148 protein-coding genes and 5 pseudogenes (1 of these 153 only partly in view) are annotated in these 172,082 nt (G+C 58.3%); 54 read left to right on the top strand and 99 right to left on the bottom strand.

Annotated elements, in window-relative coordinates:
* The 6 genes from JNB91_RS11760 to JNB91_RS11785 all read right to left on the bottom strand — a co-directional run.
* A protein-coding gene (locus tag JNB91_RS11760) for a carbohydrate ABC transporter permease (protein ID WP_220325704.1) crosses the window boundary here: on the bottom strand, positions 1-134 show its 5' portion. Its footprint begins 685 nt before the window's first position; only the first 134 of its 819 coding nucleotides appear in the window; its start codon is at positions 132-134; its stop codon lies beyond the left edge, outside the window.
* A 13-nt stretch (positions 135-147) separates the two neighbouring features.
* Positions 148-1,017 carry a carbohydrate ABC transporter permease gene (locus JNB91_RS11765; RefSeq protein WP_220325705.1) on the bottom strand — a complete coding sequence of 290 codons (870 nt, stop codon included), beginning with the start codon at positions 1,015-1,017 and terminating at the stop codon, positions 148-150.
* A 3-nt stretch (positions 1,018-1,020) separates the two neighbouring features.
* Complete coding sequence (locus JNB91_RS11770) at positions 1,021-2,106, bottom strand: ABC transporter ATP-binding protein (RefSeq protein WP_220325706.1); 1,086 nt, start codon at positions 2,104-2,106, stop codon at positions 1,021-1,023.
* Between the two features lie 10 nt (positions 2,107-2,116).
* Positions 2,117-3,199 carry an ABC transporter ATP-binding protein gene (locus JNB91_RS11775; RefSeq protein ID WP_220325707.1) on the bottom strand — a complete coding sequence of 361 codons (1,083 nt, stop codon included), beginning with the start codon at positions 3,197-3,199 and terminating at the stop codon, positions 2,117-2,119.
* A 52-nt stretch (positions 3,200-3,251) separates the two neighbouring features.
* The gene (locus tag JNB91_RS11780; protein WP_220325708.1) at positions 3,252-4,763 is read right to left on the bottom strand and encodes a glycerol-3-phosphate dehydrogenase; all 1,512 of its coding nucleotides are present in this window, start codon (positions 4,761-4,763) and stop codon (positions 3,252-3,254) included.
* A 117-nt stretch (positions 4,764-4,880) separates the two neighbouring features.
* Positions 4,881-5,642, bottom strand: a complete 762-nt coding sequence (locus JNB91_RS11785; RefSeq protein ID WP_220325709.1) for a DeoR/GlpR family DNA-binding transcription regulator — start codon at positions 5,640-5,642, stop codon at positions 4,881-4,883.
* Between the two features lie 324 nt (positions 5,643-5,966).
* Between JNB91_RS11785 and JNB91_RS11790 the strand changes: the two genes are divergently transcribed.
* Both JNB91_RS11790 and JNB91_RS11795 read left to right on the top strand, forming a co-directional pair.
* Positions 5,967-6,665 carry a YrbL family protein gene (locus JNB91_RS11790; RefSeq protein ID WP_220325710.1) on the top strand — a complete coding sequence of 233 codons (699 nt, stop codon included), beginning with the start codon at positions 5,967-5,969 and terminating at the stop codon, positions 6,663-6,665.
* A gap of 64 nt (positions 6,666-6,729) precedes the next feature.
* Positions 6,730-6,945 carry a hypothetical protein gene (locus JNB91_RS11795; protein WP_220325711.1) on the top strand — a complete coding sequence of 72 codons (216 nt, stop codon included), beginning with the start codon at positions 6,730-6,732 and terminating at the stop codon, positions 6,943-6,945.
* A gap of 25 nt (positions 6,946-6,970) precedes the next feature.
* Here the strand turns inward: JNB91_RS11795 and JNB91_RS11800 are convergent, their stop codons facing one another.
* Positions 6,971-7,447, bottom strand: coding sequence for an Lrp/AsnC family transcriptional regulator (locus JNB91_RS11800; RefSeq protein ID WP_220325712.1), 477 nt, complete (start codon positions 7,445-7,447; stop codon positions 6,971-6,973).
* 146 nt (positions 7,448-7,593) lie between these two features.
* Here JNB91_RS11800 and putA point away from each other — a divergent pair, with 146 nt between their 5' ends.
* Positions 7,594-11,280 (top strand): trifunctional transcriptional regulator/proline dehydrogenase/L-glutamate gamma-semialdehyde dehydrogenase, encoded by a 3,687-nt coding sequence (gene putA, locus JNB91_RS11805; RefSeq protein ID WP_220325713.1) that lies wholly within the window; start codon positions 7,594-7,596, stop codon positions 11,278-11,280.
* Between the two features lie 61 nt (positions 11,281-11,341).
* Here the strand turns inward: putA and JNB91_RS11810 are convergent, their stop codons facing one another.
* The 18 genes from JNB91_RS11810 to JNB91_RS11895 all read right to left on the bottom strand — a co-directional run bounded on the left by JNB91_RS11810 (position 11,342) and on the right by JNB91_RS11895 (position 31,972).
* Positions 11,342-12,019 carry an RraA family protein gene (locus JNB91_RS11810; RefSeq protein ID WP_220325714.1) on the bottom strand — a complete coding sequence of 226 codons (678 nt, stop codon included), beginning with the start codon at positions 12,017-12,019 and terminating at the stop codon, positions 11,342-11,344.
* Positions 12,020-12,026: 7 nt separating this feature from the next.
* Positions 12,027-13,043 (bottom strand): hydroxyacid dehydrogenase, encoded by a 1,017-nt coding sequence (locus JNB91_RS11815; protein WP_222857514.1) that lies wholly within the window; start codon positions 13,041-13,043, stop codon positions 12,027-12,029.
* Entirely contained in the window at positions 13,040-13,888 is an 849-nt protein-coding gene (locus JNB91_RS11820) for an HpcH/HpaI aldolase/citrate lyase family protein (RefSeq protein WP_220325715.1), read from the bottom strand. The genes JNB91_RS11815 and JNB91_RS11820 overlap by 4 nt, the downstream gene beginning before the upstream one ends.
* Positions 13,885-15,090, bottom strand: coding sequence for a CaiB/BaiF CoA transferase family protein (locus JNB91_RS11825; protein WP_220325716.1), 1,206 nt, complete (start codon positions 15,088-15,090; stop codon positions 13,885-13,887). Before JNB91_RS11825 ends, JNB91_RS11820 begins: the two co-directional genes overlap by 4 nt.
* A gap of 8 nt (positions 15,091-15,098) precedes the next feature.
* Positions 15,099-16,175, bottom strand: coding sequence for an ABC transporter ATP-binding protein (locus JNB91_RS11830; protein ID WP_220325717.1), 1,077 nt, complete (start codon positions 16,173-16,175; stop codon positions 15,099-15,101).
* On the bottom strand, positions 16,168-17,886 hold the full coding sequence (locus JNB91_RS11835) for an ABC transporter permease (RefSeq protein ID WP_220325718.1): 1,719 nt from the start codon (positions 17,884-17,886) through the stop codon (positions 16,168-16,170). The genes JNB91_RS11830 and JNB91_RS11835 overlap by 8 nt, the downstream gene beginning before the upstream one ends.
* Positions 17,887-17,955: 69 nt before the next feature.
* Positions 17,956-19,053 (bottom strand): ABC transporter substrate-binding protein, encoded by a 1,098-nt coding sequence (locus tag JNB91_RS11840; protein WP_220325719.1) that lies wholly within the window; start codon positions 19,051-19,053, stop codon positions 17,956-17,958.
* 3 nt (positions 19,054-19,056) lie between these two features.
* On the bottom strand, positions 19,057-19,809 hold the full coding sequence (locus JNB91_RS11845; protein WP_220325720.1) for an IclR family transcriptional regulator: 753 nt from the start codon (positions 19,807-19,809) through the stop codon (positions 19,057-19,059).
* Positions 19,810-20,243: 434 nt separating this feature from the next.
* A complete protein-coding gene (locus JNB91_RS11850; RefSeq protein WP_220325721.1) occupies positions 20,244-20,948 on the bottom strand; it encodes a FadR/GntR family transcriptional regulator in 705 nt (234 codons plus the stop codon).
* Between the two features lie 3 nt (positions 20,949-20,951).
* On the bottom strand, positions 20,952-21,980 hold the full coding sequence (locus tag JNB91_RS11855; protein ID WP_220325722.1) for a four-carbon acid sugar kinase family protein: 1,029 nt from the start codon (positions 21,978-21,980) through the stop codon (positions 20,952-20,954).
* A gap of 514 nt (positions 21,981-22,494) precedes the next feature.
* Positions 22,495-23,691 carry an amidohydrolase family protein gene (locus tag JNB91_RS11860; RefSeq protein ID WP_220325723.1) on the bottom strand — a complete coding sequence of 399 codons (1,197 nt, stop codon included), beginning with the start codon at positions 23,689-23,691 and terminating at the stop codon, positions 22,495-22,497.
* A gap of 36 nt (positions 23,692-23,727) precedes the next feature.
* Positions 23,728-24,708, bottom strand: a complete 981-nt coding sequence (locus tag JNB91_RS11865; protein ID WP_220325724.1) for an ABC transporter ATP-binding protein — start codon at positions 24,706-24,708, stop codon at positions 23,728-23,730.
* Complete coding sequence (locus JNB91_RS11870) at positions 24,705-25,706, bottom strand: ABC transporter ATP-binding protein (protein ID WP_220325725.1); 1,002 nt, start codon at positions 25,704-25,706, stop codon at positions 24,705-24,707. Before JNB91_RS11870 ends, JNB91_RS11865 begins: the two co-directional genes overlap by 4 nt.
* Positions 25,703-27,208, bottom strand: coding sequence for an amidohydrolase family protein (locus JNB91_RS11875; protein ID WP_220325726.1), 1,506 nt, complete (start codon positions 27,206-27,208; stop codon positions 25,703-25,705). The genes JNB91_RS11870 and JNB91_RS11875 overlap by 4 nt, the downstream gene beginning before the upstream one ends.
* The gene (locus JNB91_RS11880) at positions 27,205-28,398 is read right to left on the bottom strand and encodes an amidohydrolase family protein (protein ID WP_220325727.1); all 1,194 of its coding nucleotides are present in this window, start codon (positions 28,396-28,398) and stop codon (positions 27,205-27,207) included. The genes JNB91_RS11875 and JNB91_RS11880 overlap by 4 nt, the downstream gene beginning before the upstream one ends.
* A gap of 9 nt (positions 28,399-28,407) precedes the next feature.
* A complete protein-coding gene (locus JNB91_RS11885) occupies positions 28,408-29,364 on the bottom strand; it encodes an ABC transporter permease (protein ID WP_220325728.1) in 957 nt (318 codons plus the stop codon).
* 12 nt (positions 29,365-29,376) lie between these two features.
* Entirely contained in the window at positions 29,377-30,342 is a 966-nt protein-coding gene (locus JNB91_RS11890) for an ABC transporter permease (protein WP_220325729.1), read from the bottom strand.
* A 76-nt stretch (positions 30,343-30,418) separates the two neighbouring features.
* Positions 30,419-31,972, bottom strand: coding sequence for an ABC transporter substrate-binding protein (locus tag JNB91_RS11895; protein WP_430736269.1), 1,554 nt, complete (start codon positions 31,970-31,972; stop codon positions 30,419-30,421).
* 240 nt (positions 31,973-32,212) lie between these two features.
* Here JNB91_RS11895 and JNB91_RS11900 point away from each other — a divergent pair, with 240 nt between their 5' ends.
* From JNB91_RS11900 to JNB91_RS11910, 3 genes are read left to right on the top strand one after another with little or no spacing between them, the layout of a single operon-like run.
* Positions 32,213-32,902 carry a GntR family transcriptional regulator gene (locus JNB91_RS11900; protein ID WP_183685401.1) on the top strand — a complete coding sequence of 230 codons (690 nt, stop codon included), beginning with the start codon at positions 32,213-32,215 and terminating at the stop codon, positions 32,900-32,902.
* A 1-nt stretch (position 32,903) separates the two neighbouring features.
* A complete protein-coding gene (locus tag JNB91_RS11905) occupies positions 32,904-34,469 on the top strand; it encodes a gamma-glutamyltransferase family protein (RefSeq protein WP_220325730.1) in 1,566 nt (521 codons plus the stop codon).
* 7 nt (positions 34,470-34,476) lie between these two features.
* On the top strand, positions 34,477-35,736 hold the full coding sequence (locus tag JNB91_RS11910; protein WP_220325731.1) for an amidohydrolase family protein: 1,260 nt from the start codon (positions 34,477-34,479) through the stop codon (positions 35,734-35,736).
* 53 nt (positions 35,737-35,789) lie between these two features.
* Here JNB91_RS11910 and JNB91_RS11915 read toward each other — a convergent pair whose 3' ends face one another.
* The gene (locus tag JNB91_RS11915; protein ID WP_220325732.1) at positions 35,790-37,889 is read right to left on the bottom strand and encodes a carboxy terminal-processing peptidase; all 2,100 of its coding nucleotides are present in this window, start codon (positions 37,887-37,889) and stop codon (positions 35,790-35,792) included.
* 280 nt (positions 37,890-38,169) lie between these two features.
* Between JNB91_RS11915 and JNB91_RS11920 the strand changes: the two genes are divergently transcribed.
* Genes JNB91_RS11920 through JNB91_RS11930 form a run of 3 tightly spaced genes read left to right on the top strand, consistent with a single transcriptional unit; the run spans position 38,170 to position 42,292 of the window.
* Positions 38,170-39,702 carry an acyl-CoA carboxylase subunit beta gene (locus tag JNB91_RS11920; protein WP_220325733.1) on the top strand — a complete coding sequence of 511 codons (1,533 nt, stop codon included), beginning with the start codon at positions 38,170-38,172 and terminating at the stop codon, positions 39,700-39,702.
* Between the two features lie 12 nt (positions 39,703-39,714).
* Positions 39,715-41,733, top strand: a complete 2,019-nt coding sequence (locus JNB91_RS11925) for an acetyl-CoA carboxylase biotin carboxylase subunit (protein WP_220325734.1) — start codon at positions 39,715-39,717, stop codon at positions 41,731-41,733.
* Between the two features lie 7 nt (positions 41,734-41,740).
* Positions 41,741-42,292 (top strand): 2'-5' RNA ligase family protein, encoded by a 552-nt coding sequence (locus JNB91_RS11930; RefSeq protein WP_346269312.1) that lies wholly within the window; start codon positions 41,741-41,743, stop codon positions 42,290-42,292.
* A 392-nt stretch (positions 42,293-42,684) separates the two neighbouring features.
* Here the strand turns inward: JNB91_RS11930 and dgoD are convergent, their stop codons facing one another.
* Positions 42,685-43,833, bottom strand: a complete 1,149-nt coding sequence (gene dgoD / locus JNB91_RS11935; RefSeq protein WP_220325735.1) for a galactonate dehydratase — start codon at positions 43,831-43,833, stop codon at positions 42,685-42,687.
* A 278-nt stretch (positions 43,834-44,111) separates the two neighbouring features.
* Here dgoD and JNB91_RS11940 point away from each other — a divergent pair, with 278 nt between their 5' ends.
* The 4 genes from JNB91_RS11940 to JNB91_RS11955 all read left to right on the top strand — a co-directional run bounded on the left by JNB91_RS11940 (position 44,112) and on the right by JNB91_RS11955 (position 46,132).
* Positions 44,112-44,882, top strand: a complete 771-nt coding sequence (locus JNB91_RS11940; protein WP_220325736.1) for a FadR/GntR family transcriptional regulator — start codon at positions 44,112-44,114, stop codon at positions 44,880-44,882.
* Positions 44,883-45,253: 371 nt separating this feature from the next.
* Positions 45,254-45,442, top strand: coding sequence for a hypothetical protein (locus JNB91_RS11945; RefSeq protein ID WP_220325737.1), 189 nt, complete (start codon positions 45,254-45,256; stop codon positions 45,440-45,442).
* A gap of 71 nt (positions 45,443-45,513) precedes the next feature.
* Entirely contained in the window at positions 45,514-45,690 is a 177-nt protein-coding gene (locus JNB91_RS11950; RefSeq protein WP_220325738.1) for a hypothetical protein, read from the top strand.
* A gap of 217 nt (positions 45,691-45,907) precedes the next feature.
* A complete protein-coding gene (locus JNB91_RS11955) occupies positions 45,908-46,132 on the top strand; it encodes a hypothetical protein (RefSeq protein ID WP_223218157.1) in 225 nt (74 codons plus the stop codon).
* 105 nt (positions 46,133-46,237) lie between these two features.
* On the opposite strand, the gene JNB91_RS11960 is transcribed toward JNB91_RS11955, so the two are convergent.
* Genes JNB91_RS11960 through JNB91_RS11975 form a run of 3 tightly spaced genes read right to left on the bottom strand, consistent with a single transcriptional unit; the run spans position 46,238 to position 50,254 of the window.
* A complete protein-coding gene (locus JNB91_RS11960) occupies positions 46,238-47,395 on the bottom strand; it encodes an FAD-dependent monooxygenase (protein ID WP_220325739.1) in 1,158 nt (385 codons plus the stop codon).
* 10 nt (positions 47,396-47,405) lie between these two features.
* Positions 47,406-48,776: a TonB-dependent receptor gene (locus JNB91_RS11965; RefSeq protein ID WP_220325740.1), complete on the bottom strand. Its 1,371-nt coding sequence runs from the start codon at positions 48,774-48,776 to the stop codon at positions 47,406-47,408.
* A 47-nt stretch (positions 48,777-48,823) separates the two neighbouring features.
* Positions 48,824-50,254: an MFS transporter gene (locus tag JNB91_RS11975; protein ID WP_223218158.1), complete on the bottom strand. Its 1,431-nt coding sequence runs from the start codon at positions 50,252-50,254 to the stop codon at positions 48,824-48,826.
* 126 nt (positions 50,255-50,380) lie between these two features.
* Between JNB91_RS11975 and JNB91_RS11980 the strand changes: the two genes are divergently transcribed.
* The 7 genes from JNB91_RS11980 to JNB91_RS12010 all read left to right on the top strand — a co-directional run bounded on the left by JNB91_RS11980 (position 50,381) and on the right by JNB91_RS12010 (position 58,295).
* Positions 50,381-51,379 carry a helix-turn-helix transcriptional regulator gene (locus tag JNB91_RS11980; RefSeq protein WP_220325742.1) on the top strand — a complete coding sequence of 333 codons (999 nt, stop codon included), beginning with the start codon at positions 50,381-50,383 and terminating at the stop codon, positions 51,377-51,379.
* Positions 51,380-51,667: 288 nt separating this feature from the next.
* Positions 51,668-53,341 carry a putative bifunctional diguanylate cyclase/phosphodiesterase gene (locus JNB91_RS11985; protein ID WP_220325743.1) on the top strand — a complete coding sequence of 558 codons (1,674 nt, stop codon included), beginning with the start codon at positions 51,668-51,670 and terminating at the stop codon, positions 53,339-53,341.
* Complete coding sequence (locus JNB91_RS11990) at positions 53,338-53,862, top strand: hypothetical protein (protein WP_220325744.1); 525 nt, start codon at positions 53,338-53,340, stop codon at positions 53,860-53,862. The genes JNB91_RS11985 and JNB91_RS11990 overlap by 4 nt, the downstream gene beginning before the upstream one ends.
* The gene (locus tag JNB91_RS11995; protein ID WP_430736270.1) at positions 53,859-55,031 is read left to right on the top strand and encodes a methyltransferase domain-containing protein; all 1,173 of its coding nucleotides are present in this window, start codon (positions 53,859-53,861) and stop codon (positions 55,029-55,031) included. Before JNB91_RS11990 ends, JNB91_RS11995 begins: the two co-directional genes overlap by 4 nt.
* The gene (locus JNB91_RS12000; RefSeq protein WP_430736271.1) at positions 55,031-57,385 is read left to right on the top strand and encodes a SpoIIE family protein phosphatase; all 2,355 of its coding nucleotides are present in this window, start codon (positions 55,031-55,033) and stop codon (positions 57,383-57,385) included. Before JNB91_RS11995 ends, JNB91_RS12000 begins: the two co-directional genes overlap by 1 nt.
* Before the next feature lie 3 nt (positions 57,386-57,388).
* Positions 57,389-57,949, top strand: a complete 561-nt coding sequence (locus tag JNB91_RS12005) for a slr1658 superfamily regulator (RefSeq protein ID WP_220325745.1) — start codon at positions 57,389-57,391, stop codon at positions 57,947-57,949.
* A 7-nt stretch (positions 57,950-57,956) separates the two neighbouring features.
* A complete protein-coding gene (locus tag JNB91_RS12010; RefSeq protein ID WP_220325746.1) occupies positions 57,957-58,295 on the top strand; it encodes a slr1659 superfamily regulator in 339 nt (112 codons plus the stop codon).
* Positions 58,296-58,448: 153 nt separating this feature from the next.
* On the opposite strand, the gene kduI is transcribed toward JNB91_RS12010, so the two are convergent.
* Positions 58,449-59,273: a 5-dehydro-4-deoxy-D-glucuronate isomerase gene (gene kduI, locus JNB91_RS12015; RefSeq protein ID WP_220325747.1), complete on the bottom strand. Its 825-nt coding sequence runs from the start codon at positions 59,271-59,273 to the stop codon at positions 58,449-58,451.
* Between the two features lie 337 nt (positions 59,274-59,610).
* Between kduI and JNB91_RS12020 the strand changes: the two genes are divergently transcribed.
* The 3 genes from JNB91_RS12020 (at position 59,611) to JNB91_RS12030 (ending at position 63,078) form a co-directional block, all read left to right on the top strand.
* Positions 59,611-60,759 (top strand): mandelate racemase family protein, encoded by a 1,149-nt coding sequence (locus tag JNB91_RS12020; protein ID WP_220325748.1) that lies wholly within the window; start codon positions 59,611-59,613, stop codon positions 60,757-60,759.
* Between the two features lie 4 nt (positions 60,760-60,763).
* Entirely contained in the window at positions 60,764-61,393 is a 630-nt protein-coding gene (locus JNB91_RS12025; RefSeq protein WP_220325749.1) for an SGNH/GDSL hydrolase family protein, read from the top strand.
* An 89-nt stretch (positions 61,394-61,482) separates the two neighbouring features.
* Positions 61,483-63,078, top strand: coding sequence for an ABC transporter substrate-binding protein (locus JNB91_RS12030; protein ID WP_220325750.1), 1,596 nt, complete (start codon positions 61,483-61,485; stop codon positions 63,076-63,078).
* Positions 63,079-63,221: 143 nt separating this feature from the next.
* Here JNB91_RS12030 and JNB91_RS12035 read toward each other — a convergent pair whose 3' ends face one another.
* Positions 63,222-64,199 carry an MBL fold metallo-hydrolase gene (locus tag JNB91_RS12035; RefSeq protein WP_220325751.1) on the bottom strand — a complete coding sequence of 326 codons (978 nt, stop codon included), beginning with the start codon at positions 64,197-64,199 and terminating at the stop codon, positions 63,222-63,224.
* Between the two features lie 133 nt (positions 64,200-64,332).
* Here JNB91_RS12035 and JNB91_RS12040 point away from each other — a divergent pair, with 133 nt between their 5' ends.
* Positions 64,333-65,229, top strand: coding sequence for a LysR family transcriptional regulator (locus JNB91_RS12040; protein WP_220325752.1), 897 nt, complete (start codon positions 64,333-64,335; stop codon positions 65,227-65,229).
* A gap of 151 nt (positions 65,230-65,380) precedes the next feature.
* On the opposite strand, the gene JNB91_RS12045 is transcribed toward JNB91_RS12040, so the two are convergent.
* The 18 genes from JNB91_RS12045 to JNB91_RS12130 form a co-directional block, all read right to left on the bottom strand.
* Positions 65,381-66,142, bottom strand: a complete 762-nt coding sequence (locus JNB91_RS12045) for an ABC transporter ATP-binding protein (protein WP_220325753.1) — start codon at positions 66,140-66,142, stop codon at positions 65,381-65,383.
* Positions 66,139-66,978, bottom strand: a complete 840-nt coding sequence (locus tag JNB91_RS12050) for an ABC transporter ATP-binding protein (RefSeq protein WP_220325754.1) — start codon at positions 66,976-66,978, stop codon at positions 66,139-66,141. Before JNB91_RS12050 ends, JNB91_RS12045 begins: the two co-directional genes overlap by 4 nt.
* Positions 66,979-66,981: 3 nt before the next feature.
* A complete protein-coding gene (locus tag JNB91_RS12055) occupies positions 66,982-67,869 on the bottom strand; it encodes an ABC transporter permease (protein WP_220325755.1) in 888 nt (295 codons plus the stop codon).
* Positions 67,869-68,891, bottom strand: coding sequence for an ABC transporter permease (locus JNB91_RS12060; RefSeq protein WP_220325756.1), 1,023 nt, complete (start codon positions 68,889-68,891; stop codon positions 67,869-67,871). The genes JNB91_RS12055 and JNB91_RS12060 overlap by 1 nt, the downstream gene beginning before the upstream one ends.
* 105 nt (positions 68,892-68,996) lie before the next feature.
* Complete coding sequence (locus tag JNB91_RS12065; RefSeq protein ID WP_220325845.1) at positions 68,997-69,314, bottom strand: cupin domain-containing protein; 318 nt, start codon at positions 69,312-69,314, stop codon at positions 68,997-68,999.
* A gap of 61 nt (positions 69,315-69,375) precedes the next feature.
* Positions 69,376-70,113 (bottom strand): FadR/GntR family transcriptional regulator, encoded by a 738-nt coding sequence (locus tag JNB91_RS12070; RefSeq protein WP_220325757.1) that lies wholly within the window; start codon positions 70,111-70,113, stop codon positions 69,376-69,378.
* Positions 70,114-70,292: 179 nt separating this feature from the next.
* Positions 70,293-71,357, bottom strand: coding sequence for an ABC transporter ATP-binding protein (locus JNB91_RS12075; RefSeq protein ID WP_220325758.1), 1,065 nt, complete (start codon positions 71,355-71,357; stop codon positions 70,293-70,295).
* Between the two features lie 4 nt (positions 71,358-71,361).
* Entirely contained in the window at positions 71,362-72,192 is an 831-nt protein-coding gene (locus JNB91_RS12080) for a carbohydrate ABC transporter permease (RefSeq protein WP_112510113.1), read from the bottom strand.
* A 5-nt stretch (positions 72,193-72,197) separates the two neighbouring features.
* Positions 72,198-73,133 carry a carbohydrate ABC transporter permease gene (locus JNB91_RS12085; RefSeq protein WP_220325759.1) on the bottom strand — a complete coding sequence of 312 codons (936 nt, stop codon included), beginning with the start codon at positions 73,131-73,133 and terminating at the stop codon, positions 72,198-72,200.
* A 96-nt stretch (positions 73,134-73,229) separates the two neighbouring features.
* The gene (locus tag JNB91_RS12090; RefSeq protein WP_220325760.1) at positions 73,230-74,489 is read right to left on the bottom strand and encodes an ABC transporter substrate-binding protein; all 1,260 of its coding nucleotides are present in this window, start codon (positions 74,487-74,489) and stop codon (positions 73,230-73,232) included.
* 33 nt (positions 74,490-74,522) lie between these two features.
* Positions 74,523-75,689: a PLP-dependent transferase gene (locus JNB91_RS12095; protein ID WP_220325761.1), complete on the bottom strand. Its 1,167-nt coding sequence runs from the start codon at positions 75,687-75,689 to the stop codon at positions 74,523-74,525.
* Complete coding sequence (locus JNB91_RS12100; protein ID WP_220325762.1) at positions 75,686-76,402, bottom strand: FadR/GntR family transcriptional regulator; 717 nt, start codon at positions 76,400-76,402, stop codon at positions 75,686-75,688. The genes JNB91_RS12095 and JNB91_RS12100 overlap by 4 nt, the downstream gene beginning before the upstream one ends.
* Before the next feature lie 492 nt (positions 76,403-76,894).
* Positions 76,895-77,605, bottom strand: a complete 711-nt coding sequence (locus JNB91_RS12105) for a ribonuclease activity regulator RraA (protein ID WP_220325763.1) — start codon at positions 77,603-77,605, stop codon at positions 76,895-76,897.
* Positions 77,606-77,625: 20 nt separating this feature from the next.
* The gene (gene araD / locus JNB91_RS12110) at positions 77,626-79,365 is read right to left on the bottom strand and encodes an L-arabinonate dehydratase (protein ID WP_220325764.1); all 1,740 of its coding nucleotides are present in this window, start codon (positions 79,363-79,365) and stop codon (positions 77,626-77,628) included.
* 40 nt (positions 79,366-79,405) lie between these two features.
* A complete protein-coding gene (locus JNB91_RS12115; RefSeq protein ID WP_220325765.1) occupies positions 79,406-80,305 on the bottom strand; it encodes a dihydrodipicolinate synthase family protein in 900 nt (299 codons plus the stop codon).
* Between the two features lie 10 nt (positions 80,306-80,315).
* Positions 80,316-81,815 (bottom strand): tripartite tricarboxylate transporter permease, encoded by a 1,500-nt coding sequence (locus JNB91_RS12120; RefSeq protein WP_220325766.1) that lies wholly within the window; start codon positions 81,813-81,815, stop codon positions 80,316-80,318.
* Between the two features lie 53 nt (positions 81,816-81,868).
* Positions 81,869-82,348: a tripartite tricarboxylate transporter TctB family protein gene (locus JNB91_RS12125; protein ID WP_220325767.1), complete on the bottom strand. Its 480-nt coding sequence runs from the start codon at positions 82,346-82,348 to the stop codon at positions 81,869-81,871.
* Positions 82,349-82,410: 62 nt separating this feature from the next.
* Positions 82,411-83,391 (bottom strand): Bug family tripartite tricarboxylate transporter substrate binding protein, encoded by a 981-nt coding sequence (locus JNB91_RS12130; protein ID WP_220325768.1) that lies wholly within the window; start codon positions 83,389-83,391, stop codon positions 82,411-82,413.
* A 239-nt stretch (positions 83,392-83,630) separates the two neighbouring features.
* On the opposite strand from JNB91_RS12130, the gene JNB91_RS12135 reads away from it, so the two are divergent.
* Positions 83,631-84,656 (top strand): LacI family DNA-binding transcriptional regulator, encoded by a 1,026-nt coding sequence (locus tag JNB91_RS12135; protein WP_220325769.1) that lies wholly within the window; start codon positions 83,631-83,633, stop codon positions 84,654-84,656.
* An 11-nt stretch (positions 84,657-84,667) separates the two neighbouring features.
* On the opposite strand, the gene JNB91_RS12140 is transcribed toward JNB91_RS12135, so the two are convergent.
* Positions 84,668-85,840: an L-talarate/galactarate dehydratase gene (locus JNB91_RS12140; RefSeq protein ID WP_275957784.1), complete on the bottom strand. Its 1,173-nt coding sequence runs from the start codon at positions 85,838-85,840 to the stop codon at positions 84,668-84,670.
* A 112-nt stretch (positions 85,841-85,952) separates the two neighbouring features.
* Between JNB91_RS12140 and JNB91_RS12145 the strand changes: the two genes are divergently transcribed.
* The 8 genes from JNB91_RS12145 to JNB91_RS12180 all read left to right on the top strand — a co-directional run bounded on the left by JNB91_RS12145 (position 85,953) and on the right by JNB91_RS12180 (position 94,771).
* On the top strand, positions 85,953-86,846 hold the full coding sequence (locus JNB91_RS12145; protein ID WP_220325771.1) for a LysR family transcriptional regulator: 894 nt from the start codon (positions 85,953-85,955) through the stop codon (positions 86,844-86,846).
* A gap of 129 nt (positions 86,847-86,975) precedes the next feature.
* Positions 86,976-87,488: an RNA polymerase sigma factor gene (locus JNB91_RS12150; RefSeq protein WP_220325772.1), complete on the top strand. Its 513-nt coding sequence runs from the start codon at positions 86,976-86,978 to the stop codon at positions 87,486-87,488.
* Between the two features lie 82 nt (positions 87,489-87,570).
* Positions 87,571-88,506, top strand: coding sequence for a FecR family protein (locus tag JNB91_RS12155; RefSeq protein WP_220325773.1), 936 nt, complete (start codon positions 87,571-87,573; stop codon positions 88,504-88,506).
* A 95-nt stretch (positions 88,507-88,601) separates the two neighbouring features.
* Positions 88,602-90,974 (top strand): TonB-dependent siderophore receptor, encoded by a 2,373-nt coding sequence (locus JNB91_RS12160; protein WP_220325774.1) that lies wholly within the window; start codon positions 88,602-88,604, stop codon positions 90,972-90,974.
* Positions 90,975-90,996: 22 nt separating this feature from the next.
* Positions 90,997-91,797, top strand: coding sequence for an ABC transporter ATP-binding protein (locus tag JNB91_RS12165; RefSeq protein ID WP_220325775.1), 801 nt, complete (start codon positions 90,997-90,999; stop codon positions 91,795-91,797).
* Positions 91,794-92,786, top strand: coding sequence for a FecCD family ABC transporter permease (locus JNB91_RS12170; protein ID WP_220325776.1), 993 nt, complete (start codon positions 91,794-91,796; stop codon positions 92,784-92,786). The genes JNB91_RS12165 and JNB91_RS12170 overlap by 4 nt, the downstream gene beginning before the upstream one ends.
* Positions 92,786-93,820, top strand: coding sequence for a FecCD family ABC transporter permease (locus JNB91_RS12175; RefSeq protein ID WP_220325777.1), 1,035 nt, complete (start codon positions 92,786-92,788; stop codon positions 93,818-93,820). The genes JNB91_RS12170 and JNB91_RS12175 overlap by 1 nt, the downstream gene beginning before the upstream one ends.
* Positions 93,821-93,829: 9 nt before the next feature.
* Positions 93,830-94,771, top strand: a complete 942-nt coding sequence (locus JNB91_RS12180) for an ABC transporter substrate-binding protein (protein WP_220325778.1) — start codon at positions 93,830-93,832, stop codon at positions 94,769-94,771.
* A gap of 437 nt (positions 94,772-95,208) precedes the next feature.
* Here JNB91_RS12180 and JNB91_RS12185 read toward each other — a convergent pair whose 3' ends face one another.
* Entirely contained in the window at positions 95,209-96,525 is a 1,317-nt protein-coding gene (locus JNB91_RS12185; RefSeq protein WP_220325779.1) for an O-antigen ligase family protein, read from the bottom strand.
* Positions 96,526-96,833: 308 nt separating this feature from the next.
* On the bottom strand, positions 96,834-101,111 hold the full coding sequence (locus JNB91_RS12190; RefSeq protein WP_220325780.1) for a CheR family methyltransferase: 4,278 nt from the start codon (positions 101,109-101,111) through the stop codon (positions 96,834-96,836).
* Between the two features lie 651 nt (positions 101,112-101,762).
* Here JNB91_RS12190 and JNB91_RS12195 point away from each other — a divergent pair.
* The 4 genes from JNB91_RS12195 to JNB91_RS12210 all read left to right on the top strand — a co-directional run bounded on the left by JNB91_RS12195 (position 101,763) and on the right by JNB91_RS12210 (position 106,565).
* Positions 101,763-102,506 (top strand): response regulator transcription factor, encoded by a 744-nt coding sequence (locus JNB91_RS12195; RefSeq protein WP_220325781.1) that lies wholly within the window; start codon positions 101,763-101,765, stop codon positions 102,504-102,506.
* A gap of 206 nt (positions 102,507-102,712) precedes the next feature.
* Positions 102,713-103,414, top strand: a complete 702-nt coding sequence (locus JNB91_RS12200) for a response regulator transcription factor (protein ID WP_220325782.1) — start codon at positions 102,713-102,715, stop codon at positions 103,412-103,414.
* Between the two features lie 276 nt (positions 103,415-103,690).
* Entirely contained in the window at positions 103,691-104,998 is a 1,308-nt protein-coding gene (locus JNB91_RS12205; RefSeq protein WP_220325783.1) for a polysaccharide biosynthesis/export family protein, read from the top strand.
* Positions 104,999-105,056: 58 nt separating this feature from the next.
* Positions 105,057-106,565, top strand: coding sequence for an O-antigen translocase (locus JNB91_RS12210; protein ID WP_220325784.1), 1,509 nt, complete (start codon positions 105,057-105,059; stop codon positions 106,563-106,565).
* Positions 106,566-106,629: 64 nt separating this feature from the next.
* Here the strand turns inward: JNB91_RS12210 and JNB91_RS12215 are convergent, their stop codons facing one another.
* The 11 genes from JNB91_RS12215 to JNB91_RS12265 all read right to left on the bottom strand — a co-directional run bounded on the left by JNB91_RS12215 (position 106,630) and on the right by JNB91_RS12265 (position 118,090).
* On the bottom strand, positions 106,630-107,823 hold the full coding sequence (locus JNB91_RS12215; RefSeq protein ID WP_220325785.1) for a DegT/DnrJ/EryC1/StrS family aminotransferase: 1,194 nt from the start codon (positions 107,821-107,823) through the stop codon (positions 106,630-106,632).
* On the bottom strand, positions 107,820-108,794 hold the full coding sequence (locus JNB91_RS12220; protein ID WP_220325786.1) for an NAD-dependent epimerase/dehydratase family protein: 975 nt from the start codon (positions 108,792-108,794) through the stop codon (positions 107,820-107,822). Before JNB91_RS12220 ends, JNB91_RS12215 begins: the two co-directional genes overlap by 4 nt.
* Positions 108,784-109,509, bottom strand: a complete 726-nt coding sequence (locus tag JNB91_RS12225) for an acyltransferase (protein ID WP_220325787.1) — start codon at positions 109,507-109,509, stop codon at positions 108,784-108,786. Before JNB91_RS12225 ends, JNB91_RS12220 begins: the two co-directional genes overlap by 11 nt.
* Positions 109,499-110,602 (bottom strand): DegT/DnrJ/EryC1/StrS family aminotransferase, encoded by a 1,104-nt coding sequence (locus tag JNB91_RS12230; RefSeq protein WP_220325788.1) that lies wholly within the window; start codon positions 110,600-110,602, stop codon positions 109,499-109,501. The genes JNB91_RS12225 and JNB91_RS12230 overlap by 11 nt, the downstream gene beginning before the upstream one ends.
* Complete coding sequence (locus tag JNB91_RS12235; protein WP_220325789.1) at positions 110,599-111,639, bottom strand: Gfo/Idh/MocA family protein; 1,041 nt, start codon at positions 111,637-111,639, stop codon at positions 110,599-110,601. Before JNB91_RS12235 ends, JNB91_RS12230 begins: the two co-directional genes overlap by 4 nt.
* Positions 111,636-112,142 (bottom strand): acyltransferase, encoded by a 507-nt coding sequence (locus tag JNB91_RS12240; protein WP_220325790.1) that lies wholly within the window; start codon positions 112,140-112,142, stop codon positions 111,636-111,638. Before JNB91_RS12240 ends, JNB91_RS12235 begins: the two co-directional genes overlap by 4 nt.
* A gap of 330 nt (positions 112,143-112,472) precedes the next feature.
* The gene (locus JNB91_RS12245; RefSeq protein ID WP_220325791.1) at positions 112,473-113,588 is read right to left on the bottom strand and encodes a glycosyltransferase family 2 protein; all 1,116 of its coding nucleotides are present in this window, start codon (positions 113,586-113,588) and stop codon (positions 112,473-112,475) included.
* The gene (locus JNB91_RS12250; protein ID WP_220325792.1) at positions 113,581-114,639 is read right to left on the bottom strand and encodes a glycosyltransferase family 8 protein; all 1,059 of its coding nucleotides are present in this window, start codon (positions 114,637-114,639) and stop codon (positions 113,581-113,583) included. Before JNB91_RS12250 ends, JNB91_RS12245 begins: the two co-directional genes overlap by 8 nt.
* Positions 114,640-114,644: 5 nt before the next feature.
* Positions 114,645-115,688, bottom strand: coding sequence for a UDP-glucuronic acid decarboxylase family protein (locus JNB91_RS12255; protein WP_220325793.1), 1,044 nt, complete (start codon positions 115,686-115,688; stop codon positions 114,645-114,647).
* A gap of 42 nt (positions 115,689-115,730) precedes the next feature.
* Entirely contained in the window at positions 115,731-117,176 is a 1,446-nt protein-coding gene (locus JNB91_RS12260; protein WP_346269315.1) for a sugar transferase, read from the bottom strand.
* 92 nt (positions 117,177-117,268) lie between these two features.
* On the bottom strand, positions 117,269-118,090 hold the full coding sequence (locus JNB91_RS12265) for a WecB/TagA/CpsF family glycosyltransferase (RefSeq protein WP_220325795.1): 822 nt from the start codon (positions 118,088-118,090) through the stop codon (positions 117,269-117,271).
* 479 nt (positions 118,091-118,569) lie between these two features.
* Between JNB91_RS12265 and JNB91_RS12270 the strand changes: the two genes are divergently transcribed.
* A complete protein-coding gene (locus JNB91_RS12270; protein ID WP_220325796.1) occupies positions 118,570-119,847 on the top strand; it encodes a glycosyltransferase family 4 protein in 1,278 nt (425 codons plus the stop codon).
* 3 nt (positions 119,848-119,850) lie between these two features.
* Here JNB91_RS12270 and JNB91_RS12275 read toward each other — a convergent pair whose 3' ends face one another.
* Positions 119,851-121,977 carry a right-handed parallel beta-helix repeat-containing protein gene (locus tag JNB91_RS12275; protein WP_220325797.1) on the bottom strand — a complete coding sequence of 709 codons (2,127 nt, stop codon included), beginning with the start codon at positions 121,975-121,977 and terminating at the stop codon, positions 119,851-119,853.
* A 531-nt stretch (positions 121,978-122,508) separates the two neighbouring features.
* Between JNB91_RS12275 and JNB91_RS12280 the strand changes: the two genes are divergently transcribed.
* From JNB91_RS12280 to fcl, 6 genes are all read left to right on the top strand, one after another.
* Entirely contained in the window at positions 122,509-123,459 is a 951-nt protein-coding gene (locus tag JNB91_RS12280; RefSeq protein ID WP_220325798.1) for a glycosyltransferase family 2 protein, read from the top strand.
* On the top strand, positions 123,456-124,559 hold the full coding sequence (locus JNB91_RS12285; RefSeq protein ID WP_220325799.1) for a glycosyltransferase family 4 protein: 1,104 nt from the start codon (positions 123,456-123,458) through the stop codon (positions 124,557-124,559). Before JNB91_RS12280 ends, JNB91_RS12285 begins: the two co-directional genes overlap by 4 nt.
* Positions 124,550-125,707: a glycosyltransferase gene (locus tag JNB91_RS12290; RefSeq protein ID WP_220325800.1), complete on the top strand. Its 1,158-nt coding sequence runs from the start codon at positions 124,550-124,552 to the stop codon at positions 125,705-125,707. The genes JNB91_RS12285 and JNB91_RS12290 overlap by 10 nt, the downstream gene beginning before the upstream one ends.
* On the top strand, positions 125,704-127,878 hold the full coding sequence (locus tag JNB91_RS12295; RefSeq protein ID WP_220325801.1) for a GumC family protein: 2,175 nt from the start codon (positions 125,704-125,706) through the stop codon (positions 127,876-127,878). The genes JNB91_RS12290 and JNB91_RS12295 overlap by 4 nt, the downstream gene beginning before the upstream one ends.
* Positions 127,879-128,197: 319 nt before the next feature.
* On the top strand, positions 128,198-129,340 hold the full coding sequence (gene gmd / locus JNB91_RS12300; protein WP_220325846.1) for a GDP-mannose 4,6-dehydratase: 1,143 nt from the start codon (positions 128,198-128,200) through the stop codon (positions 129,338-129,340).
* 2 nt (positions 129,341-129,342) lie between these two features.
* Positions 129,343-130,329 (top strand): GDP-L-fucose synthase, encoded by a 987-nt coding sequence (gene fcl, locus JNB91_RS12305; RefSeq protein WP_275957785.1) that lies wholly within the window; start codon positions 129,343-129,345, stop codon positions 130,327-130,329.
* A gap of 83 nt (positions 130,330-130,412) precedes the next feature.
* Here the strand turns inward: fcl and JNB91_RS12310 are convergent, their stop codons facing one another.
* Complete coding sequence (locus JNB91_RS12310) at positions 130,413-131,306, bottom strand: DMT family transporter (protein WP_220325802.1); 894 nt, start codon at positions 131,304-131,306, stop codon at positions 130,413-130,415.
* Here JNB91_RS12310 and JNB91_RS31620 point away from each other — a divergent pair.
* From JNB91_RS31620 to JNB91_RS31880, 3 genes and pseudogenes are all read left to right on the top strand, one after another.
* Positions 131,291-131,536: pseudogene (locus JNB91_RS31620) on the top strand (hypothetical protein); the annotation flags it as partial. The gene JNB91_RS12310 and the pseudogene JNB91_RS31620 sit on opposite strands and share 16 nt — an antisense overlap.
* Positions 131,537-131,548: 12 nt before the next feature.
* A pseudogene (locus JNB91_RS31845) lies at positions 131,549-131,677 on the top strand (AAA-type ATPase lid domain-containing protein); the annotation flags it as partial.
* A gap of 18 nt (positions 131,678-131,695) precedes the next feature.
* Complete coding sequence (locus JNB91_RS31880; RefSeq protein WP_479683728.1) at positions 131,696-131,851, top strand: helix-turn-helix domain-containing protein; 156 nt, start codon at positions 131,696-131,698, stop codon at positions 131,849-131,851.
* A gap of 192 nt (positions 131,852-132,043) precedes the next feature.
* Here the strand turns inward: JNB91_RS31880 and JNB91_RS12325 are convergent, their stop codons facing one another.
* From JNB91_RS12325 to JNB91_RS12380, 12 genes are all read right to left on the bottom strand, one after another.
* Entirely contained in the window at positions 132,044-132,979 is a 936-nt protein-coding gene (locus JNB91_RS12325; protein WP_220325805.1) for an isoaspartyl peptidase/L-asparaginase family protein, read from the bottom strand.
* A gap of 39 nt (positions 132,980-133,018) precedes the next feature.
* On the bottom strand, positions 133,019-133,837 hold the full coding sequence (locus tag JNB91_RS12330) for a M55 family metallopeptidase (RefSeq protein WP_220325806.1): 819 nt from the start codon (positions 133,835-133,837) through the stop codon (positions 133,019-133,021).
* A 13-nt stretch (positions 133,838-133,850) separates the two neighbouring features.
* Positions 133,851-134,732 carry an ABC transporter permease subunit gene (locus tag JNB91_RS12335; RefSeq protein ID WP_220325807.1) on the bottom strand — a complete coding sequence of 294 codons (882 nt, stop codon included), beginning with the start codon at positions 134,730-134,732 and terminating at the stop codon, positions 133,851-133,853.
* Entirely contained in the window at positions 134,729-135,649 is a 921-nt protein-coding gene (gsiC, locus tag JNB91_RS12340; RefSeq protein ID WP_220325808.1) for a glutathione ABC transporter permease GsiC, read from the bottom strand. Before gsiC ends, JNB91_RS12335 begins: the two co-directional genes overlap by 4 nt.
* 63 nt (positions 135,650-135,712) lie before the next feature.
* Complete coding sequence (locus tag JNB91_RS12345) at positions 135,713-137,242, bottom strand: glutathione ABC transporter substrate-binding protein (protein WP_220325809.1); 1,530 nt, start codon at positions 137,240-137,242, stop codon at positions 135,713-135,715.
* 19 nt (positions 137,243-137,261) lie between these two features.
* The gene (locus tag JNB91_RS12350) at positions 137,262-139,136 is read right to left on the bottom strand and encodes an ABC transporter ATP-binding protein (protein WP_220325810.1); all 1,875 of its coding nucleotides are present in this window, start codon (positions 139,134-139,136) and stop codon (positions 137,262-137,264) included.
* Positions 139,117-140,010: a MurR/RpiR family transcriptional regulator gene (locus JNB91_RS31415; protein ID WP_220325811.1), complete on the bottom strand. Its 894-nt coding sequence runs from the start codon at positions 140,008-140,010 to the stop codon at positions 139,117-139,119. The genes JNB91_RS12350 and JNB91_RS31415 overlap by 20 nt, the downstream gene beginning before the upstream one ends.
* Before the next feature lie 285 nt (positions 140,011-140,295).
* Positions 140,296-141,228: a phosphatidate cytidylyltransferase gene (locus tag JNB91_RS12360; RefSeq protein WP_220325812.1), complete on the bottom strand. Its 933-nt coding sequence runs from the start codon at positions 141,226-141,228 to the stop codon at positions 140,296-140,298.
* Positions 141,225-141,878 carry a lysophospholipid acyltransferase family protein gene (locus JNB91_RS12365; protein WP_220325813.1) on the bottom strand — a complete coding sequence of 218 codons (654 nt, stop codon included), beginning with the start codon at positions 141,876-141,878 and terminating at the stop codon, positions 141,225-141,227. The genes JNB91_RS12360 and JNB91_RS12365 overlap by 4 nt, the downstream gene beginning before the upstream one ends.
* Positions 141,875-142,312 (bottom strand): hypothetical protein, encoded by a 438-nt coding sequence (locus tag JNB91_RS12370; RefSeq protein WP_220325814.1) that lies wholly within the window; start codon positions 142,310-142,312, stop codon positions 141,875-141,877. The genes JNB91_RS12365 and JNB91_RS12370 overlap by 4 nt, the downstream gene beginning before the upstream one ends.
* On the bottom strand, positions 142,309-143,643 hold the full coding sequence (locus tag JNB91_RS12375) for a phosphatase PAP2/dual specificity phosphatase family protein (RefSeq protein WP_220325815.1): 1,335 nt from the start codon (positions 143,641-143,643) through the stop codon (positions 142,309-142,311). The genes JNB91_RS12370 and JNB91_RS12375 overlap by 4 nt, the downstream gene beginning before the upstream one ends.
* Positions 143,644-143,650: 7 nt before the next feature.
* On the bottom strand, positions 143,651-145,387 hold the full coding sequence (locus JNB91_RS12380; RefSeq protein WP_220325816.1) for a bifunctional alpha/beta hydrolase/class I SAM-dependent methyltransferase: 1,737 nt from the start codon (positions 145,385-145,387) through the stop codon (positions 143,651-143,653).
* Between the two features lie 122 nt (positions 145,388-145,509).
* Here JNB91_RS12380 and JNB91_RS12385 point away from each other — a divergent pair, with 122 nt between their 5' ends.
* Entirely contained in the window at positions 145,510-146,109 is a 600-nt protein-coding gene (locus JNB91_RS12385; protein WP_220325817.1) for a CDP-alcohol phosphatidyltransferase family protein, read from the top strand.
* A gap of 14 nt (positions 146,110-146,123) precedes the next feature.
* Here JNB91_RS12385 and JNB91_RS12390 read toward each other — a convergent pair whose 3' ends face one another.
* Complete coding sequence (locus tag JNB91_RS12390; protein WP_220325818.1) at positions 146,124-147,440, bottom strand: replication-associated recombination protein A; 1,317 nt, start codon at positions 147,438-147,440, stop codon at positions 146,124-146,126.
* A gap of 202 nt (positions 147,441-147,642) precedes the next feature.
* Positions 147,643-148,410, bottom strand: a complete 768-nt coding sequence (locus JNB91_RS12395) for a sugar phosphate isomerase/epimerase family protein (RefSeq protein WP_346269316.1) — start codon at positions 148,408-148,410, stop codon at positions 147,643-147,645.
* On the opposite strand from JNB91_RS12395, the gene JNB91_RS30705 reads away from it, so the two are divergent.
* The gene (locus JNB91_RS30705) at positions 148,390-148,611 is read left to right on the top strand and encodes a hypothetical protein (protein WP_223218164.1); all 222 of its coding nucleotides are present in this window, start codon (positions 148,390-148,392) and stop codon (positions 148,609-148,611) included. The two genes, JNB91_RS12395 and JNB91_RS30705, sit on opposite strands and share 21 nt — an antisense overlap.
* On the opposite strand, the gene JNB91_RS12400 is transcribed toward JNB91_RS30705, so the two are convergent.
* The 17 genes and pseudogenes from JNB91_RS12400 to JNB91_RS12485 form a co-directional block, all read right to left on the bottom strand.
* Positions 148,589-149,710, bottom strand: a complete 1,122-nt coding sequence (locus tag JNB91_RS12400; RefSeq protein WP_220325819.1) for a Gfo/Idh/MocA family protein — start codon at positions 149,708-149,710, stop codon at positions 148,589-148,591. The genes JNB91_RS30705 and JNB91_RS12400 overlap by 23 nt on opposite strands.
* A gap of 39 nt (positions 149,711-149,749) precedes the next feature.
* Complete coding sequence (gene rbsD / locus JNB91_RS12405) at positions 149,750-150,253, bottom strand: D-ribose pyranase (protein WP_220325820.1); 504 nt, start codon at positions 150,251-150,253, stop codon at positions 149,750-149,752.
* Positions 150,254-150,286: 33 nt separating this feature from the next.
* Positions 150,287-151,228, bottom strand: a pseudogene (locus JNB91_RS12410) (ribokinase).
* A gap of 17 nt (positions 151,229-151,245) precedes the next feature.
* Positions 151,246-151,947: a deoxyribose-phosphate aldolase gene (gene deoC / locus JNB91_RS12420; protein ID WP_220325823.1), complete on the bottom strand. Its 702-nt coding sequence runs from the start codon at positions 151,945-151,947 to the stop codon at positions 151,246-151,248.
* Between the two features lie 136 nt (positions 151,948-152,083).
* Positions 152,084-152,941, bottom strand: a complete 858-nt coding sequence (locus tag JNB91_RS12425; RefSeq protein ID WP_220325824.1) for a helix-turn-helix transcriptional regulator — start codon at positions 152,939-152,941, stop codon at positions 152,084-152,086.
* Between the two features lie 626 nt (positions 152,942-153,567).
* Positions 153,568-154,293, bottom strand: coding sequence for an SDR family oxidoreductase (locus JNB91_RS12430; protein WP_220325825.1), 726 nt, complete (start codon positions 154,291-154,293; stop codon positions 153,568-153,570).
* A 34-nt stretch (positions 154,294-154,327) separates the two neighbouring features.
* A complete protein-coding gene (locus JNB91_RS12435) occupies positions 154,328-155,962 on the bottom strand; it encodes an FGGY-family carbohydrate kinase (protein ID WP_220325826.1) in 1,635 nt (544 codons plus the stop codon).
* Positions 155,963-156,032: 70 nt separating this feature from the next.
* Complete coding sequence (locus tag JNB91_RS12440; protein ID WP_220325827.1) at positions 156,033-156,764, bottom strand: SDR family oxidoreductase; 732 nt, start codon at positions 156,762-156,764, stop codon at positions 156,033-156,035.
* A 40-nt stretch (positions 156,765-156,804) separates the two neighbouring features.
* The gene (locus JNB91_RS12445; RefSeq protein ID WP_220325828.1) at positions 156,805-157,791 is read right to left on the bottom strand and encodes an ABC transporter permease; all 987 of its coding nucleotides are present in this window, start codon (positions 157,789-157,791) and stop codon (positions 156,805-156,807) included.
* Entirely contained in the window at positions 157,781-159,283 is a 1,503-nt protein-coding gene (locus tag JNB91_RS12450; protein ID WP_220325829.1) for a sugar ABC transporter ATP-binding protein, read from the bottom strand. The genes JNB91_RS12445 and JNB91_RS12450 overlap by 11 nt, the downstream gene beginning before the upstream one ends.
* Before the next feature lie 67 nt (positions 159,284-159,350).
* Positions 159,351-160,262, bottom strand: coding sequence for an ABC transporter substrate-binding protein (locus tag JNB91_RS12455; protein ID WP_220325830.1), 912 nt, complete (start codon positions 160,260-160,262; stop codon positions 159,351-159,353).
* 106 nt (positions 160,263-160,368) lie between these two features.
* Complete coding sequence (locus JNB91_RS12460) at positions 160,369-161,253, bottom strand: AraC family transcriptional regulator (protein ID WP_220325831.1); 885 nt, start codon at positions 161,251-161,253, stop codon at positions 160,369-160,371.
* Positions 161,254-161,663: 410 nt separating this feature from the next.
* A complete protein-coding gene (locus JNB91_RS12465; RefSeq protein WP_220325832.1) occupies positions 161,664-163,292 on the bottom strand; it encodes an ABC transporter ATP-binding protein in 1,629 nt (542 codons plus the stop codon).
* Positions 163,289-164,677: a M20 family metallopeptidase gene (locus tag JNB91_RS12470; RefSeq protein WP_220325833.1), complete on the bottom strand. Its 1,389-nt coding sequence runs from the start codon at positions 164,675-164,677 to the stop codon at positions 163,289-163,291. Before JNB91_RS12470 ends, JNB91_RS12465 begins: the two co-directional genes overlap by 4 nt.
* 9 nt (positions 164,678-164,686) lie before the next feature.
* Positions 164,687-165,580: an ABC transporter permease gene (locus tag JNB91_RS12475; RefSeq protein WP_220325834.1), complete on the bottom strand. Its 894-nt coding sequence runs from the start codon at positions 165,578-165,580 to the stop codon at positions 164,687-164,689.
* A complete protein-coding gene (locus JNB91_RS12480; protein WP_220325835.1) occupies positions 165,577-166,494 on the bottom strand; it encodes an ABC transporter permease in 918 nt (305 codons plus the stop codon). Before JNB91_RS12480 ends, JNB91_RS12475 begins: the two co-directional genes overlap by 4 nt.
* A gap of 53 nt (positions 166,495-166,547) precedes the next feature.
* Positions 166,548-168,050: an ABC transporter substrate-binding protein gene (locus JNB91_RS12485; RefSeq protein ID WP_220325836.1), complete on the bottom strand. Its 1,503-nt coding sequence runs from the start codon at positions 168,048-168,050 to the stop codon at positions 166,548-166,550.
* Positions 168,051-168,199: 149 nt separating this feature from the next.
* Here JNB91_RS12485 and JNB91_RS12490 point away from each other — a divergent pair, with 149 nt between their 5' ends.
* From JNB91_RS12490 to JNB91_RS12510, 5 genes and pseudogenes are all read left to right on the top strand, one after another.
* Complete coding sequence (locus JNB91_RS12490; protein ID WP_220325837.1) at positions 168,200-168,901, top strand: GntR family transcriptional regulator; 702 nt, start codon at positions 168,200-168,202, stop codon at positions 168,899-168,901.
* A gap of 1 nt (position 168,902) precedes the next feature.
* Complete coding sequence (locus JNB91_RS31625) at positions 168,903-169,085, top strand: hypothetical protein (RefSeq protein ID WP_220325849.1); 183 nt, start codon at positions 168,903-168,905, stop codon at positions 169,083-169,085.
* A 267-nt stretch (positions 169,086-169,352) separates the two neighbouring features.
* The gene (locus JNB91_RS31145) at positions 169,353-169,547 is read left to right on the top strand and encodes a hypothetical protein (RefSeq protein ID WP_262928004.1); all 195 of its coding nucleotides are present in this window, start codon (positions 169,353-169,355) and stop codon (positions 169,545-169,547) included.
* Positions 169,548-169,674: 127 nt separating this feature from the next.
* Positions 169,675-169,815, top strand: coding sequence for a hypothetical protein (locus JNB91_RS12505; protein WP_220325850.1), 141 nt, complete (start codon positions 169,675-169,677; stop codon positions 169,813-169,815).
* Between the two features lie 56 nt (positions 169,816-169,871).
* Positions 169,872-170,174 (top strand): annotated as a pseudogene (locus tag JNB91_RS12510) (DDE-type integrase/transposase/recombinase); the annotation flags it as partial.
* A 141-nt stretch (positions 170,175-170,315) separates the two neighbouring features.
* On the opposite strand, the gene istB reads toward JNB91_RS12510, so the two are convergent.
* Positions 170,316-171,050: an IS21-like element helper ATPase IstB gene (gene istB, locus JNB91_RS12515; RefSeq protein WP_220325838.1), complete on the bottom strand. Its 735-nt coding sequence runs from the start codon at positions 171,048-171,050 to the stop codon at positions 170,316-170,318.
* Positions 170,959-171,957: pseudogene (locus JNB91_RS12520) on the bottom strand (Mu transposase domain-containing protein); the annotation flags it as partial. The pseudogene JNB91_RS12520 and the gene istB, both read right to left, overlap by 92 nt.
* Between the last annotated feature and the right edge of the window lie 125 nt (positions 171,958-172,082).

A 172,082-nucleotide genomic window follows, 5' to 3' on the forward strand; every position in this document is an offset into this window, starting at 1 on the left:
GTCAGTTGGCCGAGGATCTCGCTGTTCGTCTTGAAGCTCATGTTGACGAGCCAGTAGATCGGCAAAAGCAGGAATATGATGTAGATCACCGGGATCAGGAAGCCGAAACGGGCGCCGCTGCTATTGTTGGTCATGGCGTTCTCCCCCTCACTTCTGCTCTGCATCGCTCTGCGTCATCACGGTGTAGAAGACCCATGACAGCAGAAGGATGATCAGGAAGTAGATGATCGACATGGCAGCAGCCGGCCCGAGATCGAACTGGCCGATCGCCATCTTGACGAGATCGATCGACAGGAATGTCGTCGAATTGCCCGGCCCGCCGCCGGTGACGACGAAGGGTTCTGTGTAGATCATGAAACTATCCATGAACCTGAGCAGCACCGCGATCAGCAGCACGCGCTTCATCTTCGGCAGCTGGATGTAGCGGAAGACGGACCAGCGTGAAGCGCCGTCGATGCGGGCCGCCTGGTAATAGGCATCAGGTATCGAAACCAGACCGGCGTAGCAGAGCAGCACGACGAGGCTCGTCCAGTGCCAGACATCCATGACGATAACGGTGGCCCATGCATGTGTCGGGTTCTGGGTATAGTTGTAGGATATGCCGAGCGAATTGAGGAAGTACCCCAGAAGCCCGATATCGACGCGGCCGAACACCTGCCAGATCGTGCCGACCACGTTCCACGGGATCAAAAGCGGCAGCGCCATCAGCACCAGGCAAACCGGCACGCCCAGCCCATGTTTCGGCATGTTGAGTGCGATCAGAATGCCGAGTGGCACTTCGATGGCAAGGATGACGGCGGAGAAGATCAGGTTGCGCCAGAGCGCATCCCAGAAGCGCGGCGAGGTGAGGATTTCGACAAACCAGTCGGTGCCCGCCCAAAAAAACTGATTGTTTCCGAACGTATCCTGCACCGAATAGTTCACCACCGTCATCAGCGGGATGACCGCGGAGAAGGCAACCAGCAGCAGGACCGGCAGAACCAGAAACCAGGCCTTGTTATTCCATGTCTTTTCCATGGTTCAAGCCTCCCGTCCCGCAGTCTCGTTCTTGACGCGCCAGCTATCGGCAAAGATGCCGATAGCCTGTTTCTCAAAGGCCACCTTCGGATCGGCCGGAATCTCGTCATCTTCCGACAACACGATCGAGATCGGCTGTCCGCAGAAAGAGGCGCGGACGATCTTTTGGCGGCCGATATCCTCGACCTTGTTGATGGTGACCGGCATGCCCTCACGGCCGAGTTTTATGAATTCCGGACGGATGCCGAGTTCTATACGGCCTTGGCCCTTCAGTGCCGGGGCAACGGAAAGCACGATACTCTGGTCACCCACGCGTGCGGTCGCACCATCGATAGCGGCCGGCATGATGTTCATGCCTGGCGAGCCGATGAAATAGCCGACAAACGTGTGGCTTGGCCGCTCGAAAAGTTCCGCCGGCGTGCCGATCTGGACGATCTGGCCGTCATGCATCACGACGACCTTGTCGGCGAAGGTCAGTGCCTCGGTCTGGTCGTGAGTGACATAGACCATGGTAAAGCGCGACTGCCGATGCAGGCGCTTCAATTGCGAGCGCAGCACCCATTTCATATGCGGGTCGATCACCGTCAGCGGCTCGTCGAACAGGATGGCGTTGACGTTTGCCCGCACCAGCCCGCGCCCGAGCGAGATCTTCTGTTTTTGGTCGGCCGTCAGCCTTTGTGCCCGGCGTTTTGCCATGCCAGCAAGATCGGTCATTTCGAGGATTTCGTTGACGCGCTTTTCGACCTCGGCTTCAGGCACCTTGCGGTTGCGCAAGGGGAAGGCGAGATTATCGAACACCGTCATCGTGTCGTAGACGACCGGAAACTGGAAGACCTGAGCGATATTGCGCTCTTCGGTCGAAAGCTGCGTCACGTCCTTGCCGTCGAACAGGATACGTCCGTCGGACGGCGTCAGAAGGCCGGAGATGATGTTGAGAAGCGTCGTCTTTCCACAACCGGATGGACCGAGCAGCGCATAGGCGCCGCCATCCTCCCATTCGTGATGCACTTCCTTCAGCGCGTAATCGCCGGCAGCCTTGGCTTTTTCGCTGTAAGCGTGGCGGATATGTTCAAGCGTGATGCGTGCCATCTCGTTCTCCTCATGCCGCCAGCGGCGTGGCGACGAGCGCCTTGCCGGTGGATTGGTTGAAGGCCATCAGGTGGCGGCTATCGAGATGCACCACGATCTCCCGGTCCTGTTCGATGTCGTGGATGCCGTGCGCCAGCATCACCCAGCGACGACCTGCGAAATCGAGATGGATAAAGCTTTCCGAGCCGGCGATTTCCGACACCAGCGTGCGGGCTTTCAGCGGTGTCGTGTGGCCATTGGCAGCATGCAGGAACAGGTGATGCGGCTGGAAGGCAAGTGTTACCGGACCATCCGCGATCGACGCCAGATGTGCCGGCACAGGGATGACTGGTTCGCCTTCGATGAGGAAGGCATGACCGGAACGCGTCAGTGCGATCGTATTCAGCGGCGGGTCGGCAAAAATCTCGGCGGTGACGAGATCGGCAGGTCGACGATAGACGTCCACTGTCCTGCCGAACTGCGTCACGGCTCCCTCATGCAAAGCCGCGGTATTGCCGCCGAGCAGCAACGCCTCGGATGGTTCGGTTGTCGCATAGACGAAGATCGCGCCGGAGGCGGCAAAGATTTTCGGCAGTTCCTCTCGCAATTCCTCGCGCAGCTTGTAATCGAGGTTGGCGAGCGGCTCGTCGAGCAGAACCAGATTGGCATTCTTGACGATGGCACGGGCGAGCGCCGTGCGCTGCTGCTGCCCTCCCGAAAGATTGAGCGGTGTGCGATCAAGGTAAGGTGTCAGCTTCAGAAGTTCGGCGGCCTTCTTCACTTCGCGGTCGATGGTGCCTGCATCCTTGCCCGCAATGCGCATCGGCGAAGCGATGTTTTCATACACGGAAAGCGCCGGATAATTGATGAACTGCTGGTAGACCATCGCGACATTGCGCTTCTGCACCGGCATGCCGGTCACGTCGGCGCCGTCGAAATGCACTGTGCCCTCGGTCGGCTTGTCCAGCCCGGCCATCAGCCGCATCAGCGACGTCTTGCCGGCAAGCGTCGGCCCGAGCAGGACGTTGAGCGTTCCCCGCTTTAATGTCAGGTCGGTCGGGCGGATATGATATTCGCCCGCCACCGTCTTCGACACGTTGCGCAATTCCAGCATATATACCTCGGGCCTCCCAACCCTCTGGCAACAGGCGGTTCTGTTCCAGGCCTCACGCGGCCCGGCGAACTCCCGCCATGTATTCCTCCAACCCTCGGGCCTCCTCGGCCGTCAGGAACAATCCCTGCTTGGTGCGGCGCCACAGCACATCCTCAGCCGTTTGCGCCCATTCCTTTTCGATAGACCAGCGGACTTCCGCCTCGTAAAGCGTGCCACCGAAATGCCGACCAAGCTCCTCGATAGACTTGGCGTCTCCCAGTATTGCCCCGGCATCGGTGCCATAGCATTTGACCAACCGTGATGCGTGGCGTTGGCTGATGAAAGGGTAGGCCGCCATCAGCCTGCGTTCCTCGTCCACGGCACCCGTGACCGGAAAATCGCCGCCCGGCAGATGGCTCTTGGCCGTCCACGGGCCGCCCTTCTCGCCAATCGCCTCGCCGATCTTTTCCAGCGCGTGTTCCGAGAGGCGACGATAGGTCGTCAGCTTGCCGCCGAACACGTTGAGCAGCGGCGCGCCATCGGCCTCGTCCACTTTCAGCACGTAATCGCGGGTCGCTTCCTGTGCCTTCGATGCACCGTCGTCATAGAGAGGACGAACGGCCGAATAGGTCCAGACAATGTCGCCCGTCGTTACCGGCTCCGAAAAGTATTCGCTTGCCGCCTTGCAAAGATATTCGATTTCCTCCGCGCTGATCTTAACGTCCTTCGGATCCCCTGGAAAATCACGATCCGTGGTGCCGATCAGGGTGAAATCCGCCTCGTAGGGAATGGCGAAAAAGATACGATTGTCCGGGTTCTGGAAGAAATAGGCACGCCTGTCTTCGAACTTCTTGCGCACGATGATGTGGCTGCCCTGAACGAGCCGGACATTGTGGACATTGTTGCGGCCGACCGCACCCGAAAGCACATGATCCACCCACGGCCCGCCGGCATTGACCAGCATTCGCGCGCGATGGCTGGTCGTCACGCCGGAGATCTCGTCTCGCACTTCGATCTGCCAAATGCCGCTTTCGCGCCGGGCTGAAACGACCCTGGCGCGGCTCATGATCGTCGCGCCTTTATTCGCCGCATCTCGGGCGTTCAGCACGACCATGCGGGCATCATCCACCCAGCCGTCTGAATATTCGAAGGCTTTGCCGAAGATGGGCTTGAGCGGCCTTCCGGCAGGGTCGGTCGTCAGATCCAGCGTCTTCGTCGCCGGAAGCAGCTTGCGACCGCCGAGATTGTCATAAAGGAAGAGGCCGAGCCGGATCAGCCAGGCGGGACGCACACCGCCCTTCTGGTAAGGCAATACGAATCGCAACGGCCAGATGACATGCGGCGCCATGGCCCACAGCACCTCGCGCTCCATCAGTGCCTCACGCACCAGACGGAATTCGTAATGCTCGAGATAGCGCAGTCCGCCATGGATCAGCTTGGTGGCGCCGGAAGACGTGCCGGAGGCGAAATCGTTCATTTCGGCAAGTGCCACAGAGTAACCCCGGCCCGCCGCGTCGCGCGCAATGCCGCATCCGTTGATGCCGCCGCCAATCACGAAGAGATCGAAAACCCTGTTATCCGACATCGCCCCACTCACTTTCGCATTGCACAATATTACGCAGTTGCGAAACTGATATAAGTCTAATGTGAAAGAAAAACGAATGTCAAATGAAGATTGACGGAAGGCAAGAATGAGGCCGGTTTAACCCGTTTCAACGAGGCGAACCTCGCTCTCGGCACAGATCTTTCGGATCTCCAGCGACGGACAACGGTCGGTGATGAACGTGTGCACCTGGCTGATATGGCCCATGCGGACGGGTGCGGTACGTTCGAATTTCGAGGCGTCGGAGACGAGAATGACGTGTCGCGCATTCGCAATGATCGCCTGCGCCACTTTTACCTCGCGAAAATCGAAATCGAGCAACGCCCCGTCGACGTCTATGGCTGAGACGCCGATCACGGCATAATCCACCTTGAACTGGCGGATGAAATCGACAGCCGCCTCGCCGACGATACCGCCATCCGAACCGCGTACAACACCACCGGCAATAATAACCTCTATCGAAGGAAAAACCCGTAATCTGTTGGCAACGTTGATATTATTGGTAATCACCATCAGCTCACGATGATCGACAAGCGCCTCGCCGACGGCTTCTGTCGTTGTGCCTATATTGATGAAAAGCGAGGAATTATCGGGGATTATCCCGGCTGCCGCCCGGCCGATTGCCTGCTTCTCCGACGCTGCCATCGAGCGGCGAGCCTCGTATTTGACATTCTCGTTGCCGCTCGGGAAGACCGCGCCGCCATGGATGCGGCTGAGAACTTTGCCATCACAAAGATCGTTCAGATCCTTGCGGATCGTCTGCGGCGTCACCTGGAAATGACTGGCGAGTTCATCGACCAGCACCTTGCCCTGCTCCTTGGCGATCGCCAGAATCTCTTCCTGCCGACTTGATAAGTGCATCGCCCCTCAACTTTCGTTTTTCTTCATTCTAGATGAAAACGAAATCGGTGGCAAACTGACCGGAGGTGCCGGCCGACCCTTCAGTCCAGCAACAGAAAGACGAAATTTCAGGGCAGGCGATAGCAGACGCGATGCAGAGCGAAGCCATGGCACAAGATTCGCGGCAAAGCGGCCCGACAGGTAAAGTTTTGTCGAATGTGACTGGAAACCTGAGGGCTACTACGCCAAAGTGCCAGACAGTGTTGTCATGATCAATCCAGATTATATAACGAATGCCGAACAGCTTGTGATGTTGGATCGAGCACGTTTGATGATGGAATAAAGATGTCTCAGTTTGTCCTGAATTTTGTAGATCTCGATCAATGGAGGCTTGCCGGTCACGGCGCCTCGCGAAATCTGTTCGAGAACAAAATGTACCCGGACATCCTCATCAAGACCATAAAGCCCTCCGCCCAGACTGAAGGAGGCAACCGCAAGGTGAAGTCCAGGTTCTTCTTCTTCAAGAAATGGCGGCGGTTCGGCGCCTATATGGTGTTCCGCCGGGAGCTGGAGGAATATCTCAATCTGGCACGCAAGTTCGCGGGCGAACGCAAGGACCTGCCCATTGCGAAGATTTTTGGGTTTGTCCAGACCAGCCAGGGCCTTGGTATGATTGTCGAAAGGGTGGCGTCTCGAGACGGATCGCTGGCGCCAACTCTCCGCAGGCTTATTCAGGAGCGCCGTTTCGAACAGAAACACTTGGATGCCCTTAACGAGTTTTTTCGTGAAGCAACCCGATTTCACATCGTCTTGATGGATTGCAATCTGGGCAATTTCGTCTGGAGCGACGCGCAGGACGGTAGTCCCAGGGTCATCTGTGTCGATGGCACAGGAGAGAAGTCGCCTGTCGGCCTCAACGCAATGAGCAACCTGTTCAATCGCATTAAGCTCCGGCGCTATCGCGCACGCTTGCATGCGCAAATCCGCGCTCAAGGGGAAACGGCCGGCATCAATGTGTCATCCTTGATCGGTATGAGTGTGTAACGGTTCTTCAGTTCAACGTCAGGAAACGCAGTTAAATGTACGCTTCTGGCAAAGGATCATTCGGATGAAAAGCGACAGAGATATCGCAGACGAAATACTCGCTCACGCGATAAACAATGATATCAAAAAGGCTAATGCGATGCTGGGGATGGCGCTTGAAGCCAAGCGCGCAACTTCATTTCGTACCCATTCGGCAAAATATCTGGTGACAATCTTCTGCCTGGCTGTCATCTGCCTCGGGATCGACGCCTTGGACGGCCATATCATCGATCATCTGTGATCGCCTGAAGGTGCTGTTTTCAAGACTAATCCGGCGATGCCATGAGTTGCGGACTGTCTTCTTTTACCGTCTGCATCACCACGTTTGTCGAAGTGCTCGCGACGAAGGGAAGGGTTGAAATCTTCTCGCCGAGAACGATTCTATATCGCCTGATATCTCTGGTACGGACCTTCAGCAGATAGTCGAAGCGCCCTGCGATCATATGGCAGCCTTCTATTTCCCTGATTTTTCGCGCCGCATCGTTGAAGCTTTTTAGCGCTTCCTCGCGGGTGTCACTGAGTTTCACCTCAACGAAGGCGATGTGATCGAGGCCGAGTTTTTGGGAACTGAGAATCGCCCTGAAGCCTTCGATATAGCCCTCGTCGATCAATCGGCGCAGGCGCAACTGGCAGGGCGTCTTAGAAAGACCGATCCGGCTGGCGAGCTCGGTGACCGATAATCGTCCATCGCCTGAGAGTTCCTGCATGATCTTCTTGTCGAACTGGTCCAATTCACTAGCCATGGCTCCCTGTGCCTTCTTTTCGATGCGGTATCCGGAAATCTTTAGGTAAAACGAATAGAATAGGCTCAAAAACTGGGCAACACGAAAATTCCGACAATGTTATCTTCCGCGACTTGTTGACACTCCTCCGACAACCGGGAACAGCCATGACGAACCCTCACCCAATCTACACGACCAGTGACGCAGTCCCGGTATTTGGGGATTTCGCGCGTGCGCTGCGCCAGCAAAGCGAACTGCGCCGCGCCATCACAGCCGCCTATCGCAAGCCGGAGAGCGAAACCGTTGCAGCACTTCTGGAGCAGGCGAGCCTGCCGGAGGAGATGCGACGTGATATTCGTTTGACGGCGAGCCAGCTGATCAAGGCACTGCGTGCCAAGCACAAGGGCACTGGCGTCGAGGGACTGGTGCATGAATATTCCCTGTCCAGCCAGGAGGGGGTGGCCCTCATGTGCCTTGCAGAGGCATTGCTGCGTATTCCCGATACCGCAACCCGCGATGCGCTGATCCGCGACAAGATTGCTGATGGCAACTGGAAGTCTCACGTCGGTGGCGGTCGTTCTCTTTTCGTCAATGCTGCCACCTGGGGGCTCGTCGTTACCGGCAAGCTCACCAACACAGTCGATGGCCGCAGCCTTTCCGCCGCACTCACGCGTTTGATTGCCCGCTGCGGCGAGCCGGTCATCCGCCGCGGCGTCGACATGGCGATGCGCATGATGGGCGAGCAGTTCGTCACCGGCGAAACGATTGCCGAAGCGCTGAAGCGCGCGCGCCCGCTTGAAGAACGCGGTTTCCGCTATTCCTATGACATGCTGGGCGAAGCTGCGACGACGGCTGCGGATGCTGAGCGCTATTATAGGGATTACGAAACGGCGATCCACGCGATCGGCCTCGCCTCTGCCGGTCGCGGCATTTATGATGGTCCCGGAATTTCCATCAAACTGTCGGCGCTGCATCCGCGTTACGTCCGCGCCCAGGCAGATCGCGTCATGAGCGAACTTCTGCCGAAAGTGAAGGCGCTCGCCGCGCTCGCAAAAAAATACAATATTGGCCTCAACATCGATGCCGAGGAAGCTGACCGCCTCGAACTGTCGCTCGATCTGCTGCAAAGCCTTTGCGAGGATCCCGATCTAGCCGGCTGGGAAGGCATGGGCTTTGTCGTTCAGGCCTATGGCAAGCGTTGCCCCGCGGTGCTCGATTTCATCATCGATCTCGCCCGCCGCAACAACCGTCGTATCATGGTGCGCCTCGTCAAGGGCGCCTACTGGGATGCGGAGATCAAGCGCGCCCAAGTCGACGGCCTGGAGGATTTCCCGGTCTTCACCCGGAAAGTCCATACCGACGTTTCCTATATAGCCTGCGCCCGCAAACTGCTGGCGGCAACCGACGCCGTCTTCCCGCAATTTGCCACCCACAATGCCCAGACGTTGGCGACTATCTATCATCTGGCTGGTCCGGAGTTCAAAAGCGGCAAATACGAATTCCAGTGCCTGCATGGCATGGGGGAGCCGCTTTATGACGAAGTCGTCGGTGCGTCTAAGCTCGGACGCCCGGCTCGTATCTATGCCCCCGTCGGAACGCATGAGACGCTGCTTGCCTATCTGGTGCGCCGCCTTCTGGAAAACGGTGCCAATTCCTCCTTCGTCAACCGCATCGGCGACAAGAGCGTATCTATCGACGAGCTCGTGATCGACCCGGTCGACGTGGTGCGCGGCATGGCCGAGATCGGCGCCCGCCACGATCAGATCGCCCTGCCCCGCGATCTCTATGGTGCTCGCCGCAACTCATCCGGTCTCGATCTCTCCAACGAAACGGTGCTGGCAGAAATTTCTGCTTCGCTGAAGTCTTCGGCAACGCGTGAATGGACCGCCAACCCGGCTGCCGAAACCGCAGGCACCAGCCGTCCGGTATTTAACCCCGGCGACCGACGCGATGTGGTCGGCACCGTCACCGAGATCTTGGAAACGGGCGTCGAGCCCGCAATGACGACCGCCAAGAATGCGGCCGCAGGCTGGGCGGCCACAACCCCCGCCGACCGCGCCGCCTGCCTGGAGCGTGCTGCCGATATCATGCAGACGGAAATGCCGGATCTGCTCGGTCTCATCATACGCGAGGCGGGAAAATCCATGCCGAATGCGATTGCCGAAGTGCGTGAGGCGATCGATTTCCTGCGGTATTATGCCGAGCAGGCACGCCGCACACTTGGCCCGGGGCATCGTCCGCTCGGCCCTGTCGTCTGCATCAGTCCATGGAATTTCCCGCTGGCGATCTTCACCGGTCAGATTGCGGCAGCGCTTGTCGCCGGAAATCCGGTGCTCGCAAAACCTGCGGAGGAAACCCCGCTCATCGCCGCACAGGGTGTCCGTATCCTGCACGAGGCAGGCATTCCCGCCGATGCGCTGCAACTGCTTCCGGGTGATGGCCGTATCGGCGCTGCCCTCGTCGCGGCAAGAGAGACCAGCGGCGTCATGTTCACGGGCTCCACGGAAGTCGCTCGCCTCATCCAGGCAGAGCTGGCGGGCCGTCTTCTTCCGAACAGCAAGCCTATCCCGCTAATCGCCGAAACCGGCGGCCAGAATGCCATGATCGTCGATTCCTCGGCGCTTGCCGAACAGGTCGTCTTCGATGTCATCGCATCCGCCTTCGACAGCGCCGGCCAGCGCTGCTCGGCCCTGCGCGTTCTCTGCCTGCAGGAAGATGTTGCCGATCGAATCCTCGCCATGCTCAAGGGTGCCCTGAAGGAGCTCTCGATCGGTCGCACCGATACGCTCAAGATCGATATCGGTCCGGTCATCACCGATGAAGCCAAGGGGAATATCGACAAGCATATCGAAGCCATGCGCTCCCTTGGTCGTAAGGTCGAGCAACTGCCGCTAGGCCCCGAGACGGAGAACGGCACATTCGTTGCGCCGACGATCATCGAGATCGCATCGCTGAAAGACCTTCAGCGCGAGGTCTTCGGCCCAGTCCTGCATGTCGTACGCTACAAGCGTGACGATCTGGAGCGGTTGATCGAGGATATCAACGGAACCGGCTACGGCCTGACGTTTGGCCTGCACACCCGTCTCGATGAAACGATTGCGCAGGTGACCGGCCTCATCCGGGTCGGCAATATTTATGTGAACCGCAATGTTATCGGTGCTGTGGTCGGTGTGCAGCCCTTCGGCGGTCGCGGCTTATCGGGTACGGGCCCGAAGGCCGGTGGCCCACTCTATCTCGGTCGTCTGGTCGAAAAGGCTCCGGTTCCGCCGCGTCACAGCTCGGTCCATACCGATCCGGCGCTGACGGATTTTGCTCGTTGGCTCGGCCAGCGTGGTCGCAACAGGCTTGCGAAGGATGCTCGCGAGACAGGCGCGGTCTCCGCGCTCGGCCTGCAGACCGACCTCGCCGGCCCGGTCGGCGAACGAAATATCTACGCGCTTCATCCACGCGGCCGCATTCTGCTCGTGCCGCAGACGGAAGTCGGGCTCTATCGCCAGCTCACGGCAGCACTTGCCACCGGTAACGATGTCGCGATCGATGTCGCGTCCGGTCTCAAGGCTTCGCTTGCCGATCTCCCGGCAAGCGTCGCTGCCCGGATCAGCTGGAGCGACGATTGGGCCAAGGATGCACCTTTTGCCGGCGCACTGATCGAAGCTGATGGCGAACGCCTGGTCGAGGCCACGAAGACGGTTGCAGCCCTGCCGGGACCGCTCATTCTCGTTCAAGCTGCTTCTTCCGAAGAGCTTGCTGAGGATGCGGAAGCCTATTGCCTGAACTGGCTGCTGGAAGAGGTTTCCACCTCCATCAACACCACGGCCGCAGGCGGCAATGCCAGCCTGATGGCAATCGGCTGATCGTCACTTGAAACGAGTTCCACCCGACCGTCAGGGCGGGTGGAGCGCTCATGCATTCAGCTCAATCGATGAACTCGCAGCCTGCGTCACGCAAGGCCTTGTCGACCCAATCGCGATTGACCGTGCCGGCTTCCGTCTCGGCCATCTGCTTCGTTTCGGCTTCATGCTTCTTCGTCGCCGCCTTGAAGACATCCGCCGCATCCGCCTTCGGCACGCAGAGAACACCGTCGAGATCGCCGAGGATCAGGTCGCCCGGCTCGATCACCGTGCCATTTATGGCGATCGGTAGGCCGATCTCGCCGGGACCGGTGCGATAGGGACCACGATGGGTCACGCCGACGGCGAACACCGGGACATTGCGCTCGATAAATGCTTCCGCGTCGCGGATCGCACCGTTCATGACGAACCCGGCCACGCCGCGGCGAATGGCGTGCGCCAGCATCAACTCGCCCATCAGCGAATTCGCCGTTTCACCGGCAGCATCGATAACAATCACGTCGCCCGGCTGTGCCATGTCGATCGCCTTGTGCAGCATCAGATTGTCGCCTGGGCGCGAGCGCACCGTCAGCGCCGGACCGGCCAGATTGCCGGAACGGTGCATCGGCCTCATCCGATCGCCCAATGCGCAGATGCGTGACATGGCATCGCTGACATTGGCGACGGGCAGACTGCGAAACGCCTCCACCTGCGTCTTCTCAATACGCTCCCAGTTCAGTTTGATGCGAAATCCGTAAGTCATGGGTACCTCAGGCAGACAGTTCGGTTGGGCGGGCGATCGAGCGTTCATCCGGCGCATTGCCGTCGAGAACGCTGATAATGTGCTGGGCGGCGATCACCGCCATCGCATCGGCGGAGCCATAGGTCACGCCGCCGATATGGGGGGTCGCGATCAGCGTGTTCAGCGCCCAGAGCGGGTTGTCGGCGGCCGGCGGTTCGGTGGCAAAACTGTCGAGTGCCGCACCCGCCACCGTGCCCGCTGCAAGCGCCTGCGCCAGATCCGCCTCATTGATGATGCCGCCGCGGGCGGTGTTGACGAGCACGGCCGATTTCTTCAAAAGGCCGAGCCGGCGCGCATCGATCAGGTCGCGGGTTGCGGCTGTCAGCGGGCAATGGATGCTCAAGACGTCGAGCGATGGCAGCATTGCGTCAATATCGTCTGCCGAGGCAAAGCCGTCCGCTTCTGCTGCGCCAGGCGCAAAGGGATCGTAAACGACGACCTCCATACCGAGGGCTTCGGCCATGCGCGCCGTCTCGCGGCCGATCCCGCCATATCCGACGAGGCCGATCGTAGCGCCTAAGAAATCCTTGCCGGTAAAGGTCGGTTTCGGCCATTCGCCGCCCTTCACAGCCCGGTCGAGTGGCAGCACTTCCTTGATCAGGCTGAGCGCAAGTGCGATCGTATGTTCGGCGACCGCCCGGGAATTCGAGCCCATCGCCCTCAAGACCGGAATGCCGAGCTTCGCAGCGGCTGCTATATCGACGTTATCGACGCCGACACCGTGTTTGGCGATGACCTTGAGATTGGGCGAGGCTCCGATGACTTCCGCAGTGATGCGCCCCTGACGAACCATAAGCCCATCGATCTTCAGGTCCGCAGCGCGTTTCGCCACCACCTCGGACGGATCGTAGGGTGGCGAGAAGAACACATCGATGTTGTGGCTGTTCAACAGTCGGATCGCCTTTTCGGCAATCTTGTTATGGCTTACGAGGATGCGGCGGCCACGCTTGCCGTGCTCGGCACCCTGGATGATGTCATGGGTCATGAGATAGCCCGCCCTTTCTCAATTCGCTGGAGAAGATTTTCGGCACGCGTCACGATCGGCGCGTCGATGAACTTGCCGTCCAGCATGAAGGCTCCTCGTCCCGCAGCAGCCTCTCCGGCATTGGCCGCAACGACCTTTCGCGCCCAGGCAACCTCTTCGGGGCTTGGAGAAAAACATTCGTTGAGGATCGGCACGACGGAAGGGTGAATGCAGGTGGCGCCGTCGAAACCGAAATCGCGCGCCTCGATGGCGGCAGAGCGAAGAGCATCCTTGTCGGCAAAATCGACGGTGGTCCTCAGCATGCCGAAGGACAACACACCTGCTTCCTTGGCGGCATAATGGATCATCAATTTCGGATAGCGCAGCACTTCCGGTGTGGGCTTTGCCCCCATCGCGGTTGCCAGATCTTCGCCACCGGATGTCAATCCAAACACCCGCGGGCCATGGGCGATCGCGCGAACGTCGAAAAGTCCCTTCATCTCCTCAATCAGCGGCACGAAGCCGATCGGAGAGCGGTCCGTTTCATGCGGCACGAGTGCATCGGCCAGACGCACGAGAATGTCCGCACTGTCCACTTTCGGAATGTAGAGCGCATCGGCCCCGGCGCGTGTCGCCGCAACGGCGTCCTCGACGAGGCGGTCGGATTGGTTGACGCGCACGAAAACCTGGCAACCAGACTGCCTGATCTCCGGCACCCATTTGGCCAGTCCCTCACGGGCTTCGGTCTTAGCGCCTTCGGGTACGGCATCTTCAAGATCGACGATGACGACATCTGCGCCGCGATGCCCCGCCTTTTCCAGAAAACGTGGTACATTGCCCGGAACATAGAGAAGCGAAGAGATCATTCCTTCACCTCCAACTCTTTCGGGCTCATGCCGATTTCGGCAAGGATCGCTTCCGTCTGCTCACCGACATTTGGGGCCGGATGGCGGAAGACGCCGGGGGTTGCGGAAAAGCGGGGGAAGATGTTGTGCTGCGGAATACTGCCAAGATCGGCATCCTCCACATCCACGACAATCTCGCGTTCGGCAAAATGCCGGTCGGTGCTGATATCGGCGATGTCATAGACCGGGCCGACGGTTGCGCCAGCCGCGCGCATGGCCGCCAGTGCATCGTCGCGTGTGCGGGTCACGAACCAGGCGCCGAGTGCTTCATCCACGAGTTCGCGGTGTCTGACGCGTTCCATGTTGGTCGAGAAGCGCGGATCATCCTTCATGTCGGGTCGGCCGACAATGTCGAAGATGCGCATCGCAATCACCTGGGTGGAGCCGGACAGTGCCACATACTTGCCGTCGCTGCACAGATAGACGTTGCGTGGAGAGACGGTGTTGGAGCCAGAGCCGGACCTCTGCTTGACCTTGCCGGTAACGCTGTAGATCGAGGCTTCCGGGCCGAGCGAAGCGAAGATCGGCTCCAGCAGCGACAGGTCGATGACTTGGCCTGCGGCATCGCCGCGTTCACGGGCAAACAGCGCCATCATCACGGCATTGGCGCCGGTGAGGCCGGAGATCATGTCGGCAAGAGCCAAGGGCGGCAGCACCGGTTCGCGATCGGGAAAACCGGTACGCGACGCAAAGCCGCTCATCGCTTCGACCAGCGTGCCGAAGCCGGGCAATTTGGCATAAGGTCCCGTCTGGCCGAAGCCGGAGATCCTGACGATGATCAGCCGCGGATTGAGCTCCAGCAGGCTTTCGGGCGAAAGCCCCATTTCCTCCAGCGTGCCGGGGCGAAAGTTCTCGATAAAGACATCCGCCGTTTCGAGCAGCTTTTTCAGCGCTTCCAGAGCCTTTGCTTGACGCAGGTTGAGTGCGATCGAGCGCTTGTTGCGGCCATAGGTTTTCCAATGCAACGAATGGCCGTTGTCGCGCCATTCACGCAGCGCATCGCCTTGCGGCGGCTCCACCTTGATCACGTCGGCACCAAAGTCACCGAGCTGCAGCGATAGCATATTGCCGGCAACGACACGGCTCAAGTCGATGACGCGAATACCGTGGAGCGGTCCTTTGCGGTCGGCCTCAAAGCGAACTGTTTTCTTTTCCTCTTCCATCGATCACCTCAATTCGCACCGGGCTTGTCGGGAAAGACAGCGCAGTGTTCCTGAGGAATGTGCACGAGGATCGAATCCTCCTTCAGCTCTGCCGGCGTCTGGATACGGAATTCGATCGAGCCGGAGCGCAAGGCATATTGCCAGACGGAGCCGAGATAGGTCCGCTGGTCGATCGACACCCGCATCGTGTTCGGGCCGGTTGAGCTGGAAAGCTCGATCTTTTCGGGGCGGATGGCGACGACGACGGAACCGTCCTTGCCGGCCGCGCCGGGCGGTGTGACGATCTCGCTGCCGTCGGCAAGGCGGATGCGGGCCTTGTCCGTGCCGCTTTCGATCATCGTGCCGTCGAAGAAGTTGGACGAACCGATGAAGTCGGCCACGAAGCTGTCAGCCGGGCGCTCGTAGATCTCGCGCGGCGTGCCGAGCTGGCGCATCCGGCCCATGCTCATCACGGCGATCCGGTCGGAGACGGCAAGCGCCTCGGCCTGATCGTGGGTGACGTAGATGGTCGTGACGTTCAGCCTTTCCTGCAGCTCGCGCAGCCAGACGCGGGCGCGTTCACGCAGTTTCGCATCGAGGTTCGACAGCGGTTCGTCGAGCAGCAGAAGCGGCGGGCGGTAGACGAGCGCACGGGCAAGCGCTACACGCTGCTGCTGGCCGCCGGACAGTTCGAACGGATACCGGTCCGCATAGGGCAGCATTTCGACGAGGCCGAGCGCTTCCTTGATACGCTCGTCACGCTCCGCCCTGCCGATCTTGCGAAGTTCCAGCGGAAAGGAAAGGTTTTCCGCGACCGTCTTGTGCGGCCACAGCGCGTAGGACTGGAAGACCAGGCCGATATTGCGCTTTTCTGGTGGCACCGTATTGTTCGGATTGCCGTCGAACAGGACCCGGTCGCCGACGCGGATCGTGCCGGATGTCGCGTGATTGAGGCCGGCGACCGCAAACAGTGAGGTCGACTTGCCGCAGCCCGAAGGCCCGAGCAGCGTCAGGAATTCGCCTGACGCGACATGTATGTTGAGATTGTCGACGGCGGTAACCAAGCCGTATTTGATGGTGAGGTTCTGAAGGACGAGATCAGCCATAGATTTTGGCTCCCATGACGCGGCGAGCGAGGATGACGAACGCGGCGGTAATGACGACTTGGAGGGTTGCTAGGGCGGAGACCGGGCCGTTATCGCCCTGGGCGACAAGCTGCAGCATGGTGGTGCCGATGATTTCGGATCCCGGCTGATAGAGGAAGGCCGCCGTCACATATTCCTTGAAGAAGTGGATGAAGAGCAGCGCGTAACAGCTAAACATGGCAGGCTTCAGGATTGGCACGATAATGCGCGTTACCGTCGTCCACCAGTCGGCGCCCGAGATGCGCGCACCACGGTCAAGTTCCTCGCCGACCTGAGCGAGTGCCGGAGCAATCGCGCCAAAACCCACCGGAATGTAGCGGATCATGAAGGCGAGGATCAACACGGCAATCGTGCCGCGTATGATGTCGGCTCCGGGAAGCCAGATCACCGCGTAGAAGAAGCCAAGACCGGCGATGATGCCCGGCAGCGAGCGTGGGAACAGCGCAATATATTCAAGTGATCGGCTGTAGCGGAAATCCGAGCGGCGGGCGACGAGTGTGATCACAAGGATGAAGAACGTGCCGATCGCCGCACCGATGGTCGCGACCAGAACGGAATTGACAATCGAGCGGACATAATTGGCCGATCCGAGAACGTGCTCGAAATTGGCCGTCGTCAGCACTTTCCAGAAGGGAATAAGCGGAGTGAGGAAGCTCACCGCCGACCGCATGAAGATGCCGCCGAAGATCGATATGATCGTCAGGAAGGCGAAAGCGAAGACGAACAGGAAGGCAGGCCAGCGCCAGGCGCCGAGATCGAGCGTTGACGGACGGCTCGCCTTGCCGCGCACGGTAACGAAACGACCCACGCCCTTCATCAGAAAGCCCTGCAGCCAGACGAGGAAGGCAACGACGATCAGCAGGATGACGGCGGCCGCGCCGACAATGCCGTATTCCGGGCGCACGGCAGCGTTGATGCCGGCGTTATAGAGGAAAGTCGTGACCGTCTGAATGCCGGATGGGCCGCCAAACAGTAGCGGGATGGCCAGCATCTCGATGCCGACGACGAAGTTCAGCACCGCCGAATAAATGATGGCGGGACGGATCATCGGAATGGTGACTGAAAACAATGCGCGGAAGGGACCAGCGCCGGTGGAACGCGCTGCATCTTCCAGCAGCGGATCAGCCTTGGTGACGGCGGCGAGACACATGAGATAGGTTAGCGGTGCCTGGCTCAGGCCTGCGACGATACCCATGCCCGTGACGCTGTAGAGGTTCCACGGTGCGCCGCCGAGATAGGTTTTGGCTGCCAGCGTCATGAAGCCCGACGGGCCGTACATGGTGAACCAGCCGAAGGCGATGACGAGGTTGGAGACGAATAGCGGCCAGATGAAGATCTCCCCCAGCCATTTGCGGCCCGGCAGGTTGGTGCGACCGACGAGAACCGCCATCACCGCTCCGAACACCTGCGCGACGACCATGGTCAGGGCGCCGAAATAGAGCGTGTTGAAGAACACCCCGGCCATGCCGGGTTCGCTGAAGAGGCGGCTGAAATTACCGACCGTCATGACCGCAGTGTCGTCATAGAGCGGCTTGTCAAGGAAGGCCTGGAAGATGATCGGGGTGATCGGACCGAATACGAGGATCGTCGTCAGCGCCGCAACGCCCCAGTAGATCGCACGCGATCGGTCTATCCCCCTTCCGGCCGCGCCGGGGTGGCTGATATCCGTCATCGAATTTTCCTGTCAGAGTTTGTTGAAGGGCTGGCTGTATACGATTGGCGGCCAGCCCTTCGGCTCGGCTTATTTGCCGGCGATCGCCGCGTTCCACTTCTCGACGAAGGGACCGGCTTCGGTAATCAGGCGCTGGTCAAAACCTGCGGTGATCACATTGTCCTCACCGACGATTTCGCTGATCTTCTGGAAGGTGTAGCGAACCTGGTCCTCCGGAACGTCTTCGCGGTAGGGGACGAGCCCGCCCTTGCCGACCTGCGTCTGGCCGTCCTGGCTCAGCGCATAATCGACAAAGAGCTTTGCCGAGTTCGGGTTGGCAGCGCCCTTCGGAATGCCCATGCCGCGCAGCATCATGATCGTGCCGTCATCGGGAAAGGCGAAGCCGAGGATTTCACCGCCCGGCTGTTCCAAGCGCGGGAAGATGGTGATGCCGGAAACGGCAATGCCCATAAGATATTCGCCGGTAGCGATCTTCTCGTTCATCGGACCGCCGGAGGTCTCGCCGCGGATCATCGGGCCGATCTTGCGAAGACCATCCCAGCCCGCCTCACCCTTCTTGTCCATATAGGCCCACCAGGCGGTCAGGCCGAAGCTGTTGCGTGCGGCGTCATAGGTCGTAATCTTGCCCTTGAACGTATCCGGCTCGCCCACGGCATCTTCGACCAGTGAAGCAAAGCCGGTCGGACGCTGGTCTTCGGGCAGAAGAGCAGCATTGTAGGTGATGACCAGCGGATCCGTCGAAAGCACGTTCACGCCCGGATAGGGATGGGCGAAATCGGGAAGGTTTGCGATTTCCGGGCTTTTGTAGTCGTCCATCAGGCCATCCTTGCCATAGGAAGCCCAGCGGTCATTGGCGCCGGAAACCAGAAGATCGGCAGTACGAGCGCTTGAGCCCTTTTCGGCCTCCCAGCGCGAATGCACCGTGCCAGAGCCCAGATCGACCGTCTCGACCTTCACCCAGGGATATTTTGCATTGAAGCCCTTGATGAGCGGCTGCCAGTTGTTGTCGGCCATGTTCGAATAGATCATCAGGCCCTTTTCAGAGCGTGAACCTTCGATGATCTTCGAGTAATCGGCCGGATATCCGGCCGGTACTTCCTGTGCCTGGGCAAAACCGGCAACGCCGGCAAACAACCCGGCGATAGCCGATAGAGTGACGAGTTTCATTCCTTACCTCCCTTTGGATAGACGACGACTGCGGCGCGCCAGCTCCTCACTGATCGCGACGGCAGTTTCCCTGACCACGTCGGAAATGCGGTCGGAATTTGAGATGAACCGGCCCTGCGGGCCGGAAATATTGAATGCAGCAATCGCTTTGCCATTGGCTCCGATGATCGGAGCCGCCGCGCCTGCCGCGCCTTCGACAACGCCCATGGCGTTGAGATAAAAGCCGGATGACCGAGCGCTTGAAACAGCATCCAGAAGCTTGGAATGCTCGGCTTCGGAAAGAGAGGCTGATGCGGCATAGGCTTGGATATCCGTATCAGAACCGCCAGCCAGCAGAACGACGCCGCTTGCAACTTTATGTGCCGGACGCGTCGGTACGATGTCGCGGTCGTAGAGGATTTCGCGTTTCGGCAGGACCTTATTGAGATAGCGGATCGATTGGCCTTCCAGCACCGCGATAAAGCCGCTTTCACCCGTTTGCTCAACCGCTTCGGAAAGATAGGACGAGACTAGGGCGATTAGGGCGCCATAGTTGCGACCATCCTGAGAGATCTCACCAGGCAGCCTGAGCAACTGATATTCGCCGCTGCCGAGACGGTGGATGTAGCCGCGCTCCGTCAGCGACTGCAACATCAGGAGAGCGCTTGACTTGGGCATGGCGAGCGCAGCCGCAATCTCCGAAAGGCTCGCGCCTTCCGGTGAGGCCGCAAACCATTCGATCATATCCAAGACACGCTCCACTCCGCGTCCGCTCACGATCATTCCTCTCCTGATTAAATGTTCAGTATATTGAACCCATACATAATATTGAAAATAATCAAGTTGGTCAACCTGTCTTGCGGAAAAGCATCAGGTATGGCTGGCGGCCGCGCGAGATGCGCAGCTTTAACCAAATGGATTTAGCGTGTTGACGGGGGTTCTTGAAGCAATGACACAAGCGGGGACGGTGAAGGTCGATGCCTGCGCGTCCAAAGCACCTCTGCGAGCGCTACGCCGGATTATCAATGTTGCTTGCGACGGACACAGCTACAGGCCGAGCATCTGCGCCGTACTGATGGGCTGGTTACGACGGCGAGCCAACGACACGAAGAAGCAACCAAGGTGAGGTGAATGCACGATGCGTGTATCACTCGCTCTATTTCGCGGTCTACACTTTGGCATCCGAACCTATGAAGCCGGCGATCGATCGGTCACTTATGCGACGACTGAAACAATCGTTCCCGAGACCCTTTAAGATGCTCAAGCATCAACCGGCGGGCGTCATCTTCACTGCGGTTGGCAATGGCCGTGGCGATAGCTTCATGTTCGGCAAACACGCGAGACAGGCCGGATGCCTCTCGTTTGATCGAAGCGCCGTGAAATTTCATGCCGACCGCGATGTGATCTTTCAAGGCTTCCATGGCAGTCGAAAAATAGTTGTTCTGGGCAGCGCGGGCGATCGCGAGATGGAATTGAAAGTCAGCATCCTCGCGATGGGACTGCCTGTTTGTGGCATCGCGCAGCAGTTCCAGCGCCTTCCGGATTGCCTTCAGGCTATCGACATCGTGGCGGGTGGCTGCGGCTGCGGCTGCGGCGGGCTCCAGCGTCAGGCGGAACTCGTAACAGTTCAAAAGGTCGGCGACGTTCTCCAACTGACCGAACCCGAGCGGGTTCCTGAGGCCGACGGAGCGGACAAAGCTGCCGGCGCCGCGGCGTGAATAAATAAGGCTCTGGTCACGCAGGCGCTTCAATGCCTCACGGATAACCGGTCGCGACACCTCGAATTCGGCGGCGAGATCATGTTCCGTCGGCAGGCGTTCGTCCGGCTTGTAGGCGCCTGACTTGATGGCACGCAGCATGCGCTCGAAAACGATATCGGCGAGGCCCTTGCGAGCGGTTCCAGTTTCAAGTCCCATTTTTCAACCCGCCCTTTGCAGGACCATATCCGCTATTCGTTTCAACGTATCGGGATGACCGAAGCCTCCCGATTTGGCAATGATGCATCGCCCTCCGGCTGAGGCAAGGCCAAGACCCGGCAGGCATTCGCCATGGAGGCGCAGTCTCGAAAGACCAAGCTGGCGTAGCACGGCCTCCGCTGTTGCTCCTCCCGAAAGAAGCAGCACTCCGTCGTAATCGGCAAAATTCTGTTTCAATCCATCAGCAAGAGTTTCTGAAACTTGCTGCGGATCTTTTTCCGTCATGCCTGGCGTCGCCTGTACCAGCGTCAAGTCAGAGCCAGTATCGGCCGCTGCGTCGAGATGGCCGTTAGGCGCAGGCAGGTAACTCAGACTGTGCGCGCTGCGAAGAGCGGCTATTTGCGCAAGTGTAATCGGGTCGCGAGAGCCGATTACGAATGCGATCCGGCCAGGTGGAATGGTTGCCGCCTGTGAGGCTACCTTGGCCGTCATACGGCGGGCGAGTGCCTCGGCAAGACCGCGCGCGCCGATCAAAAGATCGGTACCGTCATTTTCGGCCCCGGCCAGAACTGCATCCATATCGTCCGGTGTGCTGGTATCGGGAACACGGGCGCGGCTTGCATGGACACCGAGCCGATCGGTGATCACGATCGGAGTTTCGATACCAAAACCTTCAACCCGCCCATCCCTCACGATCCGCTCGAACTCCGGAATCGCAGGCGCTACGAGAGCCTGTTTGAAGGGTGTGGCATCCAGCTCGGCAACGATATTGCCCTTAAGCCGGGAATCGACCTTCTTGAAAAGTTGCGTCCCTTTCGGCAGCAGGGCGATCACCGCATCGGTTATGGCGCGCGCCTCGTCCGGCGCGATTTCGCGCGTATTGAGGTTGATCGAGAGAACATCAGGATGGTCATCGACAATATGGACAATCGCGTCGCGACTGAGCGCCACTTCCGTGCGCAGGCCACGCCCGGCAAATGGCGCTGCCGAGTCGAGCGCACCGGTCAGATCGTCCGCGAGAATGGCTAACATATGTCTCCGCCCACTTATGTTGTAATCTTTATACCACAAGAAAATGCTGAAATGTCAACACTAATGTATTTCATGATAACAAATTCAGTGGCTCTCGCGTGATGAATGACAAAGCTGTTGTAACCATGTTCCGGCGCACGCATTCGGGGAGCCGTGAAGTCCTCGTCAATCAAAGGGCATTAATCGTGATCGGCCTGCAAGCCAACAGGATCTCGCGATCTGTGAACAATCGCAGATTGGTCACAGATCGTCGCCATGAACGTGGAGATTGGCGATTTTCGCCATTTTCTAGGGAGAAATACGGCGCGTGCCCACACGCCGCGACATCATTGGACGCGACCCAGATTTCTCAAGACTCTACCATTGAATGGAGTTGGAAATCATGAGCTGCCGTTAGTTGAAATGCCAACGGGGCAGATCGCTGGGCTACTCTTTAAGCTCGACAAGCGCCAATGGCGCTTGTCTTTGATCGTCATCCAGCCTCTGGAGCGCTGTCGAAAGCCATCTTTCCCGATTACGACTTAAGGATCTTGCCGCCCTCGGCCACCAGGCGCCCTTGCTTGAAAACCCTGCGATTTCCGGGAAAGCCAACCACGGACTCTGGTACATGTTCGGCGGCTATCGCAACAAAATCCGCCTTGGCGCCCACTGCGATCCCGTAACCGTCAAGCCTGAGCGCCTTTGCTCCCGCGGTGGTGACGATATCGAATGCCGCCTGCAATTCCGTGTCCGTGAAGAAGCCGGAGCGGTAACCGATGATCTCGGCCCGGCGCAGCATGTCGCCATCGCCATAGGGCCACCAGCTATCGCGGATATTGTCGCTACCGCTGAAGACATTGACGCCTTCCGAGCGCAACAGTGCAACCGGCGGAAAGCTGTGATGCCCCGGCGCATTGGTCATGATCGAGATACCGCTTCTGGCAATTCTTGCGGCGATCTTGCGTGCCGCATCGGTCGGAAGATCGCCGAGACCATAGGCGTGGCTGATCGAGACGTGGCCCTGCATGCCGAGCGCTTCCGTTCGGGCGCAGATTTCCTCGATGGTGAAGGCTCCCATCGTGCCGCCTTCGTGCAGATGGATATCCGCATCGACGCCACGTTTCTCTGCGATACCAAAGACGACATCAAGATGGGCGGTGACATCGCGGTCGAAACTGGCCGGGTCCAGTCCGCCGATCAGGTCTGCGCCGAGGCCGATCGCCTCGTCGAGAAGCTCGGGCGTGCCGGGGCTTTTCAGGATGCCGCTCTGCGGAAAGGCAACGAGCTGGATATCGATGATATCCCGGTATTCTTCCCTGACCGCCAGGATCGTCTCCAGCGATTTCAGCCCGACCGAACCATCGACCATGACATGGCTACGCATCTGCAGCGTGCCATGCGAAACGCAGAGCTCAAGCTGCTTGATGGCACGCTCGGCCATCGGCTCGGCCTTCGCCATGTTTTCCGCCTGAAAGGCGACCCGTTCGTGGACGTCAAAGCCGTTGCTGCAGGGACGATGCGGCACCCATTTTCCGCCGTAGAAACTGGTATCCAGGTGGATATGCCCCTCGACGAAACCGGGTACGAGCAGATCGCCTTCAATATCGATGACATTGCTTGAACCGGCTGCGGCGGCCACCGGCTGGATGCCAGTTATCCGGCCGTTCTCGACATGAATGTCATGCAGCTTGCCGTCGGCAAGCTTCGCATTGGTGAAAATCGTAGTGGTCATGATCGGATGTTTCCTGAATTTTTTGTCGTTCAAAGCTTAGATGGCAGGCGCCAGATGGCACGCAACCAGGCCGCCGCCCTTGCGAGCGCGAACCTCGGGAGCCGTCTTGCTACAGAGATCCGCTGCCATCGGACAGCGGGGATGAAAGGCGCAGCCTTTCGGCGGATCGAGCGGGCTTGGCGGTTCGCCGCCCATCAGTTCCCGGTCGCGATTGGGAGCCGCGACATCCGGGATCGTCTGCAGCAGCAACCGCGTATAGGGATGCTGCGGATCGGCAAACAGCGCCTCCGTATCGGCTTCCTCGACGATCCGGCCAAGATACATGACTGCAATCCGGTCCGCCATGTGCCGCACGACGGCGAGATTGTGGCTGATGAAGAGATAGGTGAGGCCCAATTCATCCTGCAGGCGGCGCATCAGGTTGAGGATCTGCGCCTGTACCGAAACGTCGAGCGCCGACGTCGGCTCGTCGCAGACGAGGAATTCCGGCTCACTAGCAAGTGCCCGGGCGATCGAGATACGCTGCCGCTGCCCGCCGGAAAACTCGTGCGGATAGCGTTTCGCATCGTCCGCAGAAAGACCGACCGTGCGCAGCAGTTCGGCGACGCGCGCCTCGATCACGTCCGCGCCGTGGCGCAGGCCAAATTCGCGGATCGGCTCGGCGATGATATCGCCGACACGCCAGCGTGGATTGAGGCTCGCATGCGGATCCTGAAAGATCATCTGCGCTTCCATTGGCTTGCCGCGGCCCCTGCCCTTCACCGCTGGTGCAAACAGGATCGCGCCCTCGCTCGGTGCGTAAAGCCCGGTGACCAGCCGCGCGACCGTGGACTTGCCGCAGCCGGATTCACCGACGAGAGCGAGGCATTTCCCCTTCTCGACCGTGAAGGTGACATCCTGCACGGCGCGCAGATATCGTTTCGGCTTGCGGTCTATCACGCGGTTCAGCCAGGGCGCGGATACGTCAAAGATGCGGGAGAGCTGATCGACTTCCAGGGCGTTGTTTGCGCTTCTCACTGAACACCTCCATCATGAACGAGACAGGCGACACTGCCCTGCCCTTCGGCAACCATCACCGGGCGGACATTTCGACACCGCGACCCGGCTTCAAGACAGCGCGGATTGAAGGCACAACCGGTCGGAATGGCATTCAGCCGCGGCATCGCACCGTCGATCTGGGCTAGACGCTCGACACGGGCGCCGAGTGCTGGGATCGAGCCCATCAGGCCGCGCGTATAGGGATGTTTTGGCCGGCTCAGTACCTCTTCGACCGGGCCGATCTCGATGACGCGTCCGGCATACATCACCGCCACGCGGTCGGCAGTTTCGGCAATCACACCCATGTCGTGCGTGACCAGCATGACGCCTGTGCCGTGCTCGCGGCAAAGTTTTCGCAGCAATGCGGTGATCTGCGCCTGGATCGACACATCGAGCGCCGTCGTCGGTTCGTCGGCGATGATCAGTTGCGGATTGCCCGCAAGCGCCAGTGCAATGACGACTCGTTGACGCATGCCGCCGGAAAACTGGTGCGGATAATGATCGATCCGCTCCTCCGCGCCGGGAATGCCGACCTGTTTCAGCAGTTCGACGGCGCGGGCACGCGCTTCCGCACGGCTGAGGCTCGAATGCAGCCTGATGGTTTCGATGAGCTGCTGGCCAACGGAAAATAGCGGGTTGAGCGAGGTAAGCGGATCCTGGAAGATCGCACCGACCATGCTGCCGCGGATCGACGCCATTTCGGCTTCGCTGAGATTGTCAGTGCGCCTGCCGCCGATGCGGATTTCGCCGGAAGCCACACGGCCCGGCGGTTCGAGCAGGCCTAGCACGGCCATGCCGGTCATCGATTTACCTGCGCCGGATTCGCCGACGACACCAAGGATCTCGCCGCGCCTGATGGTCAGCGAAACCTCGGAGAGGGCAGTGAGTACCCCCTTGCGAGTCGGGAATTCGACGGAAAGACCTCGAACATCCAGCGCAAGTGCGTCAGAGGCTGGTGGGTGGTAGGAGATGCTCATGACGCAACCTCGCTTTGCCTGAGATGCAACGGATAGCTTGGAGGAAAGATCGTCTCGACTGGCGGATGCCCGTAAGTGCGTTCGGGATAACGAGCGACCAGCCTATCGAACTGCGCCTGCGCCTGATCGCGAGCAACGGCAAGGTCGATACCGGCAACCTGCCCGTCGCGCATCGACAGCCGACCATCGACGATCGTGGCACGGGTGACGCGACCGGTCGCGCCATAGACGAGCGTCTGGATCGGATCGATGCGCGGCGCGATCATCCGGTCGGCCATGTCGAAGACGGCGATATCGGCTTTTGCGCCAACTGAGAGACGCCCGAGATCGGGGCGGTTCACGGCTTCGGCGCCTGCGATTGTTGCAGCGTCGTAGAACTCAGCTGCTGAGCCGGCATCGCCACGCCCTTCCGCAATGCGGTTTGCCATCAGGCCGACCGACATGTTCAACACCATGTCCGGCGGCGCGGTGTCGGTTCCCATGCCGATGCGGATGCCCATCGCCTTCAGCTTCGAGAAGGATTTGAGCGAAGAACCGTGTCTTGCCGAAACCAGCGGGCAATGAGCGACCGTGACGCCGTTTGCGGCATAGCGGGCAAGGTCTTCGTTTGTCGCAACGGTCGCATGTGGCGCGATCAGGCGCGACGAGAGCAGGCCAATGCCATCCAGCCATGCCGGTGCGGTGACACCATGCAGACGCCGCACGGTCTGCAATTCCATCTCGCCTTGCGCCATATGCAGCCGTACCGGCAAATCCATTTCGCCGGCATGAGCGAATGTCCGGCGCAACAGGGTCTCCGTACAGGTCTCGACCCGATCCGGGGCGAACATGCCGGATATCAGCCCGCCGGCGGTGCCATGGACACTCCCCGCGAAAGCGGCTGCAGCATCAAGCTCCGCCAGTCCACGCTCTTCGTCGAAAACCGGCTGCATGGCGCCCATCTTATCAAGGATTACGCCGCCGCTGCGATAGGCGGGCCCGAGCCAGACGCGCAGACCAAGCTCTTCGGCCGCAACCGCCGCCGCCTCGAATTCCGCTACCGTTTCGCCCCAGGCGCGATAAAAAAGCGATGCAATCGGCAGAGCCGACGTGATGCCGTTCAGAAGAAGCTGCGCAAAGGCATATCGCTTCTGGAAGGAAAGCTCTTCCAGGCCGTACATTTCATAGGCCCGCGCCGCGTAATCATGCGGCCAGACGCGCCCCTTCTTCCAGCCTGGCTGGTTGTCCATACCCAGAACGGTCGTGTCGAGGTCGGATAGCGCATCGAGATCGACAAAGCCAGGGCCGATCAGGGCCTCGCCCATGTCGTAGCGCGCTGAAACTTCGCCCTCGAACCTTTTGCCGATCCAGATGACGCGATTATTCTCGATCATCACTTCGCCACCTTCGACGAGCCGTCGACCTTCGGGGAAATCGGCAATGATGTAGCGCGCCTTCAGCGCCCATCGGCCGGGTGGGCGTTTTCCGAGCGGAAGATCGAACCAGTTCCTGTCTCTTATCATGGCCGTTCCCGCAGGCTCTTGCCGTCACGGGCAACGACATTGCCGGCCGTGACGACAAGCTTGCGCGACTGGTGGGTGACGATCGCTTCACCGACACTTTCGCCCTCGACGAGGACCACATCGCCGCGCCCGCCGACAGTCAGCGCATGATTGACGCGGTCCATCGCCATCGCCCCGCCGGTGGTGCAGACGTCGAGCGCCATCAGCAACTCGTCGTCGCGGCGCAGATTGTTCTTCATGCCGAGCAGCATGGCGCGCTCCAGCATATCGCCATTGCCATAAGGCCCCCATGTGTCGCGAAAGCCGTCGACGCCTGCGCCGAAGCGCACGCCGGCGGCGCGCAGCCGCTTTAGCGACGGGACTTCGCGTGACGGCGGCGCGGTGGTCAGGATCGGGACGTCGAGTTCGGCGCAGGTGTCGATCAAGGCCTGCGAGGCATTCCAGTCGGGAAGCGCAAGGCAGAAGGCGTGGCTGACCGCAACCTTGCCCTGCATGCCCGTGGCGCGGATGCGCTCAAAGATCATCTCCATCGAAAATGCGCCAAGTTCGCCGAGTTCATGCAGATGGATGTCGATGCCTTTGCCGTGTTTTTCGGCCAGCGCGAAAATCGTATCTAGATGGGCTTTCGGATCGCGATCCATGCCGCACGGATCCAACCCGCCGACGAGATCGGCGCCTATCTCCATCGCCTGATCGAGCAGTTCAGCGGTTCCCGGCCGGCGCATCAGGCCGGATTGCGGGAAGGCGACGATCTCGATCTCGACGACACCGGCAAGCTGACGACGCGTCTCCATCACGCCTTCGAGCGCGACCAAGCCCTGATCGGTGTCGATATCCACATGGGTGCGGATCAGCGTCGTGCCGTAGCCGACAGATTGCAACGACTGGCGCATGGACTGGACATGGGCGTCCAGCCCGTAGTCGCGCTTCACCTTGCGCTCGTTGTCGATCTTGTCAATCAGCCGCGGGCCGACTTCGTTCACGTACCAGGGATAACCGAGCAGCGACTTGTCGAGATGGGTATGTGCATCGACCAGGCCCGGAATGGCGATGCGGCCACCGGCGTCCTCCATTGCAGTGCCCTCGCCTGCAAGTCCCGGGCCGATCGCAGCAATGCGACCGCCTTTGATGAAGATGTCGGACGCCCCGCCTCCCATGGGCCTTGCGTTCTTAATCAGAAGATCACTCATGGATATGCCTCAGCGCAGTTTGGGATTGAGAGCGTCACGCAGCCAGTCGCCCAGCACGTTGATCGAGACGACGAGCAGACAGAGCTGCAAGCCGGGGAAAAGCACGATCCACCACTGGCCGGAAAACAGGAACTGGTTGCCGATGCGGATCAGGGTGCCGAGCGACGGCTGTTCCGGCGGCATGCCGACGCCGAGGAAGGAAAGCGTCGCCTCGATCAAGATACCGAGGCCGAAATTCAGCGTCGCAGTCACCAGAAGCGGCGTGGTGGTGTTGGGAAGGATATGCTTGATCAATATCCGCCATGTCGGCACGCGGATCAGCCGGGCGGCCTGCACATATTCCTTGTTGCGCTCGACCATGGTCAGCGCCCGGACGGTGCGGGCATATTGCACCCACGCCGAAAGCGAGATGGCGAGCACGATGACGCCCGAGGCACCGACTTCTCTGAGCGAGGGCGGCAGCGCCTGCCGTGCGAGCGCCGAGACGAGGATGGCGATCAGCATGGTCGGCATCGACAGGAGAACGTCGCCTGCCCGCATCAGCAGGCCATCCGCCCATTTGCCGTAATAACCGGCGACCAATCCGAGAGCCGAGCCGACGATCAGCGATACCGCAACCGAGGCAGCGCCGATGACGATCGATGCCCGCGAGCCGTAAAGGATGGCGGAAAGGAGATCGCGGCCCTGCGTATCGGTGCCGAGGATGAACGGCCACTGGCCCTCCTCCATCCAGATCGGCGGGATCTCGGCGTTCAACAGGTCGAGCGAGGCGAGATCATAGGGGTTCTGGACGGTGATCAGCGGCGCGAGGAACGCCGAGCCGATGAGAAGCAACAACAGGATTGCAGCGCCGACGGCGGAAGGGTGATGAGTGAAACTCCACCACAGATCGGAATCCCGCAGGCGGGAAAACCAGGAGGGAGCGGAGCGGATCTGCTGCTTTGTCGTCTGTTCAACGATAGTCATGAATGTCTCCCGTCACGCTGCGCGCAGGCGCGGGTCGATTACCGCGTAGGCAATGTCGACGAACGTGTTCAGCGTCACGAAGATGAAGGATACGATGCAGAGATAGGCTGCCATGACGGGGATATCGACGAAGGTGACGGCCTGCATGAACAGCATGCCCATGCCCGGCCACTGGAAGACGGTTTCAGTGACGAGCGCAAAGGCGATCAGATTGCCCACCTGCATGGCCGTCAGCGTCACCACCGGCATGAGACAGTTTTTCAGTGCATGGCGGAACCAGAGTGCTCGACGCTTCACCCCGCGAGCACGGGCGAACTTGATGAAATCGGCGCGCAATATTTCCAGCATTTCGGCACGCACGAGCCGCATCACCAGTGTGATCTGGAAAAGCGACAAAGACAGCGCCGGCAGTACGATTGCGGCGCGGCCGGAGGGCGTCAGCAATCCTGTCGACCACCAGCCGAGCTGCACGACCTCGCCGCGGCCATAGCCAGGCAGCCAGCCGAGGCTGACGGAAAAGGCAAGGATCAGGATGATGCCGACGAAGAAGCTCGGCAGCGAGACACCGACAATGGAGGAAAACTGCAGTCCCTCCGCCCACCAGCGTCCGCGCCCGATCGCGGTGAAGACACCGAGCGGAATGCCGATCGCCAGCGACAGGATGGTGGCGATGATGACCAGTTCGAAGGTTGCCGGGAAACGCTCGCCGATCAGGGTTATGACATTCTGCTGATTGCGCCAGGAAAGACCGAATTGGCCTTGAGCGGCATTGGTGACGAAACGCAGATATTGCACCAGGAACCCGTCATTCAGGCCGAGCCGGCTGCGCAACTCGTCTCGCTCCACCTGGGTGGCGCTTTCGTTCACCATCATCTCGACGGGATCGCCGAGGAAACGGAAGATGAGGAAGGCGAAAAAGGCGACTGTCAGCATCACGAGGATAGCGTTGCCGACGCGTTTTACGAGGAAGGCGATCATGGTCGCGACGTCCCTGGTTTCAAGCGAGATAAGGGGACCCCTTGCCGGTGTGATCGACGGCAAGGGGCCTGGCGACTTACATCTTCACCAGCCAGAGGCGGGGAAGGTTGTCCGAGAAGAGCGGGAAATCCTTGATCTTCGCGGTGGTCGCCCAAGCGAGCGGTTGCTGGTGCAGCGGGATCATCAGGGCATGCTCCTTGGCGATCTTCAGCGATTGCGCTTCCATCGCCAGGCGCTTGGTCTGATCGAGTTCGACGGCGGACGCTTCCGTTACCTTGTCGAATTCCTTGTCGGACCAGCCGCCCCAGTTGAAGATGCCGAACGAGCCTTCCTTCGTGTGCAGGACCTGCGAGGTCAGGCTGTAAGTATCGAGCATGGGCAGGGTCGCCCAGCCGAGGGTGTAGACATCGACCTTGCCGGCAGAACGTTTCGGTGTCTGCACCGCGCGAGTGCCCTGATCCAGCTTCGGCTTGAGGCCGACGCGCGACCACATGGAAGCAACCGCCTGGCAGATCTGCTCCTCGTTGACGAGACTGTCGGCGCAGTTGAACTCGAATTCGAAACCTTCCGCACCGGCTTCCTTCAAAAGAGCCTTGGCCTTTTCCGGATCGGCCTTGACCGGGGTATCGAGCGCTGCGTCATAACCTGGGATCTGCGGGGCCACCAGCGCGCCGGCATTGCGCGATTTTCCGCGCATCACCTTCTTGTTGATCAGGTCGAGATCGATGGCGAGCTGCATCGCCTGGCGAACGCGCAGATCCTTCATCGGGTTCGCAGCACCCGATAGAAGCTGGTCGCGCTGGGAGAAGCCGATCATCACTGTGCGAAGATCTGTGCCTTCCAGAACCTTCACCTCGGGCGAAGCGGCAAGCCGCGGCAGGTCCTGCACCGGCGCCTGATCGGTAAAATCGATATCGCCGGCCAGAAGTGCGGCGACTCGGGTTGCCGGCGAGGCAATAGGGGTCAGCTCGATGCGGTCGATATTGTGCTCCGTCTTGTCCCACCAACCGTCGAATTTGGTGAAGACCGTCTTTGCATCCGGCTGGCGGCTTTCGACCTTGAACGGGCCAGTCCCGTTTTCATTGTAGGTTGCATAACCTTCGCTACCGGATCCGACATCGGTCGGCGCTTCGGCATTGTTGTCCTTCAGCCAGCCCGCATCGAAAATGTAGATGGTGGTGAGGTCGTTCGGCAGAAGCGGATAATGGGCGGAAACATCGATTTCGATCGTGTGTGCATCAATGACGCGGGAGCCCTTATAGGCCGGGATGTTGCCGCGCAGCGGCGACTTCGGGTCAGAGGCGCGCTTCAATGACGCCTGCACATCTTCTGCCGTGAAGTCTGCCCCGTTGTGGAACTTCACGCCTTCCCGCAGTTTGAACCGCCATGTCGTCGGCGAAACGATTTCCCAGGATGTGGCGAGCGCCGGCTCGATCTTCAGATTGCGGTCGTAGCGGACAAGCCCTTCATAGGCGTGGTTGAGGACGCCAAGCGCAAAGCTGTCGCCGTAGGAATAGGGATCGAGCGAACTGATATCGCGCGAGGCACCCCATTTTAGCGTTCCGGCCGTGGCCGGCATAGCTAAGGCGAGAAGCGCAACACCTCCCACCAGAATTCTCGATAAATGCATTGATAATTCCCCTCGGATTGCATGCAATTCTGGCAAGACGATGCTTGTGGCTGGAACGCATGGCATTGAAACCGGTTACTGCAGGCGGCTTTTAGCGCTTTCTCTGACAGTTCGGCTCGAGGCTAAATCAGAACGAATGCGAGTTCAATAGAAAATTGCATGCAATTTATTAGGCTGGATGATGTACGATTTTTATGCGATATGCTGATTAAACTGCATTCAGTCGAAAGAGCGACAGCGATGTCCACCAATCTCAGCAGGAGCGATGCGATCTACGCCTCGCTTCGCCGCGCAATTCTCGAACAGGCACTGAAGCCGGGCACGAAACTGCCGGAAGATTCCATCGGTGACACGTTCGGCGTCAGTCGCACGAGTGCCCGTAATGCGTTGCTGCGGCTCGCCTCGGACGGTCTTGTCGAGATCAAGCCGAACCGCGGCGCGGCCGTCGCCATGCCGACGCTGGAAGAAGCGGAAGAGGTTTTTGCCCTCAGGCGTTGCCTTGAGCGTGAGGTGATCGAACGGCTCTGCAAGCGCATGCCGCGCGACGGCATCGATGCGCTGATCAGCCATGTACGCGAGGAAGAAAGGGCGCTTCAGGCATCTTCCCCGCGCTCCATCCGGCTTGCCGGCGAATTTCACATCCTGCTTGCCGAACTCACCGGCTCGAAACTTCTCATCGACTTCATCAGCCAGGTCGTCTCGCGCTCGTCGCTGATCCTTGCCCGCTTCGGACGCCCGCATTCCGCCGAATGCGGTATCGACGAACATGTCCAATTGATCGAGGCACTCAAAGAGCAAGATCCGCAGACGGCTTGCCGGATCATGGACCACCATCTGCATGCAGTCGAAGACCGCGCCAAGACGGATGACAAGGATGACGGCCCCGACATTACCGAAATCCTCAACCGCTACATGTCGGCATCCGATTGAGATGAGCCAGCCAGAAAAGGTCGTTGCGCGGTCCAAACGCGGTGTCGTGACAAGCCCGCATCATCTTGCCAGCCAAGCCGGAGCCAAAGTTCTGCGCCGTGGCGGCACGGCAGTCGAAGCGGTGATCGCGGCGGGAGCCGCACTGGCGGTGCTTTATCCGCATTTCTGCGGGCTGGGCGGAGATGCGATCTGGATCATTGCCGACCGCGCCGGCCGTCGCAAGGCAATCATGGGGATAGGCCAGGCTGCAAGTGACTTGCCGACGCTCGAAACCATTCCTGCTCGTGGCCCGCTATCGGCCCTGACGACTGCCGCAGTCATCGACAGCTGGGGCAAGGCACTCGGTTTTTCGCGAGAGAACTGGCAGGGCAAAGAGAATTTGGCGTCTCTGCTCGCCGACGCAATCGAACTGGCGGAGGCAGGCTTTCCGGTCAGCAGATCGCAACAACATTGGCATGCGTTCCGAAGCGGAGAGATTGAGAGCTGGCCGGGGGTCGCAAGCGCTTTCGTGACACAAGGGCTTCAGCGCCAACCGCAAATCGCCGAAGTCCTGAAAACGATCGCCCTGCAGGGACATCGCGAATTCTACGAGGGTGAACTCGCATATCGCATTGCCAAGACACTGAAATCCGTCGGCAGCCCGATCCGGATGAGTGATCTGGCGAAGACGGCAGCAACGCTCACCGACACGGTATCCCTCACCTATCGCGACATGGAACTTCTGGCGCCACCACCGCCTTCACAGGGCATTTCGACACTAGCGATCATGGGAATCCTCTCGAATTTTCCGATGCGAGATGTCGATCCGACGTCTGCCGACTTTTATCATCTCTGTGTCGAGGCGGTGAAGCAGGCGTTTCTCGACCGCGGGCGGATCGCCGATCCGGACTTCGCCGCGCAACATTGTGCTGAATGGCTGGCAAGAGATTATCTCGCGGCCAAGTCGGATGCGATCGATCCCGCATCCGCCCTGCCCTGGCCCCACCGCTTCCAGACCGGTGACACAGTCTATCTTGCCGCCGTGGATGCCGAAGGCCGATCGGCGAGTGTGTTGCAGAGCACTTATTACGACTGGGGCAGCGGCGTCTTGCTGCCGGATACTGGTATTCTCTGGCAGAACCGTGGGGCCGCGTTCAGCACCGATCCGCAAAGCCCCAACGTGCTGGCGCCCGGCAAGCGGCCCTTCTACACGCTCAATCCCGGCCTCGGCCTGAAGAACGGGATGCCGCATCTTCTCTACGGTACCCAGGGCGCAGACGGACAGCCGCAGACACTGACCGTTCTTCTCAGCCGATTGATAGATCACGATTTCGATCCGCTTTCCGCTCTTACAGCCCCCCGTTTCCTATTGGGCCGCACCTTCTCCGACACCCGCGACAACCTGAAGATCGAGGATGCGGTCGGCGGGAATGTTCTGGCAGAGCTTGCCGGTCGCGGGCACGAAGTCATTCCGATCCCTGCCCTCAATGCTCTCTCCGGCCAGGCTGGCGTCATTCGATTGAACGAGGACGGCTGGATGGAAGGGGCTCATGACCCGCGCAGCGATGGCTGCGCTATCGGCATATAGGTTTCAGATGGAAGTCGATCTTGTTCTCCGCAATGTTTCCGTTGCCCGACATCCGGGCCTCGTCGATATCGCCATCCGGGACGGCCTGATAGCGGAAATAGGAAACAGGATTTCCTGTGAGGCAGTGGAGGAAGAGGATCTGGAAGGCGCATTCGCCTTTCCCGGCTTTGCTGAAAGCCACATCCATCTCGACAAGGCTTGCATCATGGAGCGCTGCTCGATCTGCGCGGGCACGCTCGAAGAGGCCGTGCGCGAAACGGCTAAGGCAAAGGCCGGGTTCTCCGAAGACGACGTCTACATGCGAGCATCGATGCTGGTCGAAAAGGCGATCATGCATGGCACCAACCGGATGCGGACATTTGTCGAGATCGATCCGCGTGCAGGATTGCGTTCCTTCGAGGCCATCAAGCGGGTTCGCGACAACTATGCCTTCGCGATCGATATCCAGATCTGCGCCTTTGCGCAGGAAGGGCTGACACAGGAACCGGAAACCGAAGCCATGCTCGACGAGGCGCTCCACTCAGGCGCCGACCTGATCGGCGGATGCCCCTATACCGATGTGGATTCAGCCGAGCATGTCCGCAGGATCTTCGCGCTTGCGCGAAAGCATGATGTCGATATCGACTTCCATCTCGATTTCAACCTTGATCCGGCAAAGACCGATCTTCCAGCGGTGATCGAAGCAACGTGCGCGAATGGTTATGCCGGCCGCGTTACGATCGGTCACGTCACGAATCTGTCGATGCTCGATCCCGATACACTTGCCGTGGTTGGCAGAAAGATTGCCGATGCAGGTATCGCTCTTACCGTTCTGCCTGCAACGGATCTGTTTCTCATGGGGCGGCAATCGAACTTCAGCATTCCGCGTGGGATCGCACCGGCCAACGCCCTCTCGGCGTTGGGCGTCAGAACGGCAATCGCGACCAACAATGTGCTGAACCCGTTCACGCCATTCGGCGATGCTTCTTTGGCACGCATGGCCAATCTTTATGCCAATGTCATGCAGCTATCGCGTGACGAAGATATCGCGCTCGTCTTCGATATGGTGAGCGCGCAAGCCTCTGAGATCATGGGCTTGCGCCATGATCTCGCAGTCGGTGGGCCGGCAGACATTGTGGCCCTCGATGCGGCAGATCCATGCGAGGTCGTGCGAGCCTCGGCGCCTGCTCTTGCTGGATGGAAGCGCGGATTGAAGACGTTTTCGCGCCCAAGGCCTCAACTCTTGAAAGCCAAGACGACGCCCAGCCTGTCGGCAATCTCTGGATAGCCAAGCCTGACTGGTCAATTGCCAGTCAGCGCTTAGCGTCGATCCCGGATTGCCTATGGCTGGCTATCTGCTTTCCTGACGGGCGACAACAAATCCGCTGCGTCGGCAACGATCGCGGCTGCTTCGGTTTTCAGGACGTCCTTCGCATTCTTTCGCGCATTTTCGAGCGCAAGATCGGCACTCAAGCTGCGCTCGTTTGCCTGCAGCCCGTCGTCCTCGCCACGCAGCAAACCGTCGTCGCCTTGCGCACGTTCCTTCAGGCGGCGCTCAAGCGCTCGCATCTCTTCCCGGCGCTCCGCTTCGTTAAGGGAGATGACGCGTTTTTCCCGTTGCGCCTTCAATTCCGCAGCATCCTCGACGAACCGCTGGAAGTCCGGGTCATTTTTCACGCGTGCTTCGTGTCGGCTCAGCAATTCTGGCAGTAATGAAGCTGTCTTGTTCGACGCTTTATATCTCGCAGGCTTGATCTTGTCCCATGGCAGCGCGTTGTCATAGCTCGACTCGCCAACGATTTTCGGATCCAGGAGGCCCGGCAGAGTGATGTCGGGTGTGACGCCACGAAGCTGGGTTGTCCCACCATCGATGCGGAAGAATTGGGCGATCGTCAGCTTCAACTGGCCATATTTCGGCGTGTCGTTGCGGGCAGCCTGATCGAGATCGATGACGGTCTGCACCGTGCCCTTGCCGAAACTGGGCTCGCCGATGATAACGCCGCGACCATAATCCTGTATCGCTGCTGCGAAAATCTCTGATGCGGAAGCCGATCCGCGATTGATCAGGACACCGGTCGGCCCAGTCCAGGCAGGCTTGGAAAGATCATCGCTTTCCACCTCTACCCTGCCGGCAGCATCGCGTTGTTGGACAACCGGACCTTTCCCGACGAAAAGGCCTGTCAGTTCGATCGCTTCGCTCAAAGAGCCGCCGCCATTGTCACGCAGATCGATCAAAACAGCATCGACCTTTTCCTGCTTCAACTCTCCGAGAAGCTTGGCAACGTCGCGGCTGGCGCTTCGGTAGTTCTTGTCGCCCTTACGCCGTGCTTCGAAATCCTCGTAGAACGCCGGGAGCGCAATGACCCCGATCTTGCGGGATACGCCATGGTCCTCGATCGGCACGATCGTCTTCTTCGCAGCCTGTTTTTCGAGGCTGATCTTGTCGCGCACCAGGCTGATGACCCGGTGGCTTCCATTGGCGGCGGTCTCTGCGGGGAGAATATCGAGCCGTACGACGGAATCTTTTTCTCCGCGGATCAACTGAACAACTTCATCGAGGCGAATGCCAACCACTTCCTTGACGGCACCAGCTTTGCCCTGGCCCACACCGATAATGCGATCTCCGACCGCCAGTTGCCCGGACAGTTGCGCCGGTCCGCCGGGTACAAGTTCTCGGATGGTCGTGTAACCATCACGCTCCTGCAGGACCGCGCCGATACCGACCAGCGAAAGCTTCATCGAGATGTCGAAATCTGCCGAGGCAGCCGCACCGAAATAGTCGGTATGCGGATCGACGGAGGTCGTGTAGGCAGCCATGAAGGACTGGAAAACGTCGTCGCTTTTGTAGGTGTAGACGCGTTGCAGGATATTCTCGTAACGCTTGTCGAGGGTATTGCGAATTGCTGCATCGGCCTGGCCTGCCAATTTCAGCCGCAGCCAGTCGCTCTTGACGCTTTTGCGCCAAAGGTCGTGAATCTGATCTTCCGATTGCGGCCATGCCACGTCTTCGCGCGAGAAGGTGTAGTCTTCACGCACGCTAAAATCGAAGCCCTGTTTGAGCAGGCCCCGCGCATATGTCATGCGGTCCACAACGCGCTGCGAATAGATGTTGAATATCGAAAACGGGATTTTCAGGTCTTCGTTGCTGATGGCATCGTCGATCATGGTCTTGTTCACCATGAACTTGTCGATATCAGCCTGGAGGAAAAAACTACGGTCAGGATCAAGCGACTTGAGATACCGGTCCATGATCTTTTCCGACAAGGCGTCATCCAGCGGAACCGGCTTATAGGCATACCGCTCTAGAAACTGCGCGCTCAAATTGGCGGCTTCCGCCTGGCTCTTTTGCGGTGCCAGAACAGGAGGCGTCCCAAGCTCCAAGGCATAGGCAGACGGTGCCAGGAGAAGGAACAGACCAATGAAACCGTAACGAATGCGCATTCAGCTTTAATCCCAGGTGCAGAGAGATAATACTAGGTGTCGCATTAACTGCGTCGCTTTAGCAACCCAAGTCTATACGCAACAATTCGTGTCTGGCGTCACACATTGTCGAGATGATGTCGAACCAAGGCCGATATCCTCTCTTCCGTTGATTGCTGCCAGATGTTCGCCTGCGTCGCCGCGAGCGCCTGTGGAAGTCGTAAGACTTAACTCGGCCTTTCCCTCGCTCGGATTTTGCTATCTTTATATGCCTGCATTCGCACATTCTTTGGGAGGAAATATGCGCGCAGTCCTGAACGAAGTCGAAAAACGCCGCGCGGAGGCAAGGTTGGGCGGCGGTTTCAAGCGGATCGAGGCCCAGCATGCCAAAGGCAAGCTGACCGCCCGTGAGCGGATCGAAGTGCTGCTCGACGAAGGCTCGTTCGAAGAATTCGACATGTATGTCACCCATCGCGCCGTCGATTTCGGCATGGCGGATCAGAAGGTTGCGGGTGATGGGGTGGTCACGGGCTGGGGAACGATCAACGGTCGCCAGGTCTATGTCTTCTCCCAGGATTTCACTGTGCTCGGCGGTTCCTTGTCCGAGACCCATGCGCAAAAGATCTGCAAGATCATGGACATGGCGGTGCGGGTCGGCGCTCCGGTGATCGGCCTCAACGACTCGGGCGGTGCGCGGATACAAGAAGGCGTTGCCTCGCTCGCCGGTTACGCGGAGGTCTTTCGCCGCAACGCAGAGGCTTCGGGCGTCATTCCGCAGATCTCCGTCATCATGGGGCCTTGCGCCGGTGGTGCGGTCTATTCGCCGGCCATGACCGATTTCATCTTCATGGTGCGGGATTCGTCCTACATGTTCGTGACTGGCCCCGATGTGGTGAAAACCGTAACGAACGAAATCGTAACCGCAGAAGAGCTCGGCGGAGCGACTACCCACACGCAAAAATCATCGGTGGCCGATGCTGCCTTCGAAAACGACATCGAGGCGCTGGAAGCGGTTCGCCAGCTTTTCGACTTCCTGCCGCTCAACAATCGCGACAAGGTTCCAGTCAGGCCTTTTCACGACGATCCGTCACGGGTCGAAATGCGCCTCGATACACTCGTGCCAGATAGCGCGACCAAGCCCTATGACATGAAGGAACTGATCACGGCGCTTGCCGACGAGGGCGTCTTTTTCGAGATTCAGCAGGCTTTTGCGAAGAACATAATCACCGGCTTCCTCCGTATCGAGGGTCAAACAGTCGGCGTGGTCGCCAACCAGCCGATGGTTCTGGCCGGCTGCCTGGATATCGATTCGTCGCGCAAGGCGGCGCGGTTCGTCCGCTTCTGCGATGCCTTTTCTATCCCGATCCTGACGCTGGTCGACGTTCCCGGTTTTCTGCCGGGCACCGCGCAGGAATATGGCGGCGTTATCAAGCATGGCGCCAAGCTTCTGTTTGCCTATTCGGAAGCGACCGTTCCTATGGTGACGCTGATCACGCGAAAAGCCTATGGTGGCGCCTATGACGTGATGGCGTCGAAGCATATCGGCGCCGATATCAACTATGCCTGGCCAACGGCCGAGATTGCCGTGATGGGCGCCAAAGGCGCGACCGAGATCCTTTATCGCTCCGAACTTTCCGACCCGGACAAGATCGCCGCCCGTACGACGGAATACGAGGAACGTTTTGCCAATCCCTTCGTCGCCGCTGAACGCGGCTTCATCGACGAGGTGATCATGCCGCATTCGTCCCGCCGCCGCATCGCCCGCGCCTTTGCCTCGCTGCGCAACAAGCAGGTGACGACGCATTGGAAAAAACACGATACGATACCGCTCTGAAGGCCCGCAAACATGTTCAAGAAAATCCTCATCGCCAATCGTGGCGAAATCGCCTGCCGGGTTATCAGGACCGCGCAGAAGATGGGTATCGCAACGGTTGCGGTCTATTCGGATGCCGACGCGAATGCGCTGCATGTGTCGATGGCCGATGAAGCCGTTCATATCGGCCCGGCACCCTCCAACCAGTCCTATATCGTCATCGACAAGATACTCGATGCGATTGCCAGAACCGGCGCGGATGCGGTGCATCCGGGTTATGGCTTTCTGTCGGAAAATGCCGCTTTTGCCGCGGCTCTCGAAAGAGCCGGTGTCACCTTCATCGGTCCGCCCGTAAAGGCCATCGAGGCGATGGGTGACAAGATCACGTCGAAAAAGATCGCGTCTGAGGCAGGTGTCTCGACCGTGCCCGGGCATATGGGCCTGATCGAGGATGCTGACGAGGCGGTGAAAATCTCTTCTTCTATCGGCTATCCGGTCATGATCAAGGCGTCTGCCGGTGGCGGCGGCAAGGGCATGCGTATCGCCTGGAACGATGCGGAAGCGCGGGAAGGCTTTCAGTCTTCGAAAAACGAAGCCAAGGCCTCCTTCGGCGATGACCGCATCTTCATCGAAAAATTCGTCGATCAGCCGCGCCATATCGAGATCCAGGTTCTGGGCGACCAACATGGAAACACGCTTTATCTCGGCGAACGGGAATGCTCCATCCAGCGCCGGAACCAGAAGGTGATCGAGGAAGCCCCCTCGCCTTTCCTTGATGAAGCCACCCGCAAGGCCATGGGCGAGCAGGCGGTCGCGCTTGCGAAAGCAGTCGGTTATTTCTCCGCCGGCACGGTGGAATTCATCGTCGATGGCAAACGCAACTTCTACTTCCTCGAGATGAACACTCGCCTGCAGGTCGAGCATCCGGTGACCGAACTCGTCACCGGCATCGACCTCGTCGAGCAGATGATCCGTATTGCCGCCGGCGAAAAGCTCTCTCTCAAACAGAAAGACGTGGTGCTTCGCGGCTGGGCAATCGAAAGCCGTCTCTATGCCGAAGACCCCTATCGCAACTTCCTGCCGTCGATCGGCCGTCTTTCCCGTTATCGCCCGCCGGTCGAGGGACTGCAGGATAGCGGAGCCGTTATCCGTAACGATACCGGTGTGTTCGAGGGCGGCGAGATCTCGATGTATTATGACCCGATGATCGCCAAGCTTTGCAGTTGGGCCGAGGACCGGACAGCCGCGATCAACGCCATGGGCACGGCGCTCGATGCGTTCGAGGTGGAAGGAATCGGCCACAACCTGCCCTTCCTGTCTGCGGTTATGCAGCAGGAACGGTTTCGCTCCGGCAAGCTGACGACTGCCTATATAACGGAGGAGTTTCCGGATGGCTTTTCCGGCGTCGAGCCCGATGTTGGCGATGCGCGCAAGCTTGCGGCCATCGCGGCGCTAGTCAATCAGTCTTTGGAGGAGCGGGCAACCTGGATTTCCGGCACGCTGTCCAAGCGTCGCCGGGCGGTGGCGAAAGACTGGGTCGTGACGCTCTCGATTGGCGCAAAGCCCATATTCGAAAGCCCGGTCACACTCGATACAGCAGCCGATGGAGCCTTCGTGCGTTTTGGCGATGCCAATCACATATCCGCTGCGACCGGCTGGTTCCCGGGACAGAGCCTTGCGGACTTTCATCTCGGCGGGGAAAGCCTGATGGTAAAGGTCGATCTGGTGGGATCGGCCGTCCGGCTACGCTGGCACGGCATGGATGTTCTGGCGCGCGTACGCTCACCGCGGATCGCAGAGCTTGCCAGGCTGATGCCGGTCAAGCTGCCGCCGGACACGTCGAAAATGCTGCTTTGCCCGATGCCCGGCGTCATTACGTCTATCGCCGTAAGCGCGGGCGACAAGGTGGAGGCCGGTCAGACGCTTGCCACGGTCGAGGCGATGAAGATGGAAAACGTCCTGAAGGCCGAGAAAGCGGGGCTTGTGAAACGCGTTGCCGCCGCACAGGGCCAAAGCCTTGCCGTGGATGAATTGATCATCGAATTCGAATGATTGCCGGGTGACGCTGCCGCCAGTGATCATAACCGCGCATGTCGAAGCTGATGACATGCAACCTTTCGATCTTCTTCGGCAGGCGCATTTTCCCCCTGCCCGCAATTTCCTCAAGGCGCATGTCACCGTCTTCCATCATCTCCCCGGCCAGCGGCTCGCGGCGGTCAGGGATATCCTGGTCAAAACGCTTCTTGTGCGAGCGAGCTTTCCCGCAGCCGTCAACGGCGTTCAGCATCTGGGAGCAGGTGTTGCCTTCAAGATCGAAAGTCCCGAACTGCAGGAGTTGAGAGTCGAACTCGTCCGCCGCTTCGGCTCCTGGCCCGGCCCGCAGGATCTGCAGAAATTCCGGCCGCATATCACGATCCAGAACAAGGTATCGCGGGCGAAAGCAGACCAGTTGTTTTTCGAGCTGAAAAGCCGGTTCGAACCGACAACAATCCGCATCACCGGGCTCGATCTATGGAGCTATCTGGGCGGTCCGTGGCGTCATGAAGGCCTTGTGTCCTTACCAGATCAAGAGGGGCAATCGCAGCCACAGCCATCCGGTACTGGCTACTGATCTTCGGTCCTCTCGATAACGATTTCGCAATTTCATCAAAAAAACTGAGCTTTCGTCGGAACCGGAAGCCCTGACAGGCATTACGCCCTCGTTCTTTCTCTCACCACACGCGTGATGTCTAAGGTTTGACGACATGCCCAACGCAAGCGACCTTTTACGCCTCGGCCATATTGTGCTTACAGACTTCGGACCGTCATTCTCGATCCTCCTGTCGATTTTCGCCTTGGGCGCCTGGGCCTTGGGCCTTCAGTTCGGAACTGTGCTGAACGATTTTCCGGACTACGGAGAGGGCGTGTTCCAGAATATGCACTCGTCAACCATATCCGATTTCGTCGGATAGACGACGCCCGGCCAGAATAGAGCCGGACGCGTGTTTTTATCGAGAAATCATCTCACCATTCGGCAAGGCTGCCGTCTTCATGTCGCCAGATCGGATTGCGCCAGCGGTGGCCTTCCTTGGCTCTTTCGATCACATAAGCTTCGTCGACTTCGACGCCGAGACCCGGCCCCTGCGGAATGCTGACGAAGCCGTCGGCATAATGGAAGACTTCCTTATTGGAGATATAGTCGAGGATATCATTGCCCTGATTATAGTGGATGCCGAGGCTCTGCTCCTGGATGAAGGCATTGTAGCTGACGGCATCAACCTGCAGGCATGCTGCAAGTGCGATCGGGCCGAGAGGGCAATGCGGCGCCAGCGCCACATCATAAGCCTCCGCCATCGCTGCGATCTTGCGGCATTCGGTGATGCCGCCCGCGTGCGAAAGATCCGGCTGGATGATATCGACATAGCCATCCGACAAAACCTGCTTGAAATCCCAGCGTGAGAATAGCCGCTCCCCGAGCGCGATCGGCGTCGAGCAATGGTTGGCGATTTCCTTCAGCGTTTCGCGATTTTCGGAAAGCACCGGTTCCTCGATGAACATCAGCTTGTAGGGTTCCAGCTCCTTGGCAAGAACCTTTGCCATCGGCTTATGGACACGGCCATGGAAATCGACGCCGATGCCGATATGCGGGCCGACGGCCTCGCGGATTATGGCAATCGTCTCGACTGCCTTCTCGACCTTCTCATTGGTGTCGACGATCTGCATTTCCTCGCAGCCGTTGAGCTTGATGGCCTTGAAACCGCGGGCGACGACATCCTTGGCATTGCGCGCGACGTCCGAGGGACGGTCGCCGCCTATCCAGGAATAGACCTTGATCCGATCCCTGAGCTTGCCGCCAAGCAGCGAGTGGATCGGCTGGCCCAGCGCCTTGCCCTTGATATCCCAGAGCGCCTGGTCGATGCCGGCAAGCGCCGACATATGGACCGCCCCGCCCCGGTAGAACCCGCCGCGATAAAGAACCGTCCAGTGATCCTCGATCAGGAACGGATCCTTGCCGATCAGGTAGTCGGCCATTTCCTGCACCGCAGCTTCGACCGTAAGCGCCCTGCCCTCGACGACCGGCTCACCCCAACCGACGATGCCCTCGTCGGTTTCGATCTTCAGAAACAGCCAGCGCGGCGGCACGATATAGGTGGTCAGCTTGGTGATCTTCATCAAAATACTCCAAATATGAAAAGAATTTCAGCTGCATTGGCGGCCATGGCAAAACCTGCGGAATTTCTTCCGCCCCGAAATTAAGAGCCCAGAAGCCATCGCATCCCTGTCGAGGAGGATTAAAATTCATAGGATAGATGTCAACATAAATATGATTTATTTCTGGATTTGATCAAAATTCGAGATCGCTTCATATTATGAATTGCAGAATGCTATCTGCGTCTGCCTTATGTGAAATCAGCAGTGGCAACTGAGGACCTCCGTTGAAAAACCCATCCATGACCCGAACATTGACCGAGCACGGAACTCCGATCGCCCAGCGCGGAAAACGAGGCGTGCGAGAAGCGCTGCTTCACTGTCTTGTTGAGATGATCGTGTCGGGCGCTTTTCCGGAGAATTCCACACTTCCCAACGAGGCCGAACTTACCGAACGATTTGGCGTCAGTCGAACCAGCCTGCGCGAGGCGATGCAATATCTCTCTGCCCTCGGCATGGTGCGATCAAGGACAAGGGCGGGCACGACCATCCTCCCGAAGGAGAACTGGAACTATCTCGATCCCATCGTTCTCGATGTGATGCTGTCGGTCGGCGCCGACGAAGCCTTTTATTCCTCGCTGATGGACGCCCGCCAGCTGCTGGAACCAGCGGCTGCAGCGCAGGCGGCCGCCAATGCCAATGCGCGCCAACTCTACCAGATCTCCAAGGCATTCGAGGACATGGTCGAGGCCAATTCCCGCGATACCGAAGCCTGGAGCAGGGCCGATCTCGAATTCCACGCAGCCATCATCAACGCCAGCGGCAACTGGGTCTATCGCCAGTTTGCAAGCGCCATTCAGGCGGCGCTGCTTGCGAGCTTCCGGCTGACCAATCGCGCCAGCCAATCACACGAGCAGGCGATTTCAAGTCATCACGATGTTCTGGAAGCTATCCGTATGCGGCAGCCGGAAGCAGCACGCCAGGCCATGGAGCACCTCCTCAATGCGGCAAGAGGTGAGATGACGGAAGCCCTGAGGCAAGCTCGGGCAGGTTCCGGCTCCACCGAGAGCTGACATCTGCCATCCCAGGGAATCGCCTTCGCGACGGCAAATCTCAACCGGTATCGGTCTCGATGACGCTTCCGCGCCATGGAAAGACAGACATCTACTCATATTCCACGGGCGAACGCATATCCAAAATCTACAGGAAAGATAGATTAATTTGCCTCGTGCCTCATGGCATGCGCGGTTAGATTACCCGTGACGAAAACAGAATGAATGGAAGTCGGACATGAAACACTTCAACGCTGAAGGCCAAGGCATTGCCAGCAAGTTTGTGGGGTCATCCGTCTTCAAATGCCGCCTCCACTCGCGAATGCAGATGTGTATCGCGCCGCTTACGGCCGAAAACACTGGAGAAAGATTGCGAGATTGGAGTGAAGGACATGCAGAAGCAGGTCATTGAACATGGCGGACTGCCCGTTGGCATAGCCATTCCGGATAGTGGGAAGCTGCGTTTTATCGCTGTGAAGTTTCACGTCATCGATCTCGATGACCGGCTTTTCTCAACAGTTGGCGAACTCAGAGGCGCGATTAGCGCTCATCTCCGCTCACAGAGAGCGGTTGCCGCCTGACGACAGCCAAGCGCCGAATTTGGCCGGCTGTTGCCATGCGCGTTCGATCAATCAGTTTCCCAGAGAGTTCAATGAAAGACATTGTGAGACTTGCCGGCAACCGAACGATGACGGTTGGCGCAGCACTTATCTTCCTAAGCCTGGCCTTGCGCAGTTTGGATACAGGCATCCCCAACTGCCTCGTATCCGTCATTTTGGCAGCAGGGCTCGTTTCGGTGATTTTTGCAGCAGGTCGCATGAGCGACTGATGCGCTCCGCCCACTTGCCGGACAGTAGCTGTAGCAGATCGAGAAATCGTAGCACCGTCATCCAGGGGCACTCGAGCAGCGCGTCTGGATGACTGTCAAGACATAGCGACAAATCGGCCTGCCTGATGAGGTTGTGATAAAAAAGAGGCGCATGAGCGATCTTGACGAATTCGCCATCGCGACCCACATCCCGCGCGATAGAGACAAGATGCATCAAATGAAAACATTTCTAGAGAAGACATTCGGGCCAACCGAGCTTGCCATTGTCGAAACCGCTCTCGGAGAGTGGATCGAGGACGCCAAGGTCGAAAAGAAAAGCCCGGAGGCGGAATTGGCAGCCGCGATCGTTATCAACCTGTTCCGCGAGGGTAACGACACCGTTCCGGCGATACGGAAGGCAATTTCCGCTCATCGCGGCTTGAACGATCTAAGGCACTCCTGAAACAGGCCGCATCTTCCTGCGATCGGCGTGTCTTGGTCTTCCTGCGCGGCCGGATTGACGATGGCTTTGAGGACCTTTGCTTCCGCTGGCATCCTGCTTGGCAGCTCAGCTATCCAGCGGCAGGACAGGCGCAGAAAACTGACGGGCGGCCAGTTTGATGAAAGGCCGCGATAGCATGATCGGCAAGACCCAGGACTGCACGCGCATCCCGAATTTGCTTTGCGGTATGTAGTGACCGCCGATCTTGCGGGAAACCGCCTGCATCCTGGTAACCAAGGGTCGCAACCGATCCTCATATGCTGCGAAGGCTTCGGCATAGGGTTGGCGTGCCAGTTCCGCAGCCAAGACATAAGCCCCGGCCATCGCCGTGGACGTGCCTTGGCCAGCAAGAAAGGTGAGGCACCAGGCGGAGTCGACAAGCAGTACGACACGCCCCCTCGACCATTTGGAAACTTCGATCTGCGAAACGGTATCGAAGAAAGAAGCGTCCCAGTCGATTGCGGATCGCAGGCATGAGGATACGGGATCCGGCCATGTGCCGAAATGTTCCAGCAGCACCTGGCGGCGCTGATCAGCATTCAGACAGTCCGTCCGATCGTCCCGCCAGCAAAAGAGGGTTGCAGCGGATCCATCGCCGATATTGTAAAGGCCACCCTGATGATCGACGTCCATCATGCCGACGAAGCTGGCGCCGAGCACACCCTTGACCGGCACGCGCCAGGCAGCGGCTCGATAGCCGAGAGGCCTGAGGAATTCGTCATGCGGCCCGAATAACATTTCCCGCAAGGCGCTGCGATAACCATCTGCCCCGACGACGAGATCGAAACGCTCACGCAGACCATCGGAGAAGATGACATCGACACCCTCGACATCCTCAACGACGCTCGCAACTGTGGTTTCGTAACGTATGTCGACATCCGCCTCGACATATTGGGTCAGGATCGCCTGGAAATCCTCACGCATGATCGCAAGAATCTTGCCACCGGACGCCTTGTAGAGCGTTCGGTAGTCATAGGAAAATAGCTTTCTGCCGTGTCTGTCCCGATGTAGCGCAGGCCCGAGCGGCATCGCCTTCTCCTTGAAACTTTCTATCAGCCCCAACTTCTCGGCGACGTTCCACCCGTTGACATGCAGGCCGATCGAATAACCGCCCGTACGTCCCTTTTTCGCTTTCTCCACGACGACACTTGAGATCCCGCGTTCCTTCAGGCAGGCGGCGAGGGTCATGCCGGCGGGTCCTCCGCCGGCGATCAATACACGCATATCGACCTCCTCAGAATGTCATGCTGAGGCGTGCGCCGACAGCGCGGCCTTCGCCGAGCTGATAGACATTTCCGTAGGGCGCAACGTTGAAGCCGTAGGTGGAATATGTCTTGTCGAAGAGGTTGGTAACGAATGCTTCCGCCGCCACTCTGTCGTCCAGCTCCCATTTGACGCCGAGATCCACCAGCGCATAACCTTCCTGGCCGACGCCGTTGCTCTCGTCGAAGTAGATGTCGCCGAGATAGGTCAGCGCGGCATAGGGGATAATCGCCCCCGAGGCCTCCTGAAGGTCAAACCGATAGTCCAGCATCAGGTTGGCGGTGAATCTCGGCGCGTAGGGGACACGATTGCCGGTATAGTCGAGGCCTGCTCCGGTTGGATCATTATAGTCCGTGAATTCGCTGTGGTTGTAACCGAGACCCAAAGTGACGCCGAGTTCGTCGGTCGGACGTGCCCTGATCTTGAGATCGACGCCCTTGGCCGTCATCTCCCCAGCATTCTGCAGATATTGGTTCGGCTGGACGCCGACGAACATCTGGTAGTCCGTGGTTATGTTGTAATAGGCCGAAAGCTGAGCTTCGAGCGTCCCCGCATCGTTACGGTACTTCAAGCCTACTTCGCCGTTGTAGGTGGTCTGTGGGTCGTAGGTGAAGGAATTGTTCAGCGAAGTTACCGTGCGTGTGAACCCTCCCGCCTTGTAGCCGGTGCTGAACAGTCCGTAGACACGTAGCTCATCGGTCAGTCCGTAGCTTGCACCGAGCTTCGGTGAGAGCGACATGAAGTCGTTGTCATCCTTGAAATTGATGAAGCCGACCGCCTCTGCTTCCGCGCGTTCATAATCAAGGCGCAGGCCGGGTGTGATGTCCAGCCGATCGGTTGCATGCCAGGTCAAGTCTGCAAAGGCTGCGTAGCTATCGATCTTCTGCCGCGCGACCTGGCCATAGGCCGGAAGGTTTCTCTCGAAATCGAGATGCTGGTAGTAGACGCCGGCGACATAGTCGATCGCATAACCTTCATCAGGATTGGAGGCGATGCGCAATTCCTGGCTCAGTGTCCACTGCTTTTCGGGCGTGTAGGAACCAAAGACCGTGCGGTCGAAGTCGCTTTTCTGATACCCGGTAAGCGCCGTGATCGTGGCGGGCCCCAGATCGTAGCTGGCGTTGATGCCAAAATTCCAGGTGTCCAGCGTGTATTCCGACGGAACCGGCAGGGCGACCCTGTCCTTCAGCATGCTTTCCATAACGAAATATTCTTCAGTCGATGTGACATGGCCGCGGCCTGCCGTCACCATTACATCAAGCGGGCTGTCATCCGGGGCGTAACGCAAACGCACCTGACCGTTGACGTCATCCGTGCCACCGACGTCTTCACCCGTTCCCATGACCGTATACTGGTCGTTTTGGCGCTGCGCTGCGAACCTGCAAGTCCTCAGCAGTCGCAATATCTACCGTGGAAGGCAGGACGAAATAGTCCTCGCTTCGTTTTGTCGAGGTGATGACGATCGGAGCAAGCGCGGTTTCCGTAGCTGCATCCTGGGCTGCTGCGGCCTGTGGCAACACGCCTGCAAGGATGGTGATTGCGGAGACGCTGGAAAAGCGATGGCGCATCATGGTTCCGATACCTTTTCTTCATTGGAGAAATGCGGGAGAGACTGGCCGGAAAAAGCCAGGAGATGGGGAACGAGCAGCATGGCAAAGACGATGAAGACAGCCGAGACGGCAAAGAGGGCGCCATAGCCCAATGCGTTGCCCAATTGCCCGGCAACTGCGGATGCCGCGATCGCAACGATGGCGTCAAGACTTTGCAGGACGCGAAATCCGTTGCCGTCTGAGCGGGATTGCACCAGTTCATCATGGCCGCGTAAAGCGCGACAAAGGACATCGCCACTGCGGCCACCTGTGCGACAAGCAGCGTCGCAGCGAGCGTTGGCCAAACGGAACCGACGAGCTCCAGGGACGCGAGCGCCAAAAGAAGCGCGGTGTTGATCACAGCCGCCACAATGATGCCGCGGCGGATTCCGATGGTCTGGACGAGCAGCGCTGAAAGCGTTGCGGCAATGAACCCGGCAATCGCGCCACCGGCCCCGCGCACCATGCCGATCACATCAAGCGACATGCCTTTGTCGACAAGATATGGCCCCGTCATCGAAGATCCCATCCGGATACCGACCTGATAGACAAGCAGGAAAATCAGGCCGCTCATCAATGCCCGGTTGGACAGGCTCTCCCTCAGCGCGACACGTCTGGTGAAGGCCGATCGGTCCTTTGGGGCCGCGAGACCGGAAGACAGCAGAACAGGAATGCTCAGGAGCAATATGAAACCCGCCATCGCGGCCATCGATACGGCCCAACCTGCATGGCTGTAGATGATCAACCATATGCCGCCGCCGACCAGGAAACCCAGATAGGCACCGGCAGTCGATGCGCCGCTGCCAGCGCCACGGGTCTCCTCGCTTGTCGCCCTTACGGCAAGCGAATCCGTTGCGATATCCTGCGTCGCCGCCAAGGTCGCCATCACGATCAATACGACCGAAAGTGGCATCAGATGTGTCTGTGGCGGAAAGGTCATGGCGACCAGGAAGCAGACCGCGATACCAACCTGGCAGGCCAGGATCCAGCCACGCTCCGTGAAGAACTTGTCGACCAATGGCGCCCACAGGAATTTCAGAGCCCAAGGCAGGTACAGCACGGCGAGATAGCCAATCTGATTGAGCGGCATCCCGGCATCGCGCAAGGCGACCGGTAGCGCCGATTGCACCATGTTGCCGGTCACCGACTGAGCGGCATAAAGTCCGGCCAACAAGCCGAGCACGACCCACGCGCCGGAGCGCGCGGAAAATTTCAATAAGGTCGCAGACATTACCCCTCGCAACGAAACAGGTGCCCCGAATAATCCAATCGTCAAAACTTGACTATTGTAATCAGGTTCATGGATATTGTGATCGGGGCCATTTTTTCGGCCCGGTAGCCGTTTGGCGGAGAAAGAATGAATCTGCGTGTGGAACAGCGGGCTCTGGCCCAGTCTGATCAGGAAAATATCGTCGTGCTTGGCCCAAACCCTGCTGACGAAAGTTTCTCGTCCGTTTCGACGGAAGGTGCCTACAAGATCCTCGGTGTGCGCCCTGGGCTGACCATCTCCGTGTTCGACATGGTGATCGGGGCCGATTTTGTCGGACGCTTCTCCACCGAACCCTGCATCGCGATCGACTTTCTATTCGAGGCATCGGGCCAAGGCTGGCTGCTTGGAACCGCGGATGAAAGGCTTTCGAGCATCCCTTACCGCCCGGGCCGAATCTATATTATGGCGGCTCCGAAAGGTGCGATCGGCTTTTATGACGTACCGATCGGGACGCGTTTCAAGGGATTGGACATTCGCGTAGACATCGCGCTCTGGCAGAAGCTCGGCGCCGCCGATGTCCTCTCGTCGCTGGATGAAAACCACAGCCTGCATATGGCCTGCGGCAACGGTACATGGGTCGGTATCCTGCCGGTTCCGCCGCAGCTTCTCGCGGTGGCGCGCGCATTGTTCGACAGCGCCATGGTGGAAAGCGACGATCTGGCGTTCGAGGCAAGGGCGCTCGATATCATCAATGCCTCCATTTCTGCCATGCGCAGGGCGCAGCCAACAGCATCGATCCCACCGCGCGACAAACGCCTCCTTCAGCGCGCCCGTGACCTCATGATCGCTGAATTGGCGAGGCCATGGACCCTAAGCGAACTCGCCCGCGAGGCTGGATTGACGGAAAAGCGCCTGAAAACCGGTTTTAAGAGCATTTACGGCTACGCCGTCTATACATTTCTGCAGGAGCAGAGATTGCTCGAGGCACGCCGGTTGATCGAAAGTGGGAATGTAAACGTAACCCAGGCAGCGCTTGCCGTTGGCTACGGCAACTCGAGCCATTTCTCGCAACTTTTCCTGCGGAGGTTCGGCATTCAACCGTCCAAGATCCGAACCGTCCCTCAATCATCCGCTGGCATCCAGTAGCGTTTAGATATTGGGACGCCTCCCCATCCAGCCACGGTGGGCGATGCCTGCCCTAGTTGGAAACGTATCCCGCCATATACGGCTTGAGCTGGCAAATTATCGGGACGACCGAAAGAGGCGTTTTGGTCAACCTATTCGGCCGTGAGAACGGTGGCCGCCTCCACGGGAGCCGAATATTGTTTCCTATCAGCTTTATTGGTCGATTTTTAAGTAGGTCGCGCTAATATACCCCAAGGCATAGGCTAAGCGAGTACGTAGACAAGCTACGATGAGGGGGTTCTCTCACAAATGAGCAATGCGCAAACCAGTTGGCACCTTTCTCCAGACGCCACTGATGACTGGAACGACAGACTTGCGGTCTTCGATCGCGAATTCAGGCTTGCTGACATGTCGACCGGCTTTTTGCCTTCTGTGTCCCGCGAAAACAGCCCCTCTCTTTGGGAAATCTATCCCGAACTGGATAGCGCAGCCGTTCAGGATCACTTCAAAGCGACACGCGAGCAGCCACTGCGTTTCAACCGCGATGTGGGAAACGGAACATTCCGAGAGCTTGCGATCCATGCAATCGGAGAATTCTATGGCGTTGTTCAGACCTATCGGGCTGGTGACAAAGCCGAACGCGCAGCCCTCTTGCATCAAGCCACACATGATCCGCTGACCGGACTTCCGAACCGGCGGCAGTTTGCAAGCGATCTGTCGGAAGCGCTGGGGGGCGTTTTGGGGGACGGCAATGCTGTCTGCTTAATGCAGCTCGATCTCGATGATTTCAAACCCGTAAACGACACTTTGGGACACCCGGCTGGCGATAAGCTGCTTCAATTTGCAGCAGGCCGGATTAAAGATTGCCTCGCCGGCACGGAGCGCGCCTATCGTTTGGCCGGGGATGAATTCGCGATCATATCGATCGGCCCCGAATATCTGCAGCGCAAGGAAGACTTGGGACACGCTCTCGTCCAAGCCTTCAAACAACCTTTCACGCTTGACGGCATCTCGGTGTTTGTCGGGCTCAGCGTCGGGATCTCAACTGCTCCTGCCGATGGCTCCGACCCTGAGACATTGATGAAAACCTCGGATGTCGCGCTCTATGCAGCAAAGAAGGAAGGGCGCGGTCGAGCCAGCGCATTTGACGCTTCCATGCTGCAGATCATCGAGCAACGTGAACTACTGCGAAGAAGCTTGCGGATCGCGCTGGAAAAAGACCAATTTTCATTGGAATACCAACCGATTGTCGAATGTCACCGGCTGATCGGCTTCGAAGCATTGCTTCGGTGGCAACATCCGCTGCTCGGAAACATTCCTCCGGCTGTTTTCATTCCGATGGCCGAAACGGACGGCCTGATGAGCGAGATCGGGCGATGGGTTCTGGAAAACGCCTGTTGCGAAGCGCTGAACTGGCCGTCGGACTGCATCGTCGCCGTTAATCTATCTCCCGCGGAATTCCTTGTCAGCGGCCTGACCGACCGGATTTCTCAGGTACTGGACGCCGTTGGTCTCCCATCCGAGCGTCTCGAGCTTGAGATCACCGAAAGCGTTCTGCTGGAACGCACGGTAAACAATCTCGACACTCTCAACACACTTAGCGTACTTGGCATCAGGATCGCTCTGGACGATTTCGGAACGCAATATTCTTCCTTGAGCTACCTGAAGAATTTCCCTTTCGACACGTTGAAGATCGACAAGTATTTCGTGTCCGATCTCGAAACGGATCCCAAGAGCCAGGCCATCGTTCGCTCGGTTGTGACACTCGCGCATGATCTGGGAATGGAGGTTGCCGCCGAAGGTGTGGAAACGCCCGAACAGGTCGAATGGCTGCGCGACCTGGGATGCGATCGCCTTCAGGGGCACGCAATCGGAAAGCCCTTACCCGCATCGGCAATAAAGGGTTTTATGAAAAGTTCTGGTTTTCTAAAGCACATACCAACTCGACCGCCCATGGCTCCGGACGAACATGCCCGGCCATGAAAGCCATATCCCGGCCCCTTCCGGAACCGCAGGTGGAGATGATCATGACCGTACAACACCTCAGTCCCAAGCCGATGGAATTTCAGGATATGATGGCGTTGTCACTGGACGTGAGTTTCTTCACTTCGGAATTTCGTCTCTGCGACGTGATTGCCGAATATCTGGCAGATATCGTGGCTCAGTCGCACGAGGATCCGGCACGATACGCCAATTTCAGTTCCCAGCTTATCAATGAGATTGTCGAGGTGGCATTCAGCTCGGCCCGCGCGATGAGTAAGGTCGATTTCAAGCTCGTCAAAAATGGTCTGTGCATACGCTTTAGCGTTGGCTTTCTGTACGAAAAGGACAGCAGCATGCCATGGGCGACGCTCTGTGAGCCTGCCGCTGCGAGCCCCCGGCATCCTGTTCATGACCTGATCGCCCTCGCTCAAGCCATCGAAGTCGATATTCATGCTGAAGCCGATGCAGATGACCGGGTATTGCTGGTTGCGGATTTTCATGCGCGGGAGGCCGTCCATTGAGCCGGTTCGCGTCATCGTTTTCCGTGGAATTCAACGAACTCAATCAGGAGATCGTACTGAGTGGCAGAATGCGTCCACGGATATCCGAAGAGATGGCAAGCGTAACGGACGTGGTCAGACGCAGTCTGCTTGAGAGCCAGAATACCGTCTATGTGAATTTGAAGCGTCTTACTCATCTCAACATGACCGCGTTTCGCTGCCTTGAGGATACGTTGATAAACGCCTGCAAGGCAGGCCCGCAGCGCAATATCGTCATCGTCACGTCAAGCGTGATTGCCTGGTCAGCCCCTCTCTTCAAGACCTTGGCATCAGGTCTTCCCAATCTTGTGGTCGAAATCTACGATTCGGCCTTTTATCCCGGACAAACCTTCGTGGAAGACGAGAGCTTCATCCCGATTCTGCGAACACAGACGAAGATGACCTGGCGTCACGAGCGCGAGATCCTTCGCCGACACGGTCTGCGCGACGGCATGGCTGTCGCAGATATCTGCTGCGGTATCGGAGACTTCGCGACCCTGGTCAAACGGCATTTCAATCCCACGCGGCTTCTCGCCTTGGATCACTCGAAGAAAAGCCTCGAATACGCAAGGCAAGTGGCTGAAGACTTCGGCTTGAAATCGATCGAATACACGTATGGGGATGCCTCGCAGATGCTGATGGCGGACAGCCAGTTCGATTTCGTGACCTGCCGTCACTCCTTGCAGATTTTCGACCGCCCGGATGTTCTGCTGCGTGAACTCTACCGGATCTGTAAACCGGGCGGCAGAGTATACATCACCAACGAAAAAAACTCGCATTGCCTGGGCGAGCCGCATTCGGAAACGATCCGGTGGACCTACGAGCAGGTGGCCAAGCTCTTCAGCCATTTCGACATGGATGTTGAAATGGGGCCGAAGAGCCGTCGTCTTCTGACCGATGCCGGTTTCGACGCCATACAGGTCGAGACCTTCATGGTGACCAATCTCGACGGAGATCCAAGGGATTTTGCCGATGTGATCGAGGCATGGGAAAATGTCTATGCCGGGCAAATGGCTGTGCGTCGCGGCGATCCGCCGGAATTCATCAGACGGTTTCGGCAGGGCTTCAAGGATCATGTTCTCGCAGCCCTTCACCCCAAGGGCTATGCGGGATGGCCGATCTGGGCAGCATCAGGGCGGAAACCATATTGATGGACGGCGCACAGACCAGCACCCGGCCATGGGGCTCATTCAGGGCCAAGTTCATCCTTGTCGTTGGTGGCGCGGTTCTCCTTGACCTGCTGATCAGCGGTGGACTGGCGCTATGGAATGTGCAGCGCCTGTCACGAGATGCGACTGAGGAAGTCGGCCATGGACTTGAGCAGGCGAGCCAGGATTACATTCGCACCTATGCAAATTCCACCGCAGATCAGGTCTCTCTGCTTCTTGGTCAGGTAAATAGCGATGTCGGCGTGCTTGCCGGTGTGCTTCAGGAGCAGATCGACAATCCGCGGAGGCAGGCAGATATCGGATCAGCGATATCGACCACCTCCCCGGGCAGTATTCGGCTTTCTTTCGACCCTGTTGGCCAATGGGCGCAGAATGCGCCCGGCTCGCCGTCCGTCGTCAGTGCCTGGAGCTATCTGCTGGATGCCGATCATTCGCCCCGGCCGGACGTGCAGGCCGAAATTCAGGCAAGCGCAGTGCTTGACCTTGTTGCGCCAAGCCTTCTCAAGAGTGGCTCCTCGAAGCTTCAGATGTATTTCATCGGCCCAAAGGAACGGCCGATATTCAGGACAGCGCCCTATACGGATCAGGCGCAGACTTTCGATCGCCTTTATCCGGGTCACAACGAAGCCAATTTCTGGGACTTCTTTTTTCCCGGTCTTTATGAGACGTGGCAAAGCTGGGCTGCCGGTGCACAGACACAGCCTGTCGCAGATGGCATTACCCAGACCGCACCTTATACCGACGCGATAACCGGCAAGCTGATCGTCAGTTTCTTCCATCCCCTCTGGAGCGCCGACAGGAAGAATGTCGCGGGTACGGCCGGTGCAGATATCACGCTCGATCAACTCGCGCAGACCGTGGAGAACGTGAAAGTCGCCGAAAGCGGATTCGGCTTTCTGGCGATGTCGGATGGAAACGTCATTGCGATCAGCAAGGATGGCGAGAAGACGATCGGTTTGCGTTCCGCAAGCGACACAAAGGGGACCGGCGTTACCGGTCTCGAACGTTCACTGAAAGGTAGCTCTCAGCCGGCAATAACAGAGCTGGCCAATGACCTTGGAGACGAGATCAGGCACGTCATGCTGGATCAGGGCGGTGCACCCGTGCCCTATATGGTGATCATGAAAAAGCTTCCGCCGGTCAACCTGTGGGAGCCAGGTCAGGTCAGGAAAGATGCCATGTCACTCGGTATCGTTGTTCCCGAGCGAGAAATCTATGCATCACTGTTTGCCGCTCAAGCCAAGATTTCCGATGCGACGAACCGCATCGTCCTCTATCAGATCCTCGCGATCCTCTTTTCTCTGATGATCGTCACCATGGCGGTATTGGCAGTTTCAAAACGTATAACCGGGGGCATTACGGCACTCGCGGGCGCTGCAAGGCAGATCCAGACCCAGGATTATTCGGTCCGCGTGGCCGTGACCAGTCGCGACGAAGTCGGAGAGGCAAGCGAAGCCTTCAACCGGATGGCCGAGCAGATCAGCTACCACACCGAAAATCTGGAACAGTTGGTGGAGGAGCGGACGGCCGAAATCGAAGACGCAAAGGAAGAGATATCGGCGCTCAATGCCCAGTTGGAGCGGGAGAACCGACGGCTGGGGACGGAGCTGGCCGTTGCGGAGCGAATTCAGATGATGGTTCTTCCGCTGGCGTCAGAACTTTCCTCATCGAAGGATCTTGAGATCGCGGCCTATATGAGTGCCGCAGACGAGGTGGGAGGCGACTATTACGACGTTCTTGAAGCAGATGGGCGTTTCAAGATCGGCATCGGCGATGTGACCGGACACGGCCTGGAGAGCGGCGTTCTCATGCTGATGGTGCAATCCGTCGCCAGAGCCTTGCAGGAAGCGGGGACGAAGGATCCGGTCAAATTCCTGGTCGACCTTAACAGTGCATTGTTCAAGAACATCGTTCGGACCAGGATCGACAAACATCTGACACTCGCCTTCCTCGACTACGACGGAAAAGACATGCTGATTTCCGGGCAGCACGAAGAGGTTATCGTCGTTCGCGCGAATGGTGCGTTGGAACGAATCGAGACGATGGATCTGGGTCTGCCGATTGGACTGGAATCCGACATTTCACCCTTTGTAAGTACCCGCAGGATCAAGCTTGAAAAGGACGATATCATTGTTCTGCATACGGACGGCGTGACCGAGGCCGAGAACGCAGAAGGTGAGCTTTTCGGCATAGAGCGGCTCTGCGAAGAAGCGGTAAAGCTTCATGACCAGAGTGCAGACCGTATCGCCGCCGGGATTATCGACAGGCTCATGGCTTATATTGGTTCGCATAAGATTCACGATGACATCACGCTCCTCGTATTGCGGCACAGGTAGGCAATGTCAAAAACAGTCCTGGGGATTTACGACCTTACCCAAGCCAGCTTTTCATCAAGCCTTCGCCTGACGCTCAGCGATGGGCCGCTTGAACTGGGATGGCGACATTCCGGGCTGACTTCGGACTTCATCGCCGAGGCGATGGCCCTGCGATTTGCTGCATCGAAAACTCTGCACGCAGACATCCATCACGGGATCGAGTATCTGAGCAACGAGTTGATCGAGAACGCCGTGAAATTTCGGCTGCCCGGCGAAATCATCATTGAAGCCTGTGTGAAGGCAGAGGTTTTCCTGATGCGGGTACGCAATGAAATCGATGCCGCGACGTCTCTGCGGTTTCGCGATATCCTGACGGGAATGCTGGCAGCCGACCCGGGCGAATTGCTCATTCAGCAGATCGAAGCCAACGCAGCCTCGGACAGCGGCGCATCAGGGTTAGGCTTGCTGACGCTTCTGGCCGACTATCATGCGCGCATGGCATGGGAATTTGAGACTTCCGGCGAAAACCGCGTTCGACTGACAACGACCGCTTCGCTTGAACTACCGCTGACTTCAACCGAGTGAGGCGCAGATGGAAATCAGGGACGAAAACTTTCGAATCTGGGCTGAAGGCACTACCATCTATTTTGATGGCGTCCTGAGGCTCGCCGGACCGGATGCCTACGCGCCGATCCACTCTCTGGCGGCAGCCGCCCTTCATGAAAATCATGAGCGGGTAGTCTTCGATCTCACCGGCCTGGAGTTCCTGAACTCGTCCGGCATCAACCTGCTTGCGAAGCTCACCATCGAGGCTCGTAGGCAATCCAGCGTTCAGCTCGTGATAAAGGGCACGACGCAATATCCCTGGCAGTCCAAGTCATTGCCAAACCTGAAAAAGCTTTATCCTCAGTTGGATCTGCAGCTTGCTTAATGATTAGTTACAGCTCACATCGTGAGACGGCTATATCAACCACGGCCCCAAAGCTTCGGAATCACTATCTTTTTTGCCCTTGCCCTGACCTCTGGCAACCGCTTCTGGATACGAAGAGAGGGCCGCAAGGCCCTCCGACGTAATTGGAATTGCCTATTTGAGATCCTCTGGCTGGATAAAATCCATATCCGTATAGTCGATATTGTCGCCGGCCATCGCCCAAATAAAGGTATAGCTGCCGATCCCGGCGCCCGAGTGGATCGACCATGGCGGTGAGATTGCGCCTTCTTCATTGCCGATGAAGAGGTGGCGGGTTTCCTGGGGTTCGCCCATAAGGTGCAGCACACGGGATTTCGGCTCCATCCCGAAGTAGAGATAGGCTTCCATGCGACGGTCGTGGATATGCGACGGGATCGTGTTCCAGACGGAGCCGTCCTCGAGTTCGGTATAACCGAGCACGAGCTGGCAGCTTTCCATGACGAGCGGATGGATGAACTGGTTGATGGTGCGCTTGTTGGAGGTCTCGGCTGCGCCGAGCTTCACTTCCTTGCTGTCCGCCTTGGTGATCAGGCGGTTCGGGCAGGACCGGTGTGCCGGGCACGAGGTGATGTAGAAACGTCCTTTACCGCTGAAGGTCACGGCACCTGATCCCACGCCGAGATAGAGCACGTCGCCGCGCTGCAATTCCCATGTTTCATCGGCGATGCTGACAGTGCCGGTCTCTCCGACATTGACGATGCCCATTTCACGGCGATCAAGCAGCGAGGGCGTCTTGGTTTCTTCCACCTTGTCGAGAACCAGCTTGCCGCCATTTGGAACGGCACCGCCCATGATGAAGCGGTCGTAATGCGTATAAATCAGGCGGATCTCGCCTTCCCGGAACATATCCGAAGCGAGAAAATGCTTGCGAAGTTCCGTCGTATCCATGGCCTTTGCCTGGTCCGGGTGTACGGCGTGCCTCGTTTCGACGCTCAGCATGGACATCTCCTTTTACAGCTCTCATTAACTCATAGTACGTGTTCGCTATGTCTGTATGACAAGCATTGCTAGGTCAAGCTACATTCTCCGCGGATACATGAAAGGCACAGCGAGTGCGGTCCGAGCGATCCTCTGCTTGATCCCGCTCGAGGCGAAAGAAGCAACTCAAACCGACAAGATCTTCAACCACATCCTGTTCAGCAAACTTGAGACCACCAGATATTCGTCCGTGGGGGCAAAGAATTGCATTGCGCCAAGACAGAATGTCAAAACATATTTGACATGTCGACGGCAAGATGTCTAAATCTGTCTGGCAAGTATTGTTTTGGGAGGAAAAATGATCATCACCGACGTCAAAGTCCGCGTCTTCCGCACGACCACTCGTCGGCATTCCGACAGCGCCGGTCATGCGCATCCGGGCCCTCCGCATCAAGTCGAACAGGCGATGCTGACTATTCGCACCGAAGATGGCCATGAAGGCCATTCTTTCACCGCGCCGGAAATCGTTCGCCCCCATGTCATCGAGAAATTCGTCAAGAAAGTTCTGATCGGCCAGGATTATCGTGACCGTGAACGGCTGTGGCAGGATCTTGCCCATTGGCAGCGCGGGTCCGCCGCACAGTTGACCGATCGCACCCTTGCCGTCGTCGACTGCGCGCTCTGGGATCTCGCCGGCCGCGCGACCAACACACCTGTTTACAAGTTGATCGGCGCCTATCGCGACAAGGTGCTCGCCTATGGCTCCATCATGTGCGGCGACGAGATCGAAGGCGGCCTGGCAACACCGGAAGATTACGGACGTTTTGCCGAAACGCTGGTCAAGCGCGGTTACAAGGGCATCAAGCTGCATACCTGGATGCCGCCGGTCAGCTGGGCACCGAATGTCAAGATGGACATCAAGGCTTGCGCCGCCGTGCGCGAAGCCGTCGGGCCCGATATCCGGCTGATGATCGACGCCTTCCACTGGTATTCGCGCACAGATGCGCTGGAACTAGGCCGCGGGCTTGAGAAGCTCGGCTTCGACTGGATCGAGGAGCCGATGGACGAGCAGTCCATGTCCTCCTACAAGTGGCTTGCCGACAATCTGGATATTCCGGTCGTCGGCCCGGAAAGTGCCGCCGGCAAGCACTGGCATCGCGCCGAATGGGTAAAGTCCGGCGCTTGCGATATCCTGCGCACCGGCGTCAACGATGTCGGCGGCATCACGCCGGCCCTGAAGACCATGCACATGGCCGAATCCTTCGGAATCGAGTGCGAGGTGCACGGCAACACGGCGATGAACCTGCATGTCGTGGCGGCGGTGAAGAATTGCCGCTGGTACGAACGAGGCCTTCTTCACCCCTTCCTCGAATATGACGATGGTCATGATTATCTGAAGTCGCTCTCAGACCCGATGGACAGGGACGGTTACGTGCATGTGCCGGATCGTCCGGGCCTCGGTGAGGACATCGATTTCGACTTCATCGAAAACAATCGGGTGAGGTAATATCATGAAGACGCTTCTGGCCTTCGGAGACAGCCTGACCTGGGGAGCAGATCCGAAAACCGGTCTGCGCCATCCGCGTCAGCATCGCTGGCCAGAAGTGTTGAAGGCTGAACTCGGTTTTCAGGTCGATGTCTTGTCCGACGGGCTTGGCGGCCGCACCACCTGCTATGACGATCACACGGGGCCGGCCTGCCGAAACGGCGCGCGCGCATTGTCGGTGGCGCTCGCAGTGCACATGCCGCTGGACCTCGTCGTGATAATGCTTGGCACCAACGATCTGAAGCCGGCCCATGGCGGCCGCGCCGAGGCGGCGTTTTCCGGCATGCGGCGGCTTGCCGAGATCGTCGAGACATTCCCCTACAAACCGCGCTCGGCGCGGCCGCGGCTGATGCTGGTTGCACCGCCGCCCTGCGTGACGGACACCAACGGCCAGGTGGCCGGCGGCCGCAGCATTGCAGAATCACAAAGACTTGCGCCGCTCTACCGCAAACTTGCCGCAGAGCTCGGACACGACTTCTTCGATGCAGGCAGTGTCGCAAGCGCTTCGCCGATCGATGGCGTGCATATGGATATCGCAAACACGGAGGCTTTGGGCCGAGCGCTCGCGGGCCCGGTGGCAGACATTCTCGGGTGATCGGCCCGGCTTGGGAGAGCCATAGGCCGAAAGGATAGAAATCATGGAGGGGCCGCATCCCAAGCGGAGCGGCATCAAATGGAGGAAACATGCGACACTTTTTTGCAACTGCAGCCGTCGGAGCACTCCTGCTCGGCGCCATTCCCCTGAACGCCCTGGCGGAAACGCCGAAAGACCAGCTTGTCGTGGCGACCACGATGAACAACATCTTGACGCTCGATCCGGCCGCCATTACCGGCCGCGAGACCGTTCAGGTGCTCAACAATATCTACGATACGCTGGTCGTCCTGAACGACAAGGATCGCTCGATCCAGCCGCGCATCGCGGAAAGCTGGGAGATCTCCGAGGACCGGATGTCGATCCGCTTCCACCTGCGCAAGGCGACCTTTGCCTCCGGCAATCCGGTTACCGCCAATGACGTGGTCTGGAGCCTCAAACGCCTTCTCACCCGCAACCTCGCCCAGGCCTCGCTGCTCAAGACCCGCGGCTTCAAGGCGGAAGCGGCCGACAAGCTCTTCGTTGCCGAAGACGAACAGACTTTCGTCCTCAACCTGCCGCAGCCGGATGACCCGAACCTCGTTCTGATGGTACTGGCGCAGAACGGCCCCGGCTCGATCATCGACAGCAAGACGGCGCTTGAAAACGAGAAGGACGGCGATCTCGGCGCCGGATGGCTGACATTGAATTCCGCCGGCTCCGGTCCGTTCACGCTCGGCCAGTGGAAGTCCAACGAATATATCATCCTCACCCGCAACGGCGATTACTGGGGCGAGGCACCGGCGATGAAGCGTGTGCTGATGCGCCATCTGCCGGAATCACAGTCGCAGCGCCTGATGCTGGAAAAAGGTGATGTCGACGTCGCCTATTCGCTGCAGGCACCGGACCTGAAGTCACTCGAAACCGATGCCAAGATCAAGATCGAGTCGACACCCGGCTCCGGCTTCTACTATCTCGGCGTGTCGATGAAGGACGAGCGTTTCGCCAAGCCGAAGGTGCGCGAAGCGCTGCGTTACCTCATCGATTATGAAGGTCTCGACAAGGCCGTCATGCCCTATTACGGCAAGGTCCGCCAGCGCCAGATCAGCACCGGCGTCATGGGTTCGCTGCCGGATCCGGGCTACAAGCTCGACGTTGCAAAGGCAAAGGCGTTGCTGGCGGAAGCCGGTTATCCGAACGGTTTCAAGACCACGCTTCGCGTCCTTTCGGAAGATCCGTTCATGAAGGCGGCAACCGCCATCCAGAACACGCTCGCCCAGGCCGGCATCCAGGCCGAGCTGATCACCGGTTCCGGCGACCAGATCTATGGCGCGATGCGCGAGCGCAAGTTCGAGCTGCTCGTCGGTCGCGGCGGCGGCGGCCAGCAGCCTCACCCGGACAACAACCTGCGTGCGCTTGCCTACAATCCGGACAATTCGGATGAAGCCAAGCTCACCAATTATCAGAGCTGGCGCACGAGCTTCTACGACGAGAAGCTCAACAAGATGATCGGCGACGCGCTTGTCGAGCGCGATACGGTCAAGCAGACCAAGGCCTATGAGGACATCCAGACCTACATGGAAGAGATCGTCATGTCGCTGCAGCCGTTCTCGGAAGTGGTCGATACCGCCGCATTTCGCAGAGATGTTGGCGGCATGATCGTCAATCCCTGGCTTTCCCGCTTCGAGGGCATCACGAAACAGCGCTAACCCCTCCAGGCGGCTGTTTCGACGAAGAGGCGCATGGCAACATGCGCCTCTTTTCGCTTTGGTGCCATTCGACCTGATCCTGGCTAGTCTTGGCAATGCCGGCACATCAGGTGCTATGCAGGCCCTCGCCGCGCGATCAGCCCTCAGTTCTGCAGGGCCCAATCCGCGGCCTGCCAGCGCATCTGCCCGCGGTCGGCGACAACACGGCCAAGCCCCGGGAATGGCATATGCGTGGCAGCGATGAGCGCGCCTTCGGCGGCCGCCATCGGGAAGAAGCGGTCGCGCATCGCCCTGGCGGCTTCGCGGTCCTGTTCGAACAGGAAAAACACATCGGTCGCCTCTGGGTGAACGACTGGGAAGATCATATCCGAAACCATGATCAGGCTCTGACCGCCATCTTCAACCCGCACGCCGATATGGCCAGGCGTATGACCTGTCAGATCGACGATCGTGACGCCTGGCACAATCGCGCGCTCGCCGTCGATTGCCTGGAGTTTCGGGTAAAGACGCACAACATCCCCCGCCATGTCGAAGCTGGTCTTCAGATAGTCGGGCGCACCGCTGCGTTTGGCCGGGTCGGTCCAATGAGTGACATCGCGCCGATCAATATAAAGTTCTGCGTTGGGATAGTTGTTCTTACCCCCTGCGATCAGGCCGCCCATGTGGTCCTGATGCAGATGCGTTACGATTACGGCGTCGATCTGGTCACGCTGAAGGCCAAGTGCCGCGAGCGCCTTTGGCAGTTCACCGGTCTGCCCGATCGAGCCCGCCGCACCGGCGTCGATAAGGATGCGGCGCTCCCCATCCTCGATGAGATACTGGTTAAAAAGGAAACGCACGCCGCTCTTGCGGGCAGTGAACTGCGCGACTGCAGCTTTCTCCACTTCTGCCGCGTCACGTCCCGGAAAATAGTTATAGGGCATGTCGGCATATCCGTCCGTCAGGGCCGTTATCGTGAAGCGCCCGATACGGATCTGCGCCAGCGGCGTAATGCTGGCCGGCATCTTTGCAACGGCTTTGGTAGCCGCAAGCGCGGGCGCCAAGATCGTACTGATCAGTCCTGGGCCGACGACACTGAAAGGAATGGCACCGACAAAGGCTCTGCGTAACAGTTTAGGCATGACGCTTTCCCCCGGATCATTTGAAATGACGGGGCCACCAGCACCCCGAAATGAGGTGTAGGCTATGACAACCGCAACCAGTGAGATACTCTTCCGTTTCGGAAGCTTTCCTCTCTAATTCCGGAAGGATCCCATGGATCGGTTCGAAGCGATGTCCGTGCTGCTGGCGGTGGTGGAGGCAGGTAGCCTCTCGGCTGGAGCGCGGCGACTGCACTCACCTCTTGCAACGGTCAGTCGCAAGGTAGCGGATCTCGAAAAGCACCTCGGCGTGCGCCTAGTGTTGCGCACCCGCAGCGGCCTCACCCTGACGGAAGAAGGACGCTCCTTCGTCGCCGCGTCGCGCCGCATTCTGGAAGAACTGCATGCAGCAGAACAGCAGGCCAGCCGCGCTCATCGAGCTGTGCGTGGTGGACTGCATGTGACTGCACCCATTGCCTTCGGCGAGCGCCACCTGCTGCCCATTGCGATAGAATTCCTGAAGGAGCAACCCGATATAAACCTGCGCCTGACCTTGGTCGACAGGCAGCTAAGTCTGGGCGATGAGCAGGTCGATGTAGCTCTGCGAATTGGGCATTTGGCAGATAGCGCGCTTATCGCAACCCGCGTCGGAGCAGTCCGCCGGGTGCTCTGCGCGAGCCCGGATTATCTGGCTCGCCGAGGCGTGCCATGTCAGCCGAGTGACCTAGCAGAGCATGACGGGATAAGCTTCCAGGGCTTCGCAGCCGCCCCGGAATGGCGTTACCGCCGTGACAACGCTGCCTTTGCAGTTGAGCCGCGCGCCAAGCTCGCGGTCAACACGACGGAGGCTGCTATTCAGGCTGCCCTGGCCGGAATCGGCATAATCCGCGTGCTCTCCTACCAGGTTTCCGACCAGTTGCGTTCAGGCGCGCTGCAAGAAGTGCTACCCGATTTTGCTCCTGAACCACTGCCCGTGAGTATTATCCATCGCCCCACCGACCCATTGCCGCAAAAGGTGCGATGTTTTCTGGACTGGATCGGAGCCCGCCTGCGCGCGCAGATGGCTGTTTAGGGAACGTCCACTTCTCCCGTAAACGCGAAGCCGGTTCGCACTTTCGCTGGAATTGGCCCAACCCGCCATCCCGGCGCTCTTACCCTCCAACACAAAAAGAGCCCGGCACTGAGACCGGGCCAGGGAGGAGTTCTTCTAATCGGACTGGGCGTCACGCATGCCCTTCATATTCCAGAGAGGCACCGATCAGCTCACGGGAATAGGGATGAGTCGCCTCGCATCCGGGGATCGCCTCGCGCGGCAATATCTCGGTAATCTCTCCGCGCAGCATCACGGCGAACCGGTCGCACATATGATCGACCACCGCCAGATCGTGGGTGACCATGATATAGGTGAAACCGTGCAGTTCGCGAAGCCTCTGCAACAAGTTCAGGATTTCCGCTTGCACCGAGACATCGAGCGCGGATGTCGGCTCGTCCAGCAGCAGCAGCGACGGCTCAAGGATCAGCGCACGCGCGATTGCCACGCGCTGGCGCTGTCCGCCGGAAAGCTGGTGCGGAAAACGATCGAGGAAGGAGACCGGCAGGCCGACATCGGTCAGCACTTTCTGCATCCGATCTTCATGGTCGGAGAGCTTGTGGATCCGCAGCGGCTCGGACAGCACGGTGCGCACCGACTGGCGTGGGTGTAGTGAACCGTAAGGATCCTGAAAAACCATCTGCAGGGTGCGGCAACGTTCGATCAGCGGCATGTCGCGCACGGACTTTCCGTTGATCAGCACATCTCCCTTCCAAAAATCCGTCAGCATGGAAATGCAGCGCAGAATGGTGGATTTACCCGATCCGCTTTCGCCGACGAGGCCGAAACATTCCCCCGGTTCCACCAGGAAGGATACATCTGGCAGCACCTTGAGCGCGGTCGGCCCGTGGCCAAAGGTGATGGAGAGATTGCGTGTCTCGACTGATACGGTCATCGGGAAACCTCCTCCAGCCATTCGGGGCGGCGGTCGAGAACCGCGAGCGGCGCACGCGCCCCGCCGATGCGCGGCTGGGCGGCCAGAAGGCCTCGGGTATAGGGATGCTGCGCCTTGTCGAGATCACGGGCGGCAAGTGTTTCAACGACCCGGCCTGCATACATGATCAGAACGCGGTCGCAGAAATTGCGGACCAGATTAAGGTCGTGACTGATCATGATCAGGCCTATCCCCCGATCCCGGACGAGACTGTCGAGAATGTTCAGCACCTGAAGCCGCACCGTGACATCCAGCGCCGAGGTCGGTTCGTCGGCAATGACGACATCGGGATCGGCAAGCAGCATCATCGCGATCATCACACGCTGCCCCATGCCCCCCGAGATCTCGTGTGGATACTGTTCGCAAACGCGCTCCGGATCGCGGATCTTGACCGCTTCCAGCATGGCGATCGCCTTTTCGCCAGCTTCCTTCCTGCTGCATTTGAAGTGGCGCAGATAGGTCTCCGCTACCTGGTCTCCGACCTTGCGAATGGGATTGAGCGAAAACTTGGGATCCTGCAGGATCATCGACATGCGCCGGCCGCGTATACCAAGCATCTGCTTTTCCGTCAGCGACAGAAGCTCGATGTCTTCAAACCGCATCGTCTCGGCTGTAATCTTCGCGGAAGGCAGCAGTCGCAAAAGAGCTCGCCCCACAGTGGATTTTCCCGAACCGCTTTCACCGACAATGCCAAGCCGTTCGCGTCCGAGGGTAAAGGAAACCCCGCGCACCGCGTCGGCCGATGCGCCTCCATAACGGATGTGAAGATTTTTCACGTCGAGGATGGGACTGGTCATGACCTACCTCCGGTTCATCTGCTTCGGATCAAGCGCGTCGCGCAATCCGTCACCAAGTAAGTTAAAGGCAAGGCTGACGCACAGGATGGCGACGCCCGGAAAAGTAACGAGCCACCAGCTGTCGAGCATGTAGCGACGGCCGGTCGCGATCATCGCTCCCCACTCGGGAAGCGGCGGCTGTGCGCCAAGGCCGAGAAAGCCGAGACCGGCTGCCGTCAGGATGACTGTCGCCATGTTGAGTGTCAGGCGGATCAGCACCGAAGGCAGGCACATCGGCACGATCGACTTGACGATGATGCGCAGCGGCGACGCGCCCTGCAGGCGTGCCGCGGCAATGTAATCCGCATTGCGGAAGGTCATCGCCTCGGCGCGGGCAAGACGGGCGATCGGCGGCCACGACGTCAGCGCAATCGCGATGATCGCGTTGTTGAGGCTCGGGCCAAGCGCCGCCACGAAAGCAAGCGACAGGATCAGGCTGGGAAACGACAGAAAGATGTCGGTGATGCGCATCATCACGGTGTCGAAGCGACCGCCCAGGTAACCGGAGGCCGCGCCGACGGCAAGCCCGATCGGCCCGACGACGATCGACACGAGAAAGATGATCGTGAGCGTAATGCGTGATCCCCAGACAAGGCGGCTGAAGATGTCGCGACCAAGTTCGTCGGTTCCGAAGAGGTGTGTGTTGCCTGGTGCCTGCAGTGTGTTGGCAAGATCCTGCGCATAGGGGTCGTGAGTTGCGATCAGCGGTGCGAAGATGGCGACGAGGATCAGCAGTGCCAGAACGCAAAGACCGAACAGCGATGTCGGGCTCTTCATCAGGAAGACGATGATATTGCGCAGGGCATTGAGCGAGGCCGGCATGCGCAGCCTGGAGGCGGTTGTAACTGACATCAGCGGGTCCTCGGATCAAACAGGCGGTAAAGCACGTCGGAGAGAAGATTGAGGGCGATGAAGATGACGCCGACGATCAATACGCAGGTCATCACAGCGTTCATGTCGCCGATAATCAGGTTGCTGGTCAGATATTGTCCGAAACCCGGCCACGCGAAGACCGTCTCGATCAGCACCGCGCCTTCCAGCAGCGAGCCATAGGCAAGCGCCACGATGGTGACGAGCTGCACGCGGATATTGACGAACGCATGCCGCCATATGGTCTGATGCTTCGACAGACCCTTCACACGGGCAGTGGTGATGTATTCCTGGCCGAGCTGGTCCAGCATGAAACTGCGCGTCATGCGCGTTATATACGCGGAGGACGAATATCCGAGCAGTGAAGCAGGCAGTATCAGATGGTTCACCGCCGACCAGAAGACGTCCATTTCTCCCGCAAGCAGGCTGTCGATGAGAAGGAAGCCAGTCGTCTCCGGTACGAGACCGATATAGAACTGGTCCATGCGGCCACTGCCACCGACAAGGTCGAGCTTCGCATAAAGAACGATGAGCGCGATCATGCCGGTCCAGAAGATCGGCATGGAATGGCCGAACAGGCTCAGCACGCGCACCACATGGTCAGGCCAGCGATCCTTGTTGACCGCGGCAATGACACCCATCGGCACACCGAGACCGGCACCGATGAGGATCGCAAAAGTGGCCAGTTCGATCGTGGCCGGCATCACATGCAAGATATCCTGGATCACCGGCTGGCCGGTGCGGATCGATGTGCCGAAATCGCCGGTGAGGACGTCGCCGAGATAATAGAAGAACTGTTCCCACAGCGGGCGATCCAGCCCAAGAGAGCGGAAAACCTGTTCATAGGTTTCGCGGGTCGCATCCTCACCAACGATCGCCCGCACGGGGTCGGCGGGCATCATGCGTCCGATAATGAAGGTGAGTATGAGCAAGCCAAGCAGCGTAACCAAAATGGTACCGATCTGCCCGGTTGCGCCCTGCAGGGACAGGCGTCTTTTCGACATGGTTCCTCCGTATGCCGGTCGCCAATCACTGGCGAAGACAGGCTCCCATCCTGTCAGACAACTAAAGCCAAGTTGTCACATGCGGTTTCCGCTGTCAAGCATCGATCAGAGGAAGTCGTCGCGGCGCGGTGTAAAGCAGTCGATCAATTCGCCTTCCTCAAGGCATTCACATCCGTGCGTGACATTACCGGGAATGACCAGACTGTCGCCGACCGAGAGTTCATGCACTTCCTCACCGCGGAAAAAGCGGAATCGGCCGCGAGAAACGTAGGTGGACTGCACATGAGGATGGCTATGCAGCTTGCCTGCTGCGCCCGCCTTGAATCGAAACGACACGACCATCAGTTCGGACGCTTCGGAAAGGACTTGACGCTGAACGCCTTCATCTGGCGAAACAACAGGAAAAACGGGTAGAGACATGATAACCTCACTGACAGAAAACTATAATCACCATATATGGCCAGATTTCTGTATGACAACAAGCTTATGACAAAACCGTAACGCCATCTGTCTTCGCGGTTCGCGAGCGAAGCAGGGCTTTGTAGCGATCGAGGCTTCCACGCAGATGAGCACGCATGTGCTCGCGCGCGAGATCTACATCACCTTCTATGATCGCATCAACGATACGGGCATGCTCTTCCTGCAAATGGAGGTTATAATCCATCGGACGAGTTCCCGGCGCAGCCCCCTGCAACTCCCCGCGAGGAATGATGCCTGCGCGGATCAATTGCAAAAACTCGGGAAAACGCCGGTTTTGCGTGGCCTGCGCTATCGCCAGATGCAGGCCGAAATCTGCGTCCCGCGTCGGTGCCCCTTCTGCAAGGCACGCACCCACATGGCTGTGGGCCTCAAGGATAGCCTCAATCTGGGCCGCCGATCGGCGCGCGGCAGCAAGAGCTGCAGATTCCACTTCAAATACAGTTCGCAGTTCAAGCAATTCGATGACGGATGAGATACGTTCCGTTTTCAGATCCTTGAATGGGCGCTCTTCCTCACGTTTGGCTTCGAGCGCAAAGACACCCGCCCCTTTGCGCGCCTGGACAAGTCCATCGGCGCGCAGAATAGCAATCGCCTCGCGCACGACTGTGCGGCTGACAGCATATTGCTTGGCCAAGGCATTCTCGCTGGGCAGGCGATCCCCAGGGCGAAATGCGCCTCCCGTCAATTGCGCACGGAGATCCGAGCTGATCCTCGATGCGTGAGACGCATCCGGTCTGGCCATGGCGGTGAAGTCTTCCAATATCGCCTCGCTGTCGACAACCTGTCAGGCATGTTGCCTATCTATTACAGGAGTCTTGTGCGGCGGCAAGCCAAGATATCGATATCGTTACTTCTGCGGACGAGAGCTTACTTGCCTTTCGATCTGAAGTTTGGCGATGAAGTTTGCATGGACCGAGCCAATCAGCGCGGCTCGCATCGGCCTCCACCTTCATCAAACACATGCAAATGCTGCGACGGGAAGACAACCTGTACATTCGGCCCGGCGGAAAGAGCTGCGCGATCGAGCGTGAACACCTTGAAAGCCAGCCCATGTAATGACAGGTGCAGGATGATACCGAAACCGGTCGGCTCGACCAGATCGACACTCGCCGCCATCCCGGTGCCCTCGCCGCCCATCACCACATGTTCCGGCCGGATGCCGACGGTCACCTTCGCACCATCGTCAAGCGCCAATGGCGACGGAAGTGAAACGAAGGTTCCATCCCTCAAAGTCACGCCGCCAGCCGAATAGGTCGCGTCGAGAAAATTCATGCCCGGAGAGCCGATGAAACCGGCGACAAAAAGGTTGGCGGGACGGTCGTACAGCTCCAGCGGAGCCCCCACCTGCTGGACCACCCCGCCATGCATGGCAACGATCCGGTCCGCCAAAGTCATCGCCTCGATCTGGTCGTGGGTGACGTAGATCGAGGTGGCCTTGAGGTCGCCATGCATTTTCTTGATTTCGGCGCGCATCTGCTCGCGCAGGCGGGCATCGAGGTTAGACAGCGGCTCGTCGAACAGAAACGCCTTGGGCTGACGCACGATGGCGCGGCCCATGGCGACACGCTGACGCTGGCCACCGGAAAGCGCCTTCGGCCGGCGATCCAGCAGCGGATCGAGCCCGAGTTTCGAGGCGGCACTTGCGACGGCAGCAGCGATCTTTTCCTTCGCCGTTTTCCGAAGTTTCAGGCTGTAGCTCATGTTGCCGGCAACATTCATATGCGGATAGAGCGCATAGGACTGGAACACCATGGCGATGTCGCGGTCTTTTGGATGCAGTTCGTTGACGCGTTTGCCGTCGATGCGCATCTCGCCGCCGGTGACTCCTTCAAGCCCGGCAATCATGCGCAGCAGCGTGGATTTTCCGCAGCCGGACGGGCCGACCAGAACGACGAACTCGCCGTCCTTGATCTGCAAATCGATGTCGTGCAGCACCTTCACATGGCCATAGGCCTTCTTGACGTTCTGGATATCGATCGAAGCCATAAGATTACCCCTTGACCGCGCCGGCCGTCAGGCCCTGAACGAGGTAGCGCTGGATGAGCAGGAAGAAGAGAGCAGCCGGGATGAGCGCGAGCACGCCCGCCGCCATCATCTGCCCAAAGTCCACCGAAAATTTGGAGACGAAGGTCAACAGCCCGACCGGGAAGGTCGCGGCATTGTTGCCGTTGATCAGCATCAGCGCGAACAGCAGTTCGCTCCAAGCGGCGGTGAAAACGAAACCGAGCGTCGCGGCAATGCCGGGAAGCGTCAGCGGCAGGATGATTTCCCGGAACGCCGTGAATTTCGTGGCACCGTCGATCATCGCCGCCTCTTCGAGATCCTTTGGAATGCCATCAAAGAAGGACTGCATAAGGAACGTGGCGAAGGGTACGTTGAAGGCGGTGTAAACGACGATCAGGCCCGTCAGGCTGTTGGTGAGGCCGAGCGGCGTCAGGATCTTGAAGATCGGCGCCACCAGCATGACCAGCGGGAACATCTGCGTCAAAAGCATCAACCCGACGATCCAGTATTTGGCGCGGAAACTGAAACGGGAGAGCGCATAACCGGACAGCGAGGCGCAGATCGTGACGATGATGGCGGTCGAGCCGGAGACGATGAGGCTGTTCTTGAAGAAGGTCGGAAAGGCGCTGTGCTGCAGCACGAAGGAATAGTGTTCCCACGTGGTCCGCGACGGCCACATGCGCACGCCTTCGGAATAAAGCAGATCGTTCGGCGTCAGCGACACCTTGAACAACCAGTAGAGCGGGAAAAGCGCGAAAATGACGTAGGCGAGGATCGCCAGTCGGTGCGCGATGGTCGGAAGAAGCGATGTTTTCATGACACTCACCCCTTGTTCAGCAATGTCTGCCGCAGCAGGATGATCAGCATGGAATAGGCCAGCAGCAGCACGAGCAGCACCAGCGCGATGGCCGAGGCATAACCGAAATCAAGCGCCTTGAAGGCCTGGGTGAAGATGTAGCTGGCAACGATCTGGGTGCGATCGGCAGGCCCGCCGCCGGTCATGACGACGATCAGATCGGCGAAATTGGAAATCCAGACAGTCCGCAGCAGCACGGTGATGGCGATGGTCGGCGCCAGAAACGGCAGCGTGATCGACCAGAACCGCTGGAACCATGAGGCGCCATCGATGGAGGCCGCTTCATAAAGATCGCGCGGGATCGATTGCAGTGCGGCCAGCAGCGTGATGGCGAAGAAGGGAATACCCCACCAGACATTGGCGATGATCGGACCCCACATCGCATATTGCGGATCGGACAAGATGTTGCCCGGCTGGCTCATCAGGCCGAGATCGAACAGCCAGTGCGGGATCGGCCCGATGACCGGATTGAACAGCCATGCCCAGTTAAGGCCGGCCAGAAACGACGGCACCGCCCATGGCAGAAACACCAGCGCCTGCACCAGACCACGGCCCATGAACGGCTTGTCGAGCAAAAGCGCCAGAATGAGCCCGAAGGTAAATTGCAGGAAAACGGAGGCGCCGGTCCACCACAGCGTGTTTTTCAGCGCGGTGTAAAACGCCCGGTCCTTCGACAGCGTTTCAAAGTGCTCGAGCCCGATGAAACCGCCGGAAAACGGGTTGAGCAGTTGGATATCGCGAAACGCATAGGAAATGCCGACGACAAGCGGCACCAACATCACAACGATGATGAGGATCAGCGCCGGTGCGCTGTAAAGATAAGGCTCGGAGGCATCGGCAAGACGTTTTTGCCACGGCCTGCGATCCTGGCGACGATCATAGACGTCGGCGGTCATGGACATCACACAGTTTCCCGTTTGCGGCGCAAGGTCTGCGCCGTCATTGCATGAAGAAAGGCGGGGCGGCGGCGCGGGCATTCCGCGCCGCCACGGCGTCGATTACTTCTTGGAGAGGTTCTTCTGCTGTGCCTTGGTCAGGTAAGCCGCCCATTCATCGGCCAGTTCCTTGGCCGTGATGTCGCCGAGCAAAGCCTGCTGCGAGGTCTTGATTGCCAGCGAATCCTTGAAGAAGGCGAATTCCTCGAGGAAGGTCGGCATCACGGTCGGAACGGTGTCCTTATCGGCCAGTTCCTGGAACCAGCCCTTGAACTGGTCACCGGCATAGAACGGGTCCTTTTCGGCTGCCGTATAGGCCGGCAGTGCGCCGATCTTCTTGTTCCACTCGATATTGCCTTCCGGGCTCTGCAGCGTTTCGATCAGCTTCCAGGAGAGGTCCTTGTTTTCGCTCTTGGCGAACATCGACCAACCGGCATAACCGATAGTCGGATAGGACTTGCCGGCCGGACCCTTGGGCAGCGGTGCGACGCCAAAGTCTTCCGGCTTCATGCGTTCGGCAACGGCGATCAGCGCATCCGGGTCCTGATCGAGGAAGGCGCAGGTGCCGGAATAGAAACCGGCGACGACTTCATTGAAGCCCCAGTTGACACTGTCCTTCGGCGCCAACCCCTTCTTGTAGAGATCGACCATCCACTCGATGCCCTTTGCCCAGCCTTCGCTGTTCATGGTCGAGGTGCCGTCTTCGGTGAAATACTTGTTGTCGCCGGCCATGGAGGCTGCAAAGATCATCCAGCCATTCAGGCCGCCCGGTCCGCCGCGCATGCAATAACCGTATTTGCCCGGCAGCTTGGAAACGGCTTCCGAAGCCTTGACGAATTCGTCCATGGTCTTCGGTGGTTCGGAAACGCCGGCTTCGCTCAGGAGTTTCTTGTTGTAGAACATCGCCCGCAGATAAAAGCCGTAGGGCAGCATATAGGCGGTGTCCTTGACGTCACGGCCAAGCTCAAGAGCGCGCGGCGTCAGTTCCTTGGTGTGCTGCCATTTTTCGAGATATGGCTCGAGGCTTTCGAGCATGCCGTTATTGCCGTAGAGCGAAAGCCAGGTATCCGGCATTTCCATCACGTCGGGTGTATCGCCGGCCGATACCATGGTGGCGAATTTCTGGAACGCTTCGTTCCAGGGCAGCGAGATGATTTCCACCTTGGTGCCGGGATTGGCAGCTTCGAACTTTCCGACCAATGATTTCAGTGTCTGCGTGCGCTCCGGGCTGGTGATGACTTCCACCAGCTTGAGGGTTGTATCGGCCATGGCGGTCCCCGCCATCATGGTCGCGATGAATGCAGCTGTTATGATTGTTTTCATTTTTCTGCTCCCAGTTATCTATTGGTTGATGCGCTAGGTGGCGACGGCGATCGCCTCCTGAAGATCGCTCCACAGAGCCTCGGTTCCCTCGAGGCCGACATGGAGGCGTATGGACCGCGCATGGATGCCAAAAGTATGCGCGGAATTCGGCTGGGCCTTTTGCTGCAGCACCACTTCGCCCGGAACGATCAGGCTTTCGTGGCCGCCCCAGCTGACGCCCAGCTTGAAGAGTTTGAGATGATCGGCAAAGGCGCGGATATCGACGCCTTCCCTGAAGATGAAGGAAAACAGGCCGGACGTGCCGTGAAGCCCCGCCGGCAGACGGTTGGCCAGGCCCGGATGGCAGACCGTTTCCACCACATCGAGTTCGCTCAGACGCCGCGCGATGGTCAGCGCCGCATCCTGATGCGCCTTCATGCGCAAGGGCAGCGTGCGCATGCCACGGATCAAGAGCCAGGCATCGAAGGGCGAAAGTTTGCCCCCGAGATAGGGATAGGCTTCCGACTTCACCCGCGCGATCATCTCTTTCGAACCGGCAACGACACCGGCAACGACATCGCTATGGCCGCCGAGATATTTTGAAGCCGAATGGATGACGAGATCGACACCGAGCGTGATCGGCCGCTGGAAGACCGGGCTGGCCCAGCTGTTGTCGATCATCGACACGGCGCCGTGTTTCTTGGCAAGGGCCGCCAGCGCGCCGACATCATGCGCTTCCATCACCCAGCTCGTCGGGCTTTCCAGATAGAGAATTTTTGCACCGGGCAGAGCCCTGTCTACCGCCTCCTCATCGCGACCGTCGACATAGGTGACTTCGACCTTCATGCGCTTCAAAAGCGTGCCGAACAGGCGAAACGCGTCGGGATAAACATGCTTGACGGCGACGATACGATCCCCCGGCTCGACAAAACTCAGGACCGAAGACGAGATCGCCGACATGCCGCTGGCAAAACCGAGCGCGTCTTCGGCCCCCTCCAGCTTCGCCAGCATTTCCTCGAACATGCGCACCGTCGGGTTAAGGCCGCGCGTATAGATCGGCCGCACCTTTTCGCCGCGATAGGAGGCGATCATCTCGTCATATTCGGAGAAGGTGAACAGCGAAGTCTGAAATATCGGCGGCACGACCGCATCGGCAAAATTGCCGTCGTCATGGGCGGTGATCAGTGAGGCAAACGCCGACGGATCGAGCATTTCATTCATTTGGACATTTCCTTGATGTCTTCCTCAACAACCGCGAGGATTTTCAGCGTCTCGCACCGCGCGCCCTCGGGATCCCGGGCGGCGATCGCGTCGAAAAGCGTGCGATGGAATGGAAAGGAGCGGCGAGCAAAATCCTTGCGGTCGAAGGGTGAGGCCCAAAAGTGCTCGAAACTTTCGCGCATCTGTTCGAGCAATTGCCGGAACAGCGGATTGTGCGTGGCGTCGTAAACGGCGAGATGAAAGGCAAGATCTTCCGGACCAGAAGACCCTTTCTCCAGATGGACGGTTTCCATCTTCACCAACTTGTCCTCGATGATCGCCAGATCGTCGGCGGTGCGCATCTGCGCCGCCACCATGCCGGCCTCGCATTCGATGCCGCGGCGAACCTGCAGCGTCTGCAAAAGCACGTCGCGCAATTGCGTCGTATCGAGTGACAGCGGCATGTGAACAGTGTCGGGCGAGATCGGCCGCAGCAGATAGGTGCCGCTGCCCTTGCGGGTTTCGATGACGCCGAGTGCCTGAAAATGCCGGATCGCCTCGCGGATGGTTGAGCGGCCTACCGCAAGCGTCGCCATAAGCTCGCGTTCTGCAGGCAAGCGGTCACCTGTCTTCAGCTCGACATCGGAAATGTAGTGGGCAAGTGCGACAGTCACCTGTCGAGCACGATCCAGCGTCGGCAGCGGCTGAAGTGAACTGGTTCGACTTGATCTCATCATGCCTCAAACGCACCGAATTGGTCTGACATCATAGCAAACCACGAGAGCGGATAAGTGTCAATTCTTCGGCACGGTTTCGTGCCGAAGCAACAGAACTCCGGTTTCTGTCGAATGTTTTGAGGTCGAAAACGCCTAACTCAAACTTCGTTTATCGAGCTCGATATCGCACAAGGCTCGTAGGTCGGGACGAGCCTAGAGACGGCTGAGCTATTGCAGCGCAGCCCACGGATCGTTTCATTTCCTCCCGATCATCGCTTGATGGGCGTCGCGGTAGCTTGCCCATGCAATCGAGAATTCCACACGGACAAAGTTTGCGCCTGGAGAAAAATGCGGGCTCAGGCCGACAGGTTTCTCCAAGCAAACCGTCTTACGGAAGGCCAAGGTGGATATTCGATCGTCACGATACACGCACGGCATCACACCGAAAAAATCGCGATCCTACCGAACTGGCACTGGCAACGGAGAGAAAATTTACGGCTATGCCGTGGATTATCTATCGTGTTTTTTGCGCCACTCGGCAAACATCGACAGGTTGTTCTCGTCGGTAGCAGGATAAAGCCCGATAATCGTGTGTCCAGCTTTCACTCGCTCGACGACGAAATCTTCGTAAGCCGTCATCTCGACCGCCTCGTCGGCAATCTCGTCGGCGATTTCCGCCGGAATGACGATAACGCTGTCGTCGTCGCCGACCATGATATCGCCCGGAAACACCGCCACATCGCCGCAACCGATCGGCACGTTGATGTCGATCGCTTCATGCAGCGTCAGGTTCGTTGGGCTGGAAGGGCGATTGTGATAGGCGGGGATATCCAACTCTCCGATCGTCATCGCGTCGCGAAAACCGCCGTCGGTGACAACCCCTGCCCCGCCGCGCACCATCAGCCGGGTGATCAGGATATCGCCGGCAGATGCCGCCCGCGCGTCCTTGCGACTGTCCATGACCAGAACCGAACCTTCCGGGCAGGTCTCTATCGCGTGGCGTTGCGGATGTTTGGGATCCCGGAACACCGTCATCGGGTTGCGGTCTTCACGCGCCGGCATATAACGCAGCGTGAATGCCGGGCCGACCATGTTGCGGCCCTTCGGTCGAACCGGCCGTACATCCTGGATCGTCTGGTTCTTCAGGCCGCGCTTGTAAAGCGCCGAGCAAAGCGTTGCAACGGATACGCCCATCAGTTTTTCGCGGGTAGCAGGGTTCATGGTCTCTCCTCGATGCTTCATCAGTTGATCGCCGGTTCGGGCACCTTCGCGCCGAATTCGGTCTTCAGGAAGTCGAAATCGCAGCCCTTGTCGGCCTGCTCGATGTGCTTGGTGAACATGAAGCCGTAACCACGCTCATATCGTGGCTCCGGAGCCACCCAAGCCGCTTTGCGCTTCGCCAGTTCCTCTTCTGAAACCAGCATGTTGAGGCTGCGGGCGGGAATGTCGAGCTCCACCATGTCGCCGGTCTTCAACAGTGCCAACGGCCCACCCACAAAAGCTTCCGGCGAGGCATGCAGCACACAGGCGCCGAAACTCGTGCCCGACATGCGAGCGTCGGAAATCCGCACCATGTCGCGTAAACCCAGTTTCAGCAGCGCCTTCGGCATCGGGATCATGCCCCATTCCGGCATGCCCGGCCCGCCCTGCGGCCCCGCATTGCGCAACACCAGAACCGTGTCCGGCGTCAGCGGATAATCCGGATCGTCTATGATTTTCTTTAGCTCCGGATAGCTGTCGGCCACGAGCGCCGGCCCCATATGTCTGTGGAATTTCGGGTCGCATGCGGCCGGCTTGATGACCGCGCCATCAGGGCAAAGATTGCCCTTCAGCACCGCCAGCGATCCCTCGTGATAGACGGGATTGGAGAGCGGCCGGATGACATCCTCGTTCCAGATCTTCACATCCTCCAGCCCATCGGTCAGCGGTTTTCCGGTCACCGTGATCGCGCTTGGATCGAGCTTGTCTCCGAGCTGCTTCATCAGTGCCCGGAGCCCGCCGGCATAGAAGAAGTCTTCCATCAGGTAGGTCGTGCCGGAAGGACGGATATTGGCGATCACCGGCGTCGTGCGGCCGATCCGGTCGAGATCGTCGAGTTCCAATGGCACGCCGGCACGTCGCGCCATGGCGATAAGGTGAATGATCGCATTGGTCGAACAGCCCGTCGCCATCGCCACCGTCACTGCATTGTTGACGGCGGCCGGCGTAATCACCTTCTCCGGCGTCAAGTCCTCCCAAACCATTTCGACGATCCGCCGCCCGCATGTGGCCGACATGCGTTGGTGGTTGGCATCGGCGGCCGGAATGGACGAGGCATTCGGCAATGTCAGCCCCATTGCTTCGGCGATTGCCGTCATTGTCGAGGCGGTACCCATCGTCATACAGTGACCGTAGCTACGCGCGATGCCGCCTTCGATCCCCTGCCACTCTTCCTTGGAAATTGTCCCTGCCCGCCGCTCATCCCAATATTTAAAGCCGTCCGTGCCGGAGCCCAGCGCCTTGCCGGCATAATTGCCGCGCAGCATCGGACCGGCTGGCAGGTAGATGAACGGAATGCCCATGGACACCGCCCCCATCACCAGCCCCGGTGTGGTCTTGTCGCAACCACCCATCAGCACAGCGCCATCGACCGGATGCGAGCGCAAGAGTTCCTCGGTCTCCATCGCCAGCATGTTGCGATAGAGCATGGTCGTCGGTTTGACGAAGTTTTCAGATAACGACAGCGCAGGCAATTCCATCGGAAAGCCGCCCGCCTGCAGCACGCCGCGCTTCACCCATTCCGCCCGTTCGCGAAAATGCATGTGGCAGGGCTGGGCGTCCGACCATGTATTGATGATTGCGATGATCGGCCGCCCCTCCCAGTCTTCCGGCGCATAACCCATCTGCATGGTGCGCGAGCGATGGCCAAATGAGCGCTGGTCGTCAGGCATCATCCAGCGGGCCGACCGCAGGTCTTCATACGTCTTTTTCTTCGTTGTCATTCCTCACTCCTCACGCCTTCGGTCACTGCCGATCGGCTCCTCAGAAGCTGATCCCGTTGTCTGAAATGAAAGTCGAAAGTGCCGTCTGTTGCGGCACGGTCAGAGGCCAAGCCGAGGGTGGGCGCGTCGCGCCGCAATCGTGCCCGATCAGCGCAAGCGCCGCCTTCACTCCGGTCACATTGCTCCCGTTCATTTCCTCTGCCCGCACCGCCTCGAAGGCCTTCATGCCATCGATAAGTCGGTTGGCGCCCGCATAGTCACCGGCCGCAAGCGCCGCATGGATGACAACGGATCGCTGCGGCCAGACATTGATGAGGCCGGAGGTGAAGCCTTGCGCTCCAACGGCATAGAATGTCGGAGCCCAGACCTCCGCCAGACCACCGACCCAGACGACCTCCGGATCACAGGCTGCAATCGCTTCGGACAGTTTCAGCGGGTTCGGCGTCGCCCATTTGACGCCGATGACGGATGGGATCCCACAGAGATCGACAATCGCCTTCGTGCCGATCGCATCGTTGCGAAGATAGAGAACTGTCGGCAACCCATCGGCCGCATCAGCCACAGTCCGCACATAATCGACAAGGCCGCGTGGCGAGGAGAACGGATCCGGCGGTTGGTGAATCATAAGCGCCGAAGCACCGGCCCGGCGCGAGACCGATGCCAGCCTGCAGGCATCGCGGATGCCCCGCCCGACGTCGGCGATCAGCGGAACCCGTCCGGCCACATGTTCCGCCGAAGCCTGTACCATCGCCTCTGCCTCATCCAGCGTCAGCGCATAGAATTCGCCGGTATTGCCGTTGGCGACCATGATATGGACGCCAGCCGCGATCGCCCGGTCGACGATAGGTTTCTGCCGCTTGGGCGAAATATCGCCGTCCTGATCGTAGGGCGTTACCAGAATGCCGGATATGCCGGTCAACGCAGTTTTCAGATCCTGCATTACCACCTCCTTATTCCGTAAACGCTTCTTCGCGCTTGCGACTGATGCTCGGCGAGAGCACGAGCGCCAGAACCACGACGGCGAAGACTAAGAGCGACAGGCTGAGCGGACTGCGCACGAAGATCGACGGGTCGCCCTGACTGATCAGCATCGCGCGCCTCAGATTTTCCTCAAGCATCGGCCCGAGAATGAAGCCCAGGAGCAATGGCGCAGGCTCGAACCGCATCTTGCTGAGCGCAAAACCGATGACGCTGAAACCGGCCATGACGAAAACGTCGAAGACGCTGTTATTGATGCTGTAGGCGCCGATGCAGCAGAAGCCGATGATCGCCGGAAAGAGCAAATGATACGGCACGGTCAGCATCCGCACCCACAGCCCGATCAACGGCAGGTTGAGAATGACGAGCATCAGATTGCCCGACCACATTGAGACAATCATGCCCCAGAACAGAGCCGGCTCATCCGAGATGACGTTCGGACCGGGGGTGATCCCCTGGATGATCATGGCGCCAACCATCAGCGCCATCACGGGGTTGCCGGGAATACCGAGTGTCAGCATCGGAATGAAAGAGGTCTGCGCCCCGGCATTATTTGCGCTCTCCGGAGCCGCCACGCCTTCGATCGCCCCCTTGCCGAATTCGGCGCTATTGGGAGAAATGCGCTTTTCCATCGCATAGGAGGCAAACGAGGCGAGCATCGCCCCACCACCCGGCAGAACGCCGAGGAAGGAACCCAGTGCAGTACCACGCAGCACCGGCGCGATGATCCGCTTGAGATCTTCCTTGGTCAGCATCAGTCCGGTGACCCGCTTCACCCCCACGGAACGCTCGTGCTCGCCTTCCAGATTGCGCAGGATTTCGCAGATGCCGAAGATACCCATGCTGACGGCAACGAAATTAAGGCCGTCGTAAAGCTCCGGAATATCGAAGACATAACGCGGCGTGCCGCTTTCCACGTCGGTGCCGACCGTGCCGAGTATCAGTCCGAAAACGATCATAGCGAAGGCCTTGAGCAGCGAACCGCTGGCAAGCGCCACCGACGCCACGAGGCCGAGGACCATCAGTGAAAAATACTCAGCCGGCCCGAAATTCAGTGCCACTGCAGCAAGAGGCGGCGCTGCGACTGCGAGCAGGATGGTCGCGACGCTGCCGGCAAAGAAAGAGCCGAGCGCCGCTGTCGCAAGCGCTGCCCCGGCGCGACCGTTGCGCGCCATCTGGTAGCCGTCGATCGCGGTGACAACAGACGAGCTTTCGCCTGGAAGATTGATAAGGATGGCCGTGGTCGACCCACCATACTGCGCGCCGTAAAAGATGCCGGCCAGCATGATCAGCGCCGATTCCGGCGGCAGGCCGAACGTGATCGGCAGAAGCATGGCGATCGTCGCCGTCGGCCCGAGCCCCGGCAGTACGCCGATAGCGGTGCCGAGCAGACAGCCGATGAAGCCATAGAACAGGTTCATCGGCATGAAGGCGGTCGAAGCACCGAGCAAGAGATTAGAGAAGATATCCATAAACAATCCAATCCGTTTTCGTCGGCTTGCCAGAAGGCGTCAGTGCGTGCGCACTAGAAAAGCTCGCCGATAAAGGGGATCCAGGGTCCCAAGGCCGAGACGGGAAGTGACAGAAGTTTGGTGAACAGCAGGACCGAACAGACCGATAAAAACAGACCAAGCAGGATCGAATGCCGCCAGTTGGCATAACGGCTGGCTGTCGCCATCCCGACGACCAGGAGCAGCATGGTGGGGGCAAGCCCAAGCCCGGAAAGCAGCAGGCCGAAGCCGACCGGCCCGAGGATCACCAGGATATAGGCCTTCCAGTTCCAGGTTTCCGGCTCGCCCTCTCCCGCATGCAAGATCAGCGACTGCACGATAATCAATGCACCGATCGCCATCAGCAGAAGGCTGAGCATAGTCGGGAAGTAACCCGGCCCCATCTGGAACGAGTTGCCGACTTCAAGCTCCCGGCCGAACCAGATGAACAGGAGGCCGACACAGATCATCGTCACGCCGCCGACAAAGTCGCGACCGTTTCTAATTTTCAGCATGGCAGAATACTCGCGTGGGAAAGATATGCCGGCCAAGCCTCAGGCCCGGCCGGCAGATTGCCTCACTGCAGCGGCACGTTGGCGGCCTTGATGACATCGGCCCACTTGGCCGTTTCCTTGTCGATGAAGGTCTGGAATTCGGCAGACGTGTTGCCGACCGGGGTCACGCCCATTGCCTTCAGCTTTTCCTGCATCGCCGGCTCGGCGATGATTGCCTGGACTTCCTTCGAGAGCTTTTCGACAATTTCCGGCGGCGTGCCGGGAGGCGCGAAGAGGCCGTGCCACGAGGTTGCCTCGAAGCCGGGAATGACGCTTGCCATGGTCGGCACGTCGGGCAGCAAAGCAGCCTTTTCCAAGCTCGTCACGGCAAGTGCCTTGACCTTGCCGGCCTTTACCTGCTGGGCGGCCGTCGGAATATTGTCGAACATCATGTCGACATGGCCGGCCACGACATCAAGGATCGCCTGGCTGCTCCCCTTGTATGGGACATGGGTGATCTTGATTCCGGCCTTGGTGGCCAGAAGCTCACCCGCCAGGTGGATGGATGTTCCGACACCGGAAGACGCATATGTGTGCTTGCCCGGCTCGGTTTTCAGGAAGGCGATCAGCTCTTCGACATTGTTCGCCTTGATCTTGTCCGGATTGACGACCAGCACGTTCGGCAGGCTAGCGATCAGCGAAATTGGTGCGAACCCCTTTTCCTTGTCGTAGGGCAAGGTCTTGTAGAGCGTCTGGTTAATCGCGTTGGAGCTGACCGTCCCCATACCGATCGTATAGCCGTCCGGCTTCGAGCGGGCGAGATCGCCAAGCCCGATATTGCCCCCGGCACCCGGCTTGTTCTCCACGATGAAACGTTGGCCGAGCCGCTTGTCGAGTTCTTCCGCCACCAGGCGACCGAACGTGTCGGTATTGCCGCCGGCAGCGAACGGCACGACCACCGTAACAGTCTTGGTCGGATAATCCTGCGCATGACTTGCCTGAAGGCCGGTTGCACAGATCGCGGCTGTAACGGCCGCAAACGTCATGAAACGCTTGAGCTTCATATCACTTCCTCCTCTTGCCCGGCCTCCTGCCGGTCCCACTCACCCATCCTTCGAAACCCTCCTGACGAAGAATGGAAGCGCTTTCATTGTAGCCTCAAAATTCCATGTCGCAACCATTGGAGGAAAAATTTACAATTAACGAAATCAATAGATTAGAACGTCAATTGCGAAATTTTGCATATTGTCTCTTGATTAAGATCGAAATGAAAGCGTAACTCATTTGCGCAAGGATGATGGTTATGGCTGACTACGAAAAAATCAAGCAAAACACCGCGAGCGGCCCGGTCACGCTAGCTGACATTGCAAAGCTGGCAGGGGTATCGCCCGTCACGGTCTCGCGAGCGATCAACACGCCCCATCTTGTTAAGCCACGGACGCTGGAAGCGATAGAACGCGTCATCGCGAAAACCGGCTATGTGCCCAATCTCCTTGCGGGCGGGCTTGCCTCCAGAAAGACCCGGCTGATTGCCGCAGTCGTGCCATCTGTCGCCAGCACGATCTTTGCTGAGACCATTGAGGGGCTTAACGCGGAATTGGTTTCGGCCGGCTACCAACTCCTGCTCGGCCTATCAGGCTATGACCTGAGCCGTGAGCTTGAACTGACCCGCGCCATCCTAGCCCGCCGTCCGGATGGGATCATTCTGACAGGGATTACCCACCTGAAGGAAACCCGTGCGATGTTGACCGGTGCGGGGTTGCCGATTGTGGAGATCTGGGATTCCACCCCCTCTCCGCTCGATACGGCGGTCGGGTTTTCCCATGCCGCAGTCGGTTCGTTGGTAGCGGGGCATCTGCTGATCAGGGGATATGACCGCTATGCGCAAATCGGCGCCAACGATCCCCGCGCTGTCCAGCGCCGCGACGGGTTCGTCGAGCGCCTGAAAGGAATAGCCGAGGTCGAGCTACCGGAACTGGAAATGAACTCGCCCTCCACTTTCCGCGACGGTCGTGTTGCGATGGCGCAGCTTCTGGACAGAGGAGAAGGCTCGCTCGGCGTGTTCTGCTCGTCGGACGTCGTCGCCCATGGTGCATTGGCCGAAGCCCATGCACGTGGCTGCAAAATGCCGGACGATCTTGCCATCATAGGCTTTGGCGATTTCGACTTCGCTCCGCACACTCACCCACCGCTGACGACAGTGCGCATAGATCGGCGCGATATCGGCACCAAGGCAGCGAGATCCATCCTCAGAAAGATCGATGGCGACGAGGATGTGGAGGCGATGATCAATATTGACTTCCACATCGTTGCCCGCGGCACCGCCTGATTTCAGATTATTCAGGGGCGCTTGCCGAATTCCGCCGTTCCACGCGTCCAGTGGCCGGACTGTTCCGACAATGTGATCCCCAGACCCGGACGGGTCGGCACCAACATCCGGCCATCCCTGATTTCAAGTCGCTCGTTGAACAGCGGATCAAGCCAGTCGAAATGCTCCACCCAGGGCTCGAGCTCATAAGCCGCAGCCAGATGAAGGTGGATCTCCATGGCAAAATGCGGTGCAAGCTGAAGTTTCTTAGCTTCTGCGAGGGCGCAGATTTTCAGAAACTGGGTGATGCCGCCAACGCGCGGCGCATCCGGCTGAATGAAGTCTACGGAATTGTTCTGGATCAGCGCGACATGCTCCAGCACGCTTGCCAGCATCTCGCCGGTTGCGATCGCTGTGTCGAGCTGTGCCGCCAGCGCCGCATGTCCCTCGACGTCGTAGGCATCGAGCGGCTCTTCGATCCAGGTCAGGTTATAGGGCTCCATCAAACGGCCGAAACGCATGGCGCTCGGGCGGTCCCATTGCTGATTAGCATCGACCATCATCGCCGCACGACCTCCGATCCTGTCATGAACGGCTGCGACGCGTTTCAGGTCGACCGCCATGTCCGGTTGGCCAACCTTGATCTTGATGCCGCCGATACCGACTGCAATCGACTGCTCCACGTTTTCGAGAACTTCCTCGATAGGGGACGACAGAAAGCCGCCGGACGTGTTGTAGCAACGCACGCTGTCGCGATGTGCGCCAAGCAGTTTGGCCAGCGGCAGACCGGCCCGCTTGGCTTTCAAATCCCAGAGCGCCACGTCGAAGGCCGCGATAGCCTGTACCGCAAGTCCGCTACGCCCGACAGAGGCGCCGGCCCAGCAGAGCTTGTTCCATAGCTTGCCGATATCGTTCGGATCCTCCCCGATCAGGACATTGGCGATCTCCTTGGCATGCTCGTATTGACCCGGGCCACCGGCACGCTTGGAATAACTGAAACCGATGCCGCTATGGCCTTGTTTCGTTTCAATCTCGGCAAAGAGGAAGGCTACTTCCGTCAAGGGCTTTTGACGTCCGGTCAGGACCTTCGCGTCGCTGATGGGCGTCTTCAGCGGCAAGAAGATCGAAGAAAGCCTTATCCAGGCGATTTGGTCGCCTGAACCAGAGTGCGGCGCATCATTCGTTTTTGCAGATAGCGTATCCATGGCTCCACCCATTGCTCAGCCCTCTCGGCTCTGTCCTCGCTTGACTGATACCCCTCCGATTAATTTAAGTCCAAGTTGATTATTGTTCTTCATCGATACAGGATTTGAATAGATGCTGGATATGGGGCAAGTCCGTTCTTTCGTGGTGCTGGCATCGGAGCTGAACTTCAGCCGGGCCGCCAGGCGGCTGAACATAACCCAACCTCCGCTTAGTCGGCAGATCAGGCTTCTCGAACAGGAGCTTGACGTAACCCTTGTGGAGCGGACCAGCCGGCGCGTCACGCTCACGCCTGCCGGCTTCGCTTTTCTCGCCGAGGCGCAGAAACTGCTGGATCAGGGAAATGCCGCAATAACCGCAACACGGCGCGCAGCACGCGGCAGCGCGGGTTCAGTAAAGATCGCCTTCGTCGGAGCGGCCACTTACAGTTTTCTACCTAAATTGATAAGCCAAGCCAGAATTTCCGCGCCTCAAATCGAGCTTGAACTGGTGCAGATGGAAACGTCCGAGCAACTGCAAGCGATCAATGCCGGCGATATCGATCTCGGGCTTTCACGTCCGCTGCCCGGCGCACATCATCTCGAAAGCCTCTGTGTGGCGCGTGAGCAGATGATGCTGGCGATACCCCGCGCACATCCGCTTGCCGCAACCCGCCGTCCGACACTGGACGCGTTGAACGGCGAGCCTTTCATCGCATTTTCGACACCGGCACGTTATCTGCATGACAAGCTGGCGCAATTGATGACGCAAAACCGCGTCACACCCAAAATAGTGCAAAGCATGACCCATTCGCAGGCCATCCTGTCGCTGGTCAGCGCCGAAATCGGCCTTGCGATCGTCCCTGCCGGCACGGAAAATGCCTGCTTTGATAATGTTGTTTTCCGCCCCATTGATCTGCACGAGGAATGTATAGCGGAGCTTCATGCGGTATGGAGCCCGGATAACAGGAGCCTCCTTCTGCCCGAAATATGCAATCTCATCTCCAGAGTCGGCGAACGGGAGCGGTAATGCACTCCAGCAGATCAGAGTGGCATGAAAGCAACGGCTTTTGGCGAAAGCTCCAAAACATGACAAAACCGGTAGTATTTTCCGGCACAATTATTGCCCCTGATGAAGCGTCCTGATAGTCGCACAGCCATGCAAACGGCCTTCTCTTCGGACCTGCTCGGCACTTTTCTCAGTCTTCGCAAACGGCTGTTGTCCAGCATTTCGCGATTTGTCGGCTCGCATACTGCGGCGGAAGACCTCGTACAGGATACGTTCCTGCGACTATGGGAACGACGTGAAAGGCTTCCGCACGCCTCGCAGCTACATGGTTACGTCGTTCGTACCAGCCAGAATCTCGCCATCGATTTCCGTCGACGCCAGCGTATCGCTCCGTTTGTGGAAGGCGTCGAATATCTCGAATTTCTGACAGATAACGCGCCGACGCCAGAGGACAACGTCATTGCGCGAGACCGGATGCAATCGTTGTCACAAGCGATCGCTGCGCTACCACCTCGCGCTCGCGAAGTTTTCGTGATGGCGCGCATCGACGGCATGACTTATGTCGAAATCGGAGAAAAGCTCGGCATATCCCCCAAAACGGTGTTCAGCCATATGGTCGTTGCTCTCGAACGCCTGGACGGTTTCGACAGAACTGAAACGTGAAGACGATTTTCGCACCCGCCATACCCGGATTTTCACCTCCCTCGTTCGTTAAGCTTTCAGGACAGGGGTGAAACAGCACACCATGACAGAGCAACCGAACAGCAGCCAGACTAGGGACGAGGACGCCTCGCGTGAAGCCGCAGCGTGGTTCGCACGGCTGCTCGATGAACGGGCCACGGAATCCGACCATCAGAGTTTTCGTGCATGGCTTCTTGCTGACAGCCGTAATGCGGAAGCTTATGCCCGCATGGAGAAATTATGGGAGCGCGCCGCCTTCGAGCAGAAGCCTGTTCAGGTTTCGGGTTCACGACGTGCATTCCTCAAGACCGCCGCAGGAAGCTTCGTGGTCGCAACCGTGGCCGGCTACGGATGGCTCTGGACACGCCGACCGGATTTTTCCACAGGTACCGGTGAAACCCATGCCATAAGGCTGGAGGATGGATCGACAATCGAGCTGTCTGCATCAAGCTCTGTGACGGTAAATTTCACCTCCACGGCGCGCAGGATCGTGTTGCACACCGGCGAGGCTTATTTCACAGTCGCGCCGGATGTACGACGCCCCTTTGTCGTTTGGGCGGGAGATTTGCGCGCCACCGCACTTGGCACCGCTTATTCCGTTTCGATCTTTTCCGAACGCACCAGTGTCGCCGTCACCGAACATAACGTGCGCGTAGAAGCCCATGGACAGATGATCGACCTGAGCGAAGGCCAATCGCTGGACTGGGCCGACAACCGGTTCGGCCGCGTGACCTCGGATGAAACAGACAGCCGGCTTGCCTGGCGAGAGCGCCGGCTCGTATTCCTTTCTCGGTCACTCGGGGAGATCGTCGAGGAGATCAATCGCTGGCGCGACGGACATCTCATCATCCTGGATCCGATACTGGCACGACGCAAGGTTACCGCCATCATCGATGTCAACGACATGGCCGATATCGACAAGACGCTGGAACAGGGGCTTCCGATCGCGCTTTCCAGCTACACGCCTTATCTCACATTGGTCTCCGCAAAAAAGATCTAGAAAATTTCATTTTCCACTCAGGTTTTTGCCTCGGCGCTTCGTACTCATCGCCAGAAGGCCTGTTCAGGCCAGCCGCAGATCAGCAGGGGGCATACATGACGTTGCGAAACAGTTTGAGCCGGATGAGACGGTTCTCCAACAAGACGAGACTGATGGCCACGGCTGCGGTGCTTGTATTTCCCACGGTTGCCTATGCACAGACTGCGGTCTCCGGTTTCGACATTCCGGCGCAGTCGGTTGCATCTGCTCTGGTGCGTTACAGCTCGATCACCGGCACGAATATCATCTATGACGGAACACTTCCGGCGGGGCCCCGAAGCCAGCGCGTTGCAGGAGAACTTTCGGAGCAACAGGCGCTGCAACAGCTTTTGGCCGGCACGGGTCTGCGCTTCAGCTTCGGCGCCAATGACACCGTAACGATCATTTCTTCCTCGGCATCCGCCGCGCAGGGCGGTAATGATGCAACCGCGCTGGCACCGATCGTACTGACCGGCGAGCCGCTGAGCGGCTATCAGGCTGAAGACAGCAGCGTCGGCACCAAGACGGATACACCGCTGCGGGATGTCCCCCAGTCGATCCAGGTGGTGAAGCGCGACGTCATCACCGATCAGCAGGCGACGACGCTGACCGAAGCGCTGAGCAATGTTTCCAATGTCCGCCAGAGCAGCACGGGTGCAAACCGTGCAGAAACCTTCATAGCCCGCGGCTTCGCATCCAACACCTACGCCATTGATGGCTCGGTGCTGAACGCCACCGGCAGTCGCCCGGAAGTCAACCCGGATCTGGCCGGCGTCGAACGCGTCGAAGTTCTGAAGGGGCCGGCATCGGTTCTGTACGGTCGCGGCGAACCCGGTGGCCTGATCAATATCGTCACCCGCCGCCCGACCGAAACGCCAACCGCGGAAGCCACGACCCAGCTCGGAAGCTATGGTTTTCGCCGCGCGGAAGCGACAGCCAGCGGGCCCCTGAATGACGATGCCACGCTGACGGGCCGCATTACCGGAGCCGCCCAGCGCGATGGCGGCTTTATCGACTATCGGCCGGATAGCGAGCGCCAGTATATCAGCGGCGTTCTCGAATATAATCCGACCGACGACACCCGTATCAGCCTCAGCGCCGACCACACGCATCAGATCCAACCCTATGATCGCGGCCTGATCTTCGGCCTGGACGACAAGATCATTGAGGTCCCCTACAATCGCTTCCTCGGGGAAGACTGGTCTATGGTAGACAGCCGCAAGACCCGCGTCTCATTGACGGCGGAACATCAGGCGACGGATTGGCTCAAGGTTCGCAGTACCGTTCGTTATGACGACGCGTATACTCATGACACCGGCATCGATCTGCGCGATCTCGACGAGGTCGACGGACGTTCGCTGTCGCGCCGTTATACCGACCGTATCGAGGACATGCGCAATCTCGACCTGCAGCTCGAAGGCATCATGACCTTCGACACAGGCATGATCGGCCATACGGTTCTTGCCGGCGTTCAACAGACCCGTTCGCGCATGGATTTCTGGTCGGCACGCAAGTCGATCGGCGATATCGATATTTACGACCCGGTCTATGGTGCAACGAGACCCGTTGCTGATCTGGAAAATGTCTATATCCAGGACATCGTCACGAGTTCAGTCTATTTGCAGGATCAGATCGAGTTTTCCGATCAGTGGAAGGCGCTCGCCGGGTTGCGTTACGACTACTTCGATCATGAAGTCGATCAGGTCTACGCCAACGAAGAGCCGGCCTTCAACGGTGGTTCTGTCACAGGCCGTGTTGGTCTCGTCTACCAGCCGACAGATCGCCTGTCCTTCTACACTGGTTACGCAACAAGCTTCATGCCGCAAAGCTCCCTCGGCCAGAACAACGAAGTGCTTGATCCGGAAGAAGGCTGGCAGATAGAGGCTGGCGTGAAAGCCGAAATAACGGACCGCCTTTCGGCAACATTCTCGGTCTTCCAGATTACCAAGACGAATGTCGCTGTCGACGTTCCAGACGAAGACTACGCGCGTCTGGCAGGCCGACAACGTTCCCGCGGAGCTGAACTGGATATAAGCGGTGAAATCACCGATGGCTGGAGGGTCATTGCATCACTGGGCTATGTAGACGCGCGTGTAACCGAAGACACCGTCGAATCCGTCGTCGGCAACCGCCTCGTGGGCGTACCCTACTGGAGCGGCAGCCTCTGGACGACCTATGAGTTCAAGACCGGCCAGTTCGAGGGACTGAAAGTTGGCGCAGGCATTACTGCAGCCGGTGAGCGAAATGCCGATCTAGAAAAGCCCGCCTATGTCGACGGCTACTATCGCCTCGACGCGCTGGTCTCCTACAAGATCAATGAAAATCTCGACTTCTCGCTGGTCGGTCGAAACCTTACGAATGAGAAATACATCGAGAGCACCGCAAGCAGGACGGAAAACCATGCCGGTGCGCCGAGAAGCTTCATGGCGTCCCTCAAGGCCTCGTTCTGATCGGGCGGACGTATTGCCGGACATGACATCTGACGGAAAGCAAGGCGGAGAAGTTCTCTCCGTCAACGAGTTGAGTTTCGGGTATGGCGGAAACGCCGTACTGGAAGCCCTGTCGCTTGGTTTCCGTCCGGGTGAATTCGTCGCGATCGTCGGCCCGAACGGTTGCGGCAAGTCCACGCTCCTGAAAATCATGGCCGGGCTGTTGAAGCCCGCTCACGGCTCGGTTCTGCTCGACAACCAGCCGGTCGGCTCCCTTTCCCGCAAGAAACTCGCCCTGCACATGGCAATGCTGGCGCAATCCAACGAAGCACCGGACGGCATGCTGGTGGCGGATCTTGTCGGCATGGGCCGTTACGCCCATGAAGGTTGGCTGAGCCGCGGCACGTCCCGAGACCGTGCCCATATCGATGCGGCGATGCGGATAATGGAGGTTGCTGATCTTGCCGAACGGCGGGTCGGAGAACTTTCCGGCGGCCAGCTGCAGCGCTGCCGAATGGCCATGGCGCTGGCGCAGAATGCCCGTATCCTGCTACTCGACGAGCCGACAAATCATCTGGACCTCAAATACCAGTACTCGCTCCTCGATATCGCCCGCCGACAGGCGGCCGGCGGTCGGTCAGTCGTCGCTGTTTTGCACGATCTCACTTTGGCAAGCCTTTATGCTGATCGGATCATCCTGATGTCAGGTGGCACGGTGGTGGCCGATGGCGCACCGGTGGATGTGCTAACACCGGCCCACATTTCCGCCGTCTACGGGATCGCCACCGCTGCCATGCCGTTCGGTCGCGCTGTGGTGCACCTGCCCGAAAGCGCGCTCGAATGAAGGGGCTCGGTCTTGCGCTGCTGATCGTGGTCCTTGCCCTGCTCTGTGGCCTGCATCTAGCGGCCGGCGCCCGTTTTTCGTCTCCGGCGCTGGTTTTCGATGCGCTCTTCCATCACGACCCTCGCAACTACCAGCATGTGGTCGTCGTCAAACAGCGCCTGACCCGGCTCGTGGTCGCAGGATATGCGGGCGCAGTGCTGGCAGTTTCCGGCCTTCTGCTGCAAAAAGTCCTGCGCAACGATCTCGTCTCGCCCTCGACGCTCGGTATCAACAGCGGCGCTGTCACCTTCGTGGTGCTCGGCATCTATTTTCTCGGGCTGGATGGCGCAGCCCTGTTCTGGCCTGCGCTGGCGGGCGGCATCTTCGCGGTCGGTGTGACGTTTCTCGCCGCAAGCCTCGTCAGCCAGGGAGGACGCGATCCGCTGTCGCTCATTCTCGGCGGCACGATGACGGCGACGCTATTTTCGTCGGCCACCACCTTCGCCATATCGCTCGATCCTGATCGCTTCGGCAATCTGATGGGTTGGCTCGTTGGCGATATCGGCAATTTTGACTACCAGCCGCTCACCCTGCTCTGGCCGCTTGGCGCTTTCGGCATCGGTATGGCGATCATCCTTTGCCGCGCGCTCGACCTCCAGACACTCGGTACCGAACAGGCGGCCGCGCTTGGTGCCGACCCGCAGCTTATCCGTTACGCCGCCCTGGCGCTCGCGATCCCGCTTGCGATCTCGGCCGTTTGCGTCGTCGGGCCTATCGGTTTCGTCGGATTGGTCGCTCCCCACATCGCCCGGCTGCTGGTGGGCGAGACTGGCCGCATCGCCATGATCTCCTGTGCGCTGATCGGAGCCGTGATCGTGGTGGCGACCGATATGCTCGCTCGCACGCTCTTTTCGCCGCAACTGCTGCATGTCGGCACAGTGATGGCGCTGTGTGGCGGCGTCGCCTTCCTCGCGATCGTCTTGACCACGCTCCGGCGGAGGATGGCCTGATGCGGGGCGAGATTACCCTGAGGCTTGGACGCGCAGTGCATCTGCCAATCCGCCTGCGACCTGCCGCCGTCATCAGCTCATTGTTTGTGCTGCTGCTTGCCACCAGCATCGCTGGCTTGCAGTTCGGCTCTACCGCCATTGCACTCGCGGATATCCTGCATTGGCTGTTTCCATTCAAAGCGTCCGATCCCGAGACGGGCTCGATCATGGGACTGCGTTGGCCACGCATCGTTGCCGCCCTTCTTGGCGGCGCCATGGTTGCAGCTTCAGGTCACCTTCTGCAGATCGTTGCGCGAAACGGGCTGGCGGATCCCGGCCTGCTCGGCATATCGCAGGGTAGCATGGCAGCGATCGTGATCGGCGCGGCGGTCTTTGGCCTTGCCCCGTCCATGCTGGTCTGGCTCGGTCTTGCGGGGGGCTTCGCAACGGCCATTCTGGTGATGACACTTGCCTACAGACTTACCTCATCTTCCGGCCTGATTCTGGTCGGCCTCGCGGTTGGCATCGTGCTCATCGCCGCGATCGAGATCGTCATGGTTCAGGGTGGGATCTTGCAGTTCGCCCGCTGGCTCTCCTGGTCGCACGGGTCGCTGACCGCAGTTTCCGCCAGCAACGCGGCCATGCTCATTCTCTGGGGATCATTCCTGCTGCCGGTTTCGTTGATTGCCTCGAGCAAGGTCATGCCGCTCCTGCTCGGCCATGAGCAGGCGGCAGGGATCGGCGCTTCGCCGCGCAAACTGTCGCTGCTGCTGACTTTACTTGCTGCCATGCTTGTGGCCCCGGTCGTTGCCGCGATCGGGCCGATCTCGTTTCTCGGACTGATCGCAGCCCATATCGCCAGACGCCTCGTCGGTGAACGGCCTGGAGAGGTCATGCCGGTCACCATGCTTGTCGGCGCGCTCATCCTGCTGGCCGCGGATACCGCGGGGCGAACCCTCTTCCTGCCAGTCGTCGTCCCGGCTGGCATCCTGATATCGATCGCGGGAGTGTTGATATTCCTCGCAGCCGCCCGCCTCGCCCGCCCACGCCGTTAGGAGTTACTGATGCGTCTTTTGTCGATCGCCATTTTCGCGGCTACACTCGCCTTCGCCCCGTCCGCAATCGCCCGCAACGTGACGGATCATGGTGGCAACACGGTCAACGTGCCGGATGAACCGCAACGTATCCTCTCTCTGCATGACTGGACGTTAACTGTGATGACACGTGAACTCGATGCACCGCTGATCGCCAGTGCCGGTCGGCTGGCGCCGGACGGCAGCGCCTTCATGCGTGGTGGCCGCGAGCTGTTCGGGCTGGATTTTGACGAGATCGAACTGGCATCTATCCACGGCAAGCCTGATCTGGAACGTATTCGCGCGCTCAAACCGGATCTCATCGTTGCCAATATTGGTGACTACGGCGCCCTGCGCGAGCAACTCTTCACCATCGCACCAACGCTGATGTTCGATGCCGAAAACGGCAGGCCGCCGTTCGAACTCTATCGAGATTATGCAGGCTGGATCGGCAAGCAGGCCCGTTTCGATGAACTCAAGTCCGCGTACGACACTCGCATTGAAGCGGCCCGAAAATCCCTTTCGCCGGCACTCCTGTCAGGAACCTATAGCGCCATCATAGCCAATGAGCGAGATGGGACGCTCGGACTTCTCAAGGAGTATGGCGTCCTGACCATGGTTCTCGATGATCTCGGGCTTCAACGCGTGGCCTTGACGAAAAGCGTTCCATCGGGCCAGAGCCGCATGACCATCGGAGCCGAACTGATCGGCGAAATCGACGCGGACCTGATCGTCTCATCCTACCTCCCCGAAAGCGGTGAAACGGCAGACAGCATTTTTGCAGCACTCAGCCGCATCGCTCCCGGTTATGAAGCCTTTTTGCGCGCCTATCAGGCAAAGCGGATACTCAGTTTTTCGCGCTATGAAATCTACCCGCCGAGTTTTCGTGGGGCTGCGCTTTTTCTCGACAAGTTGGAGGCCAAAGCGGATTAAATCCCGTCCGTTCGATCTCGAGCTATCACTGCTTTCGATGAACTCGTCGTTTTGAGGCCAGGCGATACGGAACCGGGCCTTATTCAAGGAGTCGCAGGGTTTCGATTTTCATGATTGGCACATCGCTCGGCTTCTCAAGGAAGTGCGAGTGATTTCAGATAGTTTAATCTTCAGGCTAACCGACATTCTCGGTTGATCTGCAACGCTTAAGCCGTTTGCGAATACTTTTACCCATCCGTCTGATGATAAATGTATATTTTCTGTTTCAAGCCATGAAATTTTGTGATCTCGTTCACTTGAGGCGCGCCTCTGCGGCAATTCCGCTCATCGACTTGAACAGCTCCTATTCCACCCGACCATCCCTGACAACGGTTCATCCTCCGCAACAAAAAATGGAGCGACGGCGGCAGCCTGCCTCTGTCCCGTCTTCGTCTCCATCAGATCTGCAACTCAGGCGTTGGTCCGCGCATTGGCGCCGGCCGTTGTAGATTGGAGCTTGTCGAAACGGCAGGCGCGTATAGCGAAAACATGATGGCACCTGTCGTGAACAGAATAAAGATCGCGTCATTCTGGATCAGGAACAGGCTCTCAGTCAGGTTCATCACCAGCATAACCCCTGTGAACACATTCATCCAAAGCCAACCAAAATATGGATCGCGGCAGTGAAGGACCGCGCCTTGATGCATCGCGCGCACGAGTAGGGCGATAAAGAGCGCAGTTCCACATATTCCGAAGCTCAACATCGTGTCGCGGAAACCGTTGTGAGCGTGGGGGGCCTGCCACCTGATTTCCGACCATATGGCCCAGGCGGAAGGATTTGCCTCTATCCAGAAGGATTGATAGCCGTAACCCAGCAGAAGGCGGTCAGCGATCTGATGATCGACCAGCTCCCATAGCGGAACACGCCCTGTCAACGTCGCATCCTTACCGAGCGCCTCCAACAACGGCACCAGAAATTCGTGAAGCAGAATAAGGACGCCGACAGACGACTGGACAGATATCAGGATGATGACCACCCGGCTGATGCCGCTGCTTCGCTGCAGGATGACGTAAAATGCAATCAGGAAATATGCGGACCCAGTAGCGATCATTGCCGTCATCGACCCGGAGCCTGCGAGGCAGATGATGCCTGCAACCAGCAAGACGCAGGCGGAGCGGCGAAAGCCTAAACTCCTGTCCATAAAAACGATCGTCGCGACCAGCAACATCAGGCAGGCGTACCAGCCGAGACTGTTTTTGTTGAGGAAGATTCCTCGCATGGCTCCATCGCCAGGCATGCGGGCAAGACCTGGTGATATTGCAAGCATCATCACACTGAGGACAACACAGGCCCCCAAGGTCGCGAAGACGATCAGAAGCAACTGCCGTGGCGTAAAGCGCATCGCCAACGCATAGGCAAAGAGCACCGTAAACAAAAGGCCGATGGCCCGTCTCAGTGTCGTCGATGGGCCTACCGACCAGAGCACAGACAAGAACGGCAAAGCAAGGAGAACAGGCAAGAGCAGGTTCCGCCTGATCGCGATGACGAACTGCCTGCTGTTGCGTATCAAGACCAAGCTGGCAAAAGCGTATGCAGGCAGGCACAGCAGGCGCAATTTAGCCTTGGCCGGATCGCTTAATGCCCCATCGGCATCGGCCAGGAGGAGTGGGAAAAGGGCTCCTGTCTGAAGGAAAAGCGATATGCCGGCCCCCCAGCACTCCATTGCCCGCCAATCAACATCCGTTCCGCTCGCAGTTCTTTGAAAAAGCTTCATCAACGGCAGCCCAAAAGCTCAACAAGTGGGAATAATCTCGTAAAACGGTGAGCATAGCGTCATGCGCGGCGACATAGCTGATATTCCATCCACCCACACCTCAAGTGCAACTCGTACAAATGGGGTTTGCCTACCTCGAATTCTCTAGCCTGCTTTCAAAAGCGCTGCGGCCCTCGCTCTTTTGTTCTACGCCTCTGGCCGAAGGTGGTAGATTCCTCCGCTATTGGGGATCAACGGTGACAAAGCTAGGCGTTTTAGGGCGGGCGCCCACACGACCTTCGTGGTGGTCACGCGGCAAACCGCAACAGCTACTCCTCGGCGGCGACGACAATGCGCAGGAGCATCGGCAACGAGGCTGCCCCTGTGCGGCGCATGATCGAAGCGCGATGATTTTCCACTGTTCTCTGACTGATCTCCATCTCCGCGGCGATGATCTTATTCGGCTGACCACGTAAAATGCGATCCAGGATCTGGCGCTGCCGGGTTGTTAGAACGCTAAGCGTTCTTCTGGCCGCGTCACGTCGTTCGGAGCGCTCATTAATGCTGCTCGACGAAGCCAGGGCTTTGCGAACACTCAGTTGGATCTCCTGTGAGGAAAACGGCTTTTCGACAAAATCGACCGCACCTCGTTTCATGGCCTCGACAGCCATGTGCACGTCGCTGTGTCCGGTAACGATAATCATCGGAAACCGATGGTGCCTCTCCCTCAGGGTTCGCAAAAGATCAAGACCACTCATACCGGGCAGATGGGCATCAATCAGCAAGCAGCTTGCCCTGTTCGGATCGTATCCCGCCAGATAGTCCTCCGCCGAGACATAAGTCGTGACGGACCATTCGTCGTCACCAAAAAAGACCTGGACGCTGTCTCTCACACCCGCATCGTCGTCGATAATCTCAACCAGCGAGCACATACTCTCCCGCGCCCTGCCTGGATCGCGCATGCCCTCGAGATCCGGGACTTGTGTCTGCAAGGCAATTATCGCGTTGACAATATCCCTGAGTTTGGCCGGCTTGTTCAGCTGCGCAATTTTATGTTGCATGCACTTGCGCAATGTAACGCTGGAGATATCGCCCGTCAGGATCAGTGCAGGCGTCGCCCGGCCCAACAGATCACGGATATTGATGATCGCCGAAACCCCGTCCATTCCTGGATGCAGGTTGAGATCGGCGAGAATGATATCCGGTGCAAACTCTGCTTTCTGCACGAGACTGACGGCCTGAGAACCATTCGCTGCTACGGCCACGACATAACCGGCCTGCTGCAGCCCGATTTCCAGAAGATCGCGCATTCCCTCCTCATCTTCGATCACGAGGATAGAAGCACTTGGGTGACCTTGAGCTTTGCTTATCGTCGGCGGCTGAGACACGTGCGGACTGCCCACAGGCGCCCTGTCGATCTCGACCGAAAATACCGATCCTTTTCCGGATGTCGAACAAACGGATACTCTAAGACCAGTCAGGTCGCTCAGCTGTTTGACGATCGAGAGACCAAGCCCCAGCCCGGATTCCCTGTCCTCACGGCTCGCATCGACCCTATGATGTTCGTTAAAGACATTATCAACCTGGTCTTCGGGGATCCCGATACCAGTGTCCCACACCTGCAATTTGATTTTCTCGCCTTTTTGCCGGCAGCCAACCAGAATTCTGCCCTTCAATGTGTACTTCAACGCATTGGATAGGAGGTTGCGAATAATCTGCTCCAGAAGACGAGGATCGGTATGGACCGCAAGCTCGCAAGAGACGACACGCAACTGCAACCCCTTCACCTTGGCCTGATAAGAGAACTCCCGCTCCAACCGCTCCAGAATGCTATTCACCGTAAAGCTTTCGAGCTGCGGATGCACGATGCCGGCTTCGATCTGATTGATATCCAGTACGGTATTGAGGATGCCCGACATCGAGGCCAACGTTTCCTCCATTCGCTTGACCAAAACACGCGATTGGGGGTCCTCTGCGCTTTCTTCCAAAAGCCCGTGGAGAAGCTTCAATGTCTGCAGTGGTTGCCGCAGATCATGGCTTGCGGCCGTCAGAAGTTTTGACTTGGCTTCCGTCGCAAGCTCCGCAGCTCTTTTGGCAGACTCCCTGCTCTCCGCGATTTGTTTCTGGACACTCATGTCGATGAAGGTGATGACGACACCCTCGATGCTTCCTTGCTTCATTCGATAAGGCTTGATCCGGCGAATATACCAGCGACCGTCGCGCGCCGCGGTCTCCTTATCGATCGAGCTGCCCGTTTTCAGAACCGCGATCGCATCCGTCGACAAGCTAATGTCGTCAGCCAAGGGGCTCAGGTCGGAGAAAGGTCGACCAACATCCGAAGGCAAGACGTTGAAAAGCGATTGCATTGCCGGCGTAAAAAACCGGATCCTGAGCGACACATCGAGAAAAAGCATGGGAACGTCAGTGCTGAAGAGGACATTCTCGAGGTCACTGAAGATAGACTGCTGGCGCTCTAATGTTTCTTGCAGTTGACTGTTCAGCGAGGTCAGTTCCTCATTTAACGATTGCAACTCTTCCTTGGACGTTACGAGTTCCTCGTTGGCGGACTGATACTCTTCGTTCAGCGATAGTGCTTCGGCAGTGATGATCTTGTGTTCTCGTCCGGCGATTTCGAGGCTACGAATGGCATCCTGCAGCTCCGCACGGGTCTCCTCCAGCTCGAGCTCCACGAGGCGCACGGCATCGGCGCCCGCAACTGACGCAAGACCAGCCTGTCCAGCCGCGGGGCGTTCCTCGATAAAGCAGATCAGGAACAGTTCCCTGTTATGGTCTGAAAGGGGATCGACATCGATACTGAATTGCAGATCGACACCGTCGACTTTCATTTTCGCACCATGGGCGACAAACCTTTTATCGTCACGAGCCGCGCGATGGATCGCCGAGCGGATCTTGTTGTGAAGGGACTTCGGCGTGATGGCATATAGGTTACTGGATGCAGGACCGGGTGCGAACTGAAGGAATTTCTCCGTCGGACCGATCGAGTAAAGGTATTCCCCTTTGCGATTGATCAGAATAGCAGGAGGAATATGTCGGTCGAGCAAGGCATGTGAAATGAGAGCACCCAACGTGTTCTGATGTTCAATCCTGTCTATCTTGACAGGCAATGCCGGCATGATGGGGTTATTGATCGCTGTCATCTTGAAGTGCAGGTCGTCGGCGACTTGGCCAGCAAGTCGTCGGTAAATCCGCTCGGCTTTGGAAACGAGCCTGAATCGGTCCTCCATTCTACCGACGGTCTCAGACTTCCCGATAAGCAGCACACCGTCTTCGTGCAGTGCAAAATTCAACAGTGCGAGCACCTTGGCCTGGGCATCCGGCTCAAGATAGATCAACAGATTGCGACAGGAGACGAGGTCTATGTTGCAAAAGGGCGGGTCGCTCAAGACATTGTGGACGGCAAAGATAACGCTATCGCGAAGTTCCGGCACAACACTGTAACCGGTATCGTCGCGGGTAAAATAGTCGTTGAGAAACTCTGGTGGGACGGCCTGGACGACAGAGTGCGGATAGTGACCATGCCTGGCGATGGCGATAGTGTCCGGATCGGCATCCGATCCGAACACCTGCACTTTGATTGCCAGCCCTGAAGATCTGATATGCTGGAGAAAGAGGATCGCAAGCGAATAAGCCTCCTCGCCAGTGCTGCAGCCAGCCACCCAAATCCTCACGGTCTCGCCACTGAGCTTGGCGCGGACCAGGTCGGGGATAATGCGTGAACGAAGGAAGTCGAAAACAGTGATGTCACGAAAGAACCCCGTGACATTGATCAGAAGGTTTTTCGCAAGATATCGCCGTTCCTCCTCACTATCCTTCAGGATGTCGAGATAGTGTTCAGCCTTGTCTTCGGGAATACCTAGAATCGTGAGGCGTTTTTCGATGCGGCGCTGCAGTGTCCCATGTTTGTAGGACGAAAAGTCATTAGGGGTTAAGCGTCTCAGCACTTCGATGATCTGCGGTAGAAGATTCTTCTGGTCTCGGTCTGTCACGGCTGCTGAGGGGCTATCCGTCACTGACGGCTGATAACGGATGATAGCTTCGGCGATACCAGCAACTGGGTGGACTACGGCGCCGGCAGAAAAGGCAATTGCGCTCCGCGGCATCCCCTCGAATTCAGCTTCCCTTGGCTCCTGCACCAGAACCAGACCACCAGCGGCTTCCACGACGGGAGCACTCGCCGACCCGTCAGACCCGGTTCCCGACAGGATCACGGAGATTGCCCTTTGGCCGTATTCTTTTGCCAGAGATAACATCAGGAAATCGAATGGAAGCCGCACTCCACGGTGCTCGGGATCCCGACTAAGACGGATTTGCCGGGCCTCGACGGACATGTAGACGCCCGGAGGTATGACGTAGAGGTGCTCCGGCTCCAGTTGGGCCCCGCTGACCGCTTCAACGACCGTCAGAGTGGTGAAATCAGCCAGAAGCTCGACGAGCATGCTTTCATGTGCAGGATGAAGATGCTGCACCAGCAGGAAGGCACATCCGCTCCGGGCTGGAAGCCCTCGCAAAAGTGCCCTTATCGCACTGAGCCCGCCCGATGAGGCACCAATTCCCACAACCTTGTATTCGGCGTTTGCCCCAGACATTGTTTTCACATGAGTGCTTTATCGTTGCTTCCCAGCCAGCATTTTCCAAAGCAAGATCGCGTTCCGTCCATCGCCGCAGGCCGGCAGAAGGTAACCTCCTGCGGCGGGGGACCGACACGACAACCATATTGAAACGTCATGCAGATATATCACTGTAGGTAATCGTTCCGCCCGCCGATGTCAGGCTCCCTCCAAGCATGGTACCGCCCCACGATCCTGCGGGTCCCATGCGTTTAAGGTGTACGATATCGAGACAGTATAAGTCTTTAGGAGAAAAGTCGACACTGTTTTTCGAACTATACTTATTTTTGCATTGCAAAAATGCGCAAACGAGAGATTATTTGTCAAATCAACATAACTACATCTATAGGTATTTTCCGAAGCTTTCATAGCTGTACTACTATATCGTAGTATCTCTCCATCACAGACGCTTTAGAAAATACAAAGTGAGTAGTTGCGAGACCAAGTTTCGACGGAAGGGGTACCCGCCGTAACTGTAGAACAGCGCACATGAGATGTAGCGTATCGTTCTGACGTCCCTACTTCTCAGGCGCGAAGACTCTTATTCCGGGGGATCAAAACAGGGCGAACTGAAACGGATCGGTTAAGCTGGCGGGCATGTCAGCGCCGAGATCCAATGGGGAGACAAAAATGGCCGTAGCCATCAAAACCTATGATCAGACCGCAGCTCTGTCCAAATTCGGCCCCTTGGCCAATTCTCAAGTAGAAATAGCGATACGGCCCAGCTGCGATCCCCGCAAACTGGCCATTATCGATGATCGCGCTCTGGATCGCGAATGCCTGGCAAGAAGCCTTGTTGCCCATGGCCTCGATATGTCCGTCGATGTATTCTCGTCCATAGATAGTTGGAGAAGAGCATCGGGGCCACGTCACGCAGGCATACTCATAAATATCGGGCACGGTGACTTCTACAACGACACATTCCTTGAAGATCTGCAGGGCCTGATCAAGGATTTCCCGGCCGTGCATGTCGTCATTCTGGCCGACAATCGCGACCTTCGTCAGGTCTTACGAGCATTCGAAGTGGGCGTACGCGGCTATATTTCTTCGGCAATCGGATTGACGGTCTGCGTCAATGCTATTTCGCTGGCTCTAGCCGGCGGCGCGTTCATTTCCGCTGAAACCCTCGATGACCTTCCGCAACTTATGGCCATTGCGGAAAAACGTGAGCGTCACCGCGCCGCCATGTTCACACAACGCGAGGCGGATGTGATCGACGCTCTGAGCCAAGGCAAACCAAACAAGATCATTGCGTACGAACTTACGCTTCGCGAAAGCACAGTAAAGGTCCATATCCGAAACATCATGAAGAAACTGAACGCGAGAAACCGCACGGAAGTCATCTTCAAGATATCGGACATGTACCAACATTGAGGCCTGTAAACGGCCCCCACGACTGGATACCTTTTCAGACCCCGATAGCTTGTCTTCAATAGCAAGTAGGTTGCAGGCCGGCCGATACCCGGGCGCTGTGGCTGCGGCAAAAAACGGCTTGGTTGCGGGAAGACATAGCGGACAGTTCCCGATCAGAAAGAAAACTGGATGGCTTGTCGCGTGTAGCGGTAGAGGAGTGATTTCCGATGATGCTGAATGAAGACAATGCGTTTAATCGGGCGGAGTTCGGCCCGGGCTTCCACGCAGATGGCGGTTATGTTGCCCTAATTGACCGGCGGACGCTCGAGCGGGAATGCCTTGCTCATAGCCTCGCATCTCATCAGATAAGCCGGCGCGTCCTGACTTTCTCCAGGTTGGCTGACTGGGAAGCTGCAAGGGATGACATAGGCTTGCCGGCCGTGGTCCTGTTTTATGCGGCACATGTGCGAGACGAAGCGACGATCGAAATTGCCCAGGTCGTGACTGCCGTATCGCCAGCGGCTGTCGTGGTCATGTCGGATGATGAGAACATCGGTGCAGTTCTCGACCTTATCTCCCTCGGCGCGAGAGGCTACTTGCCGAACTCCGTGAGTATAGACATCTGCATCCAGGCCATCAGCCTGGCGATTGCCGGCGGCCGCTTCATTCCTGCGAGCAGCCTGTTGAGCATCGGGAATGTTCTTGGCCTGACATCGCATAAACCTCTGTCACCGGTAAAGTTCACGCGGCGCCAGTTCGCCATTGCCGAGGCACTACGGTGTGGCAAGGGCAACAAGGATATCGCGCTGGAACTCGAGTTGTGCGAAAGCACCGTCAAGGTTCATGTTCGCAACATCATGCGCAAACTCGGGGCCACCAATCGTACAGAAGTCGCCTACAAGCTCGGTGACATTGCATGTGCACGATAGCTGGAGCCAGACGTCCAAACCTGACGCTTGGCAGATCTGCAGCGGCACCCGCCAATCATGCTCTGCCGATCGGTAGAGGCGGACGGCCGGGTTAGATATTCGCGTCTCCTTCATCAAGAAGGATGAGGCGGGCAGGAACACCTCCAACTTCGGCAAAAATGGCTCAGACAGCATATTGGCATTGTGGACCTGAGCAGTGCTTCGGGTCCGAAAATGGCAAGGCATCCAAGCGTCGAAACCGCATCCGAAGAGGATACATCACGGCTGGACAATCATATGAGGCAGCTTTTTTTCAACGCACGCATGTTCTGCTCGAATGCAGTTTTGAGCACCTGCATGATACTTATCGGCATTGTATCGCCGGCCCTCGCCGATAGCGCACCGATTGCACCGCAGTCCAAGGTGCAGATGACCGTCGTCCAGTGGTCTTCATCCAAAAGCCAATATGAGCGATGGGATGCGATAAGCGGCGAATATACGGTTTCGGACACGAATGCTCTCTTTTTGCCCTTTATAGGTCGCGTTCCGGTCGGGTCGATGGATGTCAGTGATCTGGCGGACGAAATTGCCAAGCGTTTTCAGGAGAAAATCAGTCTGGTCCAGCGACCTACGGTTACTCTCGAAGTCCTCGAATACCCACCTATCTATATTACTGGCGCGGTTTCTCGGCCTGGAGAATACAAGTTCTACCCTGGCCTTACCGTATTGCAGTCTTTGACGATGAGTGGCGGACCGCGACGCGCCGCAAGCCAACAGCATGTGCAGACAATCAACCTCAAAGGCGAGTTGCAGGAAATCGAACAGGCGCTGTTGCGGCATTCTGCAAAATTGGCGCGACTTCGAGCAGAGATGGCAGGAACCACAGACATCACCTTCGACAAGCCGACCGACGTCGACCGGCAATATGCTGCGGCGATTTTCGACCAGGAACGGGTCATAAGCCAGACCCGATCCAATGCACTGGAGAGGCAATCAAGAGCTTTTACGGAATTGGGCGACCTGCTGAATACCGAGGTCGATACGCTGAAGGAAAAACTGCAGGGTGCGGAAGCCAATGTCAAATCCGTGGAAGATCAACTGAATGGCGTCAGAAACCTGGTTGAACAGGGCCTAGCGATCACCTCGCGCCAGTTGGAGCTGGAACGGTTGCTCACGGCCTATCGCGCAGATCGTCTCGATATTCTCACCGCAATGATGCGGGCTCGCCAAGGGATAAGCGAGGCACGGAGAAACCTCGAGGGCCTCCATGACACGCGGCGAAGCGAAATCGCATCCGAACTGCAATCGGAGCAGGCGAATTTCGACCAGTTGAAAATGAAAAGGGAAACGACACAGAAGCTGCTCATCGAGAACCTCCTGGATGACGATGGTTCGCAACGGACGGGCGAAGACCTGCCGCTTGTCTTTACCGTGAGCCGACGGAGAGACGGGCAGATCAACCAGTTTATCGCTTCCGAAACAACGACACTGGTTCCAGGCGATGTCGTCAAGGTTACCCAACCTCTGCTTTCCGGTGGATCGTTCGGAGCGCCGCCCGTTCCAACTCCCGAAACGGGAACACTCCCCGATCAGGCTAGCCAATAACGCAGGACAGTCATCCTTGCGTGCCTGTCAGGACGCGAGGAAGCAGCAGGGACATTCGATGACCTACCCCCTGACACCATCGCGCAGTCAGACCTACACCCAGATCCTTAAGTCAACGATATGGATGGGTGGCTCTTCCCTCATCAATGTTGCGCTTGGCATCGTGCGCAACAAAGCCATGGCTGTTTTTCTCGGCCCCGAAGGCGTGGGGCTGATGGGCCTTTACGGTTCCATTATCGATATCGCGCAGGCCATTGCCGGGCTGGGTGTTGGCGGCAGCGGCGTGCGTCAGGTTGCAGAGGCTGCAGGTAGCGGTGACGACACGCGCGTGTCGCGAACAGCGGCGTCGCTCAGGCGTCTGTCGGTCTTACTCGGTTTGCTTGGTGTCCTTCTTCTCGCCGGGCTGGCATTTCCGATATCCAGCTTGACCTTCGGTGACCATCAGCATGTCAGCGCCATCTTCCTGCTTGCTCTTGCCGTTTTCTTCAGGCTGGTGTCTTCGGGAGAAAGTGCGTTGATACAGGGCTTGCGCGGCATCTCAAGCCTTGCCTATATCAACGTGCTCTCGGGCTTGTTTGCCACGATTGTCACCATTCCCTTGATCTACCTGTTCGGGAGCCAAGCGATTGCGCCGGCCCTTGTGGGGACAGCCGCGCTTTCAGCTTTTTCCATATGGTGGTTCAGCAGACAGATCAGATTGCCGGTAGCGTCCTTGTCTGCCCGTCAGTTTCGAGTGGAATCGACCGCCCTGCTTCGCCTCGGCGTCGCGTTCATGATAAGCACGCTGCTCACATTCGGCACAGCCTATCTCATCCGCATCATTGTTCTGACAAACGGAGGCGTGGAGGCGGCAGGACTATATCAGGCCGCCTGGGCCATCGGCGGTCTTTACACCGGCTTCATTCTGCAGGCGATGGGTACCGATTTCTATCCGCGCCTGACGGCGGCGATCGGCGACAAGGATGACTGTAACCGGCTTGTCAACGAACAGGCCGAAATCAGCATGCTGTTGGCGGGGCCAGGATTGCTTGCGACGCTGACACTAGCCCCCTTCATCATGAGCCTGTTCTATTCCGCCCAGTTTCAGGGCGCAGTGGAGCTTCTGCGCTGGCTTTGTCTCGGCATGATGCTTCGCATTATCGTCTGGCCGGTCGGTTTTATCATCGTGGCGAAAGGCGCGCAGAAAATCTTCCTCTGTACGGAAGTGGCCGCAACCGTCGTGCATCTGGGCCTGGCCTGGCTTCTTGTGCCAAAGCTCGGCGTTTCGGGATCCGGTGTCGCATTTTTCGGTCTTTATCTCTGGCACAGCGTTTTGATCTACATGGTGGTTCGACGCCTTACCGGCTTTCGCTGGTCCGCAGCGAACCGCCGGCACGGATTGATCATGCTGTCGCTATCGGCACTGGTATTTCTGGCCGTCGGCAACCTGCCGCTCTGGCTCGCTCTATCGACAGGGTCGGTCGCGGTGATCCTAATGTCGCTCTATTCCTTGCGTCGGCTGGTGCGACTACTTCCACCGGAGGCCCTGCCGGCAATCATCAGGGGATGGGTCACGAAATGGGTGTGATGGGCACATCATCCACTGCGCAGATAAGCGACCAGAACTGGATGGTGCGGAACAGACGTCCTGATTATGAGATCAAAAGCGGACCATCCTTTATGGCCTCGGCACAATGTTGGCGCAAGGCCTCGGTGACGCGTAGTAGCTCGATATCCGTCATTCCACTGTAGAGCGGCAGGATGATCGTTTCCTCCTGCGCCGACACGCTCCGGTCAAGAAGTGTCGCCGCGCGATGACTGTTGTGACTGCTATAGGCTTTTTCCAAATGGATATTCATGATGCCGCGTCGGCTGGAGATCCCCTGATCAAGCAGCATCTGCATGACGGCTCGCTGATCCAATTCAAAAGGCAGTCCCACACAAAAGCTTTGCCAATTGCTTCGGGCCCATTTCGGCTCGATGGGTAGAGACAATCCGATCGATGACAACTGCGCGCAATAGGCCCCGACCAATTGTCGCCGCTCCCTGACCAGCCCCGGCAAGCGCCGCAACTGTTCCCGGCCGATGGCGGCCTGCAGATCCGTCATGCGATAGTTATAGCCCAACTCTTCGTAATCTTCGAAGATGACCTGTTTCGATCCATGACGCGCGGTATCGGCAACACTCATGCCATGCTGGCGCCATAACCGGAACTTGCGATCCCATTCCGGACTGGAGGTTGTCAGCATGCCACCGTCGCCGGTGGTGATCACCTTTCGCGGATGAAAGGAGAAGCAGGCAATGTCTCCATGCGGCTTTCCAATCTTTTCCCATTGTCCGTTCCAGAGGATTTCGCTGCCTGTCGCGCAGGCCGCATCCTCGATAATCGGTATGGAGCGGCGTTTCCCGATTTCGACGATCGCACGCAGATCACAAGGCATGCCCAACTGATGTACGCACAGGATCGCCTTCGTTCGGGGCGTGATCGCCCCCTCGATGAGGTTCGGATCAATATTGTAACCACCCGCCTCGATGTCGACGAAAACCGGCAAAGCGTCGCAATAGCGGATCGCATTTGCGGTCGCGATAAAGGAATGACTGACGGTGATGACCTCGTCGCCCGCAGCGACACCGACCGCTTTCAACGCAAGGTGAAGTGCGGTCGTGCAATTGGAAACGGCGCATGCATGCGTAGCGCCGACAAAGGCTGCGAATTCATCCTCGAAGGCAGCCACTTCCGGCCCCTGGGTAACCCAACCCGAATGGATGACCCGTCTTACGGCCTCGGCCTCCTGCTCTCCCAAGGCAGGCCGGGCAACTGGAATGGAGGGTATCGACGCGATCATGCAGCTCGCCCTCCTGCCGCAGCCATGTTGAGCCGCCACCAGTCGACGAGCTCGCGCAGCCCATCTTCCAAGCTGATATCTGCCCTGAAACCAAGCTGGTCTTGCGCTTTGGCCGTGTCTGCAAGGCGGCGCGTGACACCGTTGACCGCTCTTGCCGGCTGGTGGTGGGTTTGCAGTGCCGAGCCCATCACTTTGCTGAGCAGCTGCGCAAGTTCCAGGAGACTTGTCTCTTCCCCGCTAGCGACATTGAAAACCTCATCGCTGACTTCGGATTTCGCAGCCAGCACATTCGCCCGGGCGATATCGCGAACGTGGACGAAATCCATGGTCTGACTGCCGTCTCCGTAGATAATCGGCGGCAAGCCAGCAGCCAAACGCTCCATCCAGCGTATCAGTACTTCGGTATAGGCCCCATGTACGTCCATGCGGGGGCCGTAGACATTGAAATATCGCAGCGCGACATACTGAAGCCCGTACATGTCGTTAAAGCTTCGCAGCAACCCCTCATTGAAGGTTTTCGCTGCACCATAGAGCGTGCGATTGTTATAGGGGTGATGCGCCTCAGTCGTCGGGAAACTCTCGGCAAGCCCGAGCACAGACGCCGAAGAAGCGGCAACGACTTTCGAAACGCCTGCATTCACGGCGGCTTCGAGAACATTGAAAGTGCCTTCCGCGAGCACTTCGAAGGCGAGCCTCGGCTCTTCGGCGCATTGCGTTATCCGGATGGCTGCCTGATGGAAGATTATATCGACATCCTGGCACACCGACGCAAGCAAGGTTCTGTCGCGAATGTCTCCCTCAATCACATCAACGGGGGACAGGCTCATCGCCGTGGCAAGATTTTCACGGCGTCCGCGCACGAAGTTGTCAAGGACGACTATCCTGCTCGGTTGTTCTCTTGCAACGAGATCGGCAATATGTGAGCCGATCAGCCCGGCGCCGCCGGTGATAAGTATGCGCTTACCCTTCATGATGTTCCTCACGAAATGTCGTCACGCTGGGATCGTTGTCCATGCGCCAGCGTATGAATTTTGCCGGGACGCCTGCCACGACGGCATAGGGCTCGACATCGGAAACGACCACCGCGCCTGCGCCGACAATGGCGCCCTTGCCGACGCGCACGCCCGGAAGGATGGTCGCGTTTGTTCCGATATCGGCCCATGCGCCGATAAGGGTCGGCTTGATCTCGAGGTCGGTGCGGATGATCGGGACGTTTAACGGGATGCCCGTGTGGGAAGACCCAAGCAACTTGGCGCCAGGTCCCCAACCGACATATTCCTCCACGATCAGGTCACGCGCATCGAAATAGGCCATAGGGCCGATCCAGACATGATCGCCGATGACGCATCTGCCGTCGAAACGACCCTGGATATAGGCTTGGGAACCGATGAAGACGCCGTCGCCGATTTCGAAGGTTTCCGGATGCTTGAAGCCCGCCCCGCTTGCCACCTGCAGAGATGAGCCGCAGCGGCGGGCAAGACCCTGCCAGATGGCGCTGCGCATCACGGCGTCGATAAAGCCATCGCCGATGGCGAAGCGGCCATAGACGTCGATCAGGCCGGCATGACCATAAGTCAGCTTGAGTTGCTCACCCAAACCCACAAGGTAGGCCGGGTCTTCCGACTTTTCGATGCGACCGTGAACCGCCTGCACATGGCGCACCCGGCCCATGACGTCACTCGACATAGGCGCTCTCCAATGCCGCAACCACCACATCGAGTTGTGACGTAGTCATTTCCGGGTAGATCGGTAGCGAAAGAACCTCGCGTGCCGCGGCCTCCGAAACCGGAAAGTCACCCTCTCCATAGGCCAGGTCGGCATGCGCCTGTTGCAGGTGAATGGGGATGGGATAGTGCAGCCCGGATTGGACGCCCTGTTCGGCGAGCACCTGCCGCAACCTGTCGCGACCGCAAGATCTTATGGCATAAACGTGATAGACATGACGCCGCCCGATTGTCTCGACGGGTGTGCTCACATCGGGGATGGCTTCAAGCAGACGAGTATAGCGGCGGGCATGAGCGCGACGCATCTCCGTCCAGCCCTCGATATGCCGGAGCTTGACCCGCAGAATAGCGCCTTGAATGGCATCCATGCGATAGTTGAAGCCTTTCAACACGTGGTGATAGCGCTGCGCCTGCCCCCAATCCCGCAGCATTCGCATGGCACTCGCCTGATCATCGTCGTTGGTGACGGCCATGCCTGCTTCGCCGCAGGCGCCAAGGTTCTTGCCGGGATAGAAGCTGAAGCAACCGGATCGTCCGATACTGCCGGCCCGGCGGCCTTTGTATTCGGCCCCATGAGCCTGGCATGCATCTTCAATGACGGCGATGCCGTATCGGGCGGCGATGACCTCCAGCCCATCCATATCCGCCATCTGGCCATAAAGATGGACAGGAACGATCGCCTTGGTGCGAGATGTGACCTTCGCTTCTACCTGCGCCGGATCGATGGTGAGCGTCTGCGGCTCCACATCGACGAAGACAGGCCGCGCGCCGGCGTAGCAGATCGCTGAAGCGGTCGCGACGAAGGTGAAAGGCACGGTAATGACCTCGTCGCCGGGGCCGACACCGGCAGCAAGCAAGCTCAGATGAAGCGCGCTCGTGCCGGAGTTGACGGCGATCGCATGTCTGACGCCGCAATAGTCCGCAAACTCTTGTTCGAAACTCGCGACTTCATCGCCCAACGTGTATTGCCCTGAAGCAAGCACGCCGAGGACTGCAGCATCGATCTCGCTCTTGATCGATGCATATTGCGCTTTGAGGTCCAGCAACGGGATCATGCTATCCGCCTCATTTCTTCAAGCTCGATCACACGACCGCGCTGCGCCAGCGAACTAGTTGCCGCTTCGAGAATGCGCACCACGCGCAACCCGGCAAAACCATCGGCAACCGGCCTTTCATTCTGCTCGATGCAATCGATGAATTCGTTCAATTCATGCTTCAACGCCTCGGTCATATCGAGCCGTGGGGCGTACATGTCGCCGCTGCGATAACCGACGAGCATCTGATGAACCTTCTCGCCGTAACCGGCATGGGTATCCCCATTCATGGTGATGCCCTTGTCATAGATCTTGATTTTTTCGCTGGGTTCGAGATCGTCATAGACGATCATCTTGCTGCTGCCGCCGACCAGCGTCCGTCGGACTTTGACCGGAGCCAGCCAGTTGACGTGAATATGGGCGATCATCTTGCTCTCGAAGAAGAGCGTGAGATAGGCGATGTTCTCTGGCTCCCCCATCAGGTGGCTCATCCCGATCGCTGAAACGGCGACCGGTTTTTCGGGCAGCACATAGTCCAGGATGGAAAGGTCATGGACCGCGAGATCCCAGATCACACTCACATCATGCTGGAACAGGCCAAGATTGACCCGGACGGAATCGTAATAATACATGTCCCCCAGCCCGCTCTCGACGAGCTCCCGCATCTTGCGGACTGCTCCGGTATGGACAAATGTATGATCGACAGCGAGTACAAGGCGACGTCGCAGCGCCTCGTCGACCATGCGTGAGGCTTCCTCGGCAGTAGCCGCCATTGGCTTTTCGACGAAGACATGCTTGCCGGCCATCAACGCTTGCATTGCGAGCCTGAAATGGCTGGAGACCGGGGTGGCGATGGCGATAGCATCCACCTTTGAATCGGCAAGCACTTCCTCGAAGTCCGTGGTCGTTTTGACCGACGGATATCGCCCGCGAACACTTTCCAAGCGACCTGCATCGCGATCACAGACGCTGACGAGCTCGGCACGGGTCGTTTCGGAAATATTGCGCACGAGGTTCGGGCCCCAATAGCCGTACCCAACAACAGCGAAGCCGATCATCGCCCCCTCCCCACCGATTGCATTGCGAGATTTGCATCGCCGACCCGTCCGATTATCCGTGCCGGAACGCCGGCTACGATGGCGTGATCGGGGACATTCCTTGTTACAACCGCGCCAGCACCGATTTGCGCCTCCTCGCCAATCGTGATGCCGGCCAGGATGGTGGCATTGCTGCCAATCGACGCGTGGCGCCTGACCAATGTGGGAACAACGACCCAATCCCCCGCCGTCTGACGACTGCCATCCGGATTGACCGCACGCGGGTAGATATCATTGGTGAACATCACCCCATGGCCGACGAAGACACCGTCTTCGATGGTCACGCCTTCACAGATGAAAGAATGACTGGAAATTTTGCAATTGCGCCCGATCAGGGCATTCTTCTGGACCTCGACAAAGGTGCCGATGGCAGTGCCTGAGCCGACCGTGCAACCGTAGAGGTTCACCAGATCGGGATGATGGATGACCGCACCATCATGAAGAACGACGTCGGATGAAATCATGCCCCCTGCCCCTTCGCCATGCCGTCCGAAAACTTTTTTTGCCGGCACAACGGCCAAACGAAACATCGATAGCTTCGCTTGCGGGGCCGACATTCTGTCATCCCAGAAGATTGTTTTTGGCCGTGCGAGTAAAGAAACACAAACGGCGAGGCGGCCTCACCTAAAGGCGTATATCTCTGCAATTTTGGGAGTTTGGGCGGCAAAACCGCAGGATTTTCGAGGTTTCGGGCCATCCACGGCTAAGCAGCCCCGAACAGGCCTGCAGAACTCCGTCGGCATCTGATGCCGTCGGCGCAAAGTCGGGTTCTGCGATACGCAGTCCATCGAATTTCAGTCAACCGATCGCCCAAATGTGGAGTTTAAAAAGCTCCACAGTCTTGGCCCTACGAGCTGCTTTAATGCCAAGTTGACCCAGGGGGCGGAGTTGCGCCCTTCAGGATAGACCTCCAGGGCAAAACGCTGAATGGCATCAGCTGCGGCGATGTCCCGCCTGTTGAAAGCTGCACTGGCTTGTCCTATCGCCTCTTTTCCGAGTTCTCCGAAAAGAAAATGTCGCAACGCGTCATCCTTCCGGACATTGGACGCGGCCTGCTGAAACAACATCTCGATCGCTTTTCTTCGCTGTCGAAGATCCGGAAGAATGTCATCCATGCAGTATTTCAAGGACATATTGGCGTCATGTCTGCGATATACGGCCTGATCTTCATTGATGAACCCCACGTCGGCATGAGAGGCAAGCCGCAGCCACATCTCCATGTCACCAGCGTGAGGGAGTTCCTTGAGATAGCCCCCGACATGTTTCTGAAGCTCCGTTCTAATAACGGCCGTTGGCGTAGGAACAATGTTTGTTGCTCCACTCAGTCGGATGAACTCCGATCCGGAATATACCATGACGTCTTTGATGCCGTTCGTCGCAATCGGATCGAAGCTTTGGGTCGTCCCGTCCGGCCTGGAAATGATCGCGTTGCCGAAAACGAACCCCACACTTGGTTGTTTAAGCATCAACTGGGCCGATCTGCTGAGCGCTCCGGGCAGAAGATAATCGTCTGCGGAAAGGAGTAGAAACAGATCACTTTCCGCCCAATCGATGCCTTCGTTATAGGTTGCGATATGACCTCTGTTGACGTCGTGCCGCCGGTAGATGACCCTTTTGTCCCGATGGCTCAGGTCCATACCGACAACCTGCGTGTCATCGGGAGACGCGTCGTCCAGAATGAGCACGCGAACATCAACACCCACTTGCGAAAGAACGCTTTCGACGCATTCTTGCAAGAGATGGGCGTAGTTGTAGCAGGGGACGACGACATCAACCCGAAGAGAGCGTTGCGGATCAAAGCCGCCAACAGTTTTTGCGGTATGCTTCTGAGGCGCAACCGGACTTTGCGCGCCCGCGCGATGCCGGCCGTCGCTGGGCGTCTCCTCCCGACGCAGTTTGATCTCATCCATGCTCAGATTCCTGATTAACCATTACAGGCTGCGAGTCACGTCCTTTTCCGATAGATCTGACCCGAAATCTCATCCACCTCAGCAACGCCGATCGTACAAAAAGCCGGGAGAGGAGTCGCTTCGAGCCACTGAAGAACCGCTCGCGGAGTGTCAGGGCAAAGCGGGTACGTGATCGATACGCATCGTAAAACCCGACATTGGGACTCAAACTCCCGATTTTCCAGGGCTTTACGTTGGTGACGAAGTGAACGATCCTGAGGTTCTGCTCACGCATGATGGGCGCAATCGCCTGGCATGGGTCAAACTGGAAATTCCAGCATTGTTTCAGCTCTTTCCATCGTCCGTTACAAGCGAAATTCAAGGCATCCTGATCCGCATATTCCGTCTCTGGAAAATGGTCCAGATATTCGAGCGCACGTTCGGACACCCGCTCGCTGCGCCATTTTTCCAAATCGAGGAAAATCATGCCTGCATTGAAGTAGCGGTCTACCGGAAGACTGGTCTTGACGCCGGAACCGTTGCCTGCGGCAAGCCTGTCGAGACAATAGTCCGGGACGGCAGCCATGATGGCACCGTCCAGATCAAGACGCCATAACGGCTCCAGTGCATCGAGAACGATAATGTCCGCGTCCAGATAGAGTGCGCTCTTGCAATTGGTCGGCAAAAAACGCGGCAGCAAAAGCCTTGCAAAAGTCATTCTCGAAATGCCTGGTCGGGTGGAGAACCGACTGGCAAAGGAAAACGTGTCGATCGAATGCCACGTCATCGTCGCCGAATTCTCAGGCAGCGAGTTGAATATGCGCTGTTTCGTGGCGTCGGCCATTCCCTCGTTGATAACATGAATATCGAGGGGCCACGCCTGCATATTGCTTTCGGCCAGAGATCTTAGCGCTGTTGCTAGAGGTACGGCAAATGCTGCATCGGCTGCGAACACGATCGGACCAAACGCCTGCTTTGCTGTTAAGGGGGGGGCTGCCGCTGCAGCCGCATCCCTGGCCCCGCCCCTCAATACGGCCGCCCCCTTGACTGGTTGATCGACGTCGGCAGCCATGGGACTTACCGCGCACCATCTTGGACGGTCACTCCAAGGTCCTGAAGGGGTCGATATGGTGTATTTCTTTGCCGTGGCTCATAGTCTCGCGCCGGCGCTTTTCCTCCCGAAAGTATCCACTCGAAATAGGCGATCGTTTTTTCGAGACCTTCGCGCAGGGCTATCTTCGGCTCCCAGCCGAGCTCCTGCCTTGCGCGACTGATATCCGGCTTCCGCTGCGTCGGGTCGTCTATAGGGAGCGGCTTGAAGACAATTTCCGATCGTGAGCCTGTCAATTCGATCACCAGTTCCGCCAGCTCACGGACATGGAATTCGCCCGGATTGCCGAGATTGATCGGACCCGTCAATGCCGAGGGAGCGCCCATAAGGCGGACCAAGCCGTCGATCAGATCGTCCACATAGCAGAACGACCGGGTCTGCATGCCATTTCCAAAGACGGTGATCGATTCGTTACGAAGCGCCTGGACGACGAAATTCGAAACCACGCGACCGTCATTGGGATGCATACGCGGCCCATATGTGTTGAAAATGCGCGCCACCCGAATGTCTACGCCATATTGGCGATGGTAATCGAAAAACAGCGTCTCGGCGCATCGCTTGCCTTCATCGTAACAGGCCCGTGGCCCTATCGGATTGACGCTGCCACGATAATCTTCGTTTTGGGGATGAACAGCCGGGTCACCGTAGACTTCGCTTGTCGATGCCTGCAGGATTTTTGCCTTTGTGCGCTTGGCCAAGCCAAGCATGTTGATCGCACCATGGACATTTGTTTTCACCGTCTGGACCGGATCGAACTGGTAATGCACTGGTGATGCAGGGCACGCGAGATTATAGATCTCGTCCACCTCGACATAGAGAGGCACGGTGACGTCGTGGCGGATCGCCTCGAAGTGGGGATCGTCGAGAAGATGGATGATATTGTTGCGTGACCCCGTGTAATAATTGTCCACACACAGAACATCATTGCCGTCTTTCAAAAGTCTTTCGCACAGGAAAGACCCCAAAAATCCGGTACCACCGCTTACCATAACGCGTTTCTGTCCATGCATGGACTTGCTCCTTGTAAGTTTGGTGAAAGACCCTCCGAAGGCTCAGTAAGCCCCGTTGCGCCTGCAGACTGCGGGAATTGTTCTGATGAGGATGTGCAAATCGAACCACAGCGATCGATTATCGATATAGAATTCATCAAGCTGCTGCTGCTGTCTGATATCCGCATCGCTTCGAGCGGAAACCTGCCATAGTCCAGTCAAGCCTGGAGTGATCGCACGCCGTTTCTCGCGAAATTTTGTGTCCATTGCCTTCAGGTGATAGTCCGGGAACGGTCTCGGTCCAACGATGGCCATTTCTCCGGAGATGACATTCGCCAGTTGCGGAAGTTCGTCGAAACTGCTGGACCGAAGCGCATGGCCGATGAAGGGCAGGATGCGTGGATCCTTCTTCAGCTTGAAGCTGGTTTCCCACTCGGCTTTTATGACGGGATTAGTACGCAGCAATGTATCAAGACGCTTTTCGGCATCTGTGTACATTGTTCTCAGCTTCAGTATTCGTAGCGGCTTGCCTGACAATCCTTCCCGCGTGTGCCTGAAGAATACCGGGCCTGGATCGATGGCGTAGATCGCTGCGGCAGCAACAAGGATGAATGGCGCAAGCACTATCAATGCCGGCACCGCTATTGCGAGATCCAGAATGCGGTGCGCTAGCCGGGGATTGGCCAAGTCTCCACTTCCAGCCAGCCGCAGCCCGATCTCACCCCGTGCATCTGCGGGTTGCAGGCCATTAATCTTCAAGTCCGGCGTATCGCAGAGAAGAATGACCTCGTCGAATTTTCGACGAAGTGTCGCGAGGTCTGGAAGCGTGGCGTTGAGCTCACCAGCGACCAAGGCGATCACAGCTCTATTGGCAGACGGCACCGATACGTCGGCTGATGACAATTCCGGTTTGATCCCGAACTGCCAGCGATCATTAAAATACGTCACGAGCCTGGAGACTTGATCGCGCTCGCCCAGGATCACCGCCCGTTCCCCCCAGATATCAAGCCTGTGGCACCAACTCCGTGCGCCCCGGTGAAAAAACAGTTGAAAGATCAGCCCTAAACCAAGGAACAAGACAATATTCGAAACCACCCCCTGCCCATCTGGCAGAAGCAGTGCTCCGATCGTGGAAAGGAGTGTTATCTTGATAAAGGCCGTGGCGCGCCGATGTAGATGCTCGTGCTCATGCAGCCGATATCCGGGATAGAGGCCCGCCAATGCGTTGAGAACAACCGCTGCCAATGCAGCGAGCATGAAAACTCTCTCCGGCAGCATATTTACCGACGTGCCGGAAAGATAGGATATAAGAAGACAATAGGATGCCAGATAGGCAGTAATATCAGCCATGATCAGAATTGACGGCACGGTCAGCCTGGTCATTTTGCGCTTCAGCGCGACTGAAATGTCCAACAATTTCGGCTGAGCGAGTTGCGCCGCACCGTTCTGACCTGTTGCGGACAAGGTGGGCCTGATCAGGACTGTTCCCAAACCACTGACCGCAGTCACGTTTGACAGTCCGGATAGCCTAGCTCGGAATGGAAATGGCATGATGATCCTACTCCCCCTTGGGCATAGCTCCCAATCCATTGTCCCCGGGATTAGTCCTCGATGGGAAACTCTCGAAGCCCCAGTTTTTGTAATGCACTCAACGATATGAAGGTCGGTACGACACGCGCATAGCGACGCCACAGCCGTTGCGGCTCGCAGAGAAGGCGAAACGCCCATTCAAAGCCGCTTCGTTGAATCATTCGCGGAGCCTGGCGTACGAGGCCCGCATGAAAATCGAAGGCTGCTCCAACTCCGATCAGCATCGAGGCATCCAGATGGTCACGCATACGCGCCATCCAGAGCTCCTGTTTGGGACTGCCAAGACCGACCCAGACGATGTCTGCTCCAGAGCGATTGATACGGTCGGCAACATCCACCTCCTCCTGTTGCGACAGCGCCCGAAAAGGCGGCGCATAGGCGCCGGTGATCTTCGCGCCGGGAAATCGTTTCAAGAGGTTCGCCTGTAGCTTTTCCAAGGCATGCTCCGTTGCGCCGAACAGGTAGTGGCGCAGGCTCTGAGATCTGCCTTCGTCAAATAGCGCTAACATCAGATCAGGCCCGTAGACCCTGCCGCTTTGCGAATGCCCCGCATGTTTTAGCGCCCACACTAACGGCATCCCATCGGGGGTCACGAGAAAAGCCCGATTGTGGATCGACCGCAAAACCGGATCGTCCTGGCACCGAACGACGCCATGCGCATCACGAACGCAGACATAGTGCTTTTCGCCACTTCCGATCGATGCCTGGATAAGCCCGGCAGCTGTTTTGAGGTCGACTGCCGAGATGCGAACTCCAAGAACGTTTACCCAGGTCTTGGATGTGCCCGGAGCACGGAAAGATGTCTTGCTTGGATTGACTGGCAGCTTTCTCATGAAATTTACTTCCGCGATACAATCTGCTGCCAGGATTATATCGGAAGCAATTTCTCTTCAATATTTCCACCTATAGCCATATTCCTTAGTATTATTGCGAAAAATTGATCGCAAACCGACGAAACGTCCGTTTGGATGCGATTGAAATGACCTTTCCCACCCATTTTATATTTCTGCAAAGCCAAACCTACTCCAAATGGATAGTTTGATATCGATGCCCGGAAAGAAGATATTCTTCGCGATTTCAAATCTCGGCGTGAAAGGTGATTTACGAAATGAGCCACGCCGGACACTGGCCAACACTAGATTGAAGACGCGACCGAGGCCTGAACCTGTTTCCACGCCGATAAGAGCGTAATCGGCATCCAGAGGTTCACGGGACGCTCAGTACCGAAGTGATGACATCGCCAGTTCTCAGTAAGATTGCGCGCCTTTTTTGAAGGCCTCAGACACGCCCTTAACAGTTGGAACCTAATATGATGCGTGTACTGATTTCAGCCTATGCATGCGAACCCGATGCAGGATCCGAGATGGCGAAGGGCTGGAATTTCGCCTGCGCGCTCGCTCTTCAGGGACATGACGTTACCGTTCTTACATGCGGCAGCCATCACCGTCATGCAATCGAGCGTTACTGCATTGATCATCGTCTACCTGGCCAAATGAACTTCGTCTGGCATGATGTTCCTGGTCGAGCAGGCCCAGGATACCAGAAAGCTGAAAAGATCCGTCAACATTATTACATGTGGCAGGTAACGGCTCGCAAATTGGTTGCCAGGCTGAACGCCGAGCGACCGTTCGACGTGATTCATCATCTGACATGGACGGTTCTACGCTGGCCTTCGTTTTTGGGCGGTCTTGGTCCTCGTTTCGTTTTTGGGCCGGTTGGAGGAGGAGAAACAACGCCATGGCGGCTAAGACAGGGCTTTCCCAGCCGTGGATGGAAAATCGAAATACAGCGCGATATTCTCAATATCTGCAGCCGGTTCGATCCCATGGTGCTGTACTGCCTATACAAAGCCGACGCGATCCTTGTAACCGACCATGCCACCCTCCGCCATGTGCCGATATGGTGGCACAAGAAGACGTCTCTGGTGGCGGATATCTATGCACCGAGCGTTGCCGGACCGCCCTCACAAGTCGATACGGAAGGATCGAAGGCACCTTCGATCCTGTTTGCAGGACGCCTTGAATATTGGAAGGGTGTACAGTTGGCTCTGGGAGCTTTGGCAAGGCTGCGTACGGAGATTCCCGACCTTTCTTTTACGATTGCCGGCGAAGGCCCGGAGGAAGGCTATCTGCGCAAGATCGCGGCCGAACTCGGAATAGAGGAGCGGGTGAAATTTAGAGGAAAGCTGCCTTACGGCGAGTTGCACCAACTCTACCTGACGCATGAACTATTCGTGTTCCCAAGCCTTCATGATTCTGCAGCTCAGGTGATCGGAGAGGCAATGGCCCACGGCCTGCCTGTTGTCTGCCTGGATTTGGGAGGCTCGGGGCTGGCAATCAATCCGGATTGTGGCCTTGTGGTTTCAACCAAAGGACAGGATACCAAGGCTGTGGAGCAGCAACTTGCCACCGCCATTGCGCGCGTCATCAAGGACAAAAATCATCTGGCGCGGCTGAAGAAAGGCGTGATGGAGCGAGCTGGCAGCTTCAGCCATCAGCAACGCGCACATCGAATGGTAGAGCAATTCTACAAGCCGCCTTCTTTGGATTCGGCCTTTTTGGCAAGGCCGTCGGCATCACTGAAGCGTTGACGATCAATCTGGACGTTCGACCGTGCTACCCGTGTCCAGCCCCGTCCTTTCGAGATCATACAGACTTCCATACTCTCCCCCAGGCATTGAGCCAGGGCTTACCCTGAAGCTTCGATCGTTTAGTTTGCCGATATAGCGATTGCGAGCGAATTGGACATATCTGGACTGGTGAGACGGAGCGTAAACGTAAGCTGCAAGCCCCTCACGGTTATCGACCGAGACCGTATTGTCCTCTATGCGGTTTGGGTTTGCCCAATCCGGTCGCCATCCCCTGCCGGTTCCATCATCAACGCGAAAGGCCGCGCCTGAGCCATTCCTGATCTGGTTTCCCGTGACCAGATTACTCCAGCCGCCATTGATGCCGATCGCAGCAACATTGCCCGAGAGCGTGTTATTTTCGATGCGCACGCCGCTCGCCCGGCCATCGGTATAAATTGCCCAACTGATCGGACTGGGCCATTCGGAGATGTCTTCATAACCAGGAGGCCAGAATGTCCCATCGGCCCGGTTCATCAGATGCCCCGTGCCGGTTACCAGATTGTTGCGAATGCTACTGTTCAGCGGGTCCCCCTGCACGCCCATCATCTTGATGGCGGCGCCGTCTGCTGTTTGCTGATTGGCATTGCGGATCACGTTTTTTTCGATAACAGCGTCATACACGGCATCCTCGAGCCCCCAGATCGAGCCTCCTGCGATCCCGAACTGAGCGGTATTTTCGATGACGTTGTCAGCGATCCTGATATCATTGCCTGCCTGGAACCATATGCCGGCGGTTTCAAAAAAGACCTTTCCGATATCGGAGATCTTGTTTGACAGGATCTTGCCTCCGTTCGATTTTCCGGGACTACCCCAATCCTTGCCCATATAGATCCCGTTACCGGCAGTGTTGCTAATAGTGTTGTTGGCAATAAGGACATTGTTGCTCTCCGACACATGGATGCCGACACCGACATTGGTAACAACATTGCCTAAGAGCTTAACATTGTCGGAATGCTCCAGTCTGATGGCGCCATAACCTCTTGTCTCGGTATAAAACTTGCCGCTTCCATCGGGCGCTCCATCGCGAAGCGACAAGCCTGCCACCACCATCCCATCAGCGTCTTCCAGCTTGAAGAATGTCGGCAAAATCCCCGCGATCATATGAGGTCCGGGCGGATTTCGATCAGCGGAAATGTAAGTTAGCTGGCCACCTTGATGATCGTACCACCATTCCCCTGCCGCATCGAGGAAGGCTTTGGCGCCGGCCAGGAAGTAGCGACTGCCTTCGGAGGTGAAGAAATGGCCGGTCCCTCCGGTCCGGACGGTGTGTGTCGCAGCTTCGATAATATCGACGGGCAGCGTATCGCTGCCCCATTGAGTGCCAGGCTGGTTGCCGCCGACAATGTGAGCGACCAGCCCAGCGGTATCGTCTAACGGGGGAAGATCCCCGGGATGATAGCAAAACCGGGTATTACCTTCCCAGACATCGATGGGCGGCTCGCACTTGGCGGCAAACAACCATCCCTTGCGCTTGTCGCCGTCAGAAGGCGCATTCGGAAACCGTGCCTGAGGTTGAACCGTCCCGTTGACGATGAGGTTACCCACGCTCACATCCGGGGGAAGCTTCAGCGGTGCAGTCCACCGGCCATCAGCCAGTATTGTCCAGTCCCGCATCCGCAAGCCCCCATGTAAAACCGGGCTTTCATTACACTTTGCCGCGACAATCAAACCCGCATCGCGCTGATCGAAAACAATTGCCTGAGGCAGGTAATAGTCTCCCCCGGCTATTGCGATCGTGCTTTGGCCACTTGCCATCCGCGCCGCATCCCGCGCAAATTCGATCCTGGCAAAAGGGCCATCGGTCCGCTGAGCGTTCGGCATGGAAAGGCGTCCGCTCCAAGCATCGTCTCCGTCAGGAGAGACGTAGAAAACTGTTCGATCGGTGGGTTTGGAGCCAGCATTGGTCAAGATTGTGCGGCCAAGCTTGGCCGGCGATGTCGGCAGTGACGCGTCAACGCACGTCTCTCGGCTGACATTCGGTTGCAACGGATTGGGCTCATCTTGGTCCGATCTTGATGAGGCAATATGGCTCGACTGCAGGGTAAAAGCAGCGAGCGCTATGCAGGAAATCAGCCTGGTCGCGGAACTCATGAGATATGCGCACCTCTGATCGAGTGTTCTTTCCAGCGCATCTGGTTTCAGCGAACGAGCGGCGCAAAATTGGCGACACATGAGGATAGCCACACGCGACCGAGCTAGGCCACGAACCGGAAAACCAGAATACGCAACGATAACGGCCAGCGTTGCAGCCTGCGCTTTGCTTCGAAGCACTAGCCAGATGGCGCACCTGACAATCAACTCCTGCAAACGAAGAACGGATTACACCGAATGTCTTAGTGGCAATCGAAAGTGCCGGTGACCTTACTCCCTTGGGAGATACCTGCTTCCCAAGGAGGAGGAACGACCAAAGCGGCCTGCCCATAAGAGCAGGTTATGTGGCCAGGCATTCGAAGGTAATTTGTCGACGAATGAGCCGGCTGAGAGACAGGGCAAAGGATGATCCCTGAACCACCGTGGCGTTTCAACCCAAGGAGATAGGAAGCGCCTTAGCCAAATGGACAAGTACTCGCATTTTCGGCTTTGCCGACCACAAGCTGAGCCCAGCGACCTTTTGAGAGTGTCATGACGCGACCGGCCATCAGTGTTCTCATCAATAATTACAACTACGGCCGCTTTATTGGACGCGCGATTGACAGTGCGCTGGCACAGAAAGGGCCGCTTGCAGAGATCATTGTGGTGGATGACGGCTCCAGCGACCAGTCCCGCGCGCTGCTTGAACCTTACAGGGATCGGGTCACCCTGATTTTCCAGGAAAACAAAGGGCAAGCCGCAGCGATCAATGCTGCCGTCAGGGCAAGCGCGGGGGACATCCTCTGTTTCCTGGACGCCGACGACTGGTGGGGGCCTGAAAAGCTGGCGTCAATTTCCGCCGTATTTAATGCGGATGCCGAGATTTCACTCGCCTATCATCGACTTCAGCCCACTTTCAGCGACGGAACACCTACCCTCAAGCCTATTCCCCGAACACTGTGTTCCGGCGATCTCTCGCGCTGGCTCAGCAGGTCCGCAGGCTGTTGGCCGTTTCCGATGACATCCGCCATCGCGGTTCGGCGAAATGCATGGAACGTGGCAGGCGACATCCCGGAGCAATTCAGAATATCCGCAGATTTCTGGCTTGCCGGAATCTATCCTTTCCTGGGGCGCGTGGCTGCACTGCCCGGTGCGCTTGGATTCTACAGGATCCATGACAACACATGGTACCGGCCGGTTGATGATGCGGCGATGTTGCGCAAGCGCATGGCGCATTGGGTCGCGACAGTTGATGTGATGAACCGGTTTCTGTCGTCCCACAACCCGCCTGCGACGCTGCGATTGGCGGATCACTATCCCTATCGGGTGGCATTGGCGCAGATGGAGGGGGGGGATCTCCGGACCCGCTTTCAACTTGTCATGCGAGGTCTTGCTTTCGCCGGCGAACCGAACCTGATGAGACGCATGCGTGACGCGCTACGCGCAGCCTACAGCCTGCCTCGCCGCGGCAAGCAACTTGGATGGGCGGAGGATGTGCAATGAAGGCGCTGCTTCTGGCCTCCGAGCTGGAGGACTACACGATCTCCTTTGCAAGCGGCCTCGCCCAGCATTTGAACGTCGTTTTGGCCGTCCCTCGCCGGCGTTACGGGCATCTCGCATCCTGGTTCGACCCGGCGGTCGATCTGCGCCTCCTGGAGTGGCCAAGACACCGGTCACTACTGAACCCATGGTTCCTGCGAGGGCTCACCCGGCTGATCAGGCAGGAGCAGCCCGACCTCGTCCATCTTTTGAGCAATAGTACGATTTGGCTGAATTTTGCTGTGCCGTTCTGGCGCTCGATCCCCCTGGTAACCACCATCCACGATGTGGATGTGCATCCCGGAGACAGCGATACACGCACTCTGCCAGCTTGGGCGCCAAGATTGATGGTGCGACAGTCGCCGCATATCGTTGTGCATGGGGAGGGCCTGAGGCAATTGGTGCTTGAGCGCTTCTCAAAGTCGGCTAACAACGTCCATATTCTCTCCCATCCGGCCATTCCGCGCTATGCTGAACTGGCTCAACGACAGAAAATGGCGCCATGTCGAGCAGATGGGGTTATACGGGTTCTGCTGTTCGGGCGAATTTTCGCCTACAAGGGTCTTGAGCATCTGGTGCGTGCCGAGGCTCTCCTGAAGGGCTGCTCTCCCGATCTGCGCTTTATCATCGCGGGTCGCGGCGACGACCCTTGGATCTATCGGCCACTCATGGGCGATCCGCGCCGCTATGATATCCGCAATCGGTATATCGAAGACGCGGAAGTCGCTCAGCTTTTCCTGGATACGGATATCGTGGTGCTCCCATATACGGAAGCCTCACAAAGTGGGGTTCTCAATGTGGCTGCCGCGTTCGGCAAGCCAGTTATCGTAACCGACGTTGGCGAATTACCATCCACAGTCCTTTCCAACGAACTAGGGCTCGTGGTTCCGTCAGGGGATGGCGAGAGCCTGTCTCGAGCTATCCTGTCCTTGGCGCAAGACAGCGAGCTACGCTGCAAGCTTGGGGCAAACGCGCTCGTCTGGTCACATGGAGCCAATTCACCAAAGCAGGTCGGGGCACAAGCTGCGGACCTTTACCGCAAGGTGACGAAAACATGCAGGTAAATGTGCTTTCCCAGGCAGACCGCATAGTATCGGCACCCACCTCGTCCGTTCGCCATTATGTGCCGGGAGGATGTGAAAGTGGTGGTGGCATCGGCAGGCTGGTCGGTTACATATCGCATGCGGCGAAGGATACTGACCGCAAACATCTGGTAACGGACACGCGGGGGCTGGCATGGTCGTTTACGACATCGCCAGCACGTCTGCTGGCCGCAATATTCGCAATGGCCAAAGATCGCGTCGCGGTTCCTGACCGCATACATCACATCCATGTCGCCGGTCGCGGCAGCACTTCACGGAAACTGATCCTAACGGGGGTCGCCCGTTTTCTCGGATGTCGTCACATACTTCATCTGCACGACTACGACTATGCGCACGACTTTTCTCAGCGCACGCCAAGACAGCAGGCGCACATACGCAGAATGTTCCGAAGCGCTGATCATGTCGTTGTATTGGGGCACCGTGATCATCTCACGCTGACACGGGATCTAGGCGTTGATCCACGACGCATCGCAGTTATCCGCAACTGTGTCCCGGACCCCAAGAACCGTATTGTTCAGGTCCTCAAACAACGGCATGAAAATCCGCCGCTCATTATTTTTCTCGGACGGCTGAGTGAGCGTAAAGGCGTAAGGGAGCTTCTCCTTGCGCTGAGCCAGCCAGTCATGAAGGCGCTTCGTTGGAAAGCCATTATTGCCGGTGACGGTCCCGTCGAAGACTATCGAAATCAGGCAGAAGCCCTGGCGCTCGCGGACGTCGTGGAAATGCCGGGTTGGCTTGGTGCCGATGAAACGCGGGCCTTGTGCTCGCGGGCAGATATTCTGGTTCTGCCCTCCCATGCCGAAGGCCTGGCAATGGCGGTCATCGAAGGACTTGCTCATGGGCTCGCGGTGGTGACAACCCGTGTCGGCGCGCATGAAGAGGTGATCTGCGACGGTGACACCGGCGTCTTTGTACCGGTCGGGGACAAGGACGCACTAGCAACGGCATTGGCAAACTTAGTCCAGGACAAAGAACAACGCCGCCGATTGTCCGCCCGAGGGCGCCTTCATTATCTCAATCATTTCAGCATGAAGACCTACATGCTTTCGCTTGAAAACTTATACGACACCGTCTCTGCGCAACCTCAAACTTCCGTCGGTGCCCCATGACGATCACGACGCTGCCGATAGACCGCAACAGGTCATTGTCGACCATGCGGTATGATCCGCTCCTTCAAAGCCATGAGGCGGCCGATGACTTCGATCTGATGGCCGGTGTCCGCCTCATCCGCCGAAGGATCCTGTTGATAATCGCGCTCTCTATACTGCTGATAGCTGCTGCATTTCCCTTCATTCGGGGAATGCTCCCGACCTATTATGCCGAGTCCCGACTGATGATCCACTCACCTCTGTCGGCATCGCTCGCCACGGATGTGTCAGACCGTACAGGCTGGTTCGACATTACGGCTGAAACCGAAAGGCTCCTGTCGAGAAGCACAGCGGAACGGGTCATCCGTGATCTTCAACTCACCGAACGGCCGGAATTTAATCCGGCATTGCGGAAAACCTCGCTCATTGACAGTTTGCGGGGCATTTTGAGAAATCCGACCGGCAGCGAGATAGCCCCCTTGCCGCAGCCATCCGGGCTCGATGGTATAGTCCTCGAATATTACCGGGCGTTACGCATCCAGCGCGATGGTCAGGCGAACGTCATCAGGATTGGATTTTCGTCCCGCGAACCAGCGTTGGCAGCGGCAGTCCCGAATTACCTGATCAGTATCTATAGCGACGAGCGGCAAGACCGACTTCGCATTCGTTTGGACGCAGCAGAAAAATGGGTTCAGCAGCGCATAGGCGAACAGCAGGATCGTGTCACCGCGGCGCGCGAAAGCGTTGATCGATATCGAAGCACAATGGGCTCGGTGTTGGAGGATGATGCCAAGGGCACAACGGCGACAATGATTGCGGCTTTGAGTGATCGAAGATCGAAACTTGATCTGGCCAGAGCGCAGACACGCCTTACAATTTCTCATCTGGAAATTGGAGGCGCGGCATCGCTCGCCGTGGAGGGGGCACCCATTCCGGAAAGCCTTGGCGAAATGCAACGCGACCTTGCAGCTCAACAAAGGGATCTGGACCGAATTCTCGAGGTCTACGGCGAGACAGCTCAAGCTGTCATCGACCTGCGAGCGCGGCTGGCAAGAGCGCGCGCGGACTTAAATGTTGCAACGGGTCGATATCTCGAAACGCTGCGCGTCACGCTGAATGATCTTGACCGCGAAGATACCGAAATCCAGCTGGCATTGGCGGCCGCTCAATCGCAGAGAGCACGCAATCTAGAGGCTCAAGCCGAAGCCGTGCGACTGGAACGTTCGGTGGAAAAAGAGCAATTGGCAATAGATAAGATCGAGGATCAGCGCCGCATGCTTGCTGATCAGGCCCGTTCACCAGGAGCCGAAATCGAATTGTTGTCGCCGGCAACGACTCCGCTTGCACCGCAGGGGCGCGGCCGCCTGTTCTATTTTGTCGGCGCTCTCATCGCATCAGTTTGTTTCGCGGTTACCATCGCGTTTGTCGTCGAGATGCTGGATAAAACCGTCCGCAGTTTCGATCAGATATCCGGCATCAGCCACATCACGCCGCTCGGGCTTGTACCGCGTCTGCGGCGCAAGGAGCGGTCGCAACAGCTGAACCGGACGCGAGGCGGCAGGTTCGATGACGCTATCCAAACACTCATAGCTTCGCTCAAGCAATCCTGTGGTGGAAAGCTGCCCGGGAGCATCGTCGTGACGTCATCACTGAAGGGCGAAGGCAAATCGACGATCGCCAGGTCACTTGCGATCGAAATTGCGGAAAGCGGGGTTGGCGTCATTCTCGTCGATGGTAATCTTCGAAACGGCAATCTTTTTTCGGCGTTCAATTCCGATCAGGTGCACGGATTGAATGAATTCGTTAGACGCAAAACAAGACTTGCTGACATCGTACATCATCACGCTCCGACGGGAATCGATTTCATTCCGGCCGGAACGCCAGATCTCTATCGACGCGCATATCTGGCTGACATTTCAGAAATCATCGAGATGGCGCGTCTTAAAGGTCAAATCATCATATTCGACAGTGCCTCCGCGCTGAATTCGACCGACACAATGCATCTTACAGGCTTGGTAGAGCGAACGATCCTGGTTGTGCGCTGGGCAAGAACGACGCGCAGAATAGTCGAAATCTGCGTCCGGCATCTTCGCGGAGCGGGCGGCGCAGATGTTCTCGTCGCCATCAATAACGTCAATCCCAAGCGACATGCGATGTACGGTTTCACCGATGCAAACCTGATTGTCGCCTGACTGACGACGAGCAGGGCTCAGAGCCTGACCATATGATTTTTGACGCCCGCGATCTTGCTGCATGCTGCCGAGGAAACCTGGGATCGTGTCGTTGACAGCAACAGCGCCGGCTTGCGGTATCGTCCAGTCCTGGCTGCAAAAGCGGTGCGTTCTCGTCCTGTCTACATCTCTTAGGTCAGTTCCGCGAGGTGACAGATTGCACCTATAATTCAGCAGAGCGATGGGCACCAAGTTCTACGTGCATCCGGCTTTAGACAATTTCCGGAGCCGACACCGGCTCGCTTGCTCAGCTAAATCATGGACAGGCTCTGGGGGAACTATGACCGATCCACTACCACGCAACGGCAAGGTTGCGCTGATTACAGGTATTACGGGCCAGGATGGCTCCTATCTTGCTGAATTGCTCCTCAGCAAGGGATATGAGGTCCACGGCATCAAGCGCCGCGCGTCTTCCTTCAACACCTCCCGTATCGATCACATCTACGAAGACCCGCATCGTCAAAACCAAGGCCTGAAACTGTACTACGGCGATCTGTCGGACACTTCAAACCTGACCCGTATCATTCGCCATATCGAGCCTGACGAAGTCTACAATCTCGGCGCTCAGTCCCACGTTGCAGTCAGCTTCGAAGCACCGGAATATACGGCCGATGTCGATGCGATTGGAACCTTGCGGCTACTGGAAGCAATCCGTTTTTTGGGGCTGGAGGAAAAAACGCGCTTTTATCAAGCATCGACTTCCGAACTTTACGGTCTCGTACAAGAGACCCCGCAGCGAGAGACGACGCCGTTCTATCCGCGCTCTCCATACGCGGTGGCCAAGCTTTACGCCTATTGGATCACCGTCAACTACCGCGAAGCATATGGGATGTATGCCTGCAACGGCATCCTCTTCAATCACGAATCTCCTCGTCGAGGGGAGACATTCGTGACCCGAAAAATTACGCGCGGTCTCAGCAATATCGCGATGGGCCTCGAATCCTGCCTGTTCATGGGCAATATCGACAGCTTGCGCGATTGGGGACACGCCAAGGACTACGTCCGCATGCAATGGATGATGCTGCAACAGGAAACGGCCGAGGATTTTGTCATCTCGACGGGGCTACAATATTCAGTTCGAGAGTTCATCTGCTGGACGGCCAGCGAACTTGGTGTGACGCTGGAGTTTTCCGGCAGGGGCGTCAATGAAGTGGCAAGGGTCGCCGCCATCAGGGGCAATATGGCGCCGGCCCTGAAAGTCGGCGATCTGGTTGTCCGGATCGATCCTCGTTACTTCCGCCCGGCTGAAGTCGATAGTCTTCTTGGCAGTTCCCAAAAAGCCAAGGAAAAGCTCGGTTGGGTGCCGGAAATCACGGCGCGTGAAATGTGCGCCGAAATGGTCACCGAGGACCTTAAAGCAGCTCGGCGTCATGCACTCCTGAAGAAACACGGTTTGGCTCTTCCCGTCTGCGTGGAGGAATGACGATGGCATACGATCTGATGGGCAAGAGGGTTTATGTCGCGGGCCATAGCGGCATGGTCGGATCGGCAATTGTCCGCCGCTTGGCTACTGAAGGTTGCAAGATATTGACTGCGAGCCGTGCCGAGGTCGATTTATCGAGACAGTCAGACGTAGAAGCCTGGATGGAGAAAAACCGTCCTGATGCCGTTTTTCTGGCGGCTGCGAAAGTCGGGGGCATTCTCGCCAATGACACCTACCCGGCAGACTTTCTCTACCAGAACATGATCATCGCAGCGAACGTAATTCACAGTGCTCATGAGGTCGGCGTCGAGAAGCTGCTTTTTCTCGGATCCTCGTGCATCTACCCAAAATTCGCCGAGCAGCCGATCCGCGAAGAAAGCCTGCTGATGGGTGCGCTTGAGCCAACCAATGAGTGGTATGCAATCGCCAAAATAGCGGGCGTAAAGCTATGCCAAGCCTACCGACGTCAACATGGCGACGACTTCATTTCTGCAATGCCGACCAATCTTTATGGTCCTGGCGACAATTTTGATCTGAAGTCCAGTCACGTCATACCGGCATTGATCCGCAAAGCGCATGACGCGAAACTTTCGGGTGCGAGCGAGCTCGTCATGTGGGGGACAGGTACGCCTCGCCGGGAATTCCTCCATGTCGATGATTGTGCGGATGCCTGTGTGCACCTGATGAAGACCTATTCCGACGACCTTCACGTTAATGTCGGATCTGGGGACGAGCTTACGATATTCGAGCTGACACAGCTTGTGGCCCAGATCGTCGGCTTCGAAGGGAAGATCAGATCCGACCCGACCAAACCGGACGGATCGCCACGCAAGCTGATGAGTGGTGAAAAACTGCGAGCACTTGGCTGGACACCGAAAATCCCGCTTAGGGTGGGTTTGGCTGACGCCTACACGGCTTTCCTTGAGAGCACGCAAGTGGATCGCAAACGGGAAAATGTCGCAAACCATCATGGCCTCTGCGACATTTGAGGACGTTAAACAACCCGAGAGTTCAGCTGGTCTTGCTCGTCCAAGATATGATCAAGTCGCCCCATCAGCATGGAGAAGAAGCTTCATCGCCGGTCGCGCTCAAACCGTTCCACCAACGTGGCCACAGGCAAGGCCGCAATAATCAAAACCACTCCAAGGACAACCTGGATTTCAGGCACGTCATCGAAAAAGATGTATCCGCTTGCCGTCGTGAAGACGATGGAGAGATAGCTGATCGGGGCAAGGTGACTGGCATCGGCCATGCGGTAGGCGCGCAGGAAACAATATTGTCCGAGTTGTGCCAGCAGCCCAATGCCGAGCAAAGGCAGCCAATCGAACGGTCGCACGGGCTGCCACGTCAGAAGAGCCGGCACGGCCGTCACCACCGCAAGTCCAACCGTGTAGAAAAGCATCATGACAGTGGTGCTTTCCTCCTTGAGTGCACGCGTCTGGATAATCGCAAGCGCCCCGAAGAAAACCGAAATGAGCACAATGAAAACATTGGCATCAAAGCCGCCTGCCCCGGGGGCGATGACAACAAGTACACCGACAAAAGCTAAGGCCGCGCCAAGCCAACGAATGTGGCTCACCCGTTCTCCCAGGAGTAAAACGGCCATGAGCATTGTAACCATGGGGCGCGAGAAGCCAACTGCATTGACCGTTGAGAGCGGCAGAAGCGTGATTGCCCAGAAGTTGCTGGTAAGCGCCACCGCATTGCAGGTGATCCGAAAGACGTTACGCCAGGGATGCTTTATGACGCGCATGTCAGCACGGTGATGCCACATCAGTGGCAGGATAAAAATGAGGCCGATCATGGCCCGGATAAAGACAAGCTGAAACGCTGGGTACGTGGCGCCTTGTGACTTGACCAGCGCCGTCATGCCACCTGCCACCAATGTCATATCCAGCATCAGCCAGGCAAAGGCGACACGGATGGGTTCCGGCGGCGACCGCCCGCGATGTTGGGGGGCGCTCATCGGAGCGCTCACATTGGCTGAACGAGATTGGCCATCAGGCGGAAGGCACCGGGTACCAGCCTGTCCATCTGGTGATGCAGCACGAGGCTGAACTCGACGCTCATGCTCTTGAGGGAGATCTTTCCCGCTTCACCACGATTGTCATTGGTATATTCGCTTTCGGGCTTCGCCAGGATCTGCAGGCGGCGACACGGCGGCTGCATCGTTTTGTTGAAGATGGGGGCCACCTCGGGTTCACACAGGCCGCGCTTGATCTCCTGATGCGTTATCCTTGGCCAGGCAATGTGCGCGAACTGAAAAACGTCGTCGAGACTGCCGTTGCGCTGGCGCCTGATCAGATCATCGATATCGAAAGCCTTCCTGTCGGATTGCGTGAATCCAGCACACTCGTGTCGCGGCCCGGAAATTTGAAGGAAACGGAAAAAGAAGCGATCATGGATGCCATGCGCCTTTTCGCCGGCAACGCCACCCGAGCGGCACGGCATCTCGGAATAGCACGCTCCACGCTTTACCTGCGCCTTTCCGAATATGGATGGGGGCGTTAAATATCGTTACGCCGCATAAGCGTGTTCGAAATTTTGACGCAATCGACGGTACCACTCCACCGGACCTAACGCGCTCTGAATTCGCGACGTGACAGAACGACGCCGCGATCTTGCTTGCGCTGCCGCGCGACATAAGCAGACCAAGCTCTGATCTTCGACAGGATCAGAGCTTGGCTTATCGATGCCAATCGCTCAATCGCGATATATGGCGGTGTGGATAACGCCATCAGTGCCGCACCAGGCGCGATACATGCCGGGGCTGTTGAACGGTAGCGCGATATTGCCCTTGGCATCGACGGAAATCAGTCCGCCCGATCCACCGATGACGTCGAGTTCGCTGACAACCGAGCCTGCCGCGGTTGCGAGATCCTGACCTGCCCAGCGCATGCGCGCATCGATTTCATGACCAACGGCCTGGCGGATGAAATATTCGCCATGCCCGGTCGCCGAAATTGCCGCCGTCGCATCATCCGCCCATGTGCCCGCTCCGATAACCGGGCTGTCACCGACACGGCCGGGTGTTTTTGCCGTCATTCCGCCAGTCGATGTCGCCGCAGCGAGGTGGCCGAAGCGATCGAGCGCGACCGCACCGACCGTGCCATGCTTGCGGGCCGGATCGCCGTCATCTGCAGCCCCCGATTTGCGGCGTTCCATTTCAGCGTTCAGGGCGTTCAGGCGCTGTTCGGTGCCGAACCATGCGGCATCCTGCATTTCCAGATCAGCGGTCTCGCAAAAGCGTTTTGCGCCGTCACCGGCCAGAAACACGTGCTCCGTCTTCTCCATCACCGCACGAGCGGCAAGGATGGGGTGGCGAGGGCCGCAAATGCCGGAGATCGCACCGCAATCGCGTGTCGCGCCAGTCATGATGGCGGCATCCATCTCATGCGTCGCATCGGTGGTGTAGACCGCGCCGCGCCCGGCGTTGAAAAGCGGATTGTCTTCCAGTTCCATCACAGAGGCCGTGACGGCATCGAGCGAGGTTCCGCCACTCTGCAGAACGGTAAGACCTGCCTCGAGACAGGCGCGTAAGGCAGCATGATAGGCGGCCTCGCGCTCCGGCGTCATGTTCGCTTTCAGGATCGTGCCGGCGCCACCATGCAGCGCGATAACCGGTGTTGCTTCAGGCATTTCATTCCTCGAAACTTGATTGCATCTCTTATCGCCCGGCTATCGCAGAGCAAAACTCATGGCGGAAAGGGCTGTCATCCAGCCGATCACTTCACCCATGTCCTTGCAGTCGAACCCGACCGTCCGCGCATCCACGCGTCTTGCCGGTGGCAGCACCGACATCTGGTCTGCAAGCGCTGCATTGTTCATCACGAACTCGACCTTGTGAGGCCCCGGTAGCGAAAAGATTTTCTTGGTTCCCGCCTCACGCACGGCCCGGATCGCGGCATCCTTCAGCATGGAGCGGGCACGATGGACGGAAACCTGACGTGCTGCGCGCTGGCCGAAGGACTGCTTGACGACGACGAATTCTGCATCCGGGAAGAAACCTGCATTTTCGTCGCGCGTGCAATCGTCACCGGACACGAGGCCGACAGGCACGCCCAGTTCTCCGGCATAGGCGCCGTAAATGCCCGGTTCGCCGTAGGGCACGCCATCGACGCGCACCTGCGCGAAGGCAAAGCCGTTGGTAGTATGCGCCAACACCCCGCCTCTGCCCGCCATCGAATGATGGCCGACCATGAAGAAGAGGTCAAAATCGGCGGTCAGCCCACAGGCCATGTTCATCGGCTTGGGTTTGCCGAGGATGAGGTCCGCCGCCGGATGCAGGATCGCAGGCAGGATGTTGGTCATCGGCCCGTGGGAATCGTTGACCACGATTTCCTCGACGCCGGCTTCGACCAATCCCTCGACAACCGCATTGACCTCCTCGGTCATCAGGACGCGGGCTTTTTCGTATTCCGCATGGCCGACCTGCCCCTGAACCGAGGCGACGACGCCGGCAATGCCTTCGATATCGGCGGAGATGTAAACGCGCATGATCTGATGCTCCTTAGCCGCGCAGCTTGGGATCGAGCGCATCGCGCAGACCGTCACCAAACAGGTTGAAGGCAAGCACGGTCACGAAAATCGCAATGCCGGGAAACAGCGTCAGGTGGTCGGCAACGCCCATATAGGTACGCCCATCGGCCAGCATCGCGCCCCATTCGGGACTTGGCGGCTGCGCACCAAGGCCGATGAAGGACAGGGCAGCCGCAGTCAGGATCGACGTGCCGATGCGCATCGAGAAATAGACGATGACGTTGGGCAGCGTGCCGGGCAGGATATGACGCAGCATGATGACACGATCGGCAACGCCAATGGCGCGCGATGCATCCACGTAAACGGCCTGCTTCAGCTGCAATGTCGTTCCGCGTGCCAGACGTGCAAAGACGGGAACGGAGAAGACCGCAACCGCATAAATGACATTGGTGATGCCGGGGCCGAGAATGGCGATGACGGCAATCGCCAGCAGGATGCCGGGGAATGCCAGCAGCAGGTCGCAGATCCGCATGATCAGCGAATCCACCCAGCGGCCGTAATAACCCGATATGATGCCGAGCGTCACGCCGACGAGAGCACCGAGCGTGACCGACAGGAAGCCAACGGCAAGCGAGATCCGCGCACCCCAGATGATGCGGCTGAAGATATCGCGCCCATAGGCATCGGTTCCGGCCAGATGCGCGGCAGTCGGCCCTTCCAGCACGGCATTATAGTCAGGCGCGCTCGGATCGAATGGCGCAAGGAATGGCGCAAGAGCGGCGGCCAGAACCATGGCGACGATGAACAGCAGTGCGATCAGCGCGACCTTCTGCTTCTTGAAACGCCGCCAAAATTCCGACAGCGGCTTGCGCATTTTCTGGGAGGGCGCCTCGACGATGGTTGTCGCACTCATTTGTAGCGGATCTCCGGATTTGCGAAGGCGTAAAGCACATCAACCAGAAGATTGATGAAGATGAACTGCAGCGAAAACAGCAGGATCAGGGTCTGGATGACCGGATAGTCACGATAGGAAACGGAATCGACCAGCAGTCGACCGACGCCCGGCCAGGAGAAGACGCTTTCCACGACGATCGAACCGCCAAGCAGGAAGCCGAATTGCAGGCCGACCATGGTGATGATCGGGATGAGCGCGTTGCGCAGCGAGTGCTTCCAGATGACCTTGCGTTCCGGCACGCCCTTGGCGCGCGCCGTGCGCACATAGTCTTCGCGGGCGATTTCGATAAAGGCCGAGCGGGTGAACCGCGCCATCACGGCTGCAACGCCGACGCCGAGCGTGAACGACGGCATGATGTAATGCTGCCAGGTGCCGTAACCGCCGGTGGGAAGCCAGCCAAGCCGGACCGAAAAGAGGTTGATCAGCAGCAAGCCCAGCCAGAATGGTGGGAATGAGATGCCGGAGACGGCAATGATCATGCCCGTATAATCCGGCCAGCGCCCGCGTTTAACCGCAGAAATCACCCCTATCAAAAGACCGAGAAGCGTCGACCACAGCATGGCGAAAACGGTAAGCCATACCGTCGGCATCAGGCGTTCGCCAATCTCTTCCGCCACCGAGCGGCGCGTTTTCAGCGACATGCCGAAATCGCCCTGGAGCGAGCGCGTAACGTAGCTGGTAAATTGCTCGATCAGGGGCCTGTCGAGCCCCAGCGACGAGCGAACGGCAGCGACATCCTGCGGGCTGGCATCGGGGCCGGCGACAAGCCTTGCCGGATCACCCGGCAGCATATGCACGAATGCGAAGACGCAGATCGTGACCATCAGGATGACGGGAACGGTCGCGACCAGCCGTTTGATGAGATAGGCAAACATGGATTTCCTTCCAGAAAAGCCGTGCTGGCCCCGTTAAGGAGCCAGCACGCCGGTCATGCGCAGTTATTCGGAGATAGCTGCTTCTTCCAGCAGGAAGCCGCGATCCGGCAGCATGTAGACGCCGGAAAGGGTCTTGCTCTTTGCCGAGATGTTCTGGTTGACGCCGAGGAAGATCCACGGAGCGCCTTCCCAGGCAACCTTCTGCGCCGTCGCGTAGAATTCAGCACGCTTGGCGTTGTCGGCCGTGCTGATCGCGCCTTCGATGGCGGCGTTGACCTTCTCGTCGTTGAAATAGGCAACGTTGAACATCGCAGGCGGGAAGCTCTTGCCGTAGAGCAGCGGGCGGATACCCCAGTCTGCATCGCCGGTAGAAGCGGACCAGCCGCCGTAATACATCTTCACGCCGGCATCTTCAGGCTTGTCGACCGACCACAGTTTCTGCGCGGCAACGCCGGCTTCGAGCGGCGAGACATTGACCTTGACGTTGATCTGCGCCAGCTGCTGCTGGATGAACTGCATCGCACGAATGGCTTCCGTGTTGGAGCCGGCCCACAGTTCCGTCTCGAAACCGTCTTCGAGACCGGCTTCCTTCATCAGTTCCTTCGCCTTGTCGAGGTTGAAGTCGTAATTGCCGGCCGGAACGTGGAATGCCAGGTTTTCCGGGATGATCGAATCCACCGGCTTGCACATATCGTTATAGACGATCTTGCAGAAAGCCTTCTTGTCGACTGCGTAGTTCAGCGCCTGGCGAACGCGGACGTCATCGAACGGCTTCTTCAGGTTGTTCATCGAAACATACCACTCGACGATCGACGGCGCCTTTTCGACGTCTACCTTCGGGTTCTTTTCGGCAACATTGATGAGTTCCGGCGGGAAGGACGGAACGAACTGGGCTTCACCGGTCTGCAGCATGGCAAAACGGGCACCGGATTCCGGAACGGAGCTGATGGTAATGCCGTCAACCTTCGGCAGGCCTTCTTTCCAATAGCCTTCGTTCTTGACGACTTCGAGCTTGTCGGCAGACCAGTTCTTGAACTTGAACGGACCCGTGCCGACCGGGTTGCGGCCGATGTCCTTGCCGTATTTTTCCAGCGCAGCCGGGGAGATGATCATTGCGCCGGGATGGGCGAGCGACGGGATCATGGCGCCGAAGGGCTCTTTCAGGACCAGCTTGACGGTGCTGTCGTCGACGACCTGCACTTCCTTGACCATCGAGACAAGGCTGCGGCGCGACAGCTTGTTGTCCGGGTTGGCAAGACGCTCGATGTTGATCTTGACGGCGGTAGCGTTGAAATCGCTGCCGTCGTGGAACTTGATGCCCTTGCGCAGCTTGATGGTGAATTCGGTCGCCGTATCGTTGGCTTCGTAGCTCTCGGCCAGAAGAGGCTGGAGCTTCATGTCCTTGTCGAAACCGAACAGTCCCTGGTAGATCATGCGCAGCGAGGTCTGCGACAGGGTGTCGTTGACGTTGCTCGGATCGAGACCCGTCAGGTTGTTCTGGATGGCAACGGTAAGGGATTTCGCCCAGGCTGCGCTGGGCAGAATGAATGTCGCGGCGAGCGCCGACGATATAAGAATTTTCTTCAGGTTCATTATTCTTCCTCTCTGAAAGTTAGTGGAAATCGCCAACTGCATGGCGGGCGACGAAGTGCCCCGGTTCGACCTCGACAAGCGGCTTGACGACAGGCATGTCGTTGGGAGCACGTATCGGGCTGGGGATCTCTCCCTCAATCAACGGACGTCCACGATCACGTCGTTGAGGGTCGGCGATGGGGACCGCCGAAAGCAGGCGGCGCGTATAGGCGTGCTGAGGGTTCTCGAATATCTGGCGACGCTCGCCGATCTCGACGATCTGGCCGAGATACATCACCGCCACACGGTGCGAGATGCGCTCCACCACCGCCATGTCATGGCTGATGAAGATGTACGAAAGTCCGCGCTTTTCCTGCAACTCCATCATCAGGTTGATGACCTGCGCCTGGATGGACACGTCGAGGGCCGCAACCGCCTCGTCGGTAATCAGAATATCGGGATCTCCGGCCAGCGCGCGGGCAATGCAGATGCGCTGACGCTGTCCGCCCGAGAACTGGTGCGGATAGCGGTGCGCATGCTCGGGCTGCAGCCCGACATCCTTCAGCAACTGAATGACGCGCTCCTGAACAGCATCGCCCTTTGCAAGACCATGCGTGATCAGCGGTTCGGCGATTGAGAAGCCGACCGTCAGGCGGGGATCGAGCGATGCGAAGGGATCCTGGAACACATACTGGATCTTGCGGCGTGTCGCCTTCTTCTCTGCACTTCCCAGCTTGAAGACATCCTTGCCGCGGTAGACGACCGAACCTGATGTCGCTTCCTGCAGCATCATCAGCGTGCGGCCGGTGGTCGACTTGCCGCAACCGGATTCGCCGACCAGCGCCAGCGTTTCACCTTGGCGCAGGTCGAAATTCACTTGCTCTACGGCATGCACACGTCCGGCAAGCTTTGAAAACAGTCCCTTGCGGATATCGAAGCGGGTTACGAGATCACGAACCTGAAGCACCGGCTCCGGCGACTTGATCGTATCCTGCGGCGGATATTCGTCGAAACTGTCCATGCCGTTTCCGGCATCGGCCTTGAGCTGCGGAAAACGACGCGGCAGGTCTTCGCCGTTGAGCGCGCCAAGCCGCGGGACGGCCGCCAGAAGCGCACGCGTATAGGGGTGCTGCGGCGCCTTGAAAATCTCCTCAACCGGGCCTTCCTCGACCTTTTCGCCATGGCGCATGACAAGAACCTTGTCGGCCACTTCCGCCACCACGCCCATATCATGGGTAATGAAGAGAACAGCCATGCCCATCTCTTCCTGCAGCAGGCGGATAAGCTTCAGGATCTGCGCCTGAATGGTCACGTCGAGCGCAGTTGTCGGCTCGTCGGCAATCAGCAGGCGCGGCTTGCACGAGAGCGCCATGGCGATCATCACGCGCTGGCGCATGCCGCCGGAAAGCTGATGCGGATGGCGGTCGAGAATGCGTTTCGCATCGGGGATGCGCACCTTTTCCAGCATTTGAAGCGCTTCGGCCCGTGCCTCTGCCGCCGAGCAATTCTGGTGCAAGCGCACGGCCTCGGCAATCTGCTCGCCGACCGTGAAGACCGGGTTCAGCGAGGTCATCGGCTCCTGGAAGATCATCGCGATGTCATTGCCGCGAATGGCTTCCATCGTATCGAGCGGAAAACTGGTGAGATCGCGCGTCACGCCATCGCTGCCGGTGAAATTTACAGAACCTTCGACGATCTTGCCGCCGCCGAACTCGATGAGCCGCATGATGGCGAGCGAAGTGACCGATTTGCCGGAACCGGATTCGCCGACGACTGCCAGCGTCTCGCCCGGCTTGATCTCGAACGACAGGCCCTTGACCGCGCGAAACGTGCTTTCGTCACCCTTGAAATCGACACTGATATTTTCGACATGAATGATCGGCTCTTGCATCACGTTACTCGACTTCACTGTCATTCATGTTTCCCGGTTTGGACAACGGCCGACGTTCATCGTCCGCATAGAGATACGGCATGAGCGAATGCGCCATGGAGGCTGCATCCGACACGCTCTGGTGATGTGCCGTGATGACGGCGATGAGTGCTTCGAAGACGGCAAGTGCCGCAATCGGCGAACTGTGCAAAACTGGGTGGCTGGCCGGAACGAGGATCGTTTCATGGCCGAGCGCACAAAGCGGCGACGAGGCGCTGTCCGTGACGACGACGCAATGGACGCCGCGTCCGCGGGCAATTTTCAGGAAATCCAGCGTTGCCTGCGAGTAGCGCGGCAGGGCCATGGCGATCACCATGTCTTCCGGGCCGAACCGCAGCATTTTCTGCGCGTCGCGCTCCAGTCCGCCCGTTCCGTTGAGGATCACCTGCGAGCGGACGACTGACACCGTCTTGTCAGCGAGATATTGCAGCATATTGGCGCTGACGCCGAAGCCGAGAAACCCGACGCGCGGTGCACTCACCATGCGCGCAGCGATCTCTTCCCAATTGACGTCGCCGCATGTCGCGGAAAGCTGTTTCACCGCGCTGGCCGCATTTGCCAGCGAGTCCTCGACGATCTGTTTGGGTGGAAACTGGCGGGCCCGGTCGACGTTTTCGACAGGCCGCAGCAGTGATTGATAGCCCTGCACCGCAAAACCGCGGAATTCGGCAAAGCTGCCGCATCCCAGGGCGCGAACGAAACGGGTAATCGTTGCAGGCGAGGTCTCGGTCGCATTGGCAAGGTCCTCAATACCCATTGTTGCGACATGAAAGGGATTGGCAAGCACGAAATCGGCAATCTTCTGCTGATTGGCAGTCAGGCTCCCGCGGTTCGTCTCGATTAGGATCGCAAGATTCACGATGTTCCCGTTGTCCCTTTTATCATGAAAAAATAGATATCTGCATTTTAGAGAAATGAAAATATATTTTCACTGCGTGCGGCGTATTTTTTAAACAATCCATTAATTTGCTCGATTATTGCGCAATTCGCCCGGATTTTCGGCACGCGGGCACCAAAATCCCGTCTCATTGACTTCGGTTTGTGAGGAGATTGGCTTCACAATCCTCCCCGAATGCGCAAACGACATCGGCCTGCTCTCATGCAAGCAGACGCGATATCGATGCGGGCAGCAAGGGAGCCTGCTCTACGTCCAGGCGTAGCGCACGATATGGAAAAAGACGGGCGCGGCAAATACAAGGCTGTCGGCCCGGTCCAGCATGCCGCCATGGCCTTCGATCATGTGGCCCCAATCCTTGACGCCGCGATCACGCTTGATGGCGGAAGCGACAAGGCCGCCGAAAAAACCCATGACGCAGGAAAGCGCTGCCAGTGCCCCGGCTTCCAGCGGAGAAAAGGGTGTCAGCCAGTAAAGCCCTGCTCCCATCAGCGATGCGCAGGCGATCCCGCCGATCAGGCCCTCCCAGGTTTTCGATGGCGAGATGCTGGGGGCAACCTTGTGACGACCGAGAAGCTTGCCAAAGACATATTGCAGCACATCGCTGCCCTGCACCGTCGCGATCAGGAATGCGATCAGCAGCAATCCGCGCCCCTCATTGCCCGGAATGGGCAAGGTCACCAGCGCCGGCACATGGCTGATGCAGTAGACGGAAAGCATGATGCCCCATTGCTGTTCGCTGACCCGCTCGAGGAAACGGGACGTGTCGCCGCGCATCGCCGTCAGCGCCGGCATCGCCAGGAAGCAATAGACCGGGATAAAAATCGAATAGAGTCCATACCAGTCGATCCAGATCAGATAATATTGCACCGGGTTGATGATCAGGAACATGCCGAGCAGCGTCCAGCGATCCGCATGACGGGTATTGGTCAGCGTCACATATTCACGCAGCGCGGCAAAGGAGACGAAGGCAAAAAGCAGGATCACCCCGCCTGTGCCAAACAGGAAGGCGAAGCTGATGCCTGCCACCATGATCCACCAGGCCTTGATCCGCGCGTTGAGATTGTCGAGCGTCGACCGCAGCGGCTTCGGGCTGCGCCAGGACAGCACGCCCGCAACCACGCTTGCCGTCAAAAGCACGCCGACCAGACCGATAAAAAGGCGCGTCGTGTCATCGCTCATCGGCTGTTTCCATCTTTTTGGGGTGCAAGCGCAAGAAGAGCCTGCCGGGCGCGGTCGAGAAAGATCTTGCGGTCTTCGCCTTCGTTGAGCATCACCGACTCACCAAAAACGACCCGGCAGAGAAGCGGGATCGGCAGAAGTGCGCCCTTGGGCAGCACACGCGACATGTTCTCGATCCAGCAGGGCACCAGTTCGACATCCGGCCGGGCTGCCGCAAGATTGTAGAGGCCGGACCGAAACCGCAAAAGCGGCTCCTCCGTCATGTTGCGCGTGCCTTCCGGAAAGAAGATCAGCGATTGCCCCGTATCGAGTGCATCGAGCATCACCTGCATCGGATCGGCCGTTCGCTCGACCCAGTTTCGCTCGACAAGCACGGTGCGCAGCAACCGGCGGGAAATGAACTGGCGCACACGGCCAGAACCCCAGTAGTCCGCCCCGGCAACAGCCGCCGTCCGGCTGCGCTCGAAAGGCGTCAGGCAGGTCGAGACCAGAATGAAATCGCCATGGCTGGCGTGATTGGCGAAATAGATGCGCTGGCGGCCATTCGGCGCCGATCCCGCCCATATCGGTCGCACGCCGGTCACCGCGCGCGCAAGAACGGCGAGCAACGAGCCGGAGGCGATCTGAAGCAAGGATGCGCCACCTCTCATTGGGAACCTCCATTCACCGCATCGAGCAGAAGAATGCCGTAAAGCGCAATGCCGGCGACAAGGGCCAGCCACTGCAGCAGAATAAGCCGACGGCAGCCGGAAAACCGCTGCGACAGGGATGCCGGAACAGCGGGCTTCTCCCTCAGTCCCATTCGCGCCAGCGCGGCATCGATCGCAGCCAGGCCCGCCTCTTCGCCATCATGCGAAAGGGCGATGCGAAACAGCGCGGCATCGAACAGGAGATGAACCGCCAGTGCGAGGGAGACAAGGCAAAAGGCCAGCAGCAACAACCATCCGAGTGCCGCGCCAAACCCATGAGCGCCTGCCGTCAATGGTGCGACGGCCAGCAGAAACAGGGCGACCAAGCCACCGCCGATGCCGTCATAGCACAGCCGCCGGACCGCCCTTGCCGTTTCCGTCCTCCAGTCGCTCATCGCGCCGCCTCATCGATTGCCTGATAAGCCTCCGGCTTAAGATGAACAGGACGACCGAGCGCCTTGATTTGCTTGGCCGCTGCGGCAGCATCGGCCGCATGGCCGGATCGCACGAGCCAGCATGCGACGACGGCCGCACTGCGCTGAAAACCGAGTGCGCAGCAGACGAGCACGGGACCGCGACTGCGAGCTTCCTCAACAGCAACCGCCCCGTCGCGAATGCTCGCCACAGATAGTGGCAGCAGGTCGAGCGACGGTATGGCACGCCAATTAAGACCGGCAGCGCAGGGCACCGGAAATTCAGCGGTCATGTCGACGACCGAGGCATAGGCAGCGAGCTCGCCACGGCCCGGAGCACGTCCGAGGAACACTCCGTCGCCAATTTCGACCGCAGCTGGGAGCCTGTGCGTCCACCACCAGCGGTTCACGCGCGCACCAAAGCGATAGGGCCAGAGCAGAAAGCGGCTCGCAAAGCTTGTCACCCCGCCTCCTTGCTTTTGAAAGACCTGAGGTCCCGCGCCGGCATAACCGATGGCGACGAACGCCAGGGCCAGGCTCGGCCACAACCACAACAGGCCCGCACCGTTGCTGTGCACCGAAACCACCGCAATCAGCAGGAAGATTGTAGCGCCGATCGCATAAACGATCGCCAGCCGCCACGCCTTTCGATCATTCGTAAGGCGGAAGTCAGCAAGCGGCGAGGCTCTATCTGCCGGAAACAGCCAGAGCGCGAACAGGCCGAGCAGTGCTCCGGTCGGAATGTCGATGACATGATGCTGCCAGGTGGTGAGCACCGAAAGCCCGATCAGCAGGCACCAGATATGCCAGACTGTGCGCGTAAAACCTTTCAGGCGGCGGCGCCAATGATCCCAGATGATCACCAGAAGAGCGATATGCAGTGACGGCGCCTGGTTGAACGGCTTGTCGAAACCGCCGAGAACGTCGAACATGAAGCCTGGAAGACCATCAGTTTGCGGCCGGACGAAAATCGCCTGCAAGGGAAACGCGATAAAGCAGATGACCGCCACGATTTGCGCCGTCAGATACCGGCGCGCCAGACGGCCGACATCCTGTGGCGTATCGTTGACGAAGAGAGACAGCGCATAGAACGCGTTGATCGACCAATAGGGAATGATCGTCCAGGCGAAAAACGGAATGTGCTTTTCCCAGTCGAAGGCAAGGTTCGGCACATCGGCGCGCAGTGAAGCCAGCCAGTTCGCCACGCCATAGGTGAGATAAAAGAACGGAGCGAGGAAAAGCAGCCAAAGCGCTGCCGTTCGCATCACAGCGCTGCGCGTACCAACAGGAACCGATGTAACCGCCTCCCCCATACCGACCTCAGATACGCTCGGCCAGCGACACGGTGAAAATGCCCCATTTATCGATACGCTGCTCGATCTTGCGGAAACCGGCAGCGGCGACCAGCTGGTCCATTTCCTGCTGGGTGCGCCGACGCATGATCCAGGCCTGACCGCCACGATGAGACGTGAGCGCCCGCGCGATCATCTCAAGCTGCGGATGCCATGGCTGGCCGGTATAGAGCAGCAGCGATCCCGGCTCCAGCGCCTGTGAAAGACCGCGAAGCGAGGCTTCGATCGCATCATTATCCGGGAACAGTTCGTATAGGCCGGAAACCACGGCGAGCGTCGGCCTCGGCTCGATCGAAGCCAGTCCGGCCGTATCGAAGGCATCGGCACGATGGAAGCTGGCTATATCACTCAGAACACGCTCTGCGATAAGCGCCGTGCCCTTTTCGACATTGATCGGCGAATAATCCTGCAGCCGGATACTGTCCGGCTTCACGTCGGATGCCGCCACTGCATCGAGAATATAGCGTCCGTGACCGGCCGCGATATCGAGCACCCGTACCGGCTTTTCTTCAGCTTTCAGGCGCGCAAACGCCTTGCCGATCAGCTCTTCCAGATGCACCTTACGCTGCCGGATGCCGCGCCAGCCGATCGCATCGAGAAACTGCCGGTCGATCAACCGGCCACCAGGACCAAGGCCCCGCGCATCGTTCTCATAGATGTAATCGAGTGTCGAACCAGAATCGAAACCGGTGCGCAAGCCCGTCCTGATACCCTCGGAGAAGAGACCGCCTAAGCGGATCGAGGCACGCGTCAAAGCCCAATAAAGTCCACGCAGCGAGCTAATCGGCAGCGGTGTCGCCAACCTATCGGCTTCGTCGCGGCTGTAACCGGAAAGATGCGCCTGCCGAAGATCAGCGACGACCGGCGCGTCCTCGAAACGTTCGATGATAAACGAGCGCACCTTTTTCACGGCCTTGGCCCGATCCCGTTCGCCCAGCGTATCGTGATAGAAACCGGGCAGCACATGACGTTCCTTAATCGTGCTGCCTAGGTTTTCGAAAAAGCGATGCTGCGGCGCGTGCCGTACGACGAAATCGCTGCCGGAAATCAGCAATTGCGTCGGTACCGTGATCGCACGGGCGTCCGCGACGACCCGGTCGGCGGCCTCGTACAGCTCCAGAAGAATGTTGGAAGCGATCGGTCGGGTAATCAGCGGATCGCTCTCGAAGGATGCGATGCGCTCGGCATCATGCGTCAGGAACCGTGCCTTGACATAGGAATTGACGAAGAACGTGCCTTTCAGCTTCTGCCACAGCGCAATGCCTTGCCTGGCGAAAGGGACGTAAAGCTTGACGTCGAAAGCAGGCGAAGCCAGCACCAGAGCGCGGATGCCAGGCGCGTAGTCATGTACCCAGGTGGATGCGAGTACCGCACCGACGCTTTGGGCTACAACCGAGACCTGATCCATGGCAAAGCCGCCAGTCTCGCAGATATGGCGAATAAAGCAGTCGAGATCGCGCACCGAATGCGCAAACGACGGCGAGTGGCCGCGCTCGCCGGGAGAGCGGCCGTTCCCTCGCGCATCCCAAGCGTAGAAGGCGAAATCGTCTAGACCGAGTTCTTCGACCAGATGAGCGACCCTGCCGCCATGCTCGTGGCCGCGGTGCAGAAGCACGATCGCACCCTTCGGCGTGCCGGAGCGGGCGGGCCAGTAGCGATAAAAGAGTTCGACGCCGTCATGGCTCGCAAACGCGGTTTCGATCATGCTTTTGTCACTCCCGCCCATCTGTTCCGTAACCCTATACGAATGAATGCCCCAGTTTTGCAGTTGATTTCTTCAACTTGCGTCTGCATTTGTTGAATGCAATCAAGCGGATTCGAGCTTTCATGTCGATCTACAAACTGAAGTCGTCATTCCAGGCCCTTCTTCGCCCGCTGGTCGTGCGGCTTGCGGCAGTCGGCGTCACCGCCAATCAGGTGACACTATTCGCCTCGTTCGTTTCCGGGGCGATCGGTATCGTATTGATCATCGAGCCTCTGCCGGCGCTGTTTGCGCTCGTACCGATCTGGATGTTTCTCCGCATGGCCTTCAATGCCGTCGATGGCATGCTGGCGCGCGAACATGGCCAGCAATCAGCGCTTGGCGGCTATCTCAACGAGATTACCGACGTCGTGTCCGACGCAGCGCTCTACATCCCTTTCGCACTGGTTGCTCCCTTCTCCCTGCCATGGATCGCAGCCATCGTCTTTCTAGCCGTGCTGACGGAATTTGCCGGTGTTCTCGGCATCGCGCATGGCAAGGGACGCAATTATGAAGGGCCGATGGGCAAGAGCGACCGCGCCCTGCTCTTCGGAGCCTTGGGAGCGCTCTTTGCCATATTCGAGACCCTGCCCGACTGGACATGGCATATCCAGCCCATGGCCTGCGTCCTGCTGATCTGGACGGTAGTGAACCGGGTGCGGGCCGGCCTGGTCGATCCGCGCTGATCAGTTAAGGCATATCAGCGCTTGTCGCCGAAACGGCGCGCCGTGGCGCGACCGGTCACCTGCTCCCAGTGTTCGTCTGCGCGCCGCTCGAAAGTTCCTGCATCGCGCGCATCGCTCTGGTAGAAAGCGCCGCGCGGCACGTCCGGCGCATAGACCTGATCGCTCCAGCCGCGACCATCGTCATGCGGAAAGGCATAACCGACATGACCGAGCGCCGCCGCTCCCTTGTAATGCGCATCGCGTAAATGCATCGGCACGGCTGACGGTGCCTCGCTTGCCACATGGGCAAGCGCCAGCGAAATGCCGCGGCAGGCGGAATTCGATTTTGGCGCGCGCGCCACATGCAGGGCTGCATGCGCCAGCACGATCTGCGCTTCCGGATACCCGATCTTCTCCACCGCATGAAGTGCGGCAACGGCCGTCTGCAGTGCGGTATTGTCCGCCAGTCCGACATCTTCCGAGGCGTGGATCATGATGCGGCGAGCGATGTAGCGCGGGTCTTCGCCGCCATGCACCAACCGCGCCAGCCAGTAAAGAGTTGCATCCGGGTCAGAGCCGCGCATGGATTTCACGAAGGCCGACACCACGTCGTAATGCGCGTCACCGGACCGGTCGTGGTTGACCGGCGCTGCCGAATAGGCTTCGTCTACCATCTCCTCCGTGATCACCACCGGCCTGGCCGATGGGTGGCCGACGGCAAGGCTTTCGAGCACGGTGAGAGCACGACGCGCGTCCCCGCCGGAGCGACCGGCAATACGCCGCAAGAGCGCCGGCGCAAGCTCGATCGCAATGCCTTTGCCGGCAAGATGATCGAGACCACGGCGCACGACCTCTTCCATCTCCTCGATCGCCAGGGGTTCGAGCTTCAGAATGGTCGAGCGGGAAATCAGAGCGGGCGTCAGTGTGTGATAGGGATTACCGGTCGTCGCCCCTATAAAGTCGGCAATCCCTTCCTCGCAGAGCGCCAGAAGATGATCCTGCTGCGTTGCGCTGAAGCGATGCACCTCGTCGGCGAACAGCAGCGTCGGCCGCATGCGCGCCTCGTCGGCGATCTTGCGGATATCGGCAACATTGTTATGCGCCGCATGCAGCGGCCTGAAATTCTTGCCCAGCATGTTGCCGATAGCGCGGGCAATCGAGGTCTTCCCAAGACCGGGCGGACCGTAGAGGATGATGCTGCCCAACCGTCCGGCCGCAATGCGGCGACGCAGCATCGTTCCTTCTCCGAGAACATTCTTCTGACCGATAACCTCATCGAGCGTCGCCGGGCGCAATTCTGCCGCAAGCGGCATGGAGCCGGTGCGGGGTGCGGCATCGAAAAGATCAGACATGCTAGCCTCGTAGAAGTAATTTCCACTCCGCGGTAGCATCTGCACTGCTGCCCGGCCGGATATTACTCGTCTATCGGTCCGGGCGGATGGGGTCAAACAGCAGAATGCCGCCCGTTGATCCCGGGCGGATATTCCACTCCTTTTCTCCAGATAGCATAGCCGAGAGCCACCAAATGCATTCTCCCGACTTGTCGCTCTTTATTCAAACCCCTGCGCTGAGAAGTCTGTCGTCGACGAATTTCTTGGCACGAGGGACATCGTCTTCGTCAAGATGCTCGATGATAAGCGGGATGTTCGGATGCAGCCGCGCCAGACGCTTGACGTAGAGATCGTAGTTCAAGACGCCAAGCCCTGCGGCGGGCAGTTCCACCGCACCCGCACCACGGAACGTATTTGCCTCCGGGCCTTCGATCTCGACATGTTTTTCACTGGTATCAACCGCACGCTTGCAGTCCTTGGCGTGAGCGATCTTGATCCGGTCACCCAGCGCATCGAACATGGTGTTCAACGTCGCATCCACGTCGTCGATATTGGTGCCGTCGAAGTAATTCGTCGGATCCATCAGAAGCCCGAGACCGGGATGAGGCAGGTGGGCAAACAGGCGCAGCAATTCCGGCGCAGAACCGATGACGTTGTTGACGTAGTTTTCGACGAGAAAGACCGCGCCGTGGTCATAGGCTTCCTGTGCCAGTTCCGCGATCACGTCGAGCGCTTCCTGGTATCCCTCCTCCGTCTCGTTACGAGCGTGATGAACCCAGTCGCTTTCGGTGTTGAACGTGCCGGTTTCGGAAATGACGTAAGGTGTGCCAAGGTCACGCGCGTTTCGGATGATCTCCTTCAAGGCCCCAACCCTGCGGCCACGTTCTTCGCGATCGGGATGCGTAATGTTGGTATAGCCTGAGATGGCGCATATCGGCAGGTTCGCCCTTCGAAAGGCGTCGCGCACCGCATGGCAGTTTTGCCGCGTCACATTGCCGGGCGAAAAATCGATATTTTGAATGACAAGTCGAGTTGTACGGTGCTGAATCCAAGAGACTTTATCCTGTCGATGACAGTTTTGAGGTCATATGGAAAATATCCGCTGAAAATGCCAACGGGGATCATTCTGGTCTCCTTCCCTCTATCGTCTGATTATGATGAATTGCGGCTCAAGCGAGCATCTCGTCGATGATTTCGCCAAGAGGTACCGTTCGCTCCTCCGCGATCGAGCGATAACAAGCCTCGACGCAGGCGAGCGTCTTCAAATTGTCCCGACCGGAGATCTCCGGTGCCGTACCGTTTTCGACAGCCCTCAGCAGTTGCGCCATCGTTCCGGCGAAAGCGTCCGGGAACCACACCTTGTCCCAGGCCGGTGTGATCCATCCGGGTCCCAGCTTGTTTGACGTAAATGTCAATATGCTAGGTGAATGAGCGGGATAGCTCGGCCAGCCGATCATTCCCTGCGCCAGTCCCTCAGTGCCGACGACCCGCCATTTGATGTAGATATCCTTCTCGGTTTCTCCGCCCGGCCATGCCCAGACATCGTCGAGGCTGGACGCCAGAAAATCGTCGTCGTACTTGAAAGTATATTGGGAAATGCCGTCGATATGCCGGAAGCTGGTGCGCGGATCGCTGCGGGTGATCGCGGTAATCTTCGCCGGATCTCCGAACAGATAGCGGAAGGCATCGATGTGATGGATGCCCATGTTGAGGATTTCCACCCGGTCGTAGCGGCGCAGAAAATCCTGCCAATGCGGGATGGCCCGCATTTCGATCGTTGCCAGCACACGGTCCCCGAGGAAACCGTGGTCAAGCAGCGACTTCAACGCCCGTATCGACTGGTCGTAGCGCATGTTTGAATTGACGCCGAGCGGTATCCCGGCAGCTTCGCAAAGCTCAACGATCTCGCGCGCCTCGGGCAGGTCCATGGCCAGCGGTTTCTGGGCAAGGATCCCGCGAATATGGTTGGTTTCCTTGACCGCCTCCCGCACGATCTGAAGCTGCTGGTCCGGCGGTGCAGCAATATCCAGGATCTCGATATTCTGATCCCGGATCAATTCCTGCCAGCTGTCGTAGACATGAGCAATACCGCGTTGCCTTGCCACTTCCTCCGATTGCGCCCTGTCCAGCGACGTAATGGCATAAGGCGTAAAGCCGACATCGTTATATGCCACGAGGTGGCAGTCCCGCATGATGAAACCCGCGCCGATGCAGCCGATGCGAAAATCCTTGCGCTTGGGCAACTCCGGATCGATCCTGAGGTTGAGTTCACTTACGATATTTCTGGTCATCAAATCCTCCCACTTTAAAATGGCTCCCCGCCTTCCGCCTTAAGGGTGAAGCTTCGGAACCACCTTGTTCTCAATCATCGAACGCCGCTGCACATAGGCCGGCAGGATCTTCGTGTTCGAGTTCGGGCCAAACCAGGCAAAGGGGTCTGTACTGGCGACCAGGGCGATATTGGCCCAGGCGTTGAAGGATCCGGAGCGGATAATAACCTTGGCGCGGCGGGCATAGTCGGTGCACAGGGCCTCGTGTGACGTGCCCTTGAACAGGGCGCCGGCGCCGGTATAGATTTCCTGCAGATTGGCATAGAGGTCCGGGTTGAACTCCGGGACTTCGGACGCAAAATGCACTTCCTCGACAAAGATTTCCTGGCGCAGCACGCGCAGAATATCGAGCACGTCCGGCTTGCCGTCATAAAAGCCGAGATCAATCCGATTGGCCTGAGGCGGGATCGGAAATCCCGCATCGGTTACAAGTACGATGTCTGTATGGCCAAGGGTCGCAAGTGCCTGAGCCAGCTGCGGATGCAGTATGCGATTGGGTCTCATGGTCTCCTCCGTTTAGTGTATGAAAGCTGTCCCTCAGGCAGCATTCTTGAGAAATGTCTCGACGTCTGCGCGGGTGTGGTAAGAGGGCACGGTCTCCCAACGCGTGCAGCACAGGGCAGCAACGGCCGACGCGAAGCGTGCCGCATCTTGCAGCGACCTTCCTTCTGCAAGCCCGACCGCCAAACCGGCATTGAAGCTGTCACCTGCGCCGTTGCTGTCGACATGGGACACTTTGAAAGCCGGAATGACGAATTTTTCGGTCCGACTGATGCCGACGACACCCTTCTCGCCGAGCGTCATCACCACAGCTCCACAGCCAGTTTCGATCAGTCGCAGGGCGATGTCGTCATTGGACGCGGGATCATCGGGAGCAAGGCCCAGTGCCAGACGCGCCTCGGTCTCGTTAGGAGTCAGAACATCAATCATCGACAGGTCCCGACCGACCAGATTTTGGGCAGGAGCTGGATTGAGAATGGTTGTGGCGCCGATATCCTTGGCGCGCGACAACCCATAGAGAGCCGTTTCCAGCGGAATCTCTAGCTGGGCGACAGCCACGGCAGGTGCACCGATCCGTAGAAGTGCGGCATCGACATCCTCGCGGGAAAACAGGGCATTCGCGCCCATGTCCACCACGATAATATTCTACGCCGCATCATCCTTGACGATAAAGCCTGCGCCCGTCGGGCGCTCCGACGTAACACGTAGAGCATCGATACCGATGCCTTCGGCATTCATCAGGTCGATGAATTCCACGCCGAAGGCATCATCGCCAACAACGCCGACAAAGTCGGTCCGGCAGCCGAGGCGCGCAGCCTGAACGGCCATATCCGATCCCTTTCCGCCGAAAGTCTGGCGGAAATTCCATCCGAGCAGGGCTTCGCCCACGATCGGAATACGCGCTGCCGTCATGACCAACGCCTTGGCGTAACTGCCAAAAACAAGCACTGACATAGTGTTCTCCACCCACCCAGCCATGCACTGACGCCTGTCTGTCAGTAGCCGGCAAGACTTCCCTCAAGCCTGTCAACGATCGAGGGACCGGAGCTTGTGCCAACGAGTTCCGCACCAGCCTCGAAAAGTGCGATCATCTTCTCGCGGGTGTTGACCTTGCCCGACACCTTGACCCTGCAGGGGGCGTTGATGTTGGATTTGAGAATCTCGACATCCTCGACTGTCGCCGCGCAGCCGCCCGTGCCCCAGCCGCTCGACTGCTTGACCCAGTCGATGCCGGCTTCATCGGCATAACGTGCCGCCTTTGCCTTCAATTCCGGTGTGGTGATGTAACCGAATTCCAGCATCGCCTTGACGACGATGCCTTCTTCGTGAGCCACGCGCGTGACTTCGCGCAACTCCTGCGCATATGCCGCATCCATGCCACCCAGAAGAAGGCCCGGGTTAGGGGGGAAGTCGAACTGATCGGCACCTTCCTTCGCCAGAAGCCGGACAACCGCCAGCTTCATCTCAAGCGTATCGTTGGCCATTGGGAAATTGACGGTGGAGGCGACCTTGACGCCCGTGCCGGCCAGTTCCTTCTTCGCAAGAGATACCCAGCACGGGGCTATCATGGCGGCATCGAAACCGTGGCGCGCACAAATCTCAAGATGTGCGATCAGTCCCTCGCGCGTCAGGTCGGGGTTCACATTGGTAAATTGGATCGCCTTGGCGACCTGGTGGCGGTCTGTGAAATCAATCATCCACACATCTCCTCTCGTTTTGATGGAGGCAGCGTAGCAATGACTTTGTCCGCCGTGGATGGCGCGACGTCCCAAAGATATGGACAAAAGTCTCATTCCATTGCGGTTAGGAATGAGCGGCATGAACGGCCTATGTTCAGCGCATCGAGCGACGGAATTCGCTCGGTGACAGGCCTACACCCATTCTGAAATCCCGTGAAAAATAGAGCGGATCCTCGTATCCGACCTGATGGGCGATGGAGGCGATCGGATCGTCGGTTTCGACCAACAGACGCTTGGCGTGAGCAATACGGTAGCTACGCAACCATGTGTGAGGTGTCTGGCCGAACGCGGACTTGAACAGGCAAAACAGATGAGATTTGCTCACGCCGCAAATCTCACAAAGCCTGTCGACATCCCAGGCATCGTTATAGTGGAGGTGAATTTCCTTCATCAGCCGCGCAAGTCCTTTGTGGCTGGCGGCTTGCGGCTCCAGCAATTGCGTGCTGCGGCTTTGAAGAAGCCGCTCGATAAGGCTCGCGGCGAGCGTCTCGCCGGCCGCTGCCGCCAGCAGCGAATGCTGCTGGATCTGCGTCAGGCAGGCCTCGATAAGCAGACGAACCTCATCGGGGTTCGCGAAGCGAAACACCGGCTCGGACTCGACCGAAAGGATGGTCAGAAGCTGGTTCAGATTGGCGCTTTCGATCCGCACCCACAGGATTTCCCAGGGCTGATCAGGATCGGGATAATGGGCGTGAGGCACCTGAACCGGAAGCCATGCCAACATGTTCTTTTCGACGCGGTGGACCTTATTGTGGAAGCGCACATGACCAACCCCGCCCAGGCAGAAGATGAACTCGTGGCCCGGAACGTTGTTACGTGAAATCCGATACTCCGGGGCGGTCCTTATATGGCCGGCTCGAAGAATGCGGTAATTGAACGGCGTAGTCGGGCTATCGAGCCCTGAATAAAAGGACCTTAGAATTTCGGTCTTGCGTAACCCACTCTGTGTCATCGATGAAACTGAGTTCTCACGTTTAAGCGCCTGGAATATCGATAGGCCATTCCTGGATTGTTGACAGACGTGCACCCTCTCGGAAAGCTGGTCGGAAGAAATCAGCCAGGACAAACAGTCACACACGGGAAACAAGGCTGCCGAGCGGCCGGGATCGTTTCATCCGCTTACACAAAATCTTGCACCTGCTGCCAGCGGCATGAAGCCGATCTCCGAACGGCTCAGTTGTGTTGTGCTGTTTCCCCGGCAGGCTGCACCAGCCTGATCGCAACCTTCGTCGAAGCGTCTTCTTTCCGTAGCTGAGAAGGAAGCGGCGACTACGATGATACGTCCAGCATGACCCAGGACTGCTCCCCGACCTCGGTTGGCGGTATGTTGCCGACGAGCTTTGACACCGCCGATGTGATCGAGGGAGCTCCTTTCACCTTTCGGGACGGCAAGCTGGACTTGCAAAAGGGATCCTGCCTTGGCGTGTCACTCGACCGCCAGAAGCTGGCCGTTCTCGCAGCCCTCTATGAGCAGACAGCCATGAAAGAGCGCGACGGCTCCGCCTACATGAAGCTCTTAGACCCCGCCTATGAACGGCGTGTGTCGCGTGGTGATAGAATATCTATCTCAGGCCAACGTCAGACGGCAAGAAAGCCGCCATCGACATTGATGACGGTGCCATTCACCATGGCCGTCTCGGGCGACAACAGCATGGCGATGGTTCGGGCGACATCATCCACCTCCGCAAAACGTCCAATCGGATGGCGGACCATCATCGGCTCGGATTTTGCCGGATCACTCCATGCGGCCAGCGCCAGTTCCGTCAGTGTGATCGTCGGGGCAACCGCATTGACGCGGATGCCGTGCGGACCGAATTCCTTGGCAAGCACGCGCGTGGCCCCTTCGAGACCAGCTTTGGAGGCTGCATAACAAAGGTGTTCGGCAAAACCGCGATGCCCGGCAATCGAGGTGATGTTTACGATCGCACCTCCGCCACCGGCAGCGACGCGGGCCCGGCCGAATTCCTGGCAGGTGATGAGGGCCGCCCGCAGGTTGATGCCCATGACGGCTTCATAACCCGCCTCGGTCATGTCGAAACTCGATTCCAGCACGTTGATGCCTGCGCTGTTGATGAGGAAATCGGCAGTGCCTGCCTCGGCCATCGCCCGGCGTGTTGCAGCCGGATCGGCAAGGTCGACGGTAATCGATCGGCTGCCGATCTCGTCGTAAAGGCTGTCCAGATCGGATACCGTGCGGCCAAGCGCGATGACCTCCGCGCCGCGTTCGGCCATGATCTTTGCGCAAGCACGGCCGATGCCCTTGCCTGCACCGGTAATGATGACCGATTGTCCCTGGAACTGCATGGTATGTCCTCCCTGATATGAAATGGCCGGCGAGTTAACGAGACGTCGCCGCCAGCAATGGTTCCATGTCGTCACGCACGGCGCGCGCGAGCGTTTGTATCTTCAAGAATGCCTGGTAACGCGCCTCGTGCAGCGCGCGGATATTGCCCGTGGCCGGCTCACAGCGGCCTGCAACTGCCGACATTGCAGGCATCGCCGCCTGGAGATCCGGATAGGTCTTTGCAGCAACTGCCGCCAGCATGGCCGATCCGAGCAGGACCGGTTCCGGGCAGGCTGTGACTTCGACCGGAATGCCCGTCGCATCGGCAAGAATCTGGCGTGTCAGCGGATGGGTCCCAGCCCCGCCAGAAACTGAAATCGTAGACACGGAGATTCCGTTTTCGCGCTGGATATCGATAATCTGGCGGAGGCCGTAACCAAGTCCGCACAAACCTGCGATATAAAGGGCAACCAGATTGTCCGCACCGTTCTCCATCCCGAGGCCCATCACCACTGCACGGGCCGACGGGTCGGCAAACGGCGCGCGATTGCCGAGAAATTCCGGCACAACCTGCAACTGTCCTGCAAGGCCAACGGCATTTGACGGATGTTCGACGGAAGCCAATGCCCGTTTGGCCAGCCACTGCGGTAGACCGGAGCCATCGCGTTTTGCGGCCTCCCTGGCCTCCTTAGCAAAAGGATGCAAGCCGAGCAGCTGGTCGATGGCCGCGCCGGCGGCGGATTGCCCGCCTTCGTTCAGCCACATGCCCGGTACCATGGCCGAAAAATACGGCCCCCAGACGCCCGGCACAAATTTCGGCTCGGCGGTTGTCGTCATCGTGCAGGATGAGGTTCCGAACACATAACCGAGGCAAGCGGACGCGTCCTGAGCCCCTCCCCTGGCAGCGACAGTACCGATGCCGCCAGCATGGGCGTCGATCAATCCTGTGCCAACCGCAATGCCGGGCCGCAATCCCATCGCTTCGGCAGACTCGTGGGTCAAACCGGTACCAAGCGGCGTGCCGGGATGCACGATACGATCGCCTATCCGCCGAAACCCGCCATTTGCCAGATCTTCAAGACCGATCTGGCGAAAATAGCTTTCATCCCAGCGATCTTCGTGAGCGAGATAGGTCCATTTACAGGTGACCGTGCAGGAGGATCGCTCCAGAGCCCCAGTCGACTTCCAGGTTAGGAAATCCGTGAGATCGAAGAAATACCGCGCACTGGAATAGACGTCGGGCCGGTTCTCTTTCAGCCAGAGAAGTTTGGGCGTCTCCATTTCCGGCGAGATCACCCCACCGACATAGGACAGGACCGCATGCCCCGTCGCATTGATGCGCCGGGCCTGGTCGAGCGCCCGATGGTCCATCCACACAATGATATCGCGCTCCGGATAGGCCGGATCGCCGACACCGCTCGACGCCCCCTCCACCACCAGCGAGCAGGTGGCGTCGAATCCGAGCCCGGCCACAGCCGCTGGATCAATAGCAGCTAATGCAACCGCATCACGGATGGCAGTGCAGACCGCCTGCCAGATCTGCGCACTCGATTGCTCGACATGGCCATGGTCGTCACGAAAGATGAGGAGATCATGCTTGGCGGAGGACAGCATCGTGCCCGCCGCGTCGAATATGCCGGCGCGTGCCGAACCTGTGCCGACGTCAACGCCTATAAAATAGCTGTCCAAGACATCCTCCCTTTCGCTGCAATCGCTGCGCCCGGCTCAATCGGGGCGCAGCGGAATGTTCCAAGCTGCCTCAGACGCGATCGAAATTGGTCGGCAGAACCAGCATGTCGCGGATCGTTACGTTGCGATTGCGGGTCAGCATGTATTCGATGGCATCGGCAACTTCGCTCGGTTCGATGATGCTGCCGGACTCCTTGGCCTTGCGCAGGTTCTCCTCCGGCCAGTCGGCAAGAAGGGCTGAAAGAACCGGACCAGGAGAGACCTGTGCAACGCGGACCCCGTGAGGGATCATTTGCCGGCGCATTGTCTGCACGAAGCAGGTGACCGCCCATTTGGAACCGGCATAGACCGGCTCCCAATAGGTCGGGAAATGACCGGCAATCGAGCAGGTTACGATGATGTCACCTGTCTTGCGCTCGCTCATATGCGGCACGACGGCGTGGACGTTCTTCATGACGGCATTGACGTTGAGGTTCAGCATGCGGTCGATCTCTTCCGCAGTGGTCTCCGTCAGATCGCCGCCGATATAGGTGCCGGCATTGCAGTATAGGATGTCGATATGATCGACCTTCTCGAGGATTTCCGGTACCATTGCCGCGCAGCTCTCGGCATCCAGAAGATTGGTGACCTGCGCGATGGCGTTTTTGCCGAGCTTGGCTGTCAGGTCGCTCAGCGCCTTCTCGTTCCAGTCGACCATCACCACCGTGCAGCCGTTGGCCAGAAGCTTTTCGGTGGTTGCCAGGCCAATGCCCGAAGCGGCGCCCGTAATGACAGCGATCTTGCCTGCCAGTGATTGAGCCATGTCTTTCTCCTGAGGTTATGAAAAGTCGATGCGTTTTCGGTCAGCGCCATTCGCGGGCGATGTAGATGGCGAGCAGGATGATGAAGCCGCGGATGATGTCCTGCAGATACGGATTGATGCCCATCAGGTTCAGGCCGTTGTTGAGGATGCCGAGCAGGATCGCTCCGATCAGCGTGCCGAGGATGAGGCCGCGACCACCGGCAATCGCCGTACCGCCGAGAACGACTGCAGCAATGGCGTCGAGCTCGAAACCGACACCCGCATTCGGTTGACCTGACATCAGGCGGCCGGTGAGGATGATGGCGGCAAGGCCGGCGGTCAGGCCCGAGATGGCGTAGACGGCAAGCTTGATCCGTCCCGTCTTCACGCCGGACAGTTTTGCTGCCGTTTCGTTGCCGCCGATCGCATAGACATGGCGGCCGAACGCGGTGCGCTCCAGAAGCACCCAAGCGAGCGCATAGACGATGACCATGGCGATGACCGGTACAGGAATGATGCCGATGCGGCCGACGCCGAACCAGGAAATCCACGAGGGCAGGCCCGAGATCGGATAGCCGCCCGAGTAGATCAACCCGGCGCCGCGGGCGATGCCCATGGTGGCCAGCGTGACGATGATTGCCGGCATGCGCCCCCAGGCGACCAGAATGCCGTTGAACAGACCAAGCCCGATCGCGATCGCGATACCGGCCAAAAGCCCCGCCCAGCCCGGCATGCCGAAATGCACCATCAGCCCGGCTGCCATCGTTCCGGCGAGCGCCATCAATGCGCCGACGGACAGATCAATGCCGCCGGTAAGGATAACAAAGGTCATGCCGACAGCAAGAATGGCGACGATCGACACCTGCCTCAGAACATTGAGAATGTTCGAGACGGAAAAGAAATTGTCGGAGGCAAAGCCCATCAGGATCGAAACGACGATGAGACCTGCCAGCGGCAATGCCAATGGCGAATGGAGCATCGATTTCCAGATTGGAGTGGTGGAGGCCTGTGCCTGCCCGCCGGTGATAGCGTCCGCATCATGCGACATGTTTTGTCCTCCCGGTTGTTGCATGGGTCATGATCTGCTCGGAAGTGATGGCGTCGCCCTCAACGGTCGCGACGATGCCTCCGGAGCGGAAGACGCAGACCCGGTCGGACATGCCGATGACTTCAGGCAGTTCCGACGAAATCATGATGATGGAGTAGCCCTGGGCGGTGAATTCGCGCATGAGCTGGTAGATTTCCGCCTTGGCACCAACATCGATGCCGCGGGTGGGCTCGTCGAAAATCAGCACCTTCATGTTGTGGTTGATCCAACGGGCGATCACGACCTTCTGCTGGTTCCCTCCCGACAGGGTATCGACCCGCGCGTGAGGGCTCGGCGCCTTTACCCGGACACGCTGCATGGCTGTGCGCGTATCCTCCAGTTCACGGCTGCGATTGATGAAGAAATGCCCCAGCAGATACTTGCCGTAATTGTTGAGCGAGACATTGTGCAGGATCGGGAAGCTGGTGATCAGCCCCTGTTCCTTGCGGCTCTCCGGCAACAGGCCAATGCCTGCATCCAATGCTTCGGAAGGATCTGCAAACCGGATCTCCACGCCATTGATCAGCAGCTTGCAGCGTGTGGCGCTATAGGCTCCCAGCATGGCAAGTACTGTTTCCGTGCGCCCGGAGCCGACCAGCCCAGCAAAACCCAGGATTTCTCCGGCACGCAGGGCGAAACTCGAGACCGGGCCGCCCTTGGCAAGCTGGACTTCCGCAACTTCGAGAACGATACTGGCGTCGGCCGGAATGATCGGTTTTGGCGGAAAGCTGTTTTCGATCCGGCGTCCGACCATCATCTCGACGAGCCGCGCCTGATCGACATCGCTGACCGCACAGGAGGCGACATATTCGCCGTCGCGCAGCACCGTGATGCGATCGCAGATCTCGAAAATCTCTTCGAGGTGATGCGAGATGAAGATGATCGCCACGCCCTGAGATCGCAGGCTGTGCATGACATGGAAGAGATGCTCGACTTCGGCCGGGGTCAATGTCGCAGTAGGCTCGTCAAGCACGAGAATGCGGGCATCGAGTGCCAGAGCCTTGGCGATCTCGACAAACTGCTGTTCGGCAACTGAAAGATTTCGGATCGGCACATCGAGCGGAATGGCAATGCCAAGCTGCTTCATGATCTCGGCAGCCCGCTTGCGCATCGCAGCACGTTTCATGAAGCCCAGGCCATTGCTCAGTTCGCGTGCCAGAAACATGTTTTCGACAGCGTTCAGGTACGGAACCAGCGAAAACTCCTGGAAAACGACACCGATGCCCGCATCGATCGCCTCGTTATAATCGCTGAAATGGCGCACCTCGCCATCGAGGCGGACTTCGCCTTCGCTCGGCCTGATCAGACCGCAGAGAATCTTCATCAGCGTCGATTTACCGGCACCGTTCTCGCCGAGAAGCGCATGGACCTCACCCGCCTGAACGGTGAGATCGACCCCGTGCAGGACTTCGATCCTGCCAAAGCTTTTCTTGATGTTGCGGAGTTCCAGCATCGGTTCCTCCCATGCTCGAATTGGAAAAGTCGCCCCCGCCATAGTGGCGAGGGCGCTGGGGAGGCGCTTACCAACTAAAGTCGGCAGCGTTTTCCTTGGTGACCGGGCGGACGTCGATCGGCACTTCCTTCGGCACGACGCGAGCGCCCCACTTCTGGGCAAGCGCCATCGCCAGGCCAACGCGCACCTGATCGCGCGGGAACTGCGCAGTGGTCTGGATGAAAGGCGTGCCGTCGGCGATTGCCTTGACCGCTTCCGGAGCACCGTCGACAGAGGTCAATTTCACGTCGCGGCCGGAGCCTTGGATGGCAGCGAGAGCGCCCATGGCTCCGCCGTCATTGACGGAGAAGATACCCTTCAGGTTAGGACGCGACTGCAGCATGTTCTCGACGACGCCGAGGGCGACGGAGCGATCCTGGCGGCCGTTCTGGGTGTCGACGAGCTTGATGCCCTTGAACTCGGCCAGTGCATCCTTGCAGCCTTCGACACGCTGGAGGATCGGAACAACCGGAATGCCGTCGAGGATAGCGACTTCACCTTCACCGTTCAGCGCTTCACCGAGTGCCTTGCACGACTGGTAACCGGCATCCTTGTTCTTGGAGCCGACAAAAGTGTCTACCGGGCCATTGGCATTTGCATCGACGGCAACCACGATGACATCCTGCGCCTTGGCGGCATTGACGGCTGCCTCGACACCGGCGGAATCCGTCGGGTTGAGAAGCAAGATGTCGATATTCTGCTGCAGCATGTCTTCGACGTCGGAAATCTGCTTGGCGACGTCATGGGCGGCATCGGTGACGACGACATCCGCCCCCAGAGACTTGGCTGCCTCGTCCAGTGCTTCCTTCATCGATACGAAATAGGGATTGTTCATTTCCTGAAAGGTCATGCCGATCTTGAGCTTGGCGTCCTGTGCCAGCGCCGAGCTCGCGGCAAGCGTCGCAACGGCGATCGACAGCGCGGTCAGTGTCTTTTTCATCCGATATTCCTCCCTTTGGACGACGGCAGGCAACACCTGTCCGTTTCCGGAAAGCACCATGCTCCCCGAATTGTTTTCCCCGAGCCGGGGCATTCAGTTGTCTGGCCTATTCGGCGGCTTTAAAGGCTCCATTGGCCGCGAAAGTCGCGCGGAATTGCGAGGGCGACATTCCCTTCAGTTTCTGGAAATGCCGGTTGAAATTCGAAAGGTTGGAGAAGCCTATTTCGTAGCAGATCTCGGCAACTCTCACCTCCGGACGCGTCAACAGCGCCAGGCAGGCGAGATCGACGCGCAACTGGTTCTTGTAGCGCACCAGTGTCGTGCCGGTATGGCGCTTGAAGGCCCGCGAGAACGAACTTGGGCTGTGGCCGACAAGATCGGCCAGATCACGTTCATCGATATTGTCGGTCAGATGTTCGCGTAAGTGCGCGATCGCACGGTTGATACCGCTCTCGTTGATGTGTGACAGGTCGAGTTCGTAACTCAGGCTTGCCAGGACTTCCGGTTCCGGGGCTTTCGCCAGGACATCGAGAATCTCCCAGAAAAGCGCGAGACGCATCAACCCACGCGTTTCGATCAATCGCTCGATCAGCGGCCGCACCGTGTTGCTGGTTGCATTGTCGAAAAGGAGCCCACGATGGCTGCGCTCCAGCAAAGGAGCGATCGCCTCCATCTCCACCATGCCGGCAATGCTGTCGTCGATGAATTTCTGCGGGAATTGAATGACGAGCGACCGTGCCGGAACGATTTCATCGGGCTCGATGTCGGAAATCCAGTTTTGCGGCAGGTTGGGGCCGGTCACGATCAACTGGCCCGGCTCGAACCGGCCGATGTGATCGCCGATGTAAAAACGACCGGAGGTCGCAACGACAAGATGGATTTCATATTCAGGATGATAGTGCCAACGGACCGTCCGAAACGGATAGCCATGGGTCCACGCGGCGAAGGTTTCGCCTTTGCGGATATGGACCAGTTCCAGATCGGGTTGCACAGCGTCTCCTCCTACCGAGCGCACATATCAGTGGCAAAAATCTGCAAACCTCCGCTTTGCAAATTTGACCATTGCCAAGATCATAACCACTGATTTTCCGGGCTATCTACATCATGGCAAAAAATTAACTGATACTTTTTTGACAATACCGTGCTCGACGTGACCCGGCCAGACAAAACGGGTAGGCAACGGTCGCTTTAGCATCACTGAGAACCGGGAAGGGACAGAAAGCCCCGATTTAGCCATCGGACGCACTTGCCATGCCCGGGCACGCCTAGCCTACCTCGCCCCGACACATGACATCTGAGCCAGGATGGGTAAACGCTGTTTGTCCTCCGACACGGATATCATCCGCGGAACCCATGTCACTTTGGGTTGTCAGCCGATACCATTTTATCTGGCGCAAGACCTCATGCCGACAACGCGTCCAGATCAGGCACCTCCCAGCCACGGCCAGGCATGGCCGACAAAAGCTGGCGTGTATAGGCATCCTGGGCATCGCCAAAGACCTGATCGACCGTACCGCGTTCGACGATCTTGCCATGGCTCATCACAATCAGATTGTCGCAGATTTGCGATGCGACGCGGAGGTCATGCGTGATGAAGAGGATCGTCAGCCCCATGTCCCGTTTGATATCGGCGAGAAGCTGGAGGACTTCCTTCTGGACCGATACGTCAAGAGCCGAAACCGCCTCGTCGGCGATCAGCACCTTCGGCTCGACCATAAGTGCCCGCGCGATGCAGATACGCTGGCGCTGGCCGCCCGAAAATTGCGACGGATAGCGATAGAGCGCCTCCTCTTCCAAACGGACGATCTTCATTAGCCGCTTGGCCCGCTCCCATGCGACATCTCGCGACACGCCGAAATTCATCGGCGCCCCGATCAGTTGCTCACCGATCGACCGGCGGGGATTGAGGGACCCGTATGGGTCCTGGAAGACGATCTGGATATCCTTGCGGGCGGCACGAAGGCTCTCGCGTGAGCCCTTCGCGAAATTGCGGTCACCGATCCAGATTTCGCCTTCGTCGGGATCGAGAAGCCGGATCAGGCAACGCACAAGGGTGGTCTTGCCGCTGCCGCTTTCACCGACGATACCAAGGGTCTCACCTTTACGGACAGTGAAATCCGTCGGGTGAAGCGCGTGCACCGTCCGTGCCTTGCGCGTCAGCGTGCGACCCAAATGGAAGGTCTTGCTCAGCCCCTTCACCTGCAGCGCGATCTCCTCCTGCAGAGGAGGAGCCGCCCCTTCCCGCTTGCGCGGTACGGCGGCAATCAACTGCCTCGTATAGGGATGCTGCGGTTGGTTCAGGACTTCTTCGGCCGTCCCCTGCTCGACCACGATACCCTTCTGCATGACGATGACACGATCGGCGATCTCCGCCACCACGTCGAAATCATGGGTGACGAACAGAATGCCTGCATTGTGGGTCGTCTTCAACGTCTTGAACAGCGACAGGATCTGCGCCTGCGTCGTTACATCGAGCGCAGTTGTCGGTTCGTCCGCAATCAACAGCTTCGGGTCCATCGCCAGCGCGATGGCGATGACGATGCGCTGACGTTGACCCCCTGAAAGCTGATGCGGATAGCTCGCATAGACCCGCGGCGGATCAGGTAGCCGCACCTCTTCCAAAAGCGCCATCGTCCGCGCCTTGCATTCGGCGCTCGAGAGCTTCGTATGGGTGCGGAAAATCTCCTCGATCTGGTCGCCGACGGTAAAACACGGGTTGAGGGCCGTCATGGGCTCCTGGAATACCATGGAAATGCGTTTGCCGCGCAGGCCTGCATGCTCGTGGCGTGACATCTTCAAAAGATCCCGTCCCTCGAACAGCATCTCGCCGCCGGCAACCTTCAGCGCTTTCGGCAACAGCCCCATTGCGGTGAAGGCCGTCACCGACTTGCCAGAGCCGCTTTCCCCGACCACGCAGACGATCTCGTTTGGATACATGTCGAAGGATAGCCCGCTGACTGCATGCAAGCGGTCACCGCTTGCGGGCAAATCCACAGTCAGGTTGCGAACAGAAAGGAGAGGCTCTGTCATCGCTGCAATTTCCCTTCACCGATATCCCAGAAGAGACCTGCCATGATCTCGGTAGCCTCCTTCGCGACGCTGACCATCATGTGCTCATCCGGTGCGTGCTGCGAGCAGGACGGATGTGAATGCGGGATCCAGATCGTCGGCAGGCCGAGCGTTTCGGCAAATACCTCGTTTGGCAGTGAACCGCCGAAATTCGGCTGCAAGGCAGGTTCCTTGCCGGTCGTTTCGGTAATCGACGCGACGGCGAGACGCGTCCAGGCATTGTCCGGGTCCGTGCGTGTCGCACGGAAAAAGCCGCGGTCCATCGGCTCAATCCGGATATCCTGGAAGCCGTGAGCATCGAGATGCTCGCGCAGCGCCGGCAATATCCGTTCGCGATCGACGCCGACGACGTAACGCAGCTGGCAGGTTGCTTTCGCCGAACCCGGAATGGCGTTCACCGGTGCTTCCGGACGGCCGCAGGTATAGGCCAGCACTTCGAAATTGCACCATCCGTAGACCTGCTCGGCACCGACCAGATCCGGCTCGCCCCATGTCGGGTCGATCTGAGGATCATCCGGTCCGAGCTCCAGCTCGATCTTTTTCAGGGCAGCGTGAACATTTTCCGGAATTTTACCCGGCGTCCACTCGCGGATGGCGATCCGGCCCTTGGCATCCGTAATCGTTGCCAGCGCATGAGCCAGCCGGATGCCGGCATTCGGCAGGAGCCCGCCCCAATTGCCGGAATGATGTGCCCCCTCGCGAAGATCGCAGATCAGGTGAAATCCGTGGCCGCCGCGCGCACCAAGGAACACGGTCGGGACATGTGTCGAAACGCGGGGGCCATCAGAGGCGATCAGTACATCGGCTTTCAGGAGTTCCTTGTGTTCCTCGGCCATTTCGGCGAGCCCCGGAGAGCCGCTTTCCTCGCCCATCTCGATCAGAACCTTGACGTTGAAACCGAGGTTGCCGCGCGCCTTCAGGACAAGACCGAGAGCCGCAAGATTGATCGTGTGCTGGCCCTTGTTGTCGACGGTTCCCCGACCGTAGATACGGTCACCGGCAAGCGTCGCATCCCAGGGGCTACGGCCTTCTTTCCAGTCCCCTTCCATGCCCCAGAGCACGTCACCGTGCCCGTAGGTGAGGATTGTCGGCAAAGCCGGGTTTTCAATTCTTTCGGCGAACAATGCCGGAATACGGGCGAGCTTGGGGTTCGGCAGGACCTCGCAACGGAAACCCATGCCTTCGAGCAGGGGCCGCATCTGTTCATTCAGATAGCGGAGATGATCAGGACCACTGTCGTCACGCGGGCTTTCCGATGGGATCGAGAGGCGCGCCTGCAGGTCTGCGAGAAATGCGCCATCGTTAACATAGGCACCGGCGGCTGCGATTACATTTGAACGGGTCATGTGGATCTCTCAGTTTCTTTTGTCGGGGGCCATCGCGTCACGCAGACCGTCACCCATCATGTTGATTGCCAGCACGAGCGCGCAGATCGCCGCGCCCGGGATCAAGATGAGCCAGCTGTCGAACAGCAGATATTGCCGTCCCTCCGCGACCATCAAACCCCATGATGGCGTTGGAGGTTGAACGCCAAGCCCGAGGAAGGACAATGACGCTTCCAGCAGGATCGCATGCGCCATCTCGAACGTGGCGATGACGGCAAGCCGATCGAAGATATTCGGCAGGAGTTCCCTGAACAGCAGCTTGGGCGTGGAATAGCCCATCGATTGCGCCGCCTGGATATATTCCTGGTTGCGGATCTGCATGACCGCCGAGCGCATGACGACGGCGAAACGGTCCCATAGCAGCAGACCGAGCACCAGCACCACGACCATCAGCGATCCGCCGAACAGCGCGACCACTGCGAGCGCCACCATCACAACGGGCAATGTCAGCCGCGTCATGATGAGAAAATTGATCGCCAGATCGACCTTGCCGCCGAAATAGCCGGCCAGCACGCCCATCACCGTTCCGATGATACCCGAGCAGATCACCGTGAAGATGCCGATCAGCAGTGAGATCCGCGCACCGTAGATGATGCGGCTGAGATAATCGCGGCCAAGCCCGTCGGTTCCAAGGGGATGGGCCCAGTTGCCATCCGACATCCAGAAGGGCGAAACGGTTCGCCTGAGCATGTTCTGCGCGAGCGGATCATAGGGAGCAATGAGCGGCGCCAGGATAGCCATGGTCACGATCAGCCCGAGGAGAATGGCGCCGAACAGGAAACCGGGATTTGCCATCGCACGCGCGAAAAATCCTTTGCGTCGTACGGTGCCCGCCTTGGGCAGTGAGAGGTCGAGGCTGGTCATGAAATACGTATCCTCGGATCAAGCCAGGCATTGATGAAATCGGCCGCCAGAACGACGATGATGTAGAAGACTGCCACGATCAGCAGCACGGCCTGAACGACCGGCAGATCCATGCGGGAAATTGATTCCCAGGCGAGGAAACCCAGTCCGTTGATACCGAACACCGCTTCGATGACCACCGACCCGCCCAGCATGTTGCCGAACTGGACTGCCGAGAGTGAAACAACCGGGATGACGGCGTTACGCAGCGCATGTTTGAAAATGATCTTCGTCGCGCCGATGCCCTTGGCCTGTGCCGTGCGAATGTAGTCCGATGACAGCGCCTCGATCATGCCCTGGCGGATCAGGCGCATCATCGGCGGCGTGGAGTAATAGCCGAGCGCAATCGCTGGCAGCACGTAGTGCTTCAAGGTCGCGGATCCCGATGGCGGCATGATCCCGAGAGTGAGTGAAAAGATCACGATCAGCACCAGGGCGAACCAGAAGTTCGGCATTGCCTGGCCAAGCACGGCGATCAGAAGAGCCGCCCGATCGATCAGGCTGTTGGGCCTCAGCGCGGCGACGACACCCAGCGGAACGGACAGAAGCAGCATGACCGCCAGCGACATGACAGCGAGCGTCATGGTTTTTGGAAGACGGTCGGCGATCAGTTCTCCGACCGGCTGGCGAAAGAAGAGGGAATTACCGAAATCGCCTTGGACGGCATTGCCGAGCCATTCGCCGTAACGAACCAGAAGCGGACGATTGAGGCCCATCTGTTCGCGAATCGCATCGATCTGGGCAGCGGTTGCTTCTTCGCCGGCAACCGAAATCGCGACATCCCCCGAAGCATTCAAGAGTGTAAAGGCCAGTAGCGAAACGGCCACGCAAACAAGCAGCGCCAGACCGATCCGCTGCATCAAGTAGCGCAGCATGTCTCACCGAATATTGGAGGGTCCCGCGCCACTGGCGGCGCGGGACGAAGCAATCACTTGTTCCAGCTCGCATCAAAGAAGCGTGGAGTTTCGTCCGGCACCGGCGTGAAGTTCAACTTGGTGTTGTAGACGTAGTTGAGCGAGTAGGTGAAAATCGGAACAGTGAAGGCCTGATCCGAAATGCGGGCCATGGCCTTGGCATAGGCCACCTTGCGGGCTTCCGGATCGACTGTCGTGTTGCCCTCGTTGAGGAGCGCCGTCGTTTCCTTGTCTCGCGCGTAGTCCACGCTCGAACCGTCGAACCAGTATCCCGGGCCTGCACTTGCATCGAGAATGGAAGACGAGCCCCATGCCTGGAACCAGATCGGTGTGCGCCCTTCGGTTCTCGCCTGCGCAATGGCCGATGCCTGAAGCATGGTGAGCTTTGCGGTGATGCCGACATTTGCCAGATCGCCGATGATGGCTTCGACGATCGGGCGATCGCGATATCCGTAGAAATCGATAGAGAAGCCGTTCGCATAACCGGCATCGGCGAGCATCTTCTTCGCCTTAGCAGGATCATAACTGTAGACGGTAGCGTCCTTGTCGATGCAACCAAACTGCGGTGGAGCGCAGGTCGCATTGATGGTCTTCGAGCCGGGCCCGATGAGCGCCTCACGAATGCCGTCGCGGTTGATCGCGTGGTTGATGGCGCGGCGAACCTCCAGCTTCTTGAGCGGGCCGTCACCGGTACGGCCGGCAGCATCAAGGCCGATAAAACCGATACGCAGCGTATCGCCGGATTCGATCTTCAGCTGGGACTGGCCTTCGAACTGCTTTACCGCATCCGGGGGCACGCGCCAGATCCAGTCGAGGTTGCCGGTCATCAACTCGATTGCCTGGGTGTTGAATTCAGCCACCCGGCGGAATTCGAGCTTCTCGATCGATGGTTTGCCCTTTACGCCGCCGAAATAATCCGGAAACGCTTCCATCTTGATGCTTTCACCGGGAGTAATTTCGGTGACACTATAAGGGCCCGTGCCGATCGGCTTTCGCGACATGCCATCCGGGCCGACTTTCGCATAATAGTCGGACGGAAAAATCGGCACGACATTGGCGAGATATTCGAGGACGGCCGGGAACACGCCCTTGGTCTTCAGGCGTACGGTGTAGTCGTCGATCTTTTCGGCGCCTTCAAGGAAGAAGATCGGCTGAACGGTCGTGTGGGTCGTGACATATTCAACCGTGCCGACAACGTCATCGGCGGTGAAATCGCTGCCGTCATGGAACTTGATGCCACGGCGCAGTATGAATTCGAGTGTGGTATCGTCAATCCACTTGAACGACTCCGCCAGATGCGGCTCGATCTCATTGGTCTTGTTATTGCGATAGATCAGCGTGTCCCAGATATGGTGCCCGAGCACGATGCCTTCGCGGATCGTATGCGTATAAAAATCGATACTGGACGGCATGCTGTCGGACGCCCAGACAAGCGAATTGTCATCTGGCCCTGCCAGAGCAGGCGCCGTTCCCAAAATCAGCATGACAGCGGTCGCGCCACCAAAAAGTTTTCTCATATTGGTCCCCTTGAAGAAGTTTCTTCGTGTGCATTTTCTGCATTTGTGGGGAGCTTAATTTTGTATACATTATTCTGTAAAGAGGTTTCGTTGGTTCAGGCCGGATTAATTTTGCGAGTCACGAAATGCGTCTAAAGCCTGAGCACCACTTGGCATTTTTTTACGCAAGGACCGGTTTTTTGCACAATATCAAGCCAATAGAGCGACAGACCTTGCACCTGAAGATCGTCGATCGGCTGCGGGAAATGATAGAGCACGGGGATATCGCTCCCGGAGCAAAGCTCATCGAGAAGGATTTGTGCGAGAGCTTCGCAGTCTCGCGAACCCCCATGCGCGAGGCCATTCGTGCACTGGCGGCGGAAGGGCTGGTGGTGTTGACCCCGAACCGCGGAGCTTGCGTCGCGACAATAACCGAGGCTCAGATACTCGAAAGCTTCCTCGTGATCGGCGCTCTGGAGGGTTTGGCGGGGGAGCTTGCCGCTCCACGCATCACCGAGGCTCAGTTAGACGATGTCCGCTCCATGCACACGTCGATGCTCGAACGCCACGCCGCAAACGATCTCGACGGCTATTACATCTACAACCGGCAAATTCACGATGCCATTTTTGAGATCGCGGACAATGAACTGCTCAAAGAGATGCGTCGCATTGTCTTTAACCGTACCATCAGATTGCGCTTCATTGCACGGATTGCCGATGATGAATGGCAGGTTGCGATAAAAGAGCACGAGGAAATGATTGTGGCGCTGGAGGCGAGGGATGGGCCGCAGCTCGGCGCAATCCTGAGGCGCCACCTCGAATCCAAAAGGGTACAGATTGCGCGCTGGCTTCAGCGGCAACCTTCAGCCTGAGATGGGCGTGGCCGAGAAACGGATCTTCACGGGAGGCGCGAAGCACGTGGCAACTGCAGGCGTGATTATACGCCACCTGCCCGTCTATTTTGACCTTCACCGCCTGTCGGTGCATTCACACACCAACGTGCCGCCAGAAAAGCCGATGCCGGCCGGCGTTACGCCGCCATCCACCGCAGGATGAATGCGAACTTGAATTGCAGGTGTCGATTGCAGGTCACCTCCTCTGTTTGAACATTCGCGCCGGGCGCAGGCTTCCGACCTGGTCGGCAACGCATGGGCCACCTGCATATTCCGGCGATGATGGCTGGAATGGCGGAATCGCACGCTGGCTCAGACTTGCGACGGGCCTCGGGCTCGATCGGGATTTTGTGGCGAGCCAGCGGGGGGGCTACCGGCCACCCGCTTTGTTGTCGGTGCCTATCTCTCATTCTGCACCGATAAAAGCCTTCTGGAAGCGGTCGCCTGTTCCGTGACCGAGCTCTTTTCGCCGGTTATCATCAGCGAGCGGGTGCCTGCCATGCTTGCAAGGTATGATTACATCAGGGAGGATATTCTCGAATATTTCAAGCCGAGGCCGGTGCAGGCGTCGCGGGATGCCGATTATGCCCTCGCCTATGTCCGGCAGGAGGCGGACACGGCGTAAAAGCAGCATGCGGTGTCGATGCTGTCGTGTTCAAATGCGATTTGCTCTGGGCCATGCTGGACGCGCTGGAACAGGCTTACGGCGAACACGGCCATATCCCGCCCGGTGCCTTCGATCCGAAGCTGCCATGATGGGATCGCAAAGGCAGCGCACCCGCCTGTCTTCCGGCTCTATCCCAACGCTGAAGCCGCATGTGCGGCAGCAATATCACGGGATCCGGCAGGCCTGGGCGCTGTTATCACCCGAAAAGGTCTTCTGGCCGGACTGACACACCGATGTCCGCTGCAATGCGCCTATTGTTCGAACCCGCTCGAACGCATGAAGGTAAACCGTGAATTTGACGTATCGGCTCCGGACAATGCCTGGGTCACGGATATCACCCACATCCGAACCTGCGAGGGCTTCGCGTACCTTGCGGTTGTCATCGACTTCTATTCCCGCCGGGTCATCGGCTGGGCGATGCAGAGCCGACAGACCACGGTCGTCGTATTGCAGGCTCTGCTCATGGCGGTGTGGAGGCGAAAGCCGAAGGACAAGGTGCTGGTTCATTCGGATCAGGGTTCGCAGTTCACCAGCATGGACTGGGCCCCGTTCCTCAAGCACCACAATCTGGTTCACTCGATGAGCTGACTGTCAATCGGCTCGGAGTGTTGACCCCTTATCGGCGTCCAATATTCACCCCCCTTTAGGCGATCAGCGCTTGGCCTGCCCGGCGCTGGCCGGGATTGCAGAGGGTAGGCCAAGTGCGGGTGATGGGTATCTTCGGCTTTAGCTTTGAGAGCGGTTCTTGAAGCGCCAGGACTCGTTTCCAGTTTCCACGATCTCACAGTGATGGGTCAGGCGGTCGAGAAGCGCTGTCGTCATCTTGGCATCGCCAAATACCGACGGCCATTCGCCGAAGGCCAGGTTTGTTGTGACGATGACCGAAGTGCGCTCGTAGAGCCTGCTGATCAGGTGGAAGAGGAGCTGGCCTCCGGCCTGCGCAAACGGCAGATAGCCGAGCTCATCGAGGATGATGAAGTCGAGGCGCGTGAGGTAATCGGCTATTCGACCTTGCTTGCCGTTGCGCGTTTCCGTTTCCAGGCGATTGACCAGATCAACGACATTATAGAAGCGCCCGCGCGTCCCGTTACGGATGAGCGCACGGGCAATCGCGATGGCCAAATGGCTCTTACCTGTTCCCGTGCCGCCGACGAGGACGACGTTGCGCTGGTCGGCAACAAAGGTGCCGGTTGCCAGTTCCCGGACCAGAGGTTCATTGATGGGCGTATCTGCAAAATCGAAGTCGTCGATCTCTTTCGCCAGCGGTAGCTTGGCGATGGTGAGTTGGTAGCGGATTGAGCGTGCCTGTTTCTCGGCGATCTCCGACTGCAGGAGGTCGCCGACAATGTGGGGCGGCTCGTGCTGCCGTTTAATGCCGTTTCCCATAACCTCGTCGTAGGCGCTGCGCATTCCGTAGAGCTTCAGCGTGCTCATCAGTTCGAGAACCTGTGTGCGTTCCATCAACTTACTCTCCTGAGCCTGTCGTAACGGGCGCAGTCGGCGACCGGCTCATGGGCAAGCCGAAGCGCATCCGGGATTTGTAGGGTGGCTGTGGGAGCCGGATCGCGGCTTCGCGCCAGAATATTGATGATCACCGAGGCCGAGCAGACGCCGTGATCGAGCGCTTCCTGGCAGGCAGCCTCAACGGCTGCGAGACCATCGGCGGGAACGACCCGAGTATGGTGACCATCTGCCGATCACCATCATCGACGCTCTTCAATCGCTTGCGGACCTTCTCCATGGCGGCTGGCAGAACCCATTCGCGGAAGGGAGCGCCGTTGCGCAAGGCACCAGGTTTGCGAGCAAGGACAGGGACATAGTGCCAGGGATCATAGACTGTATCGCCACGGCCGAAGCTGCGCTGGTGTTCCGCGACCGTCACTCCATCCTGTTTGATGACGATCCGATCAGCATAGGCATGAACCTCGACTGGGCGGCCGACGGCAGTCGACAGGACCGAGTATTTGTTGTTGTCGAAGCGGACGGTGCATGTCTTCGACACCGAGGCCGGAACGCTGTGGAAACCATCGAATGGGCCGACATAACGCACAAGACTGCCACGTTCAGCCTCGAACATCTGCCAGACTGTCTGCGCCGTCTGTTCGGGATGGCTATGGGCCTTGGCATAGGCAACGCATTTGTCGAGCAGCCAGACATTGAGTTCCTCCAGGCTTTTGACCCTGAGGCGCGGCGTGAAGAAGCGCTCTCGCACAAGACCGACCTGGTTCTCGACCTGTCCTTTCTCCCAGCCGGATGCGGGCGTGCAGGCTACGGGGTGGACGAGATAATGGCTGCACATCTGCAGGAAGCGGCGATTGTAGAGCCGCTCCTTGCCGATAAAGACGGCCTCAACCGCCGTCTTCATATTATGGGATGGACGCCTCCCTCCGAACCTTCAGAATGAAAGGCCACCAAAGGAGGAAGTCATGACATTCGAATTGCTCGCAATCGATCTCGGAAAGTCGTCGTTTCATCTGCACAGCATTGCTTCAG

It is taken from the genome of Aliirhizobium wenxiniae, assembly GCF_019511445.1.
Taxonomy (GTDB): Bacteria; Pseudomonadota; Alphaproteobacteria; order Rhizobiales; family Rhizobiaceae; genus Neorhizobium; species Neorhizobium wenxiniae_A.

Bases quoted from the DNA above. Each gene is read 5' to 3' on its own strand.
- JNB91_RS11765 (WP_220325705.1), bottom strand. From the start codon at position 1,017: ATGGAAAAGACATGGAATAACAAGGCCTGGTTTCTGGTTCTGCCGGTC.
- JNB91_RS11770 (WP_220325706.1), bottom strand. From the start codon at position 2,106: ATGGCACGCATCACGCTTGAACATATCCGCCACGCTTACAGCGAAAAA.
- JNB91_RS11775 (WP_220325707.1), bottom strand. From the start codon at position 3,199: ATGCTGGAATTGCGCAACGTGTCGAAGACGGTGGCGGGCGAATATCAT.
- JNB91_RS11780 (WP_220325708.1), bottom strand. From the start codon at position 4,763: ATGTCGGATAACAGGGTTTTCGATCTCTTCGTGATTGGCGGCGGCATC.
- JNB91_RS11785 (WP_220325709.1), bottom strand. From the start codon at position 5,642: ATGCACTTATCAAGTCGGCAGGAAGAGATTCTGGCGATCGCCAAGGAG.
- JNB91_RS11790 (WP_220325710.1), top strand. From the start codon at position 5,967: ATGTCTCAGTTTGTCCTGAATTTTGTAGATCTCGATCAATGGAGGCTT.
- JNB91_RS11795 (WP_220325711.1), top strand. From the start codon at position 6,730: ATGAAAAGCGACAGAGATATCGCAGACGAAATACTCGCTCACGCGATA.
- JNB91_RS11800 (WP_220325712.1), bottom strand. From the start codon at position 7,447: ATGGCTAGTGAATTGGACCAGTTCGACAAGAAGATCATGCAGGAACTC.
- putA (WP_220325713.1), top strand. From the start codon at position 7,594: ATGACGAACCCTCACCCAATCTACACGACCAGTGACGCAGTCCCGGTA.
- JNB91_RS11810 (WP_220325714.1), bottom strand. From the start codon at position 12,019: ATGACTTACGGATTTCGCATCAAACTGAACTGGGAGCGTATTGAGAAG.
- JNB91_RS11815 (WP_222857514.1), bottom strand. From the start codon at position 13,043: ATGACCCATGACATCATCCAGGGTGCCGAGCACGGCAAGCGTGGCCGC.
- JNB91_RS11820 (WP_220325715.1), bottom strand. From the start codon at position 13,888: ATGATCTCTTCGCTTCTCTATGTTCCGGGCAATGTACCACGTTTTCTG.
- JNB91_RS11825 (WP_220325716.1), bottom strand. From the start codon at position 15,090: ATGGAAGAGGAAAAGAAAACAGTTCGCTTTGAGGCCGACCGCAAAGGA.
- JNB91_RS11830 (WP_220325717.1), bottom strand. From the start codon at position 16,175: ATGGCTGATCTCGTCCTTCAGAACCTCACCATCAAATACGGCTTGGTT.
- JNB91_RS11835 (WP_220325718.1), bottom strand. From the start codon at position 17,886: ATGACGGATATCAGCCACCCCGGCGCGGCCGGAAGGGGGATAGACCGA.
- JNB91_RS11840 (WP_220325719.1), bottom strand. From the start codon at position 19,053: ATGAAACTCGTCACTCTATCGGCTATCGCCGGGTTGTTTGCCGGCGTT.
- JNB91_RS11850 (WP_220325721.1), bottom strand. From the start codon at position 20,948: ATGGGACTTGAAACTGGAACCGCTCGCAAGGGCCTCGCCGATATCGTT.
- JNB91_RS11855 (WP_220325722.1), bottom strand. From the start codon at position 21,980: ATGTTAGCCATTCTCGCGGACGATCTGACCGGTGCGCTCGACTCGGCA.
- JNB91_RS11860 (WP_220325723.1), bottom strand. From the start codon at position 23,691: ATGACCACTACGATTTTCACCAATGCGAAGCTTGCCGACGGCAAGCTG.
- JNB91_RS11870 (WP_220325725.1), bottom strand. From the start codon at position 25,706: ATGAGCATCTCCTACCACCCACCAGCCTCTGACGCACTTGCGCTGGAT.
- JNB91_RS11875 (WP_220325726.1), bottom strand. From the start codon at position 27,208: ATGATAAGAGACAGGAACTGGTTCGATCTTCCGCTCGGAAAACGCCCA.
- JNB91_RS11880 (WP_220325727.1), bottom strand. From the start codon at position 28,398: ATGAGTGATCTTCTGATTAAGAACGCAAGGCCCATGGGAGGCGGGGCG.
- JNB91_RS11885 (WP_220325728.1), bottom strand. From the start codon at position 29,364: ATGACTATCGTTGAACAGACGACAAAGCAGCAGATCCGCTCCGCTCCC.
- JNB91_RS11890 (WP_220325729.1), bottom strand. From the start codon at position 30,342: ATGATCGCCTTCCTCGTAAAACGCGTCGGCAACGCTATCCTCGTGATG.
- JNB91_RS11895 (WP_430736269.1), bottom strand. From the start codon at position 31,972: ATGCATTTATCGAGAATTCTGGTGGGAGGTGTTGCGCTTCTCGCCTTA.
- JNB91_RS11900 (WP_183685401.1), top strand. From the start codon at position 32,213: ATGTCCACCAATCTCAGCAGGAGCGATGCGATCTACGCCTCGCTTCGC.
- JNB91_RS11905 (WP_220325730.1), top strand. From the start codon at position 32,904: ATGAGCCAGCCAGAAAAGGTCGTTGCGCGGTCCAAACGCGGTGTCGTG.
- JNB91_RS11910 (WP_220325731.1), top strand. From the start codon at position 34,477: ATGGAAGTCGATCTTGTTCTCCGCAATGTTTCCGTTGCCCGACATCCG.
- JNB91_RS11915 (WP_220325732.1), bottom strand. From the start codon at position 37,889: ATGCGCATTCGTTACGGTTTCATTGGTCTGTTCCTTCTCCTGGCACCG.
- JNB91_RS11920 (WP_220325733.1), top strand. From the start codon at position 38,170: ATGCGCGCAGTCCTGAACGAAGTCGAAAAACGCCGCGCGGAGGCAAGG.
- JNB91_RS11925 (WP_220325734.1), top strand. From the start codon at position 39,715: ATGTTCAAGAAAATCCTCATCGCCAATCGTGGCGAAATCGCCTGCCGG.
- dgoD (WP_220325735.1), bottom strand. From the start codon at position 43,833: ATGAAGATCACCAAGCTGACCACCTATATCGTGCCGCCGCGCTGGCTG.
- JNB91_RS11940 (WP_220325736.1), top strand. From the start codon at position 44,112: ATGACCCGAACATTGACCGAGCACGGAACTCCGATCGCCCAGCGCGGA.
- JNB91_RS11945 (WP_220325737.1), top strand. From the start codon at position 45,254: ATGCAGAAGCAGGTCATTGAACATGGCGGACTGCCCGTTGGCATAGCC.
- JNB91_RS11950 (WP_220325738.1), top strand. From the start codon at position 45,514: ATGAAAGACATTGTGAGACTTGCCGGCAACCGAACGATGACGGTTGGC.
- JNB91_RS11955 (WP_223218157.1), top strand. From the start codon at position 45,908: ATGAAAACATTTCTAGAGAAGACATTCGGGCCAACCGAGCTTGCCATT.
- JNB91_RS11960 (WP_220325739.1), bottom strand. From the start codon at position 47,395: ATGCGTGTATTGATCGCCGGCGGAGGACCCGCCGGCATGACCCTCGCC.
- JNB91_RS11965 (WP_220325740.1), bottom strand. From the start codon at position 48,776: ATGGGAACGGGTGAAGACGTCGGTGGCACGGATGACGTCAACGGTCAG.
- JNB91_RS11975 (WP_223218158.1), bottom strand. From the start codon at position 50,254: ATGTCTGCGACCTTATTGAAATTTTCCGCGCGCTCCGGCGCGTGGGTC.
- JNB91_RS11980 (WP_220325742.1), top strand. From the start codon at position 50,381: ATGAATCTGCGTGTGGAACAGCGGGCTCTGGCCCAGTCTGATCAGGAA.
- JNB91_RS11985 (WP_220325743.1), top strand. From the start codon at position 51,668: ATGAGCAATGCGCAAACCAGTTGGCACCTTTCTCCAGACGCCACTGAT.
- JNB91_RS11990 (WP_220325744.1), top strand. From the start codon at position 53,338: ATGAAAGCCATATCCCGGCCCCTTCCGGAACCGCAGGTGGAGATGATC.
- JNB91_RS12000 (WP_430736271.1), top strand. From the start codon at position 55,031: ATGGACGGCGCACAGACCAGCACCCGGCCATGGGGCTCATTCAGGGCC.
- JNB91_RS12005 (WP_220325745.1), top strand. From the start codon at position 57,389: ATGTCAAAAACAGTCCTGGGGATTTACGACCTTACCCAAGCCAGCTTT.
- JNB91_RS12010 (WP_220325746.1), top strand. From the start codon at position 57,957: ATGGAAATCAGGGACGAAAACTTTCGAATCTGGGCTGAAGGCACTACC.
- kduI (WP_220325747.1), bottom strand. From the start codon at position 59,273: ATGCTGAGCGTCGAAACGAGGCACGCCGTACACCCGGACCAGGCAAAG.
- JNB91_RS12020 (WP_220325748.1), top strand. From the start codon at position 59,611: ATGATCATCACCGACGTCAAAGTCCGCGTCTTCCGCACGACCACTCGT.
- JNB91_RS12025 (WP_220325749.1), top strand. From the start codon at position 60,764: ATGAAGACGCTTCTGGCCTTCGGAGACAGCCTGACCTGGGGAGCAGAT.
- JNB91_RS12030 (WP_220325750.1), top strand. From the start codon at position 61,483: ATGCGACACTTTTTTGCAACTGCAGCCGTCGGAGCACTCCTGCTCGGC.
- JNB91_RS12035 (WP_220325751.1), bottom strand. From the start codon at position 64,199: ATGCCTAAACTGTTACGCAGAGCCTTTGTCGGTGCCATTCCTTTCAGT.
- JNB91_RS12040 (WP_220325752.1), top strand. From the start codon at position 64,333: ATGGATCGGTTCGAAGCGATGTCCGTGCTGCTGGCGGTGGTGGAGGCA.
- JNB91_RS12045 (WP_220325753.1), bottom strand. From the start codon at position 66,142: ATGACCGTATCAGTCGAGACACGCAATCTCTCCATCACCTTTGGCCAC.
- JNB91_RS12050 (WP_220325754.1), bottom strand. From the start codon at position 66,978: ATGACCAGTCCCATCCTCGACGTGAAAAATCTTCACATCCGTTATGGA.
- JNB91_RS12055 (WP_220325755.1), bottom strand. From the start codon at position 67,869: ATGTCAGTTACAACCGCCTCCAGGCTGCGCATGCCGGCCTCGCTCAAT.
- JNB91_RS12060 (WP_220325756.1), bottom strand. From the start codon at position 68,891: ATGTCGAAAAGACGCCTGTCCCTGCAGGGCGCAACCGGGCAGATCGGT.
- JNB91_RS12070 (WP_220325757.1), bottom strand. From the start codon at position 70,113: ATGGCCAGACCGGATGCGTCTCACGCATCGAGGATCAGCTCGGATCTC.
- JNB91_RS12075 (WP_220325758.1), bottom strand. From the start codon at position 71,357: ATGGCTTCGATCGATATCCAGAACGTCAAGAAGGCCTATGGCCATGTG.
- JNB91_RS12080 (WP_112510113.1), bottom strand. From the start codon at position 72,192: ATGAAAACATCGCTTCTTCCGACCATCGCGCACCGACTGGCGATCCTC.
- JNB91_RS12085 (WP_220325759.1), bottom strand. From the start codon at position 73,133: ATGTCCATGACCGCCGACGTCTATGATCGTCGCCAGGATCGCAGGCCG.
- JNB91_RS12090 (WP_220325760.1), bottom strand. From the start codon at position 74,489: ATGAAAACAATCATAACAGCTGCATTCATCGCGACCATGATGGCGGGG.
- JNB91_RS12095 (WP_220325761.1), bottom strand. From the start codon at position 75,689: ATGAATGAAATGCTCGATCCGTCGGCGTTTGCCTCACTGATCACCGCC.
- JNB91_RS12100 (WP_220325762.1), bottom strand. From the start codon at position 76,402: ATGAGATCAAGTCGAACCAGTTCACTTCAGCCGCTGCCGACGCTGGAT.
- JNB91_RS12105 (WP_220325763.1), bottom strand. From the start codon at position 77,605: ATGAACCCTGCTACCCGCGAAAAACTGATGGGCGTATCCGTTGCAACG.
- araD (WP_220325764.1), bottom strand. From the start codon at position 79,365: ATGACAACGAAGAAAAAGACGTATGAAGACCTGCGGTCGGCCCGCTGG.
- JNB91_RS12115 (WP_220325765.1), bottom strand. From the start codon at position 80,305: ATGCAGGATCTGAAAACTGCGTTGACCGGCATATCCGGCATTCTGGTA.
- JNB91_RS12120 (WP_220325766.1), bottom strand. From the start codon at position 81,815: ATGGATATCTTCTCTAATCTCTTGCTCGGTGCTTCGACCGCCTTCATG.
- JNB91_RS12125 (WP_220325767.1), bottom strand. From the start codon at position 82,348: ATGCTGAAAATTAGAAACGGTCGCGACTTTGTCGGCGGCGTGACGATG.
- JNB91_RS12130 (WP_220325768.1), bottom strand. From the start codon at position 83,391: ATGAAGCTCAAGCGTTTCATGACGTTTGCGGCCGTTACAGCCGCGATC.
- JNB91_RS12135 (WP_220325769.1), top strand. From the start codon at position 83,631: ATGGCTGACTACGAAAAAATCAAGCAAAACACCGCGAGCGGCCCGGTC.
- JNB91_RS12140 (WP_275957784.1), bottom strand. From the start codon at position 85,840: ATGGATACGCTATCTGCAAAAACGAATGATGCGCCGCACTCTGGTTCA.
- JNB91_RS12145 (WP_220325771.1), top strand. From the start codon at position 85,953: ATGCTGGATATGGGGCAAGTCCGTTCTTTCGTGGTGCTGGCATCGGAG.
- JNB91_RS12150 (WP_220325772.1), top strand. From the start codon at position 86,976: ATGCAAACGGCCTTCTCTTCGGACCTGCTCGGCACTTTTCTCAGTCTT.
- JNB91_RS12155 (WP_220325773.1), top strand. From the start codon at position 87,571: ATGACAGAGCAACCGAACAGCAGCCAGACTAGGGACGAGGACGCCTCG.
- JNB91_RS12160 (WP_220325774.1), top strand. From the start codon at position 88,602: ATGACGTTGCGAAACAGTTTGAGCCGGATGAGACGGTTCTCCAACAAG.
- JNB91_RS12165 (WP_220325775.1), top strand. From the start codon at position 90,997: ATGACATCTGACGGAAAGCAAGGCGGAGAAGTTCTCTCCGTCAACGAG.
- JNB91_RS12170 (WP_220325776.1), top strand. From the start codon at position 91,794: ATGAAGGGGCTCGGTCTTGCGCTGCTGATCGTGGTCCTTGCCCTGCTC.
- JNB91_RS12175 (WP_220325777.1), top strand. From the start codon at position 92,786: ATGCGGGGCGAGATTACCCTGAGGCTTGGACGCGCAGTGCATCTGCCA.
- JNB91_RS12180 (WP_220325778.1), top strand. From the start codon at position 93,830: ATGCGTCTTTTGTCGATCGCCATTTTCGCGGCTACACTCGCCTTCGCC.
- JNB91_RS12185 (WP_220325779.1), bottom strand. From the start codon at position 96,525: ATGAAGCTTTTTCAAAGAACTGCGAGCGGAACGGATGTTGATTGGCGG.
- JNB91_RS12190 (WP_220325780.1), bottom strand. From the start codon at position 101,111: ATGTCTGGGGCAAACGCCGAATACAAGGTTGTGGGAATTGGTGCCTCA.
- JNB91_RS12195 (WP_220325781.1), top strand. From the start codon at position 101,763: ATGGCCGTAGCCATCAAAACCTATGATCAGACCGCAGCTCTGTCCAAA.
- JNB91_RS12200 (WP_220325782.1), top strand. From the start codon at position 102,713: ATGATGCTGAATGAAGACAATGCGTTTAATCGGGCGGAGTTCGGCCCG.
- JNB91_RS12205 (WP_220325783.1), top strand. From the start codon at position 103,691: ATGAGGCAGCTTTTTTTCAACGCACGCATGTTCTGCTCGAATGCAGTT.
- JNB91_RS12210 (WP_220325784.1), top strand. From the start codon at position 105,057: ATGACCTACCCCCTGACACCATCGCGCAGTCAGACCTACACCCAGATC.
- JNB91_RS12215 (WP_220325785.1), bottom strand. From the start codon at position 107,823: ATGATCGCGTCGATACCCTCCATTCCAGTTGCCCGGCCTGCCTTGGGA.
- JNB91_RS12220 (WP_220325786.1), bottom strand. From the start codon at position 108,794: ATGAAGGGTAAGCGCATACTTATCACCGGCGGCGCCGGGCTGATCGGC.
- JNB91_RS12225 (WP_220325787.1), bottom strand. From the start codon at position 109,509: ATGTCGAGTGACGTCATGGGCCGGGTGCGCCATGTGCAGGCGGTTCAC.
- JNB91_RS12230 (WP_220325788.1), bottom strand. From the start codon at position 110,602: ATGATCCCGTTGCTGGACCTCAAAGCGCAATATGCATCGATCAAGAGC.
- JNB91_RS12235 (WP_220325789.1), bottom strand. From the start codon at position 111,639: ATGATCGGCTTCGCTGTTGTTGGGTACGGCTATTGGGGCCCGAACCTC.
- JNB91_RS12240 (WP_220325790.1), bottom strand. From the start codon at position 112,142: ATGATTTCATCCGACGTCGTTCTTCATGATGGTGCGGTCATCCATCAT.
- JNB91_RS12245 (WP_220325791.1), bottom strand. From the start codon at position 113,588: ATGGATGAGATCAAACTGCGTCGGGAGGAGACGCCCAGCGACGGCCGG.
- JNB91_RS12250 (WP_220325792.1), bottom strand. From the start codon at position 114,639: ATGGCTGCCGACGTCGATCAACCAGTCAAGGGGGCGGCCGTATTGAGG.
- JNB91_RS12255 (WP_220325793.1), bottom strand. From the start codon at position 115,688: ATGCATGGACAGAAACGCGTTATGGTAAGCGGTGGTACCGGATTTTTG.
- JNB91_RS12265 (WP_220325795.1), bottom strand. From the start codon at position 118,090: ATGAGAAAGCTGCCAGTCAATCCAAGCAAGACATCTTTCCGTGCTCCG.
- JNB91_RS12270 (WP_220325796.1), top strand. From the start codon at position 118,570: ATGCGTGTACTGATTTCAGCCTATGCATGCGAACCCGATGCAGGATCC.
- JNB91_RS12275 (WP_220325797.1), bottom strand. From the start codon at position 121,977: ATGAGTTCCGCGACCAGGCTGATTTCCTGCATAGCGCTCGCTGCTTTT.
- JNB91_RS12280 (WP_220325798.1), top strand. From the start codon at position 122,509: ATGACGCGACCGGCCATCAGTGTTCTCATCAATAATTACAACTACGGC.
- JNB91_RS12285 (WP_220325799.1), top strand. From the start codon at position 123,456: ATGAAGGCGCTGCTTCTGGCCTCCGAGCTGGAGGACTACACGATCTCC.
- JNB91_RS12290 (WP_220325800.1), top strand. From the start codon at position 124,550: ATGCAGGTAAATGTGCTTTCCCAGGCAGACCGCATAGTATCGGCACCC.
- JNB91_RS12295 (WP_220325801.1), top strand. From the start codon at position 125,704: ATGACGATCACGACGCTGCCGATAGACCGCAACAGGTCATTGTCGACC.
- gmd (WP_220325846.1), top strand. From the start codon at position 128,198: ATGACCGATCCACTACCACGCAACGGCAAGGTTGCGCTGATTACAGGT.
- fcl (WP_275957785.1), top strand. From the start codon at position 129,343: ATGGCATACGATCTGATGGGCAAGAGGGTTTATGTCGCGGGCCATAGC.
- JNB91_RS12310 (WP_220325802.1), bottom strand. From the start codon at position 131,306: ATGAGCGCCCCCCAACATCGCGGGCGGTCGCCGCCGGAACCCATCCGT.
- JNB91_RS12325 (WP_220325805.1), bottom strand. From the start codon at position 132,979: ATGCCTGAAGCAACACCGGTTATCGCGCTGCATGGTGGCGCCGGCACG.
- JNB91_RS12330 (WP_220325806.1), bottom strand. From the start codon at position 133,837: ATGCGCGTTTACATCTCCGCCGATATCGAAGGCATTGCCGGCGTCGTC.
- JNB91_RS12335 (WP_220325807.1), bottom strand. From the start codon at position 134,732: ATGAGTGCGACAACCATCGTCGAGGCGCCCTCCCAGAAAATGCGCAAG.
- gsiC (WP_220325808.1), bottom strand. From the start codon at position 135,649: ATGTTTGCCTATCTCATCAAACGGCTGGTCGCGACCGTTCCCGTCATC.
- JNB91_RS12345 (WP_220325809.1), bottom strand. From the start codon at position 137,242: ATGAACCTGAAGAAAATTCTTATATCGTCGGCGCTCGCCGCGACATTC.
- JNB91_RS12350 (WP_220325810.1), bottom strand. From the start codon at position 139,136: ATGACAGTGAAGTCGAGTAACGTGATGCAAGAGCCGATCATTCATGTC.
- JNB91_RS12360 (WP_220325812.1), bottom strand. From the start codon at position 141,228: ATGAGCGATGACACGACGCGCCTTTTTATCGGTCTGGTCGGCGTGCTT.
- JNB91_RS12365 (WP_220325813.1), bottom strand. From the start codon at position 141,878: ATGAGAGGTGGCGCATCCTTGCTTCAGATCGCCTCCGGCTCGTTGCTC.
- JNB91_RS12370 (WP_220325814.1), bottom strand. From the start codon at position 142,312: ATGAGCGACTGGAGGACGGAAACGGCAAGGGCGGTCCGGCGGCTGTGC.
- JNB91_RS12375 (WP_220325815.1), bottom strand. From the start codon at position 143,643: ATGGGGGAGGCGGTTACATCGGTTCCTGTTGGTACGCGCAGCGCTGTG.
- JNB91_RS12380 (WP_220325816.1), bottom strand. From the start codon at position 145,387: ATGATCGAAACCGCGTTTGCGAGCCATGACGGCGTCGAACTCTTTTAT.
- JNB91_RS12385 (WP_220325817.1), top strand. From the start codon at position 145,510: ATGTCGATCTACAAACTGAAGTCGTCATTCCAGGCCCTTCTTCGCCCG.
- JNB91_RS12390 (WP_220325818.1), bottom strand. From the start codon at position 147,440: ATGTCTGATCTTTTCGATGCCGCACCCCGCACCGGCTCCATGCCGCTT.
- JNB91_RS30705 (WP_223218164.1), top strand. From the start codon at position 148,390: ATGGCAGTTTTGCCGCGTCACATTGCCGGGCGAAAAATCGATATTTTG.
- JNB91_RS12400 (WP_220325819.1), bottom strand. From the start codon at position 149,710: ATGACCAGAAATATCGTAAGTGAACTCAACCTCAGGATCGATCCGGAG.
- rbsD (WP_220325820.1), bottom strand. From the start codon at position 150,253: ATGAGACCCAATCGCATACTGCATCCGCAGCTGGCTCAGGCACTTGCG.
- deoC (WP_220325823.1), bottom strand. From the start codon at position 151,947: ATGATTGATTTCACAGACCGCCACCAGGTCGCCAAGGCGATCCAATTT.
- JNB91_RS12425 (WP_220325824.1), bottom strand. From the start codon at position 152,941: ATGACACAGAGTGGGTTACGCAAGACCGAAATTCTAAGGTCCTTTTAT.
- JNB91_RS12430 (WP_220325825.1), bottom strand. From the start codon at position 154,293: ATGCAGTTCCAGGGACAATCGGTCATCATTACCGGTGCAGGCAAGGGC.
- JNB91_RS12440 (WP_220325827.1), bottom strand. From the start codon at position 156,764: ATGGCTCAATCACTGGCAGGCAAGATCGCTGTCATTACGGGCGCCGCT.
- JNB91_RS12445 (WP_220325828.1), bottom strand. From the start codon at position 157,791: ATGTCGCATGATGCGGACGCTATCACCGGCGGGCAGGCACAGGCCTCC.
- JNB91_RS12450 (WP_220325829.1), bottom strand. From the start codon at position 159,283: ATGCTGGAACTCCGCAACATCAAGAAAAGCTTTGGCAGGATCGAAGTC.
- JNB91_RS12455 (WP_220325830.1), bottom strand. From the start codon at position 160,262: ATGAAAAAGACACTGACCGCGCTGTCGATCGCCGTTGCGACGCTTGCC.
- JNB91_RS12465 (WP_220325832.1), bottom strand. From the start codon at position 163,292: ATGACAGAGCCTCTCCTTTCTGTTCGCAACCTGACTGTGGATTTGCCC.
- JNB91_RS12470 (WP_220325833.1), bottom strand. From the start codon at position 164,677: ATGACCCGTTCAAATGTAATCGCAGCCGCCGGTGCCTATGTTAACGAT.
- JNB91_RS12475 (WP_220325834.1), bottom strand. From the start codon at position 165,580: ATGACCAGCCTCGACCTCTCACTGCCCAAGGCGGGCACCGTACGACGC.
- JNB91_RS12480 (WP_220325835.1), bottom strand. From the start codon at position 166,494: ATGCTGCGCTACTTGATGCAGCGGATCGGTCTGGCGCTGCTTGTTTGC.
- JNB91_RS12485 (WP_220325836.1), bottom strand. From the start codon at position 168,050: ATGAGAAAACTTTTTGGTGGCGCGACCGCTGTCATGCTGATTTTGGGA.
- JNB91_RS31625 (WP_220325849.1), top strand. From the start codon at position 168,903: ATGGGCGTGGCCGAGAAACGGATCTTCACGGGAGGCGCGAAGCACGTG.
- JNB91_RS12505 (WP_220325850.1), top strand. From the start codon at position 169,675: ATGATGGGATCGCAAAGGCAGCGCACCCGCCTGTCTTCCGGCTCTATC.
- istB (WP_220325838.1), bottom strand. From the start codon at position 171,050: ATGGAACGCACACAGGTTCTCGAACTGATGAGCACGCTGAAGCTCTAC.